The organism is Photobacterium sp. GJ3, from assembly GCF_018199995.1.
GTDB lineage: Bacteria > Pseudomonadota > Gammaproteobacteria > Enterobacterales > Vibrionaceae > Photobacterium.
On record NZ_CP073579.1, the window covers coordinates 57,672 to 288,357 of the forward strand.

A 230,686-nucleotide genomic window follows, 5' to 3' on the forward strand; every position below is an offset into this window, starting at 1 on the left:
GAAAAAGGCCCGAAAGGGCCTTTCTGCTTACTGTTTGGCCTGAAGCGGCTCGCGAATATAGCAGTTCCAGTAATGGATGGCATAGTTGGTGCCGACCCAAAGCACCAGCAAGGTTGCGACTGTGATTTCAAACACGCCGGTCAGGTTCAGATACTTGGCCAGTGCATGATCATCCGGCAGCCATTCTGTGAGCCGGTACATCGCGACGGCACTGATGACGGATGGAAAGGTAATGGCTGCCATGGAAGGCTGAAAGCGGTATTTGAGAATATCGATGTAGCACAGGTAAACAAAGATCGTCATGGTGATTGCAATACCCGCCAGTGCACCGGTCAGTATTGGATCGGGTTGCGTCAGGTTGGTCAGGTAAGCCGTCAGAGACAGGTTCACTGGCGCGGCCATGATGGTGAGTGTCGGTCTGGCAACGCGGGGCAGTCTACCGGCAAAGCACAGGCGGTATAGCACAACGGGCAGCATGAAAAAGTAAATCGCAACACAGGCGTTGGTCATAAAAATTGAAAACTCAGCATACCCCAGCTGAGAACCCGCCATCGTGCCGCTGATCGCTCCTACCGGGTAGAGAAACCAGCTGGGATACAAGTGAATGAGCCGGAACTGGCTTAACTGAAACCTGAAAAAGAGCACCATCATGGTGAAATGCAGGCACAGGGCCGGATACCAGATCAGTTTAGCGCTGGCCTGATGGATACCGGCCAGATAATCCGCGAGCACCAGCATCGTCATCGAAATCGGTGCCATCAGACTGCCATATAAGGGATGACGCAGGTCGCAGAGAAACAGACTCGGATTGAACAGGTATTTCATGATCACCGGTATCAGCAGGCAAGCGCCCACCCAGGCGCAAATGGCGCGAATATGGCCCCCGACTTCGGGGTAGAACAATGACCAGGCAAGACCGGTACCCGTGATGGCAAGCGCTAATGCAGCCTGGGCGGTTGGGACTTGAATAAATGCTCTGCCAAGTGTCACTCTGTTTCCTCACAACTGATTGGATAATCAAAAGAACGGATCTTACACGAAATGATTGCAAAATGATTCTGGCTTGTGAATCTCGTCGCAGAGTAATCCGGAGTGATTCAGGACAGAAGACGGGCTTCTCTTTTGTGACCTGAAGCATCTTTTTTAGCTAAAGAATCGGCCGACAAAGTTGCGAAATACAGGATTTGATACCATAGTAATAGTGAAGTGTGCGAAGTGAGAGAGTTTCATGCTCTAGCTTCTGGAGGATTAAGCTGTTCTTCGACTTTCTTGGGTTCCATACTTCAAGGTTGTATCCGGCTTCAGAGGGCACAACCACCAAGGCACTAAGCCCGTGAAGACTTAGTGTTACAATTTGGAAAGCAACATCACAAAAATTGATACTTCTTCGCCAAGAAAGCATATAGCTCGATTGAAAAATACTGACGATTATCGAGTCCGGCATACTCAACGTAATGAGTGGCGAAGCCCCCGGTAGAAAGGCCATCAGTGTGCTGAGTAGGTAGACTGAGGCAATCACGAAAACAAGCCGCACGCAATGTGCGGCTTTTCTTTTGCCTGTCTGGCTGGAGATGCATGATGAAGACGCTGTTTTTACCGATCAGTCAGCACAATGACGATCAGTTGCCGGGGGCCATGGGCACCATACGCCAGGGTTTGCTGAATATCGGCTGTTTTTGACGGACCGGAAATCAGTACCACATTGGTCGGCAGCCCATGGTGCCAGTCTTGGGCTTGTATCAAATCGGCAAAGTTGTCGGCAATGTCAGATGCGTTCACCAGCGCAAGATGGCAAGGCGGCACCAGAGACAAAGTCCGGGGCTCAGTCGAATCCGGCCAAAGAACCAGCGTCCCGGTGTCTGCGATAGCTGCATGGGTATGTGTGATACCTATATCGATTTCAGAGAATAAACTCTCCTTCCAGCGCTCAATCGGCTGTATAAACGGCACAATGTCTGCCGATTGACAGCCTTCACGAATTTTCGCCAGATATTGTCCCTGTGTTCCTGTGGCGATTCGGGGGGTTGTCATGCTTGTGACAATGTCATGTATTTGTGACTGCAGGTCTGCTGCTTGACACTGGTGAACCTGCGCGTGGTTGGCGGTGAGCTGCGTACAAAACCGCGTCAGACGGGTGGCTTCATCGGAAGCGAGCCAGGGTGAATAAAGAGGTGTGGGCTTGTCCGTTTTCCCCGATTTTTTTCCTGCCCGCAGTTTTGCCAGAATGGCATGTCTGGCCTGACTCATGAGGACTCTCCCTTGCGTTTTCGTTTCATCAGATGGTGTAAGCTTTTGGGCGCCGGTTTCGGGGCCGTGCGGCATTGGGTCCAGTGGCCGAGTTTGTCTGGAATCCACTGATTTACCTTCCCCGCAGTCCAGGTGCCCGCGTGATACAAAGCGGGATGGGTGGCGGCCAGCGCAAAGCCTTTCATCATCAGGGCTTCTGAGGTACTGGCGGCAGCTCGCTGACCTTTCAGGGGATCATGGCCAGGATCCGGCGGTTGTTTTGCTTCGTGCCGGAGTCGCTGCAGCAGGGATGGAATCGGGATCCGCACCGGACACACTTCGCCGCAGGCACCACATAAAGTGGACGCGGTGACTAAATCCTGCGTTGCTTCCAGACCGAGCAAATGAGGAGAAATAATTTTGCCGATGGGGCCGGGATAGACGGTTCCGTAGGCATGTCCGCCAATCCGGGTATACACCGGGCAGTGATTCATGCACGCGCCGCAGCGAATACATTGCAGCGTTTGCCGGGTTTCTTCATCCTGATAGGCTTGGGTCCGTCCGTTATCCAGCAAGATCAGGTGCACCGCTTTCGGGCCATCCAGCTCGCCCGGCTTTCTCGGCGAGGAAATCATATTGAAATACGTTGTAATTGCCTGCCCGGTCGCCGATCGGGTCAGCGCACTGTAAAGCGGCGGTACATCGCTGAGATACGCCACCACTTTTTCGATGCCGGTAATGGCAATGTGAATGTCAGGTACGGTTGTACACATACGGCCGTTGCCTTCGTTTTCTACCAGACAAAGCGTGCCGGTTTCGGCGACGGCAAAATTGACGCCAGAGACGCCAATCTGCGCGGTCCGAAACTTTTCCCGCAGTTGCTGGCGGCCGGTCTGAATCAGCGTGTCGACATCTGTAGTCGGTGTGAAGTGGGGGAGATGTTCAGAGAAAGTGTCACAGACCTGCTGCTTATTTTTGTGAATGGCCGGCATGATGATGTGAGAGGGCGTGTCGCCATCCAGCTGGATGATATATTCGCCCATGTCACTTTCCAGACAGGTGATCCCATGTTTCGCCATTTCATGGTTCAGATTGATTTCCTCACTGACCATGGACTTGCCTTTGATCATCAGCAGCGGATGATCAGAAGGCGAAGTCGCGGCCTGAGCAATGGCGAGAAAAATCGCATTCGCATCGGCGGCGTTTTCTGCCCAGTGGACCTGAATGCCATTGGCGGTACAGTTCGCTTCCAGTTGCTCCAGTAATTCAGGCAGATGGCTTAAACAGCGTTGTCGAATGGCTTCTGCACAATCACGGATATCAGCTTCTTCTTTAGGATCGGCAAAAGCACTGCGTCTTTTTTCCTGCAGGTAGTCCATGGCGCCGCGAAAATTCTGACGCAGTTGCGGATCGGCTAAGGCGTCAGCAGCCTGTTGATGAAACTGTTCCGGCTGATATTTACTCATGGACACCTCCGGTCCGGCTGAGCAGAAAACTGGCCAGATGCTGCCCTTGTAACGGATTGTCCTGATAGGACAATGCGCCGTTGATATTCAGCAGGCATCCCCAGTCTGCACTGACAAGATGATCCGCGTGCGCGTCGCTCAGGTGGCGGGTCTTATCTTCCACCATGGCCTGACTGATCTTGGGATGACGAACGGAAAAAGTCCCGCCGAAGCCACAGCACTCACTTTCGTAAGCCTGTTGCCGGACTTCTACCTGCTGCAGTTGTGCCAGCAACGCGCCCGCAGTGAGGTGAACCTGCATTTCACGCCGGGCAGCGCAGGAGGTATGCATCACCACGGAAGCCGGTGTCCCGCTGTCCTGCCACTGCACTCGGCAAACCTTGACCAGAAACTCGGTCAGTTCAAACACCCGGTCACAAAACTGAACGACGTTTTTCTCCCATGCCGTGTTTTGAAACAGACGCCGGTAATGGTGGTGCATCATACCGCCGCAGGAACCGGACAGGACGATCACCGGCCAGGGCTCCGGAAATAGATCCATCTGACTCAAAGCAACCTGACGCGCTTCGTCATTGTAGCCACTGCTGTAGGCAGGCTGTCCGCAACAGGTTTGTTTGGGGATATAAATGACTTCAATGCCTTCGCGTTCAATCAGAGCGATGGCATCCAGCCCGGCTTGCGGGTCAAACAGATCCACCAGGCAGGTCGCATAAAGGTAGACTTTTTGTGGTTTTGCAGGATAAAGGCGATGAATCTGCACGATGGACGCTCCCTGAACAACATGCGGTGACATGACTGACACGATTGTGAATTGTTGAAATGATGTTAACGCTTCGTTGGCGTGGCAAATAGAGAATGAATGAAAAAGATTGATTCCAAATTTGCAGGAATAGACATTTTCCCTGACGAGTCAGTCAGGGAAAATGCACCGGATTGGTCATGTGCGGCTCAGACAGTCAGATCTTTAATCTTGTCGGTCGGCCCGTTTTTCTGCACCGACTTGATCCCATTTTCTGCACCTGATTTCGATTTATACATTTCACTGCTGCCAATGATTTGGTGGTTTTTGGCTTTCAGATTGAAGTGGAATTGGCCGTTTGCGGCTTCTTTCAGGTCGTACAGTCCAGCATCCGGAGAATTGGTCTGAACGGACTTGATTCCGTTTTGTGCGGCAGCCTTGGTGGTATACATCTCACTTTTAAGGATAACCTCGCCATTGGCGGCTTTCAGAACAAAGTAAATCTGATCATTTTTTGCTTTTTTCAGCTCAAAACTGCCCATGTCCAACTCCTTGTTGTGTCGTGAATTTAGATCAAGATTAGTCCTGTTTTTACAAAAGAGTGTGAGATTTGTCTGAAGACACGATCTTGTCTGTTGTCACAGGCAGCATTGTTGTTTCCGGCTTACGTTGAAGCAGAACGGGCGTTTGCGTGAAGTTTTATCAATCCTTCCGGCGCCTTTCCAATCACGCTGGATGACAGAAAAAACTGAAAATACTGAACATGAACAATGGTTTTTTCATCACAGGCGGAGTCGTTTTCACCGACTGCGGTGTATGGCAGGCGAGTGATGATGAAACATAATCCATATAAATCAATTATTTATGAGGGTTGATCTTAGACGATGTTTCATGAGAAATCGATGTGGTGAAGATTTCGACAATCGAAAACTGAAATGCGAAATTGGTCTAAATGCTGTTTGCATTTTTTAAACGACTGTTTTGGAAAGAGTAAATAAGTTTATCCACAAAAACGGTGGGTAACTTTAAGGGCACCAAGTTGTTCGGTGGCTAAAAAAGCACCGACTTTGTTGGCTGTCCTACACTTGAGATCTGTCGTTTTTCAATTAGATGGGGAAATGTTCATGAAAATGGCAAAAGCGGGATGTGCGTTGACAGTGCTGGCCGGGATGATAGCGGGACCGGGCATGGCGGCTGAAGGGAAAGCTGTTCAGTATCAGGTCGATGGTGCGGCTTATGAAGGGTACTTTATCTCACCGGAAAACAATGCACCGCTGGTGCTGATGATTCACGACTGGGATGGCTTGACAGACTATGAGGTCAAACGGGCTCAGATGCTGGCGGATAAGGGCTTCTCGGTTTTTGCGGTTGACCTGTTTGGCAAAGGCATCAGACCGGACAAAGTAGAAGACAGAAAAAAACTGACGGGTGAGCTCTATCAGAACCGGGAGAAGATGCGCAAGCTGATGCAAGGGGCCATCGCGGAAGCGAAGCGTCAGGGCGGGAATGTGTCAGATGCCGTTGCCATGGGGTATTGCTTTGGCGGGGCTGCCGTGCTGGAGCTTGCACGATCCGGGGCGGATATGAAAGGCTTTGTGTCTTTCCATGGTGGGCTGGATACACCGGCCGGGCAGAACTACAGCAAGACGCAAGGGAATGTGCTGGTCTTTCACGGGGCTGCTGATACCGCAGTGCCGATGTCGGATTTTGTCAGTCTGAACCAGTCTCTTGAACAAGCCGGGATTGAAAATGAAATGATTGTCTACAGTGGTGCGCCGCATGCATTCACTGTGTTTGGTTCCGACCGGTATCGTGAGGATGCTGACCGTAAATCCTGGCAGCGGTTTCTTGAATATCTGGATGAAGAACTATAATTCAACAGACTGATAATCATAAAAATTCAGGGCGGCACACAGGTGCCGCGCTTGAGAGACCGGGGGACTGTTTATGCTTTGTGTAACGACACCGGACGTCGCGCATCGTCCGATTCGGGAAGTGCTGGGGACTGTGAGCGGCAGCGTCGTGCAATCCAAACATGTTGGCCGCGATATCATGGCTGGATTCAAGTCCATCTTTGGCGGAGAGATCCGTGGTTACACCCAGATGCTGGTGGAAGCCAGAGAAGAAGCCATGCACCGGGCTATTGCGGAAGCAGAGCATATGGGAGCGGATGCGATTGTGAATCTGCGCTTTACCACCAGCACCATCATGCAGGGTGCTTCTGAAATTCTGGTGTATGGAACAGCGGTGAAACTAAGCTAACTGTTTTCTTTTGGATTGAGTTCCGATTCTGGCTAGTTTTCACCGGTCAGCAGCGTACACTGAGCACATGAATGAAGTCACGCCAGCAAGCAATGGCGTGCAGATGGACTTTGACAGGCTCAGTGTATGGATTTATCACCCACCCAGTGTCAGCAGGCAAGGCTGGCAAAAGACCCGCGTTACGATGGATTATTCTTTACGGCAGTGAAAACCACCGGGATTTATTGCCGGTCAATTTGCCCTGCACCCGCGCCGAAAGAAACCAATGTGGAATATTTTCCAACCGCCATTGAAGCCGCTCAGGCCGGTTATCGTCCTTGCCTGCGGTGTCGTCCGGACAGTGCGCCGGGTTCCCCGGCCTGGATGGGAACAGGGGCAACAGTGAAACGTGCCCTGAGATTGCTGGATGAGGGCACGCTCATGCATCAGTCACTGGAAAATCTGGCGGAACGTTTGGGCGTCACGGATCGTTACCTACGCCAGTTAGTCACCGAAGCCACGGGCCTTTCGCCGAAAGCATACAGCCTGTATCAGCAATGCCTGATGGCTAAAAAACTCCTTCATGAAACCCAACTGCCGATCACGCAAATTGCCTATGCGAGTGGCTTTCACAGTGTTCGCCGGTTCAATGACTGTTTTCAGAAACAGTTCAATCTGTCGCCCTCGCAACTGCGTAAGCAAGGAAAAGCTGATCAGCCATTGGGGCAGGGGATTCAGCTTCAGCTTGCGTATCGACCCCCTTATGACTGGAAACAGGTGCATGGCTTTTATGCCGCCAGATTCATTCCCGGTCTGGAATGGCAGCAAGAAAATAGCTATGGCCGGACATTTTCTTCGCGCGCTGGGACGCCCGAACAACATTATCAGGGAGAATTTACGGCCACGCACCGCCCGGAAAAATGTTGTTTTGACGTGACGATTCAGATTGATCAGTTGAGTGGTCTGATCCCGGTGATTCAAAACATTCGGCGTTGTCTGGATCTGGATGCAGACAGCGATCGGATCGCAGATGCAATTCGGCAGGCGATGGCATCAACCGACACATCAGAGGTTCAGTCTGGCATCCGGTTGCCCGGGATCTGGAGCCCGTTTGAAGCCGGAATTCGTGCGATTCTGGGTCAGCAGGTTTCTGTCAAAGCGGCCCGAAACCTAGTCGAAAAACTGGTGAAACTGAACCCGGACAGTGGTGAAACGCAATTGTTTTTCCCCTCGCCACAGCAGGTGCTGGCGGCGGATTTGCAGCAACTCGGCATGCCACAGAAGCGGCGTGAAACCTTACAGCATTTTGCCCGCTTTGCGCAGTCGCATCCTGCAGGTTTGGACGCGCCGGAAAAAGAAGTGTTGGCCCTGCCGGGTATTGGTCCCTGGACACTTCACTATATGCGGATGCGCGGCTTAAGCGACCCGGATATTTTTCTGTCGGGAGATTTGGGGGTGAAAAAAGCGCTGGCACAATGGGAACACCCGGTCGAAGAAACAGCCGCCGCCCCTTGGCGCAGTTATCTCACTTTGTATTTATGGAGCATGTTATGAAGTCTCAAACGTCAATTGAATCCCCGCGATTCCGGCAGTTGGTTGATACCCCGATCGGCTGGCTGGCGGTTGTTGCGGATGCATCTGCAATTCTCACCATTGAATTTGATGCCACAGAAAAGCCAGAGGATATGGATAACGCAATTACCCAAGCCGGGGTTCAGCAGCTCACAGAATACTTTGCGGGTCAGCGAACAACGTTCGACTTGCCGCTGAACATGGCAGGCACTGATTTTCAGCAGGAGGTTTGGCAAACCCTGACTGCCGTGCCATTTGGAGTGACTTGTTCGTACGCCGACATTGCCTCACGCATTGCGCGTCCGAAAGCCGTCCGGGCTGTGGGTGCAGCGAATGGCAGAAATCCGATTCCAATTGTGGTGCCTTGCCACCGGATCATCGGCAGTTCAGGCACACTGACCGGCTATGCCGGGGGGCTGGATAAAAAACAATGGTTGCTGGCACATGAAGGTCTGACCGTGAAAAAGTAAGCGAATTTACAATGTAAATAGGGCGCAGCGCGCCCTGTTTGGCTTTCCGAACCACAGAAAAATCCCCACCGTCCCCCAAGGTTCTGATTCCCCGCTTCAAAAAATGAGAAAATTTTCTAACTTTTGAGAAAGTAGGCGGTTGATTTCTGAAGATCATGTTTACGCATCTAAAATTGGCAATAAAATATTAAAAATCATGCTGATTACTACCGCGATCTTAATGATTCCTGCCGTTTTTATCATTGGCTCTTCTGCATTGGTCGGTTTTGGTGGTCTTGGGGTGACCTGGTTGGTACTAAGCCAAACAAATTTAGATAAGTACCTGCTGTCGCAGCGAATCAGTACACATAATGATATCTTTTTTTTAAGGGAACATGATGATCATGATGAACCAAGAGACTATTTTTTGATTTATCATCGTAGCTATATTTATAAAGAATGTGAAGACGGAAGCATTGTCCTTGATAAGTATAAGTTCACTTCGACAGATATTTTCTGTCATCCAGGTAGAAAGGGAGATCTCATGAATAAGTTTCAAGAATTATTTCCTTATGGGACGATTCCTTACGACAAAAAGGACTTATTTAAAGGTGCTGTCAGATTTCTCCCGCCACAAGAAATTATGGATTTGGAAGCCCAAACATCGCCGTATGGTGATGAGATGGAAAAAATATCGCAATAAAAGGCGAAATCAATAGACAACCCATTTCATTTTTTGGCGCTGATAGTCGCTTTAGAAAGGGGTCTCTCTGTGTTCGGCTGATCCCTCCGTTGCTATGATTTTACTGATTTTATTCATGATTGGGTCTGTGTACCTGTTTGTGGCCATGATCGCTGGCTTGGTCATGGATGGATGTGAAAAACAGAAAAGGATTTCAAAACTCGCTAGAAAAAGGCACAAAGTTCATTTGTCGACTCAGCAGATGAAACTGTTGAAGAAAATTTATCAACAAAAATTCAGGGATAATCGAGTGATTGCGCTTGAAGGGCCATTGCACAAAACGTATTCAACTGTGTATATGGATGATCTGAAGTTGAACTCTGTGTACTGGCCTGAGTCGGGCATTCCGACCGTTGTTTCCGCCGAAGAAACGGAGGCGTTTGATCAGGCTGAAAAGCAACCGTTTCACATCGAAGGTGTATTTTTTAAAAATGAATTCTACGTGACTCGAATAGATGATTTCGATATTCTCGAGTCATTGTCTCCCTATTTTTCTCTGCCGGAAATCAAGAATAATCATCCTTGGTTGTTGGAGATTATTTTATTTTCAGGTGTTGTTGTATTATTAAATATGATTGTATTCGCTGTCATGACATACTACGACTCACCGGACTTCTTGTTTTTGTGTAATGCAATTGGTATCATTTTTTTATTGTGGGTGTCGAAAAAAACAACCACACAGCACGTTATTTATGAGCTGAATGGGAAGTTTTGTCCTGTTGGAAGAACGGATGGTTATTTATTTTCAAGCCCTGGTGAAATCAATGGATTTCCGATAACAGCGAAGAATTTTGAATTTAAAAAAGATCAAAATTATACCGTCCATGGTCATGTGGTGTTTCAGCCAGAATATCATATTCAAGTTCAATCGGTTGATCATCAGCCCCTTCATGTGTCTTCAGAAGAAACCAAGAAAAACCTGCGCTGGGGTATGTTGATCTGGTTTGTGTTGGGCTATGTCTTGGTTCTGATGACCGATCGGTTTTATCAGTCTGCGGTTTATCGGGATTATGCACGCATTGTCAATCTCCATGAAAATTACCAGATCCTGAATACGATTGACCCTCAGCAGTTATCCACTTTTGATTCAGGAGATACGATTCAATTTGAAGGGGTTTATTTTTCTCCCGGAAATCGTCCTGGCATGTTACGGGCCACCAGTGAAATAGATATGCCTTTGGTTGAGCAACTGTCGGAGAATCTCTTCAGCGAAGTTTGGCAGACCATTCCAGTGCACCTGCGTCGGGAAAGCTTTGATTTCAGAACGATCAAATCTCTGCTGAGAGGGAAGGACAAGGTTGAAAAACAGAAAGTGGACCTTGAATCTGAATTTATTGCAGCAAAAGAAAAAGTGTTATCACAGCCTTATATCAACATTGATATTGGCGAACGAAAATTTGATGTAAAACCCTTGTCGCTGAAAGCACTTCGGGCCAATGCGTTCCATCTCTCAGAAAATCAACGGGTTCACTCGAATGCGCTGTACACGAGAATCCGGCAGTTGGTCACTCAGTATCTGTACGGTGCCAATCAGACGATGCAGGCATCGGTCAGTTTTTTCCTGACCGATGAGAAAACCCTGGTGGTGTTTATTTATCATCTGGAAAAGATTCCGCCCGAATTCAGCTATATCAAAGTGAATCTGAATATGTATCGTTTCTGGATTGTATTTTGCAGCCTGATTTTTTTGGGAACCGTCTATGTGTACTGGCATACGGAAGACGACGTGGATTCACCGAAAGAGTTAAAAGAAAAGGACTTATCCAGTGAATAAATTTTGATTGATTGCTGTTCCTTTGATGATGGATTTCTTGCCTCGATTTACTTTGGCATTCATAGGACTGGAACCATGTGCTTTATCGTTTTTCATTATCTTTGAGCCTGCTGATTCCGATGTGTCGCTTAAAGTAAACGCCTTGCCAGAACCGATAGGCAAGGCGTTTTGTGTGTCAAGTCAGCCGGATGCGCTAGTCTTTGGCGGGCGCAGCATTGGGCAGTGATAGGATCAGAATGGCGGCAAAGGCGAGAAAACCGGTCATCATCATGAACACGTCGTTGTAGGCCATGATGTAAGCGTCGGTTTGCATGCTTTGCGCCAGGCTGGCTTTGGCTTTCAGAATGGCGGTGTTGGGATCGCTGCCTTGCTGAAGGTAGTTCCCAGCCTGTTGCGCGAGTTGGTGCCAGGCATCATTGCTGACGCTGGGTAAACTGGCTTTGATCCGGGCCAGATGCTCTCGTGCTTTGTTGTCGAGCAGAGTGGCGATCAATGCAATGCTGAATGCACCGCCCAGATTCCGCAGCACATTGGTGATTGTGGATGCATCTGCCGTGTCTGGCTTGCGGATGGTTTGCATTGCGACCAGGGACAGCGGCACGATGATGAAAGGTCCGCCCAATGCCCGAAGTAACATCGACAGAATCAGTTGCTGGCCCCCAAAGTCGGCTGTCATGTGTGTATTCACGTAACAGCTGATTCCAAACATGGTAAATCCGAACGCCACCAGATATTTGGGTTGTATCACCCGGGTGAGCTTTGGAATGAACGGGAACAGCAAGAGTTGTGGAAATCCCATCCACATCAGCACTTTGCCAATTTCTAACGCATTGTAGTGCTGAATCTGAGCCAGATATAAAGGCAGCACATAAATAGAGCCCAGCAAGGCCATTCCCAGAATCAGGTAGGCCAGTCCGGACATGGCAAAATGCGGATTTTTAAGCAACCGGAGATTCACCAGTGGTTTGGGATGCCGCAGCTCGGTGATGACAAATCCGATCAAACTTACGCAGGCGATAACGGTGAGTCCGATAATGAACTGGGAACTGAACCATTCTTCCCGGTTTCCTTCTTCGAGCATCACTTCCAGACACCCCAGGCCAATCGCCATGGTTGCAATACCAACCCAATCGGCCTGCCTCAACGCATCAGGGGTCGCGGGCTGATCATCCAGACCGTAACGGATCATGGCAATCATCAGGATGGCCGGGGGCACATTGATATAAAAAATGTAATGCCATGAGAAGTTTTCGGTCAGCCATCCGCCCAGCGTTGGGCCAATGGAAGGCGCAAAAGTCGCGGTGACTCCGAAGAGTGCCATGCCAATGGCGCGTTTATGGACCGGGAGCAGTTGCACGACTAATGAAAACGCCAGTGGGATCAAAGCTCCGCCGCTGAAGCCCTGAATGGCTCGGAAGAGGATCATCGACTCCATATTCCAAGCGATGGAGCACAGCAAAGACGCGATCGTGAAAATCACCGTGGTGCCAATCAGATAGCGCCGGGTGCCCAGTGCTCTGGAAAGCCAGCCGCTCAGCGGAATGGCGATCATTTCGGCCACCAGATAAGAGGTCGAAATCCAGGAGCTTTCATCCAGTGTTGCCGAGAGTGCGCCCTGAATATCTTTTAAGGATGAGTTGGTGATCTGAATGTCGAGGATAGCCATAAAAGCGCCCAGCATCCCGCCGAGCAGTGCAATCCAATGGCGTCGTGGCACTTCATGCTCAGCGGGTTGTGCAGGCAAAGAGGCCGCTTGGGGCATTGCCTGTTCACTCATGGCTGACCTCTGCTTTTGCCAGCGTTTCCGTCGCTTTTTCAGACGCAGGATGGGTGTCGATGGTGGCCACCACAGACAACCCTGGCAAGAGCTGGCCCTTGAATTGCTCCGGATGCGGAATCACGATTTTCACCGGGACGCGCTGGACGATTTTGGTGAAATTGCCGGTTGCATTTTCCGGGGGGAGTAAGGCGAATTTTGCGCCAGTCGCCGGAGAGAAACTGTCGACAATGCCTGTGATTGTCTGGCCTGGATAAGCATCCAGCGCGATGTCGACCGGTTGCCCTTGCTGGATGTCGGCCAACTGAGTTTCTTTGAAATTGGCTTCAATCCACACCGCTTCGGTCGGCACCAGGCTCAGGAGCGGCATGCCCGGCTGAACATATAAGCCAATCCGCAAGCTGCGCTTGCCGACAATGCCATCGACGGGTGCCGTAATGCGGGTATAGCTGAGATCGAGTTCCGCCTGTTTTACCTGCGCTTTCGCCTCACGAACAGCAGCTTCTGCCTGAACTTTCTGGCTGTTCAGGACTAAGAGCTGATCTTTTGCCGCCTGCAGGCTGGCATGGGCAGCATCCAGATCGGCCTGGCTGACTTTCAGATGTGAGCGGGCATCATCGACTTCATCCTGAGAGGAGTAGCTTTTCGCTAACAGTGAACGTGCCCGTTGGTCCTGTTGTGCCGCGCGTTCGAGATCGGCCTGTGCCGAAGCAACCTGGCTGGCTGACTGGCGGATCACCGTTTTCTGAAGGATCGATTGGGCCTGAAGGCTGGTGATCGCCGCTTCAGCAACGGCAAGATTAGCGCTGGCTTTTTCGAAGGCGGCCTGATAATCACGGTCATCCAGAATTGCCAGTAACTGACCGGCCTGAACCTGATCATTATCACTGACAAAGGTCTGCTGAATGTAACCGGACACTTTCGGACTGATATTGGTGATTTCACCTTGCAGATAAGCATTATCGGTCGATTGAAAATAGCGGCCGTAACTGGACCAGTAAACGGCGACAGAAGCGGCAGCAACGCCCAGAGTCAGCGCTGCAATCAGGGGAAGACGAGATTTTTTTTGGGAAGACTGATCAGCCATGTGTGCTCATATTGTTGTGATTTATCATTTGGATGGCAATTGTAAAAAAATATGAATTAGTTTATTAGTTAGGAAAAAACGAAAACACTGTTGCAGAATTTAGTTAAATGGGTGAAGGCATGGATTTAAATGCGCTGGCAATGTTTGCTCAGGTGGTGGAATGTGGCAGCTTTACGCAGGCTGCTGAAGCATTGGATATTACGAAATCGACCATCAGCCGAAAAATTGCTGACCTGGAAAAGGACTTGGGCGTCAGGTTGCTGACCCGGAGCACCCGGAATCTGGTACTCACCCATGAAGGTGAAACCTTTTATCAGTCCTGCCGACAGTTGGTTGAAATTGCCAGTCAGGCAGAGCTGGAAGTGTCTGCGAATCAGGATCTGGTTCGCGGGCGTCTGAACGTTGTGATGCCGGTAGAAATCGGTCAGAAGGTGTTTGGCAAACATATCAATGAGTTCTTGAAAACCTATCCGCTGGTCAGCCTTCATCTCGAATTGAGCAATCGCGAGGTGGATTTGGTTGCGGAAGGGATCGATTTATATGTTCAGGTTGGTGATATGAATGATTCCGGCATGGTTGCCCGGCCCTTTCATTCATCGCGCCGGATTCTGGTTGCCAGTCCGGACTATTTAGCGGCACAGGGCGAGATCCATACCCCGGCGGATCTGGTGCCCCCTCATCATCAGGTCAAGATCTTTAACGCGGTGAAACTGGCGTACTGGGAATTGGAGCAAGGCGATGAACGGGTTCAGATCGATCTGCCGTATCGCTTTCGTGTGAACACGATAACCTCGGCAGTCAGTGCTTGTCTGGATGGGTTGGGCATCGCGATGTTACCGGAATTTATCTGTCGGGAACATCTGGAAAAAGGGGAGCTGGTCCAGATTCTGCCAAACTGGATTTCGCCTGTGGTGCCCATCAGTTTCGTTTATCCGCAACGGGACTTAATTCCCAATCGACTCCGCCTGTTTATTGATTTTCTGCTGGAAAGATTCGAAGTGCTTACCAGCGTTGACGGTAGCCCAAGGTAATCGCTACATCCGGACTGTTATCCATGTTAAAGACGTTTTCAATCAGGATGAATTCAAGCACGCTGGTGGGGAAGTGGTAACGATACCCGATCAAGACTTCATTGGAAGGCTGAGATAAAGCGGATGTCGCTTCGGTCGCTCCTTCATAGAAGTGGTATTCCAGCAGGAACCGGTGCGGGCCGTTGAACTGGTACTGCCAGCCAGCCGCTGCAGCATAAGTGAGTTTGTTGTATGGAATCAGTGCCGCCGGATGATGGCGATATACGCCGCCAAGCAGGGTATGAAATCGGTGACGATCCCGATGATAGCTGTAATTGAGTTGCAGGGCTTGTTCGAAGTTATGGTTATGAAAGGGACCGGATCCGACATAGTTGTAATAGAGTGAAGCGCCCAGCGACAAAGCTTCGTTGGGTTGATCCCAAAGCTGCCAACCACTGTATAGAGTCACGGTCCGCGTGAGTGTTTCCCCCTTAAAATCTGAATACTCAACGCCGTATTCAGGAATGGAGATGTCGAAACTGTGTCTGGGGACATCTTCCCTGCCATTCAGATCAATCCCGAACATGCGGTGAAAGCCAAAGGTCAGATTATCTAGATGTGTATCGAGTGCAACCCGCCAACTGGCATCCAGTTCAAGTTGCCAGCCTGGTGTGACTTGCCACATCAAGCCTGTACTGAAAGTGGACTGGTAATAATCTGCTCTGTATTCGTCGGTTTCGGCCCAGATGCTGGCAGCCGTCGTATTGAGATAAAACTCTTTGCCATGTACAGGCAGCGCGAATCCGCTTCTGAGCTGCGGACTCAGGCTGGTGGACTGAATTGGTGATTGTGCATAGGTTTTCAGCGGCCCGAAATCTTGCGGGCCGGTTGCCGCAGGCGCACTGGCCGTGCAGATCGTGATCCCTGAAATGAACAGACTTCCTGTGTGTGTGACGTTACGAAAATTGATCATGCTGTGTTTGATGGTGGACCTGTAACTGTTTGCTGGCATCTTGATGATTCTGATAGGCGAGATGCCAGTTTTGACGCTATATTGTTGGACTTAAGGCAAAATTTTTCTCAGTTCACAGAAAGTATAGAATCAGACGATGCGGTCCGTTGCCTCAGCTTTGCAATCTTTGGGGGTGTCCAGAGTTGCGTCCAGCGTGTATTCACTACACTCAATAGACTGAAGGCCGGATGTCATGTCATCCTTGCAGACTGAACTGAGATTTCGCCTTACCGGAAGAGGCATGACATCTCACCGGTTGTTCCATGTTTTGCTCTACCTGTAATTGCTTATCTGGAGTAACAATGAAAATCGGTATTCTTTCCCGCAACGCAAAGCTGTATTCAACCCGACGTTTGATCGAGGCCTGCCGTGAACGCGGGCATGAGGTTGAAGTTATCGATGCGCTGCGCTGTTACATGAACATCAATTCAGACAAACCTTCCATCCACGCCAAAGGTCAGGATTTGTCGGGATTTGATGCCATCATCCCGCGTATCGGCGCTTCCGTCACTTTTTATGGCTGTGCCGTACTGCGGCAGTTTGAAATGATGGGCGTTTTTCCGGTGAATGAGTCGGTTGCAATCACGCGTTCCCGCGACAAGCTGCGTTCCTTGCAGTTGCTCTCCCGCAAAGGCGTAGGGATGCCGATCACCGGTTTTGCCAGCAAGCCGGATGATATCGGGGATTTACTGGATATGGTTGGCGGTGCCCCCGTCGTGATCAAACTGCTGGAAGGTACACAGGGGATTGGGGTTGTGCTGGCGGAAACCCGGAAAGCGGCAGAAAGTGTGATTGAAGCGTTTCTGGGGCTGAAAGCCAACATCATGGTGCAGGAATATATAAAAGAAGCCGGCGGTGCGGATATCCGTTGTTTTGTCATTGGCGATAAAGTCATTGCGGCGATGAAGCGTCAGGGGGCTGAGGGCGAATTTCGCTCCAATCTGCACCGGGGCGGGTCTGCTTCTTTGATCCGAATTACACCGGAAGAACGTAAAACGGCTGTTTTGGCCGCAAAAGTGATGGGCCTGCGAGTTGCCGGGGTGGATCTGCTTCGCTCACAACGGGGTCCGTTGGTCATGGAGGTGAATTCTTCACCGGGTTTAGAAGGCATTGAACAAGCCACTGGCAAGGACATTGCCGGTATGATAATCAAGTACATAGAATCAACGGCGAAACCGCAGAGGACGCGCACCAGTGGCAAAGGCTAAACTCAATCAGGTCATCGAATTTATGGGCACGGAAGTGCCCCCTGGACAATCTGCAACCATCGATCTGGAAGCGGCACAACTCTATACTCATTCACCGCTGCATATTCCTGTGCATGTTGTGAATGGTAAATATCAGGGGCCGGTACTGCTGGTCAGTGCCGCCATTCATGGCGATGAACTGAACGGTGTGGAAGCCGTGAGGCAGTTGCTGAATAAAGTGAATCCGGCCAAACTGCACGGCACACTCGTGGCTGTACCGGTTGTGAATGTTTTTGGCTTTATTCATAAGTCTCGTTATTTACCGGATCGGCGCGATCTGAACCGGTGCTTCCCAGGTTCAGAACGGGGATCCACTGCTGCCAGACTGGCCTTCCAGTTCAGTGAACATGTCGTCAAGAAATGTACCCATATTATTGATTTACACACCGGTGCGATTCACAGAGCGAACCTACCGCAGGTTCGTGCAAATCTTGAGAATGAAGCCAGTTCAGAGATGGCTCATGCCTTCGGCACGCCGGTGATTCTGGATGCAGCGATTCGTGAAGGCTCTTTGCGCGCTGTAGCCGATGCAGCCAACATTCCTGTGATTACTTATGAAGGCGGTGAAGCGTTGCGCTTTGAGCCTCTGATCATTGCCGCGGCGGTAAAAGGCGTGATTGGTGTGATGCGTATGCTGGGCATGATTCGTCGTGTCGCCCGCAAGAAAGAACGGGCAATGCCTTTTATCGCGCGCTCCAGCAGTTGGGTCAGAGCCGAACAAAACGGCATATTTCGCAGTGTGGCCGCTTTGGGTGAACGCGTGACGAAAGGTCAGGTTCTGGCCTATATCAGTGCCCCGCTGGGACAGGGGGAAGAAACCTTGGTTGCACCTCGCGATGGAATTGTGATTGGTCAGCAGATGATGCCGCTGGTCAATGAAGGTGATGCCATTTTCCATTTGGCCTATTTCAGTAAAGGTGCGAGTTCAGAAGTCGAACAACACATCGAAAACTTTTTGGATGAAGTCAGTGATGAAGTCGACGTAACCTGATGCACTCCCCTTCGGGGGAATGCAATGCCCTGACATCACCACTTCAACTTTCGCGCACAGGAGGCGCGTTTTTATGGTCAAGACAGCAACGGAGACCGATTGGTTTATCGATGGGTGGCAATTGGGCGGTCAGCCACGTCAGCTCACACTGGCAGATTGCAATCAGCTTGAGAAAGAATGCTGGTACCACTGTCAGCGCGATGCGAAAGGATTAAAAGAGTGGCTGACCTCTGTCGAAATTCCCGGTTCGTTGATTTCTGCGCTGCTGGCTGACGATACCCGGCCACGATTTGAGCAACTGGACGATGATATTTTTCTTTTGATCCTTCGGGGGATCAATTTGAATGAAGGCACGAATCCGGATGATATGTTGAGTATCCGGTTCTTATATTACCGGGGCAGTTTGATTTCGACCCGAAAGTATCCATCCCGTGCGATTGCTGAAGCCCGAAAGCAATGTGAAGAAGGCAAGAGTCCGACCAGCCTGCTGGCAATGATGGTAACTATCATTGATAAATTGAACCGGAACATCGAAAGCTTTCTCGACCCGATTGAAGAAGATATTGAATATTTCGCCGAACATCAGGATGAGGCCGACAGCCAGTCACTGGCCAATCTGAATAAGCGGTTGCTGAAGATCCGTCGTTTCCTGACACCGCAACGATACGCACTGGACGATATGCTGCAGGCAGATATGCCAGCGCTGGAAGTGTTTCGGATGCAGCTTTTGAACTGTCGGGATTTGGTGATCCGCATTAACGAATCGATTCACTTTTACATTGATCAGATTCAGGTCGTCAATCAGCATCTGGGGCAAATTCAATCGGAAAAAGTGAACCGAAATACCTATTTAATTTCATTAATCTCGATTATTTTCCTGCCCATCAGTTTTCTTACCGGCCTGCTGGGGGTTAATATCGGCGGCATGCCAGGGGTTGACTCCTCGGTGGCTTTCTGGACGTTTTGTATTGCGCTCACTGCAATCACCTTATTCGAAATCATTTTGTTAAGAAGGATGAAATTTATTTAATGTTCGAGGCTGTTCTACAAAGTCGGTTGAGCTATAACCTGCTTGTGATTCTGACTTTCCTGATTGTTTACATGATTGCCAAGCGTGTACTGAATCTTTGGCTCACCAAGCTGGGTACGACCAAAATGGTCAGTGAAGCCAGAGTCCGGTTTATTTCACGGGTGCTGTCATCTCTGGTGTTTTTCGTACTTTTCAGTATTACCGTCATTAGTCTGGGACTGGGTTATAGCGATATTTCGCTGTTTTTCTCGTCTGCATTTGCGGTTTTGGGTGTCGCATTGTTCGCCCAGTGGTCCATGCTCAGTAATGTGACGGCCAGTGTGCTGATCTTTTTTGTCTTTCCGTACCGCATTGGCGATATGGTGAAAGTGGTCGATAAAGATGAAGACATCAGTGGTGTGATTCAAGATATCACGATGTTCCATGTCCTGATCGAGCGGGTCGATGGCAGTCTGGTGACTTATCCCAATAACATTATTTTGCAAAAAGCAGTCATTAAACTGACCAAACTGCCCGAGTTGCCACAGCCAGTACCGGAGCCACCACAGCCGTCTGAAGCACCGCAGGTCACCCCATAAAAACGATTAAAAGACAGAAGTATGACTGAAGAAGAGAACAAAACAGCCGCCAAAGACCTTTTACCGCAGCAGGAATTGAGTCAGTGGGTTGAGGATCTGAACCGTGCTCATGATGAAGAGCAGGAGCGCGTGTTTAATGAAGCCACTGAAGTGCTGGAAACTTCAGAAATTGGCTTGTTGTTAGAAACCCTCCCGATTGATGAACGTTTGGCCTTGTGGCAAACCGTTGCACCAGAAGAACGGGTTGACGTGCTGGTAGCGATGCGCGGAGATGCCCGAAGTGTGTTGATCGACAACCTGAGCATGCCCGATCTTCGGGCCATGTTGCATGGCCTGGATGCAGAAGATCTGATCGAGCTGTCGCAGAGTCTGTCCGACAAATTGGTTGATTTTGCACTGGCGAAAATGAGCCAGGATCAGAAAACCTGGTATGAACAAAGCCAGCAATATGATGAAGAGCAGATTGGCCGTTTTGTGGATCACAGTCTGGTCATGCTGACGCCAAATACCCGGGTAGCTGAGGCGCTTCGTGCCGTGCGCCGTGCAGAATATCCGATGCTGGACCGGGTTTATATTGTCGATAAAAAAGGGATGTACAAAGGCGAAGTGACCTTATCCGTGCTGTTGGCAGCGGATGGTCAGGCGCGAGTCGATAGCCTTGAAGATGATATTGCATCACCTTTGAAGGCGAACATGGATGTGGATGATGCCTCGGAACGTTTGGAGCACTCCGATCAGGCGGCCATGGCAGTGGTGGATGAGCATGGCCGTTTCGTTGGGCGGGCGACCCTGCGTTTGGCGATGGAAATCACGCGTGAAAATTACGAAGCCAAACTGATGGCACGAGCAGGTCTGGATGAAGACACGGATCTGTTTTCCCCTGTTTGGCTCAGTGCGAAACGGCGTGCTTTGTGGCTTGGCATTAACCTGCTGACCGCTTTTCTGGCATCCTGGACTATCGGGTTGTTTGAAGCCACCCTCAGTCAGGTGGTTGCACTGGCAGTATTGATGCCCATTGTTGCTTCCATGGGGGGAATTGCCGGCAGCCAGACGCTGACTTTGATCATTCGTGGTTTAGCCATGGGCCAGATCACGTTTGGTAATGTGTGGACGCTGGCGAAAAAAGAGCTGCTGGTGGCTTGTCTGAATGGGGTGCTTTGGGCCATTGTGATTGCGATCATCGCAGCATTTTGGTTCAGCAGTATTCCGATCGGTGGTGTGATAGCTGCAGCCATCACGATTAATATTATTGTCGCTGCGATTTCCGGAGTTGTGATTCCGGTGATTTTAGATAAATACGAAATCGATCCGGCATTGTCCGGATCAGTGATTCTGACCACAGTCACCGATGTCGTGGGTTTCTTTACCTTCTTAGGCTTGGGCAGCATGTTTTTGCTGGGTTAACTCCGGATATTCTTCCCTCCCTTGAAAAGGGGGAGGAAGAGTACTGAGTTTGAAGCCAGCACAGCGATTCCCCCCCTTGGCAAGGGGAGGGGCAGGGTGGGGTTCGTGAAGCGCGCGCGGATTTAACATTTGTGCGCATGAACCCTCGCCGAGCCTCCCCCCTTGAAAAGGGGGAGGAAGAGTACTGAGTTTGAAGCCAGCACGGTGATTCCCTCCCCTTGGCAAGGGGAGGGGCAGGGTGGGGTTCGAACAGCGCGCACGGATTTAACATTTGTGCGCATGAACCCTCGCCGAGCCTCTCCTTTGAAAAAGGGGGAGGAAGAGTACTGAGTTTGAAGCCAGCACGGTGATTCCCTCCCCTTGGCAAGGGGAGGGTCAGGGTGGGGTTCGAACAGCGCGCACGAATTTGACATCTGTGCACAGTAACCCCCGCCTAGCTTCCCCCTTAAAAAGGAGGGGACAGTACCAAGTTGTAGTCAGCACAGATCCACATCAACAGAACCGGGGCGATCAATGGATTGGAAATTCAATGCAGAAGATTTGGGTCAGATTGTGATTGGCGCTTTTGCGCTGGGCGTACCCATCTCTTTCTCTGAAGAAGCCTGGCAACTGAGCGAAACCCTGCCGCTACTGAACCTGATCGTGCTTGTTGCCCTAACGCTGGCATTCATTGGTCTCTATGCTTACCAGTCCATGTTTGGCCAGAATATCCGGCGTCGGGTTCCCGTTTTTCTGGCGCGTGTCTTTGGTGCTTATCTGATCACCTATTTAGTGGTCTGCCTGATCCTGTTTTCGCTTGATCAGTTTCCAATTCTGGAAAACTGGACTGTTGCGGTGAAGCGTGCATTCGTCATAGCCATGCCTGCGTCGATGGGCGCGATCATCGTAGATAGTTTTGATAAAGAATAGTTACTTTTTTGTCACTGGTATTCCCGCTATCAAAACCATAAACATGACTATTCCCCACATCAATAGAACGTTGTTTTATTTCTGAACCCACGCTGAATTTTGACGAGGTTTGACACATCCCGGATTCCAAAAAATAAGCCGATTGGTACACTTCAGCCCTTCTTTTGACAGGGGTATTGAAGATGAAAAAAATGATCTTTGTGGCGGTTTCTCTGGCATCTTTGCTGACTGGTTGTGCGGGTCAGATGGCTGCCACACAGGCGACGATGAAACTCAATATGGATGCGGTGGATAACCGGTATGCACGAGGTGGCCTGACAATTCTGATGTCTCCGGTTTATGCTGTCACCACAGTGGCAGATTACATGGTGCTGAACCCGATTGAATTCTGGACCGGTGAAAATGTGGTCACACAAAAACCATCGATTTACGATGCGAAAGGTGAAGACTACATCAAGATCAATGATCAACTGGATCAGGAATATAAAACAGCGCCGATCAAACCACTGAACTGATGCAGTGTCGCTGATTTCCCTCCCTTGATACAAGGGGAGGGACACCCCTTCGCTTTCCCGGTTTTTACAAGCGGGGTCTCCGGTTTGATCCCCAAGTAACCTGCGATATCATGGCGGCCGTTAACTTTTTCGGAAGCCAGGCATGACTCATTCTCAATCATCACTCTCTTCGCCCAAAGTGGCTGTCCTTGCCGTCACCTATCAAGATGATCAGCTCATCCTCGTTCAGCGTAAAAATGAACCTCAAAAAGGCGGCTGGGGCTTTCCCGGTGGATCCGTCTGGCCGGGAGAAAGCCTGCGTGATGCCGCCGTGCGCGAACTGAAAGAAGAAACCAGCGTGCAGGCTATCGCTGAGCAACTGTTGGAAGTGGTTGAAGTGAACGAATTCGATGCAGACAACCGACATCATCATTTTATTCTGGTGCCCGTGCTCTGCCGGTATGTGGCCGGAGATTTACAAGCGGGGGATGATGCCAGTGATTGTCGCTGGATGTCTGTCGGTGAAATTGTCAGCAAACAGGCGGATCTCATCGATAAAGTGGCGGATGTGGCGCTGCAGGCAAATCAATATTTATTGATTCAGCGATAAAGATGACCTGATTTGCTTTTCCAAGTCAGTATGAAAACAAGGCGGTATCGACTTGAGACATCAAGTAGTCATAGAACTTTCATTTTTCATTTCTTTCTTTATTTCCTTAGGGTAAATCCAGCCGTGCTGCGCATGAAGTTTGCATCGCAGCCGAGCATCTGCTCATTAAATGGGAATCGCCCTCTACCGCCTCCTGAAGAGATAAACTTTTTTATTCGCCTCCGGCTCCGGAAGATTCGGGTTGCGTGCCTCTACGCGTTGATTTAGTGCCTTAAAATGGCGAAATAAGGGTGTTTTAAATCTTTGTTTTTCAAGGGGTTGTTTTTCTTTCTTCCGTACATCCGCAGTGTTAGTCTCTGATTCAAATTGAAGGAGACGATGATGCACAAAGAAAATGAATTATTTAATCAGGTTAATTTTTCCCGTCAGGATTTATCAGAGGCTGTCTTCAAGCACTGTCAGTTTTATCGTTGTGACTTTAGTCGGGCTAATTTGAGGGATGCTGTTTTTGAAAACTGTAAGTTGATTGAGTCGGGTGCTCTTGAAGGCTGTGATTTTGCTTATTGCGACTTACGTGATGCGAGTTTTAAAGATTGTCAGTTAGCGTTGGCAAATTTTAAAGGTGCCAATTGTTTCGGCATTGAATTCAGAGACAGCGATCTGAAAGGTGCCAATTTTATTCAGGCGAGTTTTGTGAATCAGGTCAGTCATCAAATGTATTTTTGCGCTGCTTTTATTACTGGCTGTAATTTAAGCTATACCAATTTTGAACGCCAGTGTCTTGAAAAATGTGAATTATTTGAAAATAAATGGTATGGCGCGAACTTACGGGGAGCATCTTTGAAAGGGGCGGATTTATGCAGAAGTGTTTTCTCTGAAGACAGCTGGGGACAGTTTTCTGTCCAGGGGGCAGATCTCAGCCATTCAGAACTTGATGGGCTTGATCCCCGAAAAGTCGATTTAACAGGAGTGAAAATCTGCGACTGGCAGCAAGCGCAATTGCTGGAACCACTCGGTGTTATTGTGCTTCCCGGTTGATGCGGTTTCGATGGTGAAAATGCCAAATCCGTGCGCGCTGTTCGAACCTCACCCTGACGCTCCCCTTGCCAAAAGGAGGGTATCGCCGTGGTAAAAAAGGATTGGGCTCAGGTATGCATTTTTGATTGTCATCGGTGACGGCGGTGATGAAAACGGCGGAGACCTCCGCCGCTTACCGTCGGGAAATGTTAATCCAGAATAATATGCGGAATAAACATTGAGGTATCTTTGGTGATGTATCCGACATCTTCCCGGATGGTTAATCCGGCGGGCTCGTCATTGATGAGCCAACTGCCGATCAGCATATGGTTGTGACCAAAGCGAGGCAGCTGCGTATATTGCTGCACAATATAGCCTTCTTCCCCATATGGGCCGGGCTCATGCTGCAGGATCTGGCCCGCGCGGTGAACACTGATATTGGAGCCTTCCCGGCTGAATATTGGCTTTTTCACAAAATCAGTCAGGCTGGCTGCTTTGGGATCATCGGCAAAGTACGTTGGCAGTAAGTTCGGGTGATTCGGAAACATCTCCCACAGCAGTGGCAGAATGGCTTTATTGGAGCTGATGCTCTTCCACATTGGCTCCAGCCAGTTCACATTGGCCGTTTTCAGATGAACGGCGTACTCCTCACGAAACATAAATTCCCAGGGATACAGCTTGAACATCCATCGGATCGGGTGATCATCCAGATCGGTAAATTCGCCGTCTTCGTTCACGCCAATATCTTCCACGTAAACGAACGCAATGTTCAGGCCGGCTTCTTTTGCACAATCTTCCAGATATTGCACTGTGTCTCTGTCTTCAATGCTGTCCCGGCAGCAGGCAAAGTGCAGTGTCTGACCGGGCTGATAGTTCCCCAATGCTGCCATTCGCTGAATCATGAGTTCCTGAATCAGGTTGAACTGATCCGCCCGTCGCGGCAGTTTACCGGCATTGACCTGATCTTCCAGCCACAACCACTGCCAGAAGCTGGCTTCATACAGTGAGGTTGGCGTATCGCTGTTAAATTCGAGAAGTTTGGCAGGCTGCTTTCCATCATAAGAAAAATCCAGTCGCCCGTATAAACTGGGTGCTTTCTGCTTCCAGGAGCTCGCAATCAGATCCCACATGTTTTCCGGGATCTGAAATTTACGCAGTAATTGTTCATCCCGGATCACGCGGTTTGTCGCTTCCAGACTCATTTCATGAAGCTCTGCGGTCGGGACTTCCAGATCTTTTTCAATTTGCTTCAGCGAGAACTGATAGTAGCGATCTTCCATCCAGTAAGGTTCGCCATCCAGTGTATGGAAGCGGAATCCAAACTCGTCGGCAAGGGTTTTCCAGTTGGGACGGGGCGTAATGGGTACCTGAATCATGATACTGCTCGAATATGAATAACTGGGCGATATTATTGTGCGCCTGCGTGCAGAAAGCAAAGTCCGGTTGTGACTGAAAAGACCGACTTGGATCCTGATCCCATTCTGTTGAAAGGAATATATATGACGTATACAATTCGTATATCAAACGTATAAGATGCGAGTCACAAAATGGGAATTGTTAAAATCTCGGAAGAACTTCACGAAGAGATCCGGAAAGCCAGTCAGACGATGTCACGCTCCATTAATGCTCAGGCTGAGTTTTGGATCAAAATCGGGTTGCTGGCAGAAATGAATCCGACACTCACTTATAACGAACTGATTCGTAAGCTATTACTGAGTGATGCGGTCTCGGTTCAGGAATTGATGCATGAACAAAATTAATCTGAAAACTGCGGAAGAAATTGAACTGATGCGGGAATCGGGGCGTTTACTGGCTTCGGTCTTCACTATGTTGGATGATTTTGTGGCTGCCGGTGTGTCGACTATGGCTATTAACGATCGGGTGGAAGCATTGATTACCGGCGAGCTTTCTGCGCGCCCGGCCAGTAAAGGCCAGTATGATTACCCTTACGTCCTGAACACGTCAATTAATGAAGTGGTTTGTCATGGCATGCCGGATGAGCAACGGCTACTGAAATCGGGAGATATCATTAACGTTGATATCACGTTAGAGAAAAACGGTTTTATTGCAGACTCCAGTAAAATGTACTGCATTGGTGAGGTTCAGCCGCATGCCATGCGTCTGGTGAAAAATACCTATGAAGCGATGTGGGAAGGGATTAAGCAGGTCAGACCGGGGGCGACGCTGGGCGACATTGGGTATGCCATTCAGAAGCATGCTGAGAGTCGTGGTTATTCTGTGGTTCGTGAATACTGCGGTCATGGCATCGGCCGGGAGATGCATGAAGACCCACAAGTGTTGCATGTGGGTTTGAAAGGACGTGGCTTAAAGTTACAGCCCGGGATGACCTTTACGATTGAACCGATGATCAATGAAGGCACGTTCAAAACCAAAACCCAAAAAGATGGCTGGACAGTTGTCACCAAAGATAAAAAGCTCTCGGCGCAATGGGAACATACGGTTCTGGTGACGGAAACCGGCTATGAAGTCCTGACGTTGCGACCGGAAGAAGTGGCGGCCTGAGTTCATCCGCTTGTCGGTCATCCGTATGAACTGATTTGATCCGCGTTGATTCCCCTTCATAAAACTGCTCTTGTTGCTTTTCCTCGCCAAACGCAGCATTGTCTGCATCTGTGCCGATTTGAAGCACAAGTGCATCAATCATCAAAAAGCTGACAAGGAAGGACATGAGCGCTGGTATTACATTGACGACGGCACCAACCGAAGAGGATATCGAAGCGATTCGCACGGGGTTACGTGCGCATAATCTGCCACATCTCGGGACCATCGACAGGCTGCCTGTCGCTTGTTTTTATCACGATCCGCAAGGGAAAAAACTGGGTGGTGTCAGTGGAATGGTATGGGGAAAATGGCTTCAAATTGATTTCCTCTGGGTTGATCCGTCTCTTCAGCATCAGGGCATTGGCCGCCAGCTACTGACGCAGATTGAACACCACGCCAAAGCGTGTGGATGCCATTCTGTACTGCTCGATACATTCAGTTTTCAGGCCCGTCCGTTCTACGAAAAGCAAGGATACCGCTGCGTGATGACGCTGGAGGATTTCCCGCAGAATGCGGACAAACATTATCTGGTGAAATCATTGGCGGGGGAGTTGTCGTGACTATTTTATCGACTGAGCGTCTGAATATCAGGCCGCTGACAGAGTCAGACGTTGATTTTATTTATGCCTTATACAACACCGCAGGATTTTTGCGGTTTGTCGGCGATAAGCAACTGCATACCCGGCAAGATGCCCAACGGTATCTGATCCAGCACTTAATCCGGCTTTACGAAGTCCCGGGCATGGGCTTGCTGCGGGTGAGCCTGAAATCGGATGATACACCCATTGGGATATGCGGCCTGATCAAGCGGGACTCACTGCAGGATATCGATTTGGGGTATGGCTATCTGCCTGAATATGAAGGATTGGGGTATGCGTTTGAAGCTGCCGGGTGTCTTCGGGATTTTGCAAAGCAACACATGAACCTGAAACGCTTGGTCGCGATCACAGATGCTCAGAATACGCGCTGTATTCAACTGCTGGCGCGGTTAGGATTTCAATTTGAGCACATTCAGGAAGATTTGCCGCAGGGTGGTCAACTGGCTTTGTATGGCGTTGCATTGTGAGTGAACTCAGGAGGAAGACCGTGTCAGAATCGATGACAGAAAGAGAAAAAATGATGGCTGGGCTGCCTTATAACGCCCGGGATGAAGCCTTGATTGCGGATCGCAAGGCCGCAAAATTGATGTGTCACCGTTTTAATCTGGCGGATCCGGGGGATATGGAAGCGCGGATGGCGATTTTAGCAACGCAGGTTCAATTCCAGGGCGATGCGCACATGGAACCCTCTTTCTACTGCGACTATGGTTACAACATCACGCTGGGAGACAATTTCTATTCCAACCACAATCTGACGATTCTGGATGTTTGCCCGGTACGCATTGGGAAGAATGCGTTTATCGGCCCGAATGTGATGATTTCTGCGGCGACACATCCGATTGATCCGATGGAACGCCTGCAAGCAGAAGATGGCGCGCCCATTTCAATTGGCGACAATGTGTGGCTTGGGGGAAATGTCAGTGTCTTGCCGGGCATTCGCATCGGTGATAATTGCGTGATTGGTGCGGGCAGTGTGGTCACGAAAGATATCCCGGACAACAGTGTTGCTGCCGGAAACCCGTGTCGGGTTTTACGAAGCATTACACCCTCTGAATCCGTTGCTGTTTCTGCGGACTGATTGATCTGAAGAGGAGCCATAGCGATGGTTACAGCGGTCCGAACACATCTGATGTTTGAAGGTGATGCCGAAGAGGCGATCAATCTTTATACCCGCTTATTCGAGTTTTCTGAGATCAAGTCGATTGATCGTTATGAAGACGGGGATGCCGCGGGAAAAATCCGGGTTGCTGTTTTCACCCTTGCAGGCCGGGAGTTTATGGCGATTGACTCCTTTGTGACGCATCAGTTCACGTTTACGCCAGCCATGTCGGTATTTGTGGATTGTGAGTCCATCGAGGAATTTGAGCGTGTTTATGCCGCTTTATCTGAAGGTGGTCATGCGCTGATGCCTGCTGAAAATTATGGTTTCAGCCAGCGTTTCGGCTGGTTGAACGACAGGTTTGGTGTGTCCTGGCAAATTAATCTGCCGTGAGTTAATCGGCCAGACGCAACTGGCCGATTGGGTGGATCCTAAGCCGTCGCGATTTCAGGGTCAGTGTCGCGTATGCTGACGGGATTGCAGATCAGGTCCGCGGCTTTTTCAGCGATTGCAATGGTTGGCGCATTGGTGTTGCCGCTGATGAGTGTCGGCATGATTGATGCGTCCACAACCCGTAAGTTTCTGATACCGTGAACTTTCAGTTCTGAGTCAACCACGGCCATGTCGTCATGCCCCATTTTACAGGTGCCCACCGGGTGAAAGACCAGGCCGATCCGTTGTTTGATTTGCTCGAAGATGGCCTCGTCGGATTCGGCGTCTGTGCCCGGGCTCAGTTCTTCTGCCCGGTAGTCATCAAACGCTGGCGCCGCCAGAATTTTGCGAAGCTGTCGGATTCCGTCAATTAAGACCTGTTTGTCTTCATCGTGCGAGAAGAAATTAAAATCAATCACGGGCGCTGCCGTGGGATCGGTGGAATGGAGCGTTACTGAACCGCTGCTTTTCGGGCGCAGAACACAGACATGACAGGCGTAACCATGCTGTGACATAAGTTTGAGGTCGCGACCGCTGTCGTCGAACAGGGCGGGCAGCATATGTAATTGGATATCCGGGCGGTCCAGGTCGTCGCGTGATTTCAGAAAGCCGCCCGCTTCTGACACGGGGCTTGAGAGTTTCCCTTCTTTTCGTCGGATATATTTCACGACTTCAGGCACCATCTTCATCAGGCCGCTGAACGATGTGGTCACGCCATCTTTTTTCCGGCTTTTCACCAGCACGCAGGCATCGACATGCTCTTGTAAATTCTGTCCGACGCCGGGCAGGTGGTGCAGACAGGGAATGCCATGCTGAGCCAGATGCGCCTGATCGCCAATGCCGGAGAGCATGAGCAATTGCGGGGAGTTGATTGCGCCACCACTGAGAAGAATTTCCTGGTTTGCATGGATGGTATGCGTTTGGCCTTGATGCAGGAAGGTGACAGCGACGGCCTGATGATCCTGAATGATGATTTTCTTCACCAGCGCACCCGTCAGCACCGTCAGGTTTTTGCGGGCCATGGCCGGATGTAAATAGGCGCGGGCAGCACCACATCGTTGACCCGCCTTGATGGTGCATTGATAAAATCCGACACCTTCCTGAGTTTCGCCGTTAAAATCCGGGTTGAAGGGGAAACCTGCTTCCAGACTGGCCTGAATGAAGGTACTCATCACAGGAAATTGCGGTTGGGGATCACTCACGTGCAAAGGGCCGCTGTCGCCATGATAGTCACAGCTGCCGCGTTCATTGCTTTCTGCTTTCTTGAAGTAGGGCAATAGGTCCTGATATCCCCAGCCCTGATTCCCCAGCGATGCCCAATGATCATAATCTTCTTTCTGTCCCCGGACATAGAGCATGGCATTCACGGATGAGCTGCCGCCCAGCGTTTTCCCCCGAGGTACAAAGACCGGTTGCCCGTGGCGAAGCGCAGGGTCTGAGGTCGCGTTGTAAGCCCAGTTATATTTTTTCGAGAACATAAAGCAGGCAAATGCGGCGGGCGTACTGACCAGTGGCGTCCGATCCGATGGACCCGCTTCAAGCACCAATACGGAATATTGGCCACTTTCAGATAAGCGGTTGGCAAGCACGCAGCCCGCAGATCCGGCGCCGATAACGATAAAGTCATAATGCGTATTCAATGTTGCCTCCTTGCACGAATGTCCAAATTTAACAAAGTCTTTGCATTATGGATGACAGGGAGCAACAAAAAAGTGCCTTCACAGATGTTTTGCAGAATATTTCATGGGGATGACAAATAACCCATTCAAAATCATTTATTTACACGTAAACGCTTGCTTTTGCACCGGATCACAATTCTTAACACTTATTCTCCTTCTTCAGTGCAACATCATGCATTGGGGATTAGGATCGTCCTTGTCGTCATTTGAACATCACGTGAATAAGGATGTCACTGTGTTGAAAATTGTGTCTGGTTTTGTTGCCTGTACGCTCTGGCTCATGATCGCGTTTTTCCCTGCTTTGTTTGGCGTATTACTGGCAGGTCCGGTTTGTTTGTTACTGGATGATCTGAACTTACAGATTGTGCTGTCTTTTTCTGCCATTGGGCTTGTGGTTGGGACCATTATCGCGGAACGGATTCGTGCGGGAGTCGGACTGTTTACATTCTGGGGAAGGTTGGTTTCTAATCCAGAACTCGATCGTTATTAATTCATTCAACGGACAGGGAATACTTCCCTGATCGAATCGTTTCCTGATCTGGCCGTTGTCTGCATTGCGCAGGGCCATTTCCGTCAACCCCTACCGAATGATTTCTTTTTGCCCATGCTTTCACAGGCTTGAATCACACATCTTCCCGATTGTTGCTGATGCAACTATCTTTGTCGTAGACAAATGCTTTTTATGGATCTGCCGATGGAGAAGCGATCCGCGATCAAGAGGAATGTGCTGATGTACGAAATGTTATTGGGTATGGATATCTCGGATGAGGATGGGTACAAGCAATATCGTCAGGAAATGCTTCCGATTTTGTCTTCATATGGTGGTCGTTTTGGATATGATTTTCAGGTTTCAGAAGTGCTGATCGCCCAAACGCCTGAGCCAATCAATCGCGTGTTTACCATTCAGTTCCCGGATGAGCATCAGAAGACCGCCTTTTTCAATGACCCAGCGTACCAGAAGGTGAAAGCGCAATTTTTTTCGCCATCAGTCCGTCATGTCACACTGATTGCGAGTTATGGACTGTGAATCGAGCATGATGTTTGGCGGGCCCTCCTCTGAAGAGGAGGAAACCGCCTTAGATTGTCCTGAGTGTGTTTCATCAGGATTGAATGTTTATTGATGTATCACGCATCCTGGTTGGCAGGGAGCGACCAGTCTTCCAGGGCACAGCTGTAACAGATATGATAGATAGCACCTTGACCGCCATTTCTGTCTTGATACTTTGTGAGTACCATAACGGTTGCACCTTGGTTGACTAAGTTCTGATAGTCATTCATGTCGATTGTAAAAGCACCCAAACTGATGTCATGCTTTAATTTATCTTGCTCACGTATCTCAATGGTGACTGGGCCATTGTCCAGAGGAAATCGGAAGTAATTGTGATACTCAGGCATAAAGATGAATTCCTCGTCATCATTCAATTTTATCACCTGACCATTTCCAGGGCAGAACCCTGCACCATCAGTGGATTGTTGGCCATCCCAGGTTTCCTGTAAATACACATCGTCGTCTCCTTCAATCGTATTGGCAAGCCATTCGGCGAGGCTGGCAACGGCAAGGATGACATCTGATGCGATGGCAAATGCTTCTGAAATGACTTCCGCTTTTGGTGTTTTTGCTTGACCAATAATTTCGCTTGCAGCACTTGCGACGTCTGAAGCTGCACCTGAAATATCATCAATCAATGCTTGATTACAGTTACTGGAACTTTTTTGGCAATATACCCCTAAGACACGCAATGAAGGGATTTTTTGAGAGAGTATTCTCCAATTGAGATCATAATTCGCATTTTCACCGGTGAAGTTGCTGTTATGCGTGCTGGTATCAGCATACTGGACTGAGTCTGTATAGATATAATTTTGGCCAATGACTTCATCTTTATCCGGGTTGCCTTCTTTGTCTTGCTCTCTCAATTCTATTTTTACGTAATCACCATATTCCAAGAGCAGATCAAGACTGACTTTTTTATATTTATCATCGCTGTCATTCATATCGAATGTATTACTTTCATCAGCGTTGGATGGCCAGGTTCCCCAATAGTCGTCATCAACCCATATTTTCATGTAAATTTCGTCGTGTCCTGATTCTCCGGTCGCTTTGTTGCAAATCAATTCGTCCAACTTCAGGGTTAGCGTTTTATTACTCATTGTTGATTCCTCTTTGGGGGATGACAAAAAATATGGCGTTTCTGTAAATGACACCGGTTTCAAATTTGGTGAAATTATGATTAGGTGGATTATATTTTCTGGATATGTGTTTTATTCTGAAATTAAATTAGATGGTTTGATAACTTAATACAGTTTTTTGAGTTTTCAACTGAAATAATTTGCACTGAAGTATGATGAATTATGCCATATGTAGATTTGTTCTATTATCAATGATGATATTGTTGCACTTAATTGATTGATGCATCAGTTTAATTGTCTGAAATGATTAGGATTTGTCAAACTTCATTGGTGATAGATATAGTATTTCAGCGGTGAATAGCGAAGTTTTTTGAATACTTATTCATATTTGTGGTGGCGGTAATGATGAGATGAGTTTTACTAGTTGGGAAACCGAACTCAATTTGAAGCTGTTGTTACATGATGTTTCAACATTGACTGTGAGGAAAGTCGGTGTATTGTTTTAATGCTGGCTCATACAGAGCCAGCATGTTCTCAGTGTTTATTGAGTCAGTTGAACGAATACCTTTGGGACGATGGGCTTAAGCCACTTTCGCCTCAAAGTGCTTCCCGAGCAATGCGTGGTAAAAGTCCTGGTCAGACAGGACGCCAACTAAGGTGTGTTTATCGCTGCCATTGCGTTCGGTCAGCAGCACGGGCTGACCCGTGCGATAGCGGATTTCCAGCGCATCCCGCATGGAGATGTCCGGGCTGGCTGTCACGATATCTGTTTGAGACAGGTGGTCGAGTTCATCGCCCTGCTGCCAGAGTTGCAGCGCCAGATCCTGTTCCTGACGGCGAGCCGCTAATACTTCTCCCGCATCATTGGTGTTCAGACGTGTGCCTTCATGGCGATTCAGAATCAGCATGTCTTCCAGGCTTTCCAGCTCGCTGGTTGGCGTCATCAGCGAGCGGCCACGGAGCACGTTCAGCGGATTGGTATGGGCGACAAAGTCTTTCACGTACTGTGTATTGGGCTTGAGGACGATGTCTTCCGGTTTCCCATGCTGAATCAGTTCACCGGATTCCATGATCGCGATGTTGTTACCGATTTTCAGCGCTTCGTCGAGATCGTGGCTGACAAAGACAATGGTCTTGTTGAGTTTGCGCTGAAGTTCCAGCAACTCATCCTGAAGCTGACTGCGGATCAATGGATCCAGTGCCGAAAACGGTTCATCCATCAGCAGGATGTCGCTGTCCATTGTAAACGCACGGGCCAGACCGACCCGCTGCTGCATCCCGCCAGACAGTTCGTGCGGGAATTTGTCTTTCCATTCAGCCAGACCAACCATCTCCAGTTTTTCCATGGCCCGGCGACGGCGTTCTGATTTGCTGATTCCCTGCATTTCCAACCCAAAAGCAGCATTGTCGAGCACGGTCAGCCAGGGCATCAGTGCAAATTTCTGGAACACCATGGAAATCCGTTCGGTGCGCATATGGCGCAGGGTGTTGGCATCACAGGAAGCCAGATCCACCATGCTGTCGCCATCCTGTACTTCCAGTTTACCGCGCGATACCGGGTTCAGGCCGTTGATGGCGCGCAGCAGGCTGGACTTACCGGAGCCCGATAAGCCCATCAGCACACAGATTTCACCCTGTGCCACATCCAGGCTGACTTTGTTCACGCCAACGACATCGCCGGTTTCATCAATAATTTCCTGACGGCTTTTGCCCTGATCCAGCAATGCCAGTGACTGCTCGGTATTTTTACCGAAGATCACGTCTAAATTTTCAATTCGAATGGCAGTCATGATTAGCCCTCCTGGTTTTTGCTGGCTGGGGTTTTACACAGGCGGTCGAGAATAATAGCGACCAGAACAATGGCCAGACCGGCCTCAAAGCCCTGCGAGATGTTCACGGTATTCAGCGCCCGAATGACAGGTTTACCCAGACCATCAGCACCTACCAGTGCAGCGATGACCACCATCGACAGAGACAGCATGATACATTGGGTTATCCCTGCCATGATGTTTGGCATTGCCGCCGGCAGTTCTACTTTGAACAGCAATTTGGAGCGGGTTGCACCGAAGGCCTGACCTGCTTCCAGCAGTTCTTCCGGCACGCGGCTGATCCCCAGATAGGTCAGTCGAATCGGAGCAGCAATGGCAAAAATAATGGTGGAGATGAGCCCGGGGACCACGCCCAGGCCAAACAGCACCAGGGTTGGGATCAGATACACAAAGGTTGGAATCGTCTGCATCAGATCCAGAATCGGGCGCATCAGGGTGTACAGCCAGGGGCGGTGCGCTGCCATGATCCCAATCGGCACGCCAACCAACACCGAAATTGAGGTGGCAGTGAGCACCAGCACGAAGGTTTCCAGCATTTCCGGCCAGTAACCCAGATTCAGAATCAGCAGCAGGGCGGCGACCACAAAAGCGGCCAGAGAGAAGCTGCGATGCAGCGCCCAGGCCAGTGCAGCGGTCATCAGAATCGGCACTGCGGGTGGCATCCACTTGAAGACATCGACCAGCATCATGATCAGAGATTCCAGGCTGTAGGAGATGGCGTCGAAAAAGCCGGCCGCATTGTAAGTCAGCCAGTCGACTAGGTTTGCCATCCATTCACCCAGTGGGATCTTATGATCGGTAATAAAATTCACATTAACTCCTTAAAAGGGGTACAACAAAAGCAGTTGCGGGCACCGGCAGACCGATGCCCGCAAAATAGGATTAAATATTCAGGTATTGCTTCACGGATTCAGTGCCGTTGCTGCCATCAACGGACTTCACGTTTTTCAGCCACTGATCCAGCACTTCCGGATGTGCTTGCAACCAGGCTTTTGCCGCAGCGGCTGGTTTTTTCTGTTCGTTGAGAATGTCACCCATCAGCTCGTTTTCCATCTCCAGGCTGAAGGTGAGGTTTTGCAGCAACTGGCCGACGTTCGGACAGGTTTTCATGTAGTCTTTGCGGACATTGGTGTAAACACTGGCACCGCCGTAGTTCGGACCGAAGAAGTCGTCACCGCCGGACAGGTATTCCAGATCAAAGTTGTTGTTCATCGGGTGCGGTGCCCAGCCCAGGAAGACCACCCACTGCTCGCGGTTCACGGCGCGTTTGACCTGAGAAACCATGCCAGCTTCACTTGATTCCACCAGACGGAATTCTTCCAGACCGAAAGCATTCTGGTCGATCATGTCCTGAATCAGACGGTTGCCGTCATTCCCCGGCTCAATGCCGTAGATACGGCCACGGAATTTATCTTCGAATTTCGCCAGATCGGCAAAGCTGCGGACCCCTGCGTCGTAAACATATTTCGGCACGGCCAGGGTATATTTTGCGCCTTCAAGGTTGGCACGGATGGTTTCGACCGTGCCGTTGTCACGGTACTTCGCGATATCGCCTTCCATGGTTGGCATCCAGTTGCCGAGAAAGACGTCGATGTCGCCATTGGCCATGGAAGAGTAGGTGACCGGGACAGACAGCAGCTGTGTTTTGGTTGTGTAGCCCAGACCTTTCAGGACTTCGCTGGTCACGGCTGTGGTGGCGGTAATGTCGGTCCAGCCAACATCAGAGAAACGTACAGTGTCGCACTGTGCTGCCATCACTGGCTGAGCGCCAGCAGCCAGAAGTGTTGCGATTGCAGTGTACTTGAGGGTCTTCTTCATTGTCGTCATGACTTGTCCTTTATCCATTTCGTTTGTGGTTCAGCCTCGTGTTCTGGTGAGGCGTGCATCGTAAGAGCTGGCCGTTCCTGAAATCAGGGGTGAGCCGGCCCGGTGGTGGTGAAGTTCACCACCACGAAAGGTGTATGTTCTGATAGCTGTCGCGTTAGCTTATGTCAGCGGTTTCAGGCGCTTTACTGCGCTGTGCTTCCTGCCAGTTGTCTGCGATCCAGACGGGGACATGAGCTGCAGGCAGGGCGGGTTTGCCCAGAATTTTATCGGCGGCCTTTTCGGCCACCATGATGGTGGGTGCGTTCAGGTTGCCGTTCGGGATCGTGGGGAATACGGATGAGTCCACCACGCGCAGGTTGTTGATACCGCGGACCTGACAGTCACTGTTCAGCACGGCCATGACATCGTCGTCGCTGCCCATTTTGCAGGTGCAGGACGGGTGATAGGCACTCTCGACATTCTCGCGAACCCAGGCGTCAATGGCTTCATCACTCTGAATCGCTTCACCCGGCTGGATCTCTTGTCCGCGATAGGCAGACATGGCTGGTTGGGTCAGAATCTCACGGGTCAGGCGGATGGTATCGCGCCAGTCCTGCTTATCCTGTTCGGTGCTGATGTAGTTGAATTCAATGCCCGGTTTGGCTTTCGGATCGGCAGAAGTCACCCAGATCCGGCCGCGGCTCTCTGGCTTGTTCGGGCCGACATGGACCTGAAATCCATGACCGTCGAACGCGGCCTGACCGTCGTAACGCATTGCGGCGGGCAGGAAGTGATACTGCACATTCGGCCACTTCAGACCCGCGCGGGAGCGAATAAAGGCACAGGATTCAAAGTGGTTGGTTGCGCCCAGGCCGTCTTTGAACAGAATCCAGCGGGTGCCGATCAAGCCTTTGCTGATCAGGCCCAGTTTGCTGTTCAACGTGACCGGTGCTTTACATTCATACTGGAAATAGACTTCCAGGTGATCCTGCAGGTTTTCGCCCACGCCCGGCAGCTCATGCTGAACCGGGATACCGGCATCTTCCAGTACCGCTTTCGGACCAATGCCGGACAGTTGCAGTAATTGCGGCGAACCGACAGAACCGGCAGATAAGATGACCTCTTTGCGTGCTGTCGCTGACTGGACTTTTCCGCCACGCTCAAATTCGATTCCGGTGGCCTGTTTGCCTTCCAGCAGGACTTTCCGGCTCAGGACACCAGTCAGTACCGTTAAATTGCTGCGCTTCATGGCACGGCGCAGGTAAGCATTGGAGGTTGAAGCCCGGACACCGTTGTCGACGGTCATGTGCATCGGGCCGAAACCTTCCTGCTGATAGCCGTTGTAATCGTCCGTTGCCGGGTAACCAGCCTGCTGGCCTGCATCAATAAAAGCCTGATACAGCGGGTTCAGCGCCATATCGTTTCCGTTGCAGGTGGCAACCGGCCCCCGGTCGCCCCGGTAGGCATCTTCGCCGCCTTTCCAGTTTTCAGCCCGGCGGAAGTAAGGCAGACAGTCGCGGTAGCTCCAGCCGGTCGCACCGTGGGCTTCCCATTCATCAAAGTCGCAGGCGTGGCCGCGAACGTACACCATACCGTTGATGGACGAGCTGCCACCCAGGACTTTTCCGCGCGGACAATGCAACTGGCGTCCGTCGAGGCCGGTTTCAGGCTGGGTTTCAAACTGCCAGGCATACTTATCGCTGTTCATCGGGTACGACAGCGCCGTTGGCATCTGAATGAAAATGCTCTTGTCGCTGCCACCGGCTTCCAGCAGCAGCACCTGATGCGCGCCGCTTTCGGTCAGGCGATCGGCCAGCACACAACCTGCTGAACCGGCACCGACAATGATGTAATCAAATTCTTGCTTCATGGCGTTCCCTTTACGTCTGTTCTCTTTGGCTTGGCGTGCTTTGTCCAGATAAGTGGTTACAGGTAAGGGCATTCAAGATCACCCAGTTCGATCAGCACGCTCTTGGTCTGAGTGTAATGATTCAGGGTTTCCAGACCGTTTTCGCGACCGACGCCTGAGTGCTTGTACCCACCTACCGGCATTTCAGCAGGAGAGCCACCCCAGGTATTGATCCAGCAAATCCCGGCTTCAATCTGAGCAATCAGGCGGTGGGCGCGTGACAGATTCTGGGTAAAAATACCCGCTGCCAGTCCGTAATCGGTGTCGTTGGCACGACGAATCACTTCGTCTTCCTCATGGAAACGCAGCACTGACATCACTGGGCCAAAAATTTCTTCTCTGACTTGTGGCATGTCATCGGTGCAGTCCGCAAAAATGGTCGGCGCAACGAAGTTGCCTTTGTCCAGCCCGTTTTCTGTGACGCGGTGGCCACCAGCCAGCAAACGAGCCCCCGACTGTTTTCCGGCTTCAATAAAGCCCAGCACTTTTTCCAGATGCTCGGTAGAGATCAGAGCGCCGATTTGGGTATTGATGTCGCTCGGATCGCCGACTTTCAGCTTGGCCGTTCGCATTGTCAGACGATTGAGAAACTCGTCGTAAACGGCATCGTGGACGAAAACTCGGGTGCCGTGAGTACACACTTCGCCCTGAGTGTAAAAATTTGCCATCATGGCTGCGGAAACTGCGTTATCCAGCTGTGCATCGTCAAAGACGATCAGCGGCGATTTTCCGCCCAGTTCCATGGTGACATCTTTCAGGGTACCGGCGGCATCAGCCATGACCTTTTTGCCGGTGCCGCATTCGCCGGTAAAGGAAACTTTGGCGATTTCAGGATGACGGGACAGCATCTGACCGACACGGTAATCGCCCTGTACCACGTTAAACACGCCATCCGGCACACCAGCCTCGGTGTAGATTTCCGCCAGTTTCAGGGCGGTCAGCGGGGTTTCTTCAGACGGTTTGAAAATCATGGCATTCCCGGCTGCCAGCGCAGGGGCAGATTTCCACATTGCGATTTGAATCGGGTAGTTCCAGGCACCGATACCGGCACAAATGCCCAGCGGTTCACGACGGGTATAGAAAAACTGACCGTGGCCGAGATCCTGTTGCTGACCCGAAAGACTGGCTGCCAGACCGGCATAATATTCAATCACATCCGCACCAGTAACAATGTCGACTTCCAGCGCTTCCTGCATTGGCTTGCCCGTGTCCTGCACTTCAAGCGCTGCTAATTCATCGTTACGTTCCCGCAGTAAAGCCACCGCTTTCATCAGGATCCGGCCACGTTCCGCACCGCTCATGGCAGACCAGATCGCGAAACCTTCTTTGGCCGAGGCAATGGCACGGGCCATGTCTGCCTCAGCTGCCTGACCCATCTGGGCGATCACTTCGCCGGTCGCTGGATTGCGGGTTTCGAACTGCTCACCTGAAGTGGCTTGCGTAGCTTGTCCGTGAATGTACAGGGATGTCATTGTCATACTGCTACTGTGCTCCTGTGTCGTGGCTGATACGGTTTCATCAGCCCCAAGATTGAAATTGTGTGTGTGGAAAGCGCGGGTCTTACAAATAGGGCGCCAGCTGCTTTTCCAGATAATCGGTAATGATGGCTTGAGCCTGCTCTGCGCTGATGCCACCCGGAGTGAGTGCGCCCCGAAGCCAGATTCCATCAATGAGTGCTGCGGTTCCCTGCGCGACAAACAGTGCTTTTTCGGCGGGCAGGACCTGCTTGAGTTCGCGCCTTAAATGCGAGAGCAGGCGCTTTTCATTCACGCGTTGCAGGCGGTGTAATTGCGGGTCGTGCATGGCTTGTGCCCAGAAAGACAACCAGGTTTTGACCACTTTGCTGTCCACCTGATAGCCGTCGAAGTTTCCGGCGACAATGGCTTTGATTCGTCCCTGAATATCGGATGGCTCTACCTGAGACAAGTGTTCCATCACGGTGTGGGATAACTGACGCAAGACGGACCGCATGGTTTCTTCCAGCAAGCCGTGTTTACCGCCAAAGTAATGGTTGATGATGCCTGGGGATACGCCGGCTTTTCTGCTGATCAGCGCCACACTTGCACCTGCCAGCCCCACCTCATCGATGGCGGCCATGGTGGCTTCCACAAGCTGTGGTTTTCGGATTTCCGGCATTCCAACTTTGGGCATGAACAGTCACCAATTCTTTTTTGATTGAACGTTTAATTAAAAACAAGATGGCATAGGAATTGATTAAAGTCAAAAAATGTTTAGGGTTGTAATGTTTGGTCGTGTAATGAGTTTGGCTTGGATTTTATTTTAAGTTGTTGTTTTTGCGGTTTTATTCATGTGGTGCATGATTTCAAAATATGAATGACAAAGGAATTCGTTTTGCAGTCAAATCTTTCGTGTTTTTAAGGGAATTCTCATGTCTGTAAAATCCTTAAAAATCACTAACTTTGTTCCTAATGTTGGAAAGATTGAATAGTTTTGACCTCATGTTGACAATTTTGGGTTGTCCATTTTTGACAATGCATGCTCTTTTTTGCTGCTCAACAATGGTGCGAAGATGAGTCATCAACGATCATGCTGGAAATCAGCCGCGGCCCTCCTTGTGTTTTTTGGGCTGTCTGGTTGCGGCGGAGGCAGTGAAGCCTCAGACAAAAATCAGTTACAGGAACGAGATTCTGCGGCCCAAGAGAATGATTCAGGGAGTGAAAGCGCATTTCCATCAACGGGAGACGGCACGGGCCCGGTCCCGGTTGAGAATTCGGTCAGCGACAATACGATTGAAGTGGATGGCCAGGTATACACCGATCTGGCATCTGCCGAAGCGGCCATTCTGGCTGGCAGCCAGGTGGTGATTGGCAATGGTGTTTACAGCCGTGGTTTGAAAATCCAGCCGGATAATGTGACTGTCATCGGGAGTGGCGAGACCCATTTTAAAGGGGCGCAACTGATGGGCAAAGCGACCTTTATCGTAAACGGACATGGCGTCAGGATTGAAAATATCGAATGCAGTCAGGTGAGTGTGCCCGATCAAAACGGTGCCTGTGTCCGGCAACAAGGTCGGGATCTGGTGTTGTCACAGGTGTATTTTCATGACAGCGAACAAGGCGTTTTGTCGGCTTCAGGTACCGGTAGTCTGACCATTGAACATAGTGTTTTTGAGCGTTTAGGAAAAGCGGGCCGTGCTCATGCGGTTTACAGTAATAATGACAGCCTGACGATTCGCTACAGCCGATTTTACAGTTCGAAAGATCAAGGGCATGAAATCAAGAGCCGCGCGAAATATACGCTGATTGAATACAGTGAAATTGCGTCGCTGAGCGGTGATGACAGCCGGTTGGTCGATGCGCCGAATGGCGGCGAGCTTGTGATTCGCGACAGCGTGCTGGAGCAGGGGCCAAATTCAGCAAACCGACAATTGATTGGTTTTGGATTGGAAGCGGCGTATGACGCCACTCAGAGCAATCGTGTCACACTCAGCAATAATGTCATCATTTTAGACCGTCCTGCCGGAAGTCAGCTGCTGGCACTCCCTGCGGCTGGTGGGTTCGAACTGAGTGTCAGCCAGAACGAGATCGTGGGCAGTGCCCCTGTGGATAAAGCGGATTATGTGTCGGAAAACACCTTCTATGACACACGCGCTGCGTATGGATTATCCGAGTTTCCGGCATTGCCAGAGACGGGGTTTTAATCCCAAAAAACTGACAAGTCCTGCTTAAAAATCTTCAAAACCCGGCGATCCTGTCGGGTATTGTTGTCTTAATAATCAGAAAACGCCCGAGACCAACCCCTGCTACTGTTTTCATTAGGCGCACAAGCGGTATTGCCCTTATTTCCTCGACGAATAATCAGAACGCAGTGGTTGGCAGGGGTGTAACCATGAAATACTCACATGTCTTTTTGATGGCATTGGCGTTGACAATGCTGGGCGGCTGTAATGATGATGACGATCCCGTGGCAGGAAGCGATACGCCATCACCTTCTACTCCCGGTGATCCCGTTGGAGATAACCCGGGAAATCCGCCTCCCGGTGGTGAAGAGCCAACACCGGACCCTGATCCGGAACCGGTTCCGGAGCCCAGAGTGGATATTGATGGCTTACCTTTACCGGATACAGAAACAAGTCCGGATTATGAAGGCTATGTTGCGGGACAGCCTGATTATTACACTTCGATTTCCAGCACTGGTTTTCAGAACATTCGTTTTCGTAGTGTGGCAACAGAAGACAATACACCACGGGACAACGAGCTGCGCAATCCGGTGGCAAAACTGGGCCGCATTCTGTTTTATGATGTGCGGCTATCGGCAAATAACACCAAGTCATGCGCTTCTTGTCATCAGCAGGAGCATGGCTTTACCGACCCGGCACAATTGAGCGTTGGCTTTGAAGGTGGGCATACGGGCCGGAACTCCATGGGGCTCAGTAATGCCCGATATTACGATCCAGGGCGTTTTTTCTGGGATGAACGGGCAGCGACGTTGGAAGAACAAGCTCTGATGCCGATTCAGGACCCGGTTGAAATGGGCATGAACCTGTTCGATCTGGAAACCAAACTGGGACTGACCAGTTTTTACGGCCAGCTGTTTACTGACGCCTTCGGCGATGAAGCAATCACCAGCCAGAGAATGGCGCTGGCAATGGCGCAATTCATGCGGTCGATGGTGAGCTATGAATCTAAGTTTGATCAGGCCGTGCAGGCTGAACTGAATAATGATCCCAACCCTGTACTCAGCGCACAGGAACAACGGGGCTTGGTTTTATTTGAAGATTTGAATTGCACTAGTTGCCACACCACCATGGCATTTGTGATGGACAGAAATCATAACAATGGTTCGGTCTCCAATAACGACCCGGATCAGGGGGTCGGCGGTAATCTGGCAGGTTTCTTCAAAACCGGCTCACTGCGGAATATTGCTGTGGGTGCACCGTTCTTTCACGATGGGAACCTGCCGGATTTGATGTCTGTGATCGAGTTTTATAATAGCGGAGTGAAGAACCACAATAATCTTAGCCCGGATCTCCGAGACCGCACCGGACGCCCGGTCCGGATGAATCTGACGCAGGCAGACAAAGAGGCGTTGGTCGCATTTCTGGAAACCCTGACCGATGAGGGCTTCCTGAGTAATCCGATCTTCAGCGACCCTTTCCCGCCCACGACGCCGGATGAATCTGAGGCTGGGGAAACAGCGCCTTAAAGAAGAACGGCGCTGCGCTGTAAAAAACAGTCCTCCGACAATCAGGGGGACTGTTCTGATGGATTAACCAATTGCCAGCGTGGCCGAGGGGTAGCGGATGTGGCTGCTTTTGGGGCTGGCGAGCAGATAGGCGAGGGTTAACGGGCCAAGCCTTCCTGCGAACATCATGAAAATGATGATGCATTCGCCTGCCGGTGACAGTGCCCCGGTCAGTCCTCTGGATAACCCGACGGTGCCCAGCGCGGATACGGCTTCAAAAACGACATCCAGAAATGGCGCGTCTTCGGTCAGCATCAGCAGAAAGATGGAGAACCAGACGGCAGCACAGGAAATCAGGGTCAGCGCCAGTGCTTTCTGAACGGTTTTCGGCTGAATCTGGCGCTGGCCAAGGTTCATCACATCCTGTCGCTTCAGAAACTGAACCGTGGCAACCAGCAGGACGATAAAAGTGACGACTTTAATGCCGCTGGCTGTGCTCAGCGAGCCGCCGCCAATGAACATCAGCAGCAGCATCAGCACTGTGGTTGCATCTTCGAGCTGATCAATCGGCAGCGTATTAAATCCGGCGGTTCTTGGTGTCACGGCCTGAAACCAGGCTGCCAGCCATTGCGCAGAATCAGAAAGAGGTGCCAGTGTTGCCGGATTGTCCCGCTCGATCAGGTAGATTGCCAGCAGTGCCAGTAAATTGATCATCACAGTTCCGCTGATCATTAACCGGCTGTACAGCGACAAACGGTGCCAGCGCCGCTGTCGCCAGAGATCCATCCAGACTGCAAAACCAAGGCCGCCGGTGATGAAAAGCCCGGTGATGGTCAGATTCACCACCCGATCCCCCACATAAGGCATCAGGCTGTCCGGATGCAGCGCAAATCCGGCGTTGTTGAATGCGGAAATGGTGTAGAAAAAACCATGGAACAGCGCCGTCGGCCAGCCCAGTTCAGGCTGCCAGTGGAACGCGAGGATCACCATGCCCATCGCTTCGACCGTGAACGCAAAAATCAGCACAGATTTTGCCGTTGCCACCAGCATCGAGGTATCCGTCTGGTTAAACGCTTCTTTGGCAATGTTTTGTTGAAGAAACCCGATTTTTCCGCCTAGTGTAATGAGGGTAACGACGGCGAATGTCATGATGCCCAATCCGCCGAGCTGAATGAGCAGTGCGATCACGATCTGGCCGAACAGGGTAAAGGCACTGCCGGTGTCCACAACAACCAGCCCGGTGACGGTGACCGCTGATGTCGCTGTAAATAAACTTTGAAGCCAGCCGATTGGTGCTGTGGTGGCGATGGGAAGTTTTAAAAGGAGTGTGCCCGCCAGAATCAGAAATAAAAAACAGCCTGAAAGAATGAAAGGCGGGGCTGCCTGAATTTTGCGGGCTGCCTTGGGTTTTCGTGCCAGTGGCGAAACAGCAGGATGCCATTGAATCATAATGTTAATCCTTGAACAGAAGCCTGCAGAACAGGCTTGACATGAAACTGCGTTTAAAGAAGCACCTTCATTTGAATCGACAGATTCAGATTACAGATAATGTGGGTAGAGTCTGGGTGCCAATGCAGCTAATGCTTGCCGGTGACCGCTGAGTAAAAGAATATCTTTTTCCACTAAGGTCATATTGTCGTGAAAGGCGGTGATATTTTCTTTTCCGCGCTTAATGAGGAGCGGATTTATTTTTTGATCGAATCCGTGCATTAATTCACCCAGTGTAAAGACCTGGTGTTTCTGATGAATATGGACTTCAACGATATATTGATCGTGGCCTAAAGACAGATAATTATTCATCATCGGATAATGCAAAGCCTGTGCAACCCGAATCCCCATTTCTTCTTCAGGATGAATAATTCGGGAAACGCCCAGTTTGGACACAATGGCATGATGTGCAGCTGTGTTGGCTTTCACCCAGAGCTCCTTCACGCCCAGCTTTTTGAGGCAGAGTGTGCAGAGCAGGCTGGCTTCCATATCCTGACCAATCGCGACGAGAACAGCGTCGCTATTACCTAAATTCAGCTCTCTTAACGCATTTTCATCTGTGGCGTCACAAATGACGGTTTGCGTGAGGTCTGAAACATATTTTTCAGCAATTTTCTCATTGCGATCAATACCGATGACGGTATGACCTAAATGAATCAATTCTAAACTTGCGGCCACGCCGAAGCGACCGAGACCGATCACGGTAAAATGTGCCATAGTTTTTCTCTTGAACAGATTGTAGGTGTGGATTAAAAAAATGATTTATTCTGGTGGTAATAAAAACCGATAACCAATTCCGGGTTCTGTTTGGATATATTTAGGATTGTCTGCATTGTCATTGAGTTTCTTTCGTAAATGACTGACAAAGTTTCTTAAATAATGCGTGTCTTCTGCATGGGTTTTTCCCCAGATTTCGATCAGCAATGTTTTTTGAGTCACTAAATGCCCCGGCTGCTGTGCGAGTAAAGCGAGCAGCTTAAACTCTTTTTTGGACAGCGCGACAGGTTGATCATGCAGCAAGACCTGATGACTTTGGGTATCAATACACAGGTCCTGAAATCTGTACTGTCTGGCGATAGCTGCAGGCTGTAAAGCGCTGAAATCTCGTAATAGCACTTTGATTCGAACCATCAGGGCCCGAATACTGAACGGCTTGCTCAGATAATCATTGGCTCCAGCTTCCAATAGTTTGATCATCTCGTCTTCTTCGTCACGGGCCGTCAGGACCAGAACCGGGAGATTGCTGAACATTCTCAGTTTTTTCAGCAGGGTATATCCATCCTGATCCGGGAGCCCCAGATCCAGAATGATGAGAGCTGGCTGGAATGTCTTCATGGCGTTGAGCCCGTCTGCCGCGTTTCCTGCGCCTGCATAATTAAACCCTTCAGCATTCAGGGAAATTCGGATAAAGCGCTGAATCTCGGGTTCGTCATCAATCACTAAAATGCGTGCACTCATGATGGGGTTCCTCGCAAAACGGGAAGAGAAATACACACGGTGCAGCCCGTGTCGGTGGGCTGCATCTGAATGTCGCCCTGATGCGCCTGAATAATGCCCTGACTGACTGTCAGCCCTAACCCGGTGCCGCCGTCGCCCTGATCGCCTTTGCGGGAGGAAAAGAACAGTTCAAAGGCCCGATCGCGATCCTGATCGGAAATTACTGGACCCTGATTGTGAATTTCAATGCGTAAAGCTTGCTGGTTATGACCTACCGTGACGGTAATCGGCGTGTCCGGCAAAGCATATTTCAGGGCATTGTCGAGAATATTATGAATGGCTTGCTCCATCAGCGCATGCTGAATACTGACCTCAGGCAGCGGTGTTGCCGCCCGGAGCTGAATTCGCTCTGGATTTACGCGATCAATCAGGGAGCCCAGCACAGGCAGGATCGATTGCAATTGGGTGTTGAGCTGAAGCTTGCCTTGCTGCAGTTTGGTGGCCTGCAGCAGGTTTTCAATATAACGGTGTAACCGGTGACTTTCTGTCATGGCCGATTGCAGTAACTCATCCTGGTCTTCAGCAGGAAGACGGGACTGATATTCCTGCAGGGTGCTCAGATTGCCGATGATGCCAGCCAGCGGTGTGCGCAGATCATGCGATACAGACAACAAAATCCGGCTGCGCATTTCCGCCTGTGCCAAGGCTTGCTTTTGATGGCGATACTGAATGGCCAGATGGCTGGTCAATACGGCGATCATCAGGAAAACCATCAGGTTGAAGATGTCGGCAGCGTTAAACATTTGCAGGGAAAATCTGGGCGCCGTAAAAAAGTAGTTAAAGCACAAAGCGCCAATGAGTCCTGCCAGCAGGGATGCGAACCGGGTTGAACTCAGGGCGACAATGACGACACCGAGTTGCAGGATCAGTAAGATACCGGCTTGTGTGATGTTAAGGGCGCTCAGGCCATAGGCGGCGCTGACGGCAACTGCCATGACAGCAACAGGCAACAGCGCTTGTCTGACTGGAAAGGAATAATCTTGGTTTCGATAAAGACGCATAAGAATACAGGTTAATATCAATCATCTGGTGTCACTTTACCGAAAAATCGGGCAGGAAGGGCGTAAAAAAAGCGTCATTTTTTGGGTAAGCCGTTTTGACGGTGTGTAGGCGCTGATTTAAGACCTGAATTCAACAAATTCCTGCCAGTCAGGAGGTAAGTCCAGGTTGGCTTTTTCATCTGATGTCAGTGATGTCCAGTAAGGCATCCACAGCCAACTGAACCAATAATCAAGGTCGCCCTGTAAACTGCCGTACTCGTCCGGGTTGAGATCAGGAAATGAAATCATCGGTTTTGGCGGTGTGAAACCAGTAGCCAGAACGGTATCGATGAAAGCATGATCGTCGGCGATCAGATGAACAAAGCACCCCCCGAATTCATCCCGTAAACACATCCTGAAAATTGTATGCTCGGGGCCTTTCTGGACTTCTCCGGTGATGCAGACAGAGATCTGAGGATAATGCGTCTGTAGGATTGCTTTGAAATGGGGAAACTGCGCCCAGTCCATCAGAAATAGCAGATTGTAAGCCTGCCTGTTGAACGACTCAGATAATGTCACTTTCGGATAGCTGCAAGCAAAATCCAGCGTCAGCGGCGAGCATGATGTCTCGGTCCTGTAATGTGCAGGTTTGAATAACTTGTTGAAGAGGCGCATGAACATGACATTAAGTTTCCATCACACAGATTCCATGGTTTCGATACGAATTTGGACTCGTCATGCATCATGGCAGAAGTGAAAAGGTGATGTTGCGGACAATTTATCATTCAGAAATAAAACAGCCAGCCCGGAGGCTGGCTGTGATGTTTGGTCCTGGCTGATTATTTTGCCATGACTTCTTCGTGCGGAGTCTCTTCCAGATCGCAGCCGATGAAGCCACCGGTCTGGTGCGCCCACAGGTGGGCGTAAATGCCATTCTGGCCAAGCAGTTCCTGATGACTGCCTTGTTCGACGATCTGGCCATTGTCGATCACGATCAAGCGGTCCATCGCGGCAATCGTGGACAGGCGGTGCGCAATCGCGATGACTGTTTTGCCTTCCATCAGCTGATACAGGCTTTCCTGAATCGCGGCTTCAACTTCAGAATCCAGTGCTGAAGTGGCTTCGTCCATGACCAGAATCGGCGCGTCTTTCAGCAGTACACGGGAAATTGCGATGCGCTGACGCTGACCCCCGGAAAGTTTCACCCCGCGTTCACCAACCTGAGCATCGTAACCTGCGTTGCCATGTGGGTCGGTCAGCGTTGCGATAAACTCATGTGCATGGGCCTGACGCGTTGCTGCCAGCAGTTCTTCCTCTGAAGCATCCGGTTTTCCGTACAGGATGTTTTCACGGATCGAACGGTGCAACAGCGAAGTGTCCTGCGTGATCATACCGATATTGCTGCGCAGAGAGTCCTGCGTGACATCGGCAATGTTCTGGCCGTCAATGCGAATGGCGCCAGACTCGAGATCATGGAAACGCAGCAGCAGGTTCACCAGCGTGGATTTACCCGCACCGGAACGACCCACCACACCGACTTTTTCACCCGGTTTGATGTGCAGATTGAGTTGCTCGATGACGCCTTTGTCTTTTTCGCCATAGTGGAAGCTGATGTTGTCAAACTCAATGCCACCCTGAAGTACATTCAGAGGTTCCGCGTTGGTTTTGTCTTCAATCGAGATTGGCTTCGACAGGGTCTTCATCCCGTCAACAACCGTCCCCAGGTTCTCAAACAACGCGCCAATTTCCCACATGATCCATTTCGACATGCCCTGAACGCGCAACGCGATACTGATTGCAACGGCAATGACACCGACCGTGACAGCGCTGTTCATCCACAAACCAATCGAGACCGTTGCGATCACAAACAGCAGCAGGTAGTTGATTGCATCAACGCTCAGAATAAATTTCGTGGCCAGCCGCATCTGGCGGTACACCGTATCCAGAAAGCCTTGCATGCTCTCTTCAGCGTACTCAGTTTCACGGTTGGTGTGTGCAAAGAGCTTCACCGTGGTGATGTTGGTGTAGCTGTCGACAATCCGGCCCGTCATCATAGAGCGTGCATCTGCCTGCTCGGTCGCGATGGCTTTCATTTTCGGAACGAAATAGAACTGGATGCCGATATAGGCCATCAGCCAGACCAAAATAGGCAGCATCAGAATAAAGTCGGCACTCCCCATCATGACAATCATGGCGGTGAAATAAACACTGATATAAACCAATACATCGACCAGTTTCATCACGGTTTCACGAACAGCCAGTGACGTCTGCATGACTTTGGTGGCTAAACGACCAGCAAAGTCATCCTGATAGAAAGACACGCTCTGGCGCAGCAGGTAGCGGTGCGCCAGCCAGCGAATCGACATAGGATAATTCCCAAGCAGAGTCTGGTGCATAATCATTGAATGCGTGAATGCCAGAAAAGGGATGACAACCACAATCAGCAGACCCATCATCCAGAGCTTGCCACTTTCTTCGGCAAGAAAGGTGTCTGGGGAATGCTGGGCCAGTAAATCAACTAACTGACCCATAAAGCCTAAAAGTGTGACTTCCACGATCGCTATACAGGCGCTCAGAACAGACATCGCCAGCAATGGCCAACCGAAACCGCGTGTATAAAAGCGGCAAAACGCCAATAGGCTGCCTGGCGGCTGCTGTGGCGTCTCTTGCGGGAATGGCGCCGTGAGTTTCTCAAAAAATTTGAACATAAATTATTGATTCCATGTATACAGGTGGAGCAGGTGTAACTGATAGGAATAACCGTATGAAGGCAAAAGATTATCCGTCAGGCTCTCATGGTTTGTTCTTCGTGAGAGATATTTTTGTGACAGAATGAACCGAAATATTTTATCAGAATTTGATAATAATGATGCACCCATTTGATGAATGCAAAATGAATGGCATAACAAATGACACAGCAAGCAATGCAATTACAGATAGTATCTCTGCGATCCGGGATGGAGTCTCATCCTGAAAGTTGTCTGGATGTGAGTTTACAGGCCGGTGAACATCTGGTGCTGTCCGGGCGCTCTGGCGCCGGGAAATCAAGTGCCCTGAAAGTTCTGGCTGGATTAATACCACCGGAATCCGGACATTTTTCGTGGCAGGGGAGCCGGATAGAACCGGCGAACCTGATCTGGTGGCGGCAACAGTGCTGTTATTTACCTCAGGCGCCTGTCATGGGCGCTGAATCCTTAGGGGAAGCGCTGCGATTGCCCTGGCGGCTCCGGGCTGCGAATGGCAGTGTGCCGAAAGAGGAGACCTGCCTGGAAATGCTTGCTGTGCTGGATCTGCCGCATGATCTGAACAAACAGGTCTCCGAACTTTCCGGTGGAGAACAACAGCGGGTCGCGATTGCACGGGCTTTGCTGATGTCCCGCCCAATCTGGCTGATGGATGAACCGACCTCGGCACTGGATCACAGGAGTCGTGAAAAGGTGATGGCAGCGTTGCATCGTCAGCAGATGACCTGTGTTTCGGTGTCGCATGATGCGGCCTGGATTGAGAGGGCTGACCAACACAGAGAAATGGGGAAGCACCATGAATAGCGCTGTGGCGATCACTCATCTGGCGCTTGCCGGGTTTTATTTGTTGCTGCTGGTGCCGCTCGGCTTGTTCTCCCGGTGGCAACTGGGGCTGACGCAATCTGCTGTTGTGTCTGTGCTCCGGATGACCCTGCAACTGGCTGTGGTGGGTGTTTATCTGCAGGTGTTGTTCAGTTTTGAGCATCTCGGTTTCAACCTTCTCTGGCTGAGTCTCATGGTGCTGGTGGCCAGTTTGAGTATCTGTAAACGGGCAGGGTTGCCTTTGGGCAGCGCGACTCTGGCCGTGAGCACCGGGCTGGTGGCCAGCCTGATTGTGGTGTTGCCAGCCATGCTGATGGGGCTGATTCAGGCTGACCCCTGGTGGCAGGCGCAATATCTGATCCCTGTCGCCGGGATGATTCTGGGGAACGCTCTGACCGCCAATGTGCTGGCGCTTGAGCGTTGGTACACCAGCCTGAAAGAAAAAAATAATGAATATCAATTTTATCTGGCGCTGGGTGCACCCTATCCGGTGCAGCCTTTTCAGCGGGAAGCGGTGCGTGCGGCTCTGACGCCCCAACTGGCCAGTATGAGTACGCTGGGCATTGTCGCATTGCCCGGGATGATGACTGGTCAGATTCTGGGTGGCACGGAACCGATGCTGGCTGTGAAATATCAGCTGGCGATTATGATTGCCATCCTGGTGGCCGTGACAATCAGTGCAGTGACCACCCTTGGGATGATGCGACGCTTTGCATTTGATCGGTACGGACGACTCAAACTCTGACTTGCGCGAGTTGCTCTTCCAACCAACGGATAAAGCAGTCAATTGCGGCTGAATGCCGGTGACAGATCAGATAGTACCCGGCATTGGCCGGTAAAGGAGCAAAAGGCGAGATCAGTTTGCCTTTGTGAACATCTTCACCAATCAGCGCCTGACGGGCCATCGCCACGCCCAGTCCGGCTTCGGCTGCAGCCATGGCCATGTCGGTCCGGTTAAAAAAATGTCCGCGGCGGCTGTCGGCATCAATCCCCATGACATCAAACCAATAGCGCCATTCCGTATCGCGTTCTGCACTGCGCCAGGGCATGGCATCATGCAGCAGCGTGGCTTGTTGCCAGCTTTTGGGATCCTGCCAGTCGAACCGAGCCTGATAATCCGGGCTCATGACCGGCAGTAAGGATTCCGCCATGAGTAAACGGGTCTGACGATTGAGCTGGATATCGTCAGAGCGGCGGTAATCGATCACCAGATCACAATCCGTATCCTCGCTGTCGACCAGCGCGCCATCCGCAAAGGTTTGTACATTGATGTCCGGATATTGGGTATAAAAATGGTGCAGTCTGGGCACCAGCCATTTAAAGGCAAAGGAAGGTGTCAGCTTCAGCCGGATTTCACCTTCAGCTTGCCGTCCCGGTTGCAGCGCACGGATGACTTCAGCAATCTCTGACAGGCTGCGCCCGACGACCTGGTGCAGGCGACGACCTGATTCTGTCAGCGTGATACCGCGGGCATGACGCTGAAACAGTTCGAATCCGAGCTGCTGCTCCAGTAAGCGGATTTGCTGGCTGACAGCTCCCGTCGTGACATGCAGGGTACTTGCAGCCTGGGTAAAACTCTGTGTTTTGGCGGCGACATCAAAAGTAGCCAGTGCAGCCAGAATATTTCCTTTCAAAGCAGACATTTCTTCTCTCAGTCCATCGCGCTGGCAGTGCCTGTCAGCTAGGCTTGTTGCAAAGACCGTCTCTCTTAGCACGGATCGCAGACACCACAGCGCTGGTCTGGTGTTTCCTTGCTTAATGAGTTCAGATCGAGCTTATAGCACAGCTATAGGCTGCCAGTAATATTTATCGATTGTTAACCCGATGTAAATGCCTCAATCTGCAATTTCGTATCTGTACCTGTTCAATTCAGACAAAGAGAGTGTGTGAGATGGAAGTGATTGTTTTGGGAAGCGGTGTGGTCGGACTGACTTCGGCCTGGTATCTGGCACAACAAGGACATCAGGTAACAGTGATTGATCGTCAGTCCCGCAGTGCGGAAGAAACCAGCTTCGCCAATGCCGGTCAGATTTCCTATGGCTACTCTTCGCCCTGGGCTGCACCGGGGATTCCGGTCAAAGCGATGAAATGGCTGGTCCAGAAGCATGCGCCGCTGAAAATCAAACCTTCTCTGTCACCTGATTTGTACAGCTGGATGGGCAAAATGCTGGCCAACTGTAACGATGAAAGCTATCAGCGGAATAAGTCCCGGATGCTGCGGGTTGCCAACTACAGCCGGGCATCTCTCATTGAATTGCGTCAGCAACATAACCTGCACTATGAAGGTCGTCAGCAAGGCACATTGCAGTTGCTGCGAACACAGGCCCAGCTGGATGCCGTCGGGAAAGATATACAGGTTCTGAAAGAAAGCGGAATTCAGTATGAATTACTGGACGTCAATGGCTGTATTCAGGCTGAACCAGCCCTGGTGAAAGTGCGGGAAAAAATCGCAGGTGGCCTGCGTTTACCGAATGATGAAACCGGAGATTGTTATAAGTTCTGTCAGCAATTGGCGGCACTGGCGGAGCAGGCGGGTGTCACATTCGAGTTCAATACCCAAGTGAAGTCCTTACGTCAGGACAATCAGCGGATTGTCGCCGTTGAAACAGACCGGGGTGAATTCAAAGCCGATGCCTACGTGGTTGCCATGGGCAGTTACTCGACAGCGATGCTGGCGACTTTGGGGATGCAGTTACCTGTGTATCCGGTGAAGGGCTATTCGCTGACAATGCCGCTGAAAAACAGTGACGGTGCGCCGGTATCGACCGTGATTGATGAAACGTATAAGGTCGCGATGACGCGTTTCGACAATCGTATCCGGGTTGCGGGCACGGCTGAACTGGCGGGTTTTAACCTGCATCTGTCGGAGCAGCGGAAAGAAACCATTGCCATGGTGGTCGGTGATCTGTTTCCGGAAGGGGGGACCTCAATCAGGCGGAATACTGGACCGGCCTGCGTCCGATGACACCAGACGGCACACCGGTGATTGGTCAAACACCGTTTGAGAATCTGTATACCAATACAGGTCACGGGACACTGGGTTGGACCATGGCCTGCGGTTCTGGCCGACTGCTGGCGGATATCGTCAGTGGCCGCGACACCGACATCGATACCGATGGTCTCTCGATCCAGCGTTATCTGCACTCTGCCTAACCGATTGAATCTGGCCTGATTGCCAAAGTGCAACCGGGCCAGCTTAGACGACTTCTCATTCTCTCCTGCAGAACCTCTGCCAATTCCCAGAAAGAATACTTTCTTATCAATCTCCTGAATGATGACCAAAACCATGGATATGAGACAGGTTGTAGTATATCTTTGGCCGCGTTTTATTGCATGAAACGGGCAACTTGAAGCGTGAAGGATTAACAATTCAAGGAGAAACGCCGCACTCAGTGATGAGTGGTGCCATACAGGGTGCACGGAACGCCATGATGCGACACTCATCATCAATCAAGTAATCAAGTGCCGGATAGAAGAATCATTAATGAGGAAGTACAGATTCATGAACCATCGTTATCTGAAGCCTGCCACTATGGCAATTCTGCTGACCCTGACGGGGTGTTCGTCAATCAGTGAGGAAGATTGCAGGCTGGGAGATTGGTATCAGATCGGTCTGGCTGACGGTCAGAACGGGAAAAAAAGCTATGCCGCTATTTACAGCGAAGAGTGCGCGGAATATGGCGTCAAAGTGGATCTGAAAACTTATCAGGACGGTCGTCGTACCGGGCTGGAATCCTACTGTACCTATGAAAATGGCACCATGGTTGGTGAGGCCATGAAGGCGTATGAGAATGTTTGCCCGGCAGACTTGTCTCAGGAATTTTTGACCGGATACCGGCCTTATTACAACCTTGCGAAAGCCAAGTCTCATGCCAGTGGTATTGAAGGCACGATCCACAGCTATAAAGAAAAGCTGAAAGATGACAAGCTCTCGAGCGATGACCGGAAAATGTTCAGCGCAGAACTGAAATCGGCTAAATCGAACTTTGAGCGGGCCGAGTTTGAAGTGAACCGCTATGAGTATGAACTGGCGGTCCATAAAATTGACCGTGAAATCGGCCAGATCAACCAGCAACTGGCGTCAGAGCATGTCAGCAGCGCACAGCGTTCCATGCTGAATGAGCGGCTGGTCAAACTGAATAACAACCGGAAATTCTACGAAACCTTATCGACAACTGAAAATACTTTCCAGAATATCAAAAACATTGTGGACTTGTTCTGAGCACAGTCTTTCCGGTGGTTCCTTGCATGAAGCAGGGAGCCACTGGATGAAACCTGACGCCCCCGAATACATCCCAACCAGGAAGCAAGACATCTCATGGAAATCAGAGCCGCTACATTGTCGGATGTCGTCGCATTACAGACATTATTTCACGCCTACCGCCAGCTCTCTGCGGGCAGCAGCCCCCATGAAACGGAAGCTGATGCTGGCCGTTGGATTGAAACCCGGCTGAAACGAGACGAAGCTGTTTTCTTGATTGCTGCCGAAGGTCATCAACTGCTTGGTTTTGCAACCTTATATCCGGGATTCAGTTCTATTTCCCTCCAGCAGTTTTGGACGCTCAATGATCTGTATGTGGTGGACCAAGCGCGCGGACAGGGTGTTGGCACGGCATTACTGGCCACTGTGGAAGCGCATGCCACCGCCACACAAGCAAAAGGTATTGCACTGGAAACGTCTGTGGAGAACCTCTCGGCGCAACGTTTATACGAATCCCTTGGCTATCAGAAAAACACACATTATCAGCCGTATTTTAAGAAGATTGGCGTGAGCCGAGGATGATTTGACGCGTACGAGGAGAGCGGATGAAACTTGGGGTGATTCAAATGCCGATGGCCTGGACCACGGCGGAAAACTGTCAGGCCATTTGTGGGTACATTCATCAATATTCAACTCTGGATGCGCTGATCTTTCCTGAGCTTAGTCTCAGCGGATTTCACCGTGACATCCGGTCACAATGCGCTTCCTCTTTGATCAAACCTGCACTCCAGGAGGTTGCTGATGCTTGCCGCTCCGCAGGCGTCATGGCGTTTATTGGCGCACCAATCTTCGAGCATTCATCAGGCTACAACAGTTATCTGGCGATTTCGGCTCAAGGAGAAGTGCTCATTCAATGGGATAAAGTTGGGCTCACGCCGAGTGAAGCCAGCTTTTTCTCGGCAGGAACTGATCGCTCCCCCCTTGCTTATCAGGATCAATACATCGGGGCTTTTCTTTGTCGGGAAGCCGAAGATGTCAGTTGGTTTGTTCAGCAATCTCAAGGGGTTAACTTCCATTTCGTTTTATGGCCTGCGTATATTGGCTCTCAGGATAATGACGTAAACCACCGCTATTTTCAGGGGGCTGTTTCTATCGCGCAGCAACTCAAAACCTGGGTGATTCAATGTAACTGGCCGGAGTCACTGAATGATCCATCCATTACAGGGCTGGGTGGCAGTAAAGTCATCGCACCCGATGGTCGCCTTATTCTTCAAATGCCTGTCGATGAGGCCGCAGTCGCGATATTGGATTGCAAGACGGAACGGGTACAGATCATCAGCACTCAATGAAATACATCAAGTGGGATGATCAACGTTTCCTGTAACGACAGGTCGGAGAATTTTCTCGCTCCAATGCGAAGGTTGAGGAACTCTACGCGCAAGGGCTGCGATGGGAGAGTGATGACGTGCAGCAGGTGATTCGGCAGTATCTTTCCGCGAAATGATGGACATGAACCACGGTTCGAAAGAAGGCCAGAGTGATGCTCTGGCCTGATGAATCTTTTCTGAACATGAGCACGTTATTGAACGGTGATGACGTCCATGATCAGCTTGCCGTCTTCACGGATAGGACCATCTTCTTTGGCGCCCAGTGTGTACTCAAAAACACCGGTCTTCATTCCGCCCCTTCGCCATGGAGCATGAGCATCAGCATGTCCCCGGAATTCACAGGTTCCATTAAAATCGCGGTAACGTCCTGGTTCGCGCCTTTCTTGACCGGGGAATATCCAACGACCGGACCGGGTTTCATGTTTTTGTCGGTTCGGTGTACCACTAACCAGCCATTCGCATCGGATTCGATCATCTCGGCGGAGACGGTTCCCCCCGAAACATCCTGGTCGCTACCTTTGACACTGTTTGCTGCATGAGCAAAGCTTGCAGCGCCGAAAGCTGTGATGATTAAACTTGCCGCGAGTGATGTTTTTAATAAATTCATTGATTCTTCCTATGGGTTAAAATTCATCAAAATGGCAGCTAGCTGATGTTCTGTTCACAGCGTGAGTATGGTTCAACATTTGGTGTTGATCACAAATATCCTTCCGAAACAAGGAAAAACAAGTGTAACAAGGTGTGAGTGCTTTGTTTGATCGCGTGGCATTCTGAACAATCTGAAGATGAGAACAGTTGGAAGTCTATTGATGAGAAGACGGCGTCCCACATTACCGCTGGCGGAATTACATGCCGAATGAATGGGTTTACCCGTTCGAAAGTAGTCGTTAAGATAGCGCCGCACAGATTTTGAAAAGCAGACTTCATGAAACTGATCCCTTGGCTTAAACAACCCCGAATTCACTGACGCCTCCGGCCGTCAATCAACAAGGTCCCGCAGTGGAAATTTCCCCTGTGGGTGAAATTATTGAATGTGAAAACAGGTTGAAAATGAGCGAAAAACATTGGTCGAAAGTTCAGTTGTTACATGAGGTTGTAACGAATCCGAACATTCTTGTGAAAGGAACCCGCAGTTACTACAGCGATTGCTGGGATGACGGGTTTGAAGCATCTGTGGTGCGTTATCTTCATGGCGATGAAATCAGCCGTCAGTGGGAACCGAAATGGCCGATCGATCAGCTGCGAATCGGCGATTGCGTCTGTATCGCTGCTGAGGTTGTCATTCTAATGGGGGGAAACCATACCCATCGGGGGGATTGGTTTTGTCTGTATCCTTTCATGGACTTCATCGAAGAAGCTTATGTCGGCAAAGGGGACACCGTGATTCAGGATGGCGTCTGGCTGGGAATGCGTTCGATGATCATGCCCGGTGTCACGATTGGTGAAGGTGCCATTGTTGCAGCCAATAGTGTCGTGACCAAAGACGTCGCGCCTTACAGCGTGGTTGCCGGTTCTCCGGCGAAGCGGGTGAAATATCGGTTTGAACCCGCAGTGATTGATGCGCTGCTGGCATTGAAGATATACGACTGGCCTGCGAAAAAATTCGACGCACTGAAAAGGTATCTGTGTGCCGATGATATTGAAGCACTCAAGCAGGCATCGGATGCCTACGATCAGTCAAAAACCATCGACTGACACCAAACCGACAGGGATGTGAAAAAAGCCGCTGGTTTAACAGCGGCCTTTTTTTGCTTGTCCGGGAGGGCAGAAGCCGCCGCCATGTGAGTGATCGTCACGATAATCACCATTGGTGGTGGCTTTGATGTTCACACCATCCACTTCACCTTCCACATGGGTCAATTGGCAACCCGTCAGAGACAGGCTGACTACCAGCAGGCTGAATAATGTCAGTTTCTTCATGGTTTTCTTCAGAGTGCGTGTCAAAAGTTGCCACTCTACCCGATCCGCTTCGCCGGATTGTGAAATAGCTGTCAAATATTGCTCGTGCGATAAGGAAAGCCTGTCAGGATAACCTGACGTTTCTGCGAGCAATTAGTTTTCATTTCAGCGCATCATTCTGAAAATGCCCTGTAAACTGAATAGTAACCTTCTTCATTTACTGCCTCGGGAGGCAACTATGAAACGGGTTTTTTATATCAGTGATGACTTGGATGAGCTTGAGTTGGTGGAACATGAGCTTGAGCTGAGTGGCTTTACCCCGCCGCAGATTCATGTGCTGAGTGATAAAGATGCTGAGGTATCGACACATAAAGATCTGCATCCGGTTCAGTCGGTGATGCGCAATGATGTGGTTCACTCAACGGAAATCGGTGCGGTGATCGGCGTGATTGTTGCTGCTGGGATTCTGATTGCTGCCTATGCATCGGGCGTCACGGATGCTGTCGGCTGGGCCCCATTTATACTGCTGGCGATTGCGATCCTCGGATTTATTACCTGGGAAGGTGGGTTGTTTGGATTTCAGGAACTGCATTATCAGTTCCGTCGGTTTAAAAATGTACTCAAATCCGGCAAGCATGTTCTGATGGTCGATGTGGAACCGAATCAGGAAATGAAGCTTGCCAGTATTATTTTGGCACATGACAAGCTGAAACCCGCCGGCACGGGGAAATCGCCGCCACACTGGCTGGTTGCGATGCATCATCGCTGGCAGCGGATGATGAAAACTTTGCCATAAGGTTGCTTTTCGCTTTACCGGCAAGTGCGTGTGGTAACGACGGCAGCCTTCAGATGAGCGCGATACCTGGCTCCCCCCGAAATTGGGTATCCGCATCGTTCCCTACTCTTTTCAAGCGTGGGGAGAGACGCGCTTTGAGCGCCATAATTTCAGGCCATGCCCACGCAACTGAACATCCGCAAGGCCCGGCGTCAGAACAAGACGCTGAACAATTAACCCCCCGGCAGGCTGAAGAACCATGTCCGCAGTGCTGAGATATAGCTGGCTTCACTGGCCATCAGTCCGACCAATACAAGCAGCACCAAGGGCGGTATAAATATGGTGTACACCAGCGCCAGCCGTTCCCAGCGCATGTGCATGAAAATGGCCGCGATCAATCCAGCCTTCACGGCCATAAACAACAGAATCAGACTCCAGCGCAACATACCTTGCAGATGGAAATAATCCACCAGATAGGACAGCGTACTGAGAACAAAGAGTAATCCCCAGACGTTGAGATACAGACGGATGGGGTGCTGCTGTGCAGATTGATTCGTGAGATCTGTGTCAGACATCAGAACCTCCTTCAATGGCCGATTGTTCCATTACCACAGATAGAAAAATGCGAAAATAAACACCCAGACTAGATCGACGAAGTGCCAATATAACCCGGCGATTTCGACGATTTCATACCGGCCGCCCTGTACACCGGCAGCATGCGGGTCGGTTTGTTGCCGGTCGTATTTCCCAAGTGCGACCCGAATGGCGACGACGGTCAGGTAAATCACGCCCACGCTGACATGCAGGCCATGAAACCCCGTGATCATAAAAAATGCGGCCCCGAATTGAGAGGCGCCAGCCTCATTTCCCCAGGGGCGGACCCCTTCTTCGATCAGTTTGCTCCATTCAAACGCCTGCATGCCCACAAAAGTCAGCCCCAGCAATGCGGTGGTCAGCATCAGCAAAGCCGCAGCGTAACGTTTTCCCTGATAGCCGCAATTCACCGCCATGGCCATAGTGCCACTACTGGTAATCAGCACGAATGTCATGATCGCGATCAGGATCAGCGGAATCGAATGCCCGGCGATGGTCAGGGCAAAAACTTCACTGGCCAGCGGCCAGGGGTCTGTCGTGGTCATGCGTACAGACATGTAGCCGACCAGAAAACAGCCGAAGACAAAGGTATCGCTGAGCAGGAAAATCCACATCATGGTTTTGTTGGCTGAAACCCGGAAAACCGCTTTGTCTGCGGCATAGTCCGAGACCACACTTGTCCAGCCGTTGATCCTTCCCAGCGTGGGGGATTGAGGTTGTTGGGTTTTCATCATTCAAACCTCTCTGGTTTCGGGCGTCCGCGTTCAGGTCAGGCGGAGCAATCCCAGCAAAAACAACCAGATAAATAAAAGAAAGTGCCAATACCGTGCACAAAGCTGTAACCAGATGTGCAGGTGATCTCTGCGTCCCTGCCAGACCTGATAAATGACCAGGCCTAACGCGATTAAACCGCCGATTACATGGATGGCATGTAAGCCGGTCAGCAGATAGAAAAAGCTGTTGGCCGGGTTGGCAAGCAAGCCCTGGTTGATTTCAACCAGAGCCAGCCAGGCCCATAACTGTGCAGTGATAAAGCCCAGGGTGAAACCAAGCGTGAGGAAGAGTTCACGCCTGCAGGCAACCAGTGAGGGCAGGAGCCGTGCTTTACGGGCTGCAAAATGAAGACTGACACAACTGAGTACCAGTAATGTTGTGCTGATCAGTAATTGCCAGGGTTCCTGCAAGGGTTGCCAGTCGCTCAGGCCCTGACGAATGGCATAGGCGACGGTAAACAGAAAAAATAGCGCACCAATCACGCCCATCAATATCCATAAACCTGTGGCGGCGATGGCCGTGGGCTCGGCTGGCTGGAATCGTGCGTTGGGGTGCGGACTCAGGTGGCCCGAGGCCAGCGTTGTGAGTGTTTTCCGGCTCATGGCTCAGACCCTTTGGATTGCAAGTCGGCTGGTGGCGTCTCAGGCGCTGCCTCCGGCTGTGAATCTGGTGGTTGATTTTGCGGCAGAAAATCTTCTGCTGCACCGGGCACGCTGAAGTCATAGGCCCAGCGGTAGACCACTGGCAGTGTCTCTCCCCAGTTACCGTGTTCAGGGGGCGTTTCCGGGGTCTGCCATTCCAGAGATGTGGCGCGCCATGGATTTCCGCCGACGGCTTGCTCATGGCGCCAACTCCAATACAGGTTGTAGATAAACAAAAGCTGTGCCGAGCCAACGATCAGCGCAGCGACCGTGATAAAGGCGTTCAGATGCTGGGCAGATTCGGGAATGAAACTGTAGTCTTCAAAGGCAAAATAGCGTCTTGGCATCCCCAGTACGCCCAGATAGTGCATCGGGAAATAAATGGCATAGGTCCCGATGAAAGTGACCCAGAAATGGATGTGTCCCATGGTGTGATTCAGCATTCGGCCGGTGACTTTGGGATACCAGTGATAGAGGCCACCAAAAATGGCCAGAATCGGCGAGACCCCCATCACCATGTGGAAATGAGCGACCACGAAATAGGTGTCTGACAACGGAATATCAACGATCACGTTGCCCAGAAATAAGCCGGTCAGCCCGCCAATGACAAAGGTACTGATGAAAGCGAGGGCAAACAGCATGGGCAGCGTCAGGTGAATATCGCCCTGCCAGAGGGTAAACAGCCAGTTATAGACCTTGATGGCGGTCGGCACGGCAATAACCAGTGTCGTAATGGCAAAAAAGAACCCGAAATAGGGGTTCATGCCGCTGACGTACATATGATGCGCCCAGACCACAAAACTCAGCGCCCCGATAGCCAGAATTGCCCAGACCATCATTTTGTAGCCGAAGATATTTTTGCGGGCGTGAATGCTGATGAGATCAGAGACAATCCCGAAAGCAGGCAATGCCACAATGTACACTTCCGGATGCCCGAAGAACCAGAACAGGTGCTGGAACAGAATCGGGCTGCCGCCACTGTGCTCTGTCAGTTGGCCCATAGATATCACCGCCGGCATGAAAAAACTGGTGCCCAGCAGTTTGTCGAACAGCATCATCACCGCGCTGACAAATAACGCCGGAAACGCCAGCAGTGCCATCGCCGACGCCGTGAAAATCCCCCAGACCGTCAGGGGCATGCGCAGCAAAGTCATGCCCTGCGTTCGTGCCTGCAAAACCGTGGTGACATAATTCAGGCCACCCATAGTGGCGGCAACGATGAAGACCGCCAGTGAAACCAGCATCAGCACAATGCCCCAGTCGGTTCCGGGTGTACCGGGCAGAATGGCTTGGGGCGGATACAAAGTCCAGCCCGCGCCGCTCGGCCCCCCGGTGACAAAGAAACTGAGGATCAGAATCAGGGAAGCGAGCAGGTAAAACCAGTAACTGAGCATGTTCAGAAAGGGGAACACCATGTCGCGTGCTCCAACCATCAGCGGGATCAGGTAATTCCCGAATCCACCCAGAAACAGAGCGGTCAGCAGGTAGACGACCATGATCATACCGTGCATGGTCAGCGACTGATAATAGGTGTTCGCATCAATGAAATCGAAGGTTCCGGGAAACCCCAGTTGCAACCGCATCAACCAGGATAAAACGAGGGCAATCAGTCCCATGAAAATGGCTGTCAGGGTGTACTGAATCGCAATGACTTTATGATCCTGACTCCAGATGTACCGGGTCCAGAAAGATTGCGGATGTCCGTAACTATGTGTGTTGTGCTGTGTTGTCATATCCCCCTCCCGCCGCGTGCACTACTGCGCCAGTGACCGGATATAAGCGATCAGTGCGTCTACTTCCTGTTCATTCAAAGTGTAGACAGGCATCACCGCCGGGTAGCCTTTCACGAGTTCGGCATTGGCATCCAGAATGGCCCGACGCAAATACACGTCATCGACCTGAACCTGGCTGTCATCCGACAGGGTTTCTGTTTTACCGTACAAACCTAGCCAACTGGGTCCGATGCCCGGTTTACCGTCGATACTGTGACAGGCCATGCAGCCATTCACTTCAGACAGCGTCTTTCCCCTGGCGATTCGGTCTGCTTCAGACATTGCTGCAGACGCTGTGGTATCTGGCGGACGCTGAGTCTGGGCGAAAGTGGGTTGAGCGGCAAGCCAGCGTCCGAACTCGGCTTCATCTTCCACAATCACCCGACCGCGCATATTAAAATGACCAACGCCACACAGCTCTGCACAGAGAATGTCGAACTGGCCGCGTTCCGTTGGCCGAACCCAGAAATGGGTGACTGAACCGGGAACTAAATCCATCTTGGCCCTGAACTGAGGCACATTGAAATCGTGCAGCACATCCTTAGAGCGCAACAGTATTTTATAAGGTGCGTACAGCGGTAAATGCAGCTCCGGGGTGAGGATGATGCGATCATCGGCACCGGCCGGATCGTCTGGATCGACCCCCAGCGGATTGGTTGCGGTGACGAATTGCGTGCCGCTTTTACCCAGTTGATTATCTTCACCGGGAAACCGGAAGCGCCATCGCCACTGTTCACCCACCACTTCAACTGTCCGGGCTTCTTTGGGCACACTGACAAATTCGCCGTATACCAGCAGGCCCGGTGCCAGCAGCGCGATGATGCCCAGTGTCGTGATGCCAATCAGCCAGGCTTCGAGCTTTTTGCTGTCGGGCTGGAAACGCGACGTTCTGCCCGGTTTGTGGCGAAAGCGGATGATCAGGCCGGCCAGAATCAGATTCAGAACAATGAAAAATGCGCCGGTGATGATCAGCGTCAGATCAAGCGCATGATCGATCTGTCCCCAGTTTGAGGCGGCTGGCGTGAGCCACCAGGGACTGAGGAAATGAAAAAGAATGGAAGCAACAACAAGTACAATCAAGGCAATGGCGATTGCCATACAACACCTTCTGCTGAAACTGGTCGCATCCTTGAGAGGAACTCAAATCGGTAAACCCTGCCCAGAAAAGAATTTTTACCGCACGCAGCAGGCAGATTTGGTGGTCGGCGAGCTGTAGCGAATTCATTTTTCGATTAAAAGCTTAGTGGACATCACGACGCTGCGCGAGTGGGGGCCGGAGTTTCTCTCAAAGAGTCCGGAAATGAGATATCCCGGATAAAACAAAAAATGTTTATGATGAAAGAGGTTACTCAGTGTTGGTTTTCAGCCAGACTGAGTTCTTCAGAGACTTTTCCCAAATGTGTTGAGGAGGGGATGTGGCAGGCGCAAGTTTATTAACATTGCTGGATGATATTGCAACCGTGCTGGATGATGTGGCGGTGATGAGTAAAGTTGCAGCACGGAAAACAGCCGGTGTGCTGGGGATGATCTGGCATTGAATGCGCAGCAGGTCGCGGGCGTGAAGGCGGAGCGGGAAATTCCTGTGGTCTGGGCCGTTGCTAAGGGATCGTTCAGGAACAAGCTGATTCTGGTGCCGGCGGCACTGCTGATCAGTGCAATTGCGCCCTGGCTGATCACACCCTTGCTTTTGATTGGGGGTTTGTTTCTCTGTTTCGAAGGTGCAGAGAAAGTGGTGCACAAGCTGACGCATGCTGACGCTGAAGAAGCGTTGCAGGATCATGATGCGCTGCCGGAAGATATGGATCTGGAAACCTTTGAAAAAAATAAAATCAAAGGCGCGATCCGGACCGATTTTATTCTGTCTGCAGAAATCATCGTGATTGCGCTGGGGACGGTGCAGGGCACACCTTTACTCACGCAACTGGCCGTTGTCAGCCTGATTGCCGTGCTGATGACCATCGGGGTTTATGGCTTGGTTGCCGGTATCGTGAAGCTTGATGACGGTGGTTTTTATCTGGTTGATCACCACCCTGAAAAAAGTGTGCTGCACCGTTTGGGTCAGTTGCTGATCAGTGCGGCGCCAAAGCTGATGAAGGTTCTGGCTGTGGTCGGGACCATTGCGATGTTTCTGGTCGGAGGCGGGATCGTCATGCACAGTGTGCCGGATGCCCACCATGCACTGGAATGGCTGATGGAACGGTTACACCAATTACCGGGTGCCAGCTGGCTGGTTCCGATGCTCACCAATCTGATTGTTGGCGTCATTGCGGGCTTGGTGGTGCTGGGTGTTGTGTCGCTCTGGCAGCGGTTGCGCGGGAATCGAGCAGCATAAAATATCGACTTAGGGTATGCTGAGTCAGACTCTTGATGAACAAAGTAAGAATAAGCATGAGCATGACAACGCGCAGCAGACCCGTATTTCCTCTGAGCCGCCTGCCTTTACTGGCGGCTCTTGTTTTCTCATTTCAGGCACATGCCAATCCCGAAGAATCTCAGGCTGAGCCCGTTCCGGCCAGTGAAGCTGAAGCGACTTCATTTTCCGTGAAACAGACACTGACCGATGCGTTTCGTGAATCTGGTCAGGTGTGGAAAAGAGATGCCATCGCTTATGCCCGTTTACCCAAACGCAGCGAAATGGGGCAGATTCTGATGACATTTGAACTGGATGAGCGCGGTAAACCTGCCATGGCTTCCGAATCTGAAATCGTGGAAGACACTGTGATTGTGCGCGAGATGACGCCGCTGATCGGTGCGGTGTACCGTGAATATCTGATGACGAAATCAGATTGGTATGACGTGTATGGTCTGCAACCGGATACCTTATCCTTTCACAGCTATTCATCTCGTCAGACTATCCGCGTGTTGCCCGTTGATGAAAGTTTATTGCTGAATCTGGGGAGCCCGGATGGCCAGCCGATTGCAATCAGTACCGCTGCTTTTCCGCAACATCACACGGTTCAACCAGACCAGTCGATTCTGCTGAAAAGAGGAGACTGGATTTCAGAACAGGGTGTTGTCTACACACGGGAAGCGCTCGACAAAGACTATAACCCTCAGGATCTTCCAACCGCCGCTCAATAATTGAACCAGCCTTGTGCTGGTTTTTCATTTCTTTCTCTGGATCAGGCCTGAATCGGGATACGGCTCAGGCATTTTTTGACTGAAAGTTTTGAGAATCATTGTTATTATTGTTCCCATTCTTAGACAGCCTGCTGTTTTTTGTGATCACACCGAAGCGGGTTGAAAGGATTTTGCCCCAAAAAGATAATTTAACTTGAATGATAATCTTTATTATTTATTCTTATGTTATTAATGAGTTTGCGCTTGCTCAAGATTCAGTAAGCTTAACCATGGTAGTTTGGTGAACGGATGACAACAGCATTGAGAACACATCAGAAGCCTGAACAACCCGCGCTGTCCTCGGGCATGGGCGCGCCGGTCCCGCGTGAACATCTGATTCAGTTGTTCAGCGACAGTGAGCGTCTGATTCCAATCATGAAAGGGGTTCCGACTCCGGACACGCTGTTGAGTATTCGCCGGGAAGGTAATAATGATGCGCTGCTCGCAAGCCTTTACCAGTACTGGCAGCAAAATTATCCAGAAGCTGGCCAGCCGTACTGGACGACGCGCAGCTGGTCAATGCTGACCTGGCAGCCCCTGTATCTGGCTTTTGTCTGTGTTTACAGTGTGAAAGCTGTGCCTCCGCTGGGCCAGATTGTGCAGCAGTACAATCAGGAAGGCTGGGTGGCCGGATACAGCTTCAGCAAAAACAGCGCGTGGTGTGAGGGTGATACGCAAAAGCTCATCGGCTGTGCTGGCCGGGAGCTGGTTGAACTCTATGAAGATCTGCGACAGCAGATGGAGAATCATACCCGGATTCGTCCCGGTTTTACCCGCCAGTTACTGGCGGATTCGGTTCTGGCTGTGTTACTGCGTTACCACAATACGCTTCCGGACAGTTTGCCGGCGGACGCTGTCCAGCAGCATGCCATCTGGTGGCTTGAAAGCCTGGGGCTACCCGCAAAACATATCAATACACTGTATCGTTCAGAAACGGATAGTTCGTGGCAGCAAATGAGGGTGAGCTGCTGCATGCATTATCGCCGGGATGACGGCAAATATTGCGAGAATTGCCCGAAAAGTAAGTGCTGATCGGACAGTGCACGACATAAGACAAGAAGATGTATGAACTCAATCATGTTCGCGTTCACCGAGATGAGCGCGATATTCTGAGCATTGATCAGCTTAGTATTGATACCCGTGCGTTTACCATGGTGCTGGGTCATAACGGCTCTGGTAAATCGACACTGGTCAATCTCCTTTCCGGACAAATGGCGCCAGATCAAGGCGACATTCTGCTCAATCAGAAGCCACTTTCTACGCTGTCTGCGAAAGCACTGGCACGGGAAGTGGCTTTTCTGCCTCAGAAACTGCCTGACGTAGCGGGACTGACCGTCAGAGAACTGGTTAAATTGGGCCGTTTCCCCTGGCGGGGGACTTTGGGTCGCTGGCAGTCCGACGATCAGGCCATCATTGAATCTGCGATGCAGAAAACCGGCACATTACGGTTTGCAGACAGTCTCGCCGATCAGTTGTCTGGTGGTGAGCGTCAGCGGGCCTGGGTGTCGATGCTGCTGGCGCAGCAGTCCCCGGTACTCATTCTGGATGAGCCCACATCGGCACTGGATATTCATCATCAGTATCAGTTAATGGCTTTACTTGCGGATCTGAACCGCGAGACGGGCTGCGGTGTGATCGTGATTCTGCACGATCTGAATCTGGCCTTACGCTATGCCACGCACATTGTGGCGCTGAAGCAGGGACAGATTGCTTTCACCGGCCCAAAAGATGATGTGCTGATGGACGAGACCAGACTGTCGGATCTCTACGAAACCAAAATTCAGTTGATGGATCATCCCATGGATGATGGCAAGTCAACCGCACAAAAAGTTGCTGTGGTTTGCGAGTAATACGCCAATCGATCGCAGCAGACGTGGAAAAAGTATGAAAAATCGAATGTTTCAAAAATCAGTACTGCTGGTGCAGGCTGGCGTATGGGCCGCAGCGATGTTGGCCACGAGTGCGGTTCAGGCCGCAATGACCGTGTCCGACAGCCGGGGTGAGCACCAACTGACAGCGCCCCCCCAGCGTGTGGTTGTGCTGAACTGGGATCTGGCCGAGCAGGTACTGGAATTGGATGTTCAGCCGATTGGCGTGCCAAATATTCCGGGGTATCAGGAATGGGTGGTTCAGCCTGCCATGCCAGACGGCGTTGCGGATATCGGGACGCGAACGGAACCGAATCTGGAGAAAATTGCCGAGCTCAAGCCGGATCTGATTCTGGCTGCGTCTCCGCAAAAAGATTTAATTCCACGGCTGGAGGCACTGGCTCCGGTGCTTTACTACGAAACCTATCATCAGTCGCTGAACAGTGCCGAAGCTGCGATCGACAATTTCCGCAAGCTCGGGACTGTTTTTGACAAATCCGCCCTGGCCGAGCAGAAGTTATCTGCCATGTCAGAGCGATTTTCAGTGCTGAAAGCGCAGCTGAATCAGGCGTACAACGGCCAACCGCCCCGAGTGCTGGCGATGCGTTTTGCGAATCAGACTTCGGTGTATCTCTATAGCCAGAACTCTACCACGAACTATGCACTGACTCAGTTAGGCCTGACGCCCGCGATGCCGTTACCGGCGACCGAGTGGGGCATTGTTCAGAAACGGCTGATGGATCTTCAGAAAGCGGGTGACAGCTACGTGTTGTACTTCAAGCCTTTTCATGAAGAGAAACAGCTTCAGCGCTCCGTGATCTGGAACGCCATGCCCTTTGTCCGTGCCGGTCACGTCAACAGTGTTGCGTCGGTCTGGAATTACGGTGGCGCAATGTCCATTCGTTACATTGCAGAAGCCATGGCGGATAGCTTACTGGCGATTGCTCCAAATCCACCTGCAGTTGTGAAACAAGGCGGACAGGACTGATCCATGACCCGCACAGTGACTGTTTTTCCACTCATGCTGCTGGCGTTGCTGTCGGTTACGTTTGCCAGCTTGCAGATTGGGGGGGATCTGACGCTCTCGCGGCAACTGGCGTTAATCTCTGGCGAGCCTGCAGATGCCTTTGGCGACGTGATGTTCACGTTTGCCCAGCTTCCCCGCTTAGTCATGGGCCTGATGGTCGGTGCGATGCTTGGGTTAGTAGGAAGCCTGATGCAACAGCTGACTCAGAATCCGCTCACTTCCCCTTTAACGCTGGGGACTTCCTCCGGTGCCTGGCTGGCATTGATTATCGTCAATGTCTGGTTTCCTGATTGGGTTGGTGACCACAGCGCGCTGGCAGCGATGGTTGGGGCGATGCTGTCTCTGTTTCTGGTGATATTTATTGCCGGACCAAAGAATATGACCGGGCTGCCCTTGGTATTGTCGGGAATGGTCGTCAATATTTTGCTTGGCGCTGTTGCCAGTGCAATCATTCTGCTGAACGCCGAATATGCGAAAAACGTCTTTATCTGGGGCGCCGGGGATCTGACTCAGAATGGTTGGGAGTCGGTGCAATGGCTGTTGCCTAGATTGTCCGTTTCGCTGCTGTTGCTGGTTTTTGCGCCGCGAATTCTGACGCTGATGCGGTTGGGACATCAGGGCGCGGCGGCTCGCGGGTTGAATGTCGTCCCTGCTTTCATCTGCCTGATGGCGATTGGACTCTGGCTGGTGGCAGCTTCGATTACCACCGTGGGCGTGATTAGTTTTATTGGCCTGCTCACCCCGAACATTGCCAGAGCGCTGGGCGCAAGAACCCCGAAACTGGAGCTCTATGCCAGCGCATTGCTGGGTGCATTCCTGCTGGTTGCCACCGATGCCGTGGCACAACTGCTGAGCCAATGGACGCTGGATGCAATTCCGAGCGGTATCACGGCGGCTGCCATTGGGGCACCAGCATTGTTGTGGTTTAGTCGCAGAAAGATGAAAGCACAGGATCAGGTGTCCATCAAACTGCCCCCAAGCCGGGATCGTCTGGCTCGCTGGACGCAACCGGTCTTGCTGAGCGTCGTTGCAGGTATGCTGGTGCTGAGTGCATGTTTCGTGACGGATGGCCATGCCTGGCAGATGACTGTGCCCAGCGCTTATCAATGGGAACTGCGTTGGCCACGCATGCTGACAGCACTGAGTGCCGGCGTCGGATTGGCGCTGGCTGGAACGATTTTACAGCGTTTGATTTATAATCCGCTGGCCAGCCCGGATATTCTGGGGATATCTGCCGGGGCGACCTTTGCGCTGGTTGGTGCCAGTGTTTTTTTAGGGATCAATATTTTTGCCGCAGGTTCTGTTCTGGCCTTTACCGGTAGTTTGGTGGTCCTTGCTGTACTGCTGGTTCTGGGTCGCCGGCACCACTTTGCACCGTCCAGCCTGATTCTGATCGGGATTGCACTCACAGCACTGATTGATGCGCTGGTTCAGTTTGCACTCGCTAAAGGCACACAGGACAGCTACAGCATTCTGACCTGGTTGGCGGGTTCGACTTATCGGGTGACGGCAGGCAAAGCACTGTTTCTGATGGCTGGGGTGGGGGTGTTATTCACCTTCACCCTGATGACATCCCGCTGGTTGACTCTGATTTCTGCCGGACGTCAGTTTGCTGCAGCGCGTGGCCTTAACGTCACGCTGTGCAGTGCGCTGCTGCTGGCGACAGTGGCACTCTTGTGTGCGCTGGTGACTGCAACCATGGGGCCGGTCGCGTTTGTGGGGCTTCTGGCACCGCATATGGCCGTGATGCTGGGGGCGAAGCAAGCTCGGGAGCAGTTGATAGTTGCGTCGTTGGTTGGGGGCGTGGTGATGCTCGTGGCCGATTGGGTCGGACAGACCGTGTTATTCCCGGCACAAATTGCAGCAGGAACGCTGGTGTCAGTGATTGGCGGCAGTTACTTTCTGTTCTTGCTGATTCGGGGCAGGGCGCGCTCGGTCTAGAAGCCGGGCAATATCGTAAAAAGACAAAAAAGCCGGATTCGCAAAGTGATCCGGCTTTTTGTGATTGAACGGCTGGATTATACCAATCACAGTAAATAACTGGTCATCCTAGCTTGTTCAAATGTTCGATAACTGCGTTAGATTTTTTGATTGTAGAATCAGGACTGATCTAAAAAGTCTGCCTTGTTCTCAAACGTTTCCCCTGCGCTATTTCTGAACATTTACTTACTTTGATTGGTATTAACCTTCAATCTCTGCGTTGTGGTAAACGTTCTGTACGTCGTCACATTCGTTCAGCATATCCATGAACTTCTCGAATGCTGCAACATCGTCGCCCGCGACCGGGTGCATGGCTTGTGGAACGAAGGTAATTTCTTCCACGTCCATCGCGACATCCGGCATGGCATCAGACAATGCGTTCTTCACTTTGAAGAACTCAGTGTGTGGTGCAAATACAGTGATGGCGCCGTCTTCTGCTTCAATGTCAGACACATCAACGTCTGCCATGATCAGGGCTTCCATGACGGCTTCTTCATCATCGCCCTGGAACTGGAAAACCGCCTGATGATCGAACATGTGTGCCACAGCACCCGGTGCACCAATCTTGGCGTTGTTTTTCACAAAGCACTGGCGAACGTCCATGTAGGTCCGGTTGTTGTTGTCTGTCAGGCAGTCAACGATGACAGAGCAGCCGCCAGGGCCGAAACCTTCATAACGTGCGGTTGAGAAGTCTTCACCGCCGCCACCTTTGGCTTTATCAATTGCTTTGTCGATCACGTGGCCCGGCACCTGATCTTTCTTCGCTTTTTCCATCAGACGGCGGAGCGACAGGTTACTGTCTGGATCAATACCACCGTTTTTCGCGCACATGTAGATCTCTTTACCGTACTTGGAATAGACCTTGATTTTAGCGCCTTGGGTTTTTGCCATTGAGGCTTTACGAACTTCGAAACTGCGTCCCATGGGGAATCACTCTCTGTCATTGATATTTTCGATAGGTGGACTGATTTTATCAGCAGGCTCTGTATTTAGGCTAGTACCAAGTGACCCGCTTCTGCGGGTCAATGAACAAGAAAGTGCGATTGCACCCGTTTTCATTCAGAATTCAGGCTTATTTCGCCCGGATTGCCTTGTTTCGGGTTATCCGACTCAAAGAATAGACGACCTCGTGATTAAAAAAGGTGCAAACCCACAAAAAAGGAACTTTTTGGCTTAAAAAATAGTCATTTGAGCATCTTGGTGCTTTACAGCAAAAAAAGAGCTGGTATGATTCACCGCACTTACGGAGAGATGGCTGAGTGGTTGAAAGCACCGGTCTTGAAAACCGGCATACGTTAATAGCGTATCTAGGGTTCAAATCCCTATCTCTCCGCCACTTTCAAAGAAAGCGTTTTGCGAAAGACGAGTTCTGAAGAATTGGAGCGGTAGTTCAGTTGGTTAGAATACCGGCCTGTCACGCCGGGGGTCGCGGGTTCGAGTCCCGTCCGCTCCGCCACTACATGAAACCCCAGTCGAAAGACTGGGGTTTTTTGTTATGTGTATTGCATTGACGGTATAAAGATGCGCTGAAGCCTCGTCTGAGCGCTGTGAACAATTCTACAGAATGGCTGAACTTTGCTGTGATTTGACCTGTTCCATGATGATTTTTGTGTGCTTCTAACCCGGAGCTTTATGGATTCCCGCCTGCGCGGGAATGACGGTAAGACGATGAATTTAAAGTCATTCGTCGTTCCCGCGCAGGCGGGAACCCAGTGACGTTGATGCGCCGGAGCCTCGTCTGAGCGCTGTGAACGATTCTACAGAATGACTGAACCTTGCTGTGATTTGATCTGTTCCATGTGATTTTCGTGTGTTTTTAACCCGGCGCTCTATGGATTCCCGCGCAGGCGGGAACCCAGTGACGTTGATGCGCTGAAGCCTCGTCTGAGCGCTGTGAACGATTCTACAGAATGACTGAACTTTGCTGTGATTTGACCTGTTCCATGTGATTTTCGTGTGTTTTTAACCCGGCGCTCTATGGATTCCCGCCTGCGCGGGAATGACGGTAATGTGATGATTTATCAAGCCTTTGTCGTTCCCGCGCAGGCGGGAACCCAGTGACGTTGATGCGCCAGAGCCACGTCTGAGCGCTGTGAACGATTCTGCCGAATGATTGAACTTTGCTGTGATTTGATCTGTTCAATAATGATTTCGTGTGTTTTTAACCCGGCGCTCTATGGATTCCCGCCTGCGCGGGAATGACGGTAATGTGATGATTTATCAAGCCTTTGTCGTTCCCGCGCAGGCGGGAACCCAGTGACGTTGATGCGCCAGAGCCACGTCTGAGCGCTGTGAACGATTCTACAGAATGACCGAACTTTGCTGTGATTTGATCTGTTCAATAATGATTTCGTGTGTTTTTAATCCGGCGCTCTATGGATTCCCGCCTGCGCGGGAATGACGGTAATGTGATGATTTATCAAGCCTTTGTCGTTCCCGCGCAGGCGGGAACCCAGTGACGTTGATGCGCTGAAGCCTCGTCTGGGCGCTGTGAACGATTCTACAGAATGGCTGAACTTTGCTGTGATTTGATCTGTTCAATAATGATTTCGTGTGTTTTTAACCCGGTGCTCTATGGATTCCCGCCTGCGCGGGAATGACGGTAATGTGATGATTTATCAAGCCTTTGTCGTTCCCGCGCAGGCGGGAACCCAGTGACGTTGATGCGCTGAAGCCTCGTCCGGGTGCTGTGAACGATTCTACAGAATGACTGAACTTTGCTGTGATTTGATCTGTTCCATGTGATTTTCGTGTGTTTTTAACCCGGCGCTCTATGGATTCCCGCCTGCACGAAAATAGCGGTAAGGGAATGAATTTAAAGTTATTCGTCGTTCCCGCGCAGGCGGGAACCCAGTGACGTTGATGCGCCAGAGCCACGTCTGGGTGCTGTGAACAATTCTGCCGAATGATTGAACCTTGCTGTGATTTGACCTGTTCCATGATGATTTCCTGTGTTTTTAACCCGGTGCTCTATGGATTCCCGCCTGCGCGGGAATGACGGTAATGTGATGATTTATCAAGCCTTTGTCGTTCCGCGCAGGCGGAAACCCAGTGACGTTGATGCGCCAGAGCCACGTCTGAGCGCTGTGAACGATTCTACAGAATGACTGAACCTTGCTGTGATTTGACCTGTTCCATGATGATTTCCTGTGTTTTTAACCCGGTGCTCTATGGATTCCCGCCTGCGCGGGAATGACGGTAATGTGATGATTTATCAAGCCTTTGTCGTTCCCGCGCAGGCGGGAACCCAGTGACGTTGATGCGCCAGAGCCACGTCTGAGCGCTGTGAACGATTCTACAGAATGACTGAACTTTGCTGTGATTTGATCTGTTCAATAATGATTTCGTGTGTTTTTAATCCGGCGCTCTATGGATTCCCGCCTGCGCGGGAATGACGGTAATATGATGATTTATCAAGCCTTTGTCGTTCCCGCGCAGGCGGGAACCCAGTGACGTTGATGCGCTGAAGCCTCGTCTGGGTGCTGTGAACAATTCTACAGAATGGCTGAACCTTGCTGTGATTTGATCTGTTCCATGATGATTTTCGTGTATTTGTAGCCCGGTGCTTTATGGATTCCCGCCTGCGCGGGAGGAAAAGCGGGAATGACGGCGGTTAGATATCCGGCGTATCGCGAATAACGCTGACCTGAAGTGAACGAACAAACACCCAAAGAAAAGCCCCGGCATTTGCATGTCGGGGCGATTCGCAGGCAGGGAATGAGGGGCTTACAGCTTGAATCGGCCGACCAGTCGGTCCATCTGATCAGACAGGGCTTGCAACTGCTCACTGGATGCATTCAGCTGATTTGCCACATCTGCTGTTTCCGTCGTGAGAAAGTTAATATCTTCCACGTTCCGGTTGATCTCCTGAACCACGGAAGACTGTTCTTCAGTTGCCGTGGCAACCTGAATGTTCTGCGAACTGATTTGATCAATGTAAGAGCCGATCTGAGTCAGTGATTCTGTCGCCATGTTGGCTTGTTCTGCGACGGATTGACCTTGCTCTCGACCCTGAGAAATCGCAGCCACAGCTTTCATGGACTCATTTTGTAATCGGTTGATGACATCCTGAATTTCTTCGGTTGAGTTGGCTGAACGCGACGCCAGACTCCGGACCTCATCTGCGACCACAGCGAAACCGCGGCCCTGCTCACCCGCACGGGCAGCTTCGATTGCGGCATTCAGTGCCAGCAGGTTGGTCTGCTCCGAGATACTGCGAATGGTGTCCAGAATCACACTGATGTCAGTCACCTGGCCCGCCAGTGATTCAATCACTCCAGTGATATCCCCCAGCTCAGTACTCAGCTCGTTCATTTTCTCTCGGGCATGTTCGACCACACTCGAACCGCTCTGAGCCTGAGTCGTCGCTTCTTTCGCGATATTGGCCGCTTCTGCAGCATTATTGGCGATTTCGTTGACGGTTGCACCCAGCTCATTAATTGCGGTGGCGACTTGCATCGTCCGGTCTCGCTGCGTGACACAGTTATTTTGAGTCGACTGAGCTGTTGTCGCAACGGATTGAGCCGTTTGCGCCAGATTCCGGGAACTTTGCGCGACTTCCTGAACAGCATGGTGAATTTTTGCAAAGAAGGTATTCAAAGTATCGCTGATCGCTGTCAGTTCATCTTTACCGCCCAGGTCGATACGGGTATTGAGTGCCATATCTTTTTCTGCAGTCTGAATGGTTTGCTGCAGCATAGAGACACGGGATCTGAGGTTTTGGATAATGACGAAAGACACAATGAATGAAATTGTCAGTGCACCGATGATCAACAGCATCAGGTTACGCTGTCCATCATGAAAGCTTTGCTGGGCTTCGTTGTTGAAGGTTTGAGCCTGAGTGAGCAAGGTGTCCAGAATGTCATTCGACTGTTTGCGCATTACGCCATAGGATTTTGCATATTCGCCGTAATAGCGGTGGGCTTCATCCAGTCGACCTGCTTCAAGTGCACTGAGTAATGGATTCAGTTCACTTTGAATCATGGTTTCAAAATTGCGCAGTAACTTTTCCGCTTCCCGGCGCAGATCTGGATTCACCTGTGCCGCGACTGATCGCTCCATGGCCGCACGCATTTCAGGAATATCCTCTTTTCGGGTTTCCTGAATACGGATCGTCACGCCCTTTTGATCTTTTAGATTATCGATTTCCTGGAGCAGCATCATATCAATACCCACGCGCATCCTTGGGATCCGGGACGCGGCTTCAGCCATCGCTCGCATTGGCGTTGCTGTATTTTGATAAAGCCGTTCAGATTTCTGACCAATCTGAGACATGCTCAGGTAACTGAGTATGCCAACAAGCAATAAAATTGCACAGGGCAATAAGACCGCTAAAATTAATTTGGTTCTTAATGTTAATGTGTTGATAAACATAGCGTGCTCTTCTTATTGTTATTCTTGGGAAAACGTCCGATTGAATTCAAAAATAATGAATATAAACTCATGAATTCGATGAAATGCCTCCGATAACCTCGTGTCTGACTTGCGTTTCTATCCATGAATATTCGTTTGTTGTGTTCACATTTTGTCATGGTTAACTCTTTGATTTTTTTAGTGTCTGATTGCGTGTTTGACGAAAAATCGTGTCCTTGTACTTTGCAAAATGTAATCAGCAGGTAAAACGATTGCGTTGCTTTTTTACATGTTTATGATTTTATCATCTTTTTAATTCGGGTTTTTAGATTGAAGGCGTTTAAAAATCGCAAAGAAATTATTTTTTACAAAAAAATAATGAAAACTTGGCTGAGGTTAACAGAAATCATTGTGGGTCAATTTGGGGTGCTGAAGGCAGCTGGAGATCAACAATCCCCCGGCAGAGCGAGGGATTGGCTACAAGTGAAAAGGTTACAGCACTAAGGTATGGGGACCTCAGCGCAGGCAAAGCGTGCTTACTTTTTCTTATCAGCAGCTTCTTTCAGGATTTCTTTGATGCGCTTATTCGAGACTCGTTTCGCCATAAAATACTCCTTGTAAAAGACAACTTTTCAAAAAATAGACTTTATTTTCAATGGGTTGATGCCCCTTTACTTGAGGGATTTCCGTTGATGCAAATTCAACCAACCCTGATTCACTATACCGACTCAAAAGACGAAAAAAGGGATCTGGCTCAACCTATGATGAATTGGTATTCAATTGGTTGACTGGAATCCACGTAAGATTGTCACTTATTTTCTATAGTGAAGCTGAAATCAGAGGAAGATATGCAGTCTCAGATCAAACTCGAAGGCATGAAACCAGGCCACCTTGAGCAGGTTGCAGCGCTATCTGTCGTTGAATCACAATTGCCTTTTGTTGGCACCATGGAAGAAATTCTGGTGAATGTGGACGATGTGGTGCATCCCGTGGTGATTCAGATGGAAGCGCGCGTTGTCGGTTTCTTTTTGGTGGATACGCAGTACGGACAGCGTTACGATTTTGCGCCGGGGGATGCGTTAGGCCTCAGAGGATTCTTTGTTGATCAGCATTATCAGGGGCAGGGGATTGGCACCCGTGCGGTCGCCGCGCTGAAGACATTTCTTCGGGCAGAATATCCGCACGCACACCAGATTGTCCTGACCGTCAACTGTAAAAATCCGGCGGCGAAAATCTGTTATGAACGCGGTGGATTCATTGATGTCGGCGAGCTGTATCACGGTGGTGCGGCTGGACCGCAGCATGTGATGTCAATGATGTTGGAAACTCAGGAAGAAGAGGCTCGCTGAAAGGCAGGAGAAATCAGCATGAACAGTACAGCTTTTACTATCCGTCCGATGCGGCGGGGCGAAGTGGATATTGCAGTGGCCTGGGCGGCTCTGGAAGGGTGGAATCCTGGGCAGCATGATGCACTTTGCTATGCTGCCGCCGATCCGGGCGGTTTTTTGATTGGCTTGTTGGGCGATGAGCCGATTGCCACCATCTCTGCGGTTCGTTATGACGAGACCTTTGGTTTTATCGGTTACTACATTGTAAAACCGGAATACCGGGGCATGGGGTACGGAATTCAGATCTGGAATGCAGCGTTAGCGTATCTCGAAGGCTGTAATATTGGTTTAGATGGTGTGGTTGAACAGCAGGCAAACTATCAGAAATCCGGGTTTCAACTGGCATACAGCCACCTGCGTTATGAGGGGCGGGGCTATGGTCCGGCTGAGCCTGACGCAGCCATTGTGCCGTTATCAACATTACCTTTTGAAACCTTGGTTGCTTATGAGCACCCCTTCTTTCCTTCGCCTCGTATTGCCTTCTTAAAAGCCTGGACCCGCCAGCCAAACAGTACCGCACTGGGGATTCTGGCGCAGGGTCAGCTGGCAGGATACGGGGTGATTCGCCCGTGTCTGGGTGGCTATAAAATCGGCCCGCTGTATGCAGAGAGTGCTGAACTCGGAGAACGATTATTTCTGGCACTGGCTTCTCAGGCGACAGCAACAGAGGCTGTTTTTCTGGATGTCCCGGCAGTTCATTCAGCCGCAGTCGCTCTGGCCGAGAAATACGGCATGACCGTCTCATTCGGCACGGCCCGCATGTATACCCAGTTCGAACCTGAACTTCCGTTAGACCGCATTTTTGGTGTGACTTCGTTTGAGATTGGATAAGGGATCCCTGCGTTTCAGCACACAGAGCAAGTTTCGTCGCGTTTGATTTTGACGAAGCTTGCGTCTGTCGTGAATTGTACGACCAACCTGCATCCGTCCGATATCGTGCATCACTGTCTGGCCAAAGTCCTCAATCTGCCTCACCTATGAATCTGGCTCATGGATTCATGCAATAAAATCATTTTTATTCATGTATCGACCCAAGTATAACTCATACTCAGTTGTTCACTCGACGTCATTGACCGTAGATCTTTCATGAAGCCACGCGGCGAAAATCAAAAAACGGGAAAGACAGCGGACTGGGAAAATCTAACACATAAAATTGGAAAGCCCGGAAAGTACAAGGAACAGTTTCAGGATTTATCTCAGAACATTGGATGCCAGATTATGCCGAATAAAGATTTTAAATTTACGATAAAGAAAATTATTTTTGATGAGAATTATCATCCGTCAGATAATACCCGTATTACAACGAACTTCGCGAATCTGGCGAGAGGTGATCACCGTCAGGAGAACCTGCGGAACGCTTTAAAAATGATTAATAATCGTTTTAATGCCTTGGCGAATTGGGATAATCCGACCGGTGAACGTTATTCTGTTGAGCTTGAGATTATTTCTGTTGATCTGGATATTGATGCAGATGTTCAGGGCAAGGAGCAAAGCTTCCCGATGATTGAAATTCTGAAAACGAATATTCTTGATCATCATACGAATAAACGTATTCAAGGTATTGTTGGTAATAATTTCTCTTCTTATGTCCGAGATTATGATTTCAGCGTCTTGCTGTTAGAACATAACAAGAATCAACCTCAATTCAGTATTCCAGACGGATTTGGTGTGTTGCATGGGAATCTGTTTCAATGTTTTCTGAATTCAGAGGCTTACCAAGAGAATTTCCATAAGCCACCAGTGATCTGCCTGAGTGTCTCGGATAATAAAGTCTATCAGCGCACTGAAAATCAGCATCCTGTCTTGGGGGTTGAATATCAGCCCAATGAGTCGTCTCTGACCGAGCAATATTTCAAAAAGATGGGCTTGCAGGTTCGCTATTTTATGCCACCCAATAGTGTTGCGCCTTTGGCCTTTTATTTCTTTGGTGATCTACTGAATGATTACACGAACCTTGAGCTGATCAGTACCATCAGTACCATGGAAACCTTTCAAAAGATTTACCGGCCTGAGATTTATAATGCGAATGCTGCTTCAGGACAATGCTATCAACCGAATTTGAAGAACCAGGACCATTCGCTGACCCGAATTGTTTATGACCGGGAAGAACGCAGTCAGTTAGCAAAAGAGCAAGGGAAATTTGCTGAAGAGCATTTTATTAAACCTTATCAGGCGATTCTCGACCAGTGGTCAGCAAATTACGTTCTTTAATACAGCCAAACAGACGATGTGATTATGATGAAAAAATTATTACCGACTTCAACGGCGGGAAGTTTACCGAAACCTTCCTGGCTTGCACAACCTGAAACTCTCTGGTCTCCCTGGAAATTACAAGATCAGGAACTCGAGGATGGCAAACAAGACGCTTTGCGTGTGTCTTTGCATGAACAAGAACAGGCTGGCATTGATATCGTCAGTGATGGAGAGCAATCACGCCAGCATTTCGTCACGACCTTTATTGAGCACCTCAGCGGCGTTGATTTTGAAAATCGGAAGACGGTAAAAATTCGGGATCGCTATGATGCGAGCGTTCCCACTGTGGTCGGTCCGGTGAGCCGTCAGAAACCTGTTTTTGTAGAAGATGCTAAATTTTTACGTCAGCAGACGAACCAGCCGATTAAGTGGGCCTTACCCGGGCCGATGACGATGATCGATACGCTATATGATGACTATTATCAAAGCCGTGAAAAACTTGCCTGGGAATTTGCCAAAATTCTGAATCAGGAAGCGAAGGAGCTGGAAGCGGCTGGCGTTGATATTATCCAGTTTGATGAGCCTGCATTTAATGTGTTTTTTGATGAGGTGAATGACTGGGGCATCGCAGCGTTAGAAAGAGCGATTGAAGGTCTGCAATGTGAAACGGCTGTGCATATTTGCTATGGCTATGGCATTAAAGCCAACACAGACTGGAAAAAGACGCTGGGTTCAGAGTGGCGGCAATACGAAGAAGTTTTTCCTAAACTGCAAAAATCAAATATCGATATCATCTCATTGGAGTGTCACAACTCGCATGTCCCTATCGAGTTGCTTGAACTGATTCGAGGTAAAAAAGTGATGGTGGGCGCCATTGATGTGGCGAGCCATACGATTGAGACGCCAGAGCAAGTCGCAGAAACACTGAGGAAAGCACTTCAGTTTGTTGATGCCGATAAACTCTACCCTTGCACCAACTGTGGAATGGCCCCTTTATCTCGCCAGATTGCCCGGGGCAAACTGAGTGCCTTGAGTGCAGGTGCTGAAATCGTCCGAAGAGAGCTTCAGCTGAAGTAAGGATCACTGGACCTGAGGTTGGGATACCGGTTGGATGGGGGATAACGCCATGATCAACCGGTATTCTGACTCCCTTTCCCTGCTCAACACTCATCAAATACCAGCGCCGTCCCATAGCTGCTGTTCAGCTTGGTTTGTGCCTGCGGTGAGGCCGAAATTCTGGTGCCAGCAGATTGCTCCCCTGTGATGGATTCTGCGTGGCAGAGGCTGGCACTGGCGCCCATGCCCAGTTTGACATCGGCTTGCCCGATTTTTAATGGCTGTGACGCTGGCGTCAGCGTGGCCCCCATGGCCAGCTCCAGAGACAGTTTGTCCGTCTGGCCGCTGAGGGTCAGTTTACTGCCCATCTTCCCAACGGCTTCAAAACTGTCTTTTGCCACAGCGCAACTATCGACAATGGCTTCGATGCCGAAGCGTGCTTCCAGTCGGTGGAGTGGTTGTGTGGTATAAATATCCAGCGTCAGCGGATCCGTTTCTTCCCAATCATCCCCGGAAGTATTGCTGATGGATAATTCGCCGTTTCGCTCGGTCAGCTTCATCTGATTCAGCGTATGGTTTTCACCGGTTGCTTCCAGATAGTTCCAGTTCCGCTCACTGCAGTGGACGTTCACTTCAATGCCTTTTTCAACAAACAAGCGGTCAAACGGTTCGAGTGACTGCGTTCGGGTCTGATCCTCTGCAAAACTGAAAGGAATGCCGCCAATTACTGCGGTCAATAAAACGATCCCGGTCAGAGCCGCAGGGAGCATCACTTTCTTCGCTGATTGATTCATGATTTGTTTCATCCATTGATTATTGGTGACAATTGGATATCAAGATGTGTGCCAATGTTTTTCAACGGCTTGCAGACCAGGCAGGATGAGGCTTGAAGGGGAAGATAGTGTTTCAGCGCTGTTGACCTGACGGGAATGCCGTCGTCACATTAACGAACAGGTGGCTAAATTAGCCACCTGTTTTATCAAAAGCGCAAAGCATCAGGATTATTGCGCGCTGACGGTAAAGCCTGCGTTGCGAATGACACCTTGCTCAGGGTTGAGTTGCCAGTCTGGATTTTCCATAAAGCTCAGGGATGCAAAGTTGATTCCGTCTGCATCCAGTAATGTCCATCGAGTGACTTTATCGCTGTCGGTGAAGTCGATCACCAGTCGTCCGTTCGCGTGGATCACCCAGGTGAAGGCTTCCGTGACGGGATTTTCCGTCGCTGGGGTGACATAAGTGCCGGAGCCCGACATCAGTCCGTCGCCGTTGGTGGCAGGCACGCCGGTAAAGACCATGCTGTGTCCGTTGTCCAGTAACAACGTGGTATTGGTTAACAGAGCGGCGGTGAATTTCAGCGGCGCAAACGTCCATGGCGTACCGCAGTCCGAAACAGCCTGAGTGTACTCAGCGAAGCTGGCACCACTGTCTGTCGGGCTTTGGTTGCTGTCATTCCAGCCTGTGTTGAAGTCATCGCATTGTGTCAGCAAATCGCCGGGCATCAGCGTGCGAACCAGTGACCCCGCGCTGATGGCACCTTGCGCTGCTGTGATACCCGCCGGTGTATTGTTTTTCACCCAGAGTTCATTTTGGGTGAAGACTTTCCAGCCGGTTTCATGGTTGGCTTCTGCTTCGTCCAGGATCGCGAAAGTTTGCGTCCAGTTCGCGGCATTGGGTATGTCCCGCCCCTGCATCACCAATTGATTGTTTTCAACTTCCCATTGATAGGTCTGATAAGTACCGTTAGTCAGTCGGTAACCAAACCCTTCATTTTCCCCATCTGTGGTCAGGAAGGTGTAGCGGGTCGACAGAGTTTCACCAGACTTGCCCCACATCAGGGTACGGCTGGCCACATCACTCGCTGCGACAGGGATGTCGCCACCGCCGCTGTTTTGTTTACAGGTTTCAATGGCTGTTGCGAATTGTTCCTGAGTGGCTGCACTGGCAGGGGCGTCGCCGTTGAATGCGGAGTCATCCGTCGTGCACGGAGTGAGGGTCGCACTGGCCACAGGCAGTGGATCGCTCGTCCGGCGATAATCCAGGCTGTGCATCTGCCAGATGGCCTGCGTGTCGATAAACCCGTTGCCCTGACTGGCATATTGGGAGAAGACCACAAAGTGATTTTCTTTGCTGTTCTTCGTCAGCATCGCCCAGACTTCGGCATCGCCGTTCTCATGAAAGAGTTTGACCATGCCGGGAGCAAAGCCGTCCCTGTCGTTGCTGGTGGTGATACTCCAGGTGTAATTTCCCGTCACCAGACCCTGCTGATAGCGCACGGCAGTCCCATCGTTCGCAAATTCAAACGCTTCATTGTTGCCGTTTTCGGTCACCCGGCTGCGTCGCAAATGACCCAGCGCTGTGACATCAGCAATGCCGAATGGGAGATAACCGCCACACTGGAGGATGACATTGTGCATATCACTGACTTCATATTCGAAAGACGTCGAAGTCAGGGCGTCGAACTGGCAGTTATATTTGGTGACGTCCTGCGGATCTTCATCGTATGCGTCACTGACGCCATCGTTGTCATTGTCCGGATCAGCGTTATCGCCTGTGCCGTCACCATCGGTATCCACGGTTTCATCTTTGTTTGTCGGGAACTGATCGGTTTTGTCATCCACGCCGTCACCGTCGGTATCCGGATTGAGTGGATCCGTCTTTAGCGCCTGTTCTTCTTCATCGGTCAGGCCGTCATTGTCGTCATCCGGGTCGGCGTTATCACCGATGCCATCGTAATCGAAGTCGGCACTTTCAGTGGCGTCATTAGGGAACGGATCGGCGGCATCAATCACGCCGTCGCCATCGGAATCCGTGTTCAGCCCAGTGTTGTCGATCACCACGGGCAGGCCGTTGTTGTCTTCAACCACTCGGCCATGTGCATCCAGCACTAAATGATGATTGGTATCCACCTGTTTCAGCACATCTCGCAGGCGACGAAATTCAGCCAGCGGTGCCAGAACGTCGGACTCCGCCGTCAGCTCTTGCTCCGGCAGGATCCCCAGCACAATCACTGAACGGGCTTTCACCGCAACATCGGCCAGACCTGCCGAGAGATAATCGCCCATGACTTGTTCTGCGGGAATCCCCAGCGATTGGGCGACGGCAGCTATCGCGGTGGATTCACCCAGCCCTTCGAACATATATAAATGAACCAGACTGGTGAGCGGCGTGACCGTGGTGTAGCCCACAGGTGCAGACATCAGAAAGCCCTTGGTCACTGGGGCATCAGGGTTGTCCTGATCCACCGTTTGTCCCGGAATAGCCAGTACGAACGCTGCAAACTGTGCCGGGTTGTCAAGGCCATTGAGTGTTATGGAGGCCAGACCTTCCGCATTGGTCATGCCTTCGCGGTCTCCGCCTTCAAAGCGGAAGTTCTCGGCAATATCGACCCAGGCCTGGGCATTTTCGAGATAGCCATCAATCGCTGTAATAGAATAAGTCGGAATGGTTTTGACTGGTGCCTGCGGTGAGTCGGAATCTCCCCCACAGCCTGCTGTCAGCAGGCTGGTACTGATCAGACTGCATGCGCATCCCCATGATTTGTTCATCATGTCTCGCCCCTAAAATCAGTCATGCCGCTTTCGCGACGACAGAATTATTCGCCCCGGGATAGGCCGGAGCCACTTTTATTGCTTTCTGATATTTAGCTTAGTGTTGTCCAGCTAGGCCTTCATTGGGGCCGGAGAAAATGGTTGTCGCGTGGCTGAGAAAGGGCAGAGTTAGCGAGCAGGCAAAAATCTGTTCATGGTATAAGCTGATGAAAGACAATATAAAACAGGGAGTGAAAGGTTCGTATGACCACAAGTTTTTTTGCATCAGTACTTGCGTTATGGCTGTGCTGGCTGTCTTTTCAGGTGATCAAAGCCCGGCGAAGGCATCAGATTGGGTATGGCGACGGTGAAGGGAAAGCCAAGGATTTACAGTTGGCCTGTTCGGCGCAGTCGAATGCGGTGAATTATATTCCGATCATGCTGGTGCTGATGTTCCTCCTGGAAGAACACGGCGGCGCCAGTTGGCTGATCATGCTGATCGGATTGGTGTTTACGGCTGGCCGGATAATTCATGGCCGGGGGATTCTGGCAGACAGCCTGAAGGGCAGAGTGCTGGGGATGCAGCTGACACTCTGGCCACTGATCGGGATGGCTGTGCTGAATCTGCTGAATTCGATTTTCGGCTAGGACATGGTGCATCGCCTGAAGACCGGCAGTGGTGATACTGCCGGTGTGTTTTGCTGGTTCGACAGAGGGCGTGACCGGGTCAGGCCGGATAGACAACCCCTAACGACGCAAGCCGACTGGCGCCGGTTACTTCCGGTAAGTTACTTGGCAGATCATGAATGCGCCGCTGCGCCAGCCAGGCGAATGCCATGGCTTCCATGTAGTCGCTGTCGACCCCCTGTTCACGGGTGGTTGACACGTGCCAGTCAGAGAGCAGCGCAGAAATCCGGTCCATCAGCAGCGGGTTGCGTGCCCCGCCGCCACAGACCAGCAAGGTCGGATTGGGGCCGGACTGAAACTTCAGCACTTCCCGGGCAATACTGACGGCCGTGAGTTCGCACAGAGTGCGTTGCACGTCTTCCGCGGAGGCAGTGTGATTGGCCAGTTGCTGACCGAGCCAGGCATCATTAAAGAGCTCACGTCCGGTGCTTTTTGGTGCAGACAGCGAGAAATATGGCTCAGTCAGCATCGCTTCAAGCAGGATGTCATCGACTTTTCCCTGCTGGGCAAACTGGCCATCCAGATCAAAGGGTTTGCCTGTGTGTTGCTGGCACCAGAAATCCATCAGCATATTTCCCGGCCCGGTATCGTACCCGAACACAGGCTCATCCGGGCGAATCACCGAAAGATTCGCAATCCCGCCAATGTTGAGAATCACCACGCTGGAATCGGACGACTGGAACAGGGTTTTATGAAATGCCGGCACCAAAGGCGCGCCCTGACCGCCAAGGGCCATATCTTTCCGACGAAAATCTGCCACCGTGTCGATACCGGTTCGGGTCGCGATGAGATGGGCATCGCCCAGCTGCATCGTGAAAGGCGTGGTGCCGGTCGGCTGGTGAAACACGGTCTGCCCATGGTTACCGATGGCTCGGATCTGATCGGCGGTATAGCCGGACTTTTCCAGCAGCGCATCGACAGCATCGGCAAACAGCAGGCCCAGCTGATGATCCAGAGTCCCGATTTCAATCAGATTCGTCGGCTGGCCGGTACAGACTGCCAATAGCCGCTGTTTCAGCTCAGGCGGCATCGGAAAGTCATCATGGGCAAGCAGTTCAATGCGGTTGTCTTCAATGGCAACCAGTGCGGTATCCACACCATCCATACTGGTGCCGGACATTACGCCGATATATAACTCCCGGTGCATCACGCGCCTCCTGGATTCAGTTCAATTCAACTCAGGCACGGTAGCATGATTTCAGGGACAATGGCGTGATGGACATGTCGTTCAGTGAAATTTCAGTCTGTGTCTGAACATCTTTGATGGCCTTCCTATTTTTAACGTCAGTGAATAGTAGATGTTAAGTCGCCATCAAAAGGGGTTGTATTATGTCCAGACTTCTGACCGCAAGAAAATCTCATGCTGGTTTAGTCAACAAAGCTAGCTTGACTTGTCCCGATAAACAGAAGGTGGAAAGGTTCAAATATTAAGATTCTGGTGTATTTATATTATGCAAATGATTTCACCTCGTTAGGCTAATGAGAAGCAAGCTCAAATGTGAATAATATTCTGAATGACTTTCTATGTTATTTACCAGCGATTACAGGGATTTTCAATGGGGATTGAAATTGAATGTCAGTAATGGCTATCAGCTTTGTAGGATTTTTCTTTTTCTGATTTCATTGCCATTGATTAGAGTGAAAAATAACATTAAGAACGATAAAGTAAAAAGCTGAAGTGATTATTCATGTAGCCCAAAATCGAAGAGCTTTATTGAAGGAATGAATGAATGAAAAAACTAACTCTAGTATCAGTGATCAGTATGGCAATGATGTCTGGCTCTGCTTTTGCCGTAGATCCAGTTCAGGTTGTACAATTTAATGGTGTTATTACCAGTGATGTCGTTGGCGATACTTCTATTATCACTGGTGTAAACGGCGGTGCTGTTTCAGATGGTGAAATCAACGTTTCTACAGATGGTACATTTGTAACAACTAAACCTGTAACACTTGAACTCTATGATCCTACAGGTATAACGCCAATGGTTGGTGATTGGTCTATTAGTCAGGTTGATTACCGTATTGGTGGTGTTGGTGTGACAACAGCGACCATCACGGTAACAGATCTAACTTCTGGCAATAATATGGCAACATCGACTAATTTGGCTTTAACTCAAGGCATCAACCCAACGCAAGTTGGTTCAGTTTCAATTTCTGCAACTGGTACAACAACAGATCAAGCTGAAGTCGATAACATAGTTACTCCAGGTGGTTCTACATCTGCTGGGTTATATATTACAGTTGTTGCACAGAACGCAGTATAAATTATTTATAGTAACATGCTGTTGTAAATGTAAAGACAGCAATATTGTTTGCTGTCTTTTGTTTTTACTATGAGAGTGTTTTATGAGGATGTTGAAGAAATTAATACTGTGCATTGCACTATTAATCGCTCATGTGAGTTTTGCTAATAATCCAATTAATAAACCACTAATAGTAAATACAACGATAGATAAAAGTGCCTTTTTTGCTCAAGAAATCACACGTTTTAGCATAACGCCAAGCCAGGTTGTATTACGTTATGATGGATCAAAAAAAACGTTTCAAGACACAGTTTTACAGGTTGACATCGAAACAACGTTTCTCGTTGCCGATACAAGCCTAAATTTAGGTTTACTATTAACAAATCAATTCACTGTGTGTCGTGACAATGGTGGCTCTGGCGCTGGTTCCGGTAATGAATTGATTACACCGAATGATTTTTTATCTGTTTATTCTAATGATGGAATATCTGAAACAAAAATGGAATTAAATACACCCGTTGTATTGCCTCAGTCGAGTCTGGATGGAGAAACTATTTCCAGTCAATCAACATTATGGATGCGATTTTTAATACCGCCACAAAATGCTTATGAGTGTGGGGGTAGCTTAACCTTTACTGTTGAGATGGATGTATGAAACAGGTAAATATACTTTTAAGGATTGCGGTAGTTTTAGTGGGCGTAAGTGTTGGTCTCGCTTATGGTCAGTTGCCTGTCAAAAATCTTCCAGATGATTTTAAAGCCTTGTTTGATTTTAAACAGAAAAATGTTGAGCTAATCTTTACTGATAAAAGTAGCGACTCATTACCAATGTTCGTTAATTACGATACAGTTAAATTAAATAGTGAACAACAAAAACAAGCGTTCATTCAAGAGTTAAAGCGTTTACATATTAAACAAAGTTTGATTACAGATATCATGTATGACTTTGAGCAAGGGGCAAAAAACTCAGCAGATTGTGAAGGAACGCTATCGCAATGTATTGTTACGCCTGATCGTTATTCAACCCTGTATGATTACTATTCTAATAAATTGTACTTGTGGGTTAATCCTAATTATTTAGAAACAGATAGCAACATTAGTTCACAGCAGGAATATGCTGAGTCTAAAAAAGATAACTATACGCTAATCAATCACTTTAATGCATATAGTAATACTAATAATGAATTTGATAACACCAGCTTCAATTTTTACGATGATAGTATTATTGGTCTAAAGTATGGTTACCTTGATACACAAACTGGTTACTTTATTCATATGGGTGGCGATGATGATTTTGATTTAGATCGCATGCAATATAACTATGAATTTGATCGTTATCGTTTCCAAGTTGGCTATAACTCAACGACAGATAACTTTAATGCGACTGATGTGTTGTTCAAAATGAATAACACCAGTGAGATAGCTTTTGGATTTGGAACGTCATCAAATTTATTAAAATCACAGAGTCGTGTTACCCAGAAGATATTCTATTTTGCACCCAAGTCTGGTGTGTTGAATATTTATCGTGATGGTCGGATTATTTTACAAAAGAATGTACCGAGTGGGCAAGGTTTAATTACTAACAATGAGTTGCCTAAAGGCCGTTATGATGTAATTCTAGAGCTCAAAGTTGGTGACGATGTCGTGTACAAAGAAACAAGAACGATATTTAATACCAATGATGATCAACTTGCTACAGGTAATTTTGATTATCTTATATCTACAGGTATTTATAAGAAAGATTCTGACTTAAATACAGATTCTTTCTTAGGGAAAATAAATACAGAAGTCGATGGTGAAAGTTTTATTCGAACAGGGATTTCATATCGAGCTGCAGATTACTTATTGCTGAGTATAGGTGGAAGTACTTCTTCTATTGGTAATAGTGGGATGGTCGCAGCAAAAGCTTATATGCCAATGGGGGCTGCATTAACAGTTCGTAGTCAAATTTTCAATAAAAATGTATATCAAGCGGAAGCATTTTTCAATTGGAATAATTTTCATTTAATTATGAAAAATACGAAGATGGTAGTGATGATGCTAATTCCAATGATTACAATACGCTAGCTAGTTATTACTATGGTAGTGGTAGTTATGATAGATACAATGTTTCATATTCACAAACATTACCTTGGGTATCAGGTTTTGGCTATTTAAGCTACAGTTACACAAAACAGGATAAAACAGAAAATTTCTCTGAGTTTACCTCTGGTTTGATAGCTGGTGGCTTGAGCATTCCGTTTATCATCAACTCAAGAGTTGATTTGAATATGAATTATGACTCGGATAATTCAGACAACTATAATATTAGCTTGTTATGGAATATTCCAATCAGTAAGTTATTTAGTGCAGAAAGTAACTTGTCATTTGATAACAACGGTGTGTCTCAGTTCTCAAATGGTATAAGTAGCAATGATCTTGTGAAAGATAGAAGTGTCTATGCGTCAATATCAGCGGATAATAACTATTCTGATAATAGGACTGACAATAGCAAATATTTTTCTTCAGATGTTAATGTACAAGTGAATCGAGATGCATTTTCTGCTAATGGCTACGGTTATATTGATTCCAATGGCGAAAAGAACATGAATTTAGGTTTTTCTAGTTCACAAGTCATCACTGGAAATGGAGTTAAAGCGACCAGTAAACGATCCAATGCGTATATTTATGTGAGTTCAGAAAATAACGTCAGGAACGGTGATAACTTGTCGAGTCAGGGGTTATTAGTACTGGATAAAAATGATAAGTATAATCGAAACATGACGCTTTATAATGATTCAAATCTTATTCCGGTTGATTTATATAGCGACTATGATGCTACGATAAACGTAGAAAGTGTCGATCTATATAACTCCGGTGGGAAGCGTATTTCAGGATATGCTCAACCAGGAACAGTGTTAGAAGTTAAACCTAAATTACGCCGTATCGTGACTTTTATTGCTGGATTTAAAGATATTTTTGATCAATCTTTGAGAGATATTCAATGTAAAGGGGATGGTTGCTTAACCGTTTCTAATATTACAGATGGTGTATATAAAGTTTCAGTTTTAGAAGGTGAAAACTTTACATTAAACGACAATCAATATAGATGTATATTACCATCAATTTCTCAGTCTGGGTTGATGAATTTTGGGGAGAATTACTGTTTGCCTAATTTATCCACATCGGAAAACATGTTCATTACCTTTAATAATAAGAAAAGAATCATGACTTATGTTGGTAGTTACTCTAAGAAGATAGAAAAGTCAGTATTGAATGAAAAGATTTCTATGATGGATAGTAAAGATGTTGATATCAGAAAGGTAAATGTAGCGAATAATATTCTAGTCTATGTTCTTAGTGATGACGCAGCGTCTATCACGGCTAAAACTAAGCGTGTTATAAAAGATCTTCAACAATATGCAAATCGTGATATTCAAATCAGCAAAGATTATGCATTGCAGGCATACAGTAGGGCAGAATAACCATGAAAAGAAAGATAGCATTTTTCATTACGAGCTTGTTCACTTGTGTTGCTTCTATGAAAGCTAATGCACTTCAAGTTGATAAAATGATTTTAGTTTCTGATTTACAAGGTAATGGCGTTTTTTCTCTTACTAATGACCTACCACAAACAAGTTTAGTTAGAACAAAAATTGAGGAAGTAAATGTCGAAAATGGTCAGTTAGTTAAGGTGCCTTATACGAAGGATAATTTGAATTCTTGGAAAATTACAGTCGCAACACCGAATTTAATTATCGAACCAGGTCGAGTTAAACCATTAGGTGTACGTTCTTTATGTAATGGCGATTGTAACTTTAATCGTGATCATGTTTATCAGTTAACATTTGCACCGATTCCGTATGTCGATGGTCAAGAAACGAAAGGAAAAATTGGTATAAATTATGGTTTTTCCCCTTTGTATATTATCCCAGCAAAGGAATTAAATATTTCATACGAAATGAAAAACTTAGGAGATAAAATTTGGTTTAAAAACACTGGTAACTCAGTCGTCAGATTTCAGATTGATCAATGTAAATCACAAAAAAAATCTCATGTTTGTATAACCAGTTTTACTGGATTGGCTGGCCGGGAGAGAGAGTTTAAAATACCCGATTCGATGCGGTCTGATTCATTAAATGTAACTATTGCGAGTTATGATAACTCTTACTTTAAAGAATTTGTCTTGAAGAGACAAGAATAATGAAAATCTTTAAGATAGATGTAATTAATCACAAGGTGGCTATCCTTAACTCCATTCTATTCATATTGTTGATTATTCCTAAACTAGGATGGGCAGCAACAGTCAATGGGATGATTAAAAATGGTGAGCTGACTTGGAGTAATGGGATAAATTTAGCATTTGCAAATACGTATACTCTGTCAGATTGGCAAACGGTATCGAATTTACCACCAACGTTAGAATGGGTTGGGGGAACATTTGATGGTGCCCCTACGATAACGACTTTCACTGGACCAACTTCTGGCGTGGCTGCCAATGTAACCGTGATTGGTGCTGAATATAATCTAGGCAGTGCTAGTGGAATATCATCAACGAATGACCTTGGTGCTCATTCAATCTGTGCAATTGACTCTGGTTCATCAGGTGTTGGTATCGTAAGTATTGCAAATGATCCTTCAAGTTTCTGTGTATCAAAAGACAAAATAGTGTATGCATCATCAATTATGCCATTTTATTTTGTTCGACCAATATTTAAGTTAGATTCTGCAGCTTTAATTGACGCATTACGTTCTGCATCAGCAATTGAGGGAACATATACCGGCACAGTTTCTTATTTCTTGAAATATTTTTATAGAACAAGCAGTGGTGCATTAACCTATTATCTTATTCCACAGACCTTTTCTGTGTCGATTTATTATGAGCCTGATTTTCTGACCGATGTTTCTTTTGTTTCTAATACATTATCAATCATTCCAACATACGATACAGCGAATCGTTCAGCAGCAGGTACTGCAACTTTTCAAGGCATAGCAACAGGATATTTAAGCCAAGGGCTATTGCTGCAATTCTCAAGCCGAAATTACAACTTAATCAATGTAGCGAATGGAAATTATAAAATACCTTATTCAATTTTTTGTGCTGAGTGTCAAGACCAGCAGATTGTGATTGACGGGGTGTTACAATTAGCAAACAACGAGACGGTCATTTTACCGGGATCCGACCCTGGTAATTTACCCTTCACTTTACGGGTGGATTATAATATTACCGATCCGACAACAATAATTTCTGGTGATTATACAGACTCATTTACTGTTATTTTTATTGAGAATTTATAATGATAAAGTTACTATTCACAAAATTAACATTATTAATGGTTGTATTTAATGTTAGTGCAAGAGAATCTGGATATTTTATCGGTAGTAATGCTCAGGTCTTAAGTACAGAAAATTCAATCAGATCCGAAGATGAAGTGTCTTATGGTATGGATATCAATGCAGGGTATCTCTTTAATGACTATCTGAGTATTGAAGCCGCTTATGGGCTAGATAATGGGTTACTCGGTGGAGAGGATTTTAATCATGGAGATCTGCATTTAATCGGATATATACCTCTTTCTGATTCTTTTCGATTTTACTTAGGCGGGGGAGGGACATCTTTTAGCGGAGATATACTCGCATCAGGGCAAGTCGGTCTGAAGTATGCATTAGCTGACGATTTTGACATCAATACGGGGTATAAATTTTACGCTAAGCCTGACTCTTGGGGGAAATTTATTGAAAGCTTTAATATAGGTTTTGTCTATTACTTTGGGCAAAAGAATCGAAATCAACAAGTCAGCTCCTCAAGACCAGCACAGGCAGAAGAGATTAAAGTTGAACAAGTGATAGTTCAATCAGTACCAAAAGAAGAATCATTACGAACCAGTGTACTGAATTGTATAGAAAGTTCTAGTCGAAATCTGATTGTTCATACGGTTAAAGAAGGTGAATGGTTACTTAAAATTAGAAGAAAATATCAAATGACTTTAAGTGAATTCATGAACTTGAACCAAGGCTATATCAATCATTTGAAAAACAAAAACATCATACAGCCAGGTGATAAGATACGAGTTTATCATGAGACGCATACTGAGGTATGTCGTTAAATAAATCATCTGTGCCTTTGGTCTCCATGATTTTTCACCCCCACAAAGTGTGACCAGTTTATTTGCTCTATATGGGTCGTTTTGAAACTAGAGGTTTCTCGTCGCCTCCGGGATTCAGCCAGAGGCACATCACCTAAACGTTCAAGTGCGCGCTCTTCATTGTCATCGCATATCCAGGTCGTCAACGCTTTTTGTACCGCTTTGGCTAGGCTTTTTGGGTCCCCTTTGATTACTAATCGATTGTCACTATCATGCTCGTCTATCTGGCTATCTCAAAAGCACTGACGATATGGCGTGTCAACACCAACTTACTTTGACCACATTTCACCAGTTTAGAATGTTCGGTTTTCTTGGCTGTAGGAACCGCGTAATACCTTGCCGTGACAACACCAATCAACTCGCTATCCGAACAAACGTTGCCACCTGCATCCATTTTGAAAAGTAGACTTGAAACGGATCAGGTTCAACGGAAGATACAACCCTGGCAATCGTGTCATGAGCTGGGATGCTCTGGAGAAAAGCCTTTTGTACTGAATCATTCGCGATCTTGCCCTGCATCAACGCTACTTTATTCGGTAAAAATCCATTTAGGCTGTCTCAGCAGAGGGAGTGTGGACAATCAGTTATTATCATTGGAAGAGACTTGGGACAACATGGCGAGGTGGAGAATCGAATATCATAAGTTTCGTCCTCACTCATTGCTGGAAAGTTTCACGCCGTTTCAATTCTGAAACGGCGTGAGATATCCGGAAATATTAATTGTTTTTTTTTTCGGTTTCCTGGTCGGTAATCACCTTTGGGAATCCATTCAGCCAATCAAACCAAGATATTGGCTGAATGAATCGCTAGAATTCGGTTCATAATCAATTTCCAGGTGGTAAATCATAAGTGAAAGCTTGAAATGAACTGATTCTAGTTGAGGTCGAAAGACTGTTATAACCAGAAAAACCAACCCAAAAATCACGATTCAAATCTAAATTTGAAATATTTAACGTTCCTGCCGGAGTCTCCGGTCGAATATCTGAGTTAGGGTTAATGTAAATATCCATAAAACCACTGTTAGCATAAAACCAAATATTTACGCTTGGATTTTTTACGTCACGAAATGGAGCAACTACTGCAGTAGTCTGTCCAGAGTCAATAAAATTATAGCTTGCATTCTGAAAATAACTATAACTAAATCCATAAACAGTGGAAGAATTTGGTTGACCTGTTGCTCTCCCCCCACTTGTCGCTTCACCGTTTGAAAGTAAAACAGTCAAGTCTGGGGTTAATTGCTGTAAGTAGAAAGAAGAACTACCATAATAAGTTACTGGGTCTGGTTTAGAAACCGTATAGTGGGCATAAAAATGAGATCCTGAGAATGCAGTATTATACATAAATGCACTACGACGATAAGTTACTTTTTGGTGTATAGGGAGTCCACTATCATCAATAACAGAACCATCTGTTTTATTAGTATTTTCCTGCCAAAGTTGAGGGTTAGTCACATCAATTTCTTCATTAAATATCACTTCTTCATTCGTATAAGCTCCAGCTACATCCAGGTTCATCGATTTAAAAATCAATACATTTGTTTTATCGATTTTCGTTTCATTGATTGTAGCTACATCATAATACACATTACTGGCAACTCCTTGAAAGTCAGTATAAACCATGTCTGTATTATTATTGTTTAACCATAATCCATTCTCGGGAAGAGCAAGGCTTAAATCGACATTCTGGTAGGGAGCAGGGTTGCCATCGGGATCATAAAGTATCGCGTTAATATTAGATTGGATCCCGTAATCAAATGTAATTGTAATATCTGACCATGAAAAAGGTTTGGCACTACTTTCATTTGAGTCTAATCTGACGCAAGTAACGTATTCAACAGCAGCTATATCGACTTGTGTGATCGTTGAAGAATTAAAATTGGCAACATCCACAAGAGTTTCGCTGCTTTTATCTGCAGTCCAAAATCCCTTGCCGCTTAATTTTCCTACTGGCCAATTATGGCCTCCGACCTTCTTTGAGGCAGTGATATTTGCGGCATTATCCAGCAGTAGTTGCAATTCACGGCTTAACGGTAGTCGGCCATTTCGTAATTCACAATAATCTTTCGCCTGCTGATAGCTCATCGCAACCATTTTTAATCCACCATTTGGCATTCCGCCATTACTGTCATCTACGATGGCGGCATAATTAATATTCATAAAGTCGGCAACTGGCTTCGTCAGTGGCGCAGAAAAAATCACATATGGATTAATCTCAGCACTCAAAGCTGGATCATTTGTTTTAATATCATCCCAATCTTGAATTAAGTTAAATTCTGGCGTAACGACAACGTGCAATATGCCCGAAGCAAAACCACCGCGATGGTCAGTAATCGTGTAAATAATATCATGTCCACCTGGTCTGGTTGACGAAAAACTGAAGGCAGTATTGGTGACATCATCTGGGGCATTTAGTGCAACTGTCGCATCCATCGCTTGTACATCAATGAGCTGTAAATCATCACCATCGTTATCTTGAATATGTCCGGATACATTGCCTAATGCTCCCAAATCAAAAGTGATTTCTTCACCTGCATTTAACTGTTTCCCGGTATAAGTAAATCGATCTGCTGTAGGAATACTATTACCTGTACTATCAGAAATGGCAATCACTGCCGATCCTTGCTTAATTTCATCCGTCGTGGAATCAATGTAAGAATATAAGATGGAGACGGAGCCTTTTTCCACCGGAGTATAAGTGATGGTATCTGATGAAGGTATACTGATTGCTGTTCCGCTGCCTAATACTGTTACTGATTCAGATAGAACATCATTTACTGTTAATGAACCTGCTGGCAAATCAGTTCTAGGATTAAATGACAGTTGACCATCTGATAATTGCATCGAGTAACTTAATGTCGACAGTGTATTATCAGAATATGTACTGGCAACTGCTAAACGCACAACGGCACTTTCTGTGGTTAAAGGAGAGGACAGAGAGGCGACTCTATATTGAAAAATACAGTCTTGAGTTTGTGTGCCTGACACTGTTAAGTAGTCTGTCGATTGTGCATCAATATGACATCCGTTGCCATTTTTAACACTCACATTTTGAAGCTTAAAACCCGATTGATCACTGGTTTGAACGCTTTTTTTTAAATCAATTGTTACCGGTTCATTAATGATCGTCCGTACTTGAGTATTTGCAGCGTTAATCACAACCGTTGAAATCGGAGTCGATGAATTATCCGTCTGAGCTGGGTTGTGTGGAACAGTTGAGTCATCACCGCCTTTGCAAGCAGAAAGAAAAATCAATACAAAAAATGTTGGGAAACATGCTTTGCTTATTTTTTAATCAATGGAGGCTTTTTATTTTGATAACTCATAAAACATTACTCGATGACTCGAAAACTTTAAAAAAATAATGATACTAATCTTTTATACAAATCACAGTCGAATTCAGCATAAAAATACACAAATCAGAAAATACCTACAACATCAACGATGCTGATTGATTTTTAAGGAATTGTTAAAGGCAACTGGCTTTCCACTGTTTTTATGTGCGACTTGTATGGAGACACAGATCTAGAGATAAGCTCATCATTCCCTAAACATAGAACGAAGAATGAGTACGCCTAGTTTCTTATGCTGAGTTTTTATTGAACATCATATGTTGTAGGAACATTCTGTTTTTTTGGGTTGTGCTCACCATATTACTGTTTGCTGCTTTTAAATGTGAGATACTCACAAATTGAGTGTATTTTAAAATTAAAATTGATTTTCTCTTGGTTGGAAATCTTCAATTTTTTATTTAATATCATGAACTTATTTATAGGTGGATTGCGTGTGTAATGTAACTCAAGGCTTAAGAAGCAAGACTCAATCTAGTCGTTTATTAAGACTTATCTTTCTTTTGTCCGCAACGCTATTCATTTCTTCCTGTGGTGGCGGTGACGGTGATTCTGAGACTACCCAAAATAATTCTGACAATGAAAGCACAGGCTCTCTTCCGAAAACCGTAGAAATAATCAGTGATATTCAAACGGCTAAAATACTTGTAAATCAAGATAAAAAACTGTTTTTAGATGTGAAGGCAAACATTCCGCTATCACAACTTAAGATAAAAACTTTAACAGCGCTTGATTCATATACGGAAAAAAATTGTCAAGTGACAACTGATGACCAAGGCTTAGACTTTCAAGTATCCGCTGAGTCAACCTCTGAGTGTCGCTATCATTTTAATGTGGTACCTACGTCTAGGGTTTATACTGGCAGTACGACAAATTTATTGCGAGTTTCCGCTTCTGCAACTTCCACAGAAGAAAATTTACCTTTGCTTTCATCTGTTGGTGATATTCATCGTGATGTTATTCTTGACCTCCAAGGTTTGCTTGGAACAGATTGGCCTGCTGGTTATCTCCTACAAGAAAATGTGCATGTGTTTGGTAATATTGCCGCGACGGCATCAGGAGATGCTGCGCACACCATCACTGTTTCTACGGCAGAACCGGGTGTGGTTCGTGTCCTTTATTCTTTATCAAATGGAACAGACACTAAGTTAGGTACCATTGATGTGGCATTTTCGTCCGGTGTTAATCATCCTCCAGTTATTCATATCCCAATTTACTATGCAACCTATCAAACAAACGGTGAAGGCGTATCAAGTGATGTTCCAATCGATTTTGGTGAAGAAATAGTCATTGATTTAATGAACTGTAATATCAATGGTGTTATCTCTCCGTGTGTAGATAGTTTTGACCAAGATGGTGATCCGATCACGATTTCAGAATTAAACTCTTATAACAGCACAGTGACTAAAACAGGCAATTTATCCTTCACTTTTTCTTCAAATCGTGCGGGACTTCAGCAAGTATCTTATACCATCACAGATGGAAAGGGCGGTTATGCAGTTGGTTTGGTCTCTGTATTGGTTGAGCCTGATATGTCATTGGCCAATATGCTTTGGGGAACGATCTATACCCAGTTAGAAAACGCGGTGCCACCCGGGCCGAATGTTGGTACGATTGGTATTGCACTTAGCCCTCCTATAACCACTGAAGTTGCTGACAGGCTAAATATTGCCTATAAAAATTCATATATTGAACCTAGAATTAATCCGGGATTGTTTACAATAGGTGTTGATTTTTCGACTTTTACTGGTGGTGAAGTTGCTACAAATGTTTCTATGGCTTTGATGACGTTTGGTCAGGCTCAAAAATATTGCACTCTGATGGGAGCACGGTTACCTACTCAATATGAGTTAAGAGCAGGGTTAAATAATAATGTTTTATCAGAGCTTGGTTATCCAGACTCCCAGTTTTTTTGGACTGGGAGTATGTCTGATGCCAACGGTAATATTTTTGTTTTAGATTCAGATGGCAAAATAGATGTTACTACATTATTTTACGATGCTGTTAATCCAGATAATCCACTCAATGATACAGCTTATGCAACTTGCTTATTAGATGAAAATACAACAGATGGTACTGTTGATGGTGTTGTAGGAAAATTGAAAGTAACAGATTTAGAGGCGACGCATACAGCGGGAACGAATAATGCGACGGTATCTGGTTATCTAACCGATGATGACATTCTTAATCTCGGTGCTAGTCTTAGCAATATTTCGTCTGCGGAATATCGGAATATCACTTTATCGGTGGATCCTTATTACGGTATGTTTAGTAATGGTAAGTCGTCAATCACTGTTAAATCAGGAGATTATTCAAGTTGTGTTAATGCGGAATGTATCAATGGATCTGCATTTTCTGCCACTTATATTGATACGGCCTTAACCAGTGCTGTGATTAAAATAAATTATCCAGATTACTTAACCTCGTATGTTACATATAATGTGTACGATTTTATTAATGACAGTTTTACTTCTATGCAGGTTAATAATGCCAGTCAGTGGCAAGTACAAACAACGAGTGCCAGTCCACTGCCTATTGATTTGAACCAAGGTCTTCCAGTTCGTTATGGTGTTGGGAACAAATATTTATATTTAAGCAACTTAACTTATCTGCCGAAGGAAAGTATTACTGCGCGTTTTAAAATTAGCAAAATGGATGCGATTCAAGATGATGGGTCGATTAGCTTTTTTATTGAACAAGGTGAACCTCTGGCTAATAATTTAGTGATGGATCCTGTTTATGCTTTCCCTCAATTGAGTGGGAATGCTAATAATATTTATGGTTTAACACTAATCTATAAAAGTGATACCAGTACTGGTGAGTATGTGTTAGGAAGGGCGATTAGAAATGGCGTGATAGGTCAAGAAGAAGGTGTCTCAATGCCAGAGATATATAACGGTGACTTATATGTATGGGTGACTATCTCTAGTAAAGATGCCACAATGACGGTTTATTTAAGTACTTCAAGTATTCGTCCTCGTGAACCTTCTGGAATTGTTGATATTACAGGTTTTGACCCAACGAGTAATTTATATTTTGGTTTCGCTGGAGTGAATAATTTACAAATTGATGATACTGCTTATATTAGTGAGGGCAATATTATTACATTTGATAAACCATTGTAATATTACTTGATTGTCACCTTTATTGTTGGCGGCTTGTTTCCTCTATATTTAGAAGTGGCAGTGATTTGTTGGTGCTTGATTTAAAAACATTGAAGTCTTAACTGATAAAGTGTTAAGCATTGCTATGCTATCGAGTGTAATAGAAGTAATCATGGGTGATTATTTTTATTTTACGGTGGTTGGAAAATATTCGAACAATTCAAGCAATGTTTTAACGAATGAAATAACCTAGCGTTCAAGGGACCCAAATGCGGCCTCATTTCTCAGTACAAATGGCTAATAAGGTGAGGTTTTGGAAGGTAAACCGGAAGTTCAATCCCAAGTCACAGGTACTTATACTGTAGAAGGTACGGGTGAAGTTGTGACGTCGAATACTGTCATCGTGGCAGTAAGGCAAGAAGATCCAACTTTAACTAAAATACAGATTCATGGCGTCCTTTCTTATACGGAAGGAGAAACAGGCCGTTTCAGTGTGGTTGCGGCCTATGAAAATCCTGTATCAACTGAGGATGTTACCGCTCAAACAACGTGGATAAACTCAAATCCTTCGGTTGCCAATGTGAGTGCGGATGGTCATGTTACAGCCGTAAAAGCAGGGACGGCGACAATTACGGCAACATTCAATGGAAAAACAGGCATTGTAACGATGACTGTTCATCCTAAAACTGTTTTAGAATCTATTTCAATTACAGGAGACAATGAGGTCGTTGCACTTGAAACACTTTCCTTGAGAGCAATCGCCAATTTCAATCATCCAGAATCTAGTGAAATTATCGCCAATCAAGTGGTTTGGGCGTCATCGGATACTTCGATTGCGGAGGTGAGTCATACGGGTGTTGTCAGCACTTCAAAGTCAGGCACGGTAAAAATTTCAGCAACTTTTGAAGGGAAAACGTCAACCAAGACGATTGTCGTTAAACAAAGAACAGGGCTTTTACAAGCCATTTCTAATGCCACGGATTATTGGGTTGGTGATAAGATAAACATGCAAGTTAACCAAACTTATTTGTTGCCAACAACGTATGTTGATGTGCTGGCCGATACAAAATTAACTTCTTCAAACCCTTCGGTAGTTAAAGTGGATGGTACAACCTTAACTGCCGTAGGAGAAGGTACGACTATTATTGGCGTCCACTATAATGGAAAGGAAACGAATAAGTTGATCCGTGTTTACAGCCCATATTTTGATTCAGTATTTATTTCTACAGAGGATACAATCAGAGTTGGTCGTACAGGGGTGTTTAAAATCTTAGGATATTATTCAAATCCTGAAAGAACGGTTGATCTTACCTATGCGATTCAAAGTACGAGGAAATATCGTTTTATTCTCTATAATACAAGGGCGAGCTTTTCATTCCACGGGAAATATTTGGCCAAAAAACCTGGGGAAAACAGTTTTATACTCAAACATAAAGATGGTACTAAGATTGCCAGTAAACAAATAACGATTATTGATGGTAAAACAGTGTTAGACTCTGTTTCAATTTCTGGAAGCGATAAAGTCGTTGCACTTGATACGCTTTTTTTGGAAGCAGTTGCCAATTATAATCATCCAGAGTCTAGTAAAAATATCACCAATCAAGTGGTTTGGGCGTCATCGGATACTTCGATTGCGGAGGTGAGTCATACGGGTGTTGTCAGTACTTCAAAGTCAGGCACGGTAAAAATTTCAGCAACTTTTGAAGGAAAAACGTCAACCAAGACGATTGTCGTTAAACAAAGAACAGGGCTTTTACAAGTCATTTCTAATGCCACGGATTATTGGGTTGGTGATAAGATAAACATGCAAGTTAGCCAAACTTATCTATTGCCAACAATGCATGTTGATGTGCTGGCCGATACAAAATTAACTTCTTCAAACCCTTCGGTAGTTAAAGTGGATGGTACAACCTTAACCGCCGTAGGAGAAGGCACGGCTGTTATTGGCGTCAACTATAACGGCAAGGAAACGAATAAATTGATCCGTGTTTACAGCCCATATTTTGATTCAGTATCTATTTCTACAGAGGATACAATCAGAGTTGGTCGCACAGGGGCGTTTAAAATCTTAGGATATTATTCAAATCCTGAAAGAACGGTTGATCTTACCTATGTGATTCAAAGTGCGAGAAAATATCGTTTTATTCTCTATAATACAAGGGCGAGTTTTTCATTTTACGGGAAATATTTGGCCAAAAAGCCTGGGGAAAACAGTTTTATACTCAAACATAAAGATGGTACTAAGATTGCAAGTAAACAAATAACAATACTTGAATGATATTAAATCTGTACCGTGAAATATTGTAAATCGAGTGATTTTATTGCTCGGTTTTTCTTTATATGGGGGATGATAAGAATATTATGATTGTCTTTGCCCGGTTCCCATTTAACGTGACAATTTGATACGAGCGGCAGGTCACTTGCGTATATCGACAGTGGGAACTCATTTGAGAACTCATTCGAGAACTCATTCGAGAACCCATCAGAGAACTCAGTTGAGAACTTCCTCCTTCATGACTAGGCTTGCAGTTAAGTGTCCGAAATCAAGCGTAAAATTGACTTCGGACTTTTTAATTTTTCAGCAGGAACCGCTATGTCTGACTTCTGGCAAAAGAACCTCTCCGCAGCAAAATCCTTCAGGCAGGAACTGCATCGCCATCCTGAGCTGGGTTGGCAGGAACACCAAACCGCCGCCGCAATCCGGCAACGGCTGACGGCACTGGGGATCGACTGGCGTCCCTGCGCGCAAACCGGCACCGTGGCCCGGCTGGGATCTAGCAATCCATCGGGACGTCATCTTGCATTCCGAGGGGATATTGATGCGTTACCGATTGTTGAAGAAAGCGGCCGTACCTGGTCGTCTCAGCATGATGGCCAGATGCATGCCTGCGGCCATGATGGACATACCGCAGCGCTGATGGCAACAGCTGCATGGCTGAAAGCGCACGAAACACAGTTGAGTGGCCCGGTGACCTTGCTGTTTCAGCCTGCTGAAGAAGGCGGTCATGGGGCGCGGGAAATGATTGCCGATGGCGCGCTGGCAGGGGTGGATGAAATTTATGGCTGGCATAACTGGCCTGCAATTCCGTTCGGGAAAATGATCTGTCCGGATCATCTGGTGATGTGTGGGAACGGGACGTTTGTGGTGACGATTCAGGGGCAGGGCGGGCACGCCAGCCAGCCGGAGTTGTGTGCGGATCCTGTACTTGCAGCATCAGCAATGACGCTCAGTCTGCAGCAGATCATCAGCCGCCGTTTGCCGCCCCAGCATGCGGCGGTGGTCAGTGTGACCTCAATTGAAGCGGCCAGCGGCTTGACTGTGATTCCGCAACAGGCAGTCCTGAGCGGCAGCATTCGTGTGCCGGATGACGGTACGAAAGCAAAGATCAACCAGTGGATAGAAGAAATCTGTCACCACACAGCCCTCAGCTACGGGGTGACTTGCTGTGTCGACATTCAACCGCGTTACAGTGCCACCATTAATCATGCCAAACAGGCCGAAAAAGCCCGTTATGCCTGGCAGGCAGACGCGGATCAGCAGCTTGATCATGCCATTGCGCTGCCGGTCATGGCATCGGAAGATTTTAGTTATTACCTGCAACAGGTGCCCGGTGCTTTTGCCCTCATTGGGGCCAACGATGGTGAAACGGTACATCAGTATCCCTGCCACAGCCCGCATTACGATTTTAATGATCGACTGCTCGAAAAAGTGGTTCGCTGGTACGCCCGGCTTGCGGGGGCGCCATTACCGAACTACACAGGGTAAGAGAGGTTATAAAAATCCCAAGGTGCCGCTTTGTCCTGAACGGTTGAATGAACAGGACGGCGGCCCTTTCGCATTCGTCATTCTGACAGCACAAGGAGATGTACGATGAGCATTTTTGAACAGCGCGAATCCGAAATCCGGGCATACTGCCGGGTCTACCCAGTTGTTTTTGATACGGCAGAAAATGCGCGTCAGACCGATGAGCATGGTAACGAATACATTGATTTTTTCGCCGGAGCGGGTGTCCTGAACTTTGGTCATAACAACGCACGGATGAAACAGGCTGTCATTGAGTATCTGCAGCGCAATGGCGTCACCCACAGTCTGGACATGCATACGACGGCCAAGCGCCGGTTCATGGAACGTTTTACCGAAGTGATTCTGGAGCCCCGCCGCATGCCGCACCGGATGCAATTTATGGGGCCGACCGGCACCAATGCAGTGGAGGCCGCTCTGAAACTGGCGCGACGAGTCACCGGACGTCACGAAATTGTGGCATTCCAGCATGGTTTCCATGGCATGACGCTTGGTGCGCTGGCCTGTACTGCCAATCAGTATTTCCGTGGCGCGGCCGGTGTGCCGCTCACTCATGTATCCCACACCGCATTTGGTGGAGAAGGGGCTTCAGCAGACACTGCCATGCAGGCACTGAAGATGCTGGAGGCCAGCTACAAAGACGGATCCAGCGGCGTTACACCGCCCGCTGCCTTTCTGGTCGAGGTGATTCAGGCGGAAGGCGGGGTCAATATCGCCGATAAAGCCTGGCTCAAGGCACTGGCCGCGTTGGCAACCTCTGTTGGCGCATTGCTGATTGTGGATGACATTCAGGCTGGAATGGGTCGCACGGGTTCTTTTTTTAGTTTCGATGATTACGGGATTGATCCGGATATTGTCTGCCTGGCTAAAGGCTTGGGCGGCATGGGGACACCCATAGCGATGAATCTGGTGAAACCCGAGTTCGATCAGCACTGGTCGCCCGGTGAACATACCGGCACGTTCCGGGGGCAGTGTCTGTCATTTGTCGCTGGTTGCGAAGCGCTCAGTTATTTTGAAGACAGTCAGCTGATGCGGGAAGTGAAAGAAAAAAGCGCTCTGATGCAGGCGGCCCTGGCACCGCTGAATGGTCACACCGCAATTGAAATCCGGGGTAAAGGGATGCTCTACGGCGTCGATGTCGGCAGTGGCGATTTGGCCAAACTTATCGTCAATCGCTGTTTTGAAGCCGGGTTGCTGGTGTCTGCCTGCGGCAGTGGCGGACGGGTGGTGAAACTGATCCCGCCGTTAACCACACCGGAGGCGGATCTGAAAGCCGGGTTATCGACATTGGTGGATGTGATTCAGAACGTCTTGAAGGAGGCGGCATGAAAAAACGTGATGACATGACGTTCCCGTTTGAGGAATACGAACGCCGACTGAGTGAACTGAGATTGCGAATTGCCCAGCGACATCTGGATGCCGTGGTCATTACAGATCCTGAAAATATCATGTATCTGACCGATTATCAGACCACAGGGTATTCCTTTTTTCAGGCGCTGGTGGTGCCGTTGGAAGATGAGCCCTTCATGATCACCCGGGCGATGGAAGAATCGAATATTTTTGCGCGGACCTGGATTGAACGGACCCGGCCTTATCCGGATACCGGCGATGCCATTCAGATGCTGGTGGATGCGCTGCGCGAGTTTGGCTTATCCAGAAAGCGGATCGGTTATGAACGGAACAGTTACTTTTTTCCGGCTTATCAGCAGGATACGATTCATACAACCCTGACTGAAGCCAAACTTCTGGACTGCTTCGGCATTGTGGAGCAGGGCCGGATTTGTAAGTCACCGGTCGAAATTGAATTGATGCGAAAAGCAGCCATTGCCACGGAGGCCGGTATGAAAGCCGGAATCGAAGCCTGCCAGGCCGGGGTGACGGAGAATGAAATCGGTGCCGCTATCAGTGCCGCCATGTTCAAATCGGGCGGAGAAGCGCCTGCGGTGATGCCTTATGTGACTTCTGGTCCCAGAACCATGATTGGTCATGCGACCTGGGAAGGACGAGTTGTGAAGCCCGGCGAGCATATCTTTCTGGAAATCGCCGGGTGCTATCGTCGTTACCATACCGCCATGATGCGCACTGTGGTGCTGGGGGAACTGACGGATTCGATGTACAAAGCGCAGGAAACGATGAAGCTGGCCCTGCATTCGCTGCATGCGTATATCCAGCCGGGTATGACAGTGTCAGATGCGGATAACCTGATCCGTAATATTATTTCGCAGAATGACATTGGTGCCCGGCTGATCACCCGTTCAGGTTATTCCATCGGGATAGCGTTTCCGCCCAGTTGGGACGAAGGCTATATCGTGAGCCTGAAACAAGGGGTATCGACGGTGCTGGAAGAAGGCATGACCTTCCATATCATTCCCTGGATGTGGGGCGTGGACGGTGATAAGACTTGCGGCATTTCCGACACCATTCATATCACCGCGGATGGCTGCGAATCTTTCTTCGAACTGCCGAAAGATTTCTCTGTGAAACCGGAACAGGGTCAATCGGTTCAATCAGGAGCAGAGAAAACGGCCCCCAGGTTGTCTGAGCCCGCTGAACAGAAAGCGACGTCAATCGAGAAAGCCCGCAAAGACAAAAAACAGCAGGCGAACGGTTAGCGACTGAGGAGAAGAAGGATGCCCTTAAAAGCAATCAATCCGGCAAATGGCACGCTGATAGAAACTTATCCGTCGCTGAATGCTGAAGAGATGGATCACCGGATCAGACAGGCCAATGCCGCGCAGGCAAGCTGGCAAAAAATGAGCTTTGCAGAACGTGCAGATGTTTTGCGGCGTGTTGCGGCTCAGTTAAAGGAAGAGAAAGACACGCTCGGCGCACTGATGACGGCGGAAATGGGTAAGCCGGTTAAAGAAGCCGGTCCTGAAGTAGAGAAAGCCGCCTGGTGTGCGGAACACTACGCAGAACATGCGGCAGGTTATCTGGCTGATCAGCATCTGGCCTCTGATGCATCCCAGAGCTACGTGACCTATCAGCCACTGGGCACAGTGTTGGGTATTCTGCCGTGGAATGCGCCTTTATGGCTGGCTTTTCGTTTTCTGGCACCGGCGCTGATGGCGGGCAATACCTGCGCGATGAAACATGACCCGCATGTGCCGGGGTGTGCGAAAGCCATTGCGGAAGCTTTCGAGAAAGCCGGAGCACCGGAACATATCATGGTGAACCTGCCTCTTGAGAACGATCTGGCGGAACAGGCGATTCGTCATTCAGGCATTGCGGCGGTGTCTTTCACCGGCTCGGACCGGGCGGGTGCGGCGGTGGCATCTGTTGCGGCCAGTGAAATCAAGCCTGCAGTGCTTGAGCTGGGTGGTTCGGATCCCTTGATTGTGCTGGCGGATGCGGATCTGGAAACGGCGGCAGATGTGGCCACTTTGTCGCGAATCATCAATGCCGGGCAGTCCTGCATTGCAGCGAAACGGATTATCGTGGAAGCGCCCGTGTATGAAATTTTCACGCAGCTGGTGAAAAGACGGCTGACCTTGCTCAAGGTTGGCGACCCGACAGATCCGGAAACCGACGTTGGCCCGCTGGCACGGGAAGACTTGCGGCAGAACCTGCACCGGCAGGTGTCAGCAACGCTTGATGCGGGTGCAAGGTGTCTGATGGGTGGACAGCCGGATGCTGGCCTGGGTTATTTTTATCCGGTGACGTTACTGGCGGATGTGACGCCAGAAATGTGTGCCTTCCGGGAAGAAACCTTTGGTCCCGTGATGGTGCTGATCAAAGCAAGTGATGCGGATCAGGCGCTAGCACTGGCCAATGACACTGCATACGGATTGGGCGCGGGGGTCTGGACGACGAATCTGGCTCAGGCGCAGCGGTTTATCCGGGAATTGCAGGCTGGGCAGGTCGCCGTGAACGGGATAGTGAAAACGGATCCGCGTTTGCCCAGTGGTGGGATCAAGCGCTCAGGGTTTGGGCGTGAGCTTGGCCCGCATGGCATCCATGAATTCGTGAATGCCAAGCAGGTCTGGGTGAAGTAAAAGGATGGCGGTTGCAAGCGGCTAGGCCGCTTGCACCGTCTGAGTTTTCTGATGATAACGTGCCGAGCAGGTGTATAAGTAGCCCGCAAAGCAAAGTACCACAGCGGTTGAAAGGAAGAGGGCCGGGCCGCCAAACCAGGACAGAATCACCCCGCCCGCAAACGGTGCCAGACTCACCCCGATCGAGGTCAGGTTGCCGGCACCAAAGTATGCGCCCCGTAAATGATCCGGCGCCGCCCGGTCAATCAGCAGGTTAAACGTTGGAAACAGCACCACTTCCCCCACGCTCAGGACAAAAGTCGCGGCCAGCCAGTACCATTCAGGTGCGTCCAGCGGAATCCAGGCATACATCACAAAGGCGGCGGTGAATAAGGCCACGCCCAGATAGACCCGCTGATACAGCGACCATGCATTCAGCAACTTCAGGACCGGAAACTGGAGCAACACAATGACACCGGCATTGACGGTAATCATGCTGGTAAACAGCGGTACAACCCGATCCCCCAGCACATTCAGATACTGCACAAGCGATGTTTCCTGATGCAGGTAGGCGTACATCACCAGCGTATTGGCAACAATGAGCATCATAAAGGCTTTGTCGTTTACCAGAACTCGCAGTGTCTGTGAGAAATTCTGATTGTTTTTGGGCGGTTGCTGTACGTTGCGAATTCGCCAGAACGCGATGACAAAACAAATCCCGTAAATCAGGTAAGCCAGTGCGACCAGGTAAAAAGAGGACTGGACGCCGGTAAAGCCAAGTTGAAGACCGAGCAACGGCCCGAACGCTGCCCCCAGATTGATGCAGTAATACCGGACCTGATGTGCCATTTCCCGCACCGGAATCTCAGGCAGTAAATCTGAAATCATGGCTCGTGCCGGGGGTTCCAGCATCGCTCTGCTGACACCCGCCATGAGCGCACCGGCGGCGTAGAGCCAGCTTTGGTCTGCTTCAGCCAGAATGATGAAGGTGGCGACATGGGCCAGACAGCTGAGAATGAGCAGGTTTTTCCGGCCCAGCTTGTCAGACAGGTACCCGACATACAGCGCCACCACAGCCCCACCCAAAGCCGCCATACTCATGATGGTGCCGATTTCGATTTCAGATAAACCGAAGTTCCGGTGCAGCATGACGGCCATATAGGGCCAGACCATAAAGAATGAAGCGCGGGTAAGCAGGGTACCAATCAGGACCGCCCAGATGGGGGCCGAGAAACGGCGTAAGTGAGACAACTCCATGTCACATGATTTCCTTTGAATTCAGGGAAGTGAGCAGTGTGTCATATGCCCTGATCTTTGTCTGCAAATATTGTTGTTATCAGTGAATGATTTCTTTATTCGATTTATTCGAATGACTTACTCAGATTCTGCCAGTGTTGTTTCCCGATGCCTGCCTCTACACTTGCCCTCAATCGAGACAGACGGCAAAAGAAGCACCTGATGTTCTGATACGGAACTGATTATTCGCGAGATTGTCTGTTTGTCCGGCATAAACTTTCATTCAACATTTTTGAGGACACTCTGATGAAAGCATCAATGATCAAACGCGTACTGACTTCGGTAAACAGTGTGGCACCACTGGCTCTGCGTGTACCTGCCGGGATCATTTTCATGGCGCACGGTGCTCAGAAGCTGTTTGGCGCTTTTGGTGGCTACGGCCTGGAAGGCACGGGTCAGTGGATGGCGTCGATTGGTCTGGAACCCGGGATGCTGATGGCATTTCTGGCTGGCAGCGGTGAATTCTTCGGTGGCCTGCTGATTCTATTGGGCTTACTGACTCGTCCTGCTGCGGCTGTGCTGGCTGTGACTATGGTGGTCGCGATTGTTGCGGTGCATTTACCGAATGGTCTGTTCATGGCAAACGGCGGTTATGAGTTCGGCTTGTCGCTGCTGGCGATTGCGGTGTCACTGGCTGTTTCCGGTGCAGGGAAACTGTCTGTCGATAACCTGCTGGCAAAACGCATCCAATAAAGACGCGTTCATTTCCTCTTTTCAGATCAACCAGACGATAGTGAGGTGATTTATGTTTGAAATCAGACGCGCAGCGGATCGTGGCAGCGCTTCATTTGGCTGGCTCGACAGCCGTCATACGTTTTCTTTCGGCCACTATTATGATCCAAAGCATATGGGTTTTTCTGCACTTCGCGTGATCAATGATGATACGGTACACCCCGGTGCGGGATTTGACACCCATGGGCACAAAGACATGGAAATCATCAGCTTTGTTCTGGAAGGGGAAATTGCCCACAAAGACAGTGCAGGGAATATCAAAATCCTGCCTGCGGGCGAGTTTCAGCTGATGTCTGCCGGGAAAGGCATTTATCACAGTGAGTTCAATGCCTCGCAGCAACATCCGCTGAAGTTTCTGCAGATCTGGATTCAGCCGAATGAATTCAGCGGTGAGCCGGGATATCAGCAGAAAGATTTTGGTCAGCAACCTGGCCTGACGCCTGTCATTACACCCACAGGCGAGCAAGGCACACTGTCGATCAAACAGGATGCACGCCTCAGCCAGCTGATCTTACCGGCTGGTGAATCGCTGACACTGACACAACAACCGGGGCGGCGCTTTTACCTGCATCAGGTGAAAGGGCAACTGACGGTGGAAACGGAAACCCTGCAGCCAGGGGACGGGCTGAAAGTTGAGCAACGCCATGATTTACAGGTGTCGAATCACGGGGATGCCACGGTGACAGCGCTGGTATTTGATTTGCCTTAAGCTTTTCCCTCTCGCTAAGATTGCTTACACTTGACACCGGACCAGCCACATTTCGTGGCTGGTTTTGTGAGCATCCGAGGAGAAAAAATGACCACAGCAAAAATAGGGATTGTAACCGTCAGTGACCGGGCCAGTGCAGGGATCTATGAAGATATTTCCGGCCAGGCCATTATCGATACCCTGAACGATTACCTGACGTCACCCTGGGAGCCGGTTTATGAAGTGATTCCGGATGAGCGTGATGTCATTGAATCGACCCTGATCCGTTTGGCCGACGAAGAAGAATGCTGCCTGATTGTCACGACTGGCGGCACAGGTCCGGCGAAGCGAGATGTCACCCCTGAAGCCACGGAAGCAGTGTGTGACCGCATGATGCCGGGTTTTGGTGAGCTGATGCGCGCCGAGTCACTGAAGTTTGTTCCCACTGCGATTTTGTCCCGCCAGACGGCCGGGCTGCGCGATGATTCCCTGATCGTCAATCTGCCGGGTAAACCGAAGTCGATCCGTGAGTGTCTGGATGCCGTTTTCCCGGCCATCCCATACTGTATTGATCTGATGGAAGGCCCGTACCTGGAAAATGATGAGTCCGTGATCAAAGTTTTCCGCCCGAAACAAAAGTAACCTTTTCCCCGGCTTCCCTGCCGCTCTGGCAGGGAAAATTTCTCTTATCTTTTCAGCACAATCTACACTGTAAACAATCCTATAAGTTGAGGTCGTGCTATGGAAAGCTTCATCCGAACCCTGCCCAAAGTTGAACTGCATGTGCATATCGAAGGGACTTTAGAACCCGAACTGATGTTTGAACTGGCGCAACGCAACCAGATAACGCTGCCTTATGCGTCCGTCGAGGAAGCGAGAGCCGCTTATCAGTTCGAGGATCTGCAATCCTTTTTGGATATGTACTATTTAGGTGCGGGCGTTTTACAAACCGAGCAGGATTTTTATGATCTGACCTGGGCGTATTTATTGCGGTGTCAGCACGATCACGTGATGCACACCGAGATCTTTTTTGATCCGCAAACCCATACCGAGCGGGGGATTGCTTTTCAAACCGTGATGGCTGGTATGACACGTGCGCTGGCAGACGGGGAACAACAGCTGGATATTTCCAGCCGTCTGATCCTCTGTTTTTTACGCCACCTGAGCGAAGCCGCTGCCTTTGAAACACTGGCGCAGGCGATGTCGTATCAGGAGTACATTATCGGCGTCGGACTGGATTCCTCGGAGCGCGGTCATCCACCCGAGAAATTTCGCCGGGTGTTTGAAAAAGCCCATGATGCAGGCTTTCTGACGGTGGCACATGCCGGTGAAGAAGGGCCCGCCAGCAATATCCGGGATGCTTTGTCCATGCTGCGGGTTTCCCGGATTGATCATGGTGTGCAGTGTACGCAGGATCCGGAACTGGTTCGAGCGCTGGCTGAATCGCAGACCCCGCTGACGGTTTGTCCGTTGTCCAATGTGAAACTCCGGGTGTTTGAGGACATGGCCGACCATAACCTCGTGGATTTACTCCGGCAGGGATTGTGCGTCACCATTAATTCGGATGATCCGGCGTATTTCGGGGGATATATGACGGATAATTTTCTGGCGGTTGCTGAATCGTTTGAAGTGACCAAAGAAGAGATGGCCGCTTTCACCACCAATGCGATCCGGGCCAGTTTTTTACCGGACGAAGAAAAAGCGAAACTTCAGCAGCGGTTGGATCATTACCTGCAGGTTCAACTCCATCCTATCCTGTAGACCATGGCATGAAGATGTCTGTCCAGAATTTCGGGCAAAAAAAACGCCTGTCAAATCAATGACAGGCGGGGGAAATAAATATACTCGTACGACCTTGGCGCTGGGTTAAGGGCAGTGAGCCAGTCCGCAAACGCGCCATGGAGAGTATATATTAAGGAACAACATACTTGGTTAAAGCGTAGGCGGCATTATAGGGATGATTAAAAAACGTGCAACGATCTATTTTGTAAAAGTTGTATCGCTAATTGTTAAAACCATCACATATCAGAACCTTAGCGCTGAAATAAAATGAAGGGATTCCTTCGTGAAATTGAATCTTTGTATTTTAACTGTTTGAACCAATGGGACTATTTTGACTCGTTTGCATTTTTTACTCTCCATTACCGTTGAATTCTTTCTCTCAAGCATATATTTAACGCCACCAACGATGGAAAATGTTCTGAAACCAGCGATAAGGCGAGATTCCAGAATATCCAGACTGCGATTTGCTGCAGTTCTGTCCATGATAGTAAGCTTGCATGAGCTGTCTCCGGGCGATCTCAGCCGGACTTTGCGTGGGCCCGATGGCATCTTTCGGATAAAGCAGCCGGGCACTGGACTCGGCATGTTCAGCCGCATAACTGACATCAATGCCTTGAAACCCCAACACCAGCATCCACAGCTGAGTGACCAAGCGTGCGTAACTGTGGTGCTGATTTTGAAAACGTTCTGCGTGTGTTTCACCCAACTGTTCTGTAAACAGCGCATTGAGCGCCTGACTTTTTTCATGGGTACTCTGTACCTGTTCCAGGGCAGCCAGATGGGTTTTGGTCATCAGCCCGAGCAGCAAATCAGCTTCAGATTTTTCGGGACGCTGCGTTACAAGGCGGGCAAATTCTGAGTCCAGCTGAGACAGAATGTGCGTGGTCTGGGTGGTTTCTGAGGTTGCCATGGGTAAGGTCTCTACGCCCATAGTCTGAAAGTGCTGGCTGAGTGAAGGCAAAGGAACTCCTGAAATCTGAACGAAGGTTGCAGGGCTGAAAAACAACTGCGAACGGTGAACGGCCTTGAGTATACGGGATTTCACCGCGTTTGCTAAACTGGTGGCAATTGTCGGAAAAGGAACAGCAAATGACTGCATTTTATGATTTTTCAGCCCGAACCTTGCAGGGGGAATCCCGCGCCATGCAAGCTTATCAGGGAAAGGTGGTGCTGGTAGTCAACACAGCCAGCAAATGTGGCTTCACCCCGCAGTATCAGGGATTACAGGCTCTGTATGAAAAGTATCAGGAGCAGGGGCTGGTGATTCTTGGCTTTCCCTGCAACCAGTTTGGTCAGCAGGAACCCGGCAACAGCGGGGATATCAGCGAATTTTGTGAAGTCAATTATGGTGTCAGTTTCCCAATGTTCGAAAAGGTGGATGTGAACGGCGCGGAGCGTCATCCGATGTTTGCTTACCTGACAGAGGCTTTGCCCGGTTTGCTCGGGAAGAAAATCAAATGGAACTTCACCAAGTTTTTGATTGGCAGAGAGGGTCAGCCGCTCAAGCGTTATGCGCCACTGACCAAGCCGGATGCATTGGAAGCAGATATTCAGGCGGCTTTAAAAGACTGAACCATCATACCGCTGGCCAGTGTGGTGAATGAACCCGGCCGCTGAGACTGGCCGGGTCAGACGGAATCAGATGGGGGCGGTTGTGTCTCCCTGACACATGCTGGTGACACTGAGGGCAGATTCCATGGCCTCTATCGATAAACGTACACGCTGTGTCCCTTCCGTGTTGAGATTTGGCTTCGGCTCTTTCAGAGTCTGGACGGTTTGTTGTTCCGGATGATGACATTGAATGGCGGACACGGTGTGGAATACACCTAAGGCGTAGCCCAGACAGAGTGATTCATTGTGATAAGTCTTGAGGCAGTTATCCATGAAAGCCTGCTGGGGATCTGTCGTATTGGATGCATTGACTGGAGAAGTCAGCGTGAGAGCAAAGATCGCTGAGAGCGTGAACGAGATTGTTTTTCTTATTTTCTTCATGAGCACTTCCTTCTGCTAGAGGACTGATTTAACAGATAGCAAAGCACTGAAAATAAAGCGTGATTCATCTCTCAGCTTATATTTCTGGCGGATGACCGTTCAATGAAATGTGTGTGAACCCTCATTTTTTATGAGCCACTTCAGCCATTTAGTCACGATAAAGCTTCTCGAAACTCTTCTGTGGCGCAGCCATCGCATACTGATTGACATGATCGATCAGACTGATTTTGTGGTCTGCATGTTTTTTCTCTGTCGCTGTCAGCAGATGAGAAATGGCCTGATGACGCTTGGATTCAGGTTTCAGCGCTTCCAGGTACTGATTCAGAAACGTTATCTGTACGGAACTGTCGTTGAAAACACCCAACACATCTTGCAGCAGTTTGAGTTGCTTAATCTGATCTTTGATCACTTTTTTGGGGAACATCGGCGCAAAGTATTCCAGCAAATAACGCAGTTTTTTACAGGAAATCCGAAGTTGATGCAGGTGTTCATCCGGATTGGCGTAGCCGACGGACTGGCATAAGGTCAGGGTTTTCTTAAAGCGCTTCCAGATGCTTTTCTTTGCGGCAGGCAGGCAGGGCTGTTTTCCGGCCTCGGTGGTTTTGTGCTCCAGCTCGTCAATCAAACCGGCAATCTGAGCGCATTGCTGTGTGTAATCCGGTGTATCCAGCCATTCCGTGACGGCAACGAACTGCGCTGTTCGTCTGTCTTTCAGATCATTGAAAAACAGAGATAACCCTTCGTGGTGCTGAGGTTCAACCGCATCAAAGTAGATTTCCATCAAATCCAGATAAACATCCAGATCCCGCAATGCATTGGTTTTCTGCATACAGGTTTTCAGGTCGTTCTGCAGCATGACTTTTTGTTCAGGGTAGAAAATCGGACCCAGCATCCCGATCAGGGCGCGACAACGCCGCAGTGAGACACGGTACTGATGCAGAAATTCAGTGTCATCATCCCGGATTAACCCTTTTTCATGGCGGCGGGCATGTTGAAACTCGGTTTTCAGGAAATGGTAGGTCGGCAGATAAATTTCACTGTCTTTTTTCAGCTTGATTGGTGCTCTCTTCCGGGTTGGTAACCGCAGCTTATCCCGTTTGTTCATACTCATTTGCCCACCTCCTTCTTAACCTTAGCCAATCAGAGCATACGCTGATGTAAAGCTTTCTACACTATTTTACGGTTTTGTGGAATGACTTGATTTTGCAACCAATCAGAAGTTTACGGCGCTTTTGCTCGCAGAGGGCGGCAAGGGGTTATCAAGCGGGTGAACGCTGGCAAGCCAGCTTTACAAATGGTTTTTACATGATGTTAACTTTGTTTTTACAACTGGCTTCTCATCCACACCTCAGTGGTGCTAATTCTATAGATATCGCTGAACAGGCGTCAGCCAAGCAAACAACATGTGAGGATAAACGGATGAGTGAAATGATGAAAAATCCTATGGGCACGGACGGCTTTGAGTTTGTGGAATACACAGCGCCGACTCCTGAGGGCATTGCCAACCTCAAGAACCTGTTCCGTCTGATGGGTTTTGCTGAAATCGCCAAGCACAAACACAAATCTGTGTGGCTGTATCGTCAGGGCGACATTAGTTTCATCGTCAATGGCGAGCTGCATTCTCAGGCCGCCGGTTTTGCCGGAATCCATGGCGCCAGTGTGAATGCGATGGCGTTTCGCGTGCAGAACTCCAGCGAAGCGCTGGCCCATGCGGTTGAAAATGGTGCCACAGCTTGCCCGGCACAAGCCGGACCGATGGAGCTGAACATTCCTGCAATTTACGGTATTGGTGAGTCTCTGATTTATCTGGTGGATCGCTATGGCGAGCATGATATCTACGAGATCGATTTTGATTACTATCCGGATTACAAAGAGCGTCTGGCGAAACAGGATGCAGGTTTGCATACGCTGGACCACCTGACGCATAACGTCAAACAGGGCAACATGGACCTGTGGGCTGGTTTCTACGAGCGCATCGCCAACTTCCGTGAGATTCGTCATTTCGATATCAAAGGAAAGGCGACCGGTCTGCTGTCCCGTGCTATGACGGCGCCATGCGGTAAAATCCGGATCCCAATCAATGAGTCCAGCGATGACAAGTCGCAAATTGCCGAGTATCTGGACCAGTACAACGGCGAAGGCATTCAGCATATTGCGCTGAGCACAGACAATATCTTCCAGACCGTGACCAAGCTGAAAGAAAATGGTCTGGCGTTCATGGATACCCCGGATACTTACTATGAAGGGGTGAACAAGCGGATTCCGGGTCATCAGGAAGATCTGGCGAAACTGAAAGATCTGAAAATCCTGATTGATGGTGATGAAACCGGAATTTTGTTGCAGATCTTTACCGATACTGTGATTGGTCCGGTGTTCTTCGAGATCATCCAGCGGAAAGGCAATGAAGGGTTCGGTGAAGGCAACTTCCAGGCGTTGTTTGAATCCATTGAACTGGATCAGATCCGTCGCGGTGTGATTCAGGTGCCTGATAACGCTTAATTCAGTTTGCTATGAAATGACAAAGCCCGCAGTGCCAAAATGCGGGCTTTGTTGTATCTGGTTTTGTCATTCCTGTTCAGTGGCTCTTTTCGGTAGCCGCTTCAAGTGTTTTCGGGAGCTACGCTTGTTGCAGGGCAACCGGAAGTGATGTCGTTATACTCATAAGAGCTTCATGAAAAGGAGCAAGTATGCGATTTCTGGCGCTGTTATTTCTGGTGATGATCACCGCGTGCGCATCTTTCCCTGAGCCGATACCAGCTTCCATTCCGATTCAGCAGCAGATTTACACGCATTGACATCCTCCCCGAGCTAAAGCGCGGGGATTCCTACAGCTAGACGGCGATGCCCCGCCGCGAGAATATTGCTTGCCGCGTTTACGTCGCGGTCGTGCTCTGCTCCGCACTCAGAGCACACCCATTCTCTTATTCGCAAGCCTGCTCTACCTTTCGGACTGCTGTCGGGGATAGCCCCGCAGCACGAACAAGTTACGGTGGAGTACGATTCGTTGACTACTTCGAACACAACTGACCGCGCTATCGCTTTATATTCCAACTGTGTTTTGAGCATTGACCAACCAGCATCTAAAACCGATTTTGCCATCTTGGTTTTAACCAGCTTGGTACTGCTCACATCGCCAACGATTATCGCAGCGTTGTTATTTACAAGCTGCGTACTGAATTTATGTAAAGCATCCTTGCGACGATTTTTTATCTTCGCGTGAATTGCCTTAACTCGCTTTTTCTTATTCGCTCTCTGAGCGATACCCAAATCCGCTTCTAGATCGCGGTAGAAGTTACCACGCTCTAGCTTAGTGCCATCACTGCACGTCGCAGTGTCTTTAAGCCCTAAATCCACCCCAATGGCGGCTTTACCTGTGGCTGTGGGTAATTGCTCTACCTGTACGCACACATTGAAGTACCAACGCCCTCTAGAGTCTTCAGAGAAAGAACCAGAGGTGAATTCGTACTGTGAAAGCCCGTAGGTATCCCATACTTTAAAGATGTGCTTCGCAAACACTACCTGACCATTCTTCCACTTGGCCGAACCTTTCTTGAATGGAACAAAGCCCAGAGAGCGTTTAGAGCCAGAACTTACGCGCCAGCGTAACTTAGCACGTTTGAATTGCTTTCTTGCTTGAGCATGTTTGGCACATACCTCTTGCGCGGTGTGAGATGGGATAATAAACCCCGATTCCTTTCTGAACTTTAGAACAGGCTTTTGGGTGTCGTAAGCTGACATCCAGACAGGTTTAACCGCGCCAGCATCGCTATAGTTGCGACTAGCTTTCATGGTTAGTTCGTTAGCAAAGTTAAAGCACTGATTAACTTCATACGACATCTGCCTCAGCAGCTTCGCATGTTTATCTTTAACCCTAACACTTAAAGTTTTGGTCTGAATGCTCATATTCCTTTAACATAAGCGCTTTAAAGCTAATTGTAAAGATTGGTCTATGGAGTTTCGGAAAGGGCGTCACTGTGTATTTTTGATGCACGTACACCTCATATTTATCACTAAGTACCGAGGCAAAGTGTTTACTGATGAGCACCTACAAACGATGCGGGGCATAATGGAAAAAGTCTGCGCTGACTTTGAAGCGGAGATCACAGAGTTCAACGGAGAGCAGGACCATGTTCATCTACTGGTGAACTACCCGCCTAAAGTGGCTATATCGAAGTTGGTTAATAGCCTGAAAGGCGTATCCAGTCGGAGGTTGAAGCAACACCCCCCGAGTTGCATAAGCCAGCGTACCTGAAAGATGCTCTTTGGTCGCCAAGCTACTTTGCTGGCTCTGTTGGTGGTGCCCCAATAGAAGTGTTAAAACAATACATCGAACAACAAGATAGGCCGCATTAAGCTGCTTCGCAGCTTGCGCTATCCTTCTCCGCCCTACAAGGACGGAGCTTGTCGTGTTTTTTGGTCAGCCGCTATGTTGCCCGACCTGCTATCGACAAAGAGAAACAACGTTTAATCAGCCATCTGAATCAACCGGTGACGGGAGATGTGGTCCGATATGGCATTCACGAGAAGCCGCCGCTATCCCGCTCGCAAATCCGGCAGTGGTTTCAACGGGCCAACCGACAATCTTCAATATCATGGCCGATTTTCACGGAAGTTCAGCAGCAACGACTGCTCCGATACTATGCCCCTGTCTTTCAGGTTGAAACCCGTTCCAGGGATGACCTGCCTGGCCAGATGAAGTACGTCACCTCGGTTCAACCGACGATCATCACCCGCAAGCCAACGGTCTATACCCACGTCAGCTACACCCACTTTTATGGTCAAACTCTGATGCAACTGAATTACAGCCTCTGGTTTGCGAATCGCACGGCACGCTCGGCGTTCGATCCCTATGCGGGGCCGTTTGATGGCGTGTTGTTCAGGCTGACGCTGGATTCGACCGGACAGCCTTATCTTCTGGACACGATCCACCATTGCGGGTGTTATCACATGGTATTTGCTTTGTCACCTGAACTTAAGTTTGCTTCTCTGGACAACGCGGTGGAATGGCCGATCCGTCAGAAAATTTATGCCGGACAGTCAACGGGAAAACTAGAGATCACTTTGAACCACGGTGAACATATGCTCAAAGATGTGCGCTGGTTGCTGTCGGATGGACAAACTCGTCCGCTCAATCTTCTCCCATATCAACAGCTCCGAAGCCTGCCAACTCCTGATAATCATCATCAGAGTGTGTTTGATCAGGAGGGCTTGCTGCCGGAAAGTGTCCGTGCGGAGCGGTTTTATCTCTGGCCATTCGGGATAATCTCTCCCGGCACTCAGCGGCAGTTAGGCCGCCATGCGACGGCTTTCATCGGCTTGCGTCACTTCGATGATCCATTTTTGTTTGAGACGCTCTTTCAAAAACCTTAAAGCGCTTTATTCAGATGGTTACAAAAGCAGACGCAGGAGGGTGTCTCACTTACCGGAACTGACATGTCTCCAGATTTCTATACTCAGGGCATTGCATGATCCAAACATCGAGTCAGGCCGTGGCCTGTGCTGTGATTTGATCTGGCATTGGCTTTGTATAATACCCGAGCCATACAAGAACAATAGTCTTCGTAACATGTGAGCATATCATCATGAAAAATATCCAGATTCTTTTTTTCGCACTCACGTTTGGGGCTGGCTTTTCATCTGCGGTGGATGCCCGTGATGATTCGTATGGGTCTGGCTCCCACGCATCCGTTCCGAAGTCATCAATCATCAGTCTGCCAAGGGGGGCGACTGCTTTTGAACAAGTGACGTTTGATCTTGAAATTGGCACCATCGCGCAAAGCGACTGGGGACAGTTCAGAGTGAGGTTGGATCAGTTGCTTGATCGTTATGGAAAGCCGGTGGGACCCGGTTATGTGAATGTGTTCCTGTATCCGGAGAATGGCTCAAATGCAGCGACACCGGTGTGGTCAGTCGATAATCTTTATGTCGCTGGTCCTGCAGTCAAAACGCATAAGAAGAAAGTGCATGGTGGCGGTGGTTACCACACTTGGGCTGATCACGGTGTCAGGGAAAGCGATGATTGGGGATATGAGGGCTGGAGAAACTCAGGACGTCGCGGAGATCATTCAGCACCGTCAGTGGACCGGCGGGCCGATACGACGATGTATTTTGATTTACGTCCGGGAATGGATGGTGAAGGGCCTGTGCAACACGTCAGGGCGACGGTTCTCTTCTCTCCACAGCCATTACCAAATATCACGGATGTCGTGCAATTTGCCGCACAGTTTTCAGCGCAAATGTATCCGGTCCGCAATATCATAGTGAATGCTGAGGGGGCAGGACATGTGGATGGCAGGGTGAATCCGGTGTCTTCGACAATCCCGAATACTTTGTCTCTTGGCAGACCGCCACAGCCTGTGTTACCGGCGCCGTCAGTCCCGGATGATCTTAGTTTTCCGGTTCAGGTGATACAGGCGGATCAACCTAATCTGGATTCAGCGCGAAACCAGTGCATTCCGATGGCCAATGCCAATGCTTTGCAATATCTGGAAGATCGGTATGACAATCTGCCGCTTGCCTGGCGTGTGCCACAGTTACATATTCGCGGCATTGGTCAGATTGGGAGTGCCGGTGATGTGCTGATCTGGACACCTGTCCCGGAAAACAGTCTGGTTGCCAATATCGACAGCTATGGCCGCCGGGATAATGTTTATGACCTGGACACCGGCGCCTATACAAGTTTCTGCGGGTTAGTTCGCGGGTTGTTTGGTTACCTGACGGATCCCGATTCAGGCCCGTTAGATGGGGTGCATTTCCGTCATCAGGGGAGTCAGTCGATGGTCGTTGGGGATAATGCAGATTGCGATGATGGGACGGTCAGTATGGGCGGTCTCACGTCACAGCGAGAAGGCGACTTTCCTACGTGGGAGTGGATCTTCAATGAGCTGTCACAAGGCCGTGCGGTGACGATTCTGTTCAGTTGGTATGACATGAACGGAGAGTGGAAAGGAGGCCATAGCGTCCGGGTCTATGGTGCTGCCCTGATCAACAACAGGCATTACTTGATGACGCTCGATGATGCTTCGCAGGGAGACAATTTCAGCAATGTATCTGATCCCCGAACTCAGCAATGGGAGGTGGCCGATACCGGGCAGCCGGGCTTAGATGGAGTTCCCGACGGCCGCCTGAATATGAACGGCATGAGCTGGGAGATAGATTTTGCGCTGTCTTTCGAAGCGAAACCAACGCTGCTGATTCCCTGAGGCAACATGCGCAATTTCAGATGAAAACGGGCGCCTCGGCGCCCGTTTTATCGCGTTTATCAGAGAAGCAGCCCGTGTGGTCCGTTCTGGACACGGGCTGTTCCGACAGTCAGGTCATGCTTCCGTCGCTGCCTGATTTCCGTGCCACTGAAAATGATGGTTTGGTTTTTTGCTGACCAGTCCTTCATTCATCATTTGGGTGAACACCTCATCTACTTCGTCTGCGGTCAGTTTCAGGCTGCGAATGATGGCGCGTTTCGAGCAACTGACCGCATTCGTCGCCAGTGCTTCTACGATCCGATCATAGGCCGAAACAGCCGTGGCCTCAGAAGTGCTGTCAGCGCTTTGGCGGGTTGCTTCAATGGCGAGTGCCGCATAATCCTCAGTCCCGTCAGTTGTTGTCTCAGAGGTTGCTTCCTCATGGTCTGGTGTGCCTGAGAAAGGTGCGGGTTTGCGGATGGTTTTCTCCGACAGATACACGCCATGACGCTGGTTGAACTGTTGCTTGAAGCGAAGTTCTTCACCAATCAGCCCGACGAAAAATGCTGCGAAGAAATCCAGCAACACCGACAGAAAAATCACCAGGCCCAACTGAGCAGCCTCCTGACTGACTTTCATTGTTTTGGCCAGTCCATCAATCAGCCCCAGTACAGAACCCTGACTCACCACCGGCAGGCTGTCCCGCTCCATGGCCAGCGCTTGCTGCTGCTCCCGAAGCTTGCTGTTCTCACGTTGAATCCGGGAGACACCGGTGGCGATACGCGCCATCTGAATATATTTCTCAGCCGCGACATTGTTGAGTTCAATCTGCTTCTCTATCGCTTCAATCTGGAGGTTATAAGCGTTGATCTTGCTTTGCTGCACGCTGACATGGCTTTGTGCCTGATTGGTCGCACTCTGAATTCCGCCAACCGAGCCACCAATCGAGATGGCCGCCAGCACTGAATAGAATGCAAATGCAGATGCTGCGCCGGTGTAACTGCGGCGTGCACGACGTTCGCCGAATTCGTACCAGGCAAAAAATTTACCCAGCTCAAAAATCACGGCCAATCCACCAAAGAGCACCTGCATGACCGGGTTTTCGTCGATAGAAAGGAAGAGTAAAAGCGAGAAAATTATCGACGCCAGAATGGAGGCACCCGTAAAGCTGTAGACCGTCCACATCGCAAAGCGGCCTTTCGGAAAGCGGACGGTGTTTGTTGTGGGCATCGTGTTGTCTGAAACCATAAGCATGTTTGTTCTCGGCCGGCAGCGTTCCCGGCAAAGTGTGATCGATTGGCGGGCAAGGATACCGGAAAAAGGCAACCGGGCGGCATGAAAAAACCGGGATTTCAGGTCTTGAGCCGGAAATTTGCACAGGGCTGTCATAACTGGTGAAAGCTTATCCATCGGACGCGTTGGATCTGATCCTGCGGGATGGGCCATTCAGTGATCATGCTTCGGATTTTGTTCTCCGTTTGGACGGATCGCATACGACTTTCTAAATCCTGCCGCATATTTGCCGCATTGGATCGATGCTAGGTCAACAGATCCTAGGGATTCAGTTTGCTTTGGTGTGAACGATGAGAATGACTCAGATAAAGTCATCGGTAGACAAAGGATACAAATAGTGACACTTCCAAAATTCACCTATCATCCGGATCCACTGGCAACCGGCGCCGTGATCAAAAGCATGAAAGTATGCGATTGCTGTGGCGAAGCCCGTGGATATCTATACAGCGGCAGTATTTACTCTCAGCGAGATGTGGAGTGGCTCTGTCCGTGGTGCATTGCTGACGGATCAGCAGCGAAAGCGTTCAAGGCGTATTATTCTGATGATTTCCCGCTGGATGGCGCGGGTCTGAATCGTGATGTGATTGCAGAAGTCTGCCAGCGTACGCCGGGTTACCAGTCCTGGCGTCAGGAAGTCTGGTTGGATCACTGCGGCGATGCCTGCGAATTTCATGGGTTTGCTGAACCGGATGAACTCCGGGCGCTCAGCGGGCAAGCCTTGAAGGCCTTTTTAAGCCGACACATGCTGAAAGTGGAGATCTGGCAGGATATTCTGAGCACGTACGAGAAAGGCGGAAACCCTGCGGTCTATAAGTTCAAATGCCGTCATTGTGGGGAAATCCTCTACGGGATGGATTTCCTGTAAATCAATCGGTTGCATTGAGAGTCATTTTCAGCATGGACTGAGGTGCTCAACCGTGTGCAGCTCTCATTTTCAGGGGCAGTTGTTGTTGCGGTGTTGCGAAAAGGTTAGATTAAAAGCTCTAACCTGTATATTGAGGACTCAACATGGACGCAATTCTTCAGCAGTACCCGGTGATTACGGAAATTCCAGTTGCCTGGGGGGAAATGGATGCCCTGAATCATGTGAACAACGTGGTTTATTTCCGTTATTTCGAGACTGCCCGGCTGGATTACTTCAAAGAAGCGTCGTTGATGGATGACATCAAAGAAACCGGTGTCGGTCCTGTCCTCAGCGAGACCAGCGCGCGTTACCGACTGCCTGTGACTTACCCGGATACCTTGCTGGTGGGCTCCAGAGTGACCCATATGGAAGGGGACCGCTTCACCATGGAATATGAAATCTTCAGCAAGAAGATGGGCGCGGTGACAACCCGGGGGACGGCGCAGGTGGTGATGTTTGATTTTAAGAACAACACCAAAGCCCAGATCTCTCCGCGTCTGCGGGAAACCATTGAGGCTATTGAAGCGCGTAAAGCCCTGTCGACAGACGCCTGAGCCTTATGCTCAAAAAGACTTCTGACGCAGCGACTATACTCAGAGTCAGCGCTGTGGCAGGAGTCTTTTATGTTTGTTGTAACAGAACACCAGATCAATGACATCGAGCTGTTTTCCCGGAAAGCGAGTACCGCACTCGGCCAGCCACCCGCCGGGCTTCAGCTCCAGACGGCGCTGCTCAATAAAGAAAGCCATTGCTGCCAGTGCATCTGGGAAGCTGAGTCCGTGGAAAGTGTTCAGAACTATCTCGACCCGACGCTCGGAGATGCATCCGTAAACCTCTATTATCTGCTCGATCCGGATTCTGCGATTGGCTAATCCCCACTGTTCTTCTTTTCTGAACGCTGGGAAGGGTATTATTCAGTTGGTTTTTCCTGCTTTGCAAGCGCCAGAAAAGACGCCATGGCCATGGCCTTCGCATCAAGGTAACCATCGGTTTTTTTATGGGTGCGCAGAAACTGGTAGCCGGAAAGAATTCGGGTCAGCTCATCGGCAGTCTGCCCTTGAAAAGGCTGCCCTTTCACATGCTCAAATGCGACGGCCAGCGCAGCCTGATCCACAACTTCCGCCTGACGGTAAAGATAGCCGCACCCGGTCGCCAGCCATTCCAGTGAGCAATTCGCTTTCATGGCAATCTGATTGGCTTTTTGCAGGCTGGGTTCGCTGCCATTGAATTAAGGCTTCATTCAGTTCGACCCTGCGGGCAAAACCGCTGATACTTTCCTTACCCATCAGGTTTCTTAAGCGTTCAGAAAAAGACATCAAAAACTCGTACTCTGGTTCGAATCTTGTGGGTTATATCATTGCCCGATGGATCAAACCAGCCTAGGATGGGCCCAGCGAATTATTTCGGGCATTGAATAAAGGAGGATGAACCATGGTGGCAAATGTCGAACTGACCCCTCAGGGACCACAGTTTTCAGAGCTGGTACAAGGTTACTGGCGTCTGGCTGACTGGGGGATGCGCCCACAGGATCGGTTGCGCTTCCTGAAACAGCACATTGAGCTGGGGATCACCACAGTGGATCATGCCGATATCTATGGCGGATACAGTTGTGAGCAACTGTTTGGCGAGGCACTGGCTCTGGAGCCAAGTATTCGCGAGCAGATTCAGATTGTGAGCAAATGTGATATCAAATTGTGTGGTCACCAGTATCCTGAGCAGAAAATTAACCACTACGACACCAGCCGGGCACATATTGTTGCGTCGGTGAACAACTCACTGCAACGCCTGGGTATCGAACAGATTGATGTGCTGCTGATTCATCGTCCGGATGTCCTGATGGATGCAGATGAAGTCGCAGAAGCGTTTGCCACGCTGAAGCAGCAGGGTAAAGTCGTGCATTTTGGTGTGTCGAACTTTTCTTCGTCTCAGTTTGAGTTGCTGCAATCGCGGCTGGAAGCACCGCTGGTGACCAATCAGGTTGAAATCAATCCGCTGAACTTTGAGGTGTGCCACGACGGCACGCTGGACATGCTGCAAATGAAACGAACCAAGCCGATGGCCTGGTCGTGCATGGCGGGTGGCGATATTTTCCACGGACAGTCTGAGCAGGCCGTTCGGGTGCGCAATGAACTGGAAGCAATTCGTCAGGAAATAGGGGCAGCCTCGATTGATCAGGTGATTTATGCCTGGGTTCGTCGCTTACCGTCTCAGCCGTTGCCAATTATTGGCTCGGGTAAAATTGAGCGCGTGAAAGACGCAGTGGCTTCGCTTGAATTCCGACTGAGCCGTGAACAGTGGTTCCGTGTTTGGGTGGCCTCAAAAGGCCATGGGGTGCCATAAGTCCCGTTGTCGTGGACTGGTTTGTGTTTATCGTGTTTGGTTTGGCTGACCTATGGATTCTTGCCTTCGCGGGAATGACGGTAATCGTATGAATTTTATAAAGTTTGTCGTTCCCGTGAAGGCGGGAACCCAGTGACATTGATGCGCTGAAGGTTCGTCTGGGTGCTGTGAACGATTCTGCAGAGTGGCTGAACCTTGCTGTGATTTGATCTGTTCAATGATATTTTTCGTGTGATTTTATTCCAGCGCACCATGGATTCCCGCCTTCGCGGGAATGACGGTAATTGCATGAATTTTATGAAGTTTGTCGTTCCCGCGTAGGCGGGAACCCAGTGACGTTGATGCGCTGAAGGTTCGTCTGGTGCTGTGAACGATTCTGCAGAGTGGCTGAACCTTGCTGTGATTTTATCTGTTCCATGATGATTTTCGTGTGTTTGTAGCTTGGCGCTTTATGGATTCCCGCCTTCGCGGGAATGACGGTAAGTGAATGAATTTAAAGTCATTCGTCGTTCCCGCGTAGGCGGGAACCCAGTGATGTTGATGCGCTGAAGGTTCGTCTGGGTGCTGTGAACGATTCTGTAGAGTGGCTGAACCTTGCTGTGATTTGATCTGTTCAATGATGATTTTCGTGTGTATGTAGCCCGGCGCTTTATGGATTCCCGCCTGCGCGGGAATGATGGTAAATGATTGAATTTAAAGCCATTAGTCGTTCCCGCGCAGGCGGGAACCCAGTGACGTTCATGCGCCGAAGTCGCGTCTGGGTGCTGTGAACGATTCTGCAGAATGACTGAGCCTTGCTGGGATTTGACTTGTTCCATGATGATTTTCGTGTGTATGTAGCCCGGCGCTTTATGGATTCCCGCCTGCGCGGGAATGACGGTAATCGCATGAATTTTATGAAGTTTGTCGTTCCCGCGTAGGCGGGAACCCAGTGACGTTGATGCGCTGAAGGTTCGTCTGGGTGCTGTGAACGATTCTGTAGAGTGGCTGAACCTTGCTGTGATTTGATCTGTTCAATGATGATTTTCGTGTGTATGTAGCCCGGCGCTTTATGGATTCCCGCCTGCGCGGGAATGATGGTAATCGCATGAATTTTATGAAGTTTGTCGTTCCCGCATAGGCGGGAACCCAGTGACGTTGATGCGCCGAAGCCTCGTCTGGGTGCTGTGAACGATGCGACAGAAGGACTGAACTTTGTTGTGGTTTTATCTGTTCAATGATGTTGTGAATGCGCTTTGAGCCCTGCGCTCTATGGATTCCCGCCTGCGCGGGAATGACGGTAAGTAATTGAATTAAAAGCTATTCGTCGTTCCCGCGCAGGCGCAATGCTGATCGTTTAAGGAAAATTAAGGACTTGAACGATCCTTAATTTCGAGCAAACTATCGGTTCAACTGAAAGGAGCCTGTATGTTTGCTGCTGAATTAGAAGACTTTTCTTCAAGCTACCCACTCAAGAATGATTATTTAGAGGTGTTAAATGCTCACTTGCCCTTTGAGTGGGTCAACAATGCCTTGAGCATGACATCTCATGCTACGGTCAGGCGTCGCAAAATTCAGCCGCAAGATATCCTCAGGCTCGTGATTGGAATGTCTTTGCTTAGGCAAGAGTCTATCCATACGGTCGCTGAGCAATTAGCTTTAAATTCCAAACAGTTAGATAATGCACTGCTGTCTGCTAAAAGCTCATTAACTGAGGCTCGTAAAAGGTTGGGCGTCGAGCCCATTCAGTGGCTCTTTCATCAAAGCGCCAGTCACTGGTCAGAACAAGTTGAGGTCGATAAATGGGAAGGTCTCAGAGTTTATGCCATTGATGGTACCCAATTCCGTGTAGAAGATACGCCAGAATGCCGAGAGCATTTTGGCTCTGCAAACACGGCTTCCGAGTACCAGTCCGGCTATCCAGTAATGCAGTTGACCTGCTTAATGGATACCGCTTCGCGGTTGATCCTTAAAGCAGCAGCCGGACCTTATCGAGAGGCTGAAATCACGCAAGCATCACAGTTGGTGGATGATATCGACGATCACTCAGTCCTGCTGATGGATAAGCTCTATCATAGTGCTGAGTTGCTTCATCATATTGAAAGTCGAGGTCATGATCGCCACTGGGTGACACCATTGAAGAAAGACATCAACTTTGAAATCGTGGATAAATACACGGATAACGACTGGTTGGTGAAACGAAAGCTAAGCCCCCATGCGCGTAAACAGTCACCATCATTACCGCAAGAGTGGCACTTTCGGGTCATCCGCTATCAATTTGAAGGCTTCCCGGAACGCTTTCTCGCGACATCGTTACCGAAAAGTCAGTATGATGCCGCTAAAATTATCGAACTCTATCATCAGCGTTGGGAAATTGAACTAGGATATCGTGAAATTAAATGCACGATGCTCCGCAAAGCCATTGCCTTAAGAAGTAAGAAAATTACTTTGGTCTACCAGGAATTATACGGGCTGTTACTTGCTTATAATTTGATCCGTTACGAAATGGCTCTAGCGGCAAAGGAGGCGAAAGTTAGCCCTCTAAGAATCAGCTTTAAACTCGGTTTTAAGGTCGTTTTGTATGATTATACAGCGATATGCCAGACGAAAAACTTACAGTCGATACCAGCACGACTCAAAGATTTAACGGATACTCTGAAAGATCTGATTCTTCCCAAGCCAGACCGCCCAAATTATGAAAGGGCGGTCAAGATGAGGCCGAATAAATATCCGTTAAAAAGCAACAGAAAAAAGAAGGAATCCTCTTAACCGAACAGCATTGCGCGAAGGCGGGAACCCAGTGACGTTGATGCGCCGAAGCCTCGTCTGGGTGCTGTGAACGATGCGACAGAAGGACTGAACTTTGTTGTGGTTTTATCTGTTCAATGATGTTTTTCGTGTGATTTTATTCCAGCACACCATGGATTCCCGCCTGCGCGGGAATGACGGTAAATGATTGAATTTAAAGTTATTCGTCGTTCCCGCGCAGGCGGGAACCCAGTGATGTTCATGCGCCGGAGCTTCGCCTGGGCGCTGTGAACGATTCTACAGAATGACTGAACTTTGCTGTGATTTGATCTGTTCAATGAAGATTTTTGTGTGTTTGTAGCTCGGCGCTTTATGGATTCCCGCCTGCACGAAAATAGCGGTAATGGAATGAATTTAAAGTTATTCGTCGTTCCCGCGCAGGCGGGAACCCAGTGACGTTCATGCGCCGGAGCTTCGCCTGGGCGCTGTGAACGATTCTACAGAATGACTGAACTTTGCTGTGATTTGATCTGTTCAATGAAGATTTTTGTGTGTTTGTAGCCCGGCGCTTTATGGATTCCCGTCTTTGCGGGAATGACGGTAATTGATTGTTTTTATTTGATTTAATGTGGGTTTGGTTGTTGTTGGTTCCTCGTAAGAAAGGTTTGTTTTTTCTTTGCTGTCCATAGAAATTCCTGTGAATCGAAAGAACGATGACATGAGTGTAGTCACTATTTTCGGGGAAGTGCATGTCGGCCCGTGAAGTATGCACAGCGTCCTTTGTTGGCGGTTCGCTTGCATCTGTTATGCTGTCTATCCGTACTGAAATGAGGACATACCATGAGTGAACAATCGCTATCGCTGGAACTGGTTCTGAATAGGTCGTTGCCGGATCGGGAAACGCAGATTCATACCGCGGTGAAGGCGGCAGAGCAGCAATTCCAGCCGCTGTTTTATGAACTGGCCTGGACCGATGATCCGCATATGACGATTGTGCCTGACTCGATGAAAATCAAAGACATTGCGATCGAGGGTGCAAAGGTCACGGTGACCGTGGACTTTCGCTGGTCTGTTTTTCAGGCGTGTCTGATTGTCGAGCATCTGACTGAAAACGAAGCGAAACTTCAGTTTGAACTGTCGGGTGATTCACTGATCATGAATCAGGCGTTTCCGCCGCGTTGGCGTTATGATCACTGATTGAAAATTCGATGTGTTTGTTCGTTTTGATGACAGATCAACAGGGTTCAGGGTCATCAGCCTGTTGCGTTCATTTTCAGCGTTGCAGTTTTCATTCAGTCGCGGGCAGTCTGAAGAATCAAGCTGCCTGTTGGGGCGTGCGGGGCTAGAAACCAGGGATGTGGGGTGACATCGATTCCGATACGGCTTTCGTACTGTGTTTCGGCATCCAGTAATGGGGTGTAGTCTGCCATCGCTGCTTCGCTGGTATAAACCAGCAGGTAGCGCACCGGATCAAGGTAGTCAGACAGGGGAATGTGCAGTTCCAGGCGATCAGGCTGCCGGATGGTGAAATGCCGGTAGCGATAGTGGGTCAGGCTGTCGATGAGCAGAAAATCTTCAGAGTAAAGCTGGACCTGAGGCGGAAACACGGTTTGGCTGACCAGACTGGTCAGGACAAGGTTTTGCTGGCTGAACCTGGGTTCAAGCCGGATCAGTTTTGAAAAGCTCCGGCCTGACGATAGTTCAATGATCACATCTTCGTTCGTCAGCCGAAACAGAACCGGCAAGCTTTCGCAACAGGGTAATGCGGGCAGGTTTCTGACTTCGGTGAAAATTCTTGAAGTCGTCTGGAGTTTGGCTTTGTCCTGACGTGCTTGAGAGACGCTGACGTTTTTCACACCATTGACCGTTTCGGGCGAAAAACTGTCCGTCAGCGAGCAGCCGGAGAACATCAGGCTGAACAGAAGAAGGGTTGCAACACGCATAACAGCCTCGGGCCATGCTGGGTACATGTTTAACCATAGCAGGTTCGGTTGGCGATTATTTGCCTGTTACGGCCCGACAGGACGTTCGGTTTTCCGACCCGAAATTCAGATCCTGAATGTCTTGTTGCAGTTTTTACACTTGTAGAGGGCCCGGCAAGTCAGTTTTGTCCAAAAGGTTCGTTTGATCCGGTAAAGCATTGGGTTCTTGCAACACATGAGGTTCTCGCTGACTCATTCGTAAAATCAGCAGCTTAATGCGTGATCGAATCTTTTTTTGTGATCTCGATCGCTCAGGTGCAGAAGGTGACATTCGTCTGACGATAGAATGACATGAAATTGACTTAGCAGGGGCGGGTTGAACAAAAGTTGATCGGGTCGTCTGTGATTATGGGAGTGAAAACTCCCATTCATCTACACGTTGCTTGAAAATCTAAGCGAAAAAATACAGAAAATACAGCGTTATACTTTGGTGGTCTTGTTGCAGGTTTTGCACCAGTAAACGGCTTTACAAGTGATTCGCTGCCAGATACCGCGTTTGATTCTCATCAAGTTTGGCTGCTCACAACACATTTTTTATTCCTTATTTGAGTGTTTTTTTGACAGTGCGCAATTGTAATGCAGTTTGTTGATTAATTTAAAGTGATATTACTCGCAAAAAAATCTGGTAAGAGCTGTAACTAGACGTTCCTTTGACCCATTCTCTGACACTTTTTGTGAATTGCGTCAGACGGGGAGACAAAAAATTGACAGATGAATATAAAAAAGGCCAGTCAATGACTGGCCTGAGCGGAGCTTCCGTCTCTTGTGTACGCAAGGTTGGCTTACCCTATCGCCAGCCAGAGGCCCACACCCATCATTAAGCTTCCTGCAATTCGGTTGAGATAATTGAGGTTGTCACCACGCCCAAGGAAGAGTCGCAGACTTTTTCCGCCATTTGCATAAACCATCAGTGCGATGAATTCTGTCAGCAGGATAATACTCAGCAGCCCGAGCATTTGCGGGGCCATTGGCATCTCAGGGTTGATGAAGGGCGGGAGAAGCGAAATCATAAATGCCCAGCCTTTCGGGTTCGCAATCGCCGTAATAAATCCCTGTGAGATCAGCTGACCACGACGGGTTTCGGTCGGCGCATCCAGATTCATGGACATCTTGCCCTTGTTTCGCCACATGCTGATCCCTAACCAGAACAGATATGCACCCCCAGCCATTTGAGGGCATTGAAGAGCTGCGGGTAATTCAGCATCACGGCTGCGACCCCCATGACTGCAGCAATCGCCACAATGGCGACGCCAACCAACTCGCCACACATCATCCAGAGTGTTCGCCGGACACCGATGCTCATCCCGAGCGTCATGGCCAGTGTCATGCACATTCCCGGGGTGATTGAAACAAAGAAAAAAGTCGGGATAAAAGCGGTGAGCAGTGTGAGATCCAACATAACAATATCGACATTCTTGTGAATTAAACCGCAGCCAGTGTAATCAGAATGCTGTTGGCTTGGTAGTGTTTTGTGATCTGTATTGAGTCTCAACGGTCAGGCGGACTTCAGCAAGAAAGTGAGTCAGCTCATCCTTTTCACAACGCAGATCTTGCCGTTCAGACTGAAGCCCTGCCTGTGATTTTGAAGGCGGCCCGACATGAATGTTTTTCTGAATCAATCAATTAAGGGAACCTGTCATCTGAGATGGCTTGATTTTTGACTGACTTTATTGTCATTAGGTGTGATTTATCAACAAAAAACGAGACATTTCTTATCATTTTGGTTTGACTTGAGTGAGTTGTGCGCATAGATTTAACTCAAATGAAATATATTTAACATCTCGTAAACATCTTTCAGGGTCCGCGGGAATATTTCATTCACTGGTTTATCTCTCAATCTGAAGCTTGGGTCCGGTCGTACAAGCTGATGGCAGTAGGTTGAATGTTCACAATCCCCCAAACAAAGGAGAGTGGGATGAGCAAGTTACGTGTCATGAAGAAAACGCTGCAGGCTGCTACCGCGACTGTCGCATTATCCATCCTGTCCGCTACCTCACCGGCCATGGCCGAGACCAAAGCACCCACGGCTTTTCAGTGTAAGCCGGGCGAAACCTATTACATGAATGTGATGGTGTCCGGGGTGGAATACTGGTTCCCGGTCTACGAAATGATGAAGCAAGCCGCCCGCTCAATGGGGTGTAAAACGGTGTACACCGGCACGCCTGAATATGACGTGAATAAGCAGCTGGCGTCGTTTGAGCAAATACTGGCTAAAAAACCAGCCGGGATCCTGCTGCATCCCATGAACCCGGATCCATTCATTGAACCGATCAATCGTGCTGCAGAAATGGGGATTCCCGTGGTGACTTTCGCGGCAGACTCACCCAACAGTAAACGTGTGTCCTTTATTACTTCGGATAACGACGAAGAAGGGAAATATGCCGCAGATACCATTGCAGAAGATATGGGCGGTAAAGGGGAATACGCGGTGCTGGAGAATCCGGGACAGGATAACCACGACAGACGGGTCTCTGCCTTTATTGCACGGATGAAGTCGAAGTGGCCTGACATGAAGCTGGTGTCCCGTGCTGCCAGTAATACCGATGCCACCAAAGCCTACAACGCCGTGATGACGATGGCGCAGGCGCATCCGAACCTGGGCGCTGTCTTTATGCCTGAAGCAACCTCTGCCATGGGTGCAGCTCAGGCAGCGAAAGAATTGGGTAAAAACATTCGTGTCTTTAATGCCGACGTGAATGCCAAAATTCTCGACATGATCAAGCAGGGTGAAATTTTTGGTGCGGTAAACCCGAATCAGGGCATGCAGGGCTACATGGGGATGATGCTGCTCTACATGGCGGCACACTCGAAGATGATTGATCCGATGAATGACTACAAGCGTGCGGGTTACAACCCGATGGGTGTGCCTTTTGTCGACAACGGTTTCGCCATTGTGACCAAAGACAACGCCGATGACTTCTACTGGGACAAGTATCTGACGAAGCGCGGCACCAAAGGGATTAACGAGTAATACATCAACGCAAGGCCCGCCTGGCGGGCCTGTTCCCTCAGCTTACTCATGGAGGAGAGACGGTGGACATGTCAAATCAAACACCCGTCCTTGAAATCCGGAATGTCACCAAAACCTTTGGGTCGACGATAGCGCTGAACCAGATTCAATTCGACCTGCTGCCGGGCGAAGTACATGCCATTGCGGGTGAAAACGGGGCTGGGAAATCAACCCTGATGAAAATCATTGATGGGATCCACCAGCCGGACAGTGGTGACATTTATATCGATGGCAAAAAAGTTGTCGTCAGCAACCCGCTGGAGGCACAGAAATTCGGGATCGGCTTTGTGCATCAGGAAATTGCGCTGTGTACCGATGTCTCGGTTGCTGAAAACATCATGATGGCCAAGATCAACAGGACACCGGGCTGGCTGGTGGATTACAAAGCGTTGTACCGTGAAGCTGAAGCGGTGATTCGCCAACTGGCGGATATCGATCCCAGACAACGGGTGTCTGATCTGACGATTTCCAACCAGCAACTGGTGGAAATTGCCAAAGCCCTGGTGCTGGACTGCAAAATCCTGATTCTGGATGAACCGACAGCTGCTTTGACCGATCAGGAAACGGAGATCCTGTTTGCCATCATGAAACAACTGAAGGCGCAGGGGATCAGCATCATTTATATCAGTCACCGAATGGCAGAAATTTTTGAGCAATGCGACCGGGTCAGCGTGTTCCGCGACGGACATTATATCGATACCCAACGCATTGAAGAGACGACGCCGCAGGCGATTGTGCAGCGGTTGGTCGGGCGGGAAATCGCCAATCTGTACCCACCCAAATTCGAGGGTGACGTGGCAACCAATCCGGTGATGCTCGGTGTTGGTGGCCTGTCGGATGGACAGCAATTTGTTGATGTCACCTTTAATGTGCATCAGGGCGAAATTTTCGGGATTGCCGGGCTGATTGGCGCGGGCCGTTCTGAAATGGTGAAAGGCCTGTGCGGATTAATGCCCAGACACAGCGGCGAGATTCATTTTCACGGTCAGCCGGTCACCATCCGCCATTACCGGGATGCGATCGATCTGGGCATTGTTTACCTCTCGGAGGACCGGAAAGAAGAAGGGCTGTTCCTGGATCTCTCGATTGCTGCGAATGTGTCTGCCCTCCGGCTGGAACAGGTCAGCGAGAATGGCCTGATCCGCAAAGAGAAAGAATTCAATCAGGCACAAACGCTCACCGATCGCCTGAACCTGAAAAGTGGCAGCCTGTACCACAAAGCGTCCTCACTGAGCGGCGGGAATCAGCAGAAAGTCGCGCTGGCCAAAATTCTGTCGGTGAATCCCAGACTCATCATTCTGGATGAGCCGACCCGGGGGATCGACGTCGGCGCGAAATCCGAAATCCATAAACTGATTCGCGAACTGGCTCAGGCTGGCGTCGGCATCATTGTAATCTCATCTGAACTGCCGGAAGTGATCGGCCTGAGTGACCGCGTCATGGTGATGCGTGAATCCAGACAGATGGGCATTCTCACCGGTGAGCAGATAACAGAACAACATATCATGCACCTCGCCTCGGGCTCAGCTGAGATGGCGCAGGAATCTGTCCAGGCGTAATGCAGGAGAAATCATCATGACCATACAACATGTTTCTACACCCAACGCCTCGGTCGACCGTAAAAAAAGGTCGCTGAAAGATGCACTGATTCGGATGAGTCAGATGCGGGAATTCACCCTGATTCTGATTATTGTGGCGCTGTTCATCGGGATGAGCTTCGCGTCACCGTACTTCCTGACGTGGGCCAATATGAAAGCCATGCTGTTGTCTTTCTCAACGGAAGGCATTGTGGTGGTCGGCATGACCATGCTGCTCATTGTCGGCGGGATCGACCTGTCGGTCGGCGCCGTGATGTGTCTGGCCATGGTATTTGCGGCCAAGCTGTTCATTCTGGGCATGAATCCCTGGCTGGCGAGTCTGGCGTCGATCGGCTTCAGTGGTTTTATCGGCTGGCTGATGGGCATGTGCGTGACCCGCCTGGGCCTGCATCACTTCATTGTGACGCTGGCATTCATGGGGCTGGCCCGTGGCGCCAGTATGATCATTACTCAGGGTACCCCGATTTCGCTGTTCACCCTGCCGCCTGAGTTCAAATTCATCGGGCAGGGCACGCTGTTCGGGGTGCCGTTTTCCATCATCATTTTCTTTGTGGTGATCATCATCAGTGATTTCCTGCTGCGGAACGCCAAAGCCTTCCGCAAAATTTTCTACACCGGCAGCAATGAAAAAGCCGCGCAGTATTCCGGCGTGAACACCAACAAAGTCAAACTCTATGTGACTGTGCTCTCCTCGGCGCTCTGTGGTCTGGCGGGCATTATTTATATGTCGAAGTTCGGGGCCGCGACTCCCAACTTCGGCGTCGGGCTGGAACTGAACATTATTGCTGCAGCCGTGATCGGTGGCGCCAGCCTGAAAGGCGGCGAAGGGACCATTTTCGGGGCGATTCTGGGCATTGCGTTGCTGAGCGTTGTCTCCAGTTCCCTGATTCTGCTGGATGTTTCGGTGTACTGGCAGGAGTTCATTAAAGGCTTGATTCTGCTGGCTGCTGTGGCCATTGACCATCACCTGCACCAGAAGTCGAAAGCCAAATCCTGAGGAGAGTGAGCCGATGCAAACCACCATCAAAACGCAGGAGGTTTCCCGTCTGGTGAGTCAGGTGCTGTTCTTTCATTACAAGGAAAACCGCAGTCAGGCTGAAATCTCAAAAACACTGGATCTGTCACCGGCCAAAGTGAATCGGATTATCCGGCAGGCGAGAGAAGAAGGACTGGTCGAAATTATTCTCAATATTCCCCATGTGGGCGTGCTGGGTCTGGAAAAGCAACTCATCGCCAGCACCGGACTGAGCAAAGCCGTTCTCTGTCCTTCTTACGGAGCGGATCAGGCGGTGGCGTTCACGCAGATTGCTGAGATGACCGCGAACTATCTGCTGGAAACGCTGCGGAAGAAGGATGTGATTTGCATCAGTGGCGGAAAAGCCCTCGCCAGAATTGTGGCGGTGATGAAGCCGGTGAAAAACATGGCGGTGACGGTCGTCCCGGCGACCGGCGGGGTTCAGGGACGCCATTTCACGGATGTGAACTACCTGGCTTCTGCGCTGGCAGAGAAACTGGGCGGGAAATCCCTGCAATTGCATGCGCCCTTATTCGCGGACACCCAGTCCGACCGGGACATGCTGGTGAACATGCGTGCGTCCAGAGAAGTTCTTGAACTGGCTCGTCATGCGGATATTGCGCTGGCGGGGATTGGTGCCGTTGCCAAAGGGGATGAAAGTTATTTTGACCTGCGGCACTGGGTCAATGGCGAGAAATCACGGGTTGCGGAAAGCCAGTGTAAAGGGGAAGTCTTTGCCCACTTATTTGATGCATCCGGCGAAGCCTGCATTCCTGCACTGAACGACAAGCTGGTCGGGCTGACACTGGAGGAGCTGCGGCAGATCCCGGTCAGCATCGGGGTGGCTGCCGGGGCAGAGAAGGTCGCACCGATTCAAGCCGCGCTGCGGGGCGGATTTCTCAATACGCTGATCACCGATGAGCTGACCGCGCAGGCGGTGCTGGACGCTTAAGACCAGCGATATTCATTCAAACACATAACCCAGAGAGGGATGACCATGAACACAAGACAGTTGGGGAAATCCGGCATTGATGCATCAGTGATTGGCCTGGGCACCTGGGCCATGGGGGCTGGATGTGGGGTGGCACCAATGAGAAAGACGCCATTGCTGCGATTCAGGAATCGATCACCTGCGGCGTTTCACTGATTGATACTGCGCCTGCTTATGGCCTGGGCCGTTCCGAAACGCTGGTCGGAAAAGCGATTCAGGGACAGCGGGACAAAGTGGTGCTGGCGACCAAATGCGGTCTGGTCTGGCATACCCAGAAAGGGAATCACTTTTTTGATGAAGAAGGCCAGAAGGTCCACCGTTATCTGGGCCGGGACGCCATTCAGTACGAGCTGGAACAAAGCCTGCGTCGTCTGGGCACCGATTATATCGATCTTTACATCACGCACTGGCAGGACCCGACCACGCCAGTGGAAGAAACCATGTCTGCACTGATGGCGCTCAAACAGCAGGGCAAAATCCGGGCGATTGGGGTCAGTAATGTCAGTCTGGCAGAACTCAAGGCTTATCAGCAGTTTGGCACGGTCGATGCGGTCCAGGAAAAGTACAACATGATCGAACGCGGACTTGAGCAGCAGTTACTGCCGCATACCCAAGCAACCGAGGTTTCCTGCCTCAGTTATTCATCTCTGGCGCTGGGTTTACTGAGCGGAAAAATTTCCGCCGACCGGACGTTTGAAGGGGATGATCAGCGGCTGACTAACCCGCTCTTTTCTCAGGAGAACCGTCGCAAAGTTCAGCAGTTCTGTGAATCCGTTCTCCCGCTGGCACAGGACTACGGGATCACCGTTGCGCAACTGGTGATTGCCTGGACGCTGACGCAACCCGGGATCACTTACGCCTTATGTGGTGCGCGACATCCGGCTCAGGCGGCTGAAAACGCCCGTGCCGGAGAAGTGAACTTAGCCGCGGCGGATGCTGATCTGATCAGCGCTCAGATCGCACAGCACCTGAGTCTGGTTCAGGCGGACTGACCGACACCCTATCCACAATTGTAAACCAAGGGGATCAGCATGGCGGGTTACGGAAAGGAAAACAGGCAAGGACGTTTACCCCGGGAACAATCCTTTGATGTTGTGATTGTCGGGGGCGGCATCAACGGGATCAGCGTCTATCGCGAGCTGTCGTTACAGGGCGTCAAAGTCCTGCTGGTGGAAAAAGATGATTTTTGCAGTAAAGCCAGTGCTGCATTGTCCCGCATGATTCACGGTGGCCTGCGGTATCTGGAAAACGGAGAGTTTGCACTGGTGCGGGAATCGCTGGCGGAGCGGAACCGGCTGCTGACCAATGCCCCCCATGTGGTGAAACCATTGGTGACGACCATTCCAATCTTCTCTCGCTGGTCCGGTTTGTTCTATGCCCTGTTTAACTTTACTGGGCTAATGGATAAACCCAGTCGCCGGGGGGCGCTGGTGATTCAGCTCGGGCTCTGGTTTTACGATTTTTTCACCCGGAACGATCAGCAATTGCCGAAACATCGTTTCTTGTCCAAGACAGAAACGATTCGACGCTGGCCGCACTTTGAACCAGGCGTGATTCGCAGCGCGGATTACTTCGATGCCTGGATCAGCGCGCCGGAACGGCTGGCGATGGAAGTGCTGCAAGACACGGGGGAAGACAGCGCCAGTGTTGCCTGTAATTACACTGAGCTGGTGGGCCGCGATGGGAAGCAGTTGACGATTCGGGATGTCCTGACCGGAGAAACGGCAGTGATCACCACAGACAAGCTGGTCAATGCGACGGGGGCCTGGGTGGATCAGACTAATGACCGGCTGGGGGTGGCCTCGGGATATCTGCAGGGCACCAAAGGCTCGCATATGATTGTCCGCCATCCGGCGCTGTTGGCGGAACTGGACGGACATATGGTGTTTTATGAGAACCCGGAAGGCCGTGTCTGCATTCTGTTTCCCTATTTTGGCAATGTACTGATTGGGTCTACGGATATTCCGGTCGCCGATCCGGATGCAGTGACCTGTACCACAGAAGAAGTGGATTACATGCTGGATTCACTGAAAGCCGTTTTTCCGGATTTCACCATTCGCCATGAAGATATTGTGTACCGCTTCAGTGGCGTACGGCCGCTGCCATCCGTTAAAACGTCGACCACGGGTCAGATTCCCCGGAGTCATGCACTCAAGGTGGAACCGACGGAGGACGGTCAGGCCACGCTGTACTCGCTGGTAGGCGGTAAATGGACGACGTTCCGCGCTTTTGGTGCTGAAGTCGCAGACCGGATTCTGTCGGACCTGCATCGCAAACGTGAGATTTCAACGGTGAACCGGGCTATCGGCGGCGGATTTCGCTTTCCGCAGACCGATATTGAGCGACAGGCCCTGATACAGGATGTGGTGAATCAATATGGCCTGAGTCAGACACGATTCACCCAGTTACTGACGCGCTATGGCACATCATGTCTGCACATGCTGGATGATCTCACCGCGCAGCAGGATGCCCCGCTGGAGAGCCTGCCGGATTACAGTGAACGGGAAATTGCTTATCTGATTCATCATGAATCCGTGTGCCGGACGCTGGATGTGCTGCAACGCCGCACATCGGTTGCGATTCAGGGCAGAGTGAATCACGCAGTGCTGGCTGAAGTGACCGCACTGGTCGCCCGGCAGCTGGGATGGAACGCACAGGAAACGAAACGAGATCTGGCAGAGAGCTGTCGTCAGTTACGCGAATACCATGGTCTGGATGTCAATGCCGAAGCGGTTGAACAAATCTGGGCCGGGTCTTTTTCAGGAGGAAATTATGTATATCAGTAACAAAGTCAGGATGAACCGGCTGTTTCAGAACGGGCGCTGTCTGGATGTTGCCATTGACCACGGCGTCTGTAATGAGCCTTCTTTTCTCAATGGCCTCGAAAATATGGATGCTGTGGTGGGTCAGCTGGTGGAAGCAAAGCCCGATGCGATTCAGATGAATTATGGTCAGAGTGACTTGCTGCAAACAGCCAATGGCAAAGACAAACCGGCGCTGGTGATGCGCCTCGATATGGGGAATCCCTACAACACCATCCGTCATCGTCACATGTGGGCCGTGATGCAGAACGAGCAGGAGCCGGTTTTGCAGGCCCTGAGAATGGACGCCGCCTGTGTGGTTGTCAATCTGTTCATGTTGCCGGATGAACCTGATCTGTTCCGTCAGTGTGTGCTGAATATCAGCAAGGTGAAAAATGACTGTGAGAAATACGGGATGCCGCTGATGATCGAACCGCTGGTCATGCAGCCAGCCAGCAGCGGTCAGGCTTATGGCGTTGATGGTGACGTTGAAAAAATTGTCACCTTGGTCCGTCTGGCCCGGGAAATGGGTGCAGACATCATCAAAGCGGATCCCACCCGTCATGCGGAAGATTTCCACCGTGTCGTTGAAGCAGCCCGTTGTCCGGTGCTGGTGCGTGGTGGCGGGAAAGAAGATATCGAAGTGGTGTTCAGTAAAGCGCGTCAGTTGCTCGATCAGGGCGCGGTGGGCATGGTCTACGGCCGGAATATTTATCAGCACCCGAATCCAAACCGGATCGTAAAAGCGTTTATGGCGATGATTCATCAGGGGGTCAGTGTGTCTGAGGCACTGAGTATTTACCAGCAGCAATAAACTTCATTCACAGTAATGACGAGAAGAAGGAACAGGGCATGGCACCATACGTACTGGGGATCGATTGCGGGAATACGGGCATTAAAGTGGCACTGTTTGATTTGCAGGGCCATGAAATCGGGGCACAGGGCGATAAAGTGGCCACCTATTTTCCCGCACCGGGGTTTACGCAGTGCGATATGGTGCAGCTCTGGCATCAGTGCTCGGTGCTAATTCGCCAATTACTGGCTGAACAGGGAGTTTCGCCGGAACACATCGCAGCGGTTGGCTGCAGCGGCCACGGGAATGGTTTGTATCTGCTCGATCAGGACCAGATGCCAATGCTGGCGATTAAATCCCTGGACTGCCGGGCCAATGCGCTGGTCGACGCACTCCGGCAAAGCCCAATGGACGATTTGATTCAGGAACTGAATCGTCAGGGTGTGTGGCCGGCACAATCGGCCACACTGCTGTGCTGGCTGAAACAACATCAGCCGGAGACCTATCACTGTATCGGTCACGTGCTGTTTTGTAAGGATTATCTGAACTTCTGTCTGACCGGAGAGATCGCCACCGAAACCGGCGATCTCAGTGCGTCAGGCTTGTATGACTTCTCCGCCGGGGCGGTGTCCGGAACTTTGCTGCGTGCCTTGGACATTGAAGAGATGGTGCCGTGTATTCCGTCGCCCGGGCAGTGTCAGGATGTGATGGGTCATATCAGTATGGAAGCTGCGGCGCTGACCGGGCTGAAATTCGGGACACCCGTCGTCAATGGTTGTTTTGACATTGTGGCTTGTGCGCTGGGATCTGGTGTCTGGCAATCTCAAGCTGCTTCAATTATTGCCGGTTCCTGGAGCATCAATCAGGTTGTTTCAGACACCTTGCCGGGACGGGATATTTTCATGAGCTGTGATTTTCCCGGCCAGCGTTATCTGGCGGTGGAATCCAGCGCGACTTCGGCGTCGAACCTGGAGTGGTTTATCAGCCAGTTTTACCGGGAGGAAAAACAGCAGGCTGAAGCCGAAGCATCGGACTTTTTCGCGGTCCTGAATCAGCAGGTGGCATCCACAACACTGACCGAAGATCTGCCCTTGTTTCATCCGTATCTGTACGGTGCCTGTGATAATCAGCCCGTCCAGGGCAATTTTTTCGGGTTGGCCGGGTGGCATCAGAAATCGGATCTCCTCTATGCCGTGTATGAAGGCATCGTCTTCGGCCATCTGGAACATGTCAGCCGTCTGCGGCAGTCCGGACAAGCCTTTGAAAAAGCCGTCCTCAGCGGTGGCGCAGCCCGGAGTCCATTCTGGAGCCAGCTGTTTGCCGATGTCCTGAACGTGGACATTTACACATCCGACTGTTCAGAAGCGGGCGCAAGAGGGGCTGCGATGGCTGCCGCAACAGGGGCCGGGTGCTTCACCGATCTGGGACTGGCGGTTCAAAAAATGGCCAAACTGAATGCCCCAATCCTGCCCCGTCTACAGGTTCAGGCTGTGCTAATGAAGCGTTATGCACGCTATCTTGCCGTGTCTCTGGCCCTGAAAAATGTGGATCTGAACGACATCTAACCCATGGCGTCCAGATCCTCGCTGTCGCTGGAATGACGGTAATGTGATGATTGATAAAGGCTTAGTCGTTCCCGCGAAGGCGGGAACCCAGTGACGTTCAAGCGCCGAAGCCACGTCTGGGTGCTGTGAACGATGCTACAGAACGGCTGAACTTGGCTGTGATTTGATTTGTTCAATGATGATTTTCGTGTGTTTGCAGCCCGGCGCTCTATGGATTCCCGTCTGAGCGGGGATGACGGTAAATGATTGAATTTAAAGGAATTTGTTGTTCCCGCGAAGGTGGGAACCCAGTGACGTTGATGCGCTGAATTCTCGTCTGGGTGCTGTGAACGATGCTACAGAATGACTGAATTTTGTTGTGGTTTTATCTGTTCAATGATGATTTTCGTGTGTTTGCAGCCCGGCGCTCTATGGATTCCCGCCTGCGCGGGAATGACGGTAAGGTGGTGAATTTAAAGTCATTCGTCGTTCCCGCGAAGGCGGGAACCCAGTGACGTTGATGCGCTGAATTCTCGTCTGGGCGCTGTGAACGATTCGACAGAACGGCTGAACTTGGCTGTGATTTGATCTGTTCAATGATGTTTTTCGTGTGATTTTATTCCAGCGCACCATGGATTCCCGCTGCGCGGTAATGACGATAAATGATTGAATTTAAATGAGTTCGTCGTTCCCGCGAAGGCGGGAACCCAGTGACGTTGATGCGCTGAATTCTCGTCTGGGCGCTGTGAACGATTCGACAGAATGACTGAACCTTGCTGGGATTTGATTTGTTCAATGATGTTTTTCGTGTGATTTTATTCCAGCGCACCATGGATTCCTGCCTGCGCGGGAATGACGTTAAGTGATTGAATTTAAATCCATTCATCGTTCCCGCGAAGGCGGGAACCCAGTGACGTTCATGCGCCGAAGCCACGTCTGGGTGCTGTGAACGATGCGACAGGAGGACTGAACTTTGTTGTGGTTTTATCTGTTCAATGATGCTTTTCGTGTGATTTTATTCCAGCGCACCATGGATTCCCGCCTGCGCGGGAATGACGGTAAATTATTGAATTTAAAGGAATTCGTCGTTCCCGCGAAGGCGGGAACCCAGTGACGTTGATGCGCTGAATTCTCGTCTGGGCGCTGTGAACGATTCGACAGAACGGCTGAACTTGGCTGTGATTTGATCTGTGCAATGATGTTGTGAATGCGCTTTGAGCCCTGCGCCCTATGGATTCCCGTCTGCGCGGGAATGATGGTAAATGATTGAATTTAAAGCCATTAGTCGTTCCCGCGAAGGCGGGAACCCAGTGACGTTCATGCGCCGAAGCCTCGTCTGGGTGCTGTGAACGATGTGACAGAAGGACTGAACTTTGTTGTGGTTTTATCTGTTCAATGATGTTTTTCGTGTGATTTTATTCCAGCGCACCATGGATTCCCGCCTGCGCGGGAATGACGGTAAATGATTGAATTTAAAGCCATTCGTCGTTCCCGCGAAGTCGGGAACCCAGTGACGTTGATGCGCCGAAGCCTCGTCTGAACGCTGTGAACGATGCGACAGAAGGACTGAACTTTGTTGTGGTTTTATCTGTTCAATGATGTTTTTCGTGTGATTTTATTCCAGCGCACCATGGATTCCTGCCTGCGCGGGAATGACGGTAAGGCGATGAATTTAAAGTGATTTGTCGTTCCCGCGAAGGCGGGAACCCAGTGACGTTGATGCGCTGAATTCTCGTCTGGGCGCTGTGAACGATGCTACAGAATGACTGAACCTTGCTGGGATTTGATTTGTTCAATGATGATTTTCGTGTGTTTGCAGCCCGGCGCTCTATGGATTCCCGCCTGCGCGGGAATGACGTTAAGTGATTGAATTTAAAGCCATTCGTCGTTCCCGCGAAGGCGGGAACCCAGTGACGTTGATGCGCTGAATTCTCGTCTGGGCGCTGTGAACGATTCGACAGAATGACTGAACCTTGCTGGGATTTGATTTGTTCAATGATGATTTTCGTGTGTTTGCAGCCCGGCGCTCTATGGATTCCCGCCTGCGCGGGAATGACGGTAAGGTGGTGAATTTAAAGTCATTCGTCGTTCCCGAAAAGGCGGGAACCCAGTGACGTTCATGCGCCGAAGCCTCGTCTGGGTGCTGTGAACGATGCTACAGAACGGCTGAACTTGGCTGTGATTTGATCTGTGCAATGATGTTGTGAACGCGCTTTGAGCCCTGCGTCCTATGGATTCCCGCCTGCGCGGGAATGACGGTAAATAATTGAATTTAAATCCATTCGTCGTTCCCGCAAAGGCGGGAACCCAGTGACGTTCATGCGCCGAAGCCACGTCTGGGTGCTGTGAACGATGCGACAGAACGGCTGAACTTGGCTGTGATTTGATCTGTTCAATGATGTTTTTCGTGTGATTTTATTCCAGCACACCATGGATTCCCGCCTGCGCGGGAATGACGTTAAGTGATTGAATTTAAATCCATTAATCGTTCCCGCGAAGGCGGGAACCCAGTGACGTTAAGCAACACGCGCCAAGCTCAGCTGAAACAAATTTAAGTTTCAGCGACGCTTGATTCCCGTGCATCTGCATCGGGACTGCCTTCCTGATCCCGCCGATCCACGATTCTGATTGATCTCTCAAAAATCATTTATTTTGATATTTTTTGTATCATTTTAATCTATATTCATTCTGTGACTGCTTGATGGAATAAGGATAATGGGATGACACAACGAATTGTAATGCCCGGATTGATGGAGATTGGCGCCGGAGCGCTGGACAAAGTTGCAGACATGATGGCATTGCTGGCCTGCAGCCAGCCCCTGATCGTAACGGATCAGGTGATGTCGGAGCTGGGGTATGTCAAGCGGGTTCAGAACTCGCTGGCGGCCAAAGGCATGGCTTGCGGTGTTTTTCTGGATACGGAGCCGGAGCCGACCGAAGCCTCGATTTTACCGGCGGTGGATCAGGTCGTGACTGGCCAGTATGACTGCTTGATTGCTCTGGGTGGCGGCAGTGCTATCGACAGTGCCAAAGCAATCGGGCTGCTGGCACAGCATGGCGGCAAAATGCAGGACTACAAAGTCCCGCATGTGGTGACAGAAGCCATTCTGCCCGTGATTGCGATTCCGACAACGGCAGGGACTGGCTCTGAGGTGACACGGGTGACCATTATCACGGATCAGGAGACGGACGAAAAAATGCTGTGCATGGGGCCGGGCCTGATTCCCCGGGCCGCAATCATCGACTATGAGCTGACGCTTTCGGTTCCGGCCCGGATTGCGGCGGATACCGGCATTGATGCGCTGACACACGCGATGGAGGCTTATGTCAGTGGCAAAGCCGGTGCATTTACCGATCAGCAGGCACTGGCAGCAATGCGTCTGATTGCGCCGAATTTACGTCAGGCGGTGAATCAGCCCGGCAATCATGCGGCTAAAGAAAAACTGATGCTGGGTGCGACCATGGCCGGAATGGCGTTTTCAAATGCTTCGGTCGCGCTGGTGCATGGTATGAGCCGTCCGATTGGCGCCCACTTCCATGTACCTCATGGCATGAGCAATGCCATGTTGCTGCCGGTGATCACTGAATTCTCAATTTCAGCCAGCCTGGAGCGTTATGCCGAATGTGCACGCGCCATGGGACTGGCAGACGACATCATCAGCGATCAGGAAGCGGTTGAGCGCCTGATGATTGAACTCAGACAACTGAATCAGGATTTGAAAGTGCCCACTCTGTCCGCATTCGGGATCAACAAGGCACAGTATTTCAGCCTGCTGGACACCATGGCGGAACAAGCGCTGGCTTCTGGTTCCCCGAATAACAACCCGCGTGTCCCCAGCAAGGAACAGGTCATTGAACTGTATGAAAAAGTATGGAGTGAAGGATGATTGGAAATTACATCAACAGTGAGCTGACAGCAGTGAACTCCGGACGCAGTCTGCCTGTGACGGATCCGGCAAACGGCACCGTGATTGAGGAAGTCGGTTTATCCAGTGTACAGGAGACTGAACAGGCGATTGCAGCGGCCGAAGCAGCATGGCCGGCATGGGCGCAGATGACTCCCCTGAATCGCTCCCGGATCCTGTTTCGTTTCAAAGCATTGCTGGAACAAAACATGGACGAACTGGCGGCGCTGATCAGTCGTGAACATGGCAAAGTACACAGCGATGCCCTCGGGGAATTGACGCGCGGGCTGGAAGTGGTGGAGTTTGCCTGCGGGATCCCGCATTTGCAGAAAGGGGAGCACAGCCGCAATGTCGGTTCCGGGGTGGATTCTTATTCGATGATGATGCCGCTCGGCGTGTGTGCCGGTATCACGCCGTTTAACTTTCCGGTCATGGTGCCGATGTGGATGTTCCCGATTGCACTGGCTACCGGCAACACCTTCATTCTGAAACCTTCAGAGAAGAATCCCTCTGCGGCACTGAAGCTGGCAGAACTGCTGACAGAAGCTGGACTACCCAAAGGGGTGTTCAATGTTGTTCAGGGCGATAAAACCTCGGTGGATGTGCTGCTTCGGGATCCGCGTGTCAAAGCAGTCAGTTTTGTCGGGTCCACGCCGATTGCTGAATATATCTATGCCGAGGGCTCGGCACATGGCAAGCGGGTTCAGGCCCTGGGCGGAGCGAAAAATCACTTGGTGGTGATGCCGGATGCGGATCTGGATCAGGCGATGAACGCCCTGATGGGCGCCGCTTTCGGGGCCGCCGGTGAGCGTTGTATGGCGGTTTCTGTCGCCGTGGCGATTGGCGATGAGGTCGGCGACCGGCTGGCCGAGAAACTCACCGCCCGCATTCGCGAGCTGAGAGTGGGGCCGGGCTACGGGCAGGCGGTTGAGAATGAAATGGGGCCGCTGATCACCGAGGATCACATGAAGAAAGTGAGCGGTTACATTGATCAGGGCGAGGCTGAAGGGGCCACGCTGCTGGTGGATGGCAGAGATTACCAAGTGCCCGGTTATGAAAGCGGTTATTTTGTCGGCGGGACGCTGTTTGATCAGGTCACCCCGAAAATGACGATTTACCGGGAAGAAATTTTCGGCCCGGTTCTGTCCCTGTTGCGGGCGCAGTCGCTGGATGAAGCCTTGGCGCTGATCAATGCCCATGAGTTCGGTAATGGCACTGCAATCTTTACCGCTGATGGTGAAGCCGCCCGCCGTTTCAGCGATCAGGTTGAAGTCGGCATGGTTGGTGTTAATGTACCGATTCCGGTTCCCATGGCATTCCATTCATTTGGCGGCTGGAAGCGTTCTCTGTTCGGACCGCTGCACATGCACGGCAACGATGGGGTGCGATTCTTTACCCGGATGAAAACGATCACTACCCGCTGGCCGAAGCACCAGCAACAAGGGGCTGACTTCATCATGCCCACCATGAAATAACCCCTCATCTGAGCGGCTTCCCAATGCAGGAAGCCGCCTGTTTGCAGCGTTGTGATGCTGCACTGTCGTTGGCTCAGTCTTGCAGAAATTATAAATAACCCGAGTTGCTGGTGGCCGGGTTGAGGGGTTCCCTATGCTGTTTTCCCCGCGGTTCAATTCGACGCTGGTGATTTTCTACACACGCATGGAGAACATTCATGGCTGCATTACGGAAGCGATTTCACTGCTACCCCGGCGGTTGGATATCCGGTGTATTGTAAGTGACTCTGGGCACCATGTCTCATTTTCGTCGTTCCCGCGAAGGCGGGAACCCAGTGACGTTGATGCGCTGAATTCTCGTCTGGGCGCTGTGAACGATTCTGCAGAATGACTGAACCTTGCTGGGATTTGATTTGTTCAATGATGATTTTCGTGTGTTTGTAGCCCGGCGCTTTATGGATTCCCGCCTGCGCGGGAATGACGGTAAGGCGATGAATTTAAAGTGATTTGTCGTTCCCGCGAAGGCGGGAACCCAGTGACGTTGATGCGCCGAAGCCACGTCTGGGTGCTGTGAACGATGCGACAGAACGGCTGAACTTGGCTGTGATTTGATCTGTGCAATGATGTTGTGAATGCGCTCTGAGTCCTGCGCTCTATGGATTCCCGCCTGCGCGGGAATGACAGTAATCGTATGAATTATATAAAATTTGTCGTTCCCGCGCAGGCGGGAACCCAGTGACGTTGATGCGCCGAAGCCTCGTCTGGGTGCAGTGAACGATTCTATAGATTGACTTGAACCTTGCTGGGATTTGATCTGTTCAATGATGATTTTCGTGTGATTTTATTCCAGCGCACCATGGATTCCCGCCTGCGCGGGAATGACGGTAAGACGATGAATTTAAAGTGATTTGTCGTTCCCGCGAAGGCGGGAATGACGGTAAGGCGATGAATTTAAAATGATTTGTCGTTCCCGCGAAGGCGGGAACCCAGTGACGTTGATGCGCCGAAGCCTCGTCTGGGTGCAGTGAACGATTCTATAGATTGACTTGAACCTTGCTGGGATTTGATCTGTTCAATGATGATTTTCGTGTGTTTGTAGCCCGGTGCTCTATGGATACCCGCCTGCGCGGGAATGACGGTAAGGCGATGAATTTAAAATGATTTGTCGTTCCCGCGAAGGCGGGAACCCAGTGACGTTGATGCGCTGAAGCCACGTCTGGGCGCTGTGAGCGATTCTACAGAATGACTGAGCCTTGCTGGGATTTTATCTGTTCCATGATGATTTTCGTGTGATTTTATTCCAGCGCACCATGGATTCCCGCCTGCGCGGGAATGACGGTAAGACGATGAATTTAAAGTGATTTGTCGTTCCCGCGAAGGCGGGAATCCAGTGACGTTCAAGCGCCGAAGCCACGTCTGGGTGCTGTGAACGATGCGACAGAACGGCTGAACTTGGCTGTGATTTGATCTGTTCAATGATGTTTTTCGTATGATTTTATTCCAGCGCCCTATGGATTCCCGCCTGCGCGGGAATGACGGTAAGGCGATGAATTTAAAATGATTTGTCGTTCCCGCGCAGGCGGGAACCCAGTGACGTTGATGCGCTGAAGGTTCGTCTGGGTGCAGTGAACGATTCTATAGATTGGCTTGAACCTTGCTGGGATTTTATCTGTTCATTGATGTTGTGAACGCGCTTTGAGCCCGACGCCTTATGGATTCCCGCCTGCGCGGGAATGACGAAATTAAGTATTTTCGATGTGGGGGAAATGCGCGGGAATAACGGTTTTTTGCTTTGGCGATATATAAAGGGAATCACAACCCCAGGGAAAAATTCATGGATGAATTTTTAGGTTGTCGGCGCCGGGAGCGCCTACAACCGGCCCGGCCCACATGAGAGAAAAAAAGGCATTTCTGGGTACGCTTTGTGCCAGCAAAGCGTATCTGGCGCGCATTTAAAATGCTGAATTTGGCACTGCTCTCAAGCGCGCCATATCTCCATCCCAATGATTCAGGCCGGATTTATCCCTGATACGTCCCACGAACCGGATAGTTGTTTTCCGGTGTGCGCAGCCACTGCAGGCCCGCGACCAGAGTTTTCAGATCGGGTCTGGCGAAGGGGATATTGGAGTAATCTGCAATTTGAATCTTGCCTTCCGCATTGATGACAAACAAACCGGGTTCCGCAAAGACATGATCGGTTTCCTGAGCGGAGCGGGGTTCAGACAGATAAAGCCCGAGTGACTGGGCCTGCGCAATGGTGAGTCCGTAGGCAATCGGGAACGAGACATCCAGTGCTTCAAGATGGGCTTCCAACTGTGCCTGACTGTCCATGGAGGCGGCGATGATATCCACTCCGATTTCAGCCAGATCAGCTTTCAAGGTCTCTAACTGATTCAGGTAACGGGTACAGAGCGGGCAGTGCTTGCCACGATAGATCACAACCAGCCGCCAGTCTGCGCCTTGGGCTGGCGTCCCCAGAGAGATGGATTGACCAGAACGCAATTGTACCGGGATTGATGGAAAAGGCGTGCCGGGTTGAGGTTGATTGAGCGCCATGACATGTGTCCTTCGTTTTCATTGAAATCTGTTGGGTCATTAGAACGGGATGGGTCCGATTTATTTCAGTCGGCATGGTTAGATTGCGAAACGGTGACTTGTGGCAAAACAGCGCGCTCACAGCGTCGTTCGTGAACCTGTTATTGATCAGCACCAATGAAGTGTATAACCTGATTCAAAAAGAAATCGATTGAAGCCCATGACGACAAATAAGCCCGCGGCCCGGAAAGAAAAAGGGTCGACCATTGAACGTGTCTTGCAAATTCTGTCTTTTATTTCTGAACATGAAGGTCAGTATGATCAACATGAACTCGCAGAAGCAATGGACTTGCCGAAACTGGCGATCGGAAAACTGGTGGCTCAGCTGAAAACGCTGGGCATTTTGCGCGAAAATATGCTCAGAAAAATCATCGCCGGGCCAGAATTCCGCCAGATGGCTCTGGCCGTATTACGCAATAAGGTTTTTGCATCCCAGCGAACCGCGGTGTTAGAGAAACTGTCTGCTCAGATTGGGGAAACCTGCGGTGTTTCTGTGCCGAACGGCATCGAAATGCTTTATTTTGAGCGGGTTCAGACCAATTGGCCGCTGCAAATTAACCTGCCGGTTGGCAGCAGTGTCCCGCTGGCCGCCACGGCATCCGGAAAATTGTATCTGGCGACCCTGCCGGATCATGTTCGGCAGGTGATTCTGGATAATATCGCGCTGGAAGTCTTCACAGCACATACTCTGGTTGAGAAAGCGCAGCTTGAGCAGGAACTGAAAACCGTGCGAGCGCTGGGTTATGGCCGCGATAATGGCGAGTTTATTGATGGCATGGCTGCCGTGTCTGTGCCCATCGCACGGGATGGTTTAACGTTGGGCTATCTGTTCTGCCACAGCCCGATGGTGCGGCAATCGCTGATGGATCTGGAAAGCCATCTTCCGGCGATGCGGGAAGCCGCAGAAGAAATGATGGATCTCATGCTCACAGATGGCTGATCGTCGTTTTTTACTGCGACATCAGAAACTGCTGAAGCTGATCCCGTGTTCGCGACAGATCCGGTAAGAAAGTCAGTAACTGATCCAGATTCTTCCGGGTTTTCGGACAATGGCAGAACAGAGAAGCCAGAAACTTCCCGTCTTCCGACAATACCGGAATCGCCACAGCCACCAGTCCATCGATGAATTCTTCGTTATCCACACTGACCTGACGACCCCGGATCAACCGGAGCTCCTGTTCCAGGTTTTCCCGCTCTGTGTGGGTATTTTTGGCTAGCTTGATGAGATCGGTCTGATCAAAAATCCGGTCACGCTGCGCTTTGGTCAGTGTGCTAAGGAAGAGTTTGCCGGATGCTGTCGCCCAGACCGGTGTTTTCATACCCAGCGGAAGCACAATTTGCAGCGGCCAGTTGGTCTGAATCCGCTCGTGATAGACCATCCCATTGCCATCTGGAATGGCGATGCCGCAGGTTTCATTCACCCGCCGGGACAACCCGTGTAAAATCGCCTGCAACTGAGCGCGGCGCTCATTATGGTTGTTCAGGTTCAGCGCAATCCGTTTGAGTTCAGCGCCCGGATACACATTCCCCCGCTCATCTGCAGTCAGAAATTTTTCTTCATCCAACTGCTGAACCAACCGGTGATACGTCGGTTTAGGGATCTCAGAATGAAAGATCAGATCCGGCAAGGGCACGGGCTGCTCATGGCCGGCAGTCTGCGTCACAATTTCAATAATACGGCTGACGGCGTTGGCTTTATTTTCATTTTCCATTCTGTCTGAACTCGTTCGCGCCTGAATGCCGGGAATTATAGCCCGTCCGCCTGAACGCTAAAAGGTTGATGCAACAGTGCATCGTTAAAGACAGGCTCAGTTTTTCCCGGAAAAGGCGACGGGATCACAAAGGTCCGGCCCGACAGTGGCTGCTCACTTCGTTCTGCATCCGACATGCTAAACCATCCGGTTGTTATATAAAGCTGATCAAGGTGCGGGCCACCAAAGGTGCAGCGGGTGGCATGCCTGACCGGGAGTTGAATTTGATGAATGTGCTGACCCTCGGGATTGAAAACACTCACCCGGCCCTGATTCCAGTGACACACGAAAAGGTTACCCGCTGAGTCTGTGGTCAAGCCGTCGGGTAACCCCGCGTCGTCCGGTAGCTGGATGAAGACCTGTTTGCTGAGCACTTCAGACCAGTCATCACGCATCTGTAACCTCATCACCTGACCACAAAACATATTCGCGACGTAGGCGCGTTGCCGTGCAGAATCGAATGCGATGCCGTTGGCAACGGCATAGCCTTGGTCTAACTGCGTGATCTGATGGTGCCGGGCATCGTAGCGGTAGACACAGCCATCCGGCCGCTCGAGAACGGTGTCGTTCATAGAGCCAAACCAGAGATCGCCATTGGGGCAATTTACAGCGTCATTGAGGCGAAGGTCTGGTTGGCCTTCAGTCGGATCACCCACGAATTCGAAATCACAAAACCGGGCATCACACCGATACAATCCCTGTTTGGTGGCGACCAGCCAGCCGCCGTTTGATGTCGGCGCAATGGCCGTTGCAGGGACAGGCACAAGTCGGGTGTTTTCATGCTGGTTTGCAGGAAAAAACTGGTGGATACAGTTGCGCTCCGTATCGACCCAATACAGGCATTGTTCCGATGCGATCCAGATCGGCGATTCGCCAATCTCTGCGAGCGTTGTGTGGATCGGTACAGCTTGATGAGAAATCATGAATTCAACCTTAAATGATATAATTTGTATCACTATAGGTTTAATTGGTCGTGATGGCTGGATTTCGTTCAAAAAAAGAAACCCTGCTCACAGAGCAGGGTTCCGGGGTGCGTCAGTGTGAAAGCAGGGGGAAAGAATTACCAGCGGTAATTCAGGGTCGCAATCACGCTGCGCTCTTCACCGTAGTAGCACCAGTAGTCACACGCTGAGACATATGCTTTGTCAAACAGGTTACTGACGTTGAGCTGGGCTTGCCATCGACTGTTGATGTCATACTGCGCGCGCATGTCAAAGACGGTATAAGCGGGTACGTTGAGCTTCTCTCCGGAAAAGTAGCCGACAGATGAACCGATGTACCGGACCGCGCCACCAAGCGTCAGAGCTTCCACACCAAACTGAGCAAAGTTGTAATCAGCCTGAGCTGAGGCCATATGGCGCGGGATCAGGGCAGTTTGCTGTTTAGGAGCCCCTTCAGACGGATTATATTGACTCTTGTTGTAGGTGTAGTTCACCGCCAGTGTCATCTCCTCAGTTGGCTTGAGGATACTTTCTACTTCAACGCCTCTGGAGCTCACTTCCCCGGCCTGTGTCTGTGCACTGGAGGTTTCGGAAGTGACCAGACCGTTGTTTTGTTCAATGTTAAACACGGCAAGATTCACGTAACCGTCGACAAACGCTGGTGTATATTTCACACCCGCTTCAACCTGTTCCCCTTCCAGCGGTTTGTAAACTTTGTTGGTCGTCGGGTCGATGGATGCAATCACCTCGAAAGATTCAGCGTAACTGATGTAAGGAGAAAGCCCGATATCAGACAGATACATCAGTCCGCCGCTCAGCGAAAAATTGTCGGTTGAAATGTCATCACCGTCGTTTTTCACGCTGACATCATCAAACCGGCCACCGATGGTTGCAATCCACTTTCCGTCAAACTTCAACTGATGTTTTGCATACAGGCTGGCTTGTTCTTTTTTGATTCGGGCATAGGTTGTTGCATTAGGATTGGCGGGGGTAAATTGCCCGTACACAGGATCAAAGGCATTGATCGTTCCCATATTTGCACTGTTGTTCGAACCATCTTTGTTTTTGAAGTACTGGAGATCCAGTCCCATTAGCAACGTATTTTCAGTTCGATCCCCATACCAGGTGCCAATCACCTGATTATCCAGACTGTAGCTGTCGGCTGTGCCGTCTTTGTACGTCAGCCCCCGCGTAAGATCGGCTGAACTGTCGCTGCTGAAAGCATACGTGCTGCGCAGCAGCAAATCCGTGTGGGCATATCGTGCATTCTGCTTGATGTTCCAGGTATCGTTCAACTGATGGCTTAATTCGTAGCTCAATGCAATTTGTTTGTTTTGATTAATGTCGTAGTCCGGCTCTCCCAGATTGGTCGACGGATCAATCTTACCCTGCGGTGTATCTGTTAAGGTGCCGTAAATCGGGAAGAACGGGTTGGTTGGCACCCCCTTGTCTTCCTTGTAGCTCGCCAGGAAAGTGATCGTGGTGTCGTAAGAGATGTCCCAGGTCAGGCTCGGCGCGAAGTAGTACCGGTTGTTATAAGTGCCATCCAGCGTACCGTCACGCTCACTGGCCAGACCGACCAATCGATAGCGCACGCTGCCGTCGTCATTGGCATCGTCCGAAATGTCGACGCCCAGACGTTTCAGGTGACGGTTCCCGGTCTGGAATTGAATATTGCCTTCCGGCGTATCGGTCGGACGTTTGCTGATCGCGTTCACAACACCACCCGGAGGGGCTTCACCATAAAGCACAGACGCCGGACCTTTCAGAATTTCAACCCGTTCAAGACCGAACGGCTCCAATGTCCAGACATAATAGCCCGTCGTGAAAAGGCGGTTCCCGTCTAAATAAGTGGCTGCATCGAAGCCACGGACTTTAAACCAGTCTGTGTCTGTATCTGAACCATAAGGTGAGGAGAGTACACCGGCCTGATAGCGGAGCGCTTCATCCAGTTTCTGGAATTGGTTCTTCTCCAGATTTTCCTGATCAACAATTGCCATCGTGCGTGGTGTTTCCGCCAACGGCGCTTCCACTTTGAGTGTTGAAGCCGTCACCACAATGGTTTCAAGATCCGTTTCAGCGACGGTGTTGGCTGCATCTTCGGCCATGGCTGGCAGCGTGAAAGCAAGCAGCGAAGCAGGCAGGCAGATCATTTTGATGGACGCACCAAGCCGACTCAGGCTTGGATGGGAGTGAGTCGAAGTCATTTGGATACCCTGAACAAATCGTAAAAGTATTCGAATTAATAATTATTTTGATTTGCGATTATACTGATCGTTTAGGTACGAGGTGTGACTTTGATCAAGTTTTTATGTCGATTGAGCATAAAAAATCAATAAAACACAGATTTATGCTATTAAATACTGATCTTGATGCATAAAAAGTTCAATGGAATGTATCGGTCAGGTCAATGAAATGGGTATAACGGCGGCATAAATATTCAAATGATTTAATGTTTTGTGTGCTTTTTAGACATTTTCCGCATGAAATGCTGAAAAAATTCATACTTTGATGACAAAGCGTTCACAATCAATACCACTATCATTATATTGGTGGGACATTGATGTGAACGGACAAGCCAGTATGAAATTATCCATTGCAAGGAAGCTGAGGATAAGCTTCCTTTTATTGACCGCACTTTTCCTAGCGGCTGCGATTCTTCTTTATCTTCAGGTGTCTAAAGTCGAAACCCACGCGAACTCATTGCTGAGTGTGGATTTGCCGACCGTTGATGCCAGCCGATCACTTCAGCAAAATGCAGAATTTTCTTTATCCAGTTTGCGGGCCTATATGCTGGCTGCTGATGAAGTGCGTCAGGACAGATACCGTCAGCAGATGGATGATGCATTTGCCAAGGTTGATGAAGAGTTAACGCGATTAGCGCAGCATCTGACTCAGGAACAATTGGATTTGGTTCGCATGGACTGGGCGTCCCTGAAAGCCAGTGAACTGGCTGTCGCGACCCTGAGCCATACCCCAGAGAATTTACCGGCACATCATCTGCTTCAGTCTGAAGCGGCACCGCTGGCAGAAGTCGCGCTGGATCAGCTCCAGGCCATGATTAACGAAGAAGAAGGAAACCTGATTGGAGACGATCGGAAGCGTCTGATGAAGCTGTTTACCGATGCCTACACGACTTTATCGAACGGGGTCGGTGAGCTGCGCGCGTTTCTGATCAATGCGAATCAGGAGAATCTGGATAAATTTGAGGATTACTTACGCCAGAATAACCGCGCTGTATCTGAAATTGATCGCAAGAAAGACAGTTTGAGTGACAGCCAGCAGAGCCTTTGGGCCCTGTATAAAGAAATGCAGGACTTGTATTTGCCGATGGCGACGGATGTGGTCATGCAGCGTCAGGCACAGGACTGGAATAAAGCGTATTACCAGTTAGAAACTGAAACGCTGCTGGCTGTTGAGCAGCTGGCAATGACGATTGACACCGTTGTTCAGGAACAGCAAACCGTTGCGACTCAGAGTGGTGAAGCGATCAGCAGCAGTGTTCAGAAAGTGGTGATGTTGCTGATTGCCATTTCGGCCATTGCCAGCTTGTGTTCATTGGTGATTGCAACCTGGCTGGGCCGTGACATTGGGACACGCCTGCGCAGCGTGGTTCAGCGTGCCGAAGAAATTTCTCACGGTGATTTCTCAGGGCAGGCCATGACGAACCGGGGCTCTGATGAGATTGCGACCTTGATTGAAGCGGTGAACCGGATGTCAGTTGCCTTATCCGGGCTGGTCACCGGGGTGTCGAATCAGGCAAATGCCGTGAATGCCAGTATGGATCAGTTACTGGCCACCAATTTAGATACAGCCGGTGAGGTCAGTGAGCAGGCAGAGCGGATCAACTCGGTTGCCACTGCGATTGAAGAGATGTCCGCAACGGCGCACGAGACGGCTCAGAACACCCAACTGGCGTCGGAAGATCTGGTGAACGCTTCGTCATTACTGACGAACGGCGAGCAAGCGCTGACACAGAACCATGAAACGGTTTCAGAGCTGAACGCATTAATCAGTCAGGCAAGTGACATGGTGCAGCAGCTCAGTGCTGACAGCGATCGGATCGAACATGTCACAGAGGTGATTCAGGGCGTTGCGGAGCAAACCAATCTGCTGGCACTGAATGCAGCCATTGAAGCGGCCAGAGCCGGTGATCTTGGCCGTGGTTTCGCAGTGGTTGCTGATGAAGTGCGTTTGCTGGCACAACGGACGACCGAATCAACGACAGAAATTAACGCCATTGTTGAAGCGATTCAGGGATCGACCCAGCAGGTTGTGAAAGTGATTGAGCAAAGTCAGTCACTGGTGAAAGTCGGGACGGAGCAAACGGCAACGGCCAATGAAATGCTGCGCGATACGGTGCGTTACATGAATGAAGTTTCTCAGAAAGTCAGTGATATTGCCGTCGCCACCGAGCAGCAATCCAATGTGTCACAGTCTGTCGCCGAGCTGGTGCATCAGTTGTCCGCTTCTGCGGATGATGTCTCCGGAAACTGCACTGTTGCCAACCAGACGTCTCAGGTCATTCAATCGCAGGTCGAAGATCTCAATCACGCCATGAAGAAATTTGTGGTTTAACCCGAAGTTTGCCTGCTCTCATTCAAAGCCCGGTATTGATAAACTGACCGGGCTTTTTTGGATTTGAGACCTAAGTCGAACACACGAACCACGAACTCGCGTTGGCGGTGATATAAGCTTCGTTATGCCACTCCAGAGGCTCGAGATAAGGCGCGGTTCGAATATCCCCTCTGAATTTCTCAGTGATCAGCACCCGGACTTTGCCATTCTCTGAATTTTGCACGGTTCCCCGGTAGGTATACCCCGGATTTCCCCGGCCGGGTTTTTCAAACAAGCAGACACGTTCACCAATGCTGGTGTAAATATGTTCGCTTTCGGCCGTCCAGGTACCGTTGCTGCCAGGCGCTTTGGCTGCTTCGGTCTGGATAATGGTTTCCGGAGGAACGTCCACCAGCTCCCGGTCAATCGTATAAGGCTGATAGCCGAGCGCCATGGCAGATAAGTACCATTCATTGTCTGGAGCACCATCATTTTCAATGACTTTTAACGTGACAAAAGGACCATCCAGACAAAGGTCGGCCCATTGTTCTGTACTGTTGATGGCCGCGAAAAAGAGCGGACGTTCCGCTTCAGTATTCGCCTCGGCGACACACCAGGAGCCGGATTGGAGATGCACCATGTTGCCGCCGTTGGCATCGCACACCTGTTTGGCCAGATTCTGATATGCCGCGATATCTTCGCGAGCCTGTTCAGGGGCAGCACTGCAATAACGATAAGTATAGGAATAGGCACTCTTCGGATAGTACCTTCCCTGGTCAATGACTGCGCCATTGATCCGGGCTTCACTCTCACTCAGAAACTCCTGGGTCGTGCCATACATGCTGTAGGTGCTGCCAAAACCCAGTGAACGGGGCAGGCTGCTGCAACCTGTCAGCACCAGAAATCCCGCCATGAAAATACCAATACGATAAGGGGTGTGTTGCATATCCGATCGGCCCGTTTCCTAACATGATGTTAATTATAGGAAAAAAGAGACAAAAGACATTGCATTAAGGCTGAGATCTTTGCACAGCTTTTACTGACTTCACATTTGACTCTGTGTTGATTTTCTCAAGGGGTCGTATCCGTCCAGTCAGTTTGCCTGGCAGGGGATTGGGTTGCAGATCGGTGACAGGGTCACTTATGGTGTCGCATGCATTGAGCGGGTCGTGTGCGTCCAAAGTACGAATCGATGACTGAACGAAACAGAATACGGCGCAAGGCCGTATTCTGAGCAAGGATTATTTCGTCAGTGCCTGATTCAGCCATTGATCAAAATGAGATTTCGGCAGGGCGCCATTCAGTGTGTCGACAAGCTGGCCTTGTCTGAACACCATGATGGTTGGAATACTGCGAATGCGATATTGCGCCGCCAGTTCTTGCTGAGCTTCCGTATCAATTTTGACAAAACGTGCCTGCCCGTTTCGCTCGGCAGCCACATCTTCAAAAATGGGCGCAAAGCCAACACACGGATGACACCAGGGGGCCCAGAAATCGACGATGACTGGCTGTTCACTTTGTAGCAGAGCCTGAAAGTTGTCTGGTGTGCCTTCCAGCGGTTTGCCGTCCAGCAGCGCGGCTTTACAGCTGCCACAGGTTGCGTTGTCATTCATGCGTGCCACCGGGACACGGTTCAGCCCTTTGCAATGCGGGCAGCGGGTTGTCATTGTCGACATGTTGATTTCCCATTGATATCCAGAATGTGCCTAATGTACTGAGAATTTGGCAGACAGGAAAGTGCTGTTCAGTCATTATACCAATCGCAGTAAATCACTGGTCATCCTAGCTTGTTAAAATGTTCGATCACTGCGTTAGATTTTTTGATTGTAGAATGACTACTGATCTAAAAAATCTGCCTTGTTCTCAAACATTTTTCCTGCGCTATTTTTGATCACTGACTTACCTTGATTGGTATTACTGCAATCGGTGAAACCGATGAATGCTTGCCGGGTCAGAAAGGTATCAAAGGCTAATGCCAATCGAATGCATTAGCCTGAATTTAGGAAGGTACTTCGAAACGTGTTGTTGTTACTGGAATCAGTGCAGTAAACCCAGCTCTTTGGCTTCCTCAATGGTGAGTCCGCATTCGCGAATATCGCGCAGCATTTCAATGCGGCGTCTCGCGGCAGCTTGTTGACGTTTATTGGCAGAGACTTTGGCTGTTGAGCCGGTCTCGTCTTGCTGATCCCACTTGTGTGTGGCGTCAGCCATATCTGAAAAATCAAGTGAGTTGATAGACACAATAACCTCCTGAAAGCATGATGCGTCGAAATCAGGCATATCTTTATCAGAGCTTTCTGGCGCCGACAAAGCAGATCAATCACGCTTTGTGAGCAAGGGCGGATTTGTGACAGGAAGTTGCGATAAGGCCAAAAATCAGCTTTGACAGGCGATGAAACCGGGGTATCTTTCGCCTTTTCGGCCTTGAATCTATGGGCTGGAAAAACGGTCAGTTCGGGTCAAAAAAAGCCAGTGAAAACGCACTAATGCCGATCGTTTAAGAGGGCTTGAATGATCCTGTGGCTGATAGATAATCCCTAATCACTTTGCTGGTTAGGGATTTTTTTATGTTTGCACAAGAGCTTGAATTGGCCTTTGAGTCTGTGGAAGAAAGTGGCTCATTTGATTCAGTTATCAATTTGCTTGATGTGGATTGGATAGAGCAATCCCTTTTTGCAACAGATAAAGTCAGCATTCGGCGCCGCCGATTGCCCGCTCAGCAAGCTGTTTGGCTCGTCATTCTCATGGGGTTGATGCGAAACCAATCCATCAAAGAGGTTTGCGGTTCAATGGATCTTGCGTTGCAGTCAGCAGGAACCAATACTTGGTCTCATGTTGCACCGAGTGTTCTGACTGACTGTCGAAAACGTCTTGGTGAAGCACCAATGGCTTATTTATTCAAGACATCCAGCGTTGCCTGGGGAGAGCAGGCATTATCCCGACAGGATGCTCTTGGACTGCATATCCTCGCCGTTGATGGTACTGTTTTTCGGTGCCAAGACTCACCTGAGAACGCAGACACTTTTGGGTTCATCTCTAAAACGATAAAACCTTACCCCCAATTACGCATGGTAGGACTGATGTCTACCTCAACAAGAATGCTGCTGGGAGTTGCCTTCGATGGCTGCGATGTCGGTGAAATTAGTTTGGCACAACGGCTTTTGATGGATATCCCGGATAACTCCCTGACATTGTTTGACCGCTGCTACTTTTCTGCAGAACTATTACTTAGCTGGCAACAATTTGGTTGTAATTCACACTGGTTAACGCCGGTAAAGTCTGGGCTTCGATACGAAGTTATCGACCGTTACAGTGATAATGATTTACTGATTGAGATGCCCATATCTCCACAGGCCAGAGCCAAAAATCCTACCTTACCAGACACATGGCGGGCTCGCTTGGTAACCTACCAACACCCGAAAGGAGAAATAAAAGGCTTTATCACTTCATTGCTGGATAAGGAAAAGTATCCAATGGAGCAATTGCTTTCAGTTTACTGGCAACGTTGGGAAATTGAGGAAAGTTTTGGTGAGCTGAAACAAACACAGCTTCAAAGTCATGTAACTTTACGGAGCCGCTTTCCAGAAGGGGTAAAACAAGAGCTGTGGGGAGCATTACTGGCCTATAACTTGATACGTTTGGAAATGGTTTCAATTGCAGAGGACGCCGAAGTTGAACCAACAAGAATCAGCTTCACAGCAGCAATCAGCTTGATAGACACTCAACTCAGAGTGTTGGCTGTGTTACCTGATGGTAATCTACCAAAGAAGCTGCAGCGAATGCGCGAAGATATAAAACATTTCATTTTACCCAAAAAAAGAAAGCACCGAACGTTCCCACGTTCGGTGCTACACGTACCTTGCCGTTATCCACTCAGATATAAGCGCTAGTGCTTATCCGAACGGCATTAAGTGAAAACGCACTGGCTTTGGTGTCTTGAAGCACACAGCGTGGCTTAACGGTTTTATGCTTACCGCAGCTGATCAACGACAGCACGAACAGCGGCCAGCATGTCCTGACCAAAGGCCAGACTGCGCTCCGGCGACCAGCCATAGAAGGCATCCGGCTGAATGTTATGGTCTTTAAATGGCATTTCTACTGTGTATGCCAGGCACTTGAATGCTTCCCCGACCCAGGCCGTCCCCATGCTCAGATTCGCTTCACCCGGCGCATCTTTATCGTAGCCCACATCATCCTGAAACTCTGGCGTGATGGTCAGCAGTGCCTGTTTGAAGTTGTGCTCCAGGGTTGCGTGACGCTCATCATAGGATGGGATCCCTTCACAACCTGCAACAAAGTTGTATGGAATCGCTTCGTCCCCATGAATATCCAGGAACATATCCACACCAGTCTGCTGCATCCGCTCGCGTACAACATACACTTCCGGGCTTTTCTCCAGGCTTGGGGACAGCCACTCACGGTTCAGGTTCACGCCCGCGGCATTGGTACGCAGGTGGCCGCGAATGCTGCCATCCGGGTTCATGTTCGGGACGATGTAAAACACGGCACGGTCCAGCAATGCGCGGCCAACGGTGTCGGTATCATCCAGTAACCGTTGCAGCAGACCTTCAATGAACCACTCAGCCATGGTCTCGCCCGGATGCTGGCGACCAATCACCCAGATTTTTTTCTTGGTGTCGTCTGGTTCGCCGACTGTCAGTAAACTGATATCGTTCCCGTCCAGTGTGCTGCCTAAAGTTTCCAGTTCACAGTTGAAGTTCATCTGCGCCTGATGCAGTAAATCCAGGTGGCGGTCATAGCTGTAAGGGGCAAAGTAAGCGAAGTACATGGAACGCTGTTCCGGGATCACCCGGAATCTCAGGGTGTCGCCATCGAACTCAGCCGGGATACGGAACCACTCTTCCCGATCATATGAAGCAACGACATCGTAATCTTTCCAGCCTTCCGGATACGCCGATGTGGCCAGATCCTGTAACTCGAAAGCATGTTCAACCTGAGCCTGAGTTTCCAGACGGAAGTGGAACCATTGGTAAAAATCAGACTGATGGTCTTTGTTGATCTTGAGTTGAATATCATCAGGTTGATCGGCTTTGACAACATGAATGTTGCCGCTTTCGAAATGACTAAAAATTTTCATTGCGCTGAACCTTATCAGGTAATTGAAGCCAAAAGGTTAGCATAGTTCTGGCAAGCGTTTCAGCATGTGGTTAAGCTGAGCCAGCTGCAAATGAAGAAGGGAAACAGAGCGTGACGTTGCATTATTCATCCCGGGCACTGATCCAGATTGCGGATCAGGTATTACTTGTGAAACGTGTTGGTGATTCGTTGAGTTTTTTGCCCGGCGGGCATGTTGATTTTGCTGAAGTGGCGGCGGCCACGGTCGTCAGAGAGATTTTTGAAGAGACCGGACTTGAAGCGCGGATCGGTGCGTTGATTGGTGTTGCGGAAAACGACTGGGTTGAAGGCGACCAGCATCAGACCGAAATCGCTTTAATCTTTCGGGCGACTCTGGCGGGGAGAACAGAAGCGCTGCCTGTCGTTTCGCGAGAGCCTCATCTGGAATTCTTCTGGGCCAGACTGTCCGAATTAGAAAGCTACGCGCTGCACCCGGTTGCGTTACGGGGAATCCTGAGAGCGGGCACCACTCAGTTTGAAGGTTTTGTGGCTTCAGATTTAGACGCATGATTCGTGTTTATTGATTTGATTTTACCCGATCTGCGCATTCAGGAACCGCCCAAACTTCGGGTTGGTTGTATATTGAGCAGTTGAACTTTTTTTACTTTACAGCGTGGCCAGTAACCCGTAATATTCGCCGAACTTACGGAGAGATGGCTGAGTGGTTGAAAGCACCGGTCTTGAAAACCGGCATACGTTAATAGCGTATCTAGGGTTCAAATCCCTATCTCTCCGCCACATTCGAAAGCCTCGTCGTCAGACGGGGCTTTTTCGTTTCGACGCTGCAGGAGCGAATCCGGGATTTGAAATCCCCCTATACCTTGTTCTGGCTCCGCCACATTCGAGAGCCTCGTCGTCAGACGGGGCTTTTTCGTTTTGATGCTGCTGGAGCGAATCCGGGATTTGAAAATCCCCCTATACCTTGTTCTGGCTCCGCCACATTCGAGAGCCTCGTCGTCAGACGGGGCTTTTTCGTTTTGATGCTGCTGGAGCGAATCCGGGATTTGAAAATCCCCCTATACCTTGTTCTGGCTCCGCCATCTTCAAAGAAACCGCTGATCACTCAGCGGTTTTTTTCGTCTGAATTTTCGTAAGAACGCTGGCATAAAGTCACAGACTGCGAGCGCAGTCAGAACGCCAGTTTGGCGCTGGTACAGCAGTGCCTATCACTTTCTTAACACTGTCTCAAAGTGTGCCATAATTTAATCCTTTTCTACTTTCCGGAATAATTGAAAAGTCTTTTATTTATAGTTACTTATCAACTCTGTCTCAATATTCTCAACAATGAGATAAGTGAACTTATTTGCTAGGTAGATAATTACAAGGATTGAGTGATATAGGAAAGCCGTCATGTGTTGTAATCCTCAGTTTGTGTTCTACACCAAAAAAAGCATTCAGAGTGATGCGCTGTGTAATGTGCTGAAAAATAGAGGGGCACTTGATATTGTGCAAGTGTCTGAAATTTCAGAATTAGAGTGCTTCGTGAGGCAAGGAAGCGCGATCTTGATTCTTGATGTCGAGGTTCCGGAAATCGATGCGATTCGTCTGCTGACGCAAAAGTTGTGGAAACAGTCGAACAAGTTGATTCTAGCGAATGTGCAATCCGATTATGACTATCAGCTCGTTCGCCAGTGGAAAAATTGCTATGGTATTTTTCCTCAGGACACCAGCTTTCAGTTTTGGATTGCCGGTGCGCAGAAAGTCGCATCCGGTGAATATTGGTTCTCACGTCAGGTGATGGCCGACTTAATTGCATTCTACAGGGAAGATATGCTGGAAAGGCAAAATGCAGTCAGTCAAAAACCAATGACGTTAACAAAAAGAGAAGAAGATATATTGAAGCTGATTTTGCAAGGTGAGAGCAACGCAAAAATTGCAGAGTTGCTTTTTCTGAGTGAAAGTACAGTGAAGACGCATTTATATAATGCGTTTAAAAAAATTGATGTCAAGAACCGTCGTCAGGCGCGCGATTGGGCCAGGGAACAGCTTTTCTTGCAACATTAATTGTCAATTTTATTCAATGATTATAACGAAGGAGGCAATGCCTCCTTTTTTATTTCTTTTTTTCTCAGCACATTCTGGTTTTGACCTTTGAGTTTCAAGTTTTGATGGCTGGTGAAGTGACATTCATACTTTTCTCATACTTTACGATGAAAAAGACACACTAGAATATTAAATAAGAGAGATGAGAAGCGGTGCTCGAGAATGTCAGACAACAAGATATTTCAAAAACAACTTGGAATCATATTGTGCCTGATGACGATGTCAGCATCCGCAAATGAAAGTGTGAGATTAAACTTGAAGGGTAAAATCAGTCAAAAGTGCAGTATTTACAATCTGATGGATTCTGTTGATTTATCTGATGTAACAGCAAAAACAATATCCTTCGGTTTTTATTGTAACTCGCCTTTTGATATATCGGTTTCATCTCAGAATGGCGGCTTAAAAAGTGGTGGTTATCTTGTTCGATATCAATACTCTTTAGAAATTCCAAAGGCTGGATTAAATATTCACGGTGAGAGTCAGCGAAGCAGGGCTCATGAAAAAATCGTCAATATTGAAAAAGTCCCCTTTGAGAGTCGGGGGCAGCTTCGGGTGAATCTTATCGACCAACTTGAAATGGCTGGCCATTATGAAGAAACACTGAAAATTAATTTGTATCCGAAAAGTCTTTTATGAACATTCATTTTTGTACCTGTGAGTGTTTGTAAGTGAGAGCAGTAAAATAAATATAAATGCGTTAATTATTAAACAATGATGGAGTTTATCATGAATAAGTTTATGTTATCAGCTGCAACAGTACTCGTTCTTTCTTCACTGTCTATGACTGCATATGCCGACGGACGTGACCGTGGCCCACAAAATGGTCGTAACTGTAATGGCGATGTCTGTGAGCTGAAAATTATCGCGGAAGTTGAAGAGAAGTGCTATTGCCGGTTTGATGGTATGGATTATGTCAACCTGGGCAAACTGAATGCCTGGAGTCCAACAACGTCACAATCCAAAAAGCTGAAAATTTACTGTAATACCCGTAAGGCTGATGTTCAGGTGAAAACCAAAAACGATGGTCTGAAAGGTCTGTATGATCACCATGGTGATGAAGATGTCGAATATGTCATCCAGTCGGGTAGCTACAAGTTTGATACCAAAGCAGATGGTCATAAAGGTTATCAAATGTTTGCCAACAACTTCATGGGCGATTCTCTGGACATCGTCGTGAAAAGCAAACCTTATGACTTTAAGAAAGTTAAGCCGGGTCACAAGTTTGACATCGCTTACTTCAAAGTAACCCCAGTGAAATACCATTAATTGATGCTGGGATAAAAAAGAGTGGGAGCAATGCTCCCACTTATTTCATCAGGAGGATTTATGCGCTGGTTATTCTTACTGCTGTTTTCAATGAAAAGTTTCGCCTTTGGCATTATGCCGGTCACGGTTGAGATTGGCGCATCGGGCAGTCTTGCTCAGCAAAAATTCATGGTCTCAAATGAGTTTGAAACGCCGCTTCAGGTTGAAATTGTTCCCATGGAACTCAAATGGGAAGACGACGGATATCGTGCCGTGCCTGCGGATGAAGACATTTTAATTCTTCCCGATACAGCCATGATCGCACCGGGGGCAACGCAGGCGGTAATGCTGCGATATCTTGGTGATCCCGCATTAACCCGCTCGAAAGCTTACGTGATCCAGTTTAATCAGGTCATGACGGAAAACAGTCAGAATCAACCGCAAGACGGCAGTCTGGTTTCTATGGCGGTGAGTTACGATGCCGTTGTGACGGTTGCACCGAACCGTGCCCAATCGAATTTACAGCTTGCCAGTGCCAAACATATCGGGAATGGCCAGTGGGAAGTGCTTATTGAAAATGCGGGTAACAAACACGGCTGGGCAACCAAGGCGGACTGGCTGATACAAACAGCGAAGGGCCCCGTGACCATTGCTGGTAAAGACATTGCGAATTTCATGGATGCAACATTTTTCCCTCCCTTAAGCTCAACCAAGACTATATTTAAGCTAAACAAAGACATAGTGGTTCGTGACCAGCTTTCATTGAAAGTGAAAGAAGTCAATTAAAGCGAAAGGATGAGGCATGAAATGGATGTTCATTGCGCTGCTGTGGGGTGTCTCGTGGGGATGTCTGGCACTTGAAGTTGGCCCGCTGGTTCATGAGATTCAGTCAGATGCTGCCGTGCGAAGCACAAAGGTCATGGTCAGGAATAATTCTGCTGCCACTCAGCTGGTCGATGCACAGGTGATGCAACTGCATTTTGAATCCGATGGTTATTCGGCATCCCCGGCCACCCGGGACGATCTGATTGTCATGCCACCTGCTTTTCGCATTGCGCCCGGACGTTCACAGGTATTGATGCTGATGTGGACAGGCACTGCGCCGTTAAAAGCGTCTCAAAGTTACAGCGTTCAGCTTTCAGCGATGAATCAGGACACTGAGAATCAACGGAATCATATTGCGATCCAGATTAACTACAACGTGATCGTGCATGTTGCCAGTGGTCAGCATCAGGAACGGCTTCAAAGTACCCCGATTTCGGTCAGGCAAACGCCCAATGGCATCGACTTTATGGTGCAGAATCTGGGCTCTAAATATACAAAACTCAGCCATTACGATTTAAGTTTTTCCAGCCCCGGACAGAATCAGCCAGAAATCTTAACCGGTGATGTGATCGCCAACAGTGAATCGGATGCGTTTATTCCTGCTGGGCAGACAACAGAAATTCATTTGCCGAAAGCACTCTTATCCGGCCGAACTTTTGGACAGGTCACACTGAAAAAGAGGCAGCCATGAGGAAAGGATGCTGTGCGCAAACGGTTGTCTTGTGCGGTCTGTTTTTGGGCAGCATCAGCGGTTTTGCGACAACAGATCTGGTCACCCCCAGAACCATTACCTTTTCCAGTTTGCTGAACTTTTACGGTCAGCCGGTTGGTGAGGCTGTGGTGAAAGTCACACCCGAAAAAAAACTCTTCGTCCAATACGACACCATCGCAAACTTCTTATCCCAGAAACTGACGCCCGAGAAGCTGTCGGAAATCCAGCCGCTTGTGAAAGACGGATTTATCAATAGTGATGATCTGGCGGTCCATCAGATTGATCTGGACCTCAGTGCTACCACACTTGAAACCTCGATTTCGATTCCCAAATCCATGCTGACCGACAGCGGACTGTATCTGTTTCAGGGGGATGAAACCCTTGTGAATGCAAGACCGATTGACGATTTCAGTGGCTATGCCAATTACTATTTATCTGCCAGTTATCTGAATGACGATCAAAGCGCACTGGACTGGTTTTCCAGTAACGTCATCGAAACCGGGTTGCGGTACCAGAAAATTAACCTGTTCAATGATTTTGCCTTCGATATTGATGATGAAGACAGTAATGTTTATCGTCTGCTGTCTCAGATCACTTATGATTTTCCGGATGAAGGGACCCGGATGACATACGGGGATTTGTTTTTCGGAACCTATGGCTTTCAGAGTGGCGAAAGTATTTTGGGTCTGAATATCAGCCGTGATTTTGGCATCATTCCAACGAAAAATGTTCGCCCGATTGCAAACCAGCAATTTGTGATTGAGCGCCCTTCCAGTGTGGATGTGTATATTGACAGTATTCTGATGAGAAGCATTCGTCTGTCGCCCGGCGCATACGATATTCGGGATCTACCGTTAACGACCGGGGTGAACAATATCCAGTTGGTCATCACCGATCCTTCTGGCCGCCAGGAAGTGATTCAATTCAATATCGCGACTGGGATCAACCTGCTGGCTGCCGGGGAATATGAATACTCGGTGTCCTTGGGCATTGACAGTGAATTGGTGGATGACCAACTGGAGTATGATAAAGAGGATTACGTTTTCTCAGCCGGGTTTGATTACGGGATCACCGAATCCGTGACGGCTGGTTTAAACATGCAGGCCAGAAAGCATGTCACGCAGGCGGGTGTGACCTCCGGATTTGCAAATGCTCTGGGTTTATTTGGGGCTGAGGCTGCTTACAGCCAGCACAAGGTACTGGATGACGGTTATGCTTTGCGGCTGAAGTATGACGCGTTTTCTCCATCTGAAGTGTTTACCTTCAATGCGCAATATGAATATTACTCTCCGAAATTTTCAAGTATCAGCGACAGCGAGATTGATAGCTTCGTTGAAAACCCGGATGGGGTCGAACATCGGGTCGATTTGTTTTACAACTATTTTCTGACGGACCGTTTGTCTGCAGGCATTGCCACCAATGCCCGCTATCTGTACAGCCATGATCTGGCTTATGCGGTCACGCCGACCCTCGCGGGTTCCTGGTTCGGAACGGCTGCCAGCTGGAATATCCGGGCGACGTATGAAAATGATGAGGATCCGGATACCGATGAATGGCAGTTCTTTCTGGCAACCTCTATCCCGATCGATGCCTTGCTCAATACGAATCATCAGATGAGCGCCAGTTATGACTCGGTCGATTCCCGCTCTCAGGTCCGTTACAGCTATAACGAAAATACGGGTTCGGTCGGCGGTGTCGGTGTATTTGCGCTGGTTGAAAATAATGACGATGAAAACTTTTCGGGCAGCGTGTCGGCCAACTATACCGGGAACCGGTACATCATGACATTTGATCACGATAGTCTGGTGGATGTCGACGGCAACTATTCAAACCTGAATCGGGTGGGCATTCAGGGTGCCACGGCATTCAGCGGTTCCGATTTTGCCATCGGGCGTCCTGTCAATGATGCCTTCGCCATTATCTCGGTGCATGATTCTCTGTCTGAAAGTCCCGTCATGATCAATCCGGAAGTCGATGGCACATTTGCCGTTCAGTCTGATTTTCTGGGGTCCATGTTGTATCCGAATATTGTGTCTTACCGGCCGCAGCGGATTGATTATGATGTGGAAGATTTACCCATAGGTTACGATCTGGGCGAAGGGGGTTTTGCGATTAACCCGCAACACGGCAGCAGTTATCGGTTAACTATTGGCTCCGACGCAAACATGACAGCCTTGGGGTACTTGTTTGATGTGAGCAACAAGCCGATTCCGCTGACCGAGGGACGTGCTGTCCATCAGGGCGATCCGGATTTTGCACCAGTTGATTTCTTTACCAACAGTAAAGGCCGTTTTGCGATTACCGGGCTGAAACCCGGCGCCTATCAGGTGAGTGTGTTTAGCCAGCAGCCGTTTACGTTTAACCTCTCAATCCCTGAAAGTGCCGGTAACATCATCCGGCTTGGTGAGATAAGGGCAGGACAATGAAAACTTACTTCATTTGCTTCATCCTGATGTTGGGCTCGGTGCCGGTGTGGGCAGCCAAAACGTGTCACTTGTCGTTGCAGAACATCCGACTGGAAAATTCAGGCAGGAATATCAATTACGATATGTTTGAGACGGGCAGTTTTGCTTTGATCCAGAATCACTTCATTGATATCAAAAATAACAGTCCTGACGGCGTGTGCGATACCGTGTTGCTGATCAAACCTCGGCAAAATGCGTTTCGGGGAGCACAGCGTTCGCAACAGTTGGAATATCAGATTCTGGCGGGGAGAAACTCGGGCGCTATTTATGAGAACGGGCTGGCGATTGTGATCCGAGATCTGAAGCCGAAAGAAATCAGAACGGTCGGTTATCAGCTGAAATTCGCTTCGCAGCAGTATGTGTCGCACGGCCAGTATCGTAATCTGTTTCAGTACTCAGCGGTCGAGTATCCGCTCAACAGAACCAATATCTACGATGAGACGAATGCTGAATTTCAGGTGCAAGTGAACAAAACGGCCCGTGTCAGTTTGTGGGGAACCAACGACCGCCATCAGTATCAGGTGGATTTTGGAGAACTGGAAACGGGCGAAACACGTCAGTTGACCCCGCAGTTGCTGGTTCAGAGTACGGCGGATTATTCGATTGAATTCCAGTCTCAGAATCGGGGCCACTTACGGCATGATTCCGGTGACAGCCAGTGGGATGTGGATTACGGCTTTTTCGTCAACAACCGGTCTGTCCCACTCCAGACGGGGCGCAGTTTACTGAGCTTCCGGCAGCCCGCCAGCGCAGTCGGTGACCGCTACTCGATGATGTTCCGCATCGGGAATGTCCGAAATAAGCCGGCCGGACAGTATGAAGATGTCATCACAATCACGGTGACCCCGTCTCTGGTTCATTAGGGTGAACCGTTGACTGATTCCTGCATCAGTCAATACGGCTTTGTGGCCGAATGAACCTCTGTTGTGATGGGGACGGGCCCCCATCGCAACAGAGACCTTCCGGAGCCGTCTCGTCTTCAACAATAACTTTCCTTGTGTCTCAATAAGGGACAGCCGCTTTACTGCATTTACGTTTTACTCATACAAAGGTTGATCTTCAGGGTCAGGTTTGACGCCTGAAGTGCATTCGCCGCATCAGCACCTTGTTTGACTTGCCGCCCGAATCTGAGCGACTGCAAGCGGGCAAGGTTGCTTTTGTTCTTGTCAGGCTGTTGCTCTTCCGAACTGCCGGGGAATGTGTGCGGCGCCGGATAAGAACATATTTGGAGGCAGGTATGAGCCAGTTAGAGGCCGTATCTATTGCGAGCTTCAAAAAACATTTTCAGGGGAAGGTCGTGCTTCCCAAAGATGATGAATATGATGAAGTTCGCGAGATCTGGAATGCGATGATCGATCGTCGACCCGCGATCATTGCGCGATGTATCTCTGCAGAGTGTGTGGTTCAGGCGGTGAACTTTGCACGAGAGCATGATTTGTTACTGTCTGTCCGGGGCGGGGACATAACATTGCCGGGAATGCCGTGTGTGATGGTGGCTTAATGATTGATATGTCACTGATGAATGAAGTGCATGTCAATCCAAACACGCAGAAAGTGGTCGTTGAGCCGGGGTGTCTCCTTGGTGACGTGGATGCGGCCGTTCAGAAGTATGGCCTTGCGACACCATTGGGTATTAACTCAACCACAGGGATTGCAGGATTGACCTTAGGCGGTGGTTTTGGCTGGTTAAGTCGCCTCTATGGGATGACGATCGATAATTTGTTATCGGTGCATGTTGTCACCGCCAAAGGGACGAAAGTCAAAGCCAGTGAAACCGAAAACGCTGATCTGTTCTGGGGGATCCGGGGGGCGGGGGGAACTTTGGTGTGGTCACAAGCTTTGAATTTCAGCTGCATCCGGTTGGGCCTGATGTGCTGAGTGGTCTGATCGTTTTTCCATTTGATCAGGCGAAGTCGGTGCTGACTCAGTTTGCACGCTTTACGGAATCGATGCCTGAAGCCTTAAATGTCTGGATGGTGACCCGTAAGGCACCGCCGTTACCTTTTTTGCCGGAATCGGTTCATGGCCGGGAAATTGTTGCCTTGGCTCTGTGTTATTTCGGTGACCCGGATGAAGGTGAAAAACTGATTGCACCACTGCGCGGTTTCGGTGAAGCCTACGGCGAACATGTGGGTGTACAGCCTTATACGGCCTGGCAGCAGGCGTTTGATCCTTTGCTGACTCCGGGGGCGCGCAACTACTGGAAATCGCACAATTTCACAGACTTAACAGAAGACGTACTCGATGTGCTGATTGAATATGCCAATAAGCTGCCTTCTCCGCACTGTGAAATTTTCATCGGAACCATTGGCGGTCAGACAACCCGGATTGCGCCGGATGCGATGGCGTATTCCAGCCGCGATGCCAAGTATGTGATGAACGTGCATGGCCGCTGGGAGACCCCGGCGGAAGATGACGCCTGCATTGGCTGGGCACGGGAGTTTTTCAAAACATCCCAGCCCTTCGCCAGTGGCGGCGCTTATATCAATTTTCTGACTCAGGATGAAAGTGACCGCGTTGCATTTGCGTATGGTGAAACTTATGCACGGCTTGTGGCACTGAAGAAAAAATATGATCCCAACAACCTGTTCCGGATGAATCAGAATATCAAGCCAGACTGAGCCAGATGGTAAAGCACTGAAAGCACTTCAGCGAGATCGTGAAGTGCTTTGGGTTGGGATACCGGATTGCTAAGCCAGCATCAGCGCACCATGCAAAAGGATCACACCCGCGGTCAGTCTGTTTCGCAGTGGCTGATAATCTGCGGGTGTCGTTTCCCCTTCGGTTTGCCGGATAAGCTTTTCCGAGAACCACACGGCCAGGTAACCCAAGGCGAGAAGCCCTGTCGCAATCAGTGCATGCTTATTGCCCTGCAAGATGGCACCCCAGGCCAGCAGAACAAAGAGATTGCTGAGGATGAGCGCATTTTTGCTGAGCCGATGTGAACTGTGGTCGATGGCATTGCCCCACAAAATGCCGGACAGAAAACTCAGAATGACAGCGCTGTAAGCAATAAACATCTGATGACCGCTCAGCTGGAAGAGCCGGATATCCGCAATCGCGAGGAGCAACGTCACGACAAAAGGCAGTAAGCCCAGATAACCCAGCTGTTTCATGATGGTATTTTGATTTTGCATTCCTCGTTCCTCTTGTCCGAAACTGACTTCATGCTGTCTTTTGACTATAGCCTTCTGTGGCGAGGTATTTGTTTTTCGAATACTTTGTAGTGCCGCATTTAATTTAATCTCAGGCGGCTGACCCCGTATAGTTGAACCGATCAAGTCACATCATCGACGAAAACAAGCAGTAACGAGGCATTTGATGACCCCACTCAATCCTTTCCTTCAGCAGGCAATCGCGCTGGCTGAAGACAATGTCAAGCAGGGCGGCCGCCCTTTCGGAGCCGTGGTTGTCAAAGATGATCAGGTCATTGCGACGGGTGTGAACCGGATGCAGGCCGATTGTGATCCCACGGCTCATGCCGAGCTGCTGGCCTTGCGTCAGGCTGGCAAAGCCTTGCAATCGCCCCGGCTGGCGGGGTGTCAAGTGTATGCCAGTGGTCAGCCTTGCCCGATGTGTATGGCCGCAATGCGAATGTCCGGTATTACCGAGATTGTCTTTGCTTACGCCAATGAACAGGCTGAACCTTTCGGGTTGTCAACGGCTGAGATTGCAGCCGACCTGTCAAAACCGCTGGCACAGCAACAATGGGCCCGTATATCACATCAGCCCGTCACCACAACGGATCAGGACGCCAATCATTTATATCAGCACTGGCAAAGATTTCAGCAGCAGTCGGATGGTTCATGAAGCATCCGGCTGAACAGCGCAGCATTTCAAATTGGGTCGGGTTATTGCTGATTGTCTTGATCGGGTTGAACCTGCGCCCGTTTCTGGTGGCACCGGGACCCATTCTGAACACCATCATGCAGGATCTGTCGATGAGCGCTTACAGCGCATCGCTGTTGACCTTACTGCCGATGTTTCTGATGGGCATGGGCGCGTTTATCGCGCCAGTGATTTTGTCACGATATGGCACCCGTCCTGCCGTTTTGTCTGCGCTGACCGCGATTCTGACAGGCTGTGCTTTCAGATTCACGGTCACCACGGAAGTGACCTTCCTGCTGACCGCAGTGCTTTGCGGGGCTGGCGTCGCCTTGATTCAGTCGGCGATGCCGGGCCAGATCAAAGCAACATTTCCGAAGCATATCGCACTGGCGACCGGGCTGTATTCTGCCTGTCTGATGGTCGGTGGCGCCCTTGGGGCCTATGGGATGCCACATCTCATGCAAATTGGCCTGAACTGGCGTCAGTCGCTGGCCATGCTGGCGGTACTTGCTCTGGTCGCTGTGCTGTTTTGTCTGCGATTTCTGGTCGCTGCGGCATCGAAAAAGCAGGACGGCAATCTCGTGAAGGCATTACTGTGCCGTCCGCGCACCTGGACGCTGATGTTCGCTTTTGGACTGGTAAATTCGGGCTATTCCACGCTGGTGGCCTGGCTTGCACCTTATTATCAGTCGCTGGGTTGGCGCCAGCCGGACAGCGCCAGTCTGGTTGTGGTGCTTTCGGTCTGTCAGGCCATCAGTGCGGTCGGTCTGCCGGTGCTGGCCCGCCGGTCTCAGGACCGTCGCCCCTGGCTTTTTCTGACAGTGGTTTTCCAGGCGGTGGGCTTTTATGGGCTGGCGGCCTGGCCGGAAATGTCACCCATGTTCTGGGTTGGGATATGCGGCGCCGGACTGGGCGGAAGTTTTGCCCTGGTGATCGTGACGGCGCTGGACCATCTGGAATCTGCGGAATCGTCTGGCACGCTGGCGGCTTTGATGCAGGGCGGTGGTTTCATGATTGCCGCAGTGTCTCCCTGGCTGATTGCTGTCCTGCAAGATCTCACGGCATCTTACGAAGCAGGCTGGCTGATGCATCTGGGATTTGTGGTGATAACCGGTGCACTTTACCTGCGGTTAAACCCGCGTCTGTATCGCGAGGTGATGGGGGAGGCCGGATTCGTTGCGAAACGGCAAAGAATCCCTCACGGATAGTCATCTCATGACGGAATCAACTACAGTTACTTGGATAACCTGAACGAGGAAGGCTTGGAAACGGTTGCCAGATAAACGTTCTGGCTGTCAATCAGCCTGATGACGGTGACACTTTCCTTTGCGCCGAAGGCGTGAAGATAACGATTTTTGATGAACGATAGCATTCACTGACTGGAGAAAAGTAATGAAAGTTCTGTATTCAACAAAAGCAACATCCACTGGCGGGCGTGACGGAGCATCCGAGTCAGCGGACGGAAAACTGAAAGTGAAACTGAGTACGCCAACTGAGCTTGGCGGACAAGGGGGCGAAGGCACCAACCCTGAGCAGCTTTTTGCCGCAGGTTACTCGGCCTGTTTTATCGGGGCGATGAAATTTGTGGCCGCGCAGGATGGCATTAAATTACCGGCTGAGCCAAGTATCACGGCTCAGGTCGGTATTGGTGAAAACCCGAAAGGGGTTGGTTTCGCGATTGATGTCGAACTCCATATTTCTGTTGCTGGCATGGCAAAGGACGAGCTGAGTCAACTGGCTGAAAAGGCACATCAGGTTTGTCCATATTCAAACGCAACCCGCGGTAATATCCGTGTGGAATTAGTGGTTGCTTAACTTTGGCTCAAGATTGAAAAGGGCTCGATTGAGCCCTTTTTTTGATCTTGCTTCAATTTCATTGAGTGGTCATTCAAGAGAGAAAATATCGCTGAATGCAATGTGTATGGAATGAGATGACTCTATTTTCAGGTTAGTTTTTGATGATAGTTCTGTCGATATTTCAGTCGGTTGAAAAGTCAGATTTTTTGCCAAGGCGACTGTTTCTGAGAAGGATTAAAAATGTTTCAAACAAGACTTTAAAATGATTGAGTTCAAGGTTAATATGCATGCCCCCACGATTTGTGAGCAAGATCAACCCTTCATCAAACCTCCTAAGAATACCTGCCTCGATTCTGTCTTTCAGCATGTTTCATTATGAGCTTTCTTATAGTGAAAATGACTTTCTTGGCTATCAAAAAGCCGGAATTTAAATAGGCTATTGAAATACTTAATAAGAGAATTCTAAACTCCAGCCATCTGTTCAATTATGGCTGGTGTCTCCCTTTGTCTGAGTCTGGTAATCAACACGTTTCTGCGATTGATGAAGTCATCAACCGTGCGCTGATGAAAAAAAAGAAACGTCAAATGGAATTGGAACTTGCAAGCAAGCCTTCTCTGGAGGAAAGCCTGCGAGCGAAGTTTGATATTCTGGAGACAATCACCAAGCCTGGCCGTGGGACTGTATTGTACAAACTGGCGGATAAAGAGGATCCCAATCAGGTGATCTGCTGTAAATCCGTGCAGGAACGCGGGAACGCCGCTGCTGAAAAAGCTTTATTGAGTGAAGCAACCAAACTTGAAGTGTGTCAGCACCCGAATGTCGTCAAATTTGTTCAGGTTGGCCATGAGTTTTCGACGCCCTACTTTTTTATGGAATGGGTCGCGGGTGAGAACCTGACTCAGAAAATCAGTCGTCATCATCAGGGCGGCTTTCGGGCAGATCATATTGCATGGCTGATTTATCAATTGGCAGGCGCACTGGATTACGCACATACACAGGGCGTGTGTCATCTGGACATCAAACCCTCCAATGTGCTGGTTGGGACGGATGACGCGGTTCGTCTGGTTGATTTTGGTGCCGCGCAATATGTCGGCGAAGACGGTGAGCATGTGGAAGCCAGCCTGAATTATGCTTCACCGGATTACGTCCGCACCGGAATCGGTCAGCCGGAAGATGATGTGTATTCCTTGGCTGTTCTGGCGTATTGCCTATTTCTGGGTGTCACTGCCAGTGCGGAAATTGGCATGGTGATTCATGGTCAGAAACGACCGGTTGTGATTCCGCCTCATGTCTGGAAAGCGATTCAATCGGTGATCAGTAAGCCTCGCTACCATGGTTATACGCCGATTCAGTTTGCACAGGTGCTGGGCCAGATTGACACGGACACCCCGCTGTCGAACGCACCCTTATTCAGCAGCATGCGAAATGCAGATCTGGTCTTAAGCCGGAAAAAGCACAGCACGTTTGAGGCGGTCGACAGCTGGAAGTCGCTGGAAATCACCCTGATTTGCGCCACGTTGATACTGGTGTCTTTTCTGGTGCTTCGAAACCTGTATACCTTCGCATTTGAGGCGGACAGTCCGGTCGTTCCAACTGAGCCGGCAAGTTTTGTGTACGACGGTAAAGTCTTTCAGCCGGACGATACCTCATGGTTCACCTATCAGTTTTTAAATGAATTTACGTCGGAAACACCGGAGCTTTCTAAAACAGCCGTCGCGATTGTTGAAGCATATGACCGGAAGAAATCGGAACGGGAAAAACAAATTTATCTGCGTTTAAGCTCGGTGCTGGAAGATGAGCAACAAGCACACCAAATCCGTCAGGAACAATTGACCGCAATTAAAAATGAACTGATTACCATGCGCCGTTTAATGCAGGGCGGAAAAGCCAGCGATTCTGTGCACATTGAAAAACAATTGGCTAGTGCTCAGGGGCGAGTCAATACCTTGCTGCAAAACGAAGGTTTTAACCGTGAAAGTGCAATCACACCGGATGAAGCCCTGAATTTAATGGAAGTCGGTGATGTTGTATTTGCGCGTCAGGCCTTTGAATCCGCATGGCAAAAGGCCACGGCGGAAGCCTATTACTATGCCCGTGAAGTACGGTATCAGACCGTCGTTAAAACACTGGCTCAGGTCTCCAGTTTGATGGACGAAGCGAATTTTAAAGACGCTTCCACCCTGATTGAAAATGCGCAGGAAGTTTTTCCGGAAAGCAAAGATATTCGCACCATGGGTGCGTTGCTGTATGCCCGTCGCGGGGAATATATCCTGCGGCAGTCGCTGCAGTCTGATCTGGTGGTGGATAAAAGCATTATTCAGCAAGCCTATCAGGACGTGAAAACATTTGCGCCCGAGCGACTGGCGCAAGTGAAAGCGCAATTAAAGCAAGATATTGAGCAGGGCAGCGAGTCCCAGTTTAAAGCGGGAGCGTTGAGTATTAATGCCAAGAATGTCACCGCAATTGTTTTACCGGATTGGGAGTGGGAAGCATGAGTGATTTGAACACTCGTCTGGATGCATTGTTATCGCCCATCAGTGCGGATCAGCCTGTCGGTGAAGATGCCCGCTATGAGCTGTGTTATGAGCTCATGGAAGCGGAAGTGAAAAAGTTTGGCTCGCTCTTTGGCGAAACCGTTGACTGGCAGGTGGTGGAGCAACAGGCAGAAATCGTGCTGCTCCAGCACAGCAAGGATCTCAAAGCCATGGCCTACATGGGCCGTGCCTGGGCAGAGCACCACGGCTGTGAAGGGTTGAAAGCCGGCTTACAGCTGCTGAAATCAGCCCTGGAGCAATTTGGCAAGGCACTGTATCCGGCGCGGGCCAGAGGTCGGGACGGGGCTATCGAATGGCTGAATAAACAGATCGAGGGGGTCGTTCCGAAGCTGGAAAACCCGGAATACGCCGATCTGGAAGCTTGCGCTGCGCTCTGTCAGGACATCAGCTTTTCGATGAGCGAAGTGTTTGACGGTTCTGAAGCGTCCATGCTGGGTGCCCGGGATGTACTGTCGACCCAAAGTCGCCAGTTGGGTGCGCCACCTTCCCCCGAGGTGAACCCCCCGAGCCTGAACCGGCTCCGGTGGCGGAAGCCCCTTCGAAAGTGGCTGAAGTCCCTGTGACACCGACAGCCAAGCCGAAGCCGGTGGCAACGGCACCTGTTCCTTCAACGATGACGTCGCTGAGCGGGGATACTGATAAAAAGTCGCTGGAGCAAATGGCAGAGCATCTGATCCACCAGAACCCGGCCATGCCACTGGCGTATCAGGTTGGACGCTATCTGACCTGGATGGACGTGGATGAATTACCGCCGCACGATGCTGAGGGCAAAACGCCGCTGCGTCTGCCGGTGAATCAGGATACGCGGGCGGATTATGAGGCGGCCATCTCGGCTAAATCGGTTGACGAGCATTACCGGCGTCTGGAAAAGAGCCTGCGCAATACACCGTTCTGGCTCAGTGGCCACCGGTTGATGTTTGACATGCTCAAATTGATGGGGTTTGACCCGGCCGCAGAAGCGGTGCGCGAAGAGACGCGCCGGTTAACGCAGCGTCTGGAAGGCATTGATGCGCTGACGTTTGAGGATGCCACCCCATTTGCGGATGACGCCACCCGGCAATGGCTGGCGGCAGGGCCGTCAGGTGCGGGGCAGGGCGTCAGCGAAGGACTGGCAGAGCTGCTGGGTGAGCTGGATGGCGACCATCTGGATGGCGCAGCACTCGGAAAACTGCTGGTTTCCGCGTCGGCAAAACTGGATGAGGCGCAGTCCGGACGTTCAAAGTTTCTCCTGCATCTGCAGTTGGCCAAATTACTGCACAACAACGGGCTGTTCAGCCTGGCGTTACCGCACCTTGAAGTGATCTGGCCGGAAAGAGAGCGGGTTCATTTGAGTTATTGGGAACCACACCTGGATACCGAACTGGAGCAGTTACTGTCTTCAACACTGACTCAGATTTATTCACGGGAAGAAGCCTTTCCCGATAAGTACAGAGAATGGCTGAAAGCCGTTCATTAACATATAGCTGCTAAGAAGGACAAGTTATGTCTAAAGATGGTTCAGTCGCTCCAAAAGAGCGAATTAATATCCGGTACGTGCCTGCCACGGGTGATGCTCAGGAAGAGGTCGAACTGCCCCTGAATATGATGGTGGTTGGTGATTTCACGGGCCGTGATGACGAAACACCGATCGAAGATCGGGATCCGGTCAGCATTGATAAAGACAACTTCAACGATGTGCTGAGTGCATTCGCACCGAACGTGAAAGTGAATGTTGCCAATCGTCTGAGCGACGAAGAAGGTGCGCAACTGGGCGTCGATCTAACGTTCAAGAATGTGAAAGATTTCTCTCCCGAAGCGATTGCCCGTCAGGTTCCTGAACTCAGCAGTCTGCTGGAACTTCGTGAAGCCCTGGTTGCGCTGAAAGGCCCGCTGGGTAACGTCCCGGCTTTCCGTAAGCGTATCGCTCAGGTACTGCAAGACGATGAAGCACGGAACAAACTGCTCAGTGAACTGAGCATCGATGCAAACAAAGAAGAATAAGCAGGTGGCACATGACAACTGAAGCGATGACACCGGAACAGGATGCACAACTGGCTGAATCCGGTTCTCTGTTAGACAGTATTTTGAATGAAACCCGTATGAAGCCATCTGATGAAGGCTTTGACGTGGCGAAACGGGGCGTGGAAGCGTTTATCTCTGAATTGCTGAGTAAAAACGTATCCGACAAAGTTGATCAGTCGCTGGTGGATCTGATGATCTCCGAGATTGATCAGAAGATGTCTGCTCAGGTTGATGAGATTCTGCACTCAGAAGAGATTCAGCAAATCGAATCGTCCTGGCGTGGCCTGAAGTATCTGGTTGATCAGACGGACTTCCGCGAGAACATTCAGATTGAAGTGATTTCTGCGAAGAAAAACGAAGTGCTGGATGACTTCGACGACGCGCCGGAAGTGGTGAAATCTGGTTTGTACAAGCAGATCTATACCCGTGAATACGGCCAGTTTGGTGGTAAACCTGTGGGTGCGGTGATCTGTGACTTCAAACTGACGTCTGCATCACCAGACATCAAACTGATGGAATACATGGCAAACGTGGGTGCGATGTCTCATGCACCGTTCCTGACTTCTGCCGGTCCTCAGTTCTTCGGGGTCGACAGCTATGAAGAGCTGCCAAACCTGAAAGATCTGAAGTCTGTGTTTGAAGGTCCGCAGTACACCAAGTGGCGTGGCCTGCGTGAGCACGAAGATTCACGCTATCTGGGTCTGTGTACCACAGGCTTCATGCTGCGCTCGCCATATTCTGTGGCCGACAACCCGATCAAAGCATTCGACTATAACGAGAATGTTTCGGCGAGTCATGACCACTATCTGTGGGGGAACTCAGCGTATGCACTGGCGTCTCGTATTTCCGAGTCCTTTGCGAAATTCCGCTGGTGTCCGAACATCATCGGTCCGCAGAGCGGTGGTACGGTGAATGACCTGCCGGTACATAACTTTGAATCCATGGGTCGTATTGAAACCAAGATCCCAACAGAAGTGCTGGTCTCTGACCGTCGCGAATTCGAACTGGCAGAAGAAGGCTTTATTGCCCTGACCATGCGTAAAGGTTCTGATAACGCGGCATTCTTCTCGGCCAACTCGGTTCAGAAACCGAAGTTCTTTGGCAACACGCCGGAAGGCAAAGAAGCAGAAACCAACTATAAGCTGGGCACACAGCTACCATACATGTTCATCATCAACCGCCTGGCGCACTATCTGAAAGTGCTGCAGCGCGAGCAGATTGGTTCGTGGAAAGAGCGTACGGATCTGGAAATTGAACTGAACAAGTGGATCCGTCAGTACGTGTCTGATCAGGAAAATCCACCGGCAGAGGTTCGTGGTCGTCGTCCACTGCGTGCAGCACGTGTTGAAGTGTCTGATGTGGAAGGTGATCCGGGCTGGTACCGTGTTTCTCTGGCAGTGCGTCCGCACTTCAAGTACATGGGTGCAAGCTTCGAGCTGTCTCTGGTAGGTAAACTGGATCAGTAATCAGTCAAGGAGCGGTGGCTGTGATGCGCTTCGCTGAGGCGCCTGACAGACTGCCGCTCAATTATTTCTGTGGAAATCAATGGATAAAGGTTACCGATTACTGGAACGCATTGAGCTGGGCGAATCGAAAAACAGCTACGATACCGTCGGATCAACTCAGTATCTGATTGAGTCGATTCATTATCATCTGGCGGATTTGCTGAATACGCATACCGGCAACGCCATGATTGCGCTGGATTACGGGCTGCCTGATTTCAATGATGTGCTGGCGGATAAATCCAACATTGTCAGAGAAATCCGGCACAGTGTGAAACAGACAATCGAAAAATATGAACCCCGATTAACCGGTGTTGTCGTCCGGTATATTCCCCACGCGGATAATCCGCTGCAGCTGAATTTTGCCGTCAGTGGTGAGGTGTATCACAACGACAAGAAAACCATGATGAATATCGACTTATCCGTAGGCGTAGACGGTAAGTTTTCTGTATAGAGCCGACGAGTATGACCTATAGCAAGTATTTCCAGGACGAGCTTTCCTTTCTGAAAGAAGCAGGCTCTGAATTTTCCAAAAGTCACCCGCAGTTAACGAAATTTCTGTCTGAAAGCAGCAATGACCCGGACGTGGAACGGTTGCTGGAAGGTTTTGCATTTCTCAACGGCAAACTCCGCCAGAAGCTGGATGATGAGCTTCCTGAGCTGACTCAATCCCTGATTGCTTTACTCTGGCCGCATTATTTGCGCTCCGTGCCTTCGATGAGTATTGCGCAGTTAAAACCACATGAAGCCAGTGTGACGCAAAAAACCACGGTCACCCGTGGCCATGAAATGGCCAGCACGCAGGTGGATGATTCACAGTGTATTTTCCGGACCTGTTATGACGTGGATCTGTATCCGCTGCTCCTGTCTTCGGTTACACAGCAAAATACACGGTCCAACAGTCATCTGAACATCACACTGACGACAGACAGTGGCGTAGAGCTGTCACGTATTGGGTTAGATACACTTCGTTTTCATATTCACGGCGAACTCCATATTTCGCGCATTCTGTATTTGTGGCTGTTTCGTTACCTCGACAGTGTCGAAGTCGTCCTTGCCGGCGGCGGCAGCCGGAAATTACCGGCATCCTGTATTCAGAAAGTCGGGTTTGATGATGATCAGTCGCTGATGCCTTACGGCCCCAACTCGTTTTCGGGTTACCGTTTAGTGCAGGAATACTTTGCGATGCCCGATAAATTCATGTTCTTTGATATTGTCGGGCTGGACTGGCTGAAAGGGGTGCCGAACCAGAACACCATGAGTCTGGTATTTAATTTCTCTCGTTCTTTGCCGTCAGAAGTCACGATCCGGGAGAAAAACCTGCGCCTGTTCTGTACGCCGATTGCCAATGTCTTTGATATGGATGCGGACCCGATCCGTCTGGATCACAAACGTACTGAATACCATGTGCGCCCGCAAAGCAGTCGCCAGCAGAACTTTGAAGTCTATTCGGTGAATCAGGTGCGCGGCTGGAGTAATGAAAACCGGCGTCAGGTTGATTATCTGCCGTTTGAATCCTTTGAGCATCAGCTGGGCATTGATCATCAACGCCATTATTACAATGTGAAAGTCTCGGAGCATGTGACCGGGAAAGGTTTATCGCATTACATCTCTTTCTTTGATCACAATGCCGGCGTTGCCAATCTGGAAACCGAAACCGTGCTGATCAAGCTGACCTGTACCAATGGCAAACTGCCTCAGCGATTAGCGCCGGGCGATATCAGTTTCACCACGCACAAGTCGACCAACTATGCGGATTTCACCAACCTGACCAAGCCGACGGTGTCGGTCAGCCCGCAAATTGACAGCAGTCTGCACTGGCAATTGATTGCCAATATGTCGCTGAATTATCTGTCGCTGATTGATACCGATGTGCTGAAAATGATGCTGAGTATTTATGACTTTCACTCGCGCAGTGATCGGCAGTCTCAGCGGGCTTCGGCCAACCGATTGAATGGCATTAAAGCGATCAGCATGAAACCGGTTGAACGGATTTATCGGGGCTTGCCGATCCGCGGCAATCTGATTGAACTTCAGATGGACTCAGCCATGTTTGCCAATGAAGGCGATATGTACTTGCTGGTCTCGATTCTGAATGAGTTTTTCTCGTTGTATTCCAGTATCAACTCATTTTCAGAGCTGGAAGTGGTCGATGTGAAAACCGGTGAAATTTATCGCTGGGACGGTAATCAGGGCAAGCAGGCGGTCATATGATCGAGAAGATTGAAGAATCCAGCCATGAGTTTGCCTTCTTTCAGGCGGTGTATCTGCTGGAGGCCAATGCAAAGAAAAAATACCCTGAGCAGTTTGCCTCGGTAGGTCTGGCGAAAACCCAGTCTGAAGAGTTTATCCGCTTCAGAATTTCCCCTGAACTGGGGTTTCCCCGTTCGGATATCACGCAGTTTGATCAGGTGCACTGGGGGGGCCGGGACGTGCCGAACCTGATCGTCAACTTCGGGGGACTGCATGGCACAGGCTCGCCGTTGCCGTCGGCTTATACCGAAAAACTGGCGGGTCGTGAAGGGGAAGATAACCCGGTCAAAGACTTTTTTGACTTCTTTCATCACCGGTATTTGTCGCATCTGTACCGGATCTGGAAGAAGTACAGATATCACGTTCGGTATGAATCCGGGGCGATTGACCCGCTGTCGCGGAATCTGTTCAACCTGATTGGCATCTCTTCTGAGCTGAGTGAAGAAAGCGACTTTCATTTCGACAGGGCAAAGCTGCTGTCTTACATCGGTCAGCTTTCTTCCCGTACCCGTTCTCCGAATCTGGTTTCCGGTGTGGTGGCTCACTGCTTTAACCTGAATAAAGTCAGTATCGAAGAGTGGATTCCCCGCCGGGTGAAAATTGCGCCGTCTCAGCTCAATCAACTGGGCCATGTCAATTGTGTCTTGGGGCGTGATTATCACCTGGGAGATCATCTGACCGATATTACCGGGAAGTTTAACCTGGTGTTTCATGATTTGAGTTTTGAGCAGTACTGTCATTTTCTGCCGGGTGAACAGGGCTATGTCCTGTTGAAAGAGCTGATGCGATTTGTACTGCGCGACCCAATGGCCTGGGATCTGAAAATGGAAGTCAGAACCGATGGTTTACCGGCCAGTATTCTGGGCGTGGCAGGCGCAAACAAACTGGGACAGGTGAGCTGGCTGGGCCATGTTCAGGGAGAGAAAGAAACTGTTGTTGTCATTGGCGCGGTGTGATTTTTTCATTGAGAACAGGCACACGGCATCTGCTGCGTTTTGCAGCGGGGCGGTGTGCCTGTATTTGTTTCTGATGAACGATAAAGTGAAGTGCGCGGTTCAGTTCACTGAGTGCGATGCTTCAACATTCGTCGCCGCTTCATCGGCAAATCGGACTATGGAATACGACCGTGGTGTGTAATTCCTTAATACCGGCAATATTTTCCGCTTCGTCGCACAGTTCATTCATCACATGCAGGGAAGAGGCCTCCAGCAGGGTGATGATGTCAAAACCACCCCCGACCACGCTGATGGTTTTGATCTCCGGGATTTCCCGGAGACTGTCACAGACTTTTTTCTTCCAGCCGTTTTGGCATTTAATCAGTAAATAGCAGCTGGTTAAGCTCGAACTCTTCTGTTGACCAATTTTCGCAGTATAACCTTCAATCACGCCCGACTTTTCCATGCGGGTGATCCGCTCAGCCACCGCTGTTCTGGAAAGGCCCACACTGCGGGCCATATTGGCGATTGATTCACGTCCGTTAACCAGCAGACTTGACAATATCTTCCTATCAATTCGGTCAATGCTGTTGCTATGTAAAGTACTCATTATCTTTATTCTCGACTTTGATTAACCTAGGCGTCCAACTTACTGAATCTGTTCTGGAACAGCGAAGTTGTAGAGTTCCTGCAGCAGGAACGGATTATTAGAATTCGACGGCTTGATCTTCACCGTCATTTGGCGTCCCGATACAAGAATGTCCGCGTTAAATCCACCATCGGCTGTTGGTTCAAGCGCTGACTCGTTCAACAGACGGAAGATGGACCAGAATCCCTCTTTAGCTTTTTTGTGCTGCTCTCCACTTGAAGTAATGTCCTGAATATTGACGTTGACGAAAAACTCGTTGCTTTCCGGTGGCCAGACAAATTGTTTGCTCTTGGCCGGACCGTGGTAGTAATCCAGCGACTCGCCGCCGAAATCGACATTGGCACGAATGGCACTGGAGTCCAGATCGATAAAGCGTGAGCTGAAATCAATCTTGAATTTATTGGAGGTCGGATCAAACAGAACGTTTTTGATCATCGTGTAATTTTTCATCTGCGTGATCATTTCCTGCGACAGTTTCAGCGTTTCACCGTCCACCCGTTTGGCTTGCCACAGGTTGGTATCGTAGAACGGCGACAGGTTATCTTTAATGAACCCGTCCAGCGTGCCCTGCGCGGCAAAAAACGCTTCAAAATCAGTCAGTGAAATCTCGGTTGGTGCCTGTTTATTGAACGGATATTTGTTTTGGCCAACCAGCGCGAACTGGCTGTATACGTTACTGGTCCACAGTTCCTGAATGCCCAGTTCAGATTCTGAAAGCAGGGTTGCCCAGGCTTGGTGAGCAATTTCATTCAGCCAGCTCTTCACCGGTTCAGGCGTTTTCTGCGCGACTTGTTTCAGGCGCACAATCGGGTCTGCTTCGGTTTCACGCATGCGGGCTTTTGCGGCTGCCAGCGCGGCTTGCTGAACATTCGGCGCATCTGTAATTTGCTTCAGATAAGCACGCAGATTACTCAGGGAGCTGATGACCTGATCCCAGGGGGCCTGAGAATTCTCAGTTTCACTGGTCTGCAGGTTATTAATGACCGCGAATGTTTTTTCGACCCGGCTCATGAGCTCATAATCCGGCTCAATCACTTTCTCTGCCGTTGCTTTTAAGGCATCAGCGGCTTGATTCAGACGTTGGTCTTTCGGCGCTAACTGAGCCAGAGCAGACGCTTCCGGTGAATACTTGGTATTGGTATACAGCAGGTTCAGAATCGTACTCAAAGGCGAAGCCGGGCCAGACATAATGTCGATGGCGTTGGTCATATCCACGATATTGCTGAAGCGCTTGAAGCGCAGATCACTGATCGCTGTCCGCCAGACGTTGATGTAATCATCGGTATACTTGCGGCGCACTTTAGCCTGGAAGGCTTTCAGTTCTTCTTCAGACGGCTGGGTGTTGTTCGACAGCCCCAGCACCCAGTTGTCGGCAATCAAATCCTGAGACAGAGATTCAGACAACGGCCGGTAGAAGGTTGTAAAACCCGTCGCGGTGTAGATTTTATTGATGTTTAACTCGTCCTGATTGCCGTTGTTTGTTGAGAATACTTCCCCGAAATTAAAGCCAATCGCACGCGGAATACTCAGGACACCCAAATCTGCATCACGACCACTGTTCAGAATCTGGCTGTAGGCAATATCAACTTTAGACTGAGACAGCAGCTCACGGCGAGTTGTCCGCACCAGATCCCAGTTGATCTGAATGGCCGGAAAATTGGTTTTGAAATAAACCGCCAGATAGTCTTTCACACTGGCATAGCTGCCTTGTGTCCCAAAGTCGTCCGCGATGATCCGGGAAATAGACTTCAGCATGAAGCTGTAGTCCCGTTTATTTTTTTCACTCAGCATCAGGTAGGTTTTGAGCAGGTGCAGTTTTTCCTGATGAGACAGATTGTTTTGTGCCAGTTCCTGACGGATATGGGTTTCAATCAGTGGCATCAGTTTTTCGTGAACGCTGTCCAGCAAATGGCGATAAGCGATTTGCGTCGTTTTATCCAGTTTGTCCACGTTGATATCAATCATTTTCTCATCCAGCAGGCGGCTGGCATCCACCCAGGCCTGATAGAGTGGGTGTATACCATTGGAGATGGTGGCAATCTGCTGACTGAGTTGCGCCCGGCTGTCATCCGGCGTTTGATCGGCTGCCACGTCCAGCAGTTGATTGATAATGGAGATATTATTTTGTGTGGTCGTCAGGAAATAGTAACCACTCACACCCAGCAAACTCACGCAAGCGGCCATGGTAATGCGGCTTTTACGGATCAGTTGTTTGAGGTGGCGCTTATTCTCACCGGCAAAGTTTGCTTCTGGCAGGACCTGCTCATCGATAATGAATCGGGTAAACAGCGGCGATTCTGTCAGTTGATCATGTTCCGACGCGATCATCGGGACATTGAAATAATTACTGCAGCCCTTGGCCAGCAGGTTGTATTTCCGTCCGCCCTGATGGCTGGATGTGAAATACAGTCCCCGGATATCGACCATATGGAAGCCGTCTTTTTCCAGTCGGACTTTATTGAGTGTGTTTTTCAGCAGGTCATGACACAGCTCGAACTGTTTCGGGAACGTGACCAGCGCACTGTTATTGACCAGAGAGCGTTCCATGGCCGCGCAATCCAGTGTGCTTTGTTCCATTTTGCTCAGAATGGCGTAGAAACCGTTGTCAAAAATGTCATTGAGTGTGCCTTTGGCATCTTTGAGCGAAATCGACAGATGTTCCAGCTGTGCTTTCAGCGGACTCAGGGAAACAAACTCTTTGAACCCCTGCAGTTTGTCGATCTTCGATAGGAAGACATACACGGGCAGGGCACTGTAAGTGATATTTGTGATGTCACTTAACCGGGTATTGATGATATCCAGAATGTAATCACGCTGGGATTCTTCCTGTGTGATCAGAAACTCCAGATCAACCACATAAAGGCAACCGGCAAAGGGTTTACGTGGTTTGGTTGCGATGATTTTATCCAGAAATGCTTTCCACAGTGTCTGATCCGTATTGGACGTATCCTGATAAATCAACCGTGGCGCTGGCTTGATGTAAATGGCGTGATCAGACTCGTACCAGACGAAATAATCTGTCTGCAGGGTATTTTTATGATCAATGGGTTTGATCGCGTGTGAGCTGGTCAGCAGGGATGTTTTGCCTGACTTTTTATTGCCCAGCAACAGGTAAATCGGCTTGTGGCTGTTTCCCTTCAGCAGCGATGCCAGCAGACCTTTCAGTGTTTCTTCTTCGGTTTCGATGTCTGTACTGGTTCTGGATTTTCGCTTTTTCACTTCATAGCCGATGAAGATCAGGACTGCAGCGGTAAACACCAGTGCGATAGGTCCCCATGTCAGGTAATGACCCGGAGATAAGTCCAGAACGAAGTATGCGAATACGCCATAGAGTACAGAAAGAAGTACGGCGGAGAGCAGAATAACTACTCCCGGAGTTTTCAGTTTACGCATCAAGATATAACCCGCCTGTCGTTGTTATTGGTTTTGTTCTTTGTATTGATTTGCGATTTCCATGAGCCGGTACTGGTAAGCACTTAAAGTTTTCTGTGCTTTTAAAATGTCGTCCTGGCTAATGTGACCTTTCTCCAAATAATCTAAGCGACCAAGGAATGGGAAAAGAGTATTACTGAATTTATATGCGGCATTGGTATTGTCGCTGTCATCGACCAGTGCGGCGTTGGCAATGATGGTCCTTGCTCTCTTAAATTGTTGATTAATCGACTGATAATCACCTGACAGCGTCGCTTTTCCTGCGTGATATTGCGAAACAGCTGCTTTCGCGGCGATTGAATCCGGATACAGTAAATTCACGTTCTCTGCGAGCTGCTCCAGAATCTGGTGGTGATAGACCCGTTCCGGAAAAGCAGTCCAGTCCTGCATTAACGCATTGGTCCGGGCCAGGACGTCTTCTTTCAGTCGATTTTTAAAATAAGGTTCCGCATCAATCAGCTGCTCGGTAATTTTTTCAAGTTGTGCAGCGGATGCTGCAGGAATATCCCGTTGGTAGAGATACTGACGGATTGCGGCAATCGAAAAGACCAGAGAGCCCAAGACAAATACCGTGGCAAGCCAATAACACCAGGCTGGAAGTTTCGGTTTGCTTTCCAGATCCGCGGGTTCTTGTGCCGGATTTGGATGGCTTTCAGCAGCAGGAGTGGGGCGAGGCGCTGGTGCCGTAACTGTTTGGTTTTTATGTCTGGATTTTTCCTTTTCGGCCAGTTCGTCCAGATAGTCCTTCCACTCGGTAAACTGTCGACGAACCGGACCCAGAGAGGGAGCCTGACTTCCCAATTGCTGCTGTAATTCTTTTTCTAAATTCAGTGCAAAACGATGCCCGGATTCAACCAGTGCCTGATCCTTCAGTGTGACCCGGATTTTTTTCAAGGCGATGGGCAGCTGTTCTGCAATCCAGTCGAAAGATTGAATTCTGGCATTGGGTTTATGAACACTCGGGTAGGCGGTATGCCAGTAAACGATACAGAGGTCATTGAGCACACTCAGCCCGTTCACTGCACCTTTTAAGCCTTCAATACGGCAGGCAGCGACACAGTAATAGCTGGCACAGCGAAAGTCTTTACTGTGGGAAGTCAGCAGAATTTCGGCGGCAGAAAAGATGTCTCGCCACGGCGCAGGAGAAACGACACTGCTGAGTCGGTTCACGTTGCGCTTGAGATCAGAAAACAGATCCAGTGAGCGTGGATCTTGACCAACAGGCGACTGCGCCGATATTGGTCGAAGTGCAATATCAGTGAATTTCATTGTGATTTAGCCAACTTAAAAAATAATAAGCAATAAAATCTATGGTGGCTGAAAAACGCTGAGCAGCCACGGCCAGATCGGGTTCGTTTTTTTAATTTCCGATGAGAATTTTTCTCTCTTTTTTCATCTCTGAGGATTTGATTGATATACCTTTAAATCATCTCGCCCTGTCGTTTCGTCATTCGGGGCTGTTTATTGTCAACAAACTAACTTCGTTTTGTATTTAGCACCCTTTAATTGAGAACATTCTAAACATATCAAGTATACGAAACTAAGTGTATGACATATTTGCTGGGTTAAGATCACAGAATCATTTCACCTGCACTCTAGGTCTCTGTTTTTATTCGTTGTTATTGAAATATTACTAATTTCTGATGTTGTTGTGAATAATGTATTGATTGTTTTGTTCTTATATAACTCATTGAAAATATTGGTTTTTAATTTGTTTGTGATTTGTGTTCCATATATGAAATACAGAATTTAATGTTCACCAAAATAATTAAGTGGAACAGACTTCACAATTCAATTTCAGACAGTTTTGACAGATTTGTTGTGAATGACGCGGTTAGGGAAGTGGAGAGAGGTGTTAAATTCACGGGTTTGTCAGTGAAAGTGAAACTATCAGCAGGCAAAATAACTAAATTTATTGAGGGGCCAATGAAGGCTTGAATTCATTAATTCATGCGTTTATCTTTCAGAGGTTTTTAATTTAGTGAACGCGAACATTATGCCTCGTCTTCTGAAAGTATTTTTTGTTTCTTACTGTTTGATTCATGCGACGACTGCCTTTGCCAAGGGAGAGCGCTTTGGTGTGACTGGTGCTTACTACGACTTTACTTCAACTGCTGAAGAAGGTGAGGCCGGTGAAAACCAAAGCTTGCGTTGGGGGCTGGTTCATACCCGTCCGATTGATGACAACAGTGCCCGGTGGCGCTGGTGGTTCGGTTTGAATTATCTGCAGGACAGCATTCCGGCACCTCAGAATGGCATTTACCAGGAAATCACCAACTATGAGTTCAGGGTGTTGCCCCAGTATGCGTTTCCGATTGCCAGCTGGCTGACGCCCTATATCGGTGCGGGCGTATCTTTGGCTTACAGTGAGTATGACGAGCGCTGGATTGTCGATTCAGACCAGTTTAAATATGGCACTCAGCTACCGGATAAAAATGCCTTTGAGGCAAGTTTGTTGCTGAATGCCGGAACTGTCCTGAAAATCGGCAGCAATCCGGATGCTCATTTACAGTTAGTGCCGCAGGCGACTTTCATCATTCCTGTGAATGACGGCCTGGGCGGCATTGAGTTTTCTCTATCCTTATTATTCTAAATCGCTTATGACGCACAAAACGCTCATTCTCACAGTGAACAGTGCCCCGGAAGAATACGTCGGGGTGAAGAAAATGGAATTTGACAGTCAGGGCGGAAGTATCGGCCGCAGTGCCCAGTGTTATTTTCACCTGGAAGATCACAATAAATACCTGTCCGGGACACATGCGCTGATCACCAGTTACAACGGTGAGTTTTATCTGAATGACATCAGCACCAATGGCACCTTTATTAATGGGAAGCGGGCTTTGAAAAATCAGCCTTCTGCATTACAGGAAGGGGACGCGGTGTCCGTGGGCCGTTATGAGTTTACGGTGCATTTTGAAAATCAGGTTCAGCATATCAATCTTGCTGATGACATCATGCCGGAAATGAAAAGTATTGACCCGGTCGAAACCCTGGATGTCATTCTGCCACCGAAACCAGAGGAAATGACAGAAGGCACCGTAGAAGAGCTGTTCTTACCGAAAGATACCAAAGCAGATTCTACGGAACCTTTGTATCATCTGCAGGACGAAGACGACGTGTCTGAATCGTTGCTGAAAGATGAACACCCTCAGCCTGAAGTGGATTTGGCACAACACCACCAACAGCGCCAGATGCTGGATGACAGTGATAGCATCCACTCAGAAATGGATATCCCCAGCCTGATCCCGGAAAACTGGAATTTTGGTTCGGATCAACCGAAGCCGCAAGCTAAACCTGTCGCAAAGCCTCCGGTCCAGCAGTCAGCTCCCTCTCCGGAGCATGTGCCAGAACCTGTGCTGCCCAAACAGCAAGCCGTTGTTGAACCCGTGCCGGAGCCGCGATCGGTTGGCCTGCCTGTCACAACCGGGACGCTGACTGCTGTGAATCAATCGGCTGAATCTGCTTTTCTGGATGGATTGGGCTTATCGGCGCAGCACCGGCATCTGTGTGATGACAACTGGCACAAACAAATGGGGCTTTGCCTGAGAGCTTGCCTGAATGTGATGAATTCGGAGCTCAATCAATCTCTGGCTTTAGCTGGGGAAAACGGAAAGGCGCAAGCACACCTGCTCGACAGCATGATGTCGCTGTATCAGGACTCAGTGCTTGATCCTTCAGAACTGGTTGAGCATATCCAGGAAGAGCTGGAGATTCATCGGACGCGCCTGAATCAAGCGAAAGCAGCCCTGTTTCAGCAGCATCTGGAAGCGCTCTCCCCGGCAGTTTTTGAAGAGGAACACCGGGGGAGCTGGCTGAAAAATCAGCGAACCTGGCAAGCCTATCAGGCACACTTCGCGAAACAGCAATCCACTTGGCAATCTGAACCGGAAGACGGTCTGAACGACAGCCTTGCGGCAAAGTACAGAGAACTTACACAGGAGCAAAATGCGTAATTACTTACTGGGATGTTTTGCGGCATTTGCACTCTCCGGCTGTGCCGTCTGGGAACAGTTTAAAGATACGGCGGGTTTGATCCCTGAAACTGCAGAAATCGAAGTACAGATTTCAACCGATAAGAGCCTGAATGTGCGCCCGAATGGACTGTCGTCCCCAGCCATTCTGAGAGTTTATGAGCTCTCATCGCCTGTTCTGTTCCGGAGTCTGGATTTTTTCTCTTTGTTTGAAAATGACAAGGCCGCACTGGGGGATGAATACATCAAACGGTACGAGTATCAGCTGGAACCCGGGCAGGATTTAACCGAATTTCTGAAACTCCAGCCGGAAACCCGTGCTGTCGGGTTTGCCGTGGCTTTCCGGGAGATCAATGGCACCAGCTGGCGAACCATACATACGGTCGAGGAACGGAAAAGTTATTTTCTGGACGTGAAGTTGAAGAATAACGTGTTAGCGGTGGAACACACCCAAGGTGTAGAGCAGATTTATTTCTAAGGAAGTTAGTATGTCATTGTATAACCCTGTTGTCTGGCAAGACGGGATGTTTATGAAACCGCAGCATTTCCAGCAACTGGATCGGTTTCATTCCCAGCAGATAAGCTTATTCACTGCGTTCAGTGCACCGTTGAACTGGGGGATCAGCCGACTGGAAATCAACCATGAATTGTTGAAAATGGGCAAGATTGGCGTCACGGTCGCAGAAGGGATCCTGCAGGATCGCACGCCTTTTGCGCTGCCGGCAGAAGCCCCGGCGCCAGCATTGCTCGAAGTGGATTCTTCAACCGTCGATAAAGTGGTTTATCTGTGTTGTCCGCTGCCGTCTGAGCAGGGTGAGCTGTACACGAAGTCGGGTGATGGTGCCCGTTATCACTTACAGGAACAGCAAGTTGTCGATTGCCTCTACGACAGCGAAGATACCACAACCATCCATGTGGGCAGCCTGAATTTCCGGCTGATGCTGGAAAGTGATGATCGCTCTGCGTATACGTCTATTCCTGTCCTGAAAATTTCTGAAGTGAAGAGCGACGGCACGGTGCTGCTGGATGATAAATTCATTCCGACTTGTCTGGATATCCGCGCTTCTGCTGTACTGACTAAATTTGTGACTGAATTTGCCTCTTTGCTCAAGCATCGCGCTGAATCAATCGTGTCACGCCTCGGGGTGGTGGATCAGCAGGGCGTCTCTTCGGTGGCCGATTTCATGTTACTGCAGGTTGTGAACCGTCTGGAACCGGTTTTCTGGCATATCGCAGGCTTGGAAGGGGTCCATCCTGAAACCCTGTATCGCGTGCTTTTGCAGGCAGAAGGCGAGCTGGCAACCCTGTGTGCGCCTTCCAGACGCCCGGAATCGTATTTACCTTACAATCAGGGCGAACTGACGGATTGTATGTGGTCGCTGATCAGCCGGAACCGGATGAACCTGACCGTGATGTCAGAGCAGCGTGCAATCCCACTGGTGCTGAAAGAGCAGGGATACGGTGTCCGTGTCGCGAATATTGCTGATCGGGAAATTATCCACACCACCACCTTTATTCTCGCAGTCAAAGCGGATGTCACACTGGATGTGCTGCACACCCGGTTTGTGTCTCAGGCGAAAGTGGGCAGCCTGGAGAATATTCGTGATCTGGTCAATTACCAGTTGCCAGGGATTGCCATCAAACCCATGCCGGTTGTGCCAAGACAGTTACCATATCATGCCGGGTTTACTTACTTCGAGCTGGATAAAGCCTCTGAAGAATGGCAGGCGCTGGCTGCTTCGTCTGGCATTGCGATGCATGTTTCCGGTGACTTCCCGAATCTGGAACTGCAATTGTGGGCGGTCAGATTATGAGTTCAATTGAAGATGATGTAACCGTCGTCCTCTTCCAGTCGGAGCCGGGTAAGCCCATGGAGGTGATGCCGGCGCCAGAAGTACCGCGCAACATTGCGGTGAAGCAGCTGGAAATTAAGAAAATGGGAATCAACACGCTGGTGGACGAATTCACTTGGGTGCTGGCTTGCCTGACGTGTATTCCCTCAATTCCCTGGCTGGATGATCCAACGCCTTTGCGTGAGCAGATCAGCCGCGAGATACAGGAATCAGAGAAGCGCTTATTACTGGCAAATACGGATCGTGCCTCATTACTCGTGATGCGCTATTGCGTGTGTGCCGCGGTAGATGAAGCCGTGTACAGTCAGGAGTGGGGGGAGAAGAGTAACTGGAGTACAAACAGTCTGCTGGCTGAATTTCATAATGAGACTTCAGGCGGTGATAAGTTTTACACCATTCTTGAACGCTTGCGACAGGATCCCAAGCGTTATCGTCATCTGATTGAATTTCTGTATTTCTTATTGCAGGTCGGTTTTAAAGGCAAATATGGTCGCGTTGAACGCGGCAATGAGAAGATTGCTGATATTGCAGATACGATTTATCAATTGATCAGAGAAGACCGGCTGGCCGATCAGGAAAAGTTGCAGCTGGTGAATTTAAAAGCCGCATCGCTCAGTCGTCCGCTGAGACGGGTGATTCCGCCAAAACTGATCATGGGGGTTAGTGTTGGCTTAATCGCTGCAATGTACGCCGCAACCTATCTGGTCATTGATTTGAAATTCAATCAGCTTGTTCAGTAACATTTCCTGGGTTGTACAGGATGTCAAAAAAGCGCGATGAATCGCGCTTTTTTTGTGCCTGATAAATCAATGTTTGAATATAAGTTATATGGGAGATAATGATTTTTGAACATTCCTATGATAATGAGTTGAAATAATTGATGATCACGATATTGAGAGGCGTTTTGGGTTGGTGTTGAGGCTAGAGAAGTGATTCGAGTCCTTATCTATAGTCATGATTATAAACGACTTTGTCATTTGTAGGAGCTGGGTGCAATCGGCCTTTTATTGTGTTAGTTGTTTTTATGTTTGATTTTTTATTTTCATGTCAATGCAATTTCAATGTAATATCAATTTAATTATGTGCGACTGACTTCAATTTATAGGTTTAATCTATCTTTATCTTTATTGACGAAAATTTAAATAGAAGGCATCTTCTCGGGGCGCAGGTGAGGCGCCATCTAACTCTGAAATAAATATCAAACCATTCAAGTAACAGCGGATTTTTCTTCCTGGTTCTAAATGTTCAATGGAATGGCAGCATGATTCTGACTGCCATTCATGTGCGTTTAGAGTTTATTCTAAATAAGTTATTTATGGGTTCAGCCGTTCATTCACATGACACGGTAATGCTCATTGAATACAGTCTGCCTCCCATACCAATTGAGTTCCAACTCAATTGATAAAAACCTGTGCAAAGTGAATGATTTAATGATTAGAAGGATATTATTTTGTTTCCTCAAACTTTTTCTTTGCATCCCACTCAAGAAAACATCTTTTACGATCAGGCGCTGACGCCATTAAGTACTCGGTATAATGTCGGGTCTTGTATGTTAGTAAAGCATATTGATCCCCTGATTCTGCAGCATGTCTGGTCACTGCTGGTAGCGAACCTGGATGCACTGCGTCTGACCTTCAATGTTTCTGCTGATGGTGAGGTGCGGCAAACCCTGTCGCCTGAGATTGGGAACGATACCGTTCATATCGTGGATCTTAGTGCCAGTTCGACACCTAAAGCAGATGCGGAGCTTTGGTTGAGTGAGGATATGGCGCAGCCATTCGACTATCTCGGAGACAACCTCCATCAACTGACGTTGATCAGGCTGGATAACCAGACCAGTTACCTTTTTATTAAACTGCACCATTTAATTTGCGATGGTACGGGGATGTACCAGCTTCAGCAGTATTTACACCAGCTTTATCAGGATATTGTGAACCAGCAGAACCATGAGTGGCTGAGCGATATTCCTCAATATCAGCCTGCTGCTGAACGGGCCAGACAATATCTGGACTCACCTCGATATGAAAAAGATCAGGCGTATTGGGCGGCGTTTTTTCAGCAGCATGAGATGACTTGCCTTTCCGCCCGGTATCTTAAGAAAGGGAGTCATTACTCAATTCAGGCTTTGCCGGAGGCGCTCAAGCATGCCATGCAGGATTACTGCGAACAACATGGCGTGACGTTGCAGGCGATGTTGTTTGGCGCAGTGAGTGTGGTGCTGTCACGGATGAACGGCCAAACCGAGCTCTGTTTCAGTACGGTGACCCATGGCAGGCAAGGACGTCAGGGCATGCAGGTCGTCGGGATGCATTCAAATGATTACCCGGTTGCGATCACAGTGACACCGGAGACGGCTCGTCTGGATTACATTCAAGACTGTATGCGAACACTGAACAGTGCTTTACGACATTGCCGGTATCCGGCAGCCCATCTGAGCCGGCTCGCACGTGATTGCGGGGGTTCATTGCCAAACGTGACTGTTAATTATGAAGCCTTTGGCAAAGAAAGCAGGGGGCATGAATTAACGCGAATATATGAGCAAGACATCAGTCAGGCACTTGTACTGAGGCTGAAAGATTATGGTCGTGACTGCCCGTTCGTCCTGTCAGCCCATGTTCTGGACGCTTTTTTCACACCGGAAGAGAGTCAGGCATTGATTACGCGAGTTATGAAAGTGCTCACGACCTTTGTTGAGAATCATGATAGGCCTGTCGGTGAAATTGATCTGGTTTCAGACGATGAAAAACACACCCTGCTGACCACCTTCAACCAGACTGAAGCACCATACCCGCAGGACCAGAGTCTGGTCACGTTATTCGAAGCTCAGGTGGCAAGAACGCCAGACCATATTGCACTGGTGTTTGAAGGGCAGTCTCTGACCTACCGCGAACTGAATGGTAAAGCCAATCAGCTGGCGCGGCAGATCCGGCAGATGTACCGGGCGTCTCATCAGACAGAACTGTCTGCGGACACACTGGTGGCGCTGTATTTAGACCGCAGCCCGGAGATGGTGATCAGTATTCTGGCGGTGCTGAAGGCGGGGGCGGCCTACGTGCCCATTTCGCCGGAATACCCGGCGGAGCGGAGTACATTTATTTTAGATGATACCCGGGCACCACTGGTGATCACTCATGGCCTGCAGCAGGCGAGCGTCGATGCTCTCCTGTCGGGTGGACATGATGCGCGGATGATTCTGGCCGACAGTGATGCGTTGCAGGCCATGCCGGACGGAAATCTGGACAGCGGCCCGTCGCCGGAAGATCTGGCGTATGTGATTTACACCTCGGGCACCACAGGCCAGCCGAAAGGGGTGATGGTGGCGCATCCAGGCGTTGTGAATCTGTCCTATTTTATGCGGGATAGTCATCAGCTGGCTCCGCAGGCGAAAGTCCTGTGTTTTGCAAATTATGTCTTTGATGCATCGGTATATGAGCTGTTCCCTTCCTTGATGTTCGGTTGTGAGTTGCATCTGGCCACATCGGCCATCCAACGTGATGAACAGGCATTGCTGACATATCTGAATGAGCATGAAGTCTCCAAGGCGTTCCTGCCGACCGCGCTGTTCAACTATCTGGGGGATAAGCTCGCCGGTACGGCCCTGAAAGTCTTGCATGTTGGCGGAGAATCGCTCAATCCGCTGGCCCAATTGCCAGTTGAAACCCTTTTCAATCAGTACGGTCCGACTGAGGCAACGGTTTGTGCGACTCAGAAAGCTGTGCTTCCGAATGACGTAAGTATTGGGAAACCCATCAGCAACACCCAGCTGTATGTGCTGGATGAACATCAGCAACTGCTGCCGCCGGGTGCGGTGGGTGAGCTGTACATCGGTGGGGCCGGTCTGGCCCGGGGCTATCTCAATCGGCCTGAACTGACGGCGGCGCGCTTCATGGTCAATCCGTTTGCCACGGAAGCCGACAAGGCGAAAGGCTATACACGGCTGTACCGCACCGGCGATTTGGTGCGCTGGCTGCCGGACGGCAATCTGGAATATCTGGGCCGGAACGACCATCAGGTGAAGATCCGGGGTTACCGGATTGAGCTGGGTGAAATTGCCAGCGTGCTCAGCGCTGAGCCCAGTGTACAGCAGGCGGTGGTGGTCGACCTGGACCGGGAAGGCAGCAAAGTGCTGGCGGCCTATGTGGTTCCGGCCCATGGTGATGTAGATACTGAGTCACTGCGTCAGCGTCTGTCGGCCCAACTGCCGGAATATATGGTGCCGGGCAGTATCACACCGATAGAGAAAATGCCGTTGACCCTCAACGGCAAGCTGGACCGCCGGGCACTGCCTGCGCCGGTGTGGGTGAGCGAAGACAGCTATCGGGGACCGCGCAATGCACTGGAAGCCCAGTTATGTCAGGTATGGCAGCAGATCCTCGGGATTGAGCAGGTCGGCATTGATGACAACTTCTTCCGGTTGGGGGGCGATTCGATTCAGGCGATTAAACTGACCGCTGCTATGCGGACGCAACTGAATGTGGACATTCCGCTGGCAGCACTCTTTGAGCAGCCAACAGTGGCGGGGTTAAGTACACAGCTGAAAGCTTTGTCGGAGACGATTGAGATTCCGGCACTGGCACTAGAGCGTTATCCGCTGTCCTTTGCTCAGGAGCGGATGTTGTTTATTGAGGACTTTGCACAGGGAACGTCCGCCTATCATATTCCACAGTTATTCCGATTAGAGAGTGATGCGGCATTGCCTGTACTGACGCAGGCGCTGAATATGGTGGTTGATCGCCATCCGGTTCTGAAAAGTGTCTATGGCTACGATGAGCAAGGGGTGGGGCATCAGCGTGTTGTGTCTGATGTACTGGTTGTTTCAACTCAGGTTCTGGCTGACGATGCAGCCCTGGAAGCGGCTGTTCGCGCCGACATCACCGCCCCTTTTGCTTTGCGGGAAGAAGCGGGCATGCGTGTGCATCACTACGTGGTGGATGGGGATTCGCATCAGGAAGCGCAGCATTACCTGTTGATGCTCTGGCACCATATCGTGATGGACGGCTGGTCTGTGGAAATATGCTTCCGTGAGCTCAGCGAAGCTTATCAGGCGCTGCTGGAGCATCGCTCCCCAAGTCTGCCTGAGCTGCCGCTCAGTTACGGCGATTATGCGCATTGGCAGCGGGATTATCTGCAGGGTCCGGTACGGGATCAACAGCTGTCTTATTGGCAGGAGGCGCTCAGCGGCTATGAAACACTGAACTTTCCGACGGACAAGCCCAGACCTGCTACTTTGGATTACGCGGGTCAGAACCTGCATTTCAGCTTGCCAGCTGAGGTCTCTACATCGCTGAAAGCCCTGGCCAAAGTTCGGGGGACAACCCTGTATACGGTGCTGCTGAGTGCTTTCAGTGTCTTGCTGTCGAAATACAGTCATCAGGAAGACATTCTGCTGGGAACCCCGACGGATAACCGCCATCACAGTCAGACTCAAGGGCTGATCGGGATGTTTGTGAATTCTCTGATACTGCGTACGCACGTGAAATCTGAAGATACCATCGCAGCATTGATTGATCAGACTCACGCCGTGGTGACCGGAGCCAAAGCCCATCAGGACCTGCCATTCGAGCAATTGGTGGATGCGCTGGGCGTGACGCGGGATCAGAGCCGTCATCCGCTGTTCCAGGTGATGTTCAGTGTGCAGTCTTTTAATGAAGCTGATCTCAGTAACAATATATTGCCGTTGAGTCCGTTCGCCACAACGGCAGTCGATTTCAGTCCGGCGAAGTATGATCTCAGCCTGCTCCTGGAAGAAGGAGAGGATACGGGCGGTCTGTGATTCGTGGTTCACTGAATTTTGCGACCAGTCTGTTTACGGATGTGAGCATGTCCCGCCTGTTGAGCGGTTATCAAAAGCTGCTGACCGTGTACGCGGAGGCATCGGAGACCCGGATCCGTGAGATCGACCTGCTCTCAGAAGAAGAAAAACACACCCTGCTGACCACCTTCAACCAGACCGAAGCACCATACCCGCAGGACCAGAGTCTGGTCACGTTATTCGAAGCTCAGGTGGCAAGAACGCCAGACCATATTGCACTGGTGTTTGAAGGGCAGTCTCTGACCTACCGCGAACTGAATGGTAAAGCCAATCAGCTGGCGCGGCAGATCCGGCAGACGTACGGAGAAACCCAGCACTCAGAATTGTCAGCCGATACCCTGGTGGCGCTGTATTTGGACCGCAGCCCGGAGATGGTGATCAGTATTCTGGCGGTGCTGAAGGCGGGGGCGGCCTACGTGCCCATTTCGCCGGAATACCCGGCAGAGCGGAGTACATTTATTTTAGATGATACCCGGGCGCCACTGGTGATCACTCATGGCCCGCAGCAGGCGAACGTCGATGCTCTCCTGTCGGGTGGACATGATGCGCGGATGATTCTGGCCGACAGTGATGCGTTGCAGGCCATGCCGGACGGAAATCTGGACAGCGGCCCGTCGCCAGAAGATCTGGCGTATGTGATTTACACCTCGGGCACCACAGGCCAGCCGAAAGGGGTGATGGTGACGCATCGGAATGTCGCACACCTGATTCGGGCCCAGCAATCGCTGTTTCAGACGACACAGCGCCAGTATGCCCTGTGGTTCGCATCCTATGTGTTTGATGCCTCGGTGTGGGAAATGTTTATGAGCCTGACAAGCGGGCTGAAGGGCTATCTGTGCGCTGAACATGAGCGAAATGCCACGCAGGTGGCTGAGGTAATTGAGCGGGAGGGCATCGATTTTGCCACCCTGCCGCCAGTTGTTCTGTCCCTGTTGACGGAATACACCTTCCCGTCATTGGCGGTGCTTGTGACTGCCGGTGAGTCTCCATCGGAGGCATTGCTCGCGCATTTCTGCCGGCACAGTCAGGTCTTTAATGCTTACGGACCGACCGAAAGCACGGTGTGTGCGAGCGCCAGATTCTACCAGCCGGGGGATATTGCCAATAATATCGGCGTGCCCATCAGCAACACCCAGCTGTATGTGCTGGATGAACATCAGCAGCTGCTGCCGCCGGGCGCGGTGGGTGAGCTGTATATCGGCGGGGCGGGTCTGGCCCGGGGTTACCTCAATCGTCCGGCACTGACGGCGGCGCGCTTCATGGCCAATCCGTTTGCCACGGAAGCCGACAAGGCGAAAGGCTATACACGGCTGTACCGCACCGGCGATCTGGTGCGCTGGCTGCCGGACGGCAATCTGGAATATCTGGGCCGGAACGACCATCAGGTGAAGATCCGGGGTTACCGGATTGAGCTGGGTGAAATTGCCAGCGTGCTCAGCGCTGAGCCCAGTGTACAGCAGGCGGTGGTGGTCGACCTGGACCGGGAAGGCAGCAAAGTGCTGGCGGCCTATGTGGTTCCGGCTCATGGTGATGTAGATACTGAGTCACTGCGTCAGCGTCTGTCGGCCCAGCTGCCGGAATATATGGTGCCGGGCAGTATCACACCGATAGAGAAAATGCCGTTGACCCTCAACGGCAAGCTGGACCGCCGGGCACTGCCTGCGCCGGTGTGGGTGAGCGAAGACAACTATCGGGGACCGCGCAATGCCCTGGAAGCACAGCTGTGTCAGGTATGGCAGCAGCTCCTCGGGGTCGAGCAAGTTGGCATTGATGACAACTTCTTCCGGTTGGGGGGCGATTCCATTGTCAGTATTCAACTGGTTAACAAACTGCGTCAGGCCGGGTTGAGCCTGCAGGTGAAAACGCTCTTTGATCACCCGACCATCCGAACGCTGGCGGGGGTACTGTCAGAGGCGCAAGTGTCGACAGAGATGCTCACCGAGCAGGGCGAACTCACTGGGACGTTTGGTTTACTGCCTATCCAGCAGTGGTTCTTCGAATGTGAGTGGCCGTCGCCACAACACTGGAATCAGGCCTTCATGGTACGGATCCCCGGGGAGATGGCGTCGGCCGATATTGAGCGGGCTTTGGCGACACTGGCTGCCCAGCATGACAGTCTGCGAACCTGCTTTGTGCAGACATCAGAAGGCTATGAGCAATGCTACCAGTCTGTGGGCCGACAGCCAGCTCTGCAAGTTCTGGATGTTCGCGGGGGCGATGATGCTTCGCTGCAGCAGTATTTGACTGATTTACAGCGCGGATTTGATTATCACGCAGGGAACGTCTGGCAGGCCGCTCACCTGACTGGCTATGCCGACGGCAGTGCCCGGTTGTTCTTTGCGGCACATCATCTGGTGATTGATGCGGTTTCCTGGCGGTTGATTGCAGAAGACATGCGCCTTCTGCTGGCCGGGGAAGCGCTGCCGCCAAAAACCAGCAGTTACCGCCAGTGGGTCGAGACAGTGCGGCATTACGGTGAGACACACCCGGAGGAGGTGGCTTACTGGTCATCGGTGCTCTCTGCACCAGCGCCTGAACTGGTCCCGGCAGAGCTCAATGAACACACCGCAGCTCTGACCCCGTCCATGACTTCGGCGCTGTTATCTCAGGCCGGGCAGGGATATCACACCCAAGTCAACGATCTGCTGCTCAGTGCGCTGGGGATTGCGCTCTCGGAAACCTTCGGTCAGGCCGAGAACGCGATTCTGCTGGAGGGCCATGGCCGGGAGGCAATTGACGCACGGATTGACCTTTCCCGTACGGTGGGTTGGTTGACCACTATGTATCCGGTCAGGCTGACGAGCACACTGGCGATTGCTGACACCATTATTCAGACCAAAGAGATGTTACAGGCTATCCCGAACAAAGGGATCGGTTATGGCGCGCTGGCGGATCAGCTGAGTCAGCCTTTACCCCGGGTCAGTTTCAACTATCTTGGTCAGCTCAGTGTCGGTAAGGCCGATACGCTGTGGTCGCTGACCAGTGAGCCGTGTGGCGTGATGGTTGCGCCAGAAAATCAGAGCCCCTTGCTGCTCAATATCAACGGCGCGGTGCAGGACGGTCAATTGTCTTTTTATGTGCACAGCCGATTAGGTAAAGCACAGGGTGAGGCGTTTTCCCGGGCATTTGAGCAGGCCCTGTGTGCCGTGGTTGACACCGCCTGTACTCAGGCCACATTGGGCGGGATCCGGACAGCCAGCGACTATGGTCAGGGTGTGGTGTCTCAATCCCAGCTGGCGCATCTGCAGCAGCGTTATCATGATATTGAAGCCATCTACCCGGCCAGCAGTCTGCAGCAGGGCTTTATTTATCATCAGCTCAGCCAGCCTGAGGATGATGCGTATTGTGTGCAGTTACTGATGGACTACCACTGCGCCCTGGATGTTGCGACCTACCGGGAGGCCTGGCAGTTGGCGGTGGAGCGTTTCCCTGCTCTTCGGATGGCATTTGACTGGCAGGAAGCGCTGCTGCAGATCGTGTTGTCCCCGACGGCAGTGGCGGGTCTGCCGCTGGAGGTTGTGGATCTCAGTCACTTATCGGCAGCAGAACGAGATTGTGAAATCAGTCGTTTGCAACAAGCTGAGCGGGCGAAAGGCTTTGACCTGATGCAGCCGGGACTCTTCCGGCTGACCCTGATCCGGCACCATGAGACCCATTACACCCTGCTGAAAACCGAGCATCACAGCATCGCAGATGGCTGGAGCGGTCCGGTACTCTGGCAGGCAGTACATGGGTATTATCAGCAACTGTGTCAGGGGCAAACACCCGCGATCACTGCAGACGAGGCATATGCCGGGACACAGCAATACCATCTGGCCCATCAGGCAGAAACGGAAGCGTACTGGCTGAAACAGCAGTCTGCCTGGGAAGGTGGGAATGATGTGACGCCGCTGCTGACTTATCCGGTGAATCTTGCCAGTACCAGACAGGTGAAGCGCCCGTCGGCCCAGACACTGACCCTGGCCGAAACCCGTTATCAGCAGCTGAAGGACACCTGCCAGCAGTTGGGGATCACACTCAACGTGGCGCTGCAGTTTGCCTGGCATAAGTTGCTGAACACTTATACCGGGGACTCACAGACGCTGGTCGGGACCACGGTCTCCGGGCGGGATGTGCCGGTTGAAGGCATTGAGCAGAGTGTCGGGCTATATATCAATACCCTGCCACTTTGTGTGGACTGGTCGCCGTCGGCGAGTATTTCAGAAGTCTTGCAGGGGATCCACAAACAAGTGGCCGCCATCAACACCCACAGTGCCATGTCGCTGGCGAAGCTTCAGCAGAACGGGGAGCGATTGTTCCACTCGCTGATGGTGTTTGAAAATTACCCGGCACCAGCCACAGAAGGGCAGCAGGACGATTCGATTGCAGACCATCTCACCTTCCGGGAGGCGATCGAGAAAGTGGATTATCCGCTGTCGGTGATGGGGTACGAACAAGGCCAGACTCTGGTGGTGAAACTCAGTTATGGTCTGGACTGGCTGGATGATGCACAGGCTCAGCGGCTGTTACAGCAGGTTCAGGCGATCTTAATGGCGGTAGCCCGCGATCCGCATCAGCATCATGACGCGATCACGCTGCTCTCCACAGAAGAAAAACACACCCTGCTGACCACCTTCAACCAGACTGAAGCACCATACCCGCAGGACCAGAGTCTGGTCACGTTATTCGAAGCTCAGGTGGCAAGAACGCCAGACCATATTGCACTGGTGTTTGAAGGGCAGTCTCTGACCTACCGCGAACTGAATGGTAAAGCCAATCAGCTGGCGCGGCAGATCCGGCAGACGTACGGAGAAACCCAGCACTCAGAATTGTCAGCCGATACCCTGGTGGCGCTGTATTTGGACCGCAGCCCGGAGATGGTGATCAGTATTCTGGCGGTGCTGAAGGCGGGGCGGCCTACGTGCCCATTTCGCCGGAATACCCGGCAGAGCGGAGTACATTTATTTTAGATGATACCCGGGCGCCACTGGTGATCACTCATGGCCCGCAGCAGGCGAACGTCGATGCTCTCCTGTCGGGTGGACATGATGCGCGGATGATTCTGGCCGACAGTGATGCGTTGCAGGCCATGCCGGACGGAAATCTGGACAGCGGCCCGTCGCCAGAAGATCTGGCGTATGTGATTTACACCTCAGGCACCACAGGCCAGCCGAAAGGGGTGATGGTGACGCATCGGAATGTCGCACACCTGATTCGGGCCCAGCAATCGCTGTTTCAGACGACACAGCGCCAGTATGCCCTGTGGTTCGCATCCTATGTGTTTGATGCCTCGGTGTGGGAAATGTTTATGAGCCTGACAAGCGGGCTGAAGGGCTATCTGTGCGCTGAACATGAGCGAAATGCCACGCAGGTGGCTGAGGTAATTGAGCGGGAGGGCATCGATTTTGCCACCCTGCCGCCAGTTGTTCTGTCCCTGTTGACGGAATACACCTTCCCGTCATTGGCGGTGCTTGTGACTGCCGGTGAGTCTCCATCGGAGGCATTGCTCGCGCATTTCTGCCGGCACAGTCAGGTCTTTAATGCTTACGGACCGACCGAAAGCACGGTGTGTGCGAGCGCCAGATTCTACCAGCCGGGGATATTGCCAATAATATCGGCGCGCCCATCAGCAACACCCAGCTGTATGTGCTGGATGAACATCAGCAACTGCTGCCGCCGGGTGCGGTGGGTGAGCTGTACATCGGCGGGGCGGGTCTGGCTCGGGGTTACCTCAATCGTCCGGCACTGACGGCGGAGCGCTTCATTGTCAATCCGTTTGCCACGGAAGCCGACAAGGCGAAAGGCTATACACGGCTGTACCGCAGCGGCGATTTGGTGCGCTGGCTGCCGGACGGCAATCTGGAATATCTGGGCCGGAACGACCATCAGGTGAAGATCCGGGGTTACCGGATTGAGCTGGGCGAAATTGCCAGCGTGCTCAGCGCTGAGCCCAGTGTACAGCAGGCGGTGGTGGTCGACCTGGACCGGGAAGGCAGCAAAGTGCTGGCGGCCTATGTGGTTCCGGCCCATGGCGATGTGGATACTGAGTCACTGCGTCAGCGTCTGTCGGCCCAACTGCCGGAATATATGGTGCCGGGCAGTATCACACCGATAGAGAAAATGCCGTTGACCCTCAACGGCAAGCTGGACCGCCGGGCACTGCCTGCGCCGGTGTGGGTGAGCGAAGACAGCTATCGGGGACCGCGCAATGCCCTGGAAGCACAGCTGTGTCAGGTATGGCAGCAGGTCCTCGGGGTCGAGCAAGTTGGCATTGATGACAACTTCTTCCGGTTGGGGGGCGATTCCATTGTCAGTATTCAACTGGTCAACAAACTGCGTCAGGCCGGGTTGAGCCTGCAGGTGAAAACGCTCTTTGATCACCCGACCATCCGAACGCTGGCGGGGGTGCTGTCAGAGGCGCAAGTGTCGACAGAGATGCTCACCGAGCAGGGCGAACTCACTGGGACGTTTGGTTTACTGCCTATCCAGCAGTGGTTCTTCGAATGTGAGTGGCCGTCGCCACAACACTGGAATCAGGCCTTCATGGTACGGATCCCCGGGGAGATGGCGTTGGCCGATATTGAGCGGGCTTTGGCGGCACTGGCTGCCCAGCATGACAGTCTGCGAACCTGCTTTGTGCAGACATCAGAAGGCTATGAGCAATGCTACCAGTCTGTGGGCCGACAGCCAGCTCTGCAAGTTCTGGATGTTCGCGGGGGCGATGATGCTTCGCTGCAGCAGTATTTGACTGATTTACAGCGTGGATTTGATTATCACGCAGGGAACGTCTGGCAGGCCGCTCACCTGACTGGCTATGCCGACGGCAGTGCCCGGTTGTTCTTTGCGGCACATCATCTGGTGATTGATGCGGTTTCCTGGCGGTTGATTGCAGAAGACATGCGCCTTCTGCTGGCCGGGGAAGCGCTGCCGCCAAAAACCAGCAGTTACCGCCAGTGGGTCGAGACAGTGCGGCATTACGGTGAGACACACCCGGAGGAGGTGGCTTACTGGTCATCGGTGCTCTCTGCACCAGCGCCTGAACTGGTCCCGGCAGAGCTCAATGAACACACCGCAGCTCTGACCCCGTCCATGACTTCGGCGCTGTTATCTCAGGCCGGGCAGGGATATCACACCCAAGTCAACGATCTGCTGCTCAGTGCGCTGGGGATTGCGCTCTCGGAAACCTTCGGTCAGGCCGAGAACGCGATTCTGCTGGAGGGCCATGGCCGGGAGGCAATTGACGCACGGATTGACCTTTCCCGTACGGTGGGTTGGTTGACCACTATGTATCCGGTCAGGCTGACGAGCACACTGGCGATTGCTGACACCATTATTCAGACCAAAGAGATGTTACAGGCTATCCCGAACAAAGGGATCGGTTATGGCGCGCTGGCGGATCAGCTGAGTCAGCCTTTACCCCGGGTCAGTTTCAACTATCTTGGTCAGCTCAGTGTCGGTAAGGCCGATACGCTGTGGTCGCTGACCAGTGAGCCGTGTGGCGTGATGGTTGCGCCAGAAAATCAGAGCCCCTTGCTGCTCAATATCAACGGCGCGGTGCAGGACGGTCAATTGTCTTTTTATGTGCACAGCCGATTAGGTAAAGCACAGGGTGAGGCGTTTTCCCGGGCATTTGAGCAGGCCCTGTGTGCCGTGGTTGACACCGCCTGTACTCAGGCCACATTGGGCGGGATCCGGACAGCCAGCGACTATGGTCAGGGTGTGGTGTCTCAATCCCAGCTGGCGCATCTGCAGCAGCGCTATCATGACATTGAAGCCATCTACCCGGCCAGCAGTCTGCAGCAGGGCTTTATTTATCATCAGCTCAGCCAGCCTGAGGATGATGCGTATTGTGTGCAGTTACTGATGGACTACCACTGCGCCCTGGATGTTGCGACCTACCGGGAGGCCTGGCAGTTGGCGGTGGAGCGTTTCCCTGCTCTTCGGATGGCATTTGACTGGCAGGAAGCGCTGCTGCAGATCGTGTTGTCCCCGACGGCAGTGGCGGGTCTGCCGCTGGAGGTTGTGGATCTCAGTCACTTATCGGCAGCAGAACGAGATAGTGAAATCAGTCGTTTGCAACAAGCTGAGCGGGCGAAAGGTTTTGACCTGATGCAGCCGGGACTCTTCCGGCTGACCCTGATCCGGCACCATGAGACCCATTACACCCTGCTGAAAACCGAGCATCACAGCATCGCAGATGGCTGGAGCGGTCCGGTACTCTGGCAGGCAGTACATGGGTATTATCAGCAACTGTGTCAGGGGCAAACACCCGCGATCACTGCAGACGAGGCATATGCCGGGACACAGCAATACCATCTGGCCCATCAGGCAGAAACGGAAGCGTACTGGCTGAAACAGCAGTCTGCCTGGGAAGGTGGGAATGATGTGACGCCGCTGCTGACTTATCCGGTGAATCTTGCCAGTACCAGACAGGTGAAGCGCCCGTCGGTCCAGACACTGACCCTGGCCGAAACCCGTTATCAGCAGCTGAAGGACACCTGCCAGCAGTTGGGGATCACACTTAACGTGGCGCTGCAGTTTGCCTGGCATAAGTTGCTGAACACTTATACCGGGGACTCACAGACGCTGGTCGGGACCACGGTCTCCGGACGGGATGTGCCGGTTGAAGGCATTGAGCAGAGCGTCGGGCTATATATCAATACCCTGCCACTTTGTGTGGACTGGTCGCCGTCGGCGAGTATTTCAGAAGTCTTGCAGGGGATCCACAAACAAGTGGCCGCCATCAACACCCACAGTGCCATGTCGCTGGCGAAGCTTCAGCAGAACGGGGAGCGATTGTTCCACTCGCTGATGGTGTTTGAAAATTACCCGGCACCAGCCACAGAAGGGCAGCAGGACGATTCGATTGCAGACCATCTCACCTTCCGGGAGGCGATCGAGAAAGTGGATTATCCGCTGTCGGTGATGGGGTACGAACAAGGCCAGACTCTGGTGGTGAAACTCAGTTATGGTTTGGACTGGTTGGATGATGCACAGGCTCAGCGGTTGTTACAGCAGGTTCAGGCGATCTTAATGGCGGTAGCCCGCGATCCGCATCAGCATCATGACGCGATCACGCTGCTCTCCACAGAAGAAAAACACACCCTGCTGACCACCTTCAACCAGACTGAAGCACCGTACCCGCAGGACCAGAGTCTGGTCACGTTATTCGAAGCTCAGGTGGCAAGAACGCCGGACAACGTTGCACTGGTGTTTGAGGGACAATCCCTGACCTACCGCGAACTGAATGGTAAAGCCAATCAGCTGGCGCGGCAGATCCGGCAGACGTACGGAGAAACCCAGCACTCAGAATTGTCAGCCGATACCCTGGTGTCACTGTATTTAGACCGCAGTCCGGAGATGGTGATCAGTATTCTGGCGGTGCTGAAGGCGGGGGCGGCCTACGTGCCCATTTCGCCGGAATACCCGGCGGAGCGGAGTACATTTATTTTAGATGATACCCGGGCGCCACTGGTGATCACTCATGGCCCGCAGCAGGCGAGCGTCGATGCTCTCCTGTCGGGTGGACATGATGCGCGGATGATTCTGGCCGACAGTGATGCGTTGCAGGCCATGCCGGACGGAAATCTGGACAGCGGCCCGTCGCCGGAAGATCTGGCGTATGTGATTTACACCTCGGGCACCACAGGTCAGCCGAAAGGGGTGATGGTGACGCATCGGAGTGCGGGAAACACCCTGCAATCGATGAAGGCTGTTTATGATTTCGGCCATTCAGGAAGTCGGGTTTCCTGCTTCAGCCAGTACACCTTTGATGTGTCTGTTTCTGAAATGTTGAACAGTTTGCTTTTCGGTGGTGAGTTACATTTGCTGGGAGAATCGTGTCGGAGAGATCCGCATGTCCTGAGTGCGTATATTGATTCGCAGGCGCTCAATATCCTGTATGTGCCGCCAGTGGTTTTGGCTGCGTTACCTCAGAAGCAACATGATTCTTTAAAGACAATCCTGTTTGCCGGTGAGTCCTGTGACCCAGAGGCTTGTTTGTACTGGCACCAACATTATGCGCTGTATAACTTTTACGGCCCGACTGAGGCGAGTATCTATGCGGCAGGGAAGTTAACGGAACGCCGTAACCTGAATGAGATTGGTCAGCCCATCAGCAACACCCAGCTGTATGTGCTGGATGACCATCAGCAGCTGCTGCCGCCGGGCGCGGTGGGGGAGCTGTACATCGGCGGGGCGGGTCTGGCCCGGGGTTACCTCAACCGGCCGGAGCTGACGGCGGAGCGCTTCATGGCCAATCCGTTTGCCACGGAAAATGACAAGGCGAAGGGTTATACCCGACTGTACCGCACCGGCGATTTGGTGCGCTGGCTGCCGGACGGCAATCTGGAATATCTGGGCCGGAACGACCATCAGGTGAAGATCCGGGGTTACCGGATTGAGCTGGGCGAAATTGCCAGCGTGCTCAGCGCTGAGCCCAGTGTACAGCAGGCGGTGGTGGTCGACCTGGAGCGGGAAGGGAGCAAAGTGCTGGCGGCCTATGTGGTTCCGGCCCATGGCGATGTGGATACCGAGTCACTGCGTCAGCGTCTGTCGGCGCAACTGCCGGAATATATGGTGCCGGGCAGTATCACACCAATAGAGAAAATACCGTTGACCCTCAACGGCAAGCTGGACCGTCGGGCACTGCCTGCGCCGGTGTGGGTGAGCGAAGACAGCTATCGTGCGCCGCGCAATGCCCTGGAAGCCCAGTTATGTCAGGTGTGGCAGCAGATCCTCGGGGTCGAGCAAGTTGGCATTGATGACAACTTTTTCCGGTTGGGAGGCGATTCGATTCAGGCGATTAAACTGACCGCTGCTATGCGGACGCAACTGAATGTGGACATTCCGCTGGCAACGCTCTTCGGTCAGCCTAGTATTGCCCTGTTGTCTGATCATCAGGCTTTTGATTCGCATGATGCATTAATCACGATGCTGACTCCAAATTCGCAGGCTGAATCCTGTTTGTTCATGATTCATCCCGGAACTGCCAGCAGTGAAGTCTATACGGCGCTCGCACAGTCACTTTCTGAGGATCTTTATTGTATTGGCGTGAATAATTACAATTTGGTCATGCCTTCTGCGGTGGATTCATTACCCGCGTTAGCAGATATCTATTTGTCACAGATGACGAAATACAGATTGCTCGAGAAGCCTGTTCGCATTCTCGGTTGGTCACTCGGTGGTTTGCTGGCAATGGAAATCGCGTACCAGTTAGAGCAATACGGTGTGAAGGATATCAAGCTGTACTTGCTGGATACAGTGATTCAGTCGCCGGAGTTGCAAGCATTACTGCCGTCAATTTCAGAAAAAATAGCATTGATGACGGAGAAGTATCAAAGCAGTGCTGTGGATCCTGAATATGTGAAAAAAATCCTGCAAGCTGTCCCTGCTGAGTCTCGGATCAATCAAATGCCTGTGAGCGGTCAACTCCAACATACGCAAGTGACTTTGTTCAAAGCGATGCTGTCTGATCCTGATCTTCAGAGTGATAACAGTCTGGCGTTTCAGCAATTGATTCTGAACACGCCGGATAACAATGTGGCTCAGTACATCAGGCAGCCATTCACGACAATTGGCATGCACGGTTGCCATCACAGCAACATGTTGGAAGATATTGATAGCATCATTAAAGTGATGGTTACAACTGAAAAGCAACGCTGATTCTTTCAAGCACCAAGGATGCTTCCGTCAGAACGATGGAAGCATCCTGATGATGAAAACGGGTCTTCTACCCTGTCGATTTAATGAGGGTTTTGTGACTTTCAGGTCAATTTTGAATCGCACACGCTGTGGTTGAGTGATTTCAGCCTGAAGCAGAAGATGTGAAAAAATTCGGATGTCACTGGGGGAAGCGAAAGGTTTAAATAATAACTTACTGTTAGGTTAGTTATCAGGGGAATAAAACAGACCATTTCTGGTCTGTTTTTCTTGCACAATCGAATGTGTGGATAAGAAATAAACCTAGCCCAAGTTCTTCTTCTATTTATTCCACAATTCCGTTGCGCTTTTTATGCCGCTAGGGATTTACCCACAGAATGGACTTCACCCTGCTGGAACAGCACCGGCACAACCATGTGGACTTCAGTCAGGATCAAATAGGCCTTGTTATCTGCAGGGGTCAGCAGTTCTACAACAACCTGCAGGCTTTGATCGATCGCCTTCTGAAGCATTGACGTTGTGGATGTTTTTCCTGGTTCGGCAAATGGACTAAATTTTCCATGTCGGGCATAAACCCAAATGGTGAAAGAGTGTTCGCCTCTTTCAAGTTGCTCGATGAAATCAACGATGTGTTTCATTAACAGTCCTTATTGTCGAATCAATATTGGAATATTGACCCGGCTATTATGGAATGCCTGAAATGAAATTCAAATTCTTTAATAGGATTTACTTGAGAATGTGACTGAGGCTATATTTTTGTGAAATGCGTTCTATTTTTTGGGAAAAAGTGTCAATTCCCAATAGGTGATGGGTTTCTTATCCCCTTGCTAGGTTGCTGTTATTTGTTACAAAAATTCGACTTTCTTGATGAAATTCTTTGCATCATGGATGTAATCAAAATGAACGTTTTGTCTTTTCGGTCAGATTTCTGAGTAGAATTTTATTGTCTTTTTTACACACATCAATGTTGAAAAAGGAATAGACTGGCATCCTGCATGTGAATTGAAGGAACAATGCAGGATGTATGGGTGTATCGGAGCAATGCATTGACGGAATCAATGAATCAAGCTGATCGGTGCAGCATTGAAAGCATGCGATGATATTCAGTTGAATGTGTGGGGCGGCAGAACCAGATGAATTTTTTTGGCAATGACAACAGGCACTCATTCAATAGGTTTCGGCATTTTTTTGACGATCGGTTTGAGCAGCATTGTTGGGAAAAGATCCGTTGTGACGATCACCAGAACCAATGGATTGGTGATCAATCGGTTGTCGAAAAGCATGGCTTTGATTTGCCTGTGAAACGATCTGTTATGCTTTGAAGCAGGTGGCAGCATTGCTGTGCTGACCATGGCTGATTGTGTTGAGGGAAATTAGATGAGGGTTTCACTGAGATGAATTCGCAGGATGTTTCGGATGCAGCGAAAGGTGAAGTCATTCGCTCCGTTACCCTGGCTGGGGCGGCACTGAATATCATCCTTGCAGTGCTGAAGATCATGATTGGGAAACTGGCGGGCAGTCAGGCGTTGGTTGCGGACGGTGTGCACAGTTTCTCGGACTTAATTACGGATGCTGCGATTTTACTGGGTTCAAAATACTGGACGGCGCCTGCAGACAGTTCACACCCTTACGGGCACGGAAAATTTGAGACACTGACCAATGTCTTGATTGGTGTGATGTTGGGATTGGTGGGTCTTGGAATTGCCTGGGACGCTATTGAAACGCTCAGTGAAACTGCACCGCCACCACCCGGGATGATGGCATTTTACGCTGCAATCGCATCGATTGTGTCGAAGGAATTGTTGTATCGGTGGACACTTGTGAAAGCACGGCAAGTGCAAAGTGGCGCGTTGAAAGCGAATGCGTGGCATCATCGCAGCGATGCGCTCAGTTCGATTCCGGTCGCGGTTGCCGTCATCGCCAATGCTATTTTTCCCTCCCTGAAATACTTGGATCAGATTGCAGCACTGCTGGTGACCGGCATGATCCTGAAAGCGGCTTATGAGATTCTCTGGCCGGCTTTACAGGAGCTGACTGATGCCAGAGGCAGTGAAGTGGTCGAGCAGCACCTGAAAAGAATGGCCGAAGCAGACAAAGAGATTTGCGAGATTCACGCAATCCGAAGCCGGATGACGGGCGGGAGCATCTTGCTCGATTTTCATTTATTGGTTGAACCAACCTTATCTATCGAAGCAGCACACACCATCAGTGAACGCTTTAAAAGCCAGGTCATGACTGAAATGGACGATGTCATTGATGTTGTGATTCATATCGAGCCGTTTAACTGTGAGGAAAGAATTGAAAACCCCTGCACACTGGAAGAGTATCTGAAGCAGCAGAATCAGCGGCGGGCGAATAAGCCCTAGCCGCGGGCTCTTTGGTACTTTTTTAACTTCAATCTCATTTGTGATTCTTTGGAATCCAGACGCGCTCGCTAGGCTTATAGTGAAGTCTGGATTCATGAGCACAGCGGTAACACGCTGAATGATTGAAGCTTTTTCAATGTCGGTTCACAGAGAGTACGGGGCCTTTACCCGTCATTCAGGGGGATGTATGCCGCTGATTCGTATTAAATCATTGCCATTTGCCGGAGATGTCGAAGTGAATGTGGCCCTGAGTGATTTGTCTCAGGCAATTGAAGATGCCACATTGATACCCCAGCAACACATTATGATTATCTGGGAATATTTACCCGCCGGACATTTTATCCATGGTGGCCAGCTCGCGAACCAGCAGCCTTCCAACACACATCCGATTCTGGTCGATATGGTCGCGCCGAATTTTAATACAGAAGCCCAGATTGCCGCGATGCTGGAGTTAATTGCCGGTAACCTTTCCCATTCTTTACCCGTTGCGCAGAGCAATATCTTTATCAATTACACGCCCGCATACAGTGATGGCGTATACGACGATGGCCATGTGGTGGAATGGGAAAGTTGAGTGACAGGCAGTCAGGTCGCTGATCGTCCGAAAAAATATTGAAATGGCATGGAACGTCTGGCGTTCAGGTGTAGAATGAGCCGCTTTTTTTAATGTGAGTGAATCATGCTGCACCTTGTATCTGCATTGCCCCCCATGCTGGCTTTGTTTATGGCGATCGTTTGTGAAGTGATTGCAACCTCATTGCTGCCCAAAACAGAGCAGTTTACCCAACCGATACCAACACTGATCGTGCTGATGGGCTATGGTGCCGCATTTTTCTTACTGTCAGTGACCGTGAAAGTGGTTCCAATCGGTGTGGCGTACGCCATTTGGTGTGGGGCAGGGATCGTGCTTGTCGCACTGATCAGCTGGCTTTGGTATGGCCAGAAATTGGATCTGTTTGCGTTGCTCGGGATCGCATTGATCCTGGCGGGGACGCTCATCATTAATGTCTTTTCGAAGGCGGTCTCACACTAAAATCCTGCCATTTCACGCTGCGTTGACGCCATCCAGACCCGGATTCACACGTTTTACCGGGTCAATAAACCTGATCAGACACACAAAACCGAAAGAAAGACGATTGCAAAACGGGCTGTTTTCCAGCGTCTAAAGTGCGTAATTATGTATTCGTTATGCAGTGGATGATACAGCGATTCAGCGGCTGAACTTTTTGTCGGTTGCCCGCAGAAATTCTTCAGTCTGACCAAAAACAACTATGCTTTGTCTACACCTGTATTCGCAGCCCGTGGACGGGCCGTGAAAACCTGAAAAGTCAGGAAAACAGCGCTTGTGTCAGCAGAACAGTGCAAGGGCGCTGAATTGTCTGACAATTCCAGGCTGGTTCAGGGCAATTCAGCTGATTCGCAGTCAATTTTTCATGAGGCTGGCAGTCGTTGTTTTGCCTGAAAGAACCGGATCGAATTGCAGACCCGTGCATGTCTCCGGGGAGTGTGGCGTGATGAATAGCCATGCTTCTATTTGGTGTGAATATCTAATTTATAACATTTGGTTAGACATTTATCTGGATCTTGTTGCGAATGTAAAAGCTTTGTTATCTTTAGTCCGAGATAAATTGAGATGGAAAGTCTATGAAAGCACGTGAAGCGAATTTTGACGGATTGGTTGGACCAACGCATAACTACAGTGGTCTTTCTTACGGAAACGTTGCCTCTGCCAAGAATCAGGCAGTGCCATCCAATCCGAAACAAGCGGCGAAGCAGGGCCTGGACAAAATGAAAGCACTTGCCGATATGGGCATGCTGCAAGGTGTTCTGGCGCCGCAGGAACGTCCTGACGTCCATACGCTGCGTCGTTTGGGTTTCACTGGCAGTGACAAATCAATCATTGAACAGGCTGCAAAACAGGCACCGAAAGTGCTGGCGGCTTGTTGTTCTGCGTCCAGCATGTGGACAGCCAATGCGGCAACAGTTTCACCGTCTGCAGATACGGCTGATGGCAAGGTGCATTTTACGCCGGCGAACCTGACCAATAAATTCCACCGCTCGATTGAGCATGAAGTCACCGGCCGCATTCTGCGCAGCACTTTTGCTGATCCGGAATACTTTGCACATCATCAGGCACTGCCAGCGGTTGAACATTTTGGTGATGAAGGTGCAGCCAACCACACGCGTTTCTGCAACAATTATGGCGATCAGGGTGTTGAATTTTTTGTCTTTGGTCGTCATGCCTTTGATACCCGCCATCCTGCACCGAAAGTATTCCCGGCCCGTCATACCTATGAAGCCTGTGAAGCGGTTGCGCGCCTGCACCAGCTGGATCCGTCAAAAGTTGTGATTGCACAGCAAAACCCGGATGTTATCGACCAGGGTGTGTTCCACAACGATGTGATTGCCGTGGGGAACAAAGACATTCTGTTCTGCCATCAGGAAGCTTTCCTGGATCAGCAAGGCACCTATCGTGCACTGAAAGACAAGATGGGTGACGCATTCAACATTATTGAAGTGCCGACGGCGTCTGTGTCGGTTGACGATGCGGTCACCAGCTATCTGTTTAACTCTCAGCTGATTGAACTGCCAAATGGTGAGACGCTGCTGGTTCTGCCGGAAGAGTGCCGTAAGAACGACAATGTCTGGCGTTATGTTGAGCAGTTGCTGGCTGAAAAACGTGGCGTAGATCAGGTGAAAGTGTTCGACCTGAAACAAAGTATGGCGAATGGCGGTGGTCCTGCGTGTCTGCGTCTGCGTGTTGTACTGAATGAACAGGAAGCGCGTGCCGTGAATCCATCGACTCTGATGAATGATGCGCTGTATGGCCGCCTGAGTCAGTGGGTCGATACCCATTATCGTGATCAGCTGGTTGAAGCCGATCTGGCAGATCCACAGCTGTTGAATGAATCGCGTACGGCACTGGACGAACTGACTCAGATTCTGTCTCTGGGTTCTGTGTACCCGTTCCAGCGTTAATTGGACTTGCCGGGCTTTGCACCCGGCCTGACAGCGGTTTCTCCAAGCTAAAGCGGTATGCCAGTGTGGCAGCCGCTTTTTTCTTTTTTATCATCTGGTTAAATCTCGCCCCATCCGATTTGAATCCCTCTATACTTGTCAGACAGTCTAATACCAATCGAAGTAAATCACTGGTCATCCTTGTTTGTTCAAATGCTTGATCACAGCGTTGGATTTTTTGATTGGTATAACTTTCGCGCAGTTAAGTTTGGCACGATGCTTTTCAACTGCGAATGAATATCATTTGTGGTATTTTCTTTTTATGTCCTGCAAGTAGGAAGACAGAGAATGAAAGAACAGATGAAACAATGGTTAGCACGCGATCCGGATCCAGTCACGCGCGAGGAACTACAACAATTAATCGATGCGGGCAACGCGCAGGAGCTTGCAGCGCGTTTCTCAGGACGACTCGCATTCGGGACGGCTGGTCTGCGAGGGATTGTCGGCGCAGGACCGAACCGGATGAACCGGCTGGTCATTCAGGAAACGTCCACCGGACTCGGTCATTATCTGATGAAAACGGTGGGCACAGCAGCAGAGCAGGGTGTGGTGATAGGCTATGATGGCCGGCCGGATTCCAAAGCTTTCGCCCATGATGCAGCGGCTGTGCTAACCGCATTGGGCATCAAGGTTTATCTGACACATGCTGTCGCGCCAACCCCGCTGGTCGCGTATGGAGTAACCGCGCTGAACGCAGCGGCAGGGATTGTGGTGACGGCCAGTCATAACCCGCCTGCCTATAATGGCTTTAAAGTGTACTGGGGCAATGGGGCTCAGATTATACCGCCGCATGATCAAGGGATTGCTGCAGAAATCGATCAGGCTGCGGTGCAGCCTCTGAAACTGCTGGCGTTGGATGAAGCGCAGCAGAAAGGTTTGCTGGTTTGGCTGGATGAGCTGTTTTATCAGGATTACCGCGAGCGGGTGAAAGCGAGTGCTCTGTTGCAAAATCACACGGAGCCGGCCTCTGTCAGTATTGCTTACACGGCGATGCATGGTGTCGGTGCAGAGTTGGCGGAAACCGTGCTAGCTGATGCCGGGTTTACTCAGGTCTACAGCGTTGCGGCGCAACGGGAACCGGATGGCACTTTCCCGACAGTGAACTTTCCGAATCCGGAAGAACCCGGAGCGATGGATTTGGTGATCGCCGAAGCCAAAAAACATCAGGCCACCCTTGCCTGTGCGAATGATCCTGATGCGGATCGCTTCGCTGTGGCTGTTCGTACCGAAGAAGGCGAGTACAAAATGCTGACCGGGGATCAGGTTGGCGTTTTGCTGGGTCATTATTTGCTGACCCGAACCAATCCTGAAGAAAGCCTTGTCGGCACGACTATTGTTTCTTCCAGCCTGCTGCAGAAAATCGCAACTGCGGTTGGGGCTGAATACTTCCAGACACTGACCGGCTTTAAATGGCTGACAAATGTCGCCATGCAAAAGCAGTCGGGCAGCAAACAATTCCTGTTTGCGTACGAAGAAGCGCTGGGTTACACCGTGGGTAATATGGTCTGGGATAAAGATGGCTTGACCGCATTACTTGCGTTCGCGCAATTGACCGCAGAGCTGGCATCCCATGGCCGGACTGTCTGGGATCAGTTGGAAGCGATTTACCGTGAACACGGGATTTATCTGAATGCTCAGGTCAGTATTGCACTGTCTCCGAATTCGCCACCGATTGGTGACAGCTTACGTCAGCAACCACCGGAAGAGATTGCAGGCCGGAATATTGTCCGGATTGACGATCTGAAAACGTCCACACGTCATTTTTCAGATGGCACAACAGAGGCGATTGATTTGCCGGGCAGTGATGTGCTGATTTATTTTCTGGAAGATGAGTCGAGAGTGGTCGTTCGTCCTTCGGGCACAGAGCCAAAACTCAAATGTTATTACGAGGTGATTGAGGTGATCGATCAGGTCGATACATTAGCGCATGGGTTTCAGCGAGCGCAAAGCAGCATGGATGAACTGCTACGCCGTCATCAGAACAGCCTGACCGGTCTGACCGCAGACTAAACCGGCCCCAAACTTCCTGAACCGGGAAGCCTGAACATAAACGCCAGCATTGCTGGCGTTTATGTCTCTGTAGATCAGTGCGCTTGTGTGTCACCGTTGTCATTCAGACTGGCATAGTGGTGCAGCAGCTCGGTCAGCGTTTTAATCCAGCCGAAGGCATCTTTCGGTGGGGTCACCAGAATCTTTTCGACGGCTGCACAATGCTGTTCCAGTGTCACTGCGGCTTCAAGCTGGAATGCCACAGCATAAAAATGCCACAGCAGCAAACGACTCATCCGTTCAGTATTCTGAGTGGCTTGATCGGAATCCGCAAAAGCAGACGAAACCTCTCCCAAAGCAATCGCAGACATTCGCAGCATGGCATCAAACTGTGCCGAACGTAATCTGTCTTCCGTTTCGGTTTCTTCCGGTTCAAACGTGAACAGCTCTTCCATCACGCCTTCAGGCACCATGCGGGTCAGAATACGCTGGCTGAATTCTTCCAGTTCATGACGTGGCATGGTGAGCAGACAGCTCAGTGTGTAATCCCGTTGCATTGCTTCTTCAACTCCCGGTTGGCCTGCAAATGATAAAGGGGCGTATTGTGCTTGAAGGGACTGTGAAATACTACCGATTCCAGCCATGAACCGCGGTTGGCACCGCTTTTGAGTGCTTCAGACCGTCAATGAGTTGACACAGGTTTGACAAGAAATGAGCAGAATTTAGCTATCTTGCAGGCCGTAATTGACTTTAGACTATGCTGGGTGTGCATACATCCGGCAGCAAGCAAAGAAGATGAGAATGACTGAGTCCGTACAACAATCTGACCATACTTCAGAGCGTTACCTGAAAAACCAGCCGCCAGGTGGTGAGAAACCGCCTCGTCGCAGCAAGTGGAAAATGCTGGTGGTGCTGGCTTTGATGGTGATTCTGGGCATGACAGCGATGTTAGGTCTGACCTTGAATCAACAGATCGAAGAAAAATTTTCCGGCCAGTTATGGCAGCTGCCTTCTGTGGTTTATGCACGGGAGCTGGTGCTTGAGCCCGGCGCTCAGGTTCGGTATGAAGAACTGGTCAAAGAGCTGGAGGCCCTGAACTACAGAAAAGTCAGCAAGCCGACCCGTGTGGGTGAGTACAGCACCAGCCGCCTGAAAGTGGAATTCATTCGACGCCCGTTTCAGTCCCGGACCGGACCGCAGCCAGCACGCCATGTCAGCGTGTCGTTTGACTACAACACAGTGCGGCGTGTGGTCGATGTGAATACCAACCGCGAGTACGGGATCTTTTCTGTTGAGCCGCAAATGCTGGGTATGCTGGAAACGGATTCTGATGAGCTGCGTCTTTATCAGCCAAAAGCAGAGATGCCAGCGACACTGATCGATGCGCTGCTGGTGACAGAAGATCGGGATTACTACACCCATGACGGTGTCTCTGTCGTGGCGATTGGCCGTGCTTTTCTGGCAAATATGAAAGCGGGCCGAACGGTTCAGGGCGGCAGTACGCTGACCCAGCAGCTGGCGAAAAACCTTTTTCTTTCCAGTGAACGCAGTTTCTGGCGCAAGTTTAAAGAAGCCTATATGGCGATGATCATTGATTATCGTTACAACAAAGACGAAGTGCTGGATGCTTATCTGAATCAGGTTTATCTGGCGCAAAGCGGATCTGATGCGGTGCATGGTTTTGCGCTGGGATCCCGTTTTTACTTTGGGCTTCCGTTGTCTGAACTGCGTGTCGATCAGCAGGCGCTGCTGGTCGGTATGGTGAAAGGGCCGTCTTATTATAATCCGTGGCGTTATCCGGAACGTGCCAAAGAGCGACGCGATCTGGTCCTGAGCCTGATGCATGATGAGAAAAAGATCGACGAAGCCACGTATCAGGAAGCCATCAAGCAAGGTCTGGATTTGCAGCCGAAGGGACATGTGGCGGGTCGTCAGCCAGCGTTCTTCAGCTTGTTGAAACAAGAACTGAATGAGAAAGTGAGTCAGGGTTATCAGCCGGGGATGGGGCTGCGGGTTTACACCACGCTGGATCCGATTTCTCAAGCCAATGCTGAAAATGTCGTCCGCTCAAAAATGGCTGCCATGAAAAAGCAACATGGGAAACAGCTTGAAACCGCAGTTGTGGTCGCCGACCGCCAAACGGGTGAAGTCCGTGCCATGGTTGGCGGCAGCCGCCCTGAATTCGACGGATTTAACCGAGCCCTGGATGCCCGTCGTCAGATTGGTTCTGTCGTGAAACCTGCCGTTTACCTGTCTGCACTGGCGCGCCCGGAGCGATTTAGTCTGGGCAGTAATCTGGACGACAAGCCGCTGACGTTAACTGATGAGAAAGGAAAAACCTGGTCACCTCGCAATTATGATCGTCAGTATCGTGGTGAAGTGCCTCTGGTTCAGGCGCTGGCCCGCTCCTACAACATTCCGACGGTGAATCTGGGAATGGCCGTTGGTCTGGACAATGTCATCAGTACGATGGAAGAACTGGGGGTTGATCCGGCTCAGATCCCGCATGTGCCAGCGATTTTGCTGGGGGCATTTACCTTGTCGCCTTATGAAGTGACGCAAATGTACCAGACGATTGCGAACGAAGGCCGCCGCAGCCCGCTGACGGCACTGAGTGCGGTGACGGACAGGGACGGAAAAATGATCTACCAGCACTTGCCTTCCACCCAGCAGGTGGTTTCAAAGCAATCTGCATGGCTAACGATGTATGCAATGCAGAAAGTGGTGACTGAAGGGACAGCCCGTTATCTGGACTCCATCCTGCCGTCACTGAAACTGGCGGGGAAAACCGGCACGTCAGATGAAGGCCGTGACAGTTGGTATGTCGGTGTAGACGGACGTGAAGTGGTGACGGTCTGGATGGGACGGGATGATAATAAAAACGTGAAACTGACCGGATCGTCGGGTCCGCTGAGACTCTACAGCGAGTACATCCAGAAACGCGATCCCGAGCCGCTGACCCTGAAAGAGCCAAAAGGAATGACCGATGTTGCTTATCAGATGAATCAGCAGGGTGGCTTAACGCAGGCGTGTATCGGGCAGGTTGAATTACCGGTCTGGGATAAAAATGGTCGCCAGAGCATGAATTGCGAGAATAAAGTTTCAACGATTATTCGCTCTATCTTTAACTGGTAACACGCGACAAGCGTGGCAATCATCAACGGGTCGGTTACAATGCCGACCCGTTTTTTTATCAGAGGTTGAACCGAATGCGGCTCTTAAAAACAGTGGTGCATCCAGATGTCGCCGATCAACAGGGATCGATGTTTTACCGGAAAGCGACCCGCGCCATTATTCTGGATGGCGAAGATATTCTGATGCTCTACACCGCACGTTACCACGATTATTCATTACCGGGCGGTGGTGTGGATGAACATGAATCCATTGAGTCGGGTTTGATCCGGGAGCTGGAAGAAGAAACTGGCGCAAGAAATATTCATGATATTCAGCCGTTTGGCATTTATGAAGAATTCCGGCCCTGGTACAAACCTGATTTCGACATCATGCATATGGAATCTTTCTGTTTCACCTGCACCATTGACCGGGTGCTTGGCGAAACGCGCCTGGAGGCATATGAAGTCCGGAATGGCATGAAGCCCGTCTGGATCAACATCCATCAGGCCATTGCGCATAATGAAGAAACGCTGGCGAAGAGCGAGAAGAAAGGTTTATCCGTTGAGCGCGAGCTGTTCTTGCTGAAAACGATTCGTGATGAGCTGATGACTATCAGTGCTTAATCATGGAAACGATGACTCTCTGACGTGAAGTGACACGAAATCTTTCGGATGAATACAACGATAACTCGTGAAAAAGACTAATATTAATCATCCTGAAAATGTTGGAGAGGATTTCTCAATGCGTACCCGTCACTTGTTCGTTACCCTGCTCGCTGTGTTTCCGCTGTGCTCGTTTGCAGCCTGGAAATTGGATAATAACCAGTCAGAGCTGAAATTTTTATCGGTCAAGAATAACGCTGTGATTGAACAGCACGCGATTAAACAGCTGGAAGGTTCCCTGACGGATGAGGGCAAGGTGCAACTGATGCTGGATCTGAGCAGTGTCGATACTCAAATTCCGATTCGTGACGAGCGGATGAAAACCATGCTGTTTCGGGTTGCCGATTATCCGAAAGCCATGCTGGAAGGAGAAGTTGATGTCTCTGGCCTGGGCGATCTGAAAACAGGTGAAACACTGAGCCAGCAAGTGTCACTGAAGCTGAATCTTCATGGCGCGATTAACCCAGTGAATGCGGATCTGATGATCACGCGTCTGGTGGATGACACCCTGATGATCAGTTCCAAAAGCCCGGTGATTATCGACGCGAAAGCATTCGGGATGGAATCTGGCCTGAAGGCGCTTCAAGAGGTCGCTAACCTGAATGGTATCTTGCCGAGTGTGCCCGTGTTCGTGAACCTCGCCTTTGTACCTGATGAGTCTTAACTGGCTGAATCCATTGACCCAAGCGGTGATGCTCTTTATGCTCATGTCTGTTTTCTGAAGTAAGCAGGAGCGGTCATGAAGAGCGTCACAGTCAATGGAAATCAGGTGAAGCCAGGAAAAATTGTGTGTGTCGGACGGAATTACGTGGCTCATATTGAAGAGCTGGGGAACGAAATGCCGGAAGATATGGTGATTTTTCTGAAACCCAATACGGCCATTGGGACACAGCTGGCAGCAACGCATCATGGCGAAGCCTTGCATTATGAAGCTGAAATTGTCTATCACTATCAGCATGGTCGTTTCAATGCTGCGGCTATTGGTTTGGACCTCACCAAGCGTGACTTACAAACCCGACTGAAAAGCAAAGGCCTGCCGTGGGAGCGGTGTAAAGTGTTTGAAGGGGCCGCATTGTTCAGTGACTTCGTGACTTTACCGGAAACAGCAGCCCCCTTAGGGCTGACTTTAAAAATTGACGATGAACTGGCACAGCAAGGGGATACGACGCTGATGCTCTATCCGCCGGATGTAATTCTTGAAGAAGTCCAGCAGATCATTCCTCTGGAAGATGGCGACTTAGTGATGACTGGCACGCCGCAAGGGGTTGGGGTGATTCAAAGCGGGCAGGTCTTTCAGGGCGCACTGATTTGTGCAGGTGAAACGCTGGTGAAATCAACCTGGCGTGCTGCGGATTAACGGCTCAAATCGCGTATGAAATGGATCGATATCGATGTTTGATAAGCGGGATCTGGTCAAACTGGCCAATATGAAAATGCCATTTGGCAAATACAGCGGGCGCGTATTGATTGATTTGCCAGAGCCTTATTTATTGTGGTTTGCCAAGCAAGGCTTCCCGGAAGGTGAATTGGGCCGTTTAATGGCCATGGCTCTGGAAATGCAGATTGAAGGACTGGAGTCCGTGATTCGGCCCTTGAAGGGGTACTCAGAAGCACCGGATCATTAACCTTACCCTGATGAATACACAACGGGAGCCTGTGAGGCTCCCGTTCGATGTTTATTTGCTCAAAAATGCATAGCCCGTGACAAAGGCATTTTCCTGGAACTGACGCAGTCCGGTACTGCGAAAATCAACAGACAGCGGATTACGCTTCAGTTTCTCTTTCACGTCAGCATTGCTCATGAAGCTGACTTCCAGCCCTTCGATCAATTGAATCGCGGCTTCCATTTTAAAGCTTTCTGCGCTGCCCGCGTGCTTTCCGCGTGTCTCACGGCTTTTGATAACAACCTGAGTCACCTGATAGTCTTCAGCCAGTTTGCTGAATGTTTTCTGGAAGTGACGCATCGATTCGAAATCTGTACTGCTTTGCAGCATCAGTTTTTGAGTACGGCAGTCAGGGATAGAGAACATCCCTTGTTCCAGAGACAACAGACATAGATGGGCTTCATTCCCTTTCAGTTCAACAGCAAAAATTTTCATGGTTTTTCCAGAGCAGTGACTTTGGCGGCTATTGTAGGGCAACTCAGGTCAGACTGTTAGTGAAATTCGCTCGATTGCGTGGCTGAACCGTGCGTTTGCGTCGACATTGCTCAGGTCAGGCGGCGAACGGGGTGGATGTAACAATTTATGAATACATTCGGTTCTGATGCACAAATTTCGGCTTATACTTTGAATGATCAAGTGGTTGACTGTGATTGAGGGATTCAACATGAGATTCAGAGTGACTCCGCCATTGGTATTTTTGCTCACTTTAGCTGCGATGTATGTTCTGGCACGTTATGTTCCCCTCTGGCGATTTGATTTTCCGGGGAAAGTCCTGCTGGAATGGGTGTTCAGCCTGATGGCTGTCGGATTTGCGCTTGCTGGAATCATGGCATTTGCCCGCGCCAAAACCGCAATCAATCCGAAAAAAGCGTCCAGACTTGTCACTTCCGGGGTTTATCGCTACTCCAGGAATCCCATTTACCTCGGTTTGCTGCTGTTGCTGGTGGCAATTTTTCTGAACTTATCGGCTTTGAGTAGCCTGATCATGATCCCCGTCTTTGTTTTCTATATGAACTCGGTACAAATTGCTGCGGAAGAACGTGTCTTAACACATGCGTTTGGTCAGCAATATATAGAGTATTGTCAGCATGTGCGCCGATGGTGTTAGCCCCAGTTCGCGTAGTGTTCTCATTGGAATGAAAAAAGGAGCTGCAATGCTCCCTGGTTGTTTGTCCTGTCGGATCTTAAAGCTGTTCTACGGATGCTTTTCGGGTTAAAGGCTGACCAGCAAAGCGGATACCCCGCCAACCGAATTTCATGAAATTCCGGATATTCATGTGGTCTGTGCCTTCTGGATTGTTCAGCACCGCCTCAAAATAATGATGTCCAAAACACGCCAGTGTTTCCTGTTCGGTGAGCTGGTGCAGTTGCGCAAAAGCAAAAATGCGACAGGAACCTTCGTTGCTGCCGGCTTCATTGGCCAGTGTTTCATTGTTCAGGCCGTTACTGAAAGCCGTTGGCTGGTAATCGTAATGCGCGTCAATTTCGCGTAATACCTGATCAAAGACAACCGTTTCAGGGGTTTCTTTGATGGTTTTGATCAGCGTATCCATGCTGTTTTCCTTCTTCAATTGCAAAGAGAAAGAAAAACGGGCAAGCCCGTTTTTCTCAAATGTGTTCCCGGCTGGCTGAATCAGCGACGGCCTGCTTTCTGTGCCTGTTGCTTGAGTGCATCGTCGAATTCGTCCGGATACAGGATTAAACCTTCCTGATCCAGGTTCGGGAAAACAACAATGGCCAGCTCATCATCCTCAAGACCGGGTGTCCAGCGGCTGCGCCATTTATTGACTGAAATGGACTCAGGCTTGCAGTCTTCCCAGTCACCGGTTGCCCAGGCTTGCGCAAACTCCTGATTTGGCCAGACTGGTACACAGTCTTCGTCTTCGCTGTTGAGCATCACGCAGCCATGCTCATCAGTCAGAATCCAGATCTGTCCCTGAGTGGTGACTTCTTTCAGCAGGTACTGAAACCTTTTTTCTGCATCGTACTGCAGGATGGTTTCAATTTGTTCTTGGGATAAAGGGGAGATGGACATAGTTGGATCCTGTACTCGGATGGGGTTAGAAAGCGTATCGCTTTGTTTCGCAGCACTAAGCATAGTGGAAAGCAGGCGGGGAAGGAAGTGCCGATGCCGGCAGGGCCGGCATCTTTGGGCACAGGTTTTATTTCAGGGTGTAAGGGATGCGAATCGTGAGCTGGAAATCCGGCGCATCGGCGGTCAGACCGGCGGCAGCGCCTACATTGAGTGTGGTTTCCCGGTTGATTGCATAGTTGGCGCCAAACGAGATTGTATCGAGCTGGAGCAACTTGGCATCTGCCGGATAGCCACCATTGACTTTGGATTTCAGGATCGTTTTATGGTTCAGGCCAATACTGAAGGAAAACTTGGGATTCACGGCGAAGCCCATCCCAGCGCCCAGCGAAATGGTGTCCCCAAGATCGATGGTGTTGATTTGGGTGCTGGGCGTTTCATCGGTGGCCGGAATTTGCACGCTGACGTCATCTTTTATATTCCAGATATAGCTGGCATTGAGGAAGAGGACAGCCGGATCCAGTGGCATGATCATCGTGACACCAGGTTCAATACTCGGAAAACCGGACCCGGTAGGTAACTCTTTGAAGTCATTGGTGTCATCCAGAGGCACATCATAAGGAGATGTTCCTGTGGTACTCTTAAAGCGCAAGCTACCAATCCAGTAAGGGGCTTCCAGTAGGTTGAACTGATACTTAAAGGCGGCTTCAATGTCACCAATATCATTGCCTTCGAGTGTTTTGGTGGTCGGGCTGTTGGATGGGCCATTAATGTCCCGCTCTGAGATAGAGTCGTTCCGGTAAACCCAGGGGATGCGTGCCTCTACCTCCAGCCGGTTGGTAATCCCGTAACGGCCAGTCAGGCCGAAGGTGAGTGTGGTTCTGTCGATATCACTGGCACGGATCAGGCCGACAATCAGTGATGGCAGTACGGTGTAACCGACGACAGAGACTGTGTTGGATGAGTTTTGAGTGTAAGTTAACGACGAATCCAGAACAAAAGATCCCTTGGGTGTCAGTACCCCAGGTTTTTCCAGAATATCCGTGACGGTCTGAACCTGGCGAGATTTTTGTTGGGTTGTTGTAGATTCCTCTGCCGCAACCGTGGTTGAAAAAATCGCTATCAGCGCTAACAGGCTGTGTATCTTGTAATTTTTCACGATATCCTCACTTTGTTTGCAAAGGTAACCCCAAAAAAATAATAGTCAGTTGCACTGGCTTGTCATAAGAATAGTCAAATCTTGTGTAAAAAGTGAAAGTGATAAGTTAATTTTGTCTCAAATATGATAGTTAATTCATTGTGTATTATTGGTGGGCATATTATTAATTGTGAGAAATGATGCTCTTTTCTTAGAATTTAAAATTGAAATCATCATTTTAATGTCAGCATTTTTTGTATTTTATGGGTGGGTTTTTATTAAAAATAATACAAATCAAAAAGTGGCAAAAACTAGTATTAAGTTATCTCTCGCGGCGACGTGGGAGTGTAAAAATAAAAAACTCAATATATTTGGAGTCTTATCATGCGTAAATCTAATCTCGCAATGTTAGTGGCAGTGCTGGTAGCCTCTCCTCTTGCACTGGCTGACTACCCACAACAACCTGAGTCACCCTCTTATGGTGATGGCTATGGTGGTGACTACAACGGTGGCTATGATGACCAAGGTCCTTCAATTGTTGACTCATTCAATGATGATGTCACCAAAGATGCATCCTTGTATTATTCCAAAGATAAAACGATTACCGACAGCTTTAATCAGGACAATGACAAGCTGAAAATGAAGGACATCAATAATGATAAATCCTTCAAATGGACGGACAACAGTGATAACAGCAAGAAGTTCTACTACAAGAGCAACACAGAACACAGCGAAACCTGGAAAATCAACATCGAAAAAAACCACTATATGGCAAAATCTGACCTGAAAGGCGAAGTGATCGGGAACGATGTCACTTATGGTGGTGCATGTTGTGATGATCACGGCGGTTATGGTCACGATAAAGGCTATTCACGCGGTTATGGCAACAACAACGGTGGTAGCTATGGTGACGCTGGCTCACTGACGGTCACTCATGTGAACGACATGACGGGTGCTTTTGCAGGTGCATCTGGTATTAACCTTGCTGGTCAGAACGCAGGTAACAACTCGCTGATCCAACAAAGTGCCAGCACCAACGCGGTACTTCTGGGTCAATAACACATGAGCTGAGGTTGCTATCATAACTGGCAGCACTCAGGAGGACGTATGAAATATTTAACACTGACCGTGGCTGTATTGCTGTCTTGGGGTGCCGCTGCTGATGAGTTGGATATTCTGACAAGTTCCGATACGTTGAGTGATAGTTCAATGTATGAGACTCGAGGTGGGCAGTACGAGCTCAACATTGACTACATGCAAGCAGATTCGGACATGTACGGTGATGTCGTAGGGAATGGCGCGTATGGAAATACCACAGGTGATAACGTGATTGATGGCGGTGCCTTCAATGGTTCATCTGGTGTCTTCAACGTCGTTCAAAACACCGGTAATAATGTGTTAATTCAAAATGCGACCGTGGTTAACCTGACATTGAAGTAACCTGTTAGTGTATCTAAACCGGATCATGATAACCGGAAAACTAAATGTTAAATTACTAGTAATTGATATTTGGTTTCGCAGGGCTAACAACATTGCTTCAACATCGATAATATTTTTTACCCAGCATGGGCTTATTCTAAAAAGGTCCATGCACTATGGGGAACATAATTGGAGTAATATCATGCGTAAATATAACGTATTGTTACTTGCAGCAATGGTTGCATCACCACTTGCTTTGGCGAATGGTGTGCCAGATGCTGACACGATTGATGGTAGTTTCAATGACACGATTAATAAAACACTGACCGTGGATGTGAAAAAGTCCAAAGAGATCGATTATTCTTTCAACCAAGACAACGATAGTTTGTACATGAAAGATATCGGAAATGATAAATCGATTCGTCTGAAAGATAATAGTGATAACTCATGGAAAATGAAAAAATCCATTGACTATAAGTACGACAAAACCTTTAAGTTGAATGTTGAGCTGAATAAGGTTTTGGCTAAATCTGAACTGGATGGCGAAGTGATCCGAAACGAAGTTACTTATGGCGGTGCCTGCTGTAAAGGTAAGTCTGGTGACGTAGAAGTTGAACACTTTAATACCATGGCGAATTCCTTCGGCGATGCTTCTGGTATCAACGTCGCGGCACAAAACGCCGGTAACAACTCTATGGTTCAGCAGTCAACCAGCACCAATGCAACTTTGTCTGCTTCAGCGAGTTACTAACCGATACGGGCCGTCGTAAGACGGCCCTCATTATTGTTATCTATCAGGTTTTTGAGTTGAAAGTCAGACAGATAGGA

General features: G+C 49.9%; 185 protein-coding genes, 3 tRNA genes and 9 pseudogenes. 132 read left to right on the forward strand and 65 right to left on the reverse strand.

What is annotated here, in order from left to right; all coding sequences use genetic code 11:
• Positions 1-27: 27 nt before the first annotated feature.
• The 5 genes from KDD30_RS17080 to KDD30_RS17100 form a co-directional block, all read right to left on the reverse strand.
• Positions 28-990, reverse strand: coding sequence for a TDT family transporter (locus tag KDD30_RS17080; RefSeq protein ID WP_211651222.1), 963 nt, complete (start codon positions 988-990; stop codon positions 28-30).
• A gap of 603 nt (positions 991-1,593) precedes the next feature.
• On the reverse strand, positions 1,594-2,247 hold the full coding sequence (locus KDD30_RS17085) for a lactate utilization protein (RefSeq protein WP_211651223.1): 654 nt from the start codon (positions 2,245-2,247) through the stop codon (positions 1,594-1,596).
• A complete protein-coding gene (locus KDD30_RS17090) occupies positions 2,244-3,692 on the reverse strand; it encodes a LutB/LldF family L-lactate oxidation iron-sulfur protein (protein WP_211651224.1) in 1,449 nt (482 codons plus the stop codon). The genes KDD30_RS17085 and KDD30_RS17090 overlap by 4 nt, the downstream gene beginning before the upstream one ends.
• Positions 3,685-4,452 (reverse strand): (Fe-S)-binding protein, encoded by a 768-nt coding sequence (locus tag KDD30_RS17095; protein ID WP_249199400.1) that lies wholly within the window; start codon positions 4,450-4,452, stop codon positions 3,685-3,687. Before KDD30_RS17095 ends, KDD30_RS17090 begins: the two co-directional genes overlap by 8 nt.
• 188 nt (positions 4,453-4,640) lie before the next feature.
• Positions 4,641-4,973, reverse strand: a complete 333-nt coding sequence (locus KDD30_RS17100) for a YegP family protein (protein WP_371826114.1) — start codon at positions 4,971-4,973, stop codon at positions 4,641-4,643.
• Positions 4,974-5,555: 582 nt separating this feature from the next.
• Here KDD30_RS17100 and KDD30_RS17105 point away from each other — a divergent pair.
• The 6 genes from KDD30_RS17105 (at position 5,556) to KDD30_RS17130 (ending at position 11,209) form a co-directional block, all read left to right on the forward strand.
• Complete coding sequence (locus tag KDD30_RS17105; protein WP_211651227.1) at positions 5,556-6,305, forward strand: dienelactone hydrolase family protein; 750 nt, start codon at positions 5,556-5,558, stop codon at positions 6,303-6,305.
• Positions 6,306-6,378: 73 nt separating this feature from the next.
• Positions 6,379-6,693 (forward strand): YbjQ family protein, encoded by a 315-nt coding sequence (locus tag KDD30_RS17110; protein ID WP_211651228.1) that lies wholly within the window; start codon positions 6,379-6,381, stop codon positions 6,691-6,693.
• Positions 6,694-6,819: 126 nt separating this feature from the next.
• Complete coding sequence (locus tag KDD30_RS17115; RefSeq protein ID WP_211651229.1) at positions 6,820-8,226, forward strand: DNA-3-methyladenine glycosylase 2 family protein; 1,407 nt, start codon at positions 6,820-6,822, stop codon at positions 8,224-8,226.
• Positions 8,223-8,714: a methylated-DNA--[protein]-cysteine S-methyltransferase gene (locus tag KDD30_RS17120; protein WP_211651230.1), complete on the forward strand. Its 492-nt coding sequence runs from the start codon at positions 8,223-8,225 to the stop codon at positions 8,712-8,714. Before KDD30_RS17115 ends, KDD30_RS17120 begins: the two co-directional genes overlap by 4 nt.
• Before the next feature lie 139 nt (positions 8,715-8,853).
• Positions 8,854-9,396: a hypothetical protein gene (locus KDD30_RS17125; protein WP_211651231.1), complete on the forward strand. Its 543-nt coding sequence runs from the start codon at positions 8,854-8,856 to the stop codon at positions 9,394-9,396.
• A gap of 289 nt (positions 9,397-9,685) precedes the next feature.
• A complete protein-coding gene (locus KDD30_RS17130) occupies positions 9,686-11,209 on the forward strand; it encodes a hypothetical protein (protein WP_211651232.1) in 1,524 nt (507 codons plus the stop codon).
• Positions 11,210-11,402: 193 nt separating this feature from the next.
• On the opposite strand, the gene KDD30_RS17135 is transcribed toward KDD30_RS17130, so the two are convergent.
• Positions 11,403-12,971, reverse strand: a complete 1,569-nt coding sequence (locus KDD30_RS17135; RefSeq protein WP_211651856.1) for a DHA2 family efflux MFS transporter permease subunit — start codon at positions 12,969-12,971, stop codon at positions 11,403-11,405.
• Positions 12,972-12,978: 7 nt separating this feature from the next.
• A complete protein-coding gene (locus KDD30_RS17140; RefSeq protein WP_211651233.1) occupies positions 12,979-14,073 on the reverse strand; it encodes an HlyD family secretion protein in 1,095 nt (364 codons plus the stop codon).
• 119 nt (positions 14,074-14,192) lie between these two features.
• On the opposite strand from KDD30_RS17140, the gene KDD30_RS17145 reads away from it, so the two are divergent.
• Positions 14,193-15,104: a LysR family transcriptional regulator gene (locus KDD30_RS17145; protein WP_211651234.1), complete on the forward strand. Its 912-nt coding sequence runs from the start codon at positions 14,193-14,195 to the stop codon at positions 15,102-15,104.
• Here the strand turns inward: KDD30_RS17145 and KDD30_RS17150 are convergent.
• Positions 15,076-16,056: a DUF3187 family protein gene (locus KDD30_RS17150; RefSeq protein WP_211651235.1), complete on the reverse strand. Its 981-nt coding sequence runs from the start codon at positions 16,054-16,056 to the stop codon at positions 15,076-15,078. The two genes, KDD30_RS17145 and KDD30_RS17150, sit on opposite strands and share 29 nt — an antisense overlap.
• Positions 16,057-16,397: 341 nt before the next feature.
• On the opposite strand from KDD30_RS17150, the gene rimK reads away from it, so the two are divergent.
• The 9 genes from rimK (at position 16,398) to KDD30_RS17195 (ending at position 24,396) form a co-directional block, all read left to right on the forward strand.
• Positions 16,398-17,303, forward strand: coding sequence for a 30S ribosomal protein S6--L-glutamate ligase (rimK, locus tag KDD30_RS17155; protein WP_211651236.1), 906 nt, complete (start codon positions 16,398-16,400; stop codon positions 17,301-17,303).
• Positions 17,290-18,333 (forward strand): succinylglutamate desuccinylase/aspartoacylase family protein, encoded by a 1,044-nt coding sequence (locus KDD30_RS17160; RefSeq protein ID WP_211651237.1) that lies wholly within the window; start codon positions 17,290-17,292, stop codon positions 18,331-18,333. The genes rimK and KDD30_RS17160 overlap by 14 nt, the downstream gene beginning before the upstream one ends.
• 73 nt (positions 18,334-18,406) lie before the next feature.
• The gene (locus tag KDD30_RS17165; RefSeq protein ID WP_211651238.1) at positions 18,407-19,363 is read left to right on the forward strand and encodes a CorA family divalent cation transporter; all 957 of its coding nucleotides are present in this window, start codon (positions 18,407-18,409) and stop codon (positions 19,361-19,363) included.
• Positions 19,363-19,941: a mechanosensitive ion channel family protein gene (locus KDD30_RS17170; protein ID WP_211651239.1), complete on the forward strand. Its 579-nt coding sequence runs from the start codon at positions 19,363-19,365 to the stop codon at positions 19,939-19,941. The genes KDD30_RS17165 and KDD30_RS17170 overlap by 1 nt, the downstream gene beginning before the upstream one ends.
• 21 nt (positions 19,942-19,962) lie before the next feature.
• A complete protein-coding gene (locus tag KDD30_RS17175) occupies positions 19,963-21,345 on the forward strand; it encodes a magnesium transporter (RefSeq protein WP_211651240.1) in 1,383 nt (460 codons plus the stop codon).
• A gap of 513 nt (positions 21,346-21,858) precedes the next feature.
• On the forward strand, positions 21,859-22,254 hold the full coding sequence (locus KDD30_RS17180) for a DUF2391 family protein (RefSeq protein ID WP_211651241.1): 396 nt from the start codon (positions 21,859-21,861) through the stop codon (positions 22,252-22,254).
• Between the two features lie 182 nt (positions 22,255-22,436).
• Positions 22,437-22,769, forward strand: a complete 333-nt coding sequence (locus KDD30_RS17185) for a DUF3332 family protein (protein ID WP_211651242.1) — start codon at positions 22,437-22,439, stop codon at positions 22,767-22,769.
• Between the two features lie 142 nt (positions 22,770-22,911).
• Positions 22,912-23,358 carry an NUDIX hydrolase gene (locus KDD30_RS17190; RefSeq protein ID WP_211651243.1) on the forward strand — a complete coding sequence of 149 codons (447 nt, stop codon included), beginning with the start codon at positions 22,912-22,914 and terminating at the stop codon, positions 23,356-23,358.
• Positions 23,359-23,739: 381 nt separating this feature from the next.
• Positions 23,740-24,396 (forward strand): Qnr family pentapeptide repeat protein, encoded by a 657-nt coding sequence (locus KDD30_RS17195; protein WP_211651857.1) that lies wholly within the window; start codon positions 23,740-23,742, stop codon positions 24,394-24,396.
• A gap of 188 nt (positions 24,397-24,584) precedes the next feature.
• Here KDD30_RS17195 and KDD30_RS17200 read toward each other — a convergent pair whose 3' ends face one another.
• On the reverse strand, positions 24,585-25,751 hold the full coding sequence (locus KDD30_RS17200) for a glutathionylspermidine synthase family protein (protein ID WP_211651244.1): 1,167 nt from the start codon (positions 25,749-25,751) through the stop codon (positions 24,585-24,587).
• 171 nt (positions 25,752-25,922) lie between these two features.
• On the opposite strand from KDD30_RS17200, the gene KDD30_RS17205 reads away from it, so the two are divergent.
• The 6 genes from KDD30_RS17205 to KDD30_RS17230 all read left to right on the forward strand — a co-directional run bounded on the left by KDD30_RS17205 (position 25,923) and on the right by KDD30_RS17230 (position 29,028).
• Positions 25,923-26,135, forward strand: a complete 213-nt coding sequence (locus tag KDD30_RS17205; protein WP_211651245.1) for a ParD-like family protein — start codon at positions 25,923-25,925, stop codon at positions 26,133-26,135.
• Positions 26,122-26,898, forward strand: a complete 777-nt coding sequence (gene map / locus KDD30_RS17210; RefSeq protein WP_211651246.1) for a type I methionyl aminopeptidase — start codon at positions 26,122-26,124, stop codon at positions 26,896-26,898. Before KDD30_RS17205 ends, map begins: the two co-directional genes overlap by 14 nt.
• Positions 26,899-27,062: 164 nt before the next feature.
• On the forward strand, positions 27,063-27,497 hold the full coding sequence (locus KDD30_RS17215; RefSeq protein WP_211651247.1) for an N-acetyltransferase: 435 nt from the start codon (positions 27,063-27,065) through the stop codon (positions 27,495-27,497).
• A complete protein-coding gene (locus KDD30_RS17220) occupies positions 27,494-28,003 on the forward strand; it encodes a GNAT family N-acetyltransferase (protein WP_211651248.1) in 510 nt (169 codons plus the stop codon). The genes KDD30_RS17215 and KDD30_RS17220 overlap by 4 nt, the downstream gene beginning before the upstream one ends.
• A 32-nt stretch (positions 28,004-28,035) precedes the next feature.
• The gene (locus KDD30_RS17225; RefSeq protein WP_211651858.1) at positions 28,036-28,614 is read left to right on the forward strand and encodes a sugar O-acetyltransferase; all 579 of its coding nucleotides are present in this window, start codon (positions 28,036-28,038) and stop codon (positions 28,612-28,614) included.
• A gap of 24 nt (positions 28,615-28,638) precedes the next feature.
• Positions 28,639-29,028, forward strand: a complete 390-nt coding sequence (locus KDD30_RS17230) for a VOC family protein (protein ID WP_211651249.1) — start codon at positions 28,639-28,641, stop codon at positions 29,026-29,028.
• A gap of 38 nt (positions 29,029-29,066) precedes the next feature.
• On the opposite strand, the gene KDD30_RS17235 is transcribed toward KDD30_RS17230, so the two are convergent.
• Positions 29,067-30,707, reverse strand: a complete 1,641-nt coding sequence (locus KDD30_RS17235) for a GMC family oxidoreductase (RefSeq protein WP_211651250.1) — start codon at positions 30,705-30,707, stop codon at positions 29,067-29,069.
• 274 nt (positions 30,708-30,981) lie between these two features.
• On the opposite strand from KDD30_RS17235, the gene KDD30_RS17240 reads away from it, so the two are divergent.
• Together KDD30_RS17240 and KDD30_RS17245 are read left to right on the forward strand one after the other, a co-directional pair.
• Entirely contained in the window at positions 30,982-31,236 is a 255-nt protein-coding gene (locus tag KDD30_RS17240) for a hypothetical protein (RefSeq protein WP_211651251.1), read from the forward strand.
• A 240-nt stretch (positions 31,237-31,476) separates the two neighbouring features.
• Positions 31,477-31,773: a DUF1330 domain-containing protein gene (locus tag KDD30_RS17245; RefSeq protein WP_211651252.1), complete on the forward strand. Its 297-nt coding sequence runs from the start codon at positions 31,477-31,479 to the stop codon at positions 31,771-31,773.
• 98 nt (positions 31,774-31,871) lie between these two features.
• On the opposite strand, the gene KDD30_RS17250 is transcribed toward KDD30_RS17245, so the two are convergent.
• From KDD30_RS17250 to betI, 7 genes are all read right to left on the reverse strand, one after another.
• Positions 31,872-32,894 (reverse strand): hypothetical protein, encoded by a 1,023-nt coding sequence (locus KDD30_RS17250; RefSeq protein WP_211651253.1) that lies wholly within the window; start codon positions 32,892-32,894, stop codon positions 31,872-31,874.
• 560 nt (positions 32,895-33,454) lie between these two features.
• Positions 33,455-34,663: a choline ABC transporter ATP-binding protein gene (choV, locus tag KDD30_RS17255; protein ID WP_211651254.1), complete on the reverse strand. Its 1,209-nt coding sequence runs from the start codon at positions 34,661-34,663 to the stop codon at positions 33,455-33,457.
• Positions 34,664-34,665: 2 nt separating this feature from the next.
• Positions 34,666-35,514 carry a choline ABC transporter permease subunit gene (gene choW / locus KDD30_RS17260; protein WP_211651255.1) on the reverse strand — a complete coding sequence of 283 codons (849 nt, stop codon included), beginning with the start codon at positions 35,512-35,514 and terminating at the stop codon, positions 34,666-34,668.
• A gap of 70 nt (positions 35,515-35,584) precedes the next feature.
• On the reverse strand, positions 35,585-36,529 hold the full coding sequence (locus KDD30_RS17265; RefSeq protein WP_211651256.1) for a choline ABC transporter substrate-binding protein: 945 nt from the start codon (positions 36,527-36,529) through the stop codon (positions 35,585-35,587).
• 154 nt (positions 36,530-36,683) lie between these two features.
• The gene (betA, locus tag KDD30_RS17270; protein WP_211651859.1) at positions 36,684-38,378 is read right to left on the reverse strand and encodes a choline dehydrogenase; all 1,695 of its coding nucleotides are present in this window, start codon (positions 38,376-38,378) and stop codon (positions 36,684-36,686) included.
• Between the two features lie 56 nt (positions 38,379-38,434).
• Positions 38,435-39,895 carry a betaine-aldehyde dehydrogenase gene (gene betB / locus KDD30_RS17275; protein WP_211651257.1) on the reverse strand — a complete coding sequence of 487 codons (1,461 nt, stop codon included), beginning with the start codon at positions 39,893-39,895 and terminating at the stop codon, positions 38,435-38,437.
• Positions 39,896-39,977: 82 nt separating this feature from the next.
• The gene (gene betI / locus KDD30_RS17280; RefSeq protein ID WP_211651258.1) at positions 39,978-40,568 is read right to left on the reverse strand and encodes a transcriptional regulator BetI; all 591 of its coding nucleotides are present in this window, start codon (positions 40,566-40,568) and stop codon (positions 39,978-39,980) included.
• Positions 40,569-40,947: 379 nt separating this feature from the next.
• Between betI and KDD30_RS17285 the strand changes: the two genes are divergently transcribed.
• Positions 40,948-42,078: a hypothetical protein gene (locus KDD30_RS17285; RefSeq protein ID WP_211651259.1), complete on the forward strand. Its 1,131-nt coding sequence runs from the start codon at positions 40,948-40,950 to the stop codon at positions 42,076-42,078.
• Positions 42,079-42,266: 188 nt separating this feature from the next.
• Positions 42,267-43,583: a cytochrome-c peroxidase gene (locus KDD30_RS17290; protein WP_249199401.1), complete on the forward strand. Its 1,317-nt coding sequence runs from the start codon at positions 42,267-42,269 to the stop codon at positions 43,581-43,583.
• Between the two features lie 63 nt (positions 43,584-43,646).
• On the opposite strand, the gene KDD30_RS17295 is transcribed toward KDD30_RS17290, so the two are convergent.
• The 6 genes from KDD30_RS17295 to KDD30_RS17320 all read right to left on the reverse strand — a co-directional run bounded on the left by KDD30_RS17295 (position 43,647) and on the right by KDD30_RS17320 (position 50,235).
• Positions 43,647-45,011 carry a TrkH family potassium uptake protein gene (locus KDD30_RS17295; protein WP_211651260.1) on the reverse strand — a complete coding sequence of 455 codons (1,365 nt, stop codon included), beginning with the start codon at positions 45,009-45,011 and terminating at the stop codon, positions 43,647-43,649.
• A 90-nt stretch (positions 45,012-45,101) separates the two neighbouring features.
• Positions 45,102-45,767, reverse strand: a complete 666-nt coding sequence (locus KDD30_RS17300) for a TrkA family potassium uptake protein (RefSeq protein ID WP_211651261.1) — start codon at positions 45,765-45,767, stop codon at positions 45,102-45,104.
• A gap of 45 nt (positions 45,768-45,812) precedes the next feature.
• Positions 45,813-46,508, reverse strand: coding sequence for a response regulator (locus KDD30_RS17305; protein ID WP_211651262.1), 696 nt, complete (start codon positions 46,506-46,508; stop codon positions 45,813-45,815).
• The gene (locus tag KDD30_RS17310) at positions 46,505-47,548 is read right to left on the reverse strand and encodes an ATP-binding protein (protein WP_211651263.1); all 1,044 of its coding nucleotides are present in this window, start codon (positions 47,546-47,548) and stop codon (positions 46,505-46,507) included. The genes KDD30_RS17305 and KDD30_RS17310 overlap by 4 nt, the downstream gene beginning before the upstream one ends.
• Before the next feature lie 117 nt (positions 47,549-47,665).
• Positions 47,666-48,208: a hypothetical protein gene (locus KDD30_RS17315; protein ID WP_211651264.1), complete on the reverse strand. Its 543-nt coding sequence runs from the start codon at positions 48,206-48,208 to the stop codon at positions 47,666-47,668.
• 158 nt (positions 48,209-48,366) lie between these two features.
• A complete protein-coding gene (locus KDD30_RS17320) occupies positions 48,367-50,235 on the reverse strand; it encodes an ABC transporter ATP-binding protein (protein WP_211651265.1) in 1,869 nt (622 codons plus the stop codon).
• Between the two features lie 201 nt (positions 50,236-50,436).
• Here KDD30_RS17320 and KDD30_RS17325 point away from each other — a divergent pair, with 201 nt between their 5' ends.
• Together KDD30_RS17325 and KDD30_RS17330 are read left to right on the forward strand one after the other, a co-directional pair.
• Positions 50,437-51,075: an ATP-binding cassette domain-containing protein gene (locus KDD30_RS17325; protein ID WP_211651266.1), complete on the forward strand. Its 639-nt coding sequence runs from the start codon at positions 50,437-50,439 to the stop codon at positions 51,073-51,075.
• Positions 51,068-51,838, forward strand: coding sequence for an ABC transporter permease (locus KDD30_RS17330; RefSeq protein WP_211651267.1), 771 nt, complete (start codon positions 51,068-51,070; stop codon positions 51,836-51,838). Before KDD30_RS17325 ends, KDD30_RS17330 begins: the two co-directional genes overlap by 8 nt.
• Here KDD30_RS17330 and KDD30_RS17335 read toward each other — a convergent pair.
• Positions 51,828-52,736 (reverse strand): LysR substrate-binding domain-containing protein, encoded by a 909-nt coding sequence (locus tag KDD30_RS17335; protein WP_211651268.1) that lies wholly within the window; start codon positions 52,734-52,736, stop codon positions 51,828-51,830. The two genes, KDD30_RS17330 and KDD30_RS17335, sit on opposite strands and share 11 nt — an antisense overlap.
• A gap of 248 nt (positions 52,737-52,984) precedes the next feature.
• On the opposite strand from KDD30_RS17335, the pseudogene KDD30_RS17340 reads away from it, so the two are divergent.
• The 4 genes and pseudogenes from KDD30_RS17340 to KDD30_RS17355 all read left to right on the forward strand — a co-directional run bounded on the left by KDD30_RS17340 (position 52,985) and on the right by KDD30_RS17355 (position 56,643).
• Positions 52,985-54,246: pseudogene (locus tag KDD30_RS17340) on the forward strand (D-amino acid dehydrogenase).
• A gap of 349 nt (positions 54,247-54,595) precedes the next feature.
• Complete coding sequence (locus KDD30_RS17345; protein WP_211651269.1) at positions 54,596-55,315, forward strand: DUF2799 domain-containing protein; 720 nt, start codon at positions 54,596-54,598, stop codon at positions 55,313-55,315.
• Positions 55,316-55,411: 96 nt separating this feature from the next.
• Positions 55,412-55,876 (forward strand): GNAT family N-acetyltransferase, encoded by a 465-nt coding sequence (locus KDD30_RS17350; RefSeq protein ID WP_211651270.1) that lies wholly within the window; start codon positions 55,412-55,414, stop codon positions 55,874-55,876.
• 23 nt (positions 55,877-55,899) lie between these two features.
• Positions 55,900-56,643, forward strand: coding sequence for a carbon-nitrogen hydrolase family protein (locus KDD30_RS17355; RefSeq protein WP_211651271.1), 744 nt, complete (start codon positions 55,900-55,902; stop codon positions 56,641-56,643).
• 230 nt (positions 56,644-56,873) lie between these two features.
• Here the strand turns inward: KDD30_RS17355 and KDD30_RS17360 are convergent.
• A pseudogene (locus KDD30_RS17360) lies at positions 56,874-57,289 on the reverse strand (hypothetical protein).
• A 443-nt stretch (positions 57,290-57,732) separates the two neighbouring features.
• Between KDD30_RS17360 and KDD30_RS17365 the strand changes: the two are divergent.
• Positions 57,733-58,377 carry a CatB-related O-acetyltransferase gene (locus KDD30_RS17365; protein ID WP_211651272.1) on the forward strand — a complete coding sequence of 215 codons (645 nt, stop codon included), beginning with the start codon at positions 57,733-57,735 and terminating at the stop codon, positions 58,375-58,377.
• 36 nt (positions 58,378-58,413) lie between these two features.
• On the opposite strand, the gene KDD30_RS17370 is transcribed toward KDD30_RS17365, so the two are convergent.
• Positions 58,414-58,602 carry a hypothetical protein gene (locus KDD30_RS17370; protein ID WP_211651861.1) on the reverse strand — a complete coding sequence of 63 codons (189 nt, stop codon included), beginning with the start codon at positions 58,600-58,602 and terminating at the stop codon, positions 58,414-58,416.
• Positions 58,603-58,819: 217 nt separating this feature from the next.
• Between KDD30_RS17370 and KDD30_RS17375 the strand changes: the two genes are divergently transcribed.
• Positions 58,820-59,377: an NAD/FAD-utilizing enzyme gene (locus KDD30_RS17375; RefSeq protein ID WP_211651273.1), complete on the forward strand. Its 558-nt coding sequence runs from the start codon at positions 58,820-58,822 to the stop codon at positions 59,375-59,377.
• Between the two features lie 212 nt (positions 59,378-59,589).
• On the opposite strand, the gene KDD30_RS17380 is transcribed toward KDD30_RS17375, so the two are convergent.
• From KDD30_RS17380 to KDD30_RS17400, 5 genes are read right to left on the reverse strand one after another with little or no spacing between them, the layout of a single operon-like run.
• Positions 59,590-59,931 carry a cytochrome C oxidase subunit IV family protein gene (locus tag KDD30_RS17380; RefSeq protein WP_211651274.1) on the reverse strand — a complete coding sequence of 114 codons (342 nt, stop codon included), beginning with the start codon at positions 59,929-59,931 and terminating at the stop codon, positions 59,590-59,592.
• A 30-nt stretch (positions 59,932-59,961) separates the two neighbouring features.
• The gene (locus KDD30_RS17385; protein WP_371826136.1) at positions 59,962-60,681 is read right to left on the reverse strand and encodes a heme-copper oxidase subunit III family protein; all 720 of its coding nucleotides are present in this window, start codon (positions 60,679-60,681) and stop codon (positions 59,962-59,964) included.
• Positions 60,682-60,714: 33 nt separating this feature from the next.
• Positions 60,715-61,326 (reverse strand): cytochrome c oxidase subunit 3, encoded by a 612-nt coding sequence (locus KDD30_RS17390; RefSeq protein ID WP_211651276.1) that lies wholly within the window; start codon positions 61,324-61,326, stop codon positions 60,715-60,717.
• Complete coding sequence (ctaD, locus tag KDD30_RS17395) at positions 61,323-63,098, reverse strand: cytochrome c oxidase subunit I (protein WP_211651277.1); 1,776 nt, start codon at positions 63,096-63,098, stop codon at positions 61,323-61,325. Before ctaD ends, KDD30_RS17390 begins: the two co-directional genes overlap by 4 nt.
• 21 nt (positions 63,099-63,119) lie before the next feature.
• The gene (locus tag KDD30_RS17400; RefSeq protein ID WP_211651278.1) at positions 63,120-64,235 is read right to left on the reverse strand and encodes a cytochrome c oxidase subunit II; all 1,116 of its coding nucleotides are present in this window, start codon (positions 64,233-64,235) and stop codon (positions 63,120-63,122) included.
• 317 nt (positions 64,236-64,552) lie between these two features.
• On the opposite strand from KDD30_RS17400, the pseudogene KDD30_RS17405 reads away from it, so the two are divergent.
• The 6 genes and pseudogenes from KDD30_RS17405 (at position 64,553) to fhuB (ending at position 71,093) form a co-directional block, all read left to right on the forward strand.
• Positions 64,553-65,469, forward strand: a pseudogene (locus tag KDD30_RS17405) (DUF808 domain-containing protein).
• Between the two features lie 56 nt (positions 65,470-65,525).
• On the forward strand, positions 65,526-66,218 hold the full coding sequence (locus KDD30_RS17410; protein WP_211651279.1) for a hypothetical protein: 693 nt from the start codon (positions 65,526-65,528) through the stop codon (positions 66,216-66,218).
• Between the two features lie 288 nt (positions 66,219-66,506).
• Positions 66,507-67,289 carry a siderophore ferric iron reductase gene (locus KDD30_RS17415; protein ID WP_211651280.1) on the forward strand — a complete coding sequence of 261 codons (783 nt, stop codon included), beginning with the start codon at positions 66,507-66,509 and terminating at the stop codon, positions 67,287-67,289.
• A gap of 29 nt (positions 67,290-67,318) precedes the next feature.
• Positions 67,319-68,107, forward strand: coding sequence for an ABC transporter ATP-binding protein (locus KDD30_RS17420; RefSeq protein WP_211651281.1), 789 nt, complete (start codon positions 67,319-67,321; stop codon positions 68,105-68,107).
• Between the two features lie 34 nt (positions 68,108-68,141).
• Positions 68,142-69,113, forward strand: a complete 972-nt coding sequence (locus tag KDD30_RS17425; RefSeq protein WP_371826115.1) for an iron-siderophore ABC transporter substrate-binding protein — start codon at positions 68,142-68,144, stop codon at positions 69,111-69,113.
• A gap of 3 nt (positions 69,114-69,116) precedes the next feature.
• Positions 69,117-71,093: a Fe(3+)-hydroxamate ABC transporter permease FhuB gene (gene fhuB / locus KDD30_RS17430; protein WP_371826116.1), complete on the forward strand. Its 1,977-nt coding sequence runs from the start codon at positions 69,117-69,119 to the stop codon at positions 71,091-71,093.
• Positions 71,094-71,333: 240 nt separating this feature from the next.
• Here the strand turns inward: fhuB and KDD30_RS17435 are convergent, their stop codons facing one another.
• Positions 71,334-72,056, reverse strand: coding sequence for a YebC/PmpR family DNA-binding transcriptional regulator (locus KDD30_RS17435; protein WP_211651282.1), 723 nt, complete (start codon positions 72,054-72,056; stop codon positions 71,334-71,336).
• Between the two features lie 321 nt (positions 72,057-72,377).
• Here KDD30_RS17435 and KDD30_RS17440 point away from each other — a divergent pair.
• Together KDD30_RS17440 and KDD30_RS17445 are read left to right on the forward strand one after the other, a co-directional pair.
• A tRNA-Ser gene (locus KDD30_RS17440) sits at positions 72,378-72,468 on the forward strand.
• 43 nt (positions 72,469-72,511) lie between these two features.
• Positions 72,512-72,588 (forward strand) — tRNA-Asp (locus KDD30_RS17445).
• Between the two features lie 1,103 nt (positions 72,589-73,691).
• On the opposite strand, the gene KDD30_RS17450 is transcribed toward KDD30_RS17445, so the two are convergent.
• Both KDD30_RS17450 and KDD30_RS17455 read right to left on the reverse strand, forming a co-directional pair.
• Positions 73,692-74,072, reverse strand: a complete 381-nt coding sequence (locus KDD30_RS17450; protein ID WP_211651283.1) for a hypothetical protein — start codon at positions 74,070-74,072, stop codon at positions 73,692-73,694.
• Positions 74,073-74,858: 786 nt separating this feature from the next.
• Positions 74,859-76,505 (reverse strand): methyl-accepting chemotaxis protein, encoded by a 1,647-nt coding sequence (locus tag KDD30_RS17455; protein WP_211651284.1) that lies wholly within the window; start codon positions 76,503-76,505, stop codon positions 74,859-74,861.
• 365 nt (positions 76,506-76,870) lie between these two features.
• On the opposite strand from KDD30_RS17455, the gene KDD30_RS17460 reads away from it, so the two are divergent.
• The 5 genes from KDD30_RS17460 to KDD30_RS17480 all read left to right on the forward strand — a co-directional run bounded on the left by KDD30_RS17460 (position 76,871) and on the right by KDD30_RS17480 (position 81,142).
• Complete coding sequence (locus tag KDD30_RS17460) at positions 76,871-77,272, forward strand: hypothetical protein (RefSeq protein WP_211651285.1); 402 nt, start codon at positions 76,871-76,873, stop codon at positions 77,270-77,272.
• A gap of 60 nt (positions 77,273-77,332) precedes the next feature.
• Complete coding sequence (locus KDD30_RS17465; protein ID WP_211651286.1) at positions 77,333-77,833, forward strand: GNAT family N-acetyltransferase; 501 nt, start codon at positions 77,333-77,335, stop codon at positions 77,831-77,833.
• A gap of 18 nt (positions 77,834-77,851) precedes the next feature.
• The gene (locus KDD30_RS17470; protein WP_211651287.1) at positions 77,852-78,703 is read left to right on the forward strand and encodes a GNAT family N-acetyltransferase; all 852 of its coding nucleotides are present in this window, start codon (positions 77,852-77,854) and stop codon (positions 78,701-78,703) included.
• A gap of 387 nt (positions 78,704-79,090) precedes the next feature.
• Positions 79,091-80,083 (forward strand): DUF1852 domain-containing protein, encoded by a 993-nt coding sequence (locus KDD30_RS17475; RefSeq protein WP_211651864.1) that lies wholly within the window; start codon positions 79,091-79,093, stop codon positions 80,081-80,083.
• A 27-nt stretch (positions 80,084-80,110) separates the two neighbouring features.
• A complete protein-coding gene (locus KDD30_RS17480; RefSeq protein ID WP_211651865.1) occupies positions 80,111-81,142 on the forward strand; it encodes a methionine synthase in 1,032 nt (343 codons plus the stop codon).
• 83 nt (positions 81,143-81,225) lie between these two features.
• Here KDD30_RS17480 and KDD30_RS17485 read toward each other — a convergent pair whose 3' ends face one another.
• Positions 81,226-81,915: a GIN domain-containing protein gene (locus KDD30_RS17485; protein ID WP_211651288.1), complete on the reverse strand. Its 690-nt coding sequence runs from the start codon at positions 81,913-81,915 to the stop codon at positions 81,226-81,228.
• Positions 81,916-82,122: 207 nt separating this feature from the next.
• Entirely contained in the window at positions 82,123-84,669 is a 2,547-nt protein-coding gene (locus KDD30_RS17490) for a hypothetical protein (RefSeq protein WP_211651289.1), read from the reverse strand.
• Positions 84,670-84,912: 243 nt separating this feature from the next.
• Here KDD30_RS17490 and KDD30_RS17495 point away from each other — a divergent pair, with 243 nt between their 5' ends.
• Positions 84,913-85,296 (forward strand): MAPEG family protein, encoded by a 384-nt coding sequence (locus tag KDD30_RS17495; protein ID WP_211651290.1) that lies wholly within the window; start codon positions 84,913-84,915, stop codon positions 85,294-85,296.
• A gap of 79 nt (positions 85,297-85,375) precedes the next feature.
• Here KDD30_RS17495 and KDD30_RS17500 read toward each other — a convergent pair whose 3' ends face one another.
• The gene (locus KDD30_RS17500; protein ID WP_211651291.1) at positions 85,376-86,482 is read right to left on the reverse strand and encodes an anhydro-N-acetylmuramic acid kinase; all 1,107 of its coding nucleotides are present in this window, start codon (positions 86,480-86,482) and stop codon (positions 85,376-85,378) included.
• A 583-nt stretch (positions 86,483-87,065) separates the two neighbouring features.
• Between KDD30_RS17500 and KDD30_RS17505 the strand changes: the two genes are divergently transcribed.
• The 7 genes from KDD30_RS17505 to KDD30_RS17535 all read left to right on the forward strand — a co-directional run bounded on the left by KDD30_RS17505 (position 87,066) and on the right by KDD30_RS17535 (position 93,664).
• Positions 87,066-87,599: a hypothetical protein gene (locus KDD30_RS17505; RefSeq protein WP_211651292.1), complete on the forward strand. Its 534-nt coding sequence runs from the start codon at positions 87,066-87,068 to the stop codon at positions 87,597-87,599.
• Positions 87,600-87,687: 88 nt separating this feature from the next.
• Positions 87,688-88,233: a hypothetical protein gene (locus KDD30_RS17510; RefSeq protein WP_211651293.1), complete on the forward strand. Its 546-nt coding sequence runs from the start codon at positions 87,688-87,690 to the stop codon at positions 88,231-88,233.
• Complete coding sequence (locus KDD30_RS17515; protein ID WP_211651294.1) at positions 88,230-89,645, forward strand: TcfC E-set like domain-containing protein; 1,416 nt, start codon at positions 88,230-88,232, stop codon at positions 89,643-89,645. Before KDD30_RS17510 ends, KDD30_RS17515 begins: the two co-directional genes overlap by 4 nt.
• Before the next feature lie 203 nt (positions 89,646-89,848).
• Complete coding sequence (locus tag KDD30_RS17520) at positions 89,849-91,042, forward strand: CS1-pili formation C-terminal domain-containing protein (RefSeq protein WP_249199461.1); 1,194 nt, start codon at positions 89,849-89,851, stop codon at positions 91,040-91,042.
• Positions 91,043-91,044: 2 nt separating this feature from the next.
• Complete coding sequence (locus KDD30_RS17525; RefSeq protein ID WP_211651296.1) at positions 91,045-91,761, forward strand: hypothetical protein; 717 nt, start codon at positions 91,045-91,047, stop codon at positions 91,759-91,761.
• Positions 91,761-92,855: a hypothetical protein gene (locus KDD30_RS17530; protein ID WP_211651297.1), complete on the forward strand. Its 1,095-nt coding sequence runs from the start codon at positions 91,761-91,763 to the stop codon at positions 92,853-92,855. The genes KDD30_RS17525 and KDD30_RS17530 overlap by 1 nt, the downstream gene beginning before the upstream one ends.
• Complete coding sequence (locus KDD30_RS17535; RefSeq protein ID WP_211651298.1) at positions 92,855-93,664, forward strand: LysM peptidoglycan-binding domain-containing protein; 810 nt, start codon at positions 92,855-92,857, stop codon at positions 93,662-93,664. Before KDD30_RS17530 ends, KDD30_RS17535 begins: the two co-directional genes overlap by 1 nt.
• 863 nt (positions 93,665-94,527) lie before the next feature.
• Here the strand turns inward: KDD30_RS17535 and KDD30_RS17540 are convergent.
• Positions 94,528-96,954 carry a hypothetical protein gene (locus tag KDD30_RS17540; RefSeq protein WP_211651299.1) on the reverse strand — a complete coding sequence of 809 codons (2,427 nt, stop codon included), beginning with the start codon at positions 96,952-96,954 and terminating at the stop codon, positions 94,528-94,530.
• A 529-nt stretch (positions 96,955-97,483) separates the two neighbouring features.
• Between KDD30_RS17540 and KDD30_RS17545 the strand changes: the two genes are divergently transcribed.
• The 6 genes from KDD30_RS17545 to KDD30_RS17570 all read left to right on the forward strand — a co-directional run bounded on the left by KDD30_RS17545 (position 97,484) and on the right by KDD30_RS17570 (position 107,950).
• Positions 97,484-100,174, forward strand: coding sequence for an Ig-like domain-containing protein (locus KDD30_RS17545; RefSeq protein WP_211651300.1), 2,691 nt, complete (start codon positions 97,484-97,486; stop codon positions 100,172-100,174).
• A gap of 292 nt (positions 100,175-100,466) precedes the next feature.
• A complete protein-coding gene (locus KDD30_RS17550) occupies positions 100,467-102,431 on the forward strand; it encodes an Ig-like domain-containing protein (protein ID WP_211651301.1) in 1,965 nt (654 codons plus the stop codon).
• 315 nt (positions 102,432-102,746) lie between these two features.
• Positions 102,747-103,919 carry a N(2)-acetyl-L-2,4-diaminobutanoate deacetylase DoeB2 gene (gene doeB2, locus KDD30_RS17555; protein ID WP_211651302.1) on the forward strand — a complete coding sequence of 391 codons (1,173 nt, stop codon included), beginning with the start codon at positions 102,747-102,749 and terminating at the stop codon, positions 103,917-103,919.
• A gap of 105 nt (positions 103,920-104,024) precedes the next feature.
• Positions 104,025-105,284, forward strand: a complete 1,260-nt coding sequence (locus KDD30_RS17560; protein WP_211651303.1) for an aspartate aminotransferase family protein — start codon at positions 104,025-104,027, stop codon at positions 105,282-105,284.
• Positions 105,281-106,567 carry an ectoine hydrolase gene (doeA, locus tag KDD30_RS17565; protein ID WP_211651304.1) on the forward strand — a complete coding sequence of 429 codons (1,287 nt, stop codon included), beginning with the start codon at positions 105,281-105,283 and terminating at the stop codon, positions 106,565-106,567. Before KDD30_RS17560 ends, doeA begins: the two co-directional genes overlap by 4 nt.
• Before the next feature lie 18 nt (positions 106,568-106,585).
• Positions 106,586-107,950 carry an NAD-dependent succinate-semialdehyde dehydrogenase gene (locus KDD30_RS17570; protein WP_211651305.1) on the forward strand — a complete coding sequence of 455 codons (1,365 nt, stop codon included), beginning with the start codon at positions 106,586-106,588 and terminating at the stop codon, positions 107,948-107,950.
• A 21-nt stretch (positions 107,951-107,971) separates the two neighbouring features.
• Here KDD30_RS17570 and KDD30_RS17575 read toward each other — a convergent pair whose 3' ends face one another.
• Complete coding sequence (locus tag KDD30_RS17575; RefSeq protein ID WP_211651306.1) at positions 107,972-109,186, reverse strand: MFS transporter; 1,215 nt, start codon at positions 109,184-109,186, stop codon at positions 107,972-107,974.
• Between the two features lie 285 nt (positions 109,187-109,471).
• Here KDD30_RS17575 and KDD30_RS17580 point away from each other — a divergent pair, with 285 nt between their 5' ends.
• The 4 genes from KDD30_RS17580 to KDD30_RS17595 all read left to right on the forward strand — a co-directional run bounded on the left by KDD30_RS17580 (position 109,472) and on the right by KDD30_RS17595 (position 112,406).
• The gene (locus KDD30_RS17580) at positions 109,472-109,918 is read left to right on the forward strand and encodes a DoxX family protein (protein WP_211651307.1); all 447 of its coding nucleotides are present in this window, start codon (positions 109,472-109,474) and stop codon (positions 109,916-109,918) included.
• A 52-nt stretch (positions 109,919-109,970) separates the two neighbouring features.
• A complete protein-coding gene (locus KDD30_RS17585) occupies positions 109,971-110,666 on the forward strand; it encodes a pirin family protein (RefSeq protein ID WP_211651308.1) in 696 nt (231 codons plus the stop codon).
• 87 nt (positions 110,667-110,753) lie between these two features.
• Positions 110,754-111,287, forward strand: a complete 534-nt coding sequence (mog, locus tag KDD30_RS17590) for a molybdopterin adenylyltransferase (protein ID WP_211651309.1) — start codon at positions 110,754-110,756, stop codon at positions 111,285-111,287.
• Positions 111,288-111,386: 99 nt separating this feature from the next.
• Complete coding sequence (locus KDD30_RS17595; RefSeq protein ID WP_211651310.1) at positions 111,387-112,406, forward strand: adenosine deaminase; 1,020 nt, start codon at positions 111,387-111,389, stop codon at positions 112,404-112,406.
• 412 nt (positions 112,407-112,818) lie between these two features.
• Here the strand turns inward: KDD30_RS17595 and KDD30_RS17600 are convergent, their stop codons facing one another.
• Entirely contained in the window at positions 112,819-113,388 is a 570-nt protein-coding gene (locus tag KDD30_RS17600; protein WP_211651311.1) for a hypothetical protein, read from the reverse strand.
• A gap of 128 nt (positions 113,389-113,516) precedes the next feature.
• Between KDD30_RS17600 and KDD30_RS17605 the strand changes: the two genes are divergently transcribed.
• Positions 113,517-113,999: a glutathione peroxidase gene (locus KDD30_RS17605; protein WP_211651312.1), complete on the forward strand. Its 483-nt coding sequence runs from the start codon at positions 113,517-113,519 to the stop codon at positions 113,997-113,999.
• A 66-nt stretch (positions 114,000-114,065) separates the two neighbouring features.
• Here the strand turns inward: KDD30_RS17605 and KDD30_RS17610 are convergent, their stop codons facing one another.
• Both KDD30_RS17610 and KDD30_RS17615 read right to left on the reverse strand, forming a co-directional pair.
• Complete coding sequence (locus tag KDD30_RS17610; protein WP_211651313.1) at positions 114,066-114,419, reverse strand: hypothetical protein; 354 nt, start codon at positions 114,417-114,419, stop codon at positions 114,066-114,068.
• Between the two features lie 148 nt (positions 114,420-114,567).
• Positions 114,568-115,530, reverse strand: a complete 963-nt coding sequence (locus KDD30_RS17615) for a CHAD domain-containing protein (protein ID WP_211651314.1) — start codon at positions 115,528-115,530, stop codon at positions 114,568-114,570.
• 308 nt (positions 115,531-115,838) lie between these two features.
• Between KDD30_RS17615 and hppD the strand changes: the two genes are divergently transcribed.
• Positions 115,839-116,918, forward strand: coding sequence for a 4-hydroxyphenylpyruvate dioxygenase (gene hppD, locus KDD30_RS17620; protein WP_211651315.1), 1,080 nt, complete (start codon positions 115,839-115,841; stop codon positions 116,916-116,918).
• Between the two features lie 309 nt (positions 116,919-117,227).
• On the opposite strand, the gene KDD30_RS17625 is transcribed toward hppD, so the two are convergent.
• Entirely contained in the window at positions 117,228-118,322 is a 1,095-nt protein-coding gene (locus KDD30_RS17625) for an RNA-guided endonuclease TnpB family protein (protein ID WP_211647799.1), read from the reverse strand.
• A 46-nt stretch (positions 118,323-118,368) separates the two neighbouring features.
• Between KDD30_RS17625 and tnpA the strand changes: the two are divergent.
• From tnpA to KDD30_RS17640, 3 genes and pseudogenes are all read left to right on the forward strand, one after another.
• Positions 118,369-118,772: pseudogene (gene tnpA, locus KDD30_RS17630) on the forward strand (IS200/IS605 family transposase).
• A gap of 48 nt (positions 118,773-118,820) precedes the next feature.
• A complete protein-coding gene (locus KDD30_RS17635) occupies positions 118,821-119,789 on the forward strand; it encodes a hypothetical protein (protein WP_211651316.1) in 969 nt (322 codons plus the stop codon).
• A gap of 212 nt (positions 119,790-120,001) precedes the next feature.
• Positions 120,002-121,621: a hypothetical protein gene (locus KDD30_RS17640; RefSeq protein WP_211651317.1), complete on the forward strand. Its 1,620-nt coding sequence runs from the start codon at positions 120,002-120,004 to the stop codon at positions 121,619-121,621.
• Positions 121,622-121,735: 114 nt separating this feature from the next.
• Here the strand turns inward: KDD30_RS17640 and KDD30_RS17645 are convergent, their stop codons facing one another.
• Positions 121,736-122,785 (reverse strand): Preprotein translocase subunit SecY, encoded by a 1,050-nt coding sequence (locus KDD30_RS17645; protein ID WP_211651866.1) that lies wholly within the window; start codon positions 122,783-122,785, stop codon positions 121,736-121,738.
• Between the two features lie 445 nt (positions 122,786-123,230).
• On the opposite strand from KDD30_RS17645, the gene KDD30_RS17650 reads away from it, so the two are divergent.
• From KDD30_RS17650 to KDD30_RS17660, 3 genes are all read left to right on the forward strand, one after another.
• Positions 123,231-123,758 (forward strand): CbrC family protein, encoded by a 528-nt coding sequence (locus tag KDD30_RS17650; RefSeq protein ID WP_211651318.1) that lies wholly within the window; start codon positions 123,231-123,233, stop codon positions 123,756-123,758.
• Between the two features lie 143 nt (positions 123,759-123,901).
• The gene (locus KDD30_RS17655) at positions 123,902-124,351 is read left to right on the forward strand and encodes a thioesterase family protein (RefSeq protein WP_211651319.1); all 450 of its coding nucleotides are present in this window, start codon (positions 123,902-123,904) and stop codon (positions 124,349-124,351) included.
• Positions 124,352-124,420: 69 nt separating this feature from the next.
• Positions 124,421-124,669 (forward strand): hypothetical protein, encoded by a 249-nt coding sequence (locus KDD30_RS17660; RefSeq protein WP_211651320.1) that lies wholly within the window; start codon positions 124,421-124,423, stop codon positions 124,667-124,669.
• A gap of 38 nt (positions 124,670-124,707) precedes the next feature.
• Here the strand turns inward: KDD30_RS17660 and KDD30_RS17665 are convergent.
• Positions 124,708-125,113, reverse strand: a pseudogene (locus tag KDD30_RS17665) (XRE family transcriptional regulator).
• A 115-nt stretch (positions 125,114-125,228) separates the two neighbouring features.
• Between KDD30_RS17665 and KDD30_RS17670 the strand changes: the two are divergent.
• The 3 genes from KDD30_RS17670 (at position 125,229) to KDD30_RS17680 (ending at position 130,061) form a co-directional block, all read left to right on the forward strand.
• A complete protein-coding gene (locus KDD30_RS17670; protein ID WP_211651321.1) occupies positions 125,229-126,137 on the forward strand; it encodes an aldo/keto reductase family oxidoreductase in 909 nt (302 codons plus the stop codon).
• 1,407 nt (positions 126,138-127,544) lie between these two features.
• Positions 127,545-128,885 carry an IS4 family transposase gene (locus tag KDD30_RS17675; RefSeq protein ID WP_211645381.1) on the forward strand — a complete coding sequence of 447 codons (1,341 nt, stop codon included), beginning with the start codon at positions 127,545-127,547 and terminating at the stop codon, positions 128,883-128,885.
• Between the two features lie 819 nt (positions 128,886-129,704).
• Complete coding sequence (locus KDD30_RS17680; protein WP_211651322.1) at positions 129,705-130,061, forward strand: hypothetical protein; 357 nt, start codon at positions 129,705-129,707, stop codon at positions 130,059-130,061.
• Positions 130,062-130,156: 95 nt separating this feature from the next.
• Here KDD30_RS17680 and KDD30_RS17685 read toward each other — a convergent pair whose 3' ends face one another.
• On the reverse strand, positions 130,157-130,807 hold the full coding sequence (locus KDD30_RS17685) for a MalM family protein (protein ID WP_211651323.1): 651 nt from the start codon (positions 130,805-130,807) through the stop codon (positions 130,157-130,159).
• An 821-nt stretch (positions 130,808-131,628) separates the two neighbouring features.
• Positions 131,629-132,245: pseudogene (locus KDD30_RS17690) on the reverse strand (LysE family translocator).
• A 534-nt stretch (positions 132,246-132,779) separates the two neighbouring features.
• Between KDD30_RS17690 and KDD30_RS17695 the strand changes: the two are divergent.
• The 10 genes and pseudogenes from KDD30_RS17695 (at position 132,780) to KDD30_RS17740 (ending at position 147,978) form a co-directional block, all read left to right on the forward strand.
• Entirely contained in the window at positions 132,780-133,817 is a 1,038-nt protein-coding gene (locus tag KDD30_RS17695; RefSeq protein ID WP_211651867.1) for a substrate-binding domain-containing protein, read from the forward strand.
• 68 nt (positions 133,818-133,885) lie between these two features.
• A complete protein-coding gene (locus tag KDD30_RS17700; RefSeq protein WP_211651324.1) occupies positions 133,886-135,415 on the forward strand; it encodes a sugar ABC transporter ATP-binding protein in 1,530 nt (509 codons plus the stop codon).
• Positions 135,416-135,509: 94 nt separating this feature from the next.
• Entirely contained in the window at positions 135,510-136,451 is a 942-nt protein-coding gene (locus tag KDD30_RS17705; protein ID WP_249199462.1) for an ABC transporter permease, read from the forward strand.
• Between the two features lie 13 nt (positions 136,452-136,464).
• Positions 136,465-137,421 (forward strand): sugar-binding transcriptional regulator, encoded by a 957-nt coding sequence (locus KDD30_RS17710; RefSeq protein WP_211651326.1) that lies wholly within the window; start codon positions 136,465-136,467, stop codon positions 137,419-137,421.
• 45 nt (positions 137,422-137,466) lie between these two features.
• Positions 137,467-138,452: pseudogene (locus KDD30_RS17715) on the forward strand (aldo/keto reductase).
• A gap of 39 nt (positions 138,453-138,491) precedes the next feature.
• Positions 138,492-140,246 (forward strand): glycerol-3-phosphate dehydrogenase/oxidase, encoded by a 1,755-nt coding sequence (locus tag KDD30_RS17720; RefSeq protein ID WP_211651327.1) that lies wholly within the window; start codon positions 138,492-138,494, stop codon positions 140,244-140,246.
• Positions 140,233-141,075, forward strand: coding sequence for a class I fructose-bisphosphate aldolase (locus KDD30_RS17725; RefSeq protein WP_211651328.1), 843 nt, complete (start codon positions 140,233-140,235; stop codon positions 141,073-141,075). Before KDD30_RS17720 ends, KDD30_RS17725 begins: the two co-directional genes overlap by 14 nt.
• A gap of 38 nt (positions 141,076-141,113) precedes the next feature.
• Positions 141,114-142,619, forward strand: coding sequence for an FGGY-family carbohydrate kinase (locus KDD30_RS17730; protein WP_211651329.1), 1,506 nt, complete (start codon positions 141,114-141,116; stop codon positions 142,617-142,619).
• 2,699 nt (positions 142,620-145,318) lie between these two features.
• Complete coding sequence (locus KDD30_RS17735) at positions 145,319-146,485, forward strand: iron-containing alcohol dehydrogenase (protein ID WP_211651330.1); 1,167 nt, start codon at positions 145,319-145,321, stop codon at positions 146,483-146,485.
• Entirely contained in the window at positions 146,482-147,978 is a 1,497-nt protein-coding gene (locus KDD30_RS17740; RefSeq protein ID WP_211651331.1) for a CoA-acylating methylmalonate-semialdehyde dehydrogenase, read from the forward strand. Before KDD30_RS17735 ends, KDD30_RS17740 begins: the two co-directional genes overlap by 4 nt.
• Before the next feature lie 1,998 nt (positions 147,979-149,976).
• Here the strand turns inward: KDD30_RS17740 and KDD30_RS17745 are convergent.
• Positions 149,977-150,513 (reverse strand): peroxiredoxin-like family protein, encoded by a 537-nt coding sequence (locus tag KDD30_RS17745; RefSeq protein WP_211651332.1) that lies wholly within the window; start codon positions 150,511-150,513, stop codon positions 149,977-149,979.
• 199 nt (positions 150,514-150,712) lie between these two features.
• Here KDD30_RS17745 and KDD30_RS17750 point away from each other — a divergent pair, with 199 nt between their 5' ends.
• Positions 150,713-151,492: an IclR family transcriptional regulator gene (locus KDD30_RS17750; RefSeq protein ID WP_211651333.1), complete on the forward strand. Its 780-nt coding sequence runs from the start codon at positions 150,713-150,715 to the stop codon at positions 151,490-151,492.
• A gap of 10 nt (positions 151,493-151,502) precedes the next feature.
• Here KDD30_RS17750 and KDD30_RS17755 read toward each other — a convergent pair whose 3' ends face one another.
• From KDD30_RS17755 to KDD30_RS17765, 3 genes are all read right to left on the reverse strand, one after another.
• A complete protein-coding gene (locus tag KDD30_RS17755; protein WP_211651334.1) occupies positions 151,503-152,264 on the reverse strand; it encodes an IclR family transcriptional regulator in 762 nt (253 codons plus the stop codon).
• Positions 152,265-152,299: 35 nt separating this feature from the next.
• Positions 152,300-153,226 (reverse strand): SMP-30/gluconolactonase/LRE family protein, encoded by a 927-nt coding sequence (locus KDD30_RS17760; protein WP_211651335.1) that lies wholly within the window; start codon positions 153,224-153,226, stop codon positions 152,300-152,302.
• Between the two features lie 137 nt (positions 153,227-153,363).
• A complete protein-coding gene (locus tag KDD30_RS17765; RefSeq protein WP_249199403.1) occupies positions 153,364-155,451 on the reverse strand; it encodes a TonB-dependent siderophore receptor in 2,088 nt (695 codons plus the stop codon).
• A 376-nt stretch (positions 155,452-155,827) separates the two neighbouring features.
• On the opposite strand from KDD30_RS17765, the gene KDD30_RS17770 reads away from it, so the two are divergent.
• A complete protein-coding gene (locus tag KDD30_RS17770; protein ID WP_211651336.1) occupies positions 155,828-157,822 on the forward strand; it encodes a methyl-accepting chemotaxis protein in 1,995 nt (664 codons plus the stop codon).
• A 70-nt stretch (positions 157,823-157,892) separates the two neighbouring features.
• Here KDD30_RS17770 and KDD30_RS17775 read toward each other — a convergent pair whose 3' ends face one another.
• The 3 genes from KDD30_RS17775 to KDD30_RS17785 form a co-directional block, all read right to left on the reverse strand.
• Complete coding sequence (locus KDD30_RS17775; RefSeq protein WP_211651337.1) at positions 157,893-158,747, reverse strand: hypothetical protein; 855 nt, start codon at positions 158,745-158,747, stop codon at positions 157,893-157,895.
• 295 nt (positions 158,748-159,042) lie between these two features.
• Positions 159,043-159,477 (reverse strand): thioredoxin TrxC, encoded by a 435-nt coding sequence (trxC, locus tag KDD30_RS17780; protein WP_211651338.1) that lies wholly within the window; start codon positions 159,475-159,477, stop codon positions 159,043-159,045.
• A 361-nt stretch (positions 159,478-159,838) separates the two neighbouring features.
• Positions 159,839-160,042 (reverse strand): hypothetical protein, encoded by a 204-nt coding sequence (locus KDD30_RS17785; protein ID WP_211651339.1) that lies wholly within the window; start codon positions 160,040-160,042, stop codon positions 159,839-159,841.
• A gap of 326 nt (positions 160,043-160,368) precedes the next feature.
• On the opposite strand from KDD30_RS17785, the gene KDD30_RS17790 reads away from it, so the two are divergent.
• Positions 160,369-161,691 (forward strand): IS4 family transposase, encoded by a 1,323-nt coding sequence (locus KDD30_RS17790; RefSeq protein WP_211651340.1) that lies wholly within the window; start codon positions 160,369-160,371, stop codon positions 161,689-161,691.
• 80 nt (positions 161,692-161,771) lie between these two features.
• Here KDD30_RS17790 and KDD30_RS17795 read toward each other — a convergent pair whose 3' ends face one another.
• Positions 161,772-162,899 (reverse strand): M14-type cytosolic carboxypeptidase, encoded by a 1,128-nt coding sequence (locus KDD30_RS17795; RefSeq protein WP_211651341.1) that lies wholly within the window; start codon positions 162,897-162,899, stop codon positions 161,772-161,774.
• Between the two features lie 110 nt (positions 162,900-163,009).
• Here KDD30_RS17795 and KDD30_RS17800 point away from each other — a divergent pair, with 110 nt between their 5' ends.
• From KDD30_RS17800 to KDD30_RS17845, 10 genes and pseudogenes are all read left to right on the forward strand, one after another.
• Entirely contained in the window at positions 163,010-163,447 is a 438-nt protein-coding gene (locus KDD30_RS17800) for an NUDIX domain-containing protein (protein ID WP_211651342.1), read from the forward strand.
• A gap of 137 nt (positions 163,448-163,584) precedes the next feature.
• A tRNA-Ser gene (locus tag KDD30_RS17805) sits at positions 163,585-163,675 on the forward strand.
• Positions 163,676-164,287: 612 nt separating this feature from the next.
• On the forward strand, positions 164,288-164,941 hold the full coding sequence (locus KDD30_RS17810) for a LuxR C-terminal-related transcriptional regulator (RefSeq protein ID WP_211651343.1): 654 nt from the start codon (positions 164,288-164,290) through the stop codon (positions 164,939-164,941).
• 201 nt (positions 164,942-165,142) lie between these two features.
• Positions 165,143-165,616 carry a hypothetical protein gene (locus tag KDD30_RS17815; RefSeq protein ID WP_211651344.1) on the forward strand — a complete coding sequence of 158 codons (474 nt, stop codon included), beginning with the start codon at positions 165,143-165,145 and terminating at the stop codon, positions 165,614-165,616.
• A 90-nt stretch (positions 165,617-165,706) separates the two neighbouring features.
• Complete coding sequence (locus KDD30_RS17820; protein ID WP_211651345.1) at positions 165,707-166,246, forward strand: hypothetical protein; 540 nt, start codon at positions 165,707-165,709, stop codon at positions 166,244-166,246.
• Between the two features lie 60 nt (positions 166,247-166,306).
• Positions 166,307-167,011, forward strand: a complete 705-nt coding sequence (locus KDD30_RS17825; protein WP_211651346.1) for a hypothetical protein — start codon at positions 166,307-166,309, stop codon at positions 167,009-167,011.
• Between the two features lie 16 nt (positions 167,012-167,027).
• Complete coding sequence (locus tag KDD30_RS17830; RefSeq protein ID WP_211651347.1) at positions 167,028-167,741, forward strand: fimbria/pilus periplasmic chaperone; 714 nt, start codon at positions 167,028-167,030, stop codon at positions 167,739-167,741.
• Positions 167,738-170,188, forward strand: coding sequence for a fimbria/pilus outer membrane usher protein (locus KDD30_RS17835; RefSeq protein ID WP_211651348.1), 2,451 nt, complete (start codon positions 167,738-167,740; stop codon positions 170,186-170,188). Before KDD30_RS17830 ends, KDD30_RS17835 begins: the two co-directional genes overlap by 4 nt.
• Positions 170,185-171,090 (forward strand): hypothetical protein, encoded by a 906-nt coding sequence (locus KDD30_RS17840; RefSeq protein WP_211651349.1) that lies wholly within the window; start codon positions 170,185-170,187, stop codon positions 171,088-171,090. The genes KDD30_RS17835 and KDD30_RS17840 overlap by 4 nt, the downstream gene beginning before the upstream one ends.
• Before the next feature lie 374 nt (positions 171,091-171,464).
• Positions 171,465-172,848, forward strand: a pseudogene (locus tag KDD30_RS17845) (FAD-binding oxidoreductase).
• A 69-nt stretch (positions 172,849-172,917) separates the two neighbouring features.
• Here KDD30_RS17845 and KDD30_RS17850 read toward each other — a convergent pair.
• Entirely contained in the window at positions 172,918-173,364 is a 447-nt protein-coding gene (locus KDD30_RS17850) for a DUF3429 domain-containing protein (protein WP_211651350.1), read from the reverse strand.
• 184 nt (positions 173,365-173,548) lie between these two features.
• Here KDD30_RS17850 and KDD30_RS17855 point away from each other — a divergent pair, with 184 nt between their 5' ends.
• The 11 genes from KDD30_RS17855 to tssG all read left to right on the forward strand — a co-directional run bounded on the left by KDD30_RS17855 (position 173,549) and on the right by tssG (position 185,120).
• Entirely contained in the window at positions 173,549-174,037 is a 489-nt protein-coding gene (locus KDD30_RS17855; protein ID WP_211651351.1) for a nucleoside deaminase, read from the forward strand.
• On the forward strand, positions 174,034-175,263 hold the full coding sequence (locus KDD30_RS17860; RefSeq protein WP_211651352.1) for an MFS transporter: 1,230 nt from the start codon (positions 174,034-174,036) through the stop codon (positions 175,261-175,263). The genes KDD30_RS17855 and KDD30_RS17860 overlap by 4 nt, the downstream gene beginning before the upstream one ends.
• A 184-nt stretch (positions 175,264-175,447) precedes the next feature.
• On the forward strand, positions 175,448-175,870 hold the full coding sequence (locus KDD30_RS17865; protein ID WP_211651353.1) for an organic hydroperoxide resistance protein: 423 nt from the start codon (positions 175,448-175,450) through the stop codon (positions 175,868-175,870).
• 567 nt (positions 175,871-176,437) lie between these two features.
• Positions 176,438-178,348, forward strand: coding sequence for a protein kinase (locus KDD30_RS17870; RefSeq protein ID WP_211651354.1), 1,911 nt, complete (start codon positions 176,438-176,440; stop codon positions 178,346-178,348).
• Positions 178,345-178,971 (forward strand): type VI secretion system ImpA family N-terminal domain-containing protein, encoded by a 627-nt coding sequence (locus tag KDD30_RS17875; protein WP_211651355.1) that lies wholly within the window; start codon positions 178,345-178,347, stop codon positions 178,969-178,971. The genes KDD30_RS17870 and KDD30_RS17875 overlap by 4 nt, the downstream gene beginning before the upstream one ends.
• Positions 178,932-179,864: a type VI secretion system domain-containing protein gene (locus KDD30_RS17880; protein WP_211651356.1), complete on the forward strand. Its 933-nt coding sequence runs from the start codon at positions 178,932-178,934 to the stop codon at positions 179,862-179,864. Before KDD30_RS17875 ends, KDD30_RS17880 begins: the two co-directional genes overlap by 40 nt.
• Positions 179,865-179,890: 26 nt before the next feature.
• Positions 179,891-180,388: a type VI secretion system contractile sheath small subunit gene (gene tssB, locus KDD30_RS17885; protein WP_211651357.1), complete on the forward strand. Its 498-nt coding sequence runs from the start codon at positions 179,891-179,893 to the stop codon at positions 180,386-180,388.
• Between the two features lie 11 nt (positions 180,389-180,399).
• Positions 180,400-181,875: a type VI secretion system contractile sheath large subunit gene (gene tssC, locus KDD30_RS17890; RefSeq protein ID WP_211651358.1), complete on the forward strand. Its 1,476-nt coding sequence runs from the start codon at positions 180,400-180,402 to the stop codon at positions 181,873-181,875.
• Positions 181,876-181,954: 79 nt separating this feature from the next.
• Positions 181,955-182,365, forward strand: a complete 411-nt coding sequence (gene tssE / locus KDD30_RS17895) for a type VI secretion system baseplate subunit TssE (RefSeq protein WP_211651359.1) — start codon at positions 181,955-181,957, stop codon at positions 182,363-182,365.
• An 11-nt stretch (positions 182,366-182,376) separates the two neighbouring features.
• On the forward strand, positions 182,377-184,125 hold the full coding sequence (gene tssF, locus KDD30_RS17900) for a type VI secretion system baseplate subunit TssF (RefSeq protein ID WP_211651360.1): 1,749 nt from the start codon (positions 182,377-182,379) through the stop codon (positions 184,123-184,125).
• The gene (gene tssG, locus KDD30_RS17905; protein ID WP_211651361.1) at positions 184,122-185,120 is read left to right on the forward strand and encodes a type VI secretion system baseplate subunit TssG; all 999 of its coding nucleotides are present in this window, start codon (positions 184,122-184,124) and stop codon (positions 185,118-185,120) included. Before tssF ends, tssG begins: the two co-directional genes overlap by 4 nt.
• A gap of 139 nt (positions 185,121-185,259) precedes the next feature.
• Here tssG and KDD30_RS17910 read toward each other — a convergent pair whose 3' ends face one another.
• Genes KDD30_RS17910 through KDD30_RS17920 form a run of 3 tightly spaced genes read right to left on the reverse strand, consistent with a single transcriptional unit; the run spans position 185,260 to position 190,449 of the window.
• Positions 185,260-185,712, reverse strand: a complete 453-nt coding sequence (locus KDD30_RS17910) for an Lrp/AsnC family transcriptional regulator (RefSeq protein ID WP_371826137.1) — start codon at positions 185,710-185,712, stop codon at positions 185,260-185,262.
• Positions 185,713-185,748: 36 nt separating this feature from the next.
• Positions 185,749-189,141, reverse strand: a complete 3,393-nt coding sequence (gene tssM, locus KDD30_RS17915) for a type VI secretion system membrane subunit TssM (RefSeq protein WP_211651363.1) — start codon at positions 189,139-189,141, stop codon at positions 185,749-185,751.
• A 24-nt stretch (positions 189,142-189,165) separates the two neighbouring features.
• Positions 189,166-190,449, reverse strand: a complete 1,284-nt coding sequence (locus KDD30_RS17920) for a type VI secretion system ImpA family N-terminal domain-containing protein (RefSeq protein ID WP_211651364.1) — start codon at positions 190,447-190,449, stop codon at positions 189,166-189,168.
• 727 nt (positions 190,450-191,176) lie between these two features.
• On the opposite strand from KDD30_RS17920, the gene KDD30_RS17925 reads away from it, so the two are divergent.
• The 8 genes and pseudogenes from KDD30_RS17925 (at position 191,177) to KDD30_RS17960 (ending at position 212,459) form a co-directional block, all read left to right on the forward strand.
• Positions 191,177-191,773, forward strand: a complete 597-nt coding sequence (locus KDD30_RS17925; RefSeq protein WP_211651365.1) for a hypothetical protein — start codon at positions 191,177-191,179, stop codon at positions 191,771-191,773.
• 73 nt (positions 191,774-191,846) lie between these two features.
• Positions 191,847-193,133: a type VI secretion system-associated FHA domain protein gene (locus KDD30_RS17930; RefSeq protein ID WP_211651366.1), complete on the forward strand. Its 1,287-nt coding sequence runs from the start codon at positions 191,847-191,849 to the stop codon at positions 193,131-193,133.
• Entirely contained in the window at positions 193,126-193,629 is a 504-nt protein-coding gene (tssJ, locus tag KDD30_RS17935; protein WP_211651367.1) for a type VI secretion system lipoprotein TssJ, read from the forward strand. The genes KDD30_RS17930 and tssJ overlap by 8 nt, the downstream gene beginning before the upstream one ends.
• 10 nt (positions 193,630-193,639) lie before the next feature.
• A complete protein-coding gene (gene tssK / locus KDD30_RS17940; RefSeq protein WP_211651368.1) occupies positions 193,640-194,965 on the forward strand; it encodes a type VI secretion system baseplate subunit TssK in 1,326 nt (441 codons plus the stop codon).
• Positions 194,962-195,744, forward strand: coding sequence for a type IVB secretion system protein IcmH/DotU (icmH, locus tag KDD30_RS17945; RefSeq protein WP_211651369.1), 783 nt, complete (start codon positions 194,962-194,964; stop codon positions 195,742-195,744). The genes tssK and icmH overlap by 4 nt, the downstream gene beginning before the upstream one ends.
• Positions 195,745-196,475: 731 nt before the next feature.
• Positions 196,476-200,777 carry an amino acid adenylation domain-containing protein gene (locus KDD30_RS17950; RefSeq protein ID WP_249199463.1) on the forward strand — a complete coding sequence of 1,434 codons (4,302 nt, stop codon included), beginning with the start codon at positions 196,476-196,478 and terminating at the stop codon, positions 200,775-200,777.
• A 47-nt stretch (positions 200,778-200,824) separates the two neighbouring features.
• Positions 200,825-206,316, forward strand: a pseudogene (locus tag KDD30_RS17955) (amino acid adenylation domain-containing protein); the annotation flags it as partial.
• A 47-nt stretch (positions 206,317-206,363) separates the two neighbouring features.
• A complete protein-coding gene (locus KDD30_RS17960; RefSeq protein WP_211651372.1) occupies positions 206,364-212,459 on the forward strand; it encodes a non-ribosomal peptide synthetase in 6,096 nt (2,031 codons plus the stop codon).
• 347 nt (positions 212,460-212,806) lie between these two features.
• On the opposite strand, the gene KDD30_RS17965 is transcribed toward KDD30_RS17960, so the two are convergent.
• Entirely contained in the window at positions 212,807-213,094 is a 288-nt protein-coding gene (locus KDD30_RS17965) for a hypothetical protein (protein ID WP_211651373.1), read from the reverse strand.
• A 756-nt stretch (positions 213,095-213,850) separates the two neighbouring features.
• Here KDD30_RS17965 and KDD30_RS17970 point away from each other — a divergent pair.
• From KDD30_RS17970 to KDD30_RS17990, 5 genes are all read left to right on the forward strand, one after another.
• Positions 213,851-214,822 carry a cation diffusion facilitator family transporter gene (locus KDD30_RS17970; RefSeq protein WP_211651374.1) on the forward strand — a complete coding sequence of 324 codons (972 nt, stop codon included), beginning with the start codon at positions 213,851-213,853 and terminating at the stop codon, positions 214,820-214,822.
• Between the two features lie 187 nt (positions 214,823-215,009).
• Positions 215,010-215,396 carry a hypothetical protein gene (locus tag KDD30_RS17975; RefSeq protein WP_211651375.1) on the forward strand — a complete coding sequence of 129 codons (387 nt, stop codon included), beginning with the start codon at positions 215,010-215,012 and terminating at the stop codon, positions 215,394-215,396.
• Positions 215,397-215,501: 105 nt separating this feature from the next.
• Positions 215,502-215,855 (forward strand): multidrug efflux SMR transporter, encoded by a 354-nt coding sequence (locus KDD30_RS17980; RefSeq protein ID WP_211651376.1) that lies wholly within the window; start codon positions 215,502-215,504, stop codon positions 215,853-215,855.
• 611 nt (positions 215,856-216,466) lie between these two features.
• Positions 216,467-217,801: an N-succinylarginine dihydrolase gene (gene astB, locus KDD30_RS17985; protein ID WP_211651377.1), complete on the forward strand. Its 1,335-nt coding sequence runs from the start codon at positions 216,467-216,469 to the stop codon at positions 217,799-217,801.
• A gap of 327 nt (positions 217,802-218,128) precedes the next feature.
• A complete protein-coding gene (locus KDD30_RS17990) occupies positions 218,129-219,850 on the forward strand; it encodes a phospho-sugar mutase (protein WP_211651378.1) in 1,722 nt (573 codons plus the stop codon).
• A gap of 74 nt (positions 219,851-219,924) precedes the next feature.
• On the opposite strand, the gene KDD30_RS17995 is transcribed toward KDD30_RS17990, so the two are convergent.
• Positions 219,925-220,386: an exoribonuclease R gene (locus KDD30_RS17995; protein WP_211651379.1), complete on the reverse strand. Its 462-nt coding sequence runs from the start codon at positions 220,384-220,386 to the stop codon at positions 219,925-219,927.
• 244 nt (positions 220,387-220,630) lie between these two features.
• Between KDD30_RS17995 and mrcB the strand changes: the two genes are divergently transcribed.
• The 5 genes from mrcB (at position 220,631) to KDD30_RS18020 (ending at position 225,230) form a co-directional block, all read left to right on the forward strand.
• Positions 220,631-222,964, forward strand: coding sequence for a penicillin-binding protein 1B (gene mrcB / locus KDD30_RS18000; protein ID WP_249199405.1), 2,334 nt, complete (start codon positions 220,631-220,633; stop codon positions 222,962-222,964).
• Positions 222,965-223,038: 74 nt separating this feature from the next.
• Positions 223,039-223,566 carry an NUDIX hydrolase gene (locus KDD30_RS18005; RefSeq protein WP_211651381.1) on the forward strand — a complete coding sequence of 176 codons (528 nt, stop codon included), beginning with the start codon at positions 223,039-223,041 and terminating at the stop codon, positions 223,564-223,566.
• Between the two features lie 118 nt (positions 223,567-223,684).
• Entirely contained in the window at positions 223,685-224,269 is a 585-nt protein-coding gene (locus tag KDD30_RS18010) for a YceI family protein (RefSeq protein ID WP_211651382.1), read from the forward strand.
• A gap of 75 nt (positions 224,270-224,344) precedes the next feature.
• Positions 224,345-224,962: a fumarylacetoacetate hydrolase family protein gene (locus tag KDD30_RS18015; RefSeq protein ID WP_211651383.1), complete on the forward strand. Its 618-nt coding sequence runs from the start codon at positions 224,345-224,347 to the stop codon at positions 224,960-224,962.
• A gap of 34 nt (positions 224,963-224,996) precedes the next feature.
• Positions 224,997-225,230, forward strand: coding sequence for a DUF3820 family protein (locus KDD30_RS18020; RefSeq protein WP_211651384.1), 234 nt, complete (start codon positions 224,997-224,999; stop codon positions 225,228-225,230).
• Positions 225,231-225,281: 51 nt separating this feature from the next.
• On the opposite strand, the gene KDD30_RS18025 is transcribed toward KDD30_RS18020, so the two are convergent.
• On the reverse strand, positions 225,282-225,704 hold the full coding sequence (locus tag KDD30_RS18025) for a DUF3010 family protein (RefSeq protein WP_211651385.1): 423 nt from the start codon (positions 225,702-225,704) through the stop codon (positions 225,282-225,284).
• Positions 225,705-225,933: 229 nt separating this feature from the next.
• On the opposite strand from KDD30_RS18025, the gene KDD30_RS18030 reads away from it, so the two are divergent.
• Positions 225,934-226,377, forward strand: coding sequence for an isoprenylcysteine carboxylmethyltransferase family protein (locus KDD30_RS18030; RefSeq protein ID WP_211651386.1), 444 nt, complete (start codon positions 225,934-225,936; stop codon positions 226,375-226,377).
• A 76-nt stretch (positions 226,378-226,453) separates the two neighbouring features.
• On the opposite strand, the gene KDD30_RS18035 is transcribed toward KDD30_RS18030, so the two are convergent.
• The 3 genes from KDD30_RS18035 to KDD30_RS18045 form a co-directional block, all read right to left on the reverse strand.
• A complete protein-coding gene (locus KDD30_RS18035; protein WP_211651387.1) occupies positions 226,454-226,822 on the reverse strand; it encodes a HopJ type III effector protein in 369 nt (122 codons plus the stop codon).
• Positions 226,823-226,902: 80 nt separating this feature from the next.
• Positions 226,903-227,304, reverse strand: coding sequence for a DUF2750 domain-containing protein (locus KDD30_RS18040; RefSeq protein WP_211651388.1), 402 nt, complete (start codon positions 227,302-227,304; stop codon positions 226,903-226,905).
• Positions 227,305-227,431: 127 nt separating this feature from the next.
• Positions 227,432-228,460, reverse strand: coding sequence for a transporter (locus KDD30_RS18045; protein WP_211651389.1), 1,029 nt, complete (start codon positions 228,458-228,460; stop codon positions 227,432-227,434).
• Positions 228,461-228,823: 363 nt separating this feature from the next.
• On the opposite strand from KDD30_RS18045, the gene KDD30_RS18050 reads away from it, so the two are divergent.
• From KDD30_RS18050 to KDD30_RS18060, 3 genes are all read left to right on the forward strand, one after another.
• A complete protein-coding gene (locus KDD30_RS18050; protein WP_211651390.1) occupies positions 228,824-229,498 on the forward strand; it encodes a hypothetical protein in 675 nt (224 codons plus the stop codon).
• A gap of 48 nt (positions 229,499-229,546) precedes the next feature.
• Positions 229,547-229,879 (forward strand): carbon storage regulator, encoded by a 333-nt coding sequence (locus tag KDD30_RS18055; RefSeq protein WP_211651391.1) that lies wholly within the window; start codon positions 229,547-229,549, stop codon positions 229,877-229,879.
• A 181-nt stretch (positions 229,880-230,060) separates the two neighbouring features.
• The gene (locus KDD30_RS18060; RefSeq protein WP_211651392.1) at positions 230,061-230,609 is read left to right on the forward strand and encodes a hypothetical protein; all 549 of its coding nucleotides are present in this window, start codon (positions 230,061-230,063) and stop codon (positions 230,607-230,609) included.
• Positions 230,610-230,686: the final 77 nt, after the last annotated feature.

Bases quoted from the DNA above. Each gene is read 5' to 3' on its own strand.
- KDD30_RS17085 (WP_211651223.1), bottom strand. From the start codon at position 2,247: ATGAGTCAGGCCAGACATGCCATTCTGGCAAAACTGCGGGCAGGAAAA.
- KDD30_RS17090 (WP_211651224.1), bottom strand. From the start codon at position 3,692: ATGAGTAAATATCAGCCGGAACAGTTTCATCAACAGGCTGCTGACGCC.
- KDD30_RS17100 (WP_371826114.1), bottom strand. From the start codon at position 4,973: ATGGGCAGTTTTGAGCTGAAAAAAGCAAAAAATGATCAGATTTACTTT.
- KDD30_RS17105 (WP_211651227.1), top strand. From the start codon at position 5,556: ATGAAAATGGCAAAAGCGGGATGTGCGTTGACAGTGCTGGCCGGGATG.
- KDD30_RS17110 (WP_211651228.1), top strand. From the start codon at position 6,379: ATGCTTTGTGTAACGACACCGGACGTCGCGCATCGTCCGATTCGGGAA.
- KDD30_RS17115 (WP_211651229.1), top strand. From the start codon at position 6,820: ATGGATTTATCACCCACCCAGTGTCAGCAGGCAAGGCTGGCAAAAGAC.
- KDD30_RS17120 (WP_211651230.1), top strand. From the start codon at position 8,223: ATGAAGTCTCAAACGTCAATTGAATCCCCGCGATTCCGGCAGTTGGTT.
- KDD30_RS17135 (WP_211651856.1), bottom strand. From the start codon at position 12,971: ATGCCCCAAGCGGCCTCTTTGCCTGCACAACCCGCTGAGCATGAAGTG.
- KDD30_RS17140 (WP_211651233.1), bottom strand. From the start codon at position 14,073: ATGGCTGATCAGTCTTCCCAAAAAAAATCTCGTCTTCCCCTGATTGCA.
- KDD30_RS17145 (WP_211651234.1), top strand. From the start codon at position 14,193: ATGGATTTAAATGCGCTGGCAATGTTTGCTCAGGTGGTGGAATGTGGC.
- KDD30_RS17150 (WP_211651235.1), bottom strand. From the start codon at position 16,056: ATGATCAATTTTCGTAACGTCACACACACAGGAAGTCTGTTCATTTCA.
- rimK (WP_211651236.1), top strand. From the start codon at position 16,398: ATGAAAATCGGTATTCTTTCCCGCAACGCAAAGCTGTATTCAACCCGA.
- KDD30_RS17165 (WP_211651238.1), top strand. From the start codon at position 18,407: ATGGTCAAGACAGCAACGGAGACCGATTGGTTTATCGATGGGTGGCAA.
- KDD30_RS17170 (WP_211651239.1), top strand. From the start codon at position 19,363: ATGTTCGAGGCTGTTCTACAAAGTCGGTTGAGCTATAACCTGCTTGTG.
- KDD30_RS17175 (WP_211651240.1), top strand. From the start codon at position 19,963: ATGACTGAAGAAGAGAACAAAACAGCCGCCAAAGACCTTTTACCGCAG.
- KDD30_RS17180 (WP_211651241.1), top strand. From the start codon at position 21,859: ATGGATTGGAAATTCAATGCAGAAGATTTGGGTCAGATTGTGATTGGC.
- KDD30_RS17185 (WP_211651242.1), top strand. From the start codon at position 22,437: ATGAAAAAAATGATCTTTGTGGCGGTTTCTCTGGCATCTTTGCTGACT.
- KDD30_RS17190 (WP_211651243.1), top strand. From the start codon at position 22,912: ATGACTCATTCTCAATCATCACTCTCTTCGCCCAAAGTGGCTGTCCTT.
- KDD30_RS17195 (WP_211651857.1), top strand. From the start codon at position 23,740: ATGCACAAAGAAAATGAATTATTTAATCAGGTTAATTTTTCCCGTCAG.
- KDD30_RS17200 (WP_211651244.1), bottom strand. From the start codon at position 25,751: ATGATTCAGGTACCCATTACGCCCCGTCCCAACTGGAAAACCCTTGCC.
- KDD30_RS17205 (WP_211651245.1), top strand. From the start codon at position 25,923: ATGGGAATTGTTAAAATCTCGGAAGAACTTCACGAAGAGATCCGGAAA.
- map (WP_211651246.1), top strand. From the start codon at position 26,122: ATGAACAAAATTAATCTGAAAACTGCGGAAGAAATTGAACTGATGCGG.
- KDD30_RS17215 (WP_211651247.1), top strand. From the start codon at position 27,063: ATGAGCGCTGGTATTACATTGACGACGGCACCAACCGAAGAGGATATC.
- KDD30_RS17225 (WP_211651858.1), top strand. From the start codon at position 28,036: ATGACAGAAAGAGAAAAAATGATGGCTGGGCTGCCTTATAACGCCCGG.
- KDD30_RS17230 (WP_211651249.1), top strand. From the start codon at position 28,639: ATGGTTACAGCGGTCCGAACACATCTGATGTTTGAAGGTGATGCCGAA.
- KDD30_RS17245 (WP_211651252.1), top strand. From the start codon at position 31,477: ATGTACGAAATGTTATTGGGTATGGATATCTCGGATGAGGATGGGTAC.
- KDD30_RS17250 (WP_211651253.1), bottom strand. From the start codon at position 32,894: ATGAGTAATAAAACGCTAACCCTGAAGTTGGACGAATTGATTTGCAAC.
- choV (WP_211651254.1), bottom strand. From the start codon at position 34,663: ATGACTGCCATTCGAATTGAAAATTTAGACGTGATCTTCGGTAAAAAT.
- KDD30_RS17265 (WP_211651256.1), bottom strand. From the start codon at position 36,529: ATGACGACAATGAAGAAGACCCTCAAGTACACTGCAATCGCAACACTT.
- betA (WP_211651859.1), bottom strand. From the start codon at position 38,378: ATGAAGCAAGAATTTGATTACATCATTGTCGGTGCCGGTTCAGCAGGT.
- betB (WP_211651257.1), bottom strand. From the start codon at position 39,895: ATGACAATGACATCCCTGTACATTCACGGACAAGCTACGCAAGCCACT.
- betI (WP_211651258.1), bottom strand. From the start codon at position 40,568: ATGCCCAAAGTTGGAATGCCGGAAATCCGAAAACCACAGCTTGTGGAA.
- KDD30_RS17285 (WP_211651259.1), top strand. From the start codon at position 40,948: ATGAGTCATCAACGATCATGCTGGAAATCAGCCGCGGCCCTCCTTGTG.
- KDD30_RS17290 (WP_249199401.1), top strand. From the start codon at position 42,267: ATGAAATACTCACATGTCTTTTTGATGGCATTGGCGTTGACAATGCTG.
- KDD30_RS17295 (WP_211651260.1), bottom strand. From the start codon at position 45,011: ATGATTCAATGGCATCCTGCTGTTTCGCCACTGGCACGAAAACCCAAG.
- KDD30_RS17300 (WP_211651261.1), bottom strand. From the start codon at position 45,767: ATGGCACATTTTACCGTGATCGGTCTCGGTCGCTTCGGCGTGGCCGCA.
- KDD30_RS17305 (WP_211651262.1), bottom strand. From the start codon at position 46,508: ATGAGTGCACGCATTTTAGTGATTGATGACGAACCCGAGATTCAGCGC.
- KDD30_RS17310 (WP_211651263.1), bottom strand. From the start codon at position 47,548: ATGCGTCTTTATCGAAACCAAGATTATTCCTTTCCAGTCAGACAAGCG.
- KDD30_RS17315 (WP_211651264.1), bottom strand. From the start codon at position 48,208: ATGTTCATGCGCCTCTTCAACAAGTTATTCAAACCTGCACATTACAGG.
- KDD30_RS17320 (WP_211651265.1), bottom strand. From the start codon at position 50,235: ATGTTCAAATTTTTTGAGAAACTCACGGCGCCATTCCCGCAAGAGACG.
- KDD30_RS17325 (WP_211651266.1), top strand. From the start codon at position 50,437: ATGACACAGCAAGCAATGCAATTACAGATAGTATCTCTGCGATCCGGG.
- KDD30_RS17330 (WP_211651267.1), top strand. From the start codon at position 51,068: ATGAATAGCGCTGTGGCGATCACTCATCTGGCGCTTGCCGGGTTTTAT.
- KDD30_RS17335 (WP_211651268.1), bottom strand. From the start codon at position 52,736: ATGTCTGCTTTGAAAGGAAATATTCTGGCTGCACTGGCTACTTTTGAT.
- KDD30_RS17345 (WP_211651269.1), top strand. From the start codon at position 54,596: ATGAACCATCGTTATCTGAAGCCTGCCACTATGGCAATTCTGCTGACC.
- KDD30_RS17350 (WP_211651270.1), top strand. From the start codon at position 55,412: ATGGAAATCAGAGCCGCTACATTGTCGGATGTCGTCGCATTACAGACA.
- KDD30_RS17355 (WP_211651271.1), top strand. From the start codon at position 55,900: ATGAAACTTGGGGTGATTCAAATGCCGATGGCCTGGACCACGGCGGAA.
- KDD30_RS17365 (WP_211651272.1), top strand. From the start codon at position 57,733: ATGAGCGAAAAACATTGGTCGAAAGTTCAGTTGTTACATGAGGTTGTA.
- KDD30_RS17370 (WP_211651861.1), bottom strand. From the start codon at position 58,602: ATGAAGAAACTGACATTATTCAGCCTGCTGGTAGTCAGCCTGTCTCTG.
- KDD30_RS17375 (WP_211651273.1), top strand. From the start codon at position 58,820: ATGAAACGGGTTTTTTATATCAGTGATGACTTGGATGAGCTTGAGTTG.
- KDD30_RS17380 (WP_211651274.1), bottom strand. From the start codon at position 59,931: ATGTCTGACACAGATCTCACGAATCAATCTGCACAGCAGCACCCCATC.
- KDD30_RS17385 (WP_371826136.1), bottom strand. From the start codon at position 60,681: ATGAAAACCCAACAACCTCAATCCCCCACGCTGGGAAGGATCAACGGC.
- KDD30_RS17390 (WP_211651276.1), bottom strand. From the start codon at position 61,326: ATGAGCCGGAAAACACTCACAACGCTGGCCTCGGGCCACCTGAGTCCG.
- ctaD (WP_211651277.1), bottom strand. From the start codon at position 63,098: ATGACAACACAGCACAACACACATAGTTACGGACATCCGCAATCTTTC.
- KDD30_RS17400 (WP_211651278.1), bottom strand. From the start codon at position 64,235: ATGGCAATCGCCATTGCCTTGATTGTACTTGTTGTTGCTTCCATTCTT.
- KDD30_RS17410 (WP_211651279.1), top strand. From the start codon at position 65,526: ATGAGCATGACAACGCGCAGCAGACCCGTATTTCCTCTGAGCCGCCTG.
- KDD30_RS17415 (WP_211651280.1), top strand. From the start codon at position 66,507: ATGACAACAGCATTGAGAACACATCAGAAGCCTGAACAACCCGCGCTG.
- KDD30_RS17420 (WP_211651281.1), top strand. From the start codon at position 67,319: ATGTATGAACTCAATCATGTTCGCGTTCACCGAGATGAGCGCGATATT.
- KDD30_RS17425 (WP_371826115.1), top strand. From the start codon at position 68,142: ATGAAAAATCGAATGTTTCAAAAATCAGTACTGCTGGTGCAGGCTGGC.
- fhuB (WP_371826116.1), top strand. From the start codon at position 69,117: ATGACCCGCACAGTGACTGTTTTTCCACTCATGCTGCTGGCGTTGCTG.
- KDD30_RS17435 (WP_211651282.1), bottom strand. From the start codon at position 72,056: ATGGGACGCAGTTTCGAAGTTCGTAAAGCCTCAATGGCAAAAACCCAA.
- KDD30_RS17450 (WP_211651283.1), bottom strand. From the start codon at position 74,072: ATGGAACAGGTCAAATCACAGCAAGGTTCAATCATTCGGCAGAATTGT.
- KDD30_RS17455 (WP_211651284.1), bottom strand. From the start codon at position 76,505: ATGTTTATCAACACATTAACATTAAGAACCAAATTAATTTTAGCGGTC.
- KDD30_RS17465 (WP_211651286.1), top strand. From the start codon at position 77,333: ATGCAGTCTCAGATCAAACTCGAAGGCATGAAACCAGGCCACCTTGAG.
- KDD30_RS17470 (WP_211651287.1), top strand. From the start codon at position 77,852: ATGAACAGTACAGCTTTTACTATCCGTCCGATGCGGCGGGGCGAAGTG.
- KDD30_RS17475 (WP_211651864.1), top strand. From the start codon at position 79,091: ATGCCGAATAAAGATTTTAAATTTACGATAAAGAAAATTATTTTTGAT.
- KDD30_RS17480 (WP_211651865.1), top strand. From the start codon at position 80,111: ATGAAAAAATTATTACCGACTTCAACGGCGGGAAGTTTACCGAAACCT.
- KDD30_RS17485 (WP_211651288.1), bottom strand. From the start codon at position 81,915: ATGAATCAATCAGCGAAGAAAGTGATGCTCCCTGCGGCTCTGACCGGG.
- KDD30_RS17490 (WP_211651289.1), bottom strand. From the start codon at position 84,669: ATGATGAACAAATCATGGGGATGCGCATGCAGTCTGATCAGTACCAGC.
- KDD30_RS17495 (WP_211651290.1), top strand. From the start codon at position 84,913: ATGACCACAAGTTTTTTTGCATCAGTACTTGCGTTATGGCTGTGCTGG.
- KDD30_RS17500 (WP_211651291.1), bottom strand. From the start codon at position 86,482: ATGCACCGGGAGTTATATATCGGCGTAATGTCCGGCACCAGTATGGAT.
- KDD30_RS17505 (WP_211651292.1), top strand. From the start codon at position 87,066: ATGAAAAAACTAACTCTAGTATCAGTGATCAGTATGGCAATGATGTCT.
- KDD30_RS17510 (WP_211651293.1), top strand. From the start codon at position 87,688: ATGTTGAAGAAATTAATACTGTGCATTGCACTATTAATCGCTCATGTG.
- KDD30_RS17515 (WP_211651294.1), top strand. From the start codon at position 88,230: ATGAAACAGGTAAATATACTTTTAAGGATTGCGGTAGTTTTAGTGGGC.
- KDD30_RS17520 (WP_249199461.1), top strand. From the start codon at position 89,849: ATGAATTATGACTCGGATAATTCAGACAACTATAATATTAGCTTGTTA.
- KDD30_RS17525 (WP_211651296.1), top strand. From the start codon at position 91,045: ATGAAAAGAAAGATAGCATTTTTCATTACGAGCTTGTTCACTTGTGTT.
- KDD30_RS17530 (WP_211651297.1), top strand. From the start codon at position 91,761: ATGAAAATCTTTAAGATAGATGTAATTAATCACAAGGTGGCTATCCTT.
- KDD30_RS17535 (WP_211651298.1), top strand. From the start codon at position 92,855: ATGATAAAGTTACTATTCACAAAATTAACATTATTAATGGTTGTATTT.
- doeB2 (WP_211651302.1), top strand. From the start codon at position 102,747: ATGTCTGACTTCTGGCAAAAGAACCTCTCCGCAGCAAAATCCTTCAGG.
- KDD30_RS17560 (WP_211651303.1), top strand. From the start codon at position 104,025: ATGAGCATTTTTGAACAGCGCGAATCCGAAATCCGGGCATACTGCCGG.
- doeA (WP_211651304.1), top strand. From the start codon at position 105,281: ATGAAAAAACGTGATGACATGACGTTCCCGTTTGAGGAATACGAACGC.
- KDD30_RS17570 (WP_211651305.1), top strand. From the start codon at position 106,586: ATGCCCTTAAAAGCAATCAATCCGGCAAATGGCACGCTGATAGAAACT.
- KDD30_RS17575 (WP_211651306.1), bottom strand. From the start codon at position 109,186: ATGGAGTTGTCTCACTTACGCCGTTTCTCGGCCCCCATCTGGGCGGTC.
- KDD30_RS17580 (WP_211651307.1), top strand. From the start codon at position 109,472: ATGAAAGCATCAATGATCAAACGCGTACTGACTTCGGTAAACAGTGTG.
- KDD30_RS17585 (WP_211651308.1), top strand. From the start codon at position 109,971: ATGTTTGAAATCAGACGCGCAGCGGATCGTGGCAGCGCTTCATTTGGC.
- mog (WP_211651309.1), top strand. From the start codon at position 110,754: ATGACCACAGCAAAAATAGGGATTGTAACCGTCAGTGACCGGGCCAGT.
- KDD30_RS17595 (WP_211651310.1), top strand. From the start codon at position 111,387: ATGGAAAGCTTCATCCGAACCCTGCCCAAAGTTGAACTGCATGTGCAT.
- KDD30_RS17605 (WP_211651312.1), top strand. From the start codon at position 113,517: ATGACTGCATTTTATGATTTTTCAGCCCGAACCTTGCAGGGGGAATCC.
- KDD30_RS17610 (WP_211651313.1), bottom strand. From the start codon at position 114,419: ATGAAGAAAATAAGAAAAACAATCTCGTTCACGCTCTCAGCGATCTTT.
- KDD30_RS17615 (WP_211651314.1), bottom strand. From the start codon at position 115,530: ATGAGTATGAACAAACGGGATAAGCTGCGGTTACCAACCCGGAAGAGA.
- hppD (WP_211651315.1), top strand. From the start codon at position 115,839: ATGAGTGAAATGATGAAAAATCCTATGGGCACGGACGGCTTTGAGTTT.
- KDD30_RS17625 (WP_211647799.1), bottom strand. From the start codon at position 118,322: ATGAGCATTCAGACCAAAACTTTAAGTGTTAGGGTTAAAGATAAACAT.
- KDD30_RS17640 (WP_211651317.1), top strand. From the start codon at position 120,002: ATGAAAAATATCCAGATTCTTTTTTTCGCACTCACGTTTGGGGCTGGC.
- KDD30_RS17645 (WP_211651866.1), bottom strand. From the start codon at position 122,785: ATGTGGACGGTCTACAGCTTTACGGGTGCCTCCATTCTGGCGTCGATA.
- KDD30_RS17655 (WP_211651319.1), top strand. From the start codon at position 123,902: ATGGACGCAATTCTTCAGCAGTACCCGGTGATTACGGAAATTCCAGTT.
- KDD30_RS17660 (WP_211651320.1), top strand. From the start codon at position 124,421: ATGTTTGTTGTAACAGAACACCAGATCAATGACATCGAGCTGTTTTCC.
- KDD30_RS17670 (WP_211651321.1), top strand. From the start codon at position 125,229: ATGGTGGCAAATGTCGAACTGACCCCTCAGGGACCACAGTTTTCAGAG.
- KDD30_RS17675 (WP_211645381.1), top strand. From the start codon at position 127,545: ATGTTTGCTGCTGAATTAGAAGACTTTTCTTCAAGCTACCCACTCAAG.
- KDD30_RS17680 (WP_211651322.1), top strand. From the start codon at position 129,705: ATGAGTGAACAATCGCTATCGCTGGAACTGGTTCTGAATAGGTCGTTG.
- KDD30_RS17685 (WP_211651323.1), bottom strand. From the start codon at position 130,807: ATGCGTGTTGCAACCCTTCTTCTGTTCAGCCTGATGTTCTCCGGCTGC.
- KDD30_RS17695 (WP_211651867.1), top strand. From the start codon at position 132,780: ATGAAGAAAACGCTGCAGGCTGCTACCGCGACTGTCGCATTATCCATC.
- KDD30_RS17700 (WP_211651324.1), top strand. From the start codon at position 133,886: ATGTCAAATCAAACACCCGTCCTTGAAATCCGGAATGTCACCAAAACC.
- KDD30_RS17705 (WP_249199462.1), top strand. From the start codon at position 135,510: ATGAGTCAGATGCGGGAATTCACCCTGATTCTGATTATTGTGGCGCTG.
- KDD30_RS17710 (WP_211651326.1), top strand. From the start codon at position 136,465: ATGCAAACCACCATCAAAACGCAGGAGGTTTCCCGTCTGGTGAGTCAG.
- KDD30_RS17720 (WP_211651327.1), top strand. From the start codon at position 138,492: ATGGCGGGTTACGGAAAGGAAAACAGGCAAGGACGTTTACCCCGGGAA.
- KDD30_RS17725 (WP_211651328.1), top strand. From the start codon at position 140,233: ATGTATATCAGTAACAAAGTCAGGATGAACCGGCTGTTTCAGAACGGG.
- KDD30_RS17730 (WP_211651329.1), top strand. From the start codon at position 141,114: ATGGCACCATACGTACTGGGGATCGATTGCGGGAATACGGGCATTAAA.
- KDD30_RS17735 (WP_211651330.1), top strand. From the start codon at position 145,319: ATGACACAACGAATTGTAATGCCCGGATTGATGGAGATTGGCGCCGGA.
- KDD30_RS17740 (WP_211651331.1), top strand. From the start codon at position 146,482: ATGATTGGAAATTACATCAACAGTGAGCTGACAGCAGTGAACTCCGGA.
- KDD30_RS17745 (WP_211651332.1), bottom strand. From the start codon at position 150,513: ATGGCGCTCAATCAACCTCAACCCGGCACGCCTTTTCCATCAATCCCG.
- KDD30_RS17750 (WP_211651333.1), top strand. From the start codon at position 150,713: ATGACGACAAATAAGCCCGCGGCCCGGAAAGAAAAAGGGTCGACCATT.
- KDD30_RS17755 (WP_211651334.1), bottom strand. From the start codon at position 152,264: ATGGAAAATGAAAATAAAGCCAACGCCGTCAGCCGTATTATTGAAATT.
- KDD30_RS17760 (WP_211651335.1), bottom strand. From the start codon at position 153,226: ATGATTTCTCATCAAGCTGTACCGATCCACACAACGCTCGCAGAGATT.
- KDD30_RS17765 (WP_249199403.1), bottom strand. From the start codon at position 155,451: ATGACTTCGACTCACTCCCATCCAAGCCTGAGTCGGCTTGGTGCGTCC.
- KDD30_RS17770 (WP_211651336.1), top strand. From the start codon at position 155,828: ATGAAATTATCCATTGCAAGGAAGCTGAGGATAAGCTTCCTTTTATTG.
- KDD30_RS17775 (WP_211651337.1), bottom strand. From the start codon at position 158,747: ATGCAACACACCCCTTATCGTATTGGTATTTTCATGGCGGGATTTCTG.
- trxC (WP_211651338.1), bottom strand. From the start codon at position 159,477: ATGTCGACAATGACAACCCGCTGCCCGCATTGCAAAGGGCTGAACCGT.
- KDD30_RS17790 (WP_211651340.1), top strand. From the start codon at position 160,369: ATGTTTGCACAAGAGCTTGAATTGGCCTTTGAGTCTGTGGAAGAAAGT.
- KDD30_RS17795 (WP_211651341.1), bottom strand. From the start codon at position 162,899: ATGAAAATTTTTAGTCATTTCGAAAGCGGCAACATTCATGTTGTCAAA.
- KDD30_RS17810 (WP_211651343.1), top strand. From the start codon at position 164,288: ATGTGTTGTAATCCTCAGTTTGTGTTCTACACCAAAAAAAGCATTCAG.
- KDD30_RS17815 (WP_211651344.1), top strand. From the start codon at position 165,143: ATGTCAGACAACAAGATATTTCAAAAACAACTTGGAATCATATTGTGC.
- KDD30_RS17820 (WP_211651345.1), top strand. From the start codon at position 165,707: ATGAATAAGTTTATGTTATCAGCTGCAACAGTACTCGTTCTTTCTTCA.
- KDD30_RS17825 (WP_211651346.1), top strand. From the start codon at position 166,307: ATGCGCTGGTTATTCTTACTGCTGTTTTCAATGAAAAGTTTCGCCTTT.
- KDD30_RS17830 (WP_211651347.1), top strand. From the start codon at position 167,028: ATGAAATGGATGTTCATTGCGCTGCTGTGGGGTGTCTCGTGGGGATGT.
- KDD30_RS17835 (WP_211651348.1), top strand. From the start codon at position 167,738: ATGAGGAAAGGATGCTGTGCGCAAACGGTTGTCTTGTGCGGTCTGTTT.
- KDD30_RS17840 (WP_211651349.1), top strand. From the start codon at position 170,185: ATGAAAACTTACTTCATTTGCTTCATCCTGATGTTGGGCTCGGTGCCG.
- KDD30_RS17850 (WP_211651350.1), bottom strand. From the start codon at position 173,364: ATGCAAAATCAAAATACCATCATGAAACAGCTGGGTTATCTGGGCTTA.
- KDD30_RS17855 (WP_211651351.1), top strand. From the start codon at position 173,549: ATGACCCCACTCAATCCTTTCCTTCAGCAGGCAATCGCGCTGGCTGAA.
- KDD30_RS17860 (WP_211651352.1), top strand. From the start codon at position 174,034: ATGAAGCATCCGGCTGAACAGCGCAGCATTTCAAATTGGGTCGGGTTA.
- KDD30_RS17865 (WP_211651353.1), top strand. From the start codon at position 175,448: ATGAAAGTTCTGTATTCAACAAAAGCAACATCCACTGGCGGGCGTGAC.
- KDD30_RS17870 (WP_211651354.1), top strand. From the start codon at position 176,438: ATGGAATTGGAACTTGCAAGCAAGCCTTCTCTGGAGGAAAGCCTGCGA.
- KDD30_RS17875 (WP_211651355.1), top strand. From the start codon at position 178,345: ATGAGTGATTTGAACACTCGTCTGGATGCATTGTTATCGCCCATCAGT.
- tssB (WP_211651357.1), top strand. From the start codon at position 179,891: ATGTCTAAAGATGGTTCAGTCGCTCCAAAAGAGCGAATTAATATCCGG.
- tssC (WP_211651358.1), top strand. From the start codon at position 180,400: ATGACAACTGAAGCGATGACACCGGAACAGGATGCACAACTGGCTGAA.
- tssE (WP_211651359.1), top strand. From the start codon at position 181,955: ATGGATAAAGGTTACCGATTACTGGAACGCATTGAGCTGGGCGAATCG.
- tssF (WP_211651360.1), top strand. From the start codon at position 182,377: ATGACCTATAGCAAGTATTTCCAGGACGAGCTTTCCTTTCTGAAAGAA.
- tssG (WP_211651361.1), top strand. From the start codon at position 184,122: ATGATCGAGAAGATTGAAGAATCCAGCCATGAGTTTGCCTTCTTTCAG.
- tssM (WP_211651363.1), bottom strand. From the start codon at position 189,141: ATGCGTAAACTGAAAACTCCGGGAGTAGTTATTCTGCTCTCCGCCGTA.
- KDD30_RS17920 (WP_211651364.1), bottom strand. From the start codon at position 190,449: ATGAAATTCACTGATATTGCACTTCGACCAATATCGGCGCAGTCGCCT.
- KDD30_RS17925 (WP_211651365.1), top strand. From the start codon at position 191,177: ATGCCTCGTCTTCTGAAAGTATTTTTTGTTTCTTACTGTTTGATTCAT.
- KDD30_RS17930 (WP_211651366.1), top strand. From the start codon at position 191,847: ATGGAATTTGACAGTCAGGGCGGAAGTATCGGCCGCAGTGCCCAGTGT.
- tssJ (WP_211651367.1), top strand. From the start codon at position 193,126: ATGCGTAATTACTTACTGGGATGTTTTGCGGCATTTGCACTCTCCGGC.
- tssK (WP_211651368.1), top strand. From the start codon at position 193,640: ATGTCATTGTATAACCCTGTTGTCTGGCAAGACGGGATGTTTATGAAA.
- icmH (WP_211651369.1), top strand. From the start codon at position 194,962: ATGAGTTCAATTGAAGATGATGTAACCGTCGTCCTCTTCCAGTCGGAG.
- KDD30_RS17965 (WP_211651373.1), bottom strand. From the start codon at position 213,094: ATGAAACACATCGTTGATTTCATCGAGCAACTTGAAAGAGGCGAACAC.
- KDD30_RS17970 (WP_211651374.1), top strand. From the start codon at position 213,851: ATGAATTCGCAGGATGTTTCGGATGCAGCGAAAGGTGAAGTCATTCGC.
- KDD30_RS17975 (WP_211651375.1), top strand. From the start codon at position 215,010: ATGCCGCTGATTCGTATTAAATCATTGCCATTTGCCGGAGATGTCGAA.
- KDD30_RS17980 (WP_211651376.1), top strand. From the start codon at position 215,502: ATGCTGCACCTTGTATCTGCATTGCCCCCCATGCTGGCTTTGTTTATG.
- astB (WP_211651377.1), top strand. From the start codon at position 216,467: ATGAAAGCACGTGAAGCGAATTTTGACGGATTGGTTGGACCAACGCAT.
- KDD30_RS17990 (WP_211651378.1), top strand. From the start codon at position 218,129: ATGAAAGAACAGATGAAACAATGGTTAGCACGCGATCCGGATCCAGTC.
- KDD30_RS17995 (WP_211651379.1), bottom strand. From the start codon at position 220,386: ATGCAACGGGATTACACACTGAGCTGTCTGCTCACCATGCCACGTCAT.
- mrcB (WP_249199405.1), top strand. From the start codon at position 220,631: ATGACTGAGTCCGTACAACAATCTGACCATACTTCAGAGCGTTACCTG.
- KDD30_RS18005 (WP_211651381.1), top strand. From the start codon at position 223,039: ATGCGGCTCTTAAAAACAGTGGTGCATCCAGATGTCGCCGATCAACAG.
- KDD30_RS18010 (WP_211651382.1), top strand. From the start codon at position 223,685: ATGCGTACCCGTCACTTGTTCGTTACCCTGCTCGCTGTGTTTCCGCTG.
- KDD30_RS18015 (WP_211651383.1), top strand. From the start codon at position 224,345: ATGAAGAGCGTCACAGTCAATGGAAATCAGGTGAAGCCAGGAAAAATT.
- KDD30_RS18020 (WP_211651384.1), top strand. From the start codon at position 224,997: ATGTTTGATAAGCGGGATCTGGTCAAACTGGCCAATATGAAAATGCCA.
- KDD30_RS18025 (WP_211651385.1), bottom strand. From the start codon at position 225,704: ATGAAAATTTTTGCTGTTGAACTGAAAGGGAATGAAGCCCATCTATGT.
- KDD30_RS18030 (WP_211651386.1), top strand. From the start codon at position 225,934: ATGAGATTCAGAGTGACTCCGCCATTGGTATTTTTGCTCACTTTAGCT.
- KDD30_RS18035 (WP_211651387.1), bottom strand. From the start codon at position 226,822: ATGGATACGCTGATCAAAACCATCAAAGAAACCCCTGAAACGGTTGTC.
- KDD30_RS18040 (WP_211651388.1), bottom strand. From the start codon at position 227,304: ATGTCCATCTCCCCTTTATCCCAAGAACAAATTGAAACCATCCTGCAG.
- KDD30_RS18050 (WP_211651390.1), top strand. From the start codon at position 228,824: ATGCGTAAATCTAATCTCGCAATGTTAGTGGCAGTGCTGGTAGCCTCT.
- KDD30_RS18055 (WP_211651391.1), top strand. From the start codon at position 229,547: ATGAAATATTTAACACTGACCGTGGCTGTATTGCTGTCTTGGGGTGCC.
- KDD30_RS18060 (WP_211651392.1), top strand. From the start codon at position 230,061: ATGCGTAAATATAACGTATTGTTACTTGCAGCAATGGTTGCATCACCA.